Genomic DNA, 230686 nt, shown 5'->3' with positions numbered 1-230686 from the left:
TACTTTTGATTACTACTTTGTTTAGGTTAGCTCTTAATGTATCATCTACCAGATTAATACTTAGAGATGCTTATGCAGGAGAAGTAATTAATTCTTTTGGAACCTTTGTTGTAGGCGGAAATTATGTAGTTGGTATAATTATATATCTTATTATAATAATTATACAATTTATAGTAATTACTAATGGTGCAGGCAGAGTATCAGAAGTTTCAGCTAGATTTACTTTGGATGCTATGCCTGGTAAACAAATGAGTATAGATGCAGATTTAAATTCAGGACTTATTGATGAAAGTGGTGCTAGGAAAAGAAGAGAAGATTTACAGCATGAGGCAGATTTTTATGGAGCTATGGATGGTGCTTCAAAATTTGTAAAAGGAGATGCTGTAGCAGGACTTATAATTACAGTAATAAATATTATAGGTGGTATTGTAATAGGTGCTGTAATGCTTAGTATGGATATATCTACTGCAGCACAAACTTATACAAAACTCACTATAGGTGATGGACTTGTAACGCAAATACCAGCACTTTTAATATCTACAGCATCAGGTATATTGGTTACTCGTTCAGGCAGTAAAGAAAACTTTGGTACTTTAGCTATAAAGCAGTTAACAGGATTTCCAAAGGTTATAGCAATAGCAGCTGTAGTTCTTTTATTTCTTGCTATTATACCAGGACTTCCACATATTGCATTTTTCATACTATCTGCAGCTTGTGGAATAGCGGCATATCTTCTTTACAAGGATGCAAAGGAACAAGTTATGCAGCAAATGGAAGTTGAACAGCAAGAAATAGTACAAACAGAAAGTAAGGAGCCAGAGAATGTAATGAATCTGATTTCTGTTGAGCCTATGGAGGTGGAAATAGGCTATGGACTTATTCCTATGGCAGATGAGGCTGCAGGAGGAGATTTACTTCAAAGAGTAACCTCTGTAAGACGTCAATGTGCTATAGAAATGGGTATAGTAGTACAGCCTATTAGAATAAGGGATAATCTTCAATTGAAGACTAATGAATATGTAGTAAAGATAAGAGGAACTGTAATGGCAAAGGGAGAACTTATGCCAAATATGCTTTTATGTATGGATCCTACAAATGGTGAGACAGAAATTCAAGGTATTAAAACTGTGGAACCATCTTTTGGTATTCCAGCAGTTTGGATAAACAAGGATCAAAGAGAAGAAGCAGAAATAAAAGGTTTTACTGTGGTAGATCCTACTACTGTTATGGTTACTCATTTAACAGAAACTATAAAGAATCATTCATTTGAATTGTTAGGAAGACAAGAAGTTAAAGTTATTGTGGATTCAGTAAAAGAGAAATATAGTGCAGTAGTAGAAGAATTAATACCAGATTTATTAACAATAGGTGAGCTTCAAAAAGTACTTCAAAATCTCCTAAAGGAAAGAGTATCAATTAAAGATATGGTAACTATAATGGAATCATTAGCGGATAATTCCAGAACTACAAAAGATATTGAAGTTTTAACTGAATATGTAAGATTTGCTCTTGGAAGAAGTATTTGTAATCCACTTGTGGATGAAAATGGAGCTGTATCTGTAGTTACATTGGATCCTAAAATAGAAGATCTTATAGGAAATAATATACAAAAGTCTATGCAGGGATCATTTCCAGCTATAGATCCAGATACTACAGGTAAAATTTTAGGTTCTGTAAAAAATACTTTAGATTCTGTGTATTTTTATGAAAATCAACCAGTAGTATTGGTATCTCCTAAAATACGACCTGCTTTTAGAAAGCTTATAGAAATGGTTTTTCCAGCAGTAAATGTGTTATCTCTTAATGAAATACCAAATGATATAGAGATAAAAACTGAAGGGGTGATTTCAATATAATGGTAATTAAAAGATACATAGTTAAGAGTATGAACGAAGCACTTACTAGAATAAGATATGAATTGGGAAAAGATGCCGTTATAATAAGCCAGAGAAGGGTAAGAAAAGGAGGTTTTTTAGGCTTTTTTTCCAAAAGAGTTTTAGAAGTTACAGCAGCCGTGGACAATAAGAAATCATCTAGAGATATAAGTAGTGGAGAAAATGTAGAAGAAAGCATACAAGCTATAAAAAAGATAATGAATACTAAAATAAAAGAAAATGAAAAGCAAATTAAAGAAAGTAATATACAATTGAATAATCAACAAAGAAAAAGAACTGAAGTTATTTTTGATGAAAATTATAAGTCAATGTTAGAGAAAAACAATGAACAACTGATGAATGAAGTAAAAGAAATGAGAAACATGTTAGATGAAATGGTTAAAGGATCAAATATAACTATTGGTAAAAGCAAAGTGCAATTATATTTAGAGAAAATGGATATAGAAGATAGTGTTGTTAAATGCATAATGAATGAAATGAAAATGATATCTGATGATACCACTGATAAAGAAAAAATTAAGAAAGTAATGGAACATATTATACTTACAAAGCCTATGGAAGAAAGTGATGTAGTAGTGCTAGTTGGACCAACAGGAGTGGGGAAAACCACTACTATTGCAAAGTTGGCAGGTAAGATGGCACTATTAGAAGGAAAAAAAGTAGGGCTTATAACTATAGATACATATAGAATAGGTGCAGTAGAGCAGCTTAAAACTTATGCAGATATAATGAATATACCTTTTAAAGTAGTTTTAACTATAAAGGAAATGGAAGCAGCAGTAGAAAGTATGAGTAACTGTGATGTAATATTAGTAGATACTACAGGAAGAAGCAGTAAAAATACCATGCAAATATCAGAACTAAGAGCTTTTATAGAAAAGGTTAATACTGATAATGTGAATTTAGTAATGAGTTGTACTACAAAAAATAGGGATATAGGTGTAATACTTGAGGGATATAAGCCTTTAAATTATAGTAACATAATAATTACTAAGTTGGATGAAACTTCTACATATGGCTCTATATTAAACATATGTGAAGGTTCTAAAAAACCAATAAGCTTTGTCACAACAGGACAAAATGTTCCAGATGATATAAAGTTTATGACTTCAAAAGAAATAACCAATCTTGTACTAGGAGAGGATAGTATATGATGGATCAAGCTGAAAAATTAAGAAGTCTAGTACAAAAAGAAAAAGTAATAAAACAGGAAGGTAACTTAGGGTCCTCTAAACCAAGAATTATTACGGTAACTTCTGGTAAAGGTGGAGTTGGTAAAAGTAATTTTGTAGTAAATGCAGCTATTGCACTACAAAAGATGGGAAAAAAAGTACTTATATTTGATGCAGATATTGGCATGGGGAATGATGACGTACTTATGGGATTTTTGCCAAAATTTAACGTATATGATATAATATTTGATAATAAATCTATAGAAGAAGTGGTAATTGAAGGAACACTTGGAGTAAAACTTCTTCCAGGAGGAACTGGTATTTCAAAATTTGAAGAAGTGACAGAAGCTCAAAGAGATGCTTTTATAAATAAATTATCAGAATTGAATGATATTGATTATATAATAATTGATACTGGGGCAGGTGTAAATAGAAGTGTACTTGGTTTTATTGCTTGCTCAGAAGAATTAATACTTATTACCACTCCAGAACCAACTTCGCTTACAGATGCATATAGTCTTCTTAAAACGGTGAACCATTTTAAATTAAAAGATTCTGCTAAAGTTTTGGTGAATAAAACCATAGATGCAGAAGAGGGGAAAGCTACATATAATAAATTTAGCAATGTAGTAAAAAAGTTTTTAAATATAGAATTACAGTATTTAGGCCATATGAGTGAGGATAAAAAACTTATTAAAGCCGTAAGAAGTCAGGAACCTTTTTTAATAAGTTACCCTAATTCAACTGTGGCTAAGGATGTAGAGTATATAGCAAGAAAAATAGTTGGTATTGAAAGTGAAAAAGGCGGAAAAAGTGTACAGGATTTATTTAAAAAAATATTCAATATATTTTCATAAGGAGTAGTTATATGAGTGAAAAGGTAGAGTTTTTAATTAACGGTAAAATAGAAATTGAAATGGAAGATGGATATTATAAAAGTAATATTCAGGATATTACAGAAGAATATGTAGCAATAAGTATACCGGTAAATAATGGTCAATATCTACCTTTAAGGAAAGAAGAAACGATTACTGGCGTATACTATTGCGATAAAGAAATATATAGGTTTGAAACTGTAGTTTTAGGAAGAAAAGTAGATAAAATACTTATTATAATGATAAAGAAGCCTAGTACTTTTAGAAAGGTACAGAGGAGAAATTTTGTCAGAGTTCCTTTTATGACTAATGTAGTTTGTGCAAGAATAAATTTGACAAAAGATATGAAAAGTATAGGGGATAATCAAATAGAGTTCTTTGAAGCCTATTCACTGGATATAAGTGGAGGCGGTATGAGGATTGCTGTTAGTCGCGAATGGGAAGAAAAAATAAATTGTAAGGATATTTTAATGGTAACAATCCCTTTACAACAAGAAAGTATTACTGTAAAGACTAAAATAATAAGGGTAGAAAATGATAGGAAAAATCCTAAAATTATTTATGGAACTGTTTTTTTAGATTTAGATAGACCTACCCGGGAAACTATGATAAAATTGGTTTTTCATATTATGAGGAATCAGATGAAAAATGGAGTAAAGGGGGATTAGAATTATGGCATTGGCGGATGGCCTGGATGTTAAGGAAGAGCTGGTAAAAAAATATATACCGTTAGTTAAATATATTGCATCAAGAGTTATAATAGGTAAAACCAAATATATAGAATATGAAGATTTAGTTAGTTATGGAATGCTTGGGCTTATGGATGCTATAGGTAAATTTGATAATACTAGAGGTATGAAATTTTCCACTTATTCTTCTATAAGAATAAAAGGTGCAATGATAGATGAAATAAGAAAAAATAGTCCTATTTCAAAAGGAGCTATGGACAAGCTAAATAGATATAATGCTGCAGTAGAAAGACTTCAAAAGACTTTAGGAAGGGAACCTTCTGATAAGGAAATAGCTAACGAACTTAAAATAACATTAAAAGAAATGATAGAAATAGAAAACTATATAAATTATATATCTATTGTTTCATTGGAAGATTTAATATTCTCAGAAGATGATGATATTCCTCTAATTGGTACTATACAGGACAATAAAAGTCCAAGCCCAGAAAAAAATTTAGAAGAAAAAGAGGAATTAGAATATCTTACAAAAGCATTGGACTTGCTTAATGAAAAGGATAAAACAGTTTTATCTTTATACTATTATGAAGGCTTGACATTGAAAGAAATTGGAAAAGTTTTAAGTGTATCAGAATCTAGAGTATGCCAGCTTCATAGTAGGGCTATTGTACATTTGAGAAATGCAATGCAAAAGCTTAAATACATATAATAAATTTTAATTAAAAGCGAGGAAATTTATGATTTTGGTTATAATAGTTCTAATTATAACAGGAACATTATTAATAGTGTTAAATTTTAATGCTATGAAAAAAGAAAAGTTTACAAGCGTATTGAATAATAAAAAAGAAGATTTAACAGATTATAAATTAGAAATTGGTAAAGTTAAGAAGGAATTTTCCGAAACTATATTAGAGTTGCAAAAAGAAATAGAAGATTTAAAGGTTAAAATAAATTTAATGGAATCTTCTAATTGTGAGTCAAGAAGTGAATTGCAAAATAAAATTGCAGGGGAACAGTTACATATAGAAATTAATGATGAATTAGATAAAAAAGATGAAATAGAAAATAAAAGTGAAATAAAAATAGAATATAATGAAAATAAACTAAATAATGAGCTTAAAACATCCGAGAATATTAAAGTAGGAAATAATGGCATAAAAGTAGACAAGATAAACAGAATGATAAATGAAGGAATGTCTGTTGATGAAATAGCTGAAGAACTGAACATTGGTAAGGGGGAAGTGCTATTAATAAAAGAATTATATGTAAAGTAAAAGCTTTAATAGATTTTTTAAGTGATAGAAAATTATTAATAGGTATAGGAATAGGTATTATTATATCCACAATTCTTATGACTGGAGTCAAATTTAACTATGAAATGAGTAAAGTTAAAATTGAAGATAAGGCAAGGTCAATGGGTATGATGTATCCAGATGAAGTTAAAGTAATTAATAATAAGGAAGTGGGCAAATGATAAGAAGTCTTTATACTGCAGTTTCAGGAATGATAACTCAGGAAGCCAAACAGGATGTGATAACTAATAATTTAGCCAATGCAACTACAGTGGGGTTTAAAGGTGATAATTTAGCTGTTAAAAAATTTGATGATGTATTACTTCAAAATTATGACAAGATAGTTGGAGGCAAGAATGTAAGAAATGTAATAGGCTCAATAAGTCTTGGAAGTAAAATAGATGCTGTAAATACTGATTTTACCCAAGGGAATATAGAGTCAACGGATAAAGCTACAGATTTTGCTATAGAAGGAAAGGGCTTTTTTGCAGTACAGAGGAACAATGGGGTGGACAACGGACAATATTATACAAGAGACGGCCATTTTCATGTAAATATTAACGGAACACTTGTTAATGATTCTGGTGATACAGTGTTAGCTAGAAATTTGCAAAACAATTCTTTAGGTCCTATAAATGTAGGAAGTGGAGAACTAAAATGTGATACTAGTGGTAACATAAGTATAAATAATGTACCAATGTATAAGTTGTATACAGTAGATTTTAATGATTATAATACCTTGAAAAAGGTAGGAGATAATCTTTATCAAGGAACAAATCCTACGGAAAATGCAGCTGTGGTTAGACAGAAATCTTTAGAAAAATCTAATATAAATGTAATTAACGAAATGGTTAGTATGATGACTACTATGAGAACTTTTGAAACTAATCAAAAAATTGTACAAGCACTTGACGAAACTTTAGCTAAAGCAGCTAATGAAATTGGATCAGTAAGATAGAAGGGGTGATATTGTGTTAAGAATTTTATGGGGAAGTAAAAGTGCTATGAATGCTCAACAAGAAAAGCTAGATAGTATTTCCAATAATATTGCAAATGAAAGTACACCAGGATATAAGAGAGAAGATGTAAGTTTTCAAGATTTAGTTTATGAAACTTTAAATAGAAAGGGTTATCCTAATAGTGGTAATAATCCTAAAGAACCTATAAATGGTACAGGTGTTAAAGCTACAAAGTGGTATAGAGATAACACTCAAGGCTCTTTAAGACAAACAGATTCTAAAACAGATTTTGCAATAGATGGAGAAGGATATTTTAGAGTTACACTTCCTAATGGAAATAAGGCTTATGAGAGAGCAGGAAGCTTTAATATAGATAATAATGGAGATATTGTAGATAAGAATGGTAATAGGCTAGATATAGAATTTACAGAAGAAGGATCAAATTTATTTAATTCAGGTACTGTATTTACTCAAGACAATTTTGCTGTCAAAGAAAATGGAGAAATCTATTTAAATATTGATAATAATAATAGTGTATATTATGGAAAGATTAATGTTTATAATCCAGTAGGACAAGAAGCTTTTAGTTCTATTGGTGACAATTTATATACAGCTAATCCAGGAGCGCAAATTAATATTGCACAAAATAGCAATGTACTTCAAGGTAAATTGGAAGAATCAAATGTAAATATTGGAAAAGAAATGACAGATATGATAATAGCACAAAGAGCTTTTGAACTCAGTTCTAAAGCTATGAAAACAGGTGATGACATGTGGGGACTTGTAAATAATATGAAGGGTAGATAAAAGCACTGAAATTTAATTCAGTGTTTTTTTATTTATACAATATTTCTGTCAATAAATAAATTCTATATACATATAATATATAGATGTAATGATTTAGGAGGGTTTTTAGTGGAAAGAATGTATGGCAGAGGTAGTTGTAATAAGGAAAAGGGGGCTAAAATGGAAGAACATAGCTGTGGAATGAAAAATTTTATATGTCCTATGATGAAATATATGGGTCCAATGATGAATATGATGATGAACCCTATGATGATGAATCGTATGATGATGAATCCAATGATGGGGCCTATGATGCAGCAAAACATGCCTGAAGCAATGATGGGTAGTATACCACAGAATGGAATGTATGGTGTGAAAATGAAAACTGTAGAAATGAGTGAAATAGAAGATTAGCATAATTAGAATTTTAACAAAAAATGTTAAGAAGTACACAGGCTTAATATAAATCTATGTACTTCTTTTAATGATTATAAGTTTTATTTTGCCATTACTGCTGTTAATGGTGGTACAACCTGTTTCTTTCTTGAAAGTACTCCAGGTGCATATGCAGAATTATTTTTTAATACTACACCAAAGGCCTCATCAACAGCATCTGTATGATCTCCAACTGCGATTAATTCAGATCCACCTTCCAAAATATTTGTTAGCATAAGTAAAATCAAACCGAATTCTTTTTCCTTACAAGTATTCTCCATTAAGTCTAACATATCTTTTCTTATTGGGTTGAAGCTTTCAACATCCATAGTAGATACTTGACCTATACCAACTTTAATTCCACCTATAGTAAATGCTTTGAAATCTTGATTAAGTATTTCAGCAGGTGTTTTTCCTTCAAGTGAAGAACCTGCTTTAAACATTTGTTTTGCAAATGTTTCAGGATCTATATTAGCTAAGTTTGCTAATCTCTTTAATGCGTGTTTATCAGCATTAGTTGATGTAGGTGATTTAAATAGTAAAGTATCTGAAATAATAGCAGCACATAAAAGACCTGCAATTTTTCTAGATGGTCTTATACCATTTTCAAAAAACATAGAAGCAACTATTGTGGCAGTACATCCTACAGGTTCATTTCTAAAATATATTGGTGAACCTGTTTGAATAGCAGCAATTCTATGATGATCTACTATTTCAAGTACATCAGCATCATCAAGTCCAGGTACGGATTGAGATTTTTCGTTATGATCTACAAGAATTACCTTTTTCTTTTTTTGAGATATTAAATGATATCTAGAAACATTTCCTACAACTTTATTTTCTGAGTTTACTACAGGGTAGCTTCTGTATCTAGTTTCAAGCATAACTTCTCTAACTTCTTCAATAAAATCATCAGTTTTAAAGGAAATTAAGTTATCTTTAGTCATTACGTAACTTACAGGAACACTTTGGTTTATTAATCTTGAAGCAGTAAATGTATCATAAGGAGTTATAATTACACAACATCCTACGCTTTTAGCTTTTTCTATTATAGCATCACTTACATCGTGGTTACCTGCTATAATCATAATTGAAACTTTACAGTCTAAACATACATTTTGAGCATCTTCTCTATCTCCACAGATTACAAGATCTCCTTCTTCTATAACTTCTTTAGCACTTTCAGGCTGCATAGCTGCAACTACTACCTTGCCTGCAAATTTAGGTTCACCTTCCACAGCATAAACACATTTAGCAGAAAGAGTATCTAGTATGTTTTCAAGATTTGTTCCACTTTTTTGTATTATATTATTATCCCATATATCCATATAACTAGAAGTTATATTTGATTGAGAAGCAAGACCTATTAGTCTATCTTCATCATCAACTACAGGAAGAGTTTTTACGTTATTTTTTCTTATCATTGACCAGGCTGTTTTTAAGGAAGTGTCTGGACAAATTGGAGCAACGCTATCAAAGTTTAAATCTCCTATTTGTGCTTTAACTGTATCAACTAATTTAGGCTCTTTAACTCCAAAATAATTTAATACAAATTCAGTTTCTCTGTTTATGTTTCCAAGTCTTATGGGAATAGCATTTACGCCAGTTTTATTTTTAAATTCTGCATAAGATATGGCAGAACAAATAGAATCTGTATCTGGATTTCTATGTCCTGTTATGTACACTACATCATTCATTTTTTAAATCCTCCTAATTTTATATTAAATTCTAATGATTGCTACATATTATTATATACAATAGTAATGCTTTATACAACATATATGCAAAATCTCATGTATATACTTTCATGCATAGTATTTGTTTTTTTATTATTTTTTCATAATAGTAGTAATTAAAGGCATATATTTAAATTGTATAAACAACTAAAAAAGGGGAGGGATGTATTTGATTAATGAAAGAGAATTACAAAATGGACTAACCCAAGAAGAAGCTAATAGAAGGTTAAAAAAGTATGGACCTAATAGATTAGAAAAAAAGAAGAAAATATCTGCAATTAAAATATTTCTTCAGCAGTTTAATGATTTTATGGTTTGGGTACTTATTGCAGCTACAGTTATATCAGGTTTTATGGGTGAAAAAGCAGATGCCATTACTATACTTATAATTGTTGTAATGAATGCAATACTTGGCTTTTTTCAAGAATATAGAACTGAAAAATCCTTAGAGGCATTAAAGGAAATGGCAGCTCCTACAGCTAAAGTAGTAAGGTCAGGAGCTTTAACTGTAGTAAATGCAGAAGAATTAGTTATTGGAGATTTAGTGCTTCTGGAAACTGGAGACAGAGTACCAGCAGACTGCATGTTAACAGAGGATAGCAATTTTATGTTAGATGAATCTCTTTTGACAGGTGAATCTGTAGGTGTAGAAAAGAGTTGTAAAACTAAAGAAAATTCAATATTTATGGGCACTACAGTTTTAAAGGGAAAAGCTAGAGCTAGAATAGTGGAAACTGGTATGAAAACTGAAATGGGAAAAATAGCAGGTATGCTCGAGAGTATAGAAAATGAAAGGTCTCCTCTTAAAGAAAAGTTAGCTTCACTTGGAAAAGTTTTAGTAATAATTTGTATTGCTATATGCATAATTGTAACCCTCACTGGAATTTGGAGAGGACAAGATAAATATGAAATGTTTCTTCTAGGTGTAAGTTTAGCTGTTGCAGCTATTCCAGAAGGTCTTCCAGCTATAGTTACAGTAGCTTTGGCACTTGGAGTTTCAAGAATGCTTAGAAGAAATGCTTTAGTTAGAAAACTTCCAGCAGTTGAAACATTAGGATGTACTTCTATCATTTGCAGTGATAAGACAGGTACTTTAACAGAAAACAAAATGATGGTAAAGGCCATGTACTTTAATGAAAAAATATATAAAGTAGATGAAGATTCAATTCCTGAAAATTTATTATTGAAGAAAGCTTTTACATATTGCAATGACTGTAATTTTGATTTTAAGGAAAAGAATATTTCAAAAAGTTTGTTTGGAGATCCTACAGAAACAGCTTTAATTAAAGCTTTTTTTAAGAACAGCGGTGAACTAAAAAATTTTTTAGATAAAGCAAATAGAGTGTACGATATTCCTTTTGATTCTGATAGAAAAATGATGTCTGTAATAATGAAGGAAGGTACAAAAGAAATTTGTTATGTAAAAGGAGCACCTGAAAGGATAGTAGGTAGATGTAAATATATTTTAGATAGAGGTGAAGTGAGATTATTTACATCAAGTTATAAGGAAAAAGTAGAAAAGGCTGTAGAAAATATGTCCTTTAATGCACTAAGATGCATAGCAGGTGCATATAAGGATAAGGGGATTGTAAGAGGAAAATCGTTAGAAGATAATCTTGTGTTTTTAGGTGTTGCAGGAATTATAGATCCACCTAGAAAGGAAGCTAAAGATGCAGTTTTAAAATGCAAAATGGCAGGTATAAGAGCGGTAATGATAACTGGAGATCACAAAAATACAGCCTTTGCTATAGGCAAGGAATTGGATATTTGTAAGGATCAATCACAGGTTATAACTGGGGAAGAGTTAGACAAAATAAGTGATAGAAAATTAGCAGATTTGGTTGATAGAGTATCTGTATTTGCTAGAGTAAGTCCTAATCATAAATTAAGGATTGTAAAGGCCTTTAAATCAAAAAATAAAATTGTGGCCATGACTGGAGATGGAGTAAATGATGCACCCGCAGTTAAGGAAGCTGATATAGGTATATCTATGGGAATATCAGGTACAGATGTAACTAAAGAAGCTTCTTCTATGATACTTTTGGATGATAATTTTGCAACTATTGTAGCAGCAGTGGAAGAGGGAAGAGTTATTTATTATAATATAAGAAAATTTATAAGGTACTTGCTTTCCTGTAATTTAGGAGAAGTGCTTACCATGTTTTTATCTTCTCTTTTCTATTTAGATACGCCACTTTTACCTATACAAATTTTATTGGTAAATTTGGCTACAGATGGGTTACCAGCTATAGCATTAGGGGTAGATCCAGCTAATGAAGATATAATGATTGGAAAACCTAGACCTAAAAATGAAAGTATATTTGCAAGAGGTTTAAGCGAAAAAATAGTTATAAGAGGAACTTTAATTGGGGTATGTACAATATTAGCTTTTATGGTGGGAAAATTGTATGGATATAACTTAAAAACATGCAGGACATTAGCGTTATGTACTTTAATAATATCACAGTTGATACATGTATTCGAGTGTAGATCAGAAGAACACTCTATATTCCAAATAAATTTATTTACAAATGTCTATTTGCTTGGAGCTGTAACTATATCAATAACTATGCTTATATGTGTATTATACATTCCATTTATGCAAATAGTATTCCATACTGCAGCTTTGAATATAATTCAATGGGGAATTGTAATATTTTTCTCAGGTATAATAGCATTAACTAATAGTTTATATTTATACTTTAAATAAAAAAGATAGAATTGCATTAGCAATTCTATCCTTTATTTGATTCTTTGAACTCTTTGTGTTCTTTGAGGTTTTCCATCCATAGGTACTAAGTCTTTTTTTGTTGTAATATTTCTTATATTAATAAGTTCAATTTGTTCTCTATTTTCTTTACCTCTTTTACCTTTTAAACCTTGAACTAAAACTAAATTTCCTTGAGATATAGTTATAAAATCTGGCTTCTTAAACCACTTATTTCTCACATAAGAGCATTTTACAACATTTTTACTTCTCTCAGGTCTTACCAAAAGGGTTACATTTAATTTATGGAATATCCACAATATAGTTTTTTCAGTAATTTTAACAGATACTACTGTTCCTTGCACTTGAGTAAGTCTGTCGCCATATTTTTTCAAATAAGACTTTGTGTAATATTGAGCAATTTTTTCTTTAAAACTCATGGTAATAACTCCTTTACGTTTAAATTTTATGGAATGCTGAGTTTTTCAGCGGTTTCAATCCCTAGATCTTCAATTAGGTAGTGTATTTATAACATAGTATTATGTTTTTTAAGAATATAATGCACACTTATCATTGAATGTACATATACGCTATAAGTATACTAAATAAACTTGCACTTTGTCAAAAAAGTTTTAAATTATAGTACTATTATATGCAATGAGATAAGAAAATTCAAATTTTAAATTAAATACTAAAAAGCTGATTAGTAGTTTTTTTATTTTTTGTGCCTAAATAATAATTTTAAGAATATTATTATAGTAAGCGATAAAAGGAGGATGGGATATGCAGAGAGAATTGGCAGCTGAAGAAATTATATATAAATTTGAGTTTGAAAATACCAAATTAAGAGAAGATAGCTACCATGTACCTGATGATAATGAAATGTATAAAAAATTAAAAATGGCTTTAGAAATAGATAAAGAAGGGTATAATGTTTATTTAATAGACGATTTTTCAAAAGATAAATTAAAAGAAATCATAAAGTTTGTGAAGGAAAATCTAAGGTTCAAGGAAAAACTAGTTGATATATGCTATGTTATAGAAGATGATGAAAAATGTCCTAAGGTATTATTTCTAACAGCTGGCAAAGGAAAAATTTTAAAAGAAATGTTAGAAAAAATACAAAAAATATATTCGGAAACAACTTATGAATTTTATACTGATTCATCTAATGAGGAAAAGGAAGAAATAACTGAAAGTATTCGTAAAAAAAGGTCTGATTTAATAAATAAATTATTAAAAGATTCCGAAGAACAGGGCTTTACCATTAGAGCAACTCAAAATGGGTTTACTTTCATTCCTATGAAGGATAAAGAAGAAGTTATGGATGAAGGTGAGTATGAAAAGTTAGAGAATGAAAAGAAAGAAAAAATATTAGATAAGGCCAGCAGCTTAAAGAAGAATGCCCAAAAGGTTTTGGAAGAATTAAAAAGTATAGAACAATCTGGAATTGAAAAAATAAAAGAATTTATGGATGATTATTATATTGTGAAAACAAAAGATGTTAAAGAAGAATATTTTGAAAAGTTTAGAGATAACAATGATATTATGGAGTTTTTAAATAATATTTGTGTTCAAATAGAAGAAAATATTAAAGAAATATATTCTATGAATTATGAAGATGATGAAGATGAAATAAATAACGCAATATATAAATACATGGTAAATGTGTTAGTGGATAATAGTGAAAACAATGAACCCCCTGTAATATTTGAAGAAGATCCTAGTGTAAATAATTTGCTTGGAATTATAGAATATGAAAGCAAAAATGGATCATATATTACAGATATAAATTTGATGAAACCTGGATCACTTTTAAAGGCAAATGGTGGATGTATTATAATTAGAGCAAATAGTCTTTTGAATAATCCTTCAGCATATTATCATTTAAAAAAATCCATTATGAGTGGTAAAGTAGACTTAGATTATAATAGGGGATATTTGGAATTCTTAAATTTAACTGGTATAAAGCCAGAACCTGTTAAGTTTTGCGAAAAGATAATAATTATAGGTGACTATAATCTTTATAATCTTTTATACAATTACGACGAAGATTTTAAAAAAGTTTTTAAAGTGAGAGCCGAATATAAATCTTTACTAGATATTAGTGAGGAAACAAAAAAATCTTTCTTAATAAAAATATATAATATGTGTAGATTCAATAATTTTTATCAGCTGTCTCAGGAAGGTATAACAGAGTTAGCTAAATTTTTATCTAGAAAAGCTGAAAATAAAAATAAACTTTATATAGATGATTATGAATTAAATAGAGTACTTACAATTTCTAATAATAAAGTGGAAGAGGATAATAGAAATAAAATAGAAGAAAAGGACATAATAGATACAGTATATACTGAAGAAACAGTAGAAAGAGAAATAAATGAAAGCTATAAGGATAACAAGATATTTATAAATGTAATAGGAAAGCAAGTAGGCCAAGTAAATGGTTTATCTGTCATAGATACAGGATATTGCAGCTTTGGAAAACCTATAAGAATAACTTGTTGTTGTTATAAAGGGGAAGGAAATATAATAGATGTACAAAAAGAAAGTAATTTAAGTGGAGACATACACAATAAAGCTATAAATACATTAAAAGGATATATAAGCAATCTTATAGGTGGTTATGAAAAGATACCTGTAGATTTCCATTTAAGTTTTGAACAGATATATGGCACAGTAGATGGAGATAGTGCATCTGTAGCGGAAGTAGTATCCATGATATCATCTTTAAGTAAAATAGGAATAAAACAAAATATAGCAGTTACAGGATCTATAAATCAATTTGGAAAAGTACAGCCTATAGGTGGGATAAATGAAAAAATAGAAGGATTCTTTAAAGTATGTAAATTAAAGGATACCATAAAAGATAAGGGAGTTTTAGTTCCAGAATCTAATTTAAACAATATTGTATTGAATAAAGAAGTAGAAGAAGAAATTAAAAATGGAAATTTCCACATATATTCTATGAGCTGTGTGAAAGATGCCGTAGAAGTATTAATGGGAAGAGAAAATTTCGGCTACAATGAAATTATGGGTGAATTAAGTAAAGAATTGAAAAAGTACACGAGAAGGCACAAAAAAAGTAGATAAAAAATTTTTACATTATAAGTACATTGCAACACAATTTTTTAGGTTGAGTACGCATTGAATATATGGTGTATAAAAGCCAACCGTTCATTAAGGAGCTCTAATGCCTAAAATTTAAAAAATCCCTACCCGCTCAAATGTCCCGTCCTGAGACTTTCGCGGCTTGAATCGTCCTGATTCAAATTACGTGATTTTTTAAATTTTAGACATAAGAGCTCCTAAATTCTCTCAAAAGCTTTTATACACCATATATTCAAAGCTCCCTCCACCTAAAAAGTTGTGTAGTAACTATTGTAATTCTAATATGAAAAATTGCTTATAATTATCTATAACAATGCAATTAGATGCATATAATTGAAGTTAAAATTCAAACTTCCACTGCACTCTTACGTAGCATTAAGCTTATATTATATAAGCTTAAACATTGAATCTAAAGTTAACAATGTCTCCATCCTGCATGATGTAATCTTTTCCTTCAAGTCTAAAATAACCTTTTTCTTTTGCAGCAGCTTCAGATCCACATTCTACAAGTTTGTTATAAGATACTATTTCAGCTCTTATAAAGCCTCTTTCAATATCTGTATGGATTTTACCAGCAGCTTTAGGTGCTTTGGTTCCATTTTTTACTGTCCATGCTCTAACTTCTTGAACACCAGCAGTTAAGAAACTCATAAGGCCTAGAAGCTTGTAACTTGCATGTATTAGCTTATCCAATCCAGCTTCATCAAGTCCATATTCTTCAAGCATTTCTTTCTTTTCATCATCTTCAAGAGTAGAAAGTTCTTCTTCTATTTTAGCTGAAATAACTATTACTTCAGAGTTTTCTTTAGAAGCATATTCTTTAACTTTCTTAACATAATCATTTTCTAGGTTACCAGAAATTAAATCATCTTCAGAAATATTTCCTACATATAATACTGGTTTTGTTGTAAGTAAAAAATATCCTTTAACGATTTCGCTTTCATCTTCAGTTAACTCTAAAGTTCTAACTGGATTACCATCTTCAAGATGTTTTTTTACTTTAAGCATTAATTCATATTCAGCTTTAGCTTCTTTGCTACTTCCACTTTTAGCAAGCTTAACAATTTTTTCAATTCTTCTGTCCATTACTTCTATATCTGAAAATACAAGTTCTAGATTTATAGTTTCAATATCACGAATAGGATCTATAGAACCATCTACATGAACTACATTAGGATCATCAAAACATCTTACTACATGAACTATAGATTCTACTTCTCTTATATGAGATAAGAATTTATTTCCAAGACCTTCTCCCTTACTTGCTCCCTTAACCAATCCTGCAATATCATAAAATTCTATTGCAGTGTATACCTTCTTTTTAGAATTATACATTTTTTCAAGAACATCCAATCTTTTATCAGGAACACTAACTACACCTACATTAGGCTCTATAGTGCAGAAAGGATAGTTAGCAGATTCAGCTCCAGCTTTTGTTATAGCATTAAATAAAGTACTTTTACCTACATTAGGTAATCCTACGATTCCAAGTTTCATTTATGTACATTCCTTTCAATTATATATTGTAAAAAAACTTAAATTTTTTCTATTAAATTATACTCTACAAATGAAGGTATTTCAACCTGATAAAGGACAGAGGACAAAGGACAATTGACAGAGAACAGTGAAGGATGATTTTTCTCCGTTATACTACGAAAAATCTTTAATTAAAAAACTTACCTTCGATGTGCCAAAGTTGAATATCTTATTTAAGATTATAGAGAATTAAGTAGTAATATGATTTTTATTGTAGTTGATTTCAGTACTATTTGTTGGAACATTAAAGGAGATGTTATCGAATAAGAGTGAAAAAAAATTTTAATTCCCTTAAAAAAATAATTAAAATTATTTTAGACAAAGAAGGAATTTTTATGTTAATATAGAATATGTAAAATTAGTGGTTAAAAGTGGGGTAAAGTGGAGTAAATAACCAAATAGGGGTGTAGAAAATGTTTATAGGGGAGTATGAACATGCATTAGATAATAAAAATAGAATAATCATACCCTCTAAGTTCAGAGAAGAGCTTGGAAGTAAGTTTATACTTACCAAGGGACTAGATGGTTGTTTATATGCTTATCCACTAGATGAATGGAGTGTACTAGAAGATAAATTAAGAAAGCTTCCATTAACAAGTAAAAATGCACGAGCTTTCGTTAGATTCTTTTTTTCTGGTGCTAATGAAATGGAATTGGATAAGCAAGGAAGGACTTTAATTCCACAAAGCCTTTTAGAATACGGAGAGATAAAAAAGGAAATAGTAAGTATTGGAGTATCCAATAGATTAGAAATATGGAGCAAGGAAAAATGGATACAATACAATAGTTCAAATATAGATTTCGATAAGATTGCAGAACAAATGAGTGAACTTGGAATATAACATAAGTTGGAGGTAGATTCATAGATGGAATTTAAACATGTATCAGTATTGTTAGAGGAAACTATAGATGCATTAAACGTAAAAGAGGATGGAATATATGTAGACTGTACTTTAGGAGGAGGAGGACATTCTTATGAAATACTTAAAAGACTTTCACCTAAAGGAAGACTCATAGGCATAGATCAAGATACTGCTGCATTGAAAGCGGCAGGTGAGAGATTGAAACAATTTAATAATGTAACTTATGTTCATAACAACTTTTATAATATAGATGAAATTTTACAAGAATTAAATATAGAAAAAGTAGATGGAATTATGATGGACCTTGGAGTTTCATCTTATCAATTAGATGAAGCTGAAAGAGGATTCAGTTATATGAAAGATGCACCTTTAGATATGAGGATGAATAGAGATAGCAGTACTTCTGCATATGATATAGTAAATTTTTATAGTGAAGAGCAGATCTTTAAAATAATAAAGGAATATGGTGAGGACAATTTTGCTAAAAGAATAGCGAAATTTATAGTGCAGAGAAGGGAAAAGGAAACAATAAAAACTACATTGGAGCTTGTAGATATAATACGTCAAGCAATACCTGCAAGATTTCAAAAGGATGGTCATCCTGCTAAAAGAACTTTTCAGGCAATTAGAATAGAAGTAAATAGAGAACTACAAATATTGGATAAGGCTGTAGAGGATAGTGTAAATCATTTAAATAAAGGAGGAAGGATAGCTATTATAACGTTTCATTCATTAGAGGATAGAAAAATAAAAGTTAAGTTTAAAAAATTAGAAAATCCTTGTACATGTCCTCCAGATTTTCCGATGTGTGTATGTGGAAAAAAACCTCTTGTAAAACTTATAAGTAAAAAACCTATAGAACCTTCAATAGAAGAAGCAGAAAATAATTCAAGAAGTAAGAGTGCTAAATTGAGAGTGGCTGAGAGAATATAGTTCTAAAAAAAATGTGAGGTGAATAAAGTGATAGTGGTAAATAAAGATAATGTTATATCAGGAAATACTGTTCTCCAACCTGAATATGTACCTTACGTAGAAGAAGAGCAAGAAAAATTAAGAAGAAGAGCAAAGGAAAAGAAGTTAAGACAAAAAAGGCTAAAAGGTAAAATTAAAATAATAAGAAATATTACTTTAGCCTTTACTGTAGGAGTAATACTCGTAGGTAGATATTGTGTAATTTATAATATGCAGCAGCAGTTAAATTCTATAAGTAATAATATAAACGAAGTAAATAGGGATAATGAAAATTTAAAAGTGGAGTTAGTTAAGTATAATAACATTCAATATATAGAAGATGCCGCAGTTAGTAAATTACATATGATACTTCCAGATAAGGGTACGGCAGCACAGGCAGATTTAGATAAGGAAGTTATAAAAGCTTCAGATAAAAAGTCAGATACTCAAGCATATAAAAGCATATGGAGTAAATTAAGTAAAATGCTATTTTAATTAGACAGAATATTATTGTTGAATTTTCAAGAGAGCAATTTTTACGGGGGTAAGCTTATTGAATAAAAAGGAATACAGAGATAAAGTTATCATCAGAAGAAGAATGATAATAATTTTCAGTTTTCTTTTTACAACATTTTTATTACTATTTAGCAGATTGATTTATGTTATGGCTTATGAATCGTCTAAATTAAAAGCACTTGCTATTGATCAGTGGACAAGTGAAGTGAAAATTGATGCTAAAAGGGGTAGAATTCTAGATAGAAGTGGACATGAGTTAGCGGTAAGTGCTAATGTATATAGAATAGATTTAGATATGAATACCCTAAGAGATACAATGAAAGAAAAAAACTTATCAAAGGATTATGTAGCAGACAAATTAGCTTCAGCTTTAACTATAGATAAAAGTGAAGTTAGTAAAATACTTAATAAAACACTACCAGGAGGACTTCCACTTGGGTCAGCTACATTGAAGAGAAGAGTTGAAAAAGCAGAGGCTGATAATGTTAGAAGTTTAAATTTAAGAGGTGTTTTAGTGTCTGCAGATACTAAAAGGTATTATCCTAATAATAACTTTCTTGCTCATGTTATGGGACATACAAATTCTGATGGAACTGGACTTACTGGAGTAGAGCTTTATTATAACAAAGAACTTTCCGGAACACCAGGTATGAGAATAGCAGAAACAGATAAAAAGAGTAAACAATTTACCAATACTATTTCAGAGTACACTAAACCTATAGATGGAGAAGATGTGGTTTTAACCATAGATGAAACAATACAGCATTTTTGTGAAAAAGCTGCTGACCAAGCTTTAAATGATAATAAAGCAAAAGCAGTTACTGTAATAGTTATGGATCCAAAAAATGGTGAAATTCTTGCTATGGTAAATAAACCGGATTATAATCCTAATGAACCATGGATTAAAGATAAATCTTATGATGAACTTCAAAAGTTATGGAGAAATAGAGCAGTCAGCGATGCCTTTGAGCCAGGATCTATATTTAAGGTTATAACGGCAACGGCTGCATTAGAAGAAAATGCAGTTAAGGAAAGTGATAAATTTTCATGTTCAGGAAGTATTACCATAGGAAAAAAAGTCATACACTGTTGGAAGACTTCTGGACATGGAGAACAAGCTTTTGTTGATATATTAAAAAATTCTTGTAATGTAGGTTTTGCTCAGTTGGGAAAGATGATAGGAAAAGAAAATTTAAATAAGTATATACAAAAGTTTGGCTTTGGACAAAAAACAGGTATAGATCTGCCAGGAGAGGCTAAAGGAATTGTTAAAAAGACAAGTGCTATAAGTGATATCGATTTAGCAACAATATCATTTGGACAGGCAAATACAGCATCTCCAATTCAATATCTTACAGCATTTAATGCTGTAGCAAATGGAGGAACATTGATAACACCTCATGTAATGAAGGAAATATCTCATTATGATAATAATGCAAGCAGTGAAGTTACGGATAAAAAGTTTGATATATCAGGAACTAACAGTAAGAAAATTGTGGATTCGAATAAGGTAGCACAGCTTAGGGGATATCTTGAAAAGGTAGTTGCAGAAGGTGGAGGTAAAAAGGCTTTTATAGATGGATACCATATAGCAGGTAAAACTGGAACTGCGCAAAAAGCTGGAGTTGGTGGATATCAGCAAGGCAAATACATAGCATCCTTTGCGGGCATGGCACCAGCTAGTGATCCTAAAATAACAGTATTTGTATCTATAGATGAACCTGATCCTTCTAATTATTACGCAGGACAAATATCTGCGCCTGTGGCAAAACAAGTTTTTAATGATATATTTAATTATTTGGATATTAAAAGTGATGCTAGCAGTGAAGATGTAAAAAAGAGTATGCTAAAAGACGTTATAGTTCCAGATGTAAGAGGAATGAAAAAATCTGATGCGGAAAAAGTTTTGAAGGAGAATAATTTAACTGATGAATTAGACTCAAATGGAGACTATATAGTAGATATGAATCCTAAACCTGGATACACAGTGAAAGAAGGTACTAAAATTGTACTTTACACAGGAAACACAGCAAATTATAATAAAGTAGTAGCTGTTCCTGATGTTGAAGGGTTAAGTCAGGAAAAAGCTGAAGCTGTATTTAATAGTTTAGGCTTGAAAGCAGAATTTGAAGGAGAAGGAGTAGTATCTGATCAAAGTGTTAAGCCAGGAGACGAAGTGCAAAAAGGAACGGTGGTAAAACTTGACACTGACATACTAGGAGATTAAAATATTAGGCATGCAATACATAGAAAATCATATGTGTTGCATGCCAATGCTATGTAAGAGAATTAAAAAGGGGTGTTTCTATGAACTTGAAAAAAATATTAAAAGAAATAAAATATGAATTATTAAAGGGTAATGATGATCTGGAAATAAGGGAAATTCAGTATGATTCAAGAAATGTAAAAAGTGGAGATTTATTTGTGTGTATTGAGGGGTATAGCACAGATGGACATAAATATGTAAGTAGTGCAGTAAGTAATGGAGCAGTAGCTGTTATTTGTAGTAAAGATATAGGAAACTTAACTGAATGTACAGTTATAAAAACTGAAGATACTAGAAAAGTTTTAGCTTTAGCAGCGGCAAATTATTATGATCATCCTTCGGACAAATTGAAGGTAATAGGTATAACAGGCACAAATGGAAAAACTACTTCAACATTTATGATGAAATCTATTTTAGAAGCTCAAGGATATAAGGTTGGGCTTTTGGGAACTATAGCAAATTATGTTGGAGATAAAAAAATACCAGCTCATAGAACTACTCCAGAGTCTCTAGAACTTCAAAAACTATTTGCAGAAATGGTGAAAGAAGGAGTAAACTATTGCATTATGGAAGTATCATCACATTCATTATATCTAGACAGAGTATATGGTGTGAAATTTTGTCAAGCAATATTTACTAATTTAACAAGAGATCATTTAGATTTCCATAAGACCTTTGAAAATTATTATAATGCAAAACTTATATTATTTAAAAATACATTAAGTTCAGTAGTAAATATAGATGATGAATATGGTGAAAGAGTATATGAGGATTCAGAAGGAAAAAAGACTTCTTATGCTATAGATAAAGATGCTGATGTTAAGGGAAGTAATTTACATATGCATTCTAGAGGAGTAGAGTTTGATATAACATACAAGAATGAAACTCAGCATATAAATTTAAATATACCAGGAAAATATAATGTTATGAATGCTCTTGGAAGTGCGGCGGCATGTTTAGGCGAAGGAATGAGTCTTGTGCGCGTAAAGGAAGGGTTAGAAGCTATGCTATGTGTACCTGGAAGATGTGAAATAGTAACTAAAAATTATGACTTAGGTTATGAAGTTATAGTAGATTATGCACATACTCCAGATGGATTAGAAAATATACTGAAAACTGCAAGAGAGTTTACTAAAGGTAAACTTATAAGTGTCTTTGGTTGTGGTGGAGATAGAGATAATACTAAGAGACCTATTATGGGAAAGATAGGTACAGAGCTAAGTGATAAAGCGGTTATTACTTCAGATAATCCTAGAACTGAGGATCCTATGTCCATAATAAAAGAAGTTGTAGCAGGTGTAGAAAAAGATAATTATATTGTGGTAGAAAATAGAAGAGAAGCTATAAAAAAGGCTATGAAAATGGCAGAAAAGGATGATGTTATAGTAGTGGCTGGAAAAGGACATGAAGATTATCAAATATTAAAGGATAAAACTATTCATTTTGACGAAAGAGAAGTAATTGCAGAAATTATAAAGGAATTGAATAAGTAGAAGGAGTGTTTACAATTGGAACATATGACCTTTGATGAGATAGTTAATGCGGTGCAAGGAAAAGTTGTATTGCAGGGAAACTATGAAAAGTTTAATCAAATAAGTACGGATACGAGAAAAATAGATAAAGATGATATATTCATAGCCTTGAAAGGAGAAAATTTTAATGGAAATGAATATATAAAAGTTGCTAGTGATAATGGAGCATCTATATGCATTATAGATGAAATTAAGTATAGAGAAGATGAAATAGAAAAAGGAACTACAATAATTAAAGTTGAAAATACTAAAAAAGCATTGCTGCAATTGGCTAAAGCTTATAGGAATAAGCTTAATTTAAAGGTAATAGGTATAACAGGATCTAATGGAAAAACATCTACAAAGGATTTGTTAGCAGCAGCATTAAGTTCTAAATATAAAGTTTTTAAAACACAAGGAAATTTTAATAATGAGATAGGGCTTCCATTAATGATATTTAAACTTGATAATAGCTATGATATAGCAGTACTTGAAATGGGAATGAATAATTTGAATGAAATTCATAGAATGGCGGAAGCTGCGAAACCTGATATAGCTTTAATTACTAATGTAGGTGTAAGTCATATAGGTAACCTTGGCTCAAGAGAAAATATATTGAAGGCAAAGCTGGAGATTACGGATTTTTTTAATAAGAATAATATTTTAATTGTAAATGGAGACAATGACCTTCTTTCAGGAGTAAAAAATAATAAATTTTCTATATACACTACAGGAATGGAAAATGAAAACAATCTTAACGCTTGTGATATAGAACTTAAGGAAAATTTTGTAGAGTTTAGTGTAGAGGAAAATGGAAAAAAATTTGAGGAAACATTTCATGTAGAAATACCAGGAAAACATACAATATCTAATTCACTACTAGCTATAGCTTGTGGAAGAATATTAGGCATGGAGAATAAAGACATAAAAGAAGGATTAAAAAATCTTCAAACTACTGCTATGAGAATGGATCTTATTAAAGGAAAGAAGTTTAATATATTAAACGATTGTTATAATGCCAATCCTGACTCAATGAAGGCAGCTATAGATGTTTTAAAAAATGTAGAGTCTAGTAGAAGAATAGCTGTATTCGGAACTATGGGAGAATTGGGAGAACAATCTTATAAATCTCATAAAGAAATTGGTGAATATTCAGCAAAAAATGGAGTGGATTTACTTTTAACATTTGGAGAATATAATGAAGCTTTTGAAAAAGGTTTTAAATCAAGTGCCAAAGCTGAATATAAAGCTTTTGAGGATTATAATGAAGGAGTAAAATATTTAGTGGATGAATATTTAAAAGAAGGGGATACAGTTTTAGTTAAAGCTTCTAGATCCATGAAATTTGAAAAAATAGTAGAAGAACTTAAGAAAAATAACTTATAGGGGGTTATAAGGTGGATAGATTAATTTATTCAGTATTAGTTGCATTTTTTATATCAATTTTAGAAGGTCCTATTATAATTCCATTACTGCATAAACTTAAATTTGGACAGAGTATAAGAGAAGAGGGACCAAAGAGTCATCAAAAAAAATCGGGAACACCTACTATGGGAGGAATAATATTTATACTATCGTCCTTTATAACTATGGCTCTTGTAATAAAAAAACCAGGCGATGAAGCTATGATTGCTTTATATGCTTTTGTAGCCTTTGGAATAATAGGTGCGTTGGATGATGGATTAAAGATTTTAAGAAAGAAAAATTTAGGACTTAGGGCTTATCAAAAAATGCTATTACTTTTAGGTGTATCAGGATGGTTTGCATATTATGCAGCTAAAAATCCGGATATAGGAACTTCTATAATAATACCTTTTGCACATAGAACTGTGAATTTTGGATGGTTTTATATTCCATTTATAGTATTCTATTTTGCATGTGTAACTAATGCAGTAAACTTAACAGATGGACTTGACGGATTGGCAACATCCGTTACATTATTAGTTATGACTTTCTTTGCCTTAGTAAGCTTTGCTATGGGACACTATACATTAGCAATATTTTGTGCTGTAGTTGCTGGTGCGCTTTTAGGATTTTTGAGATATAATGCCTTTCCGGCAGGAGTTTTTATGGGAGATACTGGTTCATTAGCTTTAGGTGGAGCTGTAGCAACAGTAGCTTTGATATTAAAATTACCATTATTGGTTATAATAGTAGGTGGAATATATGTAATGGAAACATTATCCGTAGTTATTCAAGTAGCATCTTTTAAACTTACAGGAAAAAGAATATTTAAAATGAGTCCAATACATCATCATTTTGAACTATCAGGCTGGCATGAAACTAAAGTAGTTTCTGTGTTTTGCATTGTTACAGTAGTATTATGTTTATTTGCTTTTTTGTCTTTGTAAGTAAATGTTTAGTCTGATAAAAGTAATTTATGTAGGAGGATATAGGGATGAGTAAACCCACTAGTAAAATGGGGCCTATTGATTTTGTATTATTTTCGACTATAATGCTTTTAGTGGCAGTTGGTGTTGTCATGGTTTATAGTGCTAGTTCCTATAGTGCATATTTTAATCCACACATAAAAGATAGTACTTTTTACTTGAAAAAGCAGGCAGGAGCAGCTTTAGTAGGAATTTTATTTATGTTTATGACTATAAGGCTTGATTATCATAGAATTAAAAAATATACTAAAATAATTATGATAATTACTGTGGTACTTTTGACAGCAGTTTTTGCTTTTAAACCTGTAAATGGAGCACAAAGATGGATACAAATTGGAGGATTACCATCACTTCAGCCATCTGAATTAGCAAAATACATAGTGGTATTTTATATGGCTAAGAGTATAGAAAGCAAAGGAGAAAAAATAAAGACATTAAAGTATGGTATTATACCTTATCTTATTATATCTGGTTTTTATGCAGGGATGGTTTTTAAGGAGAAAAATTTAAGTATAGCAGCAGTAATAATGATAGTTACATTAATTGTACTTTATGTAGCAGGTGCTAAGACATCGCATATGTTAGGTTTATTAGGCTTAGTAGGTTTAGCAGGAGCAGCAGGAATAGCATTTGAGCCATATAGATTGGCTAGGTTTAGTAGTTTTTTAAATCCATGGGCTGATCCAAAGAATACAGGATATCAGTTGATACAATCTCTTTTAGCTTTAGGCTCTGGAGGAATATGGGGTGTGGGTCTTGGAATGTCAAGACAGAAGTGTTACTACATACCTGAACCTCATAATGACTTTATATTTTCTATAATTGGTGAAGAATTAGGTCTTATAGGTTGTACAATTATCATCATATTGTTTATTATCCTTATATGGAGAGGAGTAGTAACGGCAGTAAAGGCAAAAGATACTTATGGAACTCTTTTAGCTACAGGAATTACGTCAGTTATAGCAATACAAGCCATAATCAATATAGCTGTTGTTACAGGATCAATGCCTGTAACTGGTGTACCACTTCCTTTTATAAGCTATGGAGGATCAGCTTTAGCCATCAATTTAGTGGCCATGGGAATACTTCTAAATATATCCAGACAAAAAGAATATTAATATTTATTGTAGCATTGCAATTAGCAATGCTATAATTTATGTAATTAAATAAAATTTAATGAAAAATTTAATGAAATTAATTTAATAGAGTGTTATTATATATATATCTTAAAAAGTTGAGGTGGATTGATATACTATGGCTTTAACTTCTCCAAAAACAGAAAATGAATTGATTTTAAGAAGAAGAAAGCGAAAAAGAATAAAAAAAATATTCATGCTATTTATTTTACTGTTATCAATATGTATTACATTATGTTTAAAACATCCTTATTTTAATATAAAAAACATTGAGGTAAGTGGAAATAGAAATATTTCATCTAAAGAAATTGTTGATTTATCAACGTTATTTAAGGGTAATAACATATTCTATATAAATGTTCGAAATGGTGAAAATAACATTTTAAGCAATCCCTATATTTCAGAAGTACAAATAAAAAGAAAATTGCCAGCTACAGTACAAATAAATATAAAGGAAAGAGAAGCTTTATTTTATAATGCAAAAGATAATAAGTATTTTATAGTAGATAAAAATGGAGTAGTCCTTCAAAAAAAGGATGATATAAAGGGAATGCATTTAGTTAAATTGGATGGCTTTGATTATGATAAAAGTGAAATTGGTAAAGTATTAAAAAATGATGACAAATCAAAAATAGACATAGTTACTAATTTAGGAGATATTATTTTAAACAGCAAAAATACAATTGGAATTACTTATATAGATCTAAATAGTACTATAGATATAAAAATATATTTTGGTGATATGTGTGTTAAACTTGGTAGAAGCGACAACCTTGATAAAAAGGTTAATGAAGCTTTGAATATAATTAACAGCAAAGGATTAAAAGGTGCTAAGGGATACATAGATGTAAGCTTTGATGGTAATCCTGTATTTTTTATTCAAAAGTAGGAGGATGTTAAAAAATGCGTAAGGTTAACGCTCAAATAAGTGTTGCTGTAGTACTAGGTATTTTAGGGTTTATGCTTGCATACCAGCTTAAGACTATTGTAAGGCAAGATAAAACATTGAACCTGACTAACAAAAATGGTACAGATGTTACTGTTGAAATTGAGCAATATAAAAAACAAAAACAAGAACTTGAAAGTAAAGTTAATGATCTTCAAAACCAAATTAAAAATTATGAAAATGCAGCAGCAGGAAAAAGTGATGCAACAAAAAATCTTTTAAAAGAGCTAGAAGATACTAGAGTACTTACTGGAACTACAGATGTACATGGACCTGGCATAACTGTTTATCTCACACCTGATGCCAGATTTTTGGGAAATAATATAGGAGATCATATAACGGATAAACATTTGGTGTATTTAGTAAATGAGTTAAAGTTTGCAGGTGCAGAAGCTATATCCATAAATGATATAAGAATACTTTCAAGAACAGGAATAAGAACTGCAGGAAGCTATATTTTGATAAATGATGAAAAAATATCTCCATCCAGCAGAATTGTTATACAAGCAATAGGAGATAAAAATTTATTATATGGAGATATGAGTTTTCCGGAAGTTTTTGCTGATTTCAAAGGTTTGTGTGATGTGAAATTTGAAAAGTCAGATGACATTACAATTAAGAAGAATAATAAAACTTATAAATTTGAATATGCAAAACCAGTACAATAGTAAATAAGTTAAATATATAATAGTTTTGGAGGGTGGTATAAAGTGATTGGTTTTATTGGACTTATAATTGGAATAATTGTTGGTATTGTATGGAAAGTAAATATTCCAGAACAATTTTCTCCATATATGTCTGTAGCAATACTAGCTTGTTTAGATTCCGTATTTGGTGCAATAAAAGGAAGCTTGTCAAAAAAATTTCAACCAGATATATTTATTTCAGGATTTTTTGGAAATGCAGTATTGGCAGCTGGACTTGCATACTTAGGGGATAAGATGGGAGTACCTATATATCTTGCAGCAGTAATAGTGTTTGGAGGAAGAATTTTTGATAACTTTGCTACTATAAGAAGATTATTAATAGAGAAGGCAAGAAATCATCAATGAGGTGAGATAAATGAAAAACAATGAAGCTAGCACTTTTGTTTTTATAGCCTCAATAATTATAGGTATATTAATATCTATGAATATTAGCTTTACAAGAACTACAGATAGGGTTTTTTTAAGTGCAAAGCAATATCAAGATTCTTACAATTATAAAAATAAGCTTTATAGTGATATAGCAGCGCTCATACAACAATATCAAAAATACAATTCTAAGCTTGTGGAGTATAAAAGTAATGAAAAAAATGAAGAGCAAGTTACTAAGGGAATAATTGAAGAATTAAATGAAAATAATATTATTTTAGGAAAAGTTGCTCTAGAAGGACAAGGAATAAAAATAAGCTTAAATGATGCAAAGGATGAAGATATAGAAAATTCTTTTGCATATGAAAAGGCGTTAAGATTAGTTCATGATATGGATATTATGCAAGTAATAAATGACATTAAAAATTCAGGAGCAGAAGCTATAAGTATAAATGGTCAAAGAGTAGTTGATAAAACTGAAATATACTGTAGTGGTGCTTTTTTAAGAATTAATGGTGTTAAAATGATGGCTCCTTTTACAATTTATGCTATAGGTAACAAAGAAGTTATGTATAATTATATGCTGTCAAATGAAAACTATTTAAAAAGCTTAATAACAAGAAAAGTAAGAGTAGATGTACAGCAATGTGATAATTTAAATGTTCCAGCCTATATTGGAGAACAAAAGAATGCACTAATAAGTAATAAAAATGAATAATATTATTCAATGAAATTTGGATTTTAATAATATATTATAATTAATTAAATTTTTATTTAAATTTTATTGATTTATTGAAGGATTTTTAAATTTTATGAAGAATATACTTATGAAGGATGTATTTTATACCATTAAAATTGCATAAAATTACAAGTTCAATTGGACAGCAAAAGGAGACGATGGAATTGTCAATTGAAGAAAATGTAAGGATGATAAGAAATACTATAGAAAAAGATGTTACTTTAATAGCAGTTTCAAAGACTAAACCTGTTGAAGAAATAAGGAAAGCATACGATATAGGAATTAGGGACTTTGGAGAGAATAAAGTTCAAGAACTTATAGATAAATATGATAAACTTCCTAAAGATATAAAATGGCATTTAATAGGTCATCTTCAAAGGAATAAAGTGAAATATATAGTAGGAAAAGTTCACCTTATTCAATCTTTAGATAGTATAAGACTTTTACAAGAAATAGATAAGCATTATTCTGCAAATAATGAAATAGCTAATACTCTGATTCAAATAAATATAGGCAGAGAAGAAAGCAAAACAGGTATTTTGTTAGAGAAATTAGATGAACTGTTACAACAGTGTGAAAACTGTAATAATGTAAAGGTTAAAGGACTTATGGCTATTATACCACAGGCTACAGAAGAAAGTTGTAGATGCTATTTTAGGAAAATGAAGGACATTTTTGAAGACCTAAAGAAGAAAAGCTTTAAAAATATACAAATGGACATTTTATCTATGGGTATGAGTGGTGACTACTCAATGGCCTTACAAGAAGGGTCAAACATGATAAGAGTGGGTCAAGGCATATTTGGAAAGAGAAATTATAATAATTGAGGAGGGTAAATTAAATGTCAGGTAAAGTTATAAGTAAGGTTATGGGTTTTTTAGGCCTAGAGGATGATTTAGAAGAAGAAATAGAAGAAACAGAAGAGAGAAGACAGGAAAGAGCAGTAAATGATACAACAGCTTCAGTAGAGCCAATTATATCAAATTCAAAAAGACAAAATAAGGTGGTAAGTATACATACTACTATTGCTGCTAAGGTGAAAATAGTAAAACCTACTAGTTATGAAGAAGCAGCAGATATTTGTGATGAATTAAAGAATAGAAAAATTATAGTTATAAATACTACAGGATTGGAACAAAGAATAGCTCAAAGACTTTTAGATTTTATGGGTGGAGCAAGTTATGCTCTAGGAGGAGATTTAGAAGAAGTAGAAAGAGGAGTTTATTTACTGTCACCAGCAACAGTAGAGGTTAGCAATGATTTTAAGAGTGAGCTATCAAGTAAAGGGATTTTTGGCTGGAATAAGTAGTGTTCGGAGGATAAAATGATAAGTGGTACTTTAGTAGTGGCGCTAGATTTATTATTTAGGTTTCTTGAAGGTGCTATATTATTGGATGTAATCCTTTCATGGGTTATGCCTGGAAGAAGTAATGGTTTCTTAGACTTACTTCATATATTTACAGATCCATTTATGATTCCAGGAAGGAAAATTCAAGAAAAGCTTATGCCTGGTTTTATGATAGATTTTTCACCTATACTTGCACTAGTAATACTAGATGTGATAAGAAAAATTGTGTTTAGTATATTGATATAGTTGTGAATAAAAAAGATTTTTTAAATAAGGTAAGTTTTTTAGAAAATAATATAGCTTCCAATATCTATGATAAGATTATTTTAGCCAAAAAAATTAATAAAGTAATATGTACAGGAGAATTTTATACTCCTAAGACTTGGAAAACCATAGAAAGTTTAAGTGAGGAAATTGGTATAAATGTTTGCTCTTATGGTATTTTTGAAGATGCAGAAAGGAAAGTTATAGCTTTTTCCAATGATCATGTATATTGTTATCCTGTCACCCTTATTAGAGTTAACGGAAAGTCAAAATTTAATAATCTTAGACATAAGGATTATTTAGGGTCTCTAATGGCATTAGGTATTAAGAGGGAAAAATTTGGAGACTTAATACTTAGCAATGATGGATGTTATGTTGCTGTGCAGGAGGAAATAGTTGATTATATAAAAATGAATTTAATCAGTATAGGCAAAACTCACTGCACAATTGATGTTTTAGACATATATAGTTCAGAAATTCCCAAATATGACTTTCAAAAAATTATTGTGAATGTTTCTTCTCTTAGAATTGATTGTGTAATAAGTACTCTGTGTAACATATCAAGAAGTAAAGCTGAAGAATTGGTAAGGCAAGGAAAAGTTTTAGTAGACTATTCAGAGGATTTTAGGAAGAATAAAATTTTGAACTGTGATACAATAATAACTGTAAGAGGGTATGGAAAATTTAAAATTGTAGAAGAAGTTGGATGGACGAATAGTGGAAAAGTAAAAATCCTTGTAAAAAAATTTATTTGATTTGAGGTGAGCAGTTCACAATGAAGATAACTTCAATGGATATAACAGAAAAAGAATTTAGAAAGGTTTTAAGAGGGTATAGTGTAGAAGAAGTAGATGATTTTTTAGACAAAATAGCTGAAGAATATGAAGTTCTTTACAAAGAAAATTCAAATTACAAAGAAAAACTCTCAGGCATACAAGAAAAAATAGAACATTATAATAAAATGGAAAACACAATACAAAATACTTTACTTTTAGCGCAGAATGCATCTGAACAAGCTAGAGAAAATGCTAAAAAAGAAAGTGAATTAATATTAAAAAATGCTAATGATGCAGCTCAGAAGATAATTGATAAGGCCCATAGTGATGTAATTCAAATTACTGATGAGTTTGAAAGAATGAAGCAGGAATTTTGTAAATTTAGAACTAAGTTTAGAAGCTTTATGGAATCTCAATTAGAAATGTTTGATGATATGGAAAAGGAATTTGTTAAAAATTATAATGTAGGCTACGAAAGTAGTGAAAATGTAAATGAACCTATAAAAAATGAAGAAATTAGGGAAAAAGAAATAGAGATTATACCAGAAAAAAATTCAAACAGTCATATAGTTCCAAAATATGAAGATTCAAAATCAGATCCAGAGTTTTATAATAACGAAAATGAACTAGAAGAAATTAAAAATTTCTTTGTAAAATAAGAAATCCACTCAGTAAGAGTGGCTTTTTTATTTTTACGCTATTTAAATAGAAATATTGCATATATGGTATAATATAGATATGATTTAAGCTTATAATAAAGGTGGTGAAATGAATGAAGGAAATAATTGTTGACACAGGAGACAAAAAGTATAGTGTTTATATAGATAATAATATTAATAAGTTTCATACCTTATTTGAAAAAAACAGAATTAAGATAAGTGAAAAAATATTTATTGTTACAGATAGTTTAGTATATGAATTGTATAAAGATATAATAGAGCATATTAAGTCAGAAAATAATTGTAAAGTTTTTTGCATTGCTCAAGGGGAAAAGGAAAAAAATATTTATACCATACAAAATGTATATGATTTTCTTTTGGAAAACGATGCTAATAAAAATAGTACTATTATAGCCTTTGGAGGAGGAAATGTTGGAGATTTAGTGGGTTTTGTTGCATCAACATATATGGGTGGAATAAAACTTGTAAATGTACCAACAACGCTATTATCTCAAGTTGATAGTTGTATAGGTGGAAAAGTAAGATTTAATTATGGAAACGTTAAAGATTTAATAGGAAATTTTTATAACCCTGTATTTGTATATGTATGTACTAGATTTTTAAAAACATTAAGTAATAAAGAATTTAAAAATGGTTTAGGTGAAGTTGTTAAATATGGAGTAATTGGTGATGTAGAGTTATTAAATTTTATAAATTTGAACTATAAATATATACTAGAAAGAGAAAATGACAAATTAGGTCATATAGTAAAAGAATGTTTAAGAATAAAATCAGAAGTATTATTTGGAGAGTTTAGAAACAAAGGGTTAACAAATGTATTAGATTTTGGTCATATTATAGCACATGGAATAGAAATGTCATCTAAATTTACAGTATCATATGGAGAAGCAGTAGGTCTTGGAATACTTGTTTCTATAAAGTTATCTCAAAATAAATTTACGATACCTCTAGATACATATGGTAAAGTAGAAAGTATATTAAAAAAGCTTAGTATGCCTGTAAAGTATAAAGTTGACAATTATTCTTCATTTATGTATGCTATTAACCATGATAAGAAAAATAACGATAAATTAAAATTTGTGCTTTTAGAGTATAAAGAAAGGTGCAAAACAAAAGTAGAGGTCAGTGAGGAAGAAATTAAGATGGCCTTAAAAGAAAGTATAAACAGGGGGTAAAAAGATGGTAATAGGAATAATAGGAGCTATGGATGAAGAGTTAGAAATTTTGTTAAAGGAAATGAAGTTAGATAGGAAAGAAATAAAAGCCAATATGCTTTTTAATTCAGGAAAAATTTATAATCAAGAAGTAGTAGTTGTTAGAAGTGGTATTGGTAAAGTAAATGCAGCTATATGTACTCAAATATTAATAGATGATTTTCAAGTAGATAAGGTAATAAATGTTGGCATAGCAGGAGGTATTGGAAAAGATGTATATCCAGGTGATATAGTTATAGCTAATAATCTTGTTCAACATGATATGGATACTTCAGCTTTTGGAGATCCTATAGGTCAAATTCCAAGATTGGATACCTTTGATTTTAAATGCGATACTGATCTTATAGATAAAGCTAAAGCAGCTTGCAAAAATATTGAAAAAAGCAATAGCTTTATTGGAAGGATAGTAACAGGAGATCAATTTATTTCTGATACGCAGAAGATAAAGTGGTTGAATGAAAAATTTGAGGCACTAGCTTGTGAAATGGAAGGCGGAAGTATTGCACAGGTATGCCATTTAAATAATATACCTTTTGTAGTTATAAGATCCATATCTGACAATGCTAATAATGGAGCACATATGGATTATGAGAAGTTTGCGCCAATAGCTATAAAAAACTCAACAGATATTTTAAAAAATATGCTTATGAATATTTAAATTGATTTTGTATGAAAAAGTTGTATTTAAAATATACTTTCTAAAAAACAATTTTATGAAATTAATTTGATTCCATAATTATTTCCATAACTGCAGAATAAATAAAATATTTTTAGTAAAAATAAAATTAGGTTATTTTTACTCTATAATGAGAAAGGAGTTCTGGGGTTATGAATAATGAAAGATTGGAGCATTTTAGAAAAAAATTGGAATTGGAAAAAAAGAGGGTATATAGTTTGTTAAAGCAAATGGAGGAAAATGAAACTATTAATTCTAACGCTGAACTATCTACAGAGTTATCTTTTTATGATAATCATCCTTCAGATATTGCTACTGAAATTTTTGATAAGGAAAGAGGAATAGCCTTTAAAGGCAATGAGTTGTCTATTATAAAAAAAATAGAGAATTCACTTTCAAACATAGATAAAGGTACTTATGGGAAGTGCAGTATATGTGGTAAGGATATAAAAGAAGAAAGATTAGAATTTATTCCTTATACAGATCATTGTGTGGAATGCCAAAAATGGCTTAGTAATTCTTATTCAGATGAAAAAAGAAATACACCTATAGAAAAGCAAGAACCTGGTTATCCTTTTGGATATGGACATAACGATCGCAGAGATGAAGTAGGCTTTGATGCAGAAGATAGTTATCAAGCTGTAGGAAGGTTTAATAGAATAAAAAATGTAATAGATGTATATAGTGATGAAGATGAGGATTATGTGGAACCAATAGAAAGAATAAGTAATGAACAGTATAAAAATCAATTACCGTAGTAATTGAAATGGAAAAGTTAACGAGAAGATTCTTGTTAACTTTTCCTAAGCTTTAAAAGGGGGATGTAAATGGAATTACTAATAATAATTTTGGGATTGATATTGGATAGAGTTACAAAGTTATGGGCTCTTAAAGAGTTATCAAATACCTCCGGAATAGTTGTAATAAAAGACTTTTTTGGACTTTTTTATTTAGAAAACAGAGGAGCTGCCTTTGGTATTTTGCAAAATAAGTTAGTTTTTTTAAGTATAGTTACATTTATTGTTATGATAGGTATAATCTATTATATTATAAAATATAAACCTACTTCAAAATTACTTAGAATAAGTTTGGCACTTATAATAAGTGGAGCTATAGGCAATTTAATCGATAGAACCTATTATAAGTATGTAGTAGATTTTTTAACTTTACATTATAAAGATGTATACTACTTCCCTACCTTCAATGTGGCTGATGTTTTAGTAGTAACAGGAACCTTTTTATTAGCAATTTATTTAATAAAGGAAGATAAGTATGGAAACTAGAGAATTTGTTATAGATGAAAATTCAGTGAATGCTAGGTTGGATTTATTTTTATCAGAAAGAATGGAGGATAAATCTAGATCTTACATACAAGGACTTATAGAAAAGTCACAGGTAAAAGTAAATGGAATTTTAAAAAAGAGTAATTACAAATTGAAGATAAAAGATAAAGTACTTATTACTATACCTGATCCTGTTGGATTGGATATAGAGCCTGAAGATATACCATTAGATATAGTTTATGAAGATAGTGATGTTATTGTGGTAAATAAACCACAGGGTATGGTGGTTCATCCAGCTTCAGGGGTTTATACTGGTACATTAGTCAATGCTCTTTTAAATCATTGCAGTGATTTATCTGGCATAAATGGAGTAACAAGACCTGGGATAGTGCATAGAATAGATAAGGATACCTCAGGTATATTAGTGGTTGCTAAAAATGATAAGTCTCATAATAAGTTAGCAGAGCAACTTAAGGATCATTCTATGACTAGAGCCTATACAGCGTTAGTTGAAGGAGTTTTAAAAGAAGATGAAGGTACTATAGATAAACCTTTAGGAAGACATCCTGTAGAAAGAATAAAAATATCAGTGATTAAGGATGGCAGAAGAGCAGTAACTCACTATAGGGTATTGGAAAGATTTAAAAGTAATACTCTTGTAGAGTGCGTGTTAGAAACGGGGAGAACACATCAGATAAGAGTACACATGGCTTATATAGGACATCCTTTAGTAGGAGATCCAGTTTATGGTTATAAAAAGCAAAGGTTTAACTTGAATGGACAAATGCTTCATGCTAAAAAGTTAGGTTTTATACATCCCAGCACTAATGAATATATTGAATTTACGTCTGATTTGCCAGATTACTTTAAAAAAGTATTAAATGTTTTAAGAAATGAATTGAAATAAAAAAAGTATTATGTTATCATAATTAAGATGTATAAAAATTTAATAGTATACCTTTAAGACGATCCTGTGAGATCATAAGGCAAAAGTTGTATGTGTATAATTATGCTCATGATCTTCATCATGAGTTTTTTTATTAGGTAAATAGGGGGGATTTTTGTGAAAACTAAAGCAGTTGTTTTAGATGATAAAGGCATAAAGAGAACTTTAACTAGAATATCTCATGAAATAGTAGAAAAAAACAAAGGAGTAGAGAATATTATTCTTGTAGGTATTAAAAGAAGAGGATATCCTATAGCTCAAAGAATCTCAAAAATAATAGAGCAGATTGAAGGAGTAAAAATCCCTGTGGAAACTGTTGATATTACTCTTTATAGAGATGATTTAAGTAAGTTATATGATCAACCTAAATTAAAAGATGCGGATTTAATTGATGTAGAAGGTAAAAAAGTAATATTAGTAGATGACGTAATATATACAGGAAGAACAGTTAGAGCTGCTATTGATGCTGTTATACATGCCGGAAGACCTGAATTGATACAACTTGCTGTATTAATAGATAGAGGACATAGAGAACTTCCAATAAGGTCTGATTATGTGGGAAAAAATATACCTACTTCTAGAAACGAGGTAGTATCAGTTCAAATTTCTGAAATAGATGGAGCTGATATTGTAAAAATTGATGAATTATAAAAATTAAATAAATCATAATTTTAAATTAGTCCAGTGAGGCTAAAAAAGGAGAGTTTAAATGAAAAATATTGTAGATGTAGAAGAAAAATTACCTATAGGAATTACTATTCCTTTGAGTTTTCAACACCTTTTTGCTATGGTAGGAGCTACCATACTTGTTCCTATTCTTACAGGAATGAGTCCATCTATTGCTCTTTTCTGTAGTGGTGTAGGTACACTTCTTTATATAATTTGTACTAAAGCAAAGCTTCCAGCATATATAGGTTCATCCTTTGCATTTATAGCACCTATGATGGTGGCTTCTAAAAATTATGGACCAGAAGCTATGCTTTCAGGTGTTTTAGCTGCAGGAATGGTTTATATTGTAGTATCCATTATAATTAAATTTTGTGGAGTGAATTGGCTTAATAAGGCGTTGCCTCCAGTAGTTGTTGGATCTATAGTTATAGTTATAGGTTTGGGATTGGCAGCAACTGCTATAAATTGGGCAGGCTTAAATTCAACTTATACAGATGCATCACTACAAAGTGTACCAAGATGGGCATGGATTACAGTATCTATGATCACATTAGGTGTGGGGATAATTGGAAGCATGTATTTTAAAGGTTTCTTGGGAGTAATACCAGTACTTGTAGCTATAGTAGTAGGATATATAGCAGCATTATGTTTAGGAATCATACCTCATAAAGCTGTAGAGGCAATAGTTAGTGCTAAATTGTTTAGACTGCCTCCTTTTATGACACCTAAATTTAATTTAAGCGCTATGATGCTTATGGCTCCTGTATCGTTTGTAACTTTAGCAGAACATATAGGGCATGTATATGTTACTAATAATGTAGTTGGAAGAGATTTTACTAAAGAACCAGGTCTTCATAGATCAATTTTAGGTGATGGTGTAGCTACTATATTTGCAGGACTTGTTGGAGGACCTCCAAACACAACTTATGGAGAAAATATAGGAGTTATGGCTATAACAAAGGTATATAGTGTTTGGGTAATTGGTGGAGCTGCAATAATAGCAATAATACTTTCTTTTATAGGACCTGTAGCTGCAATAATTGAAAATATGCCGCTTCCAGTTATTGGTGGTGTAAGTATATTACTCTTTGGTATAATAGCTTCATCAGGATTTAGAATATTTGTTGAAGATAAAATTGATTTTGGTAAGAAGAAAAACTTGTTGTTAGCATCAGTTATTATAGTAATAGGAATAGGTGGAGCAGCAGTTAAATTTAAATTTAATGGAGCAGATGTAGAAATAGCAGGAGTAGCATTAGCTACCTTAGTAGGAATTGTATTAAACTTAATATTGCCTGAAACAAGTGCAACTGAAGAGGTTGAAGTACAAGATGATTTGAAAGATGATTTAGAATCTAAGTCAAGCAAAGCTGTATAATATATACCAGGTACTGTATTACTTTACAGATACCTGGTATAATTTTTTTAAGGAGATGATAAGTTAATGAAAAAAAATATAGGTTTTATAGTTGGATTAGTATTAGTTGTTGTGATTTCAATGGCCGGATTTGTTGTATATAAATCTCACAGCTCTATGGTTAAAACTAAAAGTGCAGCTGCGCCAGTAGATAAAGTAAGTACTAAGCAAGTTAAATCAAATAGCAATAATAGCAATAGTGCAAGTAATAATGCTGAAAAAACTAAAAGTTCTGCTCCAGTTACAAATAGTTCTCCAGAGGTAAAGAAAAAGATAATAGTAATAGATCCTGGGCATGCTGATAGATCTAATTTAGAAAAGGAACCTTTGTCACCTGGTTCATCAGAAATGAAAATAAAGGATGGGGGAGGAGCTGAAGGTGTAGTTACTAAAACTCCGGAATATAGTGTAAACATGAGTGTATCAATGAAGCTAAAAGCTTTATTGGAATCAGAAGGATATACAGTAAAAATGACTAAAACAAAAAGTTCTGAGAGTTTAGGCAATGTAGAAAGAGCAGAAGTAGGAAATAAGGAAAATGCAGACTTAGTTATAAGGATACATGCTGATTCAAGTGATAGTAGTAAAGTTAGCGGAGCATCAATGCTGGTTCCTGAACCTATAAATGAAAATACTAGAAGTATAAATGAAAAAAGTATGTATTATGGAAAGACAATTTTAAATACTTTAGTAAGTGAAGTTGGTATGAACAATAGGGGTGTTGTACAAAGAAATGACATGACAGGTTTTAACTGGTCAAAGGTGCCTGTAGTTTTAGTGGAAATGGGTTTTTTGTCTAACCCACAAGAAGATAAATTATTGTGCTCAGATGAATATCAAAGTAAATTAGCGCAAGGATTATGTCATGGAATTAAAGCAGTAGTTAAATAATACTTTTAAAAATTATTGATTATGAGTATAATTATGTTTGATATGAATTTATTTTGGTAAAATAGATAATAAATATAAATATACTTGGAGGAAAAATATGAATTATACACTAATTGCTACAGCAACTTTTGGATTAGAAGCCATAGTAGCAAATGAATTAAAAGAACTTGGATATTATGATTTAAAAGTTGAAAATGGGAAAGTAACTTTTGAAGGTGATGAACGAGATATAGTAACTTGCAATATGTGGCTTAGAACTGCAGATAGAGTATTAATAAGAATGTCAGAATTTAAAGCTCAAAGCTTTGAAGAGTTATTTCAAGGTACTTTAGCAGTAGAGTGGGGAAAGCTCATGCCAAAGGATGCTTTTATGCATGTAGTTGGTAAGTCTGTGAAATCTACATTATTTAGCGTTCCAGATTGTCAATCTATAGTGAAAAAGGCAGTAGTAGAAGCTATGAAAAGGGAATACAACACAGAATGGTTTAGTGAAGATGGTGTCGAATATAAAATAGAAGTTGGAATTCTTAAAGATATAGTTACATTGACAATAGATACATCTGGTGCTGGACTTCATAAAAGAGGCTATAGGGCACTTGCAGGTGGAGCACCTATGAAGGAAACATTAGCAGCAGCTTTAGTACTTTTAAGTAAGTGGGACCCTTCTAGAATTCTTGCAGATCCTATGTGTGGATCAGGTACTATAGCCATTGAAGCTGCTCTTATAGGTAAAAATATAGCGCCTGGATTAAATAGAAGCTTTGTTTCTGAAAGCTGGGGTATAATTCCTAAAAATATATGGGAAGAGAATAGAAAATTTGCTCGAAATGCTATAAACAATAATGAAGTTAAAATATTAGCTTCAGATATGGATGGCAGTGTAATTAGAATAGCTAGACAAAATGCTGAAAAAGCTGGAGTAGCAGATTGCATAGCTTTTCAAAAAATTCCAGTGCAAGAGTTTAGTTCAAAAAAAAGATATGGATTTATAATATGTAATCCTCCATATGGAGAGAGACTAGGAAATGAAAAGCAAATAGAACAACTTTATAAACAAATGGGTGAAGTTTTTCAAAATTTGAACGATTGGTCTTACTTTGTAATAACTTCTCATCCAGAATTTGAAAAGTATTTTGGATTAAAAGCTAATAAAAATAGAAAGCTTTATAATGGAAGAATAAAATGTTATTATTATCAGTATTTTGGAGCAAAGCCAGAGAATCAGAAAAAATTTAATACAACGGAATAAGTATAATGCGAAGCAAAGCTTCGCATTATTTCAGATTGTTCAAGAACCCAGCACTTTTAAAAGTGCTGGGTAAAATTATCGATTCTAATTTATGCGGTAGTATTTATAGAAAATATCAACATCTTCAAATATTTGTAAATAGTTGTTTCGTAAAATCAAAAAAATGTGCGATAGCACTCTGGCTATCTTTTTCATATTCTGAACTGCTGCCGTAAGTAGGCATTGTTCAGAAACTTTTTTGATTCCACGCAAACGAGCATAGCGTAGACCATGAAGATTTTTTGAATCTGCAAAGCTACGCTCAATTTTTTCTTTTCGTCTATTATATATACTTTTTCCTTTTTCTGTCTTGGTAAACTTAAAAACTTCTTCTTTATAGTCCTCCCAAACATGGCGTCTAATAGTTCTAAAGCTTGCTTTATCTGAAGTTAAACATTTATCTCTATATTTACAGTTTGTACAATTATCTGAATTACTAACATATTCTTTATAGCCTTGTCTATTGGTTGTTTTATATTTTAATAGGTACTTATTTTCACAAACATAACCATCTAAATCTTTAACATACTGAAATCTATATTTTGTAAATTTGCCTTTAACGTGCGGTCCTAGTCTAAAGCCTAAAACGGCCTTATAACTTTTCTCAGAAAGTTTTTTACAAATTGGATTAGTTGAATAACCAGCATCAGCAACTACATATTTTGTGTGAAAATTAAACTTTTCTATTTGTGTTTTTAATCTATCAATATAAGGATCTACATCATTAATATTTCCTGGAGTTACGTAGACATCAGTTATTATATTGTATTTGCCATCTACTGTTCTATGATCCAAATAGAAGAAACCTTTCGGTTTACCTTCTCTAACCATGTATCCACTTTCAGGATCTGTAGTGCTTACTTTTATTTCTTTAGTTTCAGCTATTTTTTCTTTTTTTTTAAAGGTTTTTTTCCATGTTCTATTCTATCTTTATCAATATCTTTTTCCAGTTGTTCAAGATATCCTTTAGTTGACTGAGTAATTATTTCTTTAGTAAACTTATTTTTATTAGCGTTAGCTTTTAAGTGAGTTGAATCTGTGTATAAAATTTTACCATCTACTAATTTTTTATTTATAGCTTGAAGTACAATATTATCAAATATCTTTTGATATATATTGGTATCTTTAAATCTTGCTATTCTATTTTGACTTATAGTTGAATGACTTGGAATTTTATCTGTAAGATTATATCCCAAAAACCATCTATAAGCTACATTAACTTCAATATCTTTAACAAGCTGACGTTCTGAACGTATACCAAATAGATATCCAATAAAAAGCATTTTAAATAAGACTACTGGATCTACTGATGGCCTACCATTATTGTGACAATATAAATCTTTTATTAGTTCTCTTATAAAAGAAAAATCAATATATTTATCTATTTTTCTAAGGATATGGTTTTTGGGAACTAAATTTTCTATATAAACTAATTCTAATTCATTTTGTTTTTCTGAATTATTTGTAAGCATATATTACCTCCGTAAAAACCCTATCGGGTTAATTTTATCTATATTATATATTCGACATTTATACAGAAAATCCTTTTTGAATCAAAAAAATCCCTATCGGGCAAAAAATTAAAAGAGCTGCTGACAAAATATGTTTATCAACAGCCTGTATAATGCGAAGCAAAGCTTCGCATTATTTTTATCTTGTAAATTTATTGCAGTTGTTGTATAGATGGTTTTTCAGGATTTATAAAAATAGTTTTATTAGTATAGTAGATTACCATTCCTGGCTTTGAACCATTAGGTTTATGCACATTTTTAACTTCAGTGTAATCCACAGCTACTTTTGTAGAATCTTTAGATTTACTATAAAAAGCAGCTAACTTAGCAGCTTCTTCTAAAGTTTTATCTGGTATATTCCCAAAATTTTTTATTATTACATGTGAGCCAGGAATATTTTTAGTATGCATCCACATATCTCTTTTATCTGCAAATTTTAATGTTAGGTAATCATTTTGAAAATTATTTTTACCTACATATATTTCAATGCCATCACTAGATATAAATTTCATAGGCTTTAAAGGTTTTATTTTTTTGTTATTGTGATTTTTCTTGAATCTAAGGTACCCAGTTTCCATTAGCTCCCTTTTAATTTCTTCTATACTTTCATAATCTTCTGAGTTCTTTATATTAGTTAATACAGATTGTAGATAATCTACATCTTTTTTTGTGAGTTCTAATTGTATTTTAGAAGCTTCCTCAGTTTTTTTGAGTTTATTATATTTTTTAAAATAGTGTTGAATGTTTTGAGAAGGAGTTTTATTCACATCTAGCTTAATGTCTACATAGTCCATATTTTCATCATAATAGTTTTGAAGCTTTGCAACTTTATCTCCCTTTTTAATACTATAAATATTGGCTGTTAAAATTTCGCCATATATTTTGTATGTATCTTTGTTTTGGCATTCATTAAGGGAATTTTCTAGTATATCTATTTTCTTATAACACCTTTCCAAATTTACATTTATGAGCTTTTGTAAATCAGAGCTTTTGCTGTTTAATCTATCATGTTTATCCTTAGAAAAATAAAATTCTTCTAAAAGTACTGAAGGTGAAGAATAAGTTTTTTGTGTATATTCTTTAAGTGATTGTAGATTTTCACAGTAAAAATCCTTCACTACTCCATTTAATGAATAGGACGCAAAATAGTAATTATCTTGTTTTATATTATCAAAAACTCTTCTAGTTAAATCATATATGCTACCTAAATTTGCTTCAGAAAACTCTTTCTTTTCATTAACAAATTCATAAAAAATTTCATTAGAGAATTGAGAACTAACTCCTGTAAATACCTTAGAAAAAAAGCTTTTTTCATATTTTACATTGTTTTTTTCTACAAAAGCTTTAAATTCATCTATAGTATAATTGAAAGGACTTAGTTTTGGAGAATTAGGAGGCAGTACATATTTAATACCAGGATATAAAAATCTTATAGTGTTTATTTCTGGTGTAATATGTTTTATACTGTCCATAATAAATTGATCTCTATCACGAACTAATGTTATGTTACTGTGTCTTCCCATGATTTCTATAGCTAAAGTATAAATACTATTAAATCCTAGCTCATCCGTACTTTCAAAGTCCAGAAAAATTACTCTATCTGTATCCAGCTGCCTTATGTTTGTTAATTTTCCAGTGTTTACATGTTTTCTCAAAACCATGCAGAATAATGGAGGCTGCATAGGATTTGTTTTAGATAACTGGGTAAGATGAATTTTAGGATAAACGGAACTAGCACTTATTAAGAGTTTATAAGTTTTTCTTTGATTTTTTATAGACAAAATTATTTCATCTTTTTCAGGTTGATTTACCTTTTCAACTCTTCCATTTAATAAATATTTTTTTAATTCATCTATTACGCTATGTATAAAAATACCATCCAAGGCCATATATTATCATCCTCTCTGCAAGTTAAATTAGTTAATTTGTATATACTCATATATATCTATAGTATTATATCATTTTGAAATTTTAAAATAAAGGTTGTGTATGCTTTGCAAATGATACAAAATGTTAATAAAACAACTTATTAATAAATTATTGCTAAATTTAGTTTCTAGTAGTAAACTTATTTTGAAGTTTATTCATTTATTAAGAATATATTAAAATCACAAGTTATTTTATGATAAGAAGGGTGGATAATTATAGTGAAGTTTACGAAAATGCAAGGAACGGGAAATGATTTTATAGTAATAGATGATAGAAAAAATAGTTTCTTAGGTAAAGAAGGAGAATTAGCTAAAAAACTTTGTGATAGAAAATTTGCTATAGGTGCAGATGGAATATTATTAGTGAGAAATAGTGATATTGCACAAATAAAAATGATTATAATGAATGCAGATGGTTCTTATGCTTCCATGTGTGGAAATGGTATAAGATGTTTTGCTAAATATGTGTGGGATGAAGATATAGTAAAGGGAGAGTCTATAACTATAGAAACAGGTGATGGTGTAAAAGAAGCTATTTTACACTTAGAAAACAATAGTATAAAGGAAGTAACTATTAATATGGGTACACCTTCTTTTGAAGTGGAAAAAATACCTGCAAGGTTCAATGAAGAAGTTATAAATAAGAGAATAAAAGTAGAAAACAAAGAGTATAATATAACAAGTATGCTTATGGGAGTTCCTCATACAATTATATTTGGAAAACTTGAAGATTATAATGTAGAGGAAGGAAAGTCTATAGAAAAATGTGAGTTCTTTCCAGATGGTACAAATGTTAATTTTTGTGAAGTAGTAAGCGGCAATAAAGTTAAAGTGAAAACCTGGGAAAGAGGAGCAGGTCCTACTTTAGCTTGTGGCACAGGAAGCTGTGCTTCTGTTATAGCTGCCAACAAATTATCACTTACTGCTGGAAGTGTAGAAGTTCAAGTACCAGGTGGAAAGCTCTTCATAGAAATAAAGAAAAATGAAGTTTTCATGACGGGTCCTGCAGTAGTTTCTTTTAAAGGGGAATATGAATTGTAAATGAAATTTTTTTTAAAATCTGTAATTTTAATTATTACATTTTTAATAAGCTTAACTTTTGTTTCATGTGGCATAAAAAAAGAGCAAAAGGTGGAAGAAAATAATGTACCCAACTATTCAGAAGTTACTGTATTGGAAAATAGCAATGGTAACTTTAATGCTTTCAAAATAGATGACAAAGCTTTGGCAAGTGTTGGGAGCACTACAGGTAATGTTATCGACATGGCTTATAATGTTAAAAATTCAGTTTATGTACACTCTATAAGTGTGCCAAATGGTGAAAATTCCAGTAAAAACATTATAGATATAAATTCATCAGGAAAAAAACTTCAGTTAAAAGATTTTTATTCTGCATTGGATTTAAAACTAAACAATAATGGAAATAAGCTGGCTTTTAGGACTTTTAAAAGCAATTCGCTAAGTAGTGCAGAAGGAATGAAAGTATATGATATAAAAAATAATAAATATTTAAAATTAAAATCAAAAGTTTTGGTTTCAGGTAAACTTTATGAATGGATAGATGAAAACAAAATAATTTATTATGGAAGTATAGAGGGAGAAAAAAATTCACAGAAGATATATATGTATGATTTTAATAAGGATAAAGAGGAAGTTTATTTAGATAATATAAGTGGAAATTGTGTATATTTTTCTCCTATGAAAAATGGTATTCTAATTTTAAGCAGCAAGGCAGATAGTGAGCAGTTGTATTATTATGACATGAAAAGTAAAAATGCTAAAAATATAACTGCTAATTTAACAGAAATATATAGAACTGTTACAAATTATAAGAATGATGAAGTCTTTATTTTAGGAACTGAAGGTGGTCAAACAAATGCATTATATGTGTTTTCTTATAAAGATTTAAATCTAAAAAGACTTACTTATGATTTTCCTAAAAATTTAGATGTGTCAGCAGGCTTAGCAATAGACAATAATGATAATGTATACTTTTGTGGTATGGAAAATTTAGAACAAAGCATTAAAAAAGATGTCTATATGTATAATGAAAAAGAAAATTCTGTGAATTTAATATCTGCAGAACAAGGTAATTATAGTGTTTATGGTAGTGTGAGATGAAATAGTAATGTCAAACTAAATCTTTTAGTTTGACATTACTATTTTTATTTAGAAAATTATTTTTTAATATAAAATATAAATATACATAACATTCATAAAAATATTTATCAAGTATAGAGTCATTTAATAATCTATAAGGTTATAAGCCAGATTTAAATCCTTTTCCATGTATTTCAGAAGCATCTGAAATAGAGATAAAAGCTTGTTCATCTACAGAAGTAACTAAATTTTTTAAATCGGGTAATTGGGAAAGTGTTACAACGCAATAAAGTATCTTTTTAGTATCTTTATTATAAGCACCTTCTCCATAAAGAAAAGTAATACCTCTATTAAGTTTTACCATTATGAGTTCTGATATTATTTCTTCTTTTTTGGTAATAATAAAAACAGCTTTTGATTGGTTAAAACCTTTTACTATATTGTCAAGAACAAAAGAAGTTATGTACATAGCTATTAAAGTGTACAAAGCACTAGGTAGTCCAAATATAAAAGCACTAATACTTACAATAATTAAATTAATATAAAAAGATATTTTTCCTATGTTGAAATTAGTATATTTTCTTTTAAATAGCATGCAAATTATATCCAAGCCCCCCGTAGAACCTCTGTGAGCAAATACCAAGCCACTACCAATCCCACTAACTACACCACCATACAAGCAAAAAAGCAAACTATCATTTATATTTAAAATATTAGATATAGGTTCAGTTAATATTAGTGACAAAGAAAAAGCCAAGGTACCTATTAAGGAAAAAATGGTAAACTTTTTATCTAATTTTATTATGCTCAATATAAATAAAGGAATATTGAGTAGAATAATTACATAACCTGCTTGGATTTTTAATAAATATTGAAATATAAGTGCTAATCCTGTAACACCACCACTCAAAAGTTTAGCGTGAATTAGAAACATATTTACACCAATTGCTCCTATAAGGCTTCCGAGCGTAATAAATAAAAAGTCAATAAAATCATTTTTGTTTAAAAATTTTGTAAGCATTTAATAATCCCTTTCTAATTATTTATTATTCTATATAAGTTTTGTTTAATAACATACATTTATGAAAATATATTTATAGATTTATGTGAGTAAGAATTCTGGCAGGATTCGAAACATCATATACATTGAAATTTTATGTAATATTAATTTCACAATATAAATTATATAGCACAAAAATAAATAATCAAGAAAAATTTTACTTTTGCACGTTTTACTATATAAATTTAGATTGATATTTTGATGTTTTTTTGATTAACAAGTTATAATATATATCATTATAAGAAATAGTATACACTATATACAGTAAATGTGACTAAATAATTTTGTATTCAAACAAATTTTTTGTACTTTAACTTTTGACTTCACTAAAAATTTGAATGTGTCTGCAGGTTTAGTAATAGACAATAATGATAATTTATACTTTTGCGGTATGGAAAATTTAGAACAAAGCATTAAAAAAGATGTCTATATGTATAATGAAAAAGAAAGTTCTGTGAATTTAATATCTGCAGAACAAGGTAATTATAGTGTCTATGGTAGTGTAAAATAAAGTAAGAGGCATATGATTTAATCATATGCCTCATTTGTGTTTAAAAATAACTTACCTGGTTATAATTTCAAGTAACAATATGATAAATGGAGGCTTAAAAATAATTTAATTATGAGTAATGAAAAGTTAGAATATATTGATTTAGAAAGTATAAACATTCAAGATGAAATGGTAAAGAAAATACCAGAAAATATTGCTAGAGAAAATTGTTTAATAGCTGTTAAAGAACAGGATCAATGTCTATATATTGTAGTTAATAAAGATCCAGATATTTTATTAAAAGATGAGCTGAAATTTATAAGTAATAGGGAAGTAAAATTTTTTCATGGAGATAAAAATAAAATAGTAGATGCAATAAATACTTATTACTGTAAATGCAGTGTAGAGAAGGCTATAAAGACTATTAAGATAGAAAAAAAGTTTCACGACGTAAAAAATGGATATGAATTTACAAATGATGAAAGTTTACAAGAAGCGCCAGTAGTTAAAATTATTAATTCTATAATAAATATGGCTATATCTGAAAAAGCTAGTGACATCCATTTAGAACCATTTCAAAGTGATGTATTAGTAAGATTCAGAATAGATGGTATTATAAGCTGCTTTACAAAAATACCCAAGGATATATATCCACTTGTGTGTACAAGATTTAAAATAATGGCTTCTATGGACATTTCAGAAAAGAGGATACCTCAGGATGGCAAAATTAAGTATGTTTATGAAAATAAAAATTATGATTTTAGAATTTCCACTCTTCCTACTATATTAGGAGAAAAAATAGTTATAAGAATATTGTATAAATCTGAGGATGTAAAGGTTTTAGATTCTTTAGGATTTTTAAAAAATGATGTTGAAGCCATAAAAACCATGCTGAAAAATTCCCACGGGATAATTTTGATAACCGGACCAACAGGTAGTGGAAAATCAACTACATTATATTCTATGCTTGACACTTTAAATAAAAAGGAAAAAAATATTACAAGTATAGAAGATCCTGTAGAGTGCATTATGGATAATATAAATCAAGTTAAAGTAAATAATAAAGTAGGACTTAGCTTTGCACAAGGTCTTAAAAGTATACTAAGACAGGATCCAGATGTGATAATGGTTGGAGAAATAAGAGATGAAGAAACAGCACATATAGCTATAAGAGCAGCAATAACAGGTCACTTAGTTTTAAGTACTTTACATACTAATAGTGCTGTTGAATCGGTACTTAGACTTTTAGAAATGGGAATCCCCTCATATTTTATAGAGGATGCCTTAATTGGAGTTATATCACAAAGATTAGTAAGAAAAATTTGTTATCTTTAGTGATAATCGTATAGACAGTAAAATTTAATTTAAATGCATGAAACACTAGTAATATTCAGATATTGGACAAGTATTAAGAGTATATATTAATAGTACTTAAAGTAGTAAGTATTTATATACATAGTATTAATATCTATAAGTTTATATAATTGTTGAATAATTATGAGAATAAGAAGTATAATAGGGTTATAAACTTATTAGATATATAAAGTATGTATAGGAGGTATTTACTAAAGTGGAATTAAGTATAATACAGAACAAAGGAAAGAGTATAGTTATTTTGTTAGATGATAAAATGAGAATAATTAAGCCTGTATATGATTACTTAAAATATTTGAGACTAAGAGATAGAGCATTAAATACCTTAAAGGCTAATGGTAGAGATTTGAAAATATACTGGGATTTTTTAAATAAAAGGAATTATAAATATGACGAAGTAACTCCAAATACAATAGGTGAATTTATAGAGTATCTTAGAAAACCTAAGAATAATAGTGATGACATAGTTACTGTGTATGTTGAAAGTCAAAGAACAGCAAGAACTATAAATAGAATATTAAGTACAGTTTATAATTTTTATAAATATTGGGGAATGATTAAGGAGATTAATAATCCAATTATAATGCAAGATGTAAATAGACCATTTAATATGTTTAAAAGCCTTTTACATCACACAAAAAGTAGTAATAAGACTAAACAATCAATATTTAAGATTAAAGAAAGTAAAAGAACTTTTAAATTAGTATCAGATGATGATGCTGAAATTTTTTTAAACAACTTACCTACTTGGAGAGATAGATTAATTTTTAAAATAATGTATCTTACAGGTGCAAGAGTAGGTGAAGTTTTAGACTTGCAAATTGAAGATATTCCTTATCCTGATATTTCAAAACAATTGGGGGTATTAGAAAATATAAAGTCTAAAGGGAAAAGAAGAAATTTATATATCCCCATGAGTTTACTTGAAGAAATAGATACTTTCATAATGGAAGAAAGAAATAATATTGATACAAAGCATAGTTATATTTTTGTATCACAACAAAATCAAAATTTAGGTAAACCATTAACTTATAGAGCAATATATGAAGTTTTTGACGTAGTTAAAAAGAAAATGGAAATATCATTTAATTTTCATGATTTAAGGCATACTTATATAACTCATTTAGCTGAAAGTGGTATGGATGCTAGTATAATTCAAATAATTGCTGGGCATGCACATATAACTACTACTCAACAATATACTCATATTTCTAATAAATATCTTGGAGATAGTTTAAATAAGTATTGGAGTAAGAGTATTTTGATCGGAGGTAAAGAAAATGATAAGTAATATGCCTAAAGGTGATATATGGTATTTAATAGATAATGATATTAATTCACAACATTATAACAAGAAGTTTAAATTTCATTTTTCGTATATAGAAAATGAAAATATTAAAAATTTAGTTAAAATTTATACTTGGAGAAATTATAGAGAAGGTAATAAAACTCCTGTTTGGCTATATAAAGAAATAAATTTTAATTTTAAAAAGTTTGATGATTTTTTAAAAAAGAATGATATATTAGATTTAAAAAAATTAACTAATAATGACGTCGATGATTTATTATCGTATTTAAAAACAATAATAAATCCTAGAACTCATAGAAATTACTCTCAATCTATTCAAAGAAATTGTTTAATTACAGCTAAGAATATTATTCATTGGGGGCAATTATATATGCCTAATGAAGTACCTAAAAAAGAAATATTTATAGGTAATGAATATGAGGAAACTGGTAAGAAACTTAAAATAGATTTTATTCCAGACGAAGTAATGAATCAAATAAATAGAGCATTAAAAAATGAGAAAAATCCTTATATTAAATATGGAATAATTATTCTTCAATCAACAGGAATGAGAATTGGAGATATGCTTAGATTAACTATAGATTGTATTAAGCCACATTTAATTAGTGGATATACTTTAACTTGGTATGACCATAAAAATCGTAAGGAACGTCAACCCATGCCTATTCCTAATGAATGTGCTATTGCAGTTGAAAAGTTGATAGAGTATACAAAAGAATTAAGAGAACAGGCTGATGATAGTATTAAAGATTATTTGTTTATTTATAGAATATTTAGAGGTGAAAATATTGGGAAAATAACTCAAATATCAAAGTTTACTTATCAATCATGGTTTAATGGTATTAAAAGAAATAAAAAATTAGAAATTAAGGGATTTATTCATAATCATAATATACTTGATACTAATGGTAAGTTATATAACCTTACACCACATCAGTTTCGAAGAACACTTGCTACAGATATGTTATCTAAAGGAACTAATATAAATATTATAAGAGATGTTTTGGGACATTCTAATTGTTCAACAACAGATAGGTATTATGCTGATGTTAAAGATAAAGAAAGGGCTAAAGTATTTAAGAATATAGGTATTATTGGTAACATTAATAAAGTTGATAAAACTGTTATAGAAAATAAGCAAGATTTAATTTGGTTTAAAGAAAATAGAGATAAGAAAGCAAGAATGGAAGATGGTTATTGCACTAAGCCTTGTAGTGATAGAAAGATTTGCGATAGATTACTTAAAAGACAAAAATGCTACACTTGTAGTAGATATATTACTACTCCAGAGTATTTACAAGTTCATAAGAACCATTTAGCAGAGTTAGAAAAACAATTAGAGGAGAATATCTATGGTGATCATTATGCGGAGCATTTTCTTCCTACTATTGAAATTCTAAAAGAAATCATAAGAAGATTGGAGAAATTATAAAATGGCAGTAGATAATTTACAACTACAAGTAATAATTAATGAAGCTAATTATAGTAATATAATGATTGGGACTTCTAAATTTACTGATGATATATGGGATTTTTCATCGCTTATAATTACTAAAACAATTAGAACTAAAAAAGTAAGTTTTAGCTATATAAAAAATAAAGATATAAAACTTACAGTTAAACTTTATGCTTATTATAAATTAGGGAAAACAAAGCCACAAACAATTATTAAAAATGTTAATGGTGATTTACCTTCGTTTATCGAATTCTGTAATCTAAATAATATAAATAGTTTTAGCGAAATAACAAAAGAATCCTTTTTAAATTATGCATTATGGCTTAAAGGGAAAAAAGAATTTGCACAAAACACAGGATATCGTTATTGTAAAGTTGTTGAAGAAATTATTAAAGTAGGTCAAATAAAGGGGTGGAATGTACCTAAAACTAATATATTTGTTGACATAACTTCAAATGAATTATGGAATGATAAAAGATATTTAAAGAAAAATAAAACTAAACCAATACCTGAAGAAATATTTGATAAAATACTTTATTATGCAGCTAATAAAGAAACTAATATATTAACTAAAGCAGGAATAATAATTCAAAGTCAAACAGGATTAAGAATTAATGAAGTTTTGTCTATAAAAGAAGGATGCATTCATACAACAAATGATGGGTATGATTATATGGAAGTTACTTTGCGTAAAACTGAAAAAGGGGAACCTATAATTCATAAAGTTTTTATCAATGATTTAGTCAAAGAAACAGTTAAAGAACTTGAAGAATATACTAAAGATTTTAGAAAAGAAAGTGGTTTCAAAGAATTGTTTTTAATTAAGCATTCTGGCATACGAGTTTTAACAGTTGAAAGTTGGGTACAAAATAGATTAATACAATTTATTAAAAAATGGAATATAAGAGATAGAAAAGGTAATTTATATCCATTAAAATCTCACCAATTTAGAGCAACATTTGTTAGAGAACTTATTAAACAAAAAGTTCCAATAGCATATATAAAAAAGCAGTTTGCTCATGTATCCATTGAAATGACTTCACATTATCTTACTTTAGAAGAGGAAGAAGTTAAAGCAATATATTCAGATATGATATTAAGTCCAGATTCTAAAATTGCAGGATTAAGAGCCAAAGAAATTAGAGGTAAATTAGACGAGCAGTTCCGTGGTAAAACTGAAGAAGAAATTGATGATATAATTTCTGATTTATCAAAATCAATGAGCTTTAATCCATTACCAACAGGGGTATGTCTTTATGATTTTAGAAGAGGGAACTGTACAGATGGAGATGGCTGTTTCTTTTATAATTGTCCTAACTATATTACTGAAGCTAAGTTTTATCCTATTCTAAAACAAGAATTAAATCTTATGGAAAAAGAAATGGCAAGATTTAAGGAGTTAGGTAGAGAAAGAGATTGGCAAAGACAATTTGTAAAGTATCAGTATTTGAAGCCACTAGTAGATAGTTTGGAGGTGCAAATGAATGGTAAAGAAGTCTAATAGAAATACAAAAGGCTTAAAAGAATTTGCTGAAAAGAAAAACCAAGAAACTATTAAAAATGTCAATAAAGCAATTGATAAATTGAAGCGTTCTAAAATTAAGAAAATTAACTTTAAAACAGTAGCCGAGGAGGCAGGAGTATCTAAAGCTACCCTCTATAATAATGATATTTTAAAAGAACGCATATTAAGTCTAAGAGCCATTGAAAAAGGTGTTCCTGATAACAGTATAGTTGCTACGCCTAAAGATAAAATAAAGGCTAAAGATGATAAGATAAAACAATTATATGAAGAAATTAAGAAACTAAAAGAAGATAAGCAGAATTTAATTATTCAATTAGTTAAAATGGAAGAACTTAAAGATGAAAATAAAAGGTTGAAGGAACAACTTGAAAAGTTAAAAAGGTAAGGTATGAAAAGATATTATTGTAATGGCCAAAGATAAAAAAATTAAAGAATTAGAAGAAGAGAATAAAAAATTAAAAGAACAGTTAGAAATTCTTAGAGGTAAATTATATAAAAAGTTATAACTGTAATATATTCTTGTTTTCAAGAATAGTAATTTAAAAGATTTTTAATAATTGTTATATATTTGAAGATGATGTATAATTTATATTAATTAAAAATATGGTACAATGATATTAATACTAGAAAGGTTCTGTTACATATTTACTATGATTTATAAAAAATATTATTTTAAGGAGGTATTAATTGATGAACATATTTAAATTATTTTATACTCCTAAAAAAATTCCTAAATTTGATGTCAAATATTTTCATGGAAATTCTAAAAATGTATTTGGAGTAGAAATAGAACCAGATAACTATACAGAATTTATAAGTAAATATTATAAGATTTTTCAAAGTAATAATATACAACAAAATATTATGACAAATTATAAATTTATAAAATTTATTGAACAGAGAAATAATTTAAAATTAAAAATTCTTAATATAAAACTTACAGAAAAAGATCAATTAATACTTTCTCAAAATGAAATATATATTGATTTGATAAAAAGTTTAAATAGGAGAAATATTAAAGAAGCAACGGAATTTTTGAAAGAACTCGTTGAGGATGGCTTTAATATTTCAACAGTAGAATGTGTTTTAGAAGATAAAAATCAGCATAGGTTTAATATTCATGATAATGGTACAATAGCATTTAGCACTTCATTAAATGATATAGAAAAGTATATAAAAGATAATTTTATAATAGATTATTTATGTATGGGGATATTGAATGAAGAATAAAACAATTAGTATGTTTATTAAATTAGTCGCTGATATTATTGCTATATTAATTGTTTTTTCTAAATCAGACATATGGGTTACTAATTTTTTAGCTATATATGGTATTACTGACCAAAAAGCAATTCTTGGTGTTATAGTGGCATTAGGATCATGCTTATCTGGAATGTTTGTATTACTTTTGGAATGGCTTATATTTAAAATTTTATTTTATCCAATAAATTTAGAAGTGAATTTTTTAGACAATAATTTTCAAATTTTACAATTACTTAAGATTAAGTTACCAGAAGATGAAATAGAAAAGAGTAAACTTATGTCTGAATACTTAATTCAAATATCTATAAGTGGAGGAAATTTCATAACTAATATAATACTAAATTATCTAGGGGGAGATATTGCTATTATATATAGTTCTAGAGCATATGATACTGAAATATTAGATGGATGGCTGATATCATCAAATAATAGTTTATATAAAAATAAAAAAGGAATTTTGCATTATTATTGGACAGATAGTGTTGAAGGATTAAAAAAGATAGAAATAGAACAAGCCGTAATTTATAGACAAAAACTTATAATAAAACCTAAACGTCTAGATATACATCATTGTTCAGTAACTATTAAAATATGTAGTTCTGAAAGAAAAAATAAACTGAAAAGATTAGGATTTTTTTTCTTAAAATGGTTTTTAATTAAATCTAATATTCAATCATTCCAAATAATACTTGGAGAATAGTTAGGAGAATAGTTATGAGTAGTACAACCTTATTTATATTAACAAGTGATATAAAAAATCTTTTTGATGTTAAGGAAAAAATATTAATTATACAAAAAAGAGAAGAAATACGGCATGTTGATGAAGAAACACTTAAAACACTTCAGGGTGATGACGATGTCTTTATTTCCAAATGGCAACCATATGAAGAATATGAGAATGTTTGCCATTTAAGACTTCCTGATAATAGTGAAGTTTCTTTTTTAGTAAAAGAAGCATATATAGAAACGTCTAAAAGAGAAAAAAATATGTATAATAATAAGAAACTTTTACCTAAATCAGAAAGAACAATTTTTGAAAACATTAAAACTGTTTTTTTTGAAAAAAGTGGGCGTGTATATTTATTATTATTTACTACATATCAAACTTCAATAAATAAAGTAAAACAAAAATTATTATGTGATGAAGCCTATATAGAAACAGATAATATAGGGTATAATATACCTGGTGATTTATTTTATTGGTTGTTCTATAAATATAAAGAGAAGAATAAATTTTTAGCAGAAAGATTTGAGGTTGAAGCTATATCAGGATTTTTAGGTAATATTGCTGATGAACACAATACAATTAAAGGGGAAAGTGAAGTAACTCCCAATTTATTAGTTACTAAAGCATTTGTTAGCAAATTTTATCCAATAAGAAGTCTTAATATTATATTAAAATTAGATGATTATAGCTTGAATTTTATATTAAATGACATAAGTCAATGTTCTATAAGTACAAGTTCTATTATACCTGGTGATGTAAAAGAAATAGATATTTCTTCTGCTATTATAATATACTCATATATAATACCAGAATTGTTGAGACTATTTAGTAGTGATGTAGAATGGTCTCAAGAAAAGAAAAAAAGTTTTACTAAATCTATTGGTGAAGAAGTTATAAAAGAAATAGCTGTTTTTCATGGTATAGATTTAAAAAGCCTATAAATATTAATAAAAGCAAGAGAGTGGGAAAAAACATTTCCAGATGAATTATGGTTTGAATTTGGTCGACTTACAGGTTGGAAAGGCAGTTTACAGTTACGTCCAAGATATTGGGGAAAATTAGTAAAAGCTTTAATCTATAGATTATTAGATAAGGATATTGCTGAATACTTAGAAAATAATAAGCCTCCTAAATATACTGGCTAAAAGTATTTCCAATGGTTAAATGAAGGATACGGAATTAAAGAATTGACTCAACATATATGGCTTATTATAGGTATGTCTAAATCATGTAAAAACTTAGAAGAATTGAGAATTTTAGCAGGTAAACAATTTAATACAGATATTAATAAAATTACATAAGTGATATACAGTAAAAATCAATTTAAAACAATTCCTTTGTTTATAAAAAGATTTCTAACTTTAATTTAGGAATCTTTTTATTTTGTTTAAATACTTAAAAATCCAAAGTAAAAAACTGTAAAATTTAAAATAATTATGTACTTTGATAATAAAACTTACAAAAAATAACTTATATTTATACATTTGTAGACATTTAGAGGAATTTGTTCCACGATTTTTATTGATTTAATTAAAATTTACATTTAAAATAGTTTTTGAACATGTTCACAAATTGTTAAAAATTATTTTAAATGGAGGAATATATATGAGTAAATTTAAGAATTTAATTAGTAAAATAGTTATAGTATTTGCTATGGCTTTAATAGTTGGAGTTTTAGGAAGTAATAATGTAAAGGCAGATGATGTATATACAGATAATTTAATACCTATAATACAACAGGATGGTAATAACAGATTATATAGTACACTTCCAGAGGGAAGAGCTTTCTGCAGTGGAGGTGCTATTAATGGTGCTAGTAGTGAAGTCGTTAGTGTTTTTGATAGAAAGGATGAAACTTTTAGTAATATGGGATTACCTGCAACAGCAGGATATATATTTAAATCTCCACAAAAAATAGGAAAATATGTTTTGACAGCTGTGAAGTATTCAGGAGGGAATTGCTATTACCCAGGTCAATGGTATTTTGAAGGAAGTAATGATACTACAACAGGAACTGATGGTACTTGGAAAATAATAGATTCAAGAACATATAAGTTTAGCTGGGATGGTAAAGGAAATAGAAATGAATATATTGTTAATAATGAAACATATTATAAAGCGTATAGATTAAGAGTGGTTGCTTCAGCAGGAGACTATGGTGTGATGATTCAAGGTTTAGAGATGATGGGAAAAATTGAAGCAAGTAAAACAATTTTAAATGTAGAACCAGAAAAAGCTAAAATACACTTGAATGAAACGGTATCAGCTAATTTAACAATAGATAATATAAAGGATATTGCAGCAGAAGATGTAAGAATAAAATATGATAATACTAAGCTACAGTTTTTGGGTGCTACAGAAGTAGATGGAATAAAGTTAGTAAAAAATGATGCAAAGGATGGAGAATTAAGGCTTATCCTTGCAAGTAAAGGTGTAACTAATGTAGTTGAAGCTAAAAAAGCATTATTAAAATTAAATTTTAAAGGAATAGCAGCAGGAGATGCATTAGTTGATGTAACCAAAGGTAGAGTTTCAGATGGTATTACTATGGAGAAGGATTTAACAGATGATCAATGTGGACAAGCAACAATAACAATAGATAATGAAGCTCTTACAGATGTAAATAAAGATGGACAATTTACACTTTTAGATTTAGCTATTGATGGAAGACATTATAGTGAAGATCCAGCATCACTTACTCAATATAATACTGATATTGTTGTAAATAAGGCTATAGATGATGATGATTTAACTAAGATAGGTGAATATATGCTTGCTAATCCAAATTATAGTCCTAATAATGTTAAGTAAATTAGTCTAGGTGGGGAGAAAAACACATGAATAAGTTTTATAAAAAATTAAGTATTATATTTGTTATGACTTTTGCTATTATGATAGGATGTTTTAGTAATGTTTTTGCTGCTGATTCAACAAATTATGTACCTAAAAAAGATTACTCAAGTAATTTAGTTGCTAAATGGATATTTGATGATACTAATTCAGATTATGTAAAAGGGAATATTGCTAAAGATTTATCAGGAAAAGGTAATGACTTAACTATGAATAATATAACTTTTCAAAATGATACAGATTTAGGTAGATGTGCTTATTTTAATGGAACTAATGCTTTTATGGAAGCTAGCAATCCAATTATTCCATTAGGTAAAAAGAGTATAATTATAAAATTCAAAGTATCTGAAGTTATCAATCAACCATACTTTTCAATATTTAGTACAAGAAGAAGAGTGAATAATAAATGGACTGGCGTTTTATTTGGTGCAGATATTGATTCAAAAGTTTTAGGCAGCAATTTTTCAAATAAATTTTTTTGGGAAATAGACAATGGAGACGGTATAAATGTATTTACAAGCACAGTTTCAAATGAACAATTTAAGATTGGGAAAAAATATGAAGAGTTGCTTACGTATAATTCTACTGACACAAATATGTCAGTTAACAATTTAAATTTATTTGAGAGTATCCCGTATAATGGAACTTCATCAAAAGCAACTGAGATAACAGATAAAAACTTAATGGCAAATTTTGTTATAGGCAAAGACTTAGCAACTGATCCTGTTAAATTTAAAGGTTATATTCAATCAATAGAAATATATAATGATGTAGTAGAATATGAAGCTAAGGCTACAGCAATATCACTAGATAAAACGTCACTAGATTTACCAGTAGGTGACACACATAATTTAGTTGCAACAATTACACCAGATAATGCAACAAATAAAAAAATAACTTGGACTTCAGACAAACCAGATATAGCAACAGTAGATGAAAATGGAAAAGTTACAGCAATTAAAGAAGGAATAGCGACAATAACAGCAACAATTGATGGAACTAATATAAGTACTTCATGTACTGTAACTGTAACGCCAAAAGGTACAACACCAACTAATCCAGACAATACTGGCAATGCTATTTTAACAATAACCATGACTAATGGCAATGTAAAATCATATACAGTACCTATGAGTAAAGTAAATGATTTTATAAGTTGGTATGATAACAGAGTAAGTGGAAGTACTGGAAAAGCTTATTATACATTTGATAAAACAGATAATTTGCAACCATTTAGTAAGAAAACTGAATACTTGGTATTTGATAAAATATCATCTTTTGAAGTAGATGAATATAGTAAATAATTGTGTGTTTAATAAATTAAAATAATAAAGAACCTGAAATATGGTTCTTTTTATTTTTAGGAATTAATAAACTTATTTATAATATAATTAAGGCTTCATTTATATAAGGTATTTTTTATTATACAAAAAATATTATGCTATTTAGATATATATAAATAGCATAATATGATGTAAATTTAGTAATTATAATAAATGTACAGTTTTACCTTATATATAATTATGAAAAGGAGGAATCTATATAAATAAAGAAGAAATAGTAATAAATAAAATTAAAAACATTATTATAGAAAATAATTTAGAAAAACAATTATTTGTAGTTAATAAAGAAATATTAGATGCCTTCTTTATAGTATTAGAGTGGGGTCAATCTCATATTAATGCAGAAAAAAGAAGTGATAATTACGAAAGGTTTCAGTATATATATTATATATTAAGATCTGGTAGAAATTTAACAACTAGTATCTATTATGATAAACAAGATGAAATAAAGAGTGCATTGTGGTATATTGATGATATTTTAAGAAAATTACATCCTAGCTATAATATTGATTTACAAAAATTAAGAGATGATTTGAAATTAGCTTATCTTATATATATTAATAAAATTAATAATTTACTAGATCACTTAGATAATATAATAATTCAATATTTTATTAAAGCATATGACTTAAAGTTTCGTATGCCACAAAATAGAAGTACAAGTAAATTTAATAAAAAAATAAGTTGTAAATTATGTGAAACTTTTAAAGAGGTTACATTTGAAATAAATGTAAATGGTTATATAAAATTTTATTTAGACAATAAAGAGAAATTATTTTTATTTACACCTAAAAATTCTTTTAAAGAATTTTATAGAGACATAAAAGATCTATTTATAAATGATATGGATGAATTAAATTTTCAGCAAATGATAGATAAATTGGATGATAAAAGATATTTATTTGAGCAAACTGAATTAGTTAAAGGAGAAGGAACTTTAGCAAGAATTTATTTAGACTATTATAATAAATATGGATTCAATATTAATGAGATAGCTGAAGAACATGAAAAAAATAAAATAATAAAAAAATACTTCAAATAGAGACTTCTTATAATATAGAAGTCTCTTTATTTTGACTAAAATTAATAAATAAACTGTTACATTTATAATTATTTGGTAATAATTATAAATGTATAAATCAATATAACTTTATCCACATGTTATACACATAAAATAGCATAAAAGGAAAGGAAGGGAGATTTATTAAGAGTTTAATACTTATTAGACAACAGCACACTAAAGATAAAATTTGTCCATACTGCGGAAAGCCTTACTATGCATCAGAAGCTGAAAAAAAGTATTTAAATTTAAATTCTGATGATAAATTATATCGTGGAATAGGATGTTATAAGTGTAGAGGTACTGGATATAAAGATAGAACGGTGGTTTATGAAATAGTAAACTTTAAAGTATTAAAAGATATTAATGTTATAAATAAAAAATATATTGAACATATTGATAACTATAATTTAAATAAATATGTAACATCAATAAAGGATAATTGCATAGAGCTTATAAAAAGTGGAATAACGACCTATGATGAGCTTATGAGAAAAAATCTTTAAAAGATAAAGGGGGAGTATAGTATATTTATTAATTATAGAGCTATAAACATAAAGGGAGATAAAATTAAAGGAAAATATAAAACTGAAAGAGTAGAAGATTTAAGTAATATGCTTAGGGAAAAGGGGTACTTTTTATTAAGATATAGAATTAATAAAAAGTTGTTAAATAAAGTATTTATTCAAAGAGTAAATTTTCAAGATATAAGCATATTGTGCAATAATTTAAGTCAAATGATAGCATCAGGGCTTTCAGTATCAGAAATTTTTAATACAGTTTGTACTCAAAATAGAAAATTAGTAATAACTGAAAGTATGTATCAGATACAGAAAAATATTGAAAGAGGAGAAACACTATATGAAAGTATAAAAAAGTTTTCTCATATATATCCTTTATTCATGATAGAAATGATTAAAGTGGGCGAGGAATCAGGAAAATTAGAAATAGTATTTAAATATTTATCAGAATATTATGATAAAAGGTATAAAATATTTAATAAAATAAAATCTGCAATATCATATCCAATAATGGTTTTAATTACATCTATAGCAGTAATTATATTCTTAATGATGAAAATAGTACCGGAATTTGCAGGCATTCTTTCTAATGCAGGAGGAAGTATTCCAATTTTAACATCTACAATTTTATGGATTTTTGCTTTTTTAAAGGATAAATTTTTTATTATAAATTTAATATTAATTACAACTGTCTTTATTTTATATAAATTTAGTAGAACTTATAAGGGAAAAGAGTACTTTGATAATTTGAAGTTAAGGTTACCAGTCATAGGTGGTATTTACAGCAAATTTTTGCTTCATGAGTTTAGTAAGTCTCTGGCCATACTTATTTCTTCTGGTATTCCAATAATAAAATCCTTAAATATATGTTTAAGTACAGTACAAAATAAAGTTTTAGAAAATAAAATAATTAATTGCACTGAAGATATAAAGAAAGGGGAGAGTATGTATTTTTCTTTCAAAAAACAAGGAATAGGAGATCCCACTTTCCTAAATTTATTAAATATTGGTGAAAAATGTGGCGACATAGAAGGTATTTTATTTAAAATATCAAATATTTTTGAATGCGAAGTTGAAGATAACTTAAAGAAAATAGTAAATTTTATAGAGCCTGTAACAATATTGATTTTGGCTGCTTTTATAGGAGTTTTTGTAATAGGTGCTCTTCTTCCAATATTTAATATTATGGATTCAATAGGTTAAAACAGAAAGATTTTGGAGGGATAAAACATGAAGAATTTTCACAAATGTAAGGGTTTTACATTAATAGAACTTATGTTGGTTATAACAATAATTTTAATATTAATGGGTTTTTTAGTACCTAAGGTTTCAGCATATCAAGAAAAGGCTAGAAATGCTAAGGCTATAAATACTGCAAAACAAATAGAGACTGCAGCCATGGCTAGTTATGGTAATAATGATAGTAAGTTTAGTAAAGATGATGTAATAAAAACTGTACAAGAACTTACTTCAGCAGAAAATGTTGATGCGGGTACTGTAACTGATGAAAGTGCTACTATTACATATACAAGTGATGGTAAGAATTGTTCTGTAGAAATAAATGCAAAGGATAATACATATAAAGTCAATTATGGAGATAAAACAATATTCCCAAACAGTAATTTAAAGTTGCAACATTAGAATTTAAAGTATTATGAAATATGTGTAAATAAAGGTTTGTAAAATTATGATTAGAAATAAATTAAAATCAAAAGGGTTTACACTGATAGAATTAATGCTGGTTCTTACAATAACTTCAATATTGTTAAGTTACAGTTTTATAAATTTAACAGGTGTAAATACATTGCAAAATGATATAGAAGCTGAGACTTTTGGAAATGTAATGGTGAATTTTATCAATAATTCAAGAGAATACTGCAGGGATAAAAATATTGATGGGTGTATATATTTTGATGAGGATAGAAAGGACTTAACTCTAAATTGTGGGCTAGAAGAAATCCGTAAATTACAATTACCTGATAAGTTTGCTTTAGTTATAGGAAGATCAGATAAAAAAATACAAATAAATAATGGTGAAATTGTAGGTGCTACTAAGATTATCTTTATAGATAGAAAGGGGGAAAAACACCATGTAACTGTGTGTGTAGGAAGTGCTTATGTTGATTTTAAAGAAGAAAAAGGGATTTACGCTCATTGAAGTATTGTGTGCTATTACTTTGTTCTCAATTTTATTTATTACATGTTTAAGAACAGAATTAAATGCTTTAACTTTGGAAAAGTACAACCAAAGTGCGAAGAAATATTTGGTATGTATGGAGTGTATAAAAAATAACATGATCTACAATTTTAATTATAATGATATACAGAATTTAAAAGATCAAGGAAGATATTATTGCTCAATAAATACAGAGGAATTTGATAATTTTAAAGGAGAAAATTTCAGCAAATTGTTTACAAAAAGCAAGCCAGAAAATAAGCCATATATGGTGATGAACATAGATGGAGACAAGGTCTTTAAAGTTAATTTAAAATTGTATGTTCAAATTCTTAACAAAGAAAGGATTATGGAATGTGAATTCTATAAGGGAAAATATAAAAAATAAAATATATGTGAAAAAAGGATTTACACTAATAGAGCTTATGCTAGTAGTTTCAATAATAGGCATGATAACATCTGTTCAAGCAGTTGTTATGTGCAGATATATGAAAATTTACAGACAGGAAATAAACTCTAGTAGAGAATCTTTCTATATAAATGAGGCTTTTAGTTTTATTCAGTATCAAATAAATGATGCTAAATATGTAAAAATAAAAAACAATAATGTAATTGTAATAAGAAGAAAAAAGGGAGGAGGATTTAATTATATAAGAACAGATAGGGATTCGGACATAATAGTAAGTTACTATTCAGAGCATTACTCTACAACAAATAATATATTAAAGAACGTTAAAAATTTTAAAGTTGAAAAAGATAGAAAGGTACTTTATGTGTCTATAGAGACCAAGAAAGGTAATGTGTATAAAAGATGTTTTCCATTAGAAAGAGAAGAAGATCAAAAGGGTTCATCCTAATATATGTAATGTTCATAGTTAGTTTTTGCATTTTCATAGCTTTAAATTGTTTTAAGTTGGAAGTTTTAAAAAGACAAAATAGTTTAAATATGAAAAAAGATGTGTTGAAGGTTGATTCTACTCAAAAAATTAAAGAATATATGCTCACTGATTTAGATGAGTTGTTATATAAAAATGTTACAGTTCTAACGAATGATGGAATAAAAAGTTATTTAAGTTCATTGATTTCTACTAGGGATTCTATAGTCACAATATGCAAATATGATAATTCCTGTATTGAATATAACAAAGATAAAGATTGGTTTGTAGTTACATACTATGTGAATAACAAGTTTTATAAAGAGGAGGTATATAGGTATAAAGTTGAAAATAATCTTATTTTTTATAATTATATAAATTATTTTTTTAAAAAAGGGGCTGAATTAGAAGAATGATGAAAAACGGGATATTGCAAGTTAATGATAAGGGATTAGTATATAAGGACATTATGAGCAAAAATCTTATAAACAGAATAAAAGAAGGTAAGTGGAAAGAGAGTTTGGGTATAGAAGGTAAAAATATAGATGATATTAAAATTGATTTTCACAGCAGAAATATTTTTATTATAGTGCAAGGAGAGCAAGTATATGTAAAGCTTATAGAGATACCAAAGGTAAGCAAGAGAAAACTTAATTCTATTATTAAAGCAGAACTTAAATATCATTTTAAAAATATAGATATAGACAGCATAATGTTTACATATGATGTGTTTAAAGATAATGGGAAAAGCTTGGAGGTAATTGTATTTTGCCTAAACTGGGATAAGGATAATATTATAGAAAAATGTGTAGAAAAGGGTGCTAACATAAAAGGAGTGTATCCTATACAATTTTGTATTTTAAATAATTATAAAAAAATAATTAAGGAACGTGAATATGTTCTTACTTTTTTATATGACAATAAACTTTATCTTTTGGCTTGTTTAGACGGAAAGATATTAGCTAATAGTGTGATTCAAGATTTTGATAAAGATAACTTTAAGATAATTATGGACAAATTTAAAGAAAAATGTGAAGTAACCGGTGTAATTAGAAACTTAAAAAATATATTTTTGTTAAATTTACCTTATCAAGACATAGTGCAAACACTTTCTAAAAAATATAATTGTAATGACCTTGGAACTATATGTAAAGATAAGCTGGAGGTAATATAAGTGAATTGTGGACACTTTTTACCTAATTGGTATTTGGAAAAAATAAAAATAAAGAAATTAAAAATTTTAAAGATATTTATTATTATGTTTTTTATTGTAGATTTAATACTTATAGATATGATAATGATAAATAGAAGTAAGATAAATACTATAAATGATGAAACTAATGAAAAAATTATTTTGTTAAAAGCAAATGCTGATGAAAAAGCTAAATTACATAGTAATAATACTGAAACTTTAAATACATTTTTAAAATTTGAAGAGGATATTTATAAAAATATTGATTTTAAAAGTTTGAATATAGAAAAAAGAAATATAGACATTAAATTTAATATAAAGCCAGTAGATTTTGCAGCATTTATAAAAAAAATAGAAGATACAAATAAGTTTAATATAACATATATTAATGATTCACATAAAGATGATAGTCTATCAGGCAGGAGTGACGATAATTCATCAGAAATAAGGTTACAGGTGAAATAATAGGAAGGGATTGGAACTATGAATAAGGAAGAAAAATATAAAGTTATATTAATCATGTGTTGTATCTTTTTTATAGCATTATTAATCAAAAATTATTTCTTAATTAATAAAAGAATTGAATGTAATACAAAGTTAAGTAACCTAGAGCAATTAGGAAAAAATAAACAAGTAACTTATACGCGAATTCAATGCAGTGATGTTATCAAGGTTTTGAAGGATCAACAAGATGTAAGGGTAATTGAAATTAACAACAAAAAAGATGATAAAGCATCAACAGTTAAAATAGAAAGTAATTGGGATGTTGAAAAAACAAAGGATATATTGAAAAAAATACAAAATAGGAATGGATTTATTGATGTAAGTAATTTGCATATAGAAAAAGATGCTGAAAACAAAATAGTTACTGAAATAAATATGAAATTTGCAAAATAGAATTAAATTCAGTAATGCATAAAAAGCAAATATAAACATTTAATAGTATTTGCAAATAATCACAAGTTTTGATAAAATAACATTGTCCACCAAGGCTTATTGTATTCAATAAATTTGAATAATATATGATAAGAAAATAAGTGAATAATATTATAAAAATTAGGTAAATTAGTAATATATTATACTTTAATTGAATTGTAGAGGGGAATTAATATGTTTGAAAAGAGAATAGGGGAACTTAGAAAATTAATGACTGAACAGGGTATGGATGCTGTTCTTTTAGTTGGGGATTGTAACAGGAACTATTTAAGTGGTTTTACAGGAAATGAAAGTTTTTCAGTAATAACTAATGATAAAGCATTTTTTATTACAGACTCACGATTTACAGAACAAGCAAGGCAGCAAGTTAAAGATTATGAAGTGCTTCAGTATAATAAAGGTACTTCTTTTCATGATTTTTTAGGTGAGTTAGTTAAAAATAACAATATTAAAAAGCTTGGCTTCGAAGAGGATATAATTTCAGTTGCTACTTATAATATATATAAGTCTAAAGTTCAATGTGAATTGGTTCCTATGCAAGGAATGGTTGAAAAAATAAGACTTGTAAAGGATGAATCAGAATTACAGTTAATAAGAAAAGCAGCAGAAATTGCGGATAAAGCTTTTGATCATATGCTTAAATTCATAAAAGCAGGAATGACAGAAAGACAAATAGGTCTTGAACTTGAATTTTATATGAAAAAATTAGGAGCTTCAGATTTATCATTTCCTTCAATTGTAGCATCTGGTGTTAGATCAAGTTTACCTCATGGAGAAGCTACAGAAAAGGTAGTTAATAAAGGTGAATTTTTGACTCTTGATTATGGATGTATTTATAAAGGATATTGCTCTGATATGACAAGAACTATAGTTATTGGAGAACCTTCGGAAAAAATGATAGAAGTGTATAATATAGTATTGGAAGCACAGGAAAGAGCTTTGAAGGCCTATAAACCTGGAGTACCTGCTATTGAAGTGGATGGAGTTGCAAGAGGATACATAACAGAAAAGGGTTATGGAGATTATTTTGGACACAGCCTTGGACATGGAGTTGGAAGACAAATTCACGAGGCACCTATAGTTGGATATAGGAATGCTCAAAAGTTAAAATCAGGAATGGTGGTTACAGATGAGCCAGGAATATATATACCAGGATTTGGTGGTGTTAGAATAGAAGATTTACTTGTAATTACTGAAAGTGGATCAGAAGTATTATCAAAATCAACAAAGAAACTTATATGCATAGATTAGCCGTATATAATTACCTGAAAGGGTTATAATATAAAAATGATTAATAAATTTTGGAGGGATACATAAATGATATCAGCAGGAGATTTAAGAAAAGGAACTACTTTTGAACAAGATGGACAAGTGTATACTGTAATAGACTTCCTTCATGTAAAACCAGGAAAAGGAGCTGCTTTTGTTAGAACAAAACTTAGAAATGTTATAACAGGAGGAGTTACTGATACAACTTTCAATCCAACAGCAAAACTTCAAGAAGCTGTAATAGAAAGAAAAGAAATGCAGTATTTATATTCTGATGGAGAATTATATTACTTCATGGATCAGGAAACTTTTGAACAAATTCCTTTAAACTTTGAAAAAGTTGAAGAAGCTATTAAATTTTTAAAAGAAAATATGTTCGCTATAATCAAATTTTATAAGGGAGAAGCTTTTTCAGTAGAAGCTCCAAACTTTGTTGAATTACAAGTAACACAGACAGATCCTGGTGTTAAAGGTAATACTGCTACAAATGTATTAAAACCTGCTACTCTTGAAACAGGAGCTGTAGTTAATGTGCCTATATTTGTAAATGAAGGTGAAATGATAAGAGTAGATACTAGAACTGGAGAATACATGGAAAGAGTTTAAGGAATACTAATGGCAAAATAAATTTAAGGATGTGGTACAGTGAGCGATATTATATCAAAGGTAGCTTACCTTAATGGACTAGTAGATGGATTGGAAATTGATACCACTACTAAGGAAGGAAAAGTACTAACCGAGATAATAAATGTGCTAAAGGTTATAGCTGAGGAAGTGGATGAAATATCTGAATCACAAAAATACATGGAAGATTATATAGATGCTATAGATGAAGATTTATCTAGTTTGCAAGATGATATGTATGATGATGACTATGAATTATGTGAAGATGAAGGAGATAATTTCATTCAGTTGAAATGTTCTAACTGCGGCGATGACGTTTATGTTGATAAAGATATAGTAAAACAAAAAGAAAAGATAACATGTCCTAATTGCCATAATTTAATTCCAACATAAAGAATTCTTAAATATATGATGAATAAAATTATGAAAAAGACCATATGAATGTATTAAACATTCATATGGTCTTTTTTTAAAATTATTTTACATTAATGTGGAATAAATTTGAATAAACAAAAATAGAAATAGATATATAAGGAAGGAGATGAGAAAAATAGATACGAAAGAAATTTTAAACATTTTACCAGAGAATATAAAGAATTTTATTACAGAAGCTTCATTAAATGAAGAACTTCAAGAGATAAGAATAAGAGCAGACAAGCCCTTAGTATTGGAAAACGGGAAAGAAGAAATGATATTTAAGTATATACCTAGCAGGGAAGACTTAAAGGCAATTGTACAAAGGATAAGTAACTATTCCATATATGCCTTTGAAGAAGAAATAAAGAAAGGATATATAACTATTAGAGGAGGCCATAGGATAGGAATATGTGGAAGGTGTGTTATAGAAAAAGATGAGGTAAAGACAATTAAAAGTATAGCATCTCTAAATATAAGAATATGTAGAGAAGTTATAGGATGCTCTGATTCGTTAATGGATTTTATTATTAAAAATAATAATGTGATAAATACAATAGTAATTTCCCCTCCTAAATGTGGAAAAACTACTTTAATAAGAGATATTGTAAGAAACATTTCTGATGGGATGAAGCAAAAGGCATTTACAGGTAAAAAAGTTTGTGTAATTGATGAAAGAAGCGAAATAGGAGCCTGTTACAATGGAATACCTCAATTAAAGCTAGGGTTAAGAACTGATATCTTAGATAGCTGCCTTAAAAGTCAAGGAATAATGATGGCAATAAGAAGTATGTCTCCTGATGTTGTTGTATGTGATGAAATTGGAACCTATAAAGATATGGATAGTATTTTATTCGCATTAAATTCAGGAGTAAATTTAATTACTACAATCCATGGATATGGAATAGAAGATTTATATAAGAGACCAGTTTTTAAAGAAATTGTAGAGAACCAAGTATTTAAAAGAGCAATAGTATTAAGTAGCAATAATGGAGCAGGTACTGTTGAATATATATATGATTTTAAAAGTAAATCTATAATATGGGAGCGTTAAAATGTTAAAGATTTTAGCATGTATTATTATAATAATTGCATCCACAGCAATAGGATTCAATTATGGGGAGGGCTTTAAAAAGAGGACAAAACAACTCAATGAGATTCAAAGATGTATTAATCAACTTCAGAACGATATGATTTATACGTTTACTCCATTACCAGAAGCTATTTCTAACATAGCTGAAAAAAGCAAAGATCCTATAAAAAGCATATTTAAAGAAATTTCAAGCTTATTATTTTCTAATGCTGTTGATAGTTCATATGATGCATTCTATAAAGTTTTTAAAGATAAAAAAGAAGTTTTAAATTTAAATAAGGAAGATTTAAATGTAATACTGGATTTGGCTAAAACTCTTGGAGAATGCGATATAGATGGAGAAAAAAGAATGTTTTCATTAACACTTAGTAGTTTGAAAAAACAGCTTGAAAGTTCAGAAGTTTCTATGAATAACAATGTAAAGATGTGTAGATATTTAGGATTTTCATTAGGGGCTATGGTGGTTATAATGCTAATTTAGATTAGTTAAATATTCTTTACTTGAAGAAGGAGGTTTTAAAAGTGCTAGACATAAGCTTAATATTCAAAATTGCAGGTGTGGGAATAGTCATAATAATTATAGATAAAGTTCTGGAGTCAAGTGGCAAGGGAGACTATGCTGTAGTAGCAAATTTGGCTGGTATATTAATAGTGCTCATGATGGTAATAAACTTAGTTAATAAACTATTTACTACAGTGAGAACAATGTTTCAACTTTAGGAGGTTAAAGTCCTAAATGGATTTTAACAGGTAATTTTGCTGGTGAGAACAAGCAAAATCACCCATTGTTCAAACTGAAAGGAGGAAGCTATGGAAATAATAAAAATAGTTACCTTTGCCTTTATATCTCTTTTTATAGTAATGATTTTTGAAAATAGAAGAAATGATTTAGCAGTATACGTAAGTATGGCGGTAGGAATACTTATTTTTCTATTTATGATAACAAAGATTACATCTATATTGCAGTTTATTCAAGAATTATCAGCTAAGTCTAATATAGATTTCGTATATCTAATTACTGTATTTAAAATATTAGGAATTGCCTATCTTGCTTCCTTTTGCAGCGAAATATGCAAAGATGCAGGTCAAGGCAATATAGGCACAAAGGTTGAATTTGCCGGTAAGATTTTGATTTTAGCACTGGCAATTCCTATACTTATGGCTGTATTACAGTCAATATTAAAGATTATGTAGGTGTTTATTATGAAAAAAATTATATGTGTTTTATTTATAATTTTTATTATGTGTTTTAATGTACAAGCAGCTGAAAATAATAATTACACAGAAAGCTTAAAAAATCAAAGCCAAAGTGAAGAAGTTGAACAATTATACAATTATATATCCAATATGAAAACTAAATATGAAGTGTTAAAAGATGTGGATGTAAAGGAGTATGTAAAAGATTTTATAAAAACAGGTGATGGAAAAATATCAACTAAAAAGATTTTAAATGCAGTTGGTAGTTATCTGTTTAGGGAAGTAATTGCTTCTTTAAAGCTTCTTGCTGTTTTAGTTGCAATAGCTTTAATCTGTGCACTGCTCACAAATCTTCAAAAGGCATTCAGCAGTGAAGATTTATCCAATATAGCATATTTTGCATGTTATTCTCTTTTAATAATAATAATGGCAAAAAGTTTTTATATGGGGGTAGATATTGCAAGAACAACAATAAAGGAAATGACAGATTTTATGACGGCACTTATTCCGGTACTAATAATGTTAATTGCAAGTGTTGGGGGATTTGTAGAAGCAGCAGTAATGGATCCAGTAATTATAGGTACAATAACAATAAGTGCAAATTTATTTATGAATATAATAATTCCTGTAATATGTATGGCATTTGTACTTCAATTTGTAAATAATATGTCCAATGAATATAAAATAGACAAACTTACTAAATTATTAAATCAAGTCACATTGTGGTCTCAGGGAATTATAATGACAATCTTTATAGGAATAATTACTATAAGGGGAATTACATCTAAAACTATTGATGAGGTTACTGCTAGAACGGCAAAGTTTGCAGTAGACAATTTTGTACCTATTGTTGGAAAAAGTCTTTCTGATGCTATATCTACTGTAGCAGGTTACTCTATATTATTGAAAAATGCTTTAAGTAGTTTGGGGTTAATTGTAATCATTATAATAATGCTTTTTCCAGTGTTAAAAATTTTAATAATGGCATTTATGTATAAGCTTACAGGAGCCTTGATAGAGCCTATTAGTGACAGCAGGCTTGTAAATTGTATAACCTCTGCAGGTGATTCTTTGATACTTATAGCTTCTTGTCTTATAAGTGTTTCAGTTATGTTTTTTATAATGGTAGCTATTATTGCATCAGCGGGAAAAATGATGATGGGAACGTAAATTAAAAAACTTTAGAAGAAGGTGATAAAAGTTGCTTCAATCACTAAAAGCATGGATTATAACTATTTGTACAGCGGTGTTTTTTATTACAGCTGTAGAAATGATTCTGCCAAATAATGGTTTGAAAAAGTATGCAAAATTTGTATTAGGATTAATTTTAATTACAGTTTTTATAAATCCCATAATAAAATTATTTGATAAAAATTTTGATATAAATACTTATACAAATAATGCAGCACAGTGTATAGACAGTAATAGTAGTAAATTTAATGATGATTTTAACAAATACAAGGAAAAAAGCATAAATAGCACTTTGGAAGCTTTTAAATTAAATTTACAAGACAGCTGTGAAAAAAAATTAAAGGAAAAATATCCAGACAGTAGTTATAAAGTTCAAGTAGATGCAAGCTATGATAAAGAAAAAGAAAAAGTAGAAATAAAAGATATTAATGTAGGCATAAAAGAAGGCACTGTGGAAAAAATTAAAAAAGTTAAAATAGCAACAAACAGTAAAGTAGTTAATAATCAAGATAGCGTAAATGATGAAAAAAGTGTAAATATTACAACATATTTAAGCAATGAACTAAACGTTTCTAAAGACATAATAAAGGTACACAAACTATGAAATAAGGAGGTAAACTATGAGTTTAAAGGATTTAAAGAAATTGTTTCAGAAGCAAGGGGATGAAGAAAAAAATAATTATCTTAGTGATAAAAAGAACAGAGCCAATCTATTTATAGCTTTTTTAGTAGGAATATTGATTCTTATAAGTATTAGTTTTTTTAAGACTTCAAATACACAGATAAGTGCACAAGATAAAAATAATACGAAGGCAGCTAAAGAACAACAAAAAACAGAAGAACAAAATACAGATCAGGAGCAATATGAAAGTGAAGTTCAGGATAAGCTTAAAGGTACTTTAGAAAAAATTGAGGGTGTAGGTAAAGTAGATGTTATGGTTAGTTTCGAAAGTGGAGAGGAACAAGTTCCAGCAGTTAATGTAAGTGATTCTACAAATACTACAGAAGAAAAAGATAATGAAGGTGGGGTAAGAAATTCAACTCAAAAAAATAATGGCAGTACAGTAGTTATAACTAATGATGGAAGTAAATCCAAACCTCTTATAGTTAAAACATACAAACCGAAGGTTTCAGGAGTTTGTGTTGTAGCAGAAGGATCTGAAAACAAACTTACTGAACTCAGAATAACAAAAGCTGTGGTTAACTTATTTAATATATCCGAAGATAAAGTTAATGTTTATCCTATGAAAAAATAGTATATATAAATTTTTTAAAGCATATAATTTTTTAGAAAGGTAGATGGGGGGAATTAATAATGAATAAAAAACAAGCTGTAATTATTGTTGCTCTTCTAGCTCTTATTGTGTGTGCTGGAGTGCTTGCAACAAAGCTTAATAATCCTTTATATGTAAATGGGGGAGATAATAGCAGTGGAAAAAGTACAGTATCACTAAATAATAATAGTAGTAAAGATAATAAGTCTGAATTCTTTGAAGAAGCAAAAATAACAAGAGATAATAAAAATGCTCAAACATTACAGACATTAAAGACTTTTATTGATGATAAAAATGTAAGTAAAGACAAAAAGGAAGATGCGTCTAAAAAATATACGGATTTAGCTATGAATACTAACTATGAATCTAAAATAGAAACTACTCTTAAAAGTAAAGGATATGAAGATGTATTATGTTCTATAGAAGGAAATAAAGCTAGATTAGTAGTGAAGGCAAAGGACAAACTAACAGATAAGGATACAAGAGATATGAAAAATGTAGTTATGGGAATAGCAAAAATACAGGAAGTGGAAATTGAAACTAAATAAAATAAAAATTTATTATAGAGAATATAGGATGAAAATTTCTTAATTCTCTATTTTTTTAGTATAAAAATTCTATGTTTGTAAAAGATAAATCTATTTGGTATAATGTAAATAAGATTTTTGATTTACGTCAAGAACTAGGGGGTATTGCCAATGGAAGATAATGTTAAAAATGAAATCGACTTAGGTATTGTTAAAATATCCGATGAAGTAGTTGGTGTAATTGCAGGATTAGCAACTACAGAAGTAAAAGGAATAGTAGGAATGAGTGCTAGCCTTGTAGGTGGAATCACTCAGATATTAAGTGGAAAGAAAAACCTGTCAAAGGGTGTTAAAGTAAGTGTTGGAGAAAGTAGTGCAGCTGTTGATTTGTACGTAGTAGTGGAATATGGTATAAGAATACCTGATGTTGCATTAGAAGTACAGGATAATGTAAAAAAAGCTGTTGAATCCATGACTGGGCTTTGTGTTTCAGCAGTAAATATACATGTTCAAAATGTTATGATACCAAAGATAGAAGATTCTGTAGAAGATATTGAAGAATAATATTTACACCCTCTGAATTCAGAGGGTGTTTCCATGTTTTAGTAAATATTTATGCTAGTATACTTGAACTACATAAATACTTTAAGTATAATTATATCTAAACTGAGAATAATTAATAATAGAATATTATCTGGCAAAATTAGGAGGAAGAAATGAACAGAAGAAAATCAAGAGAACTAGTTATGAAACTATTGTTTCAAATGACTATAAATAAGGAAGATTTCAAGGATGTTATAGTAAACCTGAAGGAAAATATAGAGTTAGACAAAAGTGAGTTGCAAATTACAGGTATTGAAGGTAAAAATGAGATAGACCCTGAAAATATTGATCTAAAAGATATAGACATGGAATATGTAATAAGAGTTCTTAAAGGAGTACAAGAAAATAAGGAAGCTATAGATAGTGAAATTGAAAAGTATCTTATAAATTGGAAACTTAACAGATTATCTAAGCTAGATGTAGCTATATTAAGGGTATGTACTTATGAGTTTTTATATGAAGACAATATTCCTAAGAATGTATCTATAAATGAAGCTATTGAACTAGCTAAAAGATATTCAGGTGATAAGTCTGCAGCATTTATAAATGGAGTCTTGGGCAGCATGATTAAGGAAAAATAATTAAGATTTAGACATTGAACTGAGTTTTCAATGTCTAATTTGTAAAGGTGAATAATAATGTATATTAAAACTTTAACTGTATCTGAGTTAAATGGTTATATAAAAAAGCTAGTGGATAACGATTTTATATTAGGAAATTCCAATGTAAAAGGAGAAATATCTAATTTTAAACTTCATAGTAGTGGACATATATATTTTTCTATAAAGGACGAATACAGTAAAATAAATTGTGTTATGTTTAGAAGTTCGGCAAAAAATTTGAAGTTTATGCCTGAAAATGGAATGAAGGTTGTAGTTAAAGGAAGAGTTTCTGTCTATGAGAAGGATGGAGCATATCAAATATACTGTAATGATATAGAACTAGATGGTGTGGGAGAGCTTTATATGGCTTTTGAGAAGCTGAAGAGTAAACTTCAAAGTCAGGGATTATTTGAAGTGGCACATAAGAAGGAGATACCTCCTTATGCTAGAAAAATTGGAGTAGTAACTTCGCCTACAGGTGCGGCTGTAAGAGATATAATTAATGTGGCAAAAAGAAGAAACAATGCTGTGGAACTTTTAATATATCCTGCTTTAGTTCAAGGAATAAATGCTAGTGAAAGTATAATAAAGGCTATAGAATATTTAAATAGCATTGATGATATAGACGTTATTATACTGGCAAGAGGTGGAGGTTCTATAGAAGAACTATGGTGCTTTAATGATGAAAAACTAGCATATTCAATATATAATTCAAAAAAAGCTGTAATAACAGGGGTAGGTCATGAAACTGACTATACTATAGTAGATTTTGTCAGTGATAGAAGAGCACCTACACCTTCAGCTGCAGCTGAATTAGCAGTATTTAATTTGGAAGGTTTGCAAAGCAAGATTGTTTCTTATAAAAATACTTTAAATAATCTAATAGATTTTATATTAAAGGAAAAAAGGAATTCTTTAGAATTACTTAAGAGAAATTTAGATGTTAATAGTCCTTATTCATATATAGTAAATGAATATAATAGTATTGATAGATTAAAAGAACTAATGAATATAAAAATAAAAACAAGGTTAGAAAAGGAAAGAGAAAAACTTATTAAGGCTAATTCTTTGCTTACAGCACATAACCCAATGAATATACTAAATAAAGGTTATGCTGTCATTGAAAATGAGAAAATAGGTGTTATAAACACCATACAAAATCTAAAAAAATCAGATAAGGTTAAAATTACTTTAAAAGATGGAAGTGAAGAGTTTAACCTAAAGATTAAAAATTAATTATGGAAATTTGAGAGTGAAGGTGATCTTGTGCCCAGAAAAAATGAATCTTATGAAACTATGCTAAAAAAGTTAGAGGAAATAGTTAACGAAATGGATACAGGAAGTTTATCTTTAGAAGAAAGTATGAAAAAATATGAAGAGGGTGTAAAGCTTACAAACAAATTATATAAAATTTTAAGTGAAGCAGAAGGAAAAATAAAGCTTTTCACAGAATCAGGGGAAAAGGATTTTAAAGTAGAAAGTTAAATTTTATTAACAATTAAGAATGGGGAATGTGATATGGAGAAAGAGATATCAATAGAACATTTAAGAAATAGTATTGAAAATTGGCTGGGGAGTTATTTTAAAGACAAAGGAAGTTATAATAAGAAAGTTTATGAAGCTATGGATTATAGTTTGGGAGCTGGAGGAAAGAGAATAAGACCTTTACTCTTATTACTTACTTATATGCTTTATAAGGATGACTTTGAAAAAGTTTTACCTATAGCTTCAGCTGTAGAAATGATTCATACTTACTCATTAATCCATGATGATTTGCCATGTATGGACAATGATGATTTAAGGAGAGGGAAACCTACAAATCATAAAGTATTTGGAGAAGCAGTGGCTGTTCTTGCAGGAGATGGACTTTTAAATGAAGGTATGAGTATAATGCTAAAAAGTTGTACAAATGAGCAGCACAATTTTATAAAAGCATGCAGTGTTATTGCTGAAAGTGCAGGAGCTGAAGGTATGGTCGGAGGTCAAACTGTTGATATATTAAGTGAAAATACTAAGATACCAATTGATCAATTATATTACATGCACAGTAAGAAAACAGGAGCTATTATAAAATCATCTATAATAGCAGGAGCAATATTAGGTGAAGCTCCAAAGAGAGATATAGAAAATTTAGAATATTATGGACAAAAGCTTGGACTTGCTTTTCAAATAAAGGATGATATTTTAGACATAGTTGGAGATACAGAAGTTTTAGGCAAAAAAGCTAAAAGTGATTTGGATAATAATAAGACGACTTTTATTACAACCTATGGATTGAATAAATGTATTGAAATGTGTAATTCAATTACAGCAGAATGTATAGAAGTGCTGGATAATATTTCTGGGGATACATCTAAATTGAAAGATTTAACACTATTTTTATTAAATAGGGAAAAATAATATTGTATTTGTAGCATTATGGTGAATTTGGATTTAAACATACTTTGAATATATAAAAAAGCTATGATATAATGTTTTACTGTGAAATATAAAAAGGTGGTGCAGTATTCTAGTCAGGTAAGTGCTTTTTGAGGACGGGGCTAAAAATCCGTCAAAGGGCATATCGATGAAGTTCCTTGTGCTGGCTTATGACGCCCAGTCATGGGTTGGTGCTGGGAGTAAGGAGGATGGGGCGGCCGCAACGGCATGCGCAACTGACCCTACCACCGTGGAGACCATTGCTTGTACATGTGGCGAGATGCCTAGTGTACGTCAATGGATTAAACCTGTAATGTGGTGTAAAAGCTATGTGCAGTGTAGCCTGCCTTGAGTGGATTTAGGTGGAGGTAAGTTTAAATCTGAAGTTTTGGCCAAAAACTTCAGGCTATTGCTTAAAGAAACCTATTCTGCAAAAGAGGCTAGAAAAGTACCTAACTGTTGAGGAAATCTCCTAGACTGTTTTGTATAAAAGTATATTAGGGATTACAGTGCGGACTAAGTGGCGATCTAGTTCTATTTATGGCGACAATGTAGATAGAGTATTAAAGGGAAACCGTCCAAATGGCGACATTTAGATTACTTTATGGGAAATCCTACTAGACCTAAGCCGCAAAGTTTACTTAGTATACTACCACACTACATATTTTAGAGTGAATGGAAGTTTTAAATTTTAAAACTTAGTTATATATAACTTTTGGAGGAATAAATTTTTGGGAAGTAAATCTAAATCTAATAGTAAAAAGAGTAATACTAAATGGATTTTGAAAATTATTTGTGGGTCCATGATAATTTGTGGAAGTATTTCTCTTTTATCTGATGTGCTACTAAAAAAAGTAAATATCTTAGTAGCTTTTATTATATTAATTTTTATTATATTTACAGGAATAATATCTGATATTATAGGAGTAGCTGTTACTGCTGCTAATGAAATACCATTTCATGCTATGGCATCTAAGAAAGTAAAGGGTGCTAAAATAGCTATAAAGCTTATAAAAAATGCGGATAAAACATCTAGTATATGTAATGATGTAGTAGGTGATGTATGTGGAATAGTAAGTGGTTCCATAGGAGTATACATAGCAAGTAAAGTTCATTTACTTTTCCCAGGCTTAAATACATATGTTATAAATACACTTATAGGAGTGGTTATAGGAGCTTTTACTATAGGAGGAAAATCTATAGGAAAAAATTTAGCCATTAACAGAAGTAATGAGATACTGTTTAAAGTTTGCAAAATAATATATTTTTTTAAAAAGGATAGATAGAAATGTCAAATATACTAGAAAACTATAAAGGAATACATGAAATAAAACATATGTCATTGAAACAACAACAACAATTAGCCCATGAAATAAGAGAATTTTTAATAGAAAATGTTTCAAAAACAGGTGGTCATCTTGCGTCTAATTTAGGTGTTGTAGAATTAACTTTGAGTTTGTTCAGCATATTAGATTTAGATAAGGATAAACTTATATGGGACGTAGGACATCAAGCTTATGTACATAAATTACTTACAGGAAGAAAAGAAAAATTTAATACTTTGAGACAATTTGGAGGTATAAGTGGATTTCCTAAAAGCTCAGAAAGTATTTATGATTTTTTTGAAACAGGGCATAGTAGTACATCTATATCAGCAGCACTTGGAATGGCTAGAGCTAGAGATTTAAAAAGAGAAATACATGAAGTAGTAGCTGTAATAGGTGATGGAGCTCTTACAGGAGGTATGGCATTAGAAGCATTAAATGATGCAGGATATAGGAAAACTAAATTAATAATAATATTAAATGATAATCAAATGTCTATAGGAAAAAATGTAGGCGGAGTATCAAAATATCTTAATAAAATAAGAATTGATCCTAAGTATAATAAATTTAAATTAGAAGTAGAAAGTGCATTAAAAAAGATACCTAATATAGGTAGAGGTATGGCTAAATACCTAGAAAGAATAAAGAATGGAATAAAGCAAATGATAGTTCCTGGTATGTTTTTTGAAGATATGGGAATTAAATATTTAGGTCCTGTTGATGGACATAATTTAAAAGAGCTTACAGAAGTATTATCAAAAGCTAAAAATATTAAAGAGCCTGTGATTATACATGTAATAACGAAAAAAGGAAAGGGTTATGAATTTGCAGAAAAGAACTCTGGTAAATTTCATAGTATAGGACCTTTTCATTGTGATAGTGGAGAAGTATGTGCTGATTCATGTGTTACTTATTCAAAGGCTTTTGGAGAGGAAATGGTTTGGCTTGGAAAGCATTACAGCAATGTAGTAGCTATAACTGCAGCTATGAGAGATGGAACAGGTCTTGGTGAATTTTCGAAAGTTTTTCCAAGTAGATTTTTTGATGTAGGTATTGCAGAACAACATGCAGTAACTATGGCAGCAGGTATGGCCAAGACTGGATTAAAACCTGTTTTTGCTGTTTACTCCACATTTCTTCAAAGAGCATATGACCAAATATTACATGATGTGTGTATACAAAAGTTACCTGTTATATTTGCTATTGATAGAGCTGGAATTGTAGGTCAGGATGGTGAAACACACCAAGGGGTATTTGATTTATCATTTTTGACACATATACCTAATATAACAGTAATGTCACCTAAGTGTATTTTTGAACTTAAAAATATGCTTAAATGGTCTGTGGAACAAAATTACCCTATAGCAATAAGATATCCAAGGGGTGGGGATAATGAAAAAGTTTTAATGGAACCTCTTAATGATTTTACATTAGGAAAATGGGAAGTAGTTAATAGAGAAGGAAATATAGCATTAATTGCCCAAGGAAAAATGGTTCAGCATTCTATTTTAGCAAAACAGAAGTTAAAAGATTTGGGCATTAATGTAACTGTTGTAAATGCTTGTTTTATAAAACCTATAGATAAGGAGTTAATTAAGGCATTGGTAGAAGAAGGCATGAATATTGTAACTATAGAAGATAATGTTATAAGAGGAGGCCTTGGATCATATGTGCTTGAATATATAAATACTCTTGATAAAAAAGTAAAGGTTATGAATCTTGGATTTAAAGATGAATTTATACCTCATGGAAAACCAGATTTATTATATAAATTATATGGATTAGACGTTGAGGGAATTGTAAAAAGTGTATTGAAAATAGTATAAGGGTAAAGGAGTTTACTATGTCAGAAACAAAAGAAAGACTTGATGTATTATTAGTAAAAAAAGGATTATTTTCTTCAAGAGAAAAAGCTAGAGCCAGTATAATGGCTGGAGAAATATTTGTAGACAATCAAAGAGTTGATAAGTGTGGAGAAAAAGTAAAAGAATCTTCAAATATAGAGTTTAGAGGAGAAAAACTTCCTTTTGTAAGTAGAGGAGGATTAAAACTTCAAAAAGCTGTAAAGAATTTTAGTATAGATTTAAAAGATAAAACTTGTTTGGATATAGGTGCTTCTACTGGAGGCTTTACAGATTGTATGCTTCAAAGTGGAGCTAAAAAAGTTTTTTCTGTAGATGTAGGCTATGGACAGTTTGCATGGAAGCTGAGAACAGATCCAAGAGTAGTATGTATGGAAAGAACTAATGTGAGGTATTTAGAACCAGAGGATGTAGGAGAATCATCAGATTTTGCCAGTATAGATGTATCGTTTATATCCTTAAAAAAAGTAGTTCCAGCAGTTCTAAATTTACTTAATGAAAATGGAAGAATAATGGCTTTAATAAAGCCACAATTTGAAGCAGGTAGAGAGAAAGTTGGAAAAAAAGGAGTAGTAAGGGAAAAATCAACTCATGAAGAGGTTGTTAAGGAAATTGCAGAATTTGTTCAAGGTCAAAACACAAAAATAATTGCATTAGATTATTCACCAATAAAAGGACCAGAGGGAAATATAGAATATTTAATTTATTTTACTAAGGAAAAGGACTATATTCAAACTTATAGTGAAAATGATATTATGAATGTAGTAAATTCAGCACATGCTAATCTTAATGGGGAGGCATTATGAAAAATATAGGTATTAATGTAAATACAACAAAAGACCAAAGAAGAAAAATGTTAGATTTTATATTAAAAACTATTTATAATGAATGTAAGGATATTAATGTCAGTGTATATGAAGATTGCATAGGGTTAAATGAAGAAAAAAGTTATGAATTAGATATGATTATAGTTTTAGGTGGAGATGGAACTATATTAAATACTGCAAGACATATAGCTAAATATAATGTGCCCATTTTTGGAATCAATATAGGGCATTTAGGTTTTTTAGCTCAAGTAGAAAGTTCAAATATAAGTGATGCCATTAAGAGCCTTTTAAAGGGAGATTATGTTGTTGAAGAAAGAACAATGCTTCAGTGTAGTTATGAAAAAGATGGTATAATGAAGCAACATATAGGATTGAATGATGTAGTGCTATCAAAAGGAGTTTTGGCAAGAATAGTAAAATATAAAATTTATATCGATGATAAATATTATAATACTTTTGCAGCGGATGGAATAATAATAAGTACTCCTACAGGTTCTACAGCATATTCGTTATCAGCAGGAGGACCTATTATTTATCCAACCTTAGATAATTTTGTTTTAACTCCTATGTATTCACAAACTGTTGGAGCAAGAACTATAGTTTTAGATGGGAAAAGCAATATATCTATAAATTTTCCTAAAAACGATGAAAACATATTTTTGTCTATAGACGGTCAAGAGTGGATAGAAGTTGATAAGGCTCAATCTATAAATGTTTGTAGTGCAAAAAATAAGTGTAAATTAGTTAAACTAAATAGTAATGATTATTTTGATACACTGAGAAAAAAAGTTACATTTAGATCAAAATGATATGAAGGTGAAGAGTATGAAAGTGACAAGACATGCTAAAATACTTGAAATCATAAATTCAAAGGATATTGAAACACAGGAAAGTTTAGCAGAAGAACTAAAGATAGGTGGAATGAATGTTACACAAGCTACTGTTTCAAGGGATATTAGAGAATTGAAGTTAATTAAGGTTTTAGGTGATAATGGGAATTATAAATATGCTACTAGAGTGCATACAGAAAACTTTTTATCAGATAAACTAATGAACATTTTTTCACAAACTGTAATTAGCGCTGAAAATGTAGATAATTTCATTATAATAAAAACGATAAGTGGTTCTGCTAATGCAGCAGCTGAGGCTATTGACTCATTAAACTTTTATGGCATAGCTGGTACTATTGCAGGAAATAATACTATTTTAATATTAGCTAGGGATACTGATAAAGCAAAAACAATAATTCAAGATATGAAAAAAATGATTTCTCAATAAGATATAATGTACAAAAAATACATTTACCCAAAGGAATGTGAAGGTGAAAGTTATGAAGATAACGAGGCATGCTAAAATACTAGAAATTATAAATTCAAAAAATATTGAAACACAGGAGGAATTAGCAGAAGAATTAAGAAAAAGTGGAATGGATGTTACACAAGCTACTGTTTCAAGAGATATAAAAGAATTAAAATTGATTAAAGTTTTAGCTGATGACGGTAATTATAAATATGCAACCATAGTACATACAGAAAGTTTTTTATCAAACAAACTTATAAATATATTTTCACAAACTGTAGTTAGTGTTGAAAATATAGATAAATTTGTAATTGTAAAAACTATGACAGGATCTGCTGCTGCTGCTGCTGAAGCTATTGATACGTTAAATTTTGATGGGGTAGCGGGTACTATTGCAGGAGATAATACAATCTTTTTACTAGCTAGAGATAGTGAAAAAGCAGAGATTATAGCACAAAAAATGAAAAAAATGATTTCTTAAAGTAGGGAGGCATTTAGAAGTTATGCTTCTTCAATTAAATATAAAAAATTTTGCATTAATAGAAAATTTAAGCATATCTTTTGATGATGGATTTAATGTACTTTCAGGTGAAACTGGAGCGGGAAAATCTATAATTATAGATGCTATAAATTATGTGCTGGGCAGTAAGTTTAATAAAGATTTAATAAGAACTGGCGAAAATAAGACTTTTGTAGAAGCAATTTTTACATTAACAAATTGTAAAACATTAGAAATGTTGAGACAAAATGATATAGATGTTGATATTAATAACTTGGTTATAATAAGCAGAGAAACGTTTCAATCAGGAAAAAGTATTACAAAGGTTAATGGTAAATCAGTATTAATAAATACTCTAAAGTCAATAAGTAGTACTTTGTTGGATATTCATGGACAACATGAAAACCAAAATTTATTATCTGCAGAAAATCATATTGACTATGTGGATTCTTATGGAGAAGAAAACTTAAGGGAATTTTTATTAAATTATAGGGAAAAGTATAATAAACTTTGTGAAATTGAGAGCAAAATCAATGAACTTGCAGGCAAAGATGGAGAAAGAGATAAGCTTGTAGACTTTTTGAAATATCAAATAAATGAAATAAATTCCTTAAAATTAAAAGAAAATGAAGATATAGAGCTTGAAGAAAAGTATAAAGTACTTTCAAATGCAGAAAAAATAAATAGCACATTAAATAATTCATATGCTTGTCTTTATACTGGAAGTGAAGAATCAATGTCTATTTATGATAATTTAGGAATGGCTATAAAAGAGCTTTCTTTAGTACAGGAAAACTTACCTAAAATAAAGGAAATAATTGATACTTTAAAAGATGCTTATTATAATATTGAGGGTGGTATAGAGCAGATAAGAAGTATAAAAGATGATATTTTCTATGACGAAGGAGAACTAGAATATATAAATAGTAGGATATATCAAATAAATGGAATTAAGAAAAAGTATGGTAATAGTATAGATGATATTTTAAAGTATAGAGATAAAATAAAATCTCAATATGATGAAATGATAAATAGCAGCGAGATAATAGAAAATTTAAAGAATAAAAGAAATAATTTAATGGAAGAATTAAAGGTCTATGGAGAAAAACTTCATAAAGAAAGATGTAAAATAGCTGAGGAATTACAATTACGAATAAAAAGTGAGTTAGATTTTGTGGGACTTGAAAAAAGTACATTTAAAGTAAATGTAGAATTTCAAACAAAGTTTTATTTAAATGGTATGGATAAAATTCAATTTTATATATCGACGAATCCAGGAGAACCTTTAAAGCCTCTAGAGAAGGTAGTATCAGGTGGAGAACTTTCCAGAATAATGTTGGCATTAAAAACTGTGTTTGTGGATAAAGATCATATACCTTCTGTAATATTTGATGAAATAGATACTGGAATAAGCGGAAGAATTGCTCAATGTGTGGCAGAAAAAATGTATGTTATATCTAAAAATCATCAGGTCTTTTGTGTAACTCATCTTCCACAAATTGCCTGTATGTCAGATATACATTATTGGGTATCTAAAAAAGTTAAAGATGAAAAAACTTATACTACAATTAAAAAAATGGATTATCAGGAAAAAGAATATGAAATAGCTAGAATGATAGGAGGCTCTGAAGTTACAAAGTTGACTTTAGAACATGCTAAAGAGCTTGTAAAAATGGCTAATTCTAGGAAAAAGTTAATTATATAAAAAAACTGCAAACTTTTGCAGTTTTTTTATTTTGTTTAATATTTCAATACCATACATGTGAATTATAAATTTTTACTGAAAATTTTAGTGCAAAAATAAAAAGATGACTTTAAATGAAAGTATATAATAGCATAATAAGCTTCTCTAAAGGGAAACTTAAAAGCAGATAAATTAAAGACAGGAGGCAAAAGCATGGATAAAAAAATTAAAAAAATGTTATGCTGTATTTTAATTCCTATCCTGTTGTTAATGATAGTTTCTTACTATAAGGCACAAAATATACCTACTACTATATTTATAAGAGAAGGTGAAAGTTTAAAGTCTGACAATCTAATAAAACTAAGGGAAGCAGATAAAACAAAAAATATAGATCTGGAAGATAAAAAAGTAAGTGTAAACTTATTAGGAATATTGCCTGTAAAATTGGTGTCACTGAAGTCTGTAAGTAACTCCATAGTTTTATATCCTGGAGGGCAACCAGTAGGTGTAAAACTTAATACAAAAGGAGTTTTAGTGGTAGCTCTGTCTGATATAAGGACAGAAAAAGAAAAGATAACCAGCCCAGCAGCTTTAGCTGGCATACAAATAGGAGACAATATTATCAAAATAAACAATTGTCTTGTTAAAAGTTCAGAAGATGTTCAAAAACAAATAAATGACTCAGATGGAGAAGAACTAAAAATAATAATAGATAGAAAAGGAGAAGAAATTGAAAAGAAAGTTAAACCTATTAAGAATCCAGAAGATAACAATTTAAAAATAGGCTTATGGATAAGAGATTGTACTGCTGGAGTAGGAACATTAACTTTTTATGATGAAAAAACCGGTATGTTTGCAGCATTAGGTCATCCTATAACAGATATTGATACTGGAACTATTTTAAATATAAGTTCAGGAGAAATAATACCATCTTCAATTGTATCAGTAAAAAGAGGGCTAAAAGGAAATCCTGGTGAATTGAAGGGCATATTTGTAAATGAAGAAAAGATATTAGGTAAAATATACAAAAATACGAAATGTGGTATTTTTGGTAGAGGTAATAGTGAGTTAATCAATAGAAACATTAAACCTATGAAAATTGCATTGAGAAATGAAATAAAGGAAGGACCAGCTAAGATTTTAACAACTGTAGAGGGAGAAAAACCAAAATTTTATGATATAAGAATAGAAAAATTACTAGCACAGGATTCACCAGGGCCTAAGAGCATGGTAATAAAGATAACAGACCCTGTCCTCTTAGAGAAGACTGGAGGCATTGTACAAGGAATGAGTGGAAGTCCTATTATACAGGAAGGCAAAATAATAGGTGCGGTAACTCATGTGCTTATAAATAAACCAGATACTGGTTATGGCATATATATAGAATGGATGCTTAAAGATGCCAATATTTTATCAAAATAAATAAAAATAGTAATAAATAAAATACAAATAAATTTGAAATAATAGGAAAAAGTGTGATAAAATAAAATTAGATAGCATAAATTATGCTATCTTTTAAATTTAAATAGAATTTTTTATTTCTAGGGAGGATTTAAATTAGTTTTGTCGAATTAATTAATTTGTTAAGAAATGGGAATTAAAATAATAAAGGGGAGTAAGAAATATGGAAGAATCAAAAATAAGTGTGATTATTGCGGATGATAATAAAGAGTTTTGTAATATTCTCAATGATTATCTTTTAAATCAGAGAGATATTGTAGTAACAGGCATAGCAAAAGATGGATTAGAAGCATTAAAACTTATAGAGGAAAAGCATCCGGACTTGGTAGTATTAGATATAATAATGCCACATCTTGATGGCCTTGGAGTTTTAGAAAGACTAAGTAGTATGAATATAGATCCTATGCCAAGAATAATTGTTCTTTCAGCAGTAGGACAGGATAAAATAACTCAAAGAGCTATAACATTAGGTGCAGACTATTATGTAGTAAAACCATTTGATATGGATGTTTTTACTAAGAGGATAAGACAAATGTTTAATAATACCATAAGTAATGGAGATGAACCTAAGAAAACAATTTCATTAATTGACACTACAGGAATTAAATTTACTAAAAGTGAGCCTACTAACCTTGAACAGGAAATAACAAACATAATACATGAAATAGGAGTTCCAGCACATATAAAAGGATATATGTATTTAAGAGAGGCTATAACTATGGTAGTAAACAATATGGAGCTTTTATCTGCAGTAACAAAAGAGCTATATCCTTCTATAGCTAAAAAGTATAATACTACTGCAAGTAGAGTAGAAAGAGCAATAAGGCATGCTATAGAGGTTGCATGGGCTAGAGGACAAGTAGAAACTATAAATAAAATATTTGGCTATACTATACACAATGATAAAGGTAAGCCAACAAATTCAGAGTTCATTGCAATGGTGGCTGATAAACTAAGATTAAAGAATAAGGTTAGCTAAGTTTTAATATAACTTGCTTTACAAACAATTTGATTTTATCTTTATATACCATTTTTGTAAGTTAGATATGGCTATTTTTAAAGATTTTAATAAATTTCCTCATTTATAGGATAAATGAGGAGATTTATTTTTTATAACAAAATCGGTATTTTAGTAGATGATTTTATGATTAATTGTGAATTTAATTCTAAATAATTGAATCAATATGTTTGCAAAAATAAGATTAGTGCTAGTCTTTTTATTTGTATTTATCACAAGATTATGTAACAAATATTTTTTATAATATATAGACATAATTAAAATATAAGTTTTATAGTTTTATGTAATTTAGATGACTAAAAAGTTATTTTTTTGACAAAAATAACTTTTTTTTTTTGAATATTTATAAAAATATATATTCTATTGATTAATCTAATGGTGAAAATTACACAATACTGTTTTTTAGGTTTAGCATAATAACATAACATGTTGAATATTTATTCTTTTTTTAAGAAAACATTCCAAAATTAGGCATTGACAACGTTTTTTTTTTTATTTATAATGAACTCATGAAAAGTTAGTAACCACTTTGGTGGTTATTAAAAGTTAAACATTAAATTTTAATTGTTAAATTTATATTTTTGTATTAAATGAGGAGGGGTAGTTTTGGAAACTATAGAAAGGGTTAAAACTGAAGAAGATTTAACTAAGAAAAGTAACGTTTTAAATGTTACATCAGAAATAGGTAGACTAAAAACAGTTTTGCTACACAGACCAGGACAAGAAGTAGAAAATTTAACTCCTGAACTTCTTGAAAGATTATTGTTTGATGATATCCCATATTTAAAGGTAGCACAGGAAGAACATGATGCTTTTGCAAAAACTTTAAGAGATAATGGTGTAGAAGTTCTTTATCTTGAAGAACTTGCAGCAGAAGCTATTGCAGATAAAGCAGTTAAAGCTAAATTTATAAACCAGTTTATAGATGAAGCTGGAGTTGAAAGTGAAGGATTAAAAGCTGCGTTAATAGAGTACTTAAATACTTTTTCAAATAAAGAAATGGTAGACAAGATGATGGCAGGAATAAGAAAAGAAGAATTGGATTCATATATAAGAAACTCACTATATGACCAAGTAAACGATTTTTATCCTTTCATATGTGATCCAATGCCAAACTTATACTTTACAAGAGATCCATTTGCAACAATTGCTAATGGTATTACATTGAATCATATGAGAACTCAAACAAGAAATAGAGAAACAATATTTGCAAAATACATATTTGAAAATCATCCAAGATTTAAAGATGCAAATGTTCCACTATGGTTTAATAGAAATGAAACAACATCTTTAGAAGGTGGAGATGAATTAATTCTAAGTGAAAAAGTTTTAGCTATAGGTATTTCACAAAGAACTGATTCAGCTTCAATAGAAAAAGTTTGTAAGAAATTATTTAAAATGAATACAAACTTTGAAACAGTATTAGCCTTCCACATTCCACCATCTAGAGCATTCATGCATTTAGATACTGTATTTACAATGGTTGACTATGACAAGTTTACTATACATCCTGAAATAGAAGGACCATTAACAGTATATGAAATAACTAGAGATGAAAAATCACCAAGTGGTTTAAAAGTTGAAAAACAGACTATGGAATTAGAAGCTGTATTAGAAAAACACTTAGGAAGAAAAGTAACACTTATAAGATGCGGTGGTGGAGATAAAATTCATGCTGCAAGAGAGCAATGGAATGATGGTTCGAATACTTTAGCTATAGCTCCAGGCGAAGTTGTTGTATATTCAAGAAACCATGTAACAAATAAAATTTTAGAAAGCTATGGAATTAAACTTCACGTTATTCCTTCCTCAGAATTATCAAGAGGAAGAGGAGGCCCAAGATGTATGAGTATGCCTCTTTACAGAGAGAACCTTTAATAAATATGTAATATAAAGGAGAAATGGACAAATGGCATTTAATTTAAGAAACAGAAATTTTTTAACATTGATGGATTTCACACCAAAGGAAATTCAACATATGATCAACTTAGCAAAAGATTTAAAAAGAGCTAAATATACAGGAACAGAAGAACAAACACTAAAAGGAAAAAATATAGTTTTATTATTTGAAAAAGATTCTACAAGAACAAGATGTTCATTTGAAGTAGGAGCACTTGATCAAGGAGCACATGTTACATATTTAGGACCAACAGGAAGCCAAATGGGTAAAAAAGAATCTATAGCTGATACAGCAAGAGTACTTGGAAGAATGTATGATGGTATTGAATATAGAGGATTTGACCAATCAGTAGTAGAAACATTAGCAAAATATGCTGGAGTACCAGTATGGAATGGTTTAACAACACAGGATCATCCAACACAAATATTGGCTGATTTCTTAACAATAGAAGAACACATAGACAAGCCATTGAATAAAATAGTATTTGCATATGCAGGAGACGGAAGAAATAACATGGCAAATGCTTTAATGATAGGTGCAGCAAAAATGGGAATGGACTTCAGAATAGTAGCACCAAAGGAATTATTCCCAGAAGATGATCTAGTTAAGAAATGCAGAGAAGTAGCAAAAGAAACTGGAGCAAAAATAACTCTTACTGATAATGTAGCAGAAGGAGTAAAGAATGCGGATGTTCTTTATACAGATGTTTGGGTATCAATGGGAGAAGCAGCAGAAGTATGGGAAAAAAGAATAAACCTATTAAAACCATACCAAGTAAACATGGAAATGGTTAAGTTAACAGGAAATGATAAGGTAATATTTGAACATTGTCTTCCAGCATTTCATGATTTAAATACTAAGGTTGGAAGAGAAGTTTATGAAAAATTCGGATTAAAAGAATTAGAAGTTTCAGATGAAGTATTTGAAGGCAAACATTCAGTAGTATTTGATGAAGCTGAAAACAGAATGCACACTATAAAAGCCGTTATGGTTGCAACATTAGGAAAATAATATGAATTTTAAACTATGTTATCAGGTGACACTGATAACATAGTTTAAACATAAAAAAGGGGAGTTTAAATTTGGAAAAGGAAAACAAACTAGGATTATTTTCGCTTATTGCTTTAGTTATTGGTTCAATGATTGGTGGAGGAGCTTTCAGTTTACCAGCTGATATGTCAAAGGGAGCTAGTGCTGGAGCTATTATTATAGGTTGGGTTATTACTGGAGTTGGAATGATAGCCCTTGCATTTGTATACCAAAACCTTGCTAATAGAAAACCCGACTTAAATGGAGGCGTCTATAGCTATGCCAAAGCTGGATTTGGAGAGTACATGGGATTTAACTCTGCATGGGGTTATTGGTTAAGCGCATTAATTGGAAACGTATCCTATTTGGTAATGTTATTTGGAGCTTTAGGATATTTTATACCTGCTTTTGGAAAAGGAAATAATATACTTTCCATAGTTTGTGCATCAATTCTTATATGGGGTGTTCAAGGATTAATATCAAAAGGTATACAAGGAGCAGCACTTATAAATATAGTAACAACCATAGGCAAATTAGTACCTATATTTTTATTCCTAATTGTAATTATTATATCTTTTAAAGTTAATATATTTGCATTAGATTTTTGGGGAAAGACAAACCCAAATTTAGGTAGTGTTATGCAGCAAGTAAAAAGTACAATGCTTGTAACTACATGGGTATTTATTGGTATAGAAGGAGCTGTTGTTCTTTCAGGAAGAGCTAAAAATAGAAGTGATGTAGGAAAAGCTACAGTAATGGGATTGATTGGAACTCTTGTAATATATGTTTTAATTTCAGTATTATCATTAGGTGTAATGAATCAAGCATCACTATCTAAGCTGGATACTCCATCAATGGCATATGTACTTGAAGCTATTGTAGGAAAATGGGGAGCAGCCATAATAAATCTAGGATTAGTAATATCATTACTTGGAGCTATATTAGGATGGTCTCTTCTAGCAGCAGAAATTCCATATGTAGCTGCTAAAGATGGCGTTTTTCCAAAAATATTTTCTAAACAAAATAAAAATGCTGCACCAATGAATTCTCTAACTCTTACTAATATAGTGGTTCAATTTTCATTGATACTTACTTTATTCTCTAATGGTACATATCAAATGTTATACTCTATTGCAAGTGCAGCTATATTAATTCCATACTTATTTAGTGGATTGTATGGATGGAAATTATCAGCTTCAGGTGAAACTTATAATGAAAATTCAAATGGAAGAACTAAAGATATTGTAATAGCTGTAATATCAAGTGTTTATGCCACTTGGCTTGTATATGCTGCGGGAACTCAAAGTATAATGATCATAATAGTATATGCAGTAGGAATACCATTCTTCATTAAAGCTAAGAAGGAAAAAGGAGAGAATGTATTCTTATCATATGAAAAAATATTAGCAGCAGTAATTTTAGTTGCAGGTATTATTGCTTTATACATGGTGTTAACAGGTAAATTAAGTTAGGTAGTACATATTTTACTTTTTTACAAATAAACTGTGCAAATTTTTAATACATAGATTAATAATCTATGATTAAGTTTTGCACAGTTTTTATTTTTGTGATAATATATATACGAAATAATGTATATATATTGCAATTTCAATTAAATATTTTGAAAAATATTTATACTATAAGATTTTGGAGGACAAGTATTTATGAAGGATAAAGAGTCTAATGTAATTGATGAATTTACTAAGTTGGGATTGAATAAATATGAAGCTAAGGTTTATGTAACGTTGTTAGAAACTCCTGAAATTACTGCTTACGAAATAGGAAAAAGATCTGGGGTTCCACAATCTAAAATATATGATACAGTCAATAAACTTGCTAGTAAGGGTATGTTGATACTGAGTGGATCTGATCCAGTCAAATATGTTCCAGTTCCATTAGAAGAATTTTTGAATAGATATAAAAAGGAAACAGAACATACTATAAAATATTTAAAGGAAAATATGAATAATATAAATAACAACAAATATGTTGATTATATGTGGCATCTTCAAGGAGAAACCCAGTGTAATGATAGAATAAGGCATATGATTAGAAATGCTAAAAAAAGTATTTACTTAGATATTTGGGCAAATAATTACAAATTGTTCTATAATGATTTGCTAGAAGCGAAAGATAGAGGAGTAAATATAGTTTGTGTTGCATATGGAAATATAGAAAATGAAATAGGAAAAGTGTATTACCATGAAATGTATGGTATGGAAGAAGATGCTGATAAAAATGGAAGATGGTTATGTTTAGTAACAGATTACTCTGAAAGTTTATTTGCAATATTTAAAGAGGAAGATAGCAGTGCTGTATGGACACAAAACAAATCATTTATGCTTTCCACTGAATGTTTTATAACTCATGATATATATATATCAGAAATATATTCAAAATATAGAGATTTATTAGATAATGAATTTGGATTTAATTTAGAAAAAATAAGGCAAGACTTACCGATAGGATAAGATTAATTTACGATAAAAAAATCAATTTATTTATATTTAAAGACAGAATATAAAATAGTCTGTGTAAAATCCAATATAAATAAAAGTATATTGGATTTTATACAGACTTCTTAATTAAAGAAAAAACTTTTAAGAAAGTTATTACAAAGAATAATTAAATTAAAGCAAAAGATAGTATAGGAAAGTTTAATACTTAACTAAAAAGGAGCATTGAAGGCTCCTTTTTAGTATCAATTTAATAACGTATTCTTATGCTATAAGTATTACTCACTATAAGTAAAGTCTATATATTTACTTTCAATTTTTTTTAGTATACCTTCTTTTGATAAATTTTTTAACCCTTCATTAAATATTTGTGTCAATTCTTCAGTATTTTTCTTTTTAGATAATCCTAGTCTTGCATCAAAGTTTTCATGAGCTTCCAAAATATACTTAGAAACATTAACTTTATCTTGGATTTTATTTAAGTTTATATAATACGTTCCTATGTATTCGTTTAATAATATAGCATCAATTTGATGCTTTGAAAGTTTATAAAATAAAGTATCAAGTTTATAGTTTTTATCTTTAATAATATCTTTATCATTTAAGAAATTATATGGATAGGTATACATACTAATAATGCCTACTCTGCATTTTTTTATATCATCATAACAATTAAATACTTTTGTATTATCAGTATTTGTAATAAGTATAAATCTATTTTCATCTCTATATGGATTTGTAAAGTTTATAAATTTACTTCGTTCTTCAGTATAAGACAAAGTTGAGATAATATGAGCTGATCCATCCTTTACTAATTCAAGAGATAAGTCAAAAGGTGCAAAAAATAGCTTAAAATTAATATTATTTCTATTACAAATTTCCCTTATTATATCAATATCTATACCTTGATTATTAATATCTTTACTCTCTATAACAAATGGAGGATATTCTTCAGTCACCGCTATTATTGTATTTTCATCCTCTTCTAAAAGATGAAACAAATTTTTACTTAAATATTTAAACTCACTGGTACTGTTAACTAACTTCTCAACACATTTATTTTCATTTTTTAGAGAATCATCTATTTGTTTAATTGTACTCATATCGTTTCCAATGGATTTCAAAACTAAAGATGCTGTAGAATTTACATTTGAACATGTATTATTTGACTCAACATTTTTATTTGTTAATGTTTCAACATTAGATAATGTCTTTATAACTATTTGAACTATTTCATCTATTGAATTTACTGTTTGCTGTAACATGGAAGATTGGGAATCTAATATGTTTATTGTTTTTGTAACATCGGTTTGAGTTGTTATTGCACTTTTGTTAATATTATTTAGGACTTTAAATATATCATTAGTAGCTTCATTGGTTTCATTAGAAAGTTTTTTGATTTCATCTGCTACAACTGAAAAACCTTTTCCATATTCTCCTGCCCTGGAGGCTTCAATAGATGCATTAAGTGCTAGCATATTTATTTGTTTAGAAATTGTATTTATATTATTTATAGTTCCTTTAACTTCTATAGTATAACTAACTAAATCATCTATTGATTTTTTAGATAATTTCATATTTTCCTGAACAACTTTATATTCATTTATACTATGTATAATCTGTTGTTGCCTTTCTATTACACTACTATTTACTATTCCAAATGTGTCTTTAATTTCTTCAGATATTTTTAAATTGTTACTTAATTTATTATGCATGTCCTCAAGTTGAGTTTTAGTTTTTTCTAAGTTAGTAATGTGTAACTCAGAGTTATCTGTTAATGCAGTACTTTGTTTACTTATATCTTTTACACTTAATAATAGATATTCACTATACTTTATTATATCATTTATAAATTTAAGAAACAGCGTAATACAATCATCAATTTTATTTGTATCTAAATCTTTTATTTTAACAATATTTAAATTTTCTAATTCCTTTTTTCTTGAAAATTTATAAATTTTATATACTAGTATTAAGTTGATTATAATTGATATTAACATGAATGTAGACAATATTTTTAACATAATTACAATACCTCCCTTAAAAAATATAACAAAATAGTTTATAAACCACTCAGGTGGTTTATAAACTATTTTGATTATATCCATATACCCATCTTTTGTCAAATACTTAACTATCTTAAGTTTTACTTAACAATTCATTTAAATTAATTGGAGTGTTACATAATAGTATAAAGATTTATGTTGCTATTAATAAACTTATTTTTATTTATCTATGTATAGTCAAAGTTTATGCCTATATATTTAAATTACATAAAAATATTTTTGAATATTTATAAAAAGTTAATGCTTCTATTCAAATCATCAATGATAGTAATTTTAAAAACTCTAATATTATTTCAATTTATAATTATATCAATAAGTTGAATATTTATTCTGATTATATAAATTATGTTCTAAAATAAGTAATTGACAAAGAATATTTAAGTGTATATAATCAAGATATCGGTATTAACCACCCAGGTGGTTAATAATATAAAGGTACAATGTAAAGGAGAAATGAACAGATGGCATTTAATTTAAGAAACAGAAATTTTTTAACATTGATGGATTTCACACCAAAGGAAATTCAACATATGATCAACTTAGCAAAAGATTTAAAAAGAGCTAAATATACAGGAACAGAAGAACAAACACTAAAAGGAAAAAATATAGTTTTATTATTTGAAAAAGATTCTACAAGAACAAGATGTTCATTTGAAGTAGGAGCACTTGATCAAGGAGCACATGTTACATATTTAGGACCAACAGGAAGCCAAATGGGTAAAAAAGAATCTATAGCTGATACAGCAAGAGTACTTGGAAGAATGTATGATGGTATTGAATATAGAGGATTTGACCAATCAGTAGTAGAAACATTAGCAAAATATGCTGGAGTACCAGTATGGAATGGTTTAACAACACAGGATCATCCAACACAAATATTGGCTGATTTCTTAACAATAGAAGAACACATAGACAAGCCATTAAATAAAATAGTATTTGCATATGCAGGAGACGGAAGAAATAACATGGCAAATGCTTTAATGATAGGTGCAGCAAAAATGGGAATGGACTTCAGAATAGTAGCACCAAAGGAATTATTTCCAGAAGATGATCTAGTTAAGAAATGCAGAGAAGTAGCAAAAGAAACTGGAGCAAAAATAACTCTTACTGATAATGTAGCAGAAGGAGTAAAGAATGCGGATGTTCTTTATACAGATGTTTGGGTATCAATGGGAGAAGCAGCAGAAGTATGGGAAAAAAGAATAAACCTATTAAAACCATACCAAGTAAACATGGAAATGGTTAAGTTAACAGGAAATGATAAGGTAATATTTGAACATTGTCTTCCAGCATTTCATGATTTAAATACTAAGGTTGGAAGAGAAGTTTATGAAAAATTCGGATTAAAAGAATTAGAAGTTTCAGATGAAGTATTTGAAGGCAAACATTCAGTAGTATTTGATGAAGCTGAAAACAGAATGCACACTATAAAAGCTGTTATGGTTGCAACACTCGGAAAATAATATAATTATTTAATGTTTTGGAGGTAATAATAATGAGAATTGTAGTAGCACTAGGTGGAAATGCTTTGCAAGCTGAAGGAAAACCAGCAACTGCAGAATCACAATTAGAAGTTGTTAAAGAAACTGTTATATACTTAGCAGATATGATAGAAAAAGGTCATGAACTTATTATAGCTCATGGCAATGGTCCTCAAGTCGGTAGGCTTGTTATACAAAATGAATATGCTAGCAAGGTAACACCAGCTATGCCTTTTGACGTTTGTGGTGCTATGAGCCAAGGGATGATTGGATATCACATACAACAAGCTTTAAAGGATGAATTAAAGAGAAGAAATATAAGTAAGCCAGTATCTTCAATAATTACTCAAGTTGTTGTTGATAAAAATGATAAAGGCTTTCAAAAACCAACTAAACCAATTGGGCCTTTTTATAATGAAGAAGAAGCTAAGACTTTAGAAAAAGAAAAAGGTTATATAATGGTAGAAGATGCTGGTAGAGGGTATAGAAGAGTTGTTGCATCTCCTCAACCTGAAAAAATAGTTGAACTTAATACTGTAAAAACATTAGTAAATGAAGGACAAGTAGTTATAACTGTCGGAGGCGGTGGTATTCCTGTGGTAGAAGACGAACAAGGTTTTCTTCATGGGGTAGCAGCAGTTATAGATAAAGATTTTGCTTCTGAGAAGCTTGCTGAAGATTTAGATGCTGATATGTTATTAATTTTAACAGCAGTAGATAGAGTAGCTGTAAACTTTGGTAAATCAAATCAAAAGAATCTTTCAGTTATGAGCATAAAAGATGCTGAAAAGTATATAGATGAAGGACAATTTGCTCCAGGAAGTATGCTTCCTAAAGTAAAGGCTGCAATTAAGTTTGCTGCATCTAAAAAAGGAAGAAAAACTTTAATTGCATCTCTAAGTAGAGCAAAAGATGCACTAATGGGCAATAGTGGAACAATAGTAGAACAATAGGTGTAAGTTCATAGTCTTTTATAAATATAATATAAATAAAAAATTTCTAAAAATGAGTATTTGTTATGTTTAGATCTAAATTTAACAAATACTCATTTTATCTTATTAATAAAGTTATTTTAAAGTTATTGTTTTTTTACTTTATCATTTCTATTTTGTATATTGAATAAATTGTTAAATAAGTGTAACATATAAATATAAAAAGTAAATTTCAACTATAATTGGTTATTTGCTTGAGAAAATAATAAAAATTTTGTAATAGGTTGTGTAAAAAATGTTATAAAATTAAAAATATAATATTCTAAAAAATGAATTAAGGACATAATATTTTAACAAAAGGAAGGTGATACTATGAAACTGGATTTAGATATTGAAGAAATTAAAAACATAAAGGATTTATTAATAAGTAGAATTAATGATCTAAGGGATAAATTAGCAGATGATCAGGATAAAGAAGAAGAAGTAAAGGAAATTATAAGAAATTACAAAAGGCTTGTAAAGAAGATTGAAAGTCAAATATGAAAATGAAAAATGAATTAGCACTACCCTCTAGATAATAATGTTTTAATATTGTCTAGAGGGTAGTGTAGTATTTATAAATAAAAAGTTTAATGATATTCCTATAATTGACAAGTATATATGTAAAGTATAAAATTAATTTAATTAAATTAAATAAGAGAAAAGTTTACACGCATTATTTATGAAATTTGGAGGTAATATAAGGTGCAGTTTGAAGAAAAAACTTTACTCAATGAAAATATATATAAAGGTAAAATTATTGAAGTTAATTTGAAAACCGTTGAACTTCCTAATGGAAAAGAGGCAAAAAGAGAAATAATAAATCATCCTGGTGGTGTGGCTATACTTGCATATAAAGACAAAGATACTATACTTTTGGTAGAGCAGTTTAGAAAACCTTTAGAAAGAAACTTATTGGAGCTGCCAGCAGGAAAAATTGAAAGAGGTGAAGAACCAAAAATTTGCGGTATAAGAGAGCTTGAAGAAGAAACAGGATATAAGGCAAATAAATTTAGTTATTTAGGAAAAATAGTTACAAGTCCTGGATTTTGTGATGAATATATATATCTATATAAGGCAGAGGATTTATATAAGGGAAGCACAGGATTACAGGACGAAGATGAATTTATAAATGTAAAGGAATTAAAAATAGATATTGTAAAAGAAATGATAAAAAAAGGTGAAATAATAGATGCTAAAACTATAAGTGCTTTTATGATGGAGTAATGTATGCATATAACTCTTTTGTTTTTCATAGATATTTAAAAAAGGTGATTAACAAAAGGGGGATGAAATTATGTCAGAAAACAAAGTATTAGGACTTTTAAATAAGCATGTACAAAGTAATTTTTGGCTGTATATCATAAGTCTTCTATGTATATGTACAGGGATAGTATTAGGAATGTACAGTGTAAGGTACATGGGAAGCTTTGATAAAACAGATCTTTTAAGCTACATTAAAAATTTTAATACTGCCATTAATTCAGGAAATATAAGCTATAAATCTATATTCTCAGAAACATTAAAAAGTAATGTTCCTATCTTACTCGCAATGTGGTTTCTTGGTCTTACTATGATAGGAATTCCTATCATTTTAATTATAGATATTATAAAGGGGTTTACCATAGGATTTACTATAAGTTTTATGGTAAATGGAATGGGAATGAAAGGGATGATGTTTTCACTTCTTGGAGTATTGCCACAAAACATAATATATATTCCATGCTTTATATTGGCTTCAGTAGTTGCTATGGATTTTTCTATGGCAATACTAAAAGATAAATCTAATAGACAATGGACATCTAATATTTGGGTTATGGTTACATCATATTCCTTATCATTTTTGCTAGTAGCTGCAGTTATGTTTATAGGTTTTCTTATGGAAACATATGTAACTCCTAATATAGTTAAACTTATTATAGCAAGTCTTGGGAGCATTATAATATGAATATAGATGAGAAAATGTATGACTTTACAATAACTGTACTAAAATGCTTCTTTATATTAATAGTTTTAGGATTGTTTTTACCCAAATTATTAGATTATGTTTTTTATAATTTTATAAATAAGCCTAATATTTATGATAATAGTATATTAGTAAATAACTTAGTTCATAGAAATATTGATATCCTCAATAATTATATTATTGTTTTTAATAAATTTTTAGGGCTTTGGTAAACTGTTCTAAAGGATGGGGAAAGATATGGATAAAGTTTTGTTAAAATACATTGAAAATTTAGAAAAAAAGAAAGTAAGCAAAAATACCATGGATGCTTATGTAAGAGATATAAGTAAGTTTTATAATTTTATAAAAGAGAGAAATGAAAATGTAGTGGAAATAGAAGTAGTTTCTATAATGGCATATGTTCAGCAATTGCAAAAAGAAGGAAGAGCTACTTCTTCTATTATAAGAAATATAGTTTCTCTTAGAAATTTTTACAAGTATCTTGCAATTAAAGGATTTATAAATGAAAATCCTATGATTAATTATGAAATACCAAAAGTTAAACATAATATTCCTAAAATTTTAACTGTAGAAGAAGTGGATACACTTCTTTCGGCACCAGATTTAAGCACAAATAAAGGCATAAGAGATAAAGCTATGTTGGAAGTACTTTATGCCACTGGTATGAAGGTTACAGAAATTTTAAATATTACTATATATGATATAAATTTAAAGCTTGCTTATATAAAATGTAAAGGTTCAAAAAATCAAGAAAGAATTATACCTATAGGGTCTATTGCCATACAATGTTTACAGGAATATTTAAAAATAAGATCACAAATTAATATATATAATTTAGATCTGCTTTTTATAAATTTAAGAGGAATTCAAATGACCAGACAGGGATTTTGGAAGATAGTAAAATATTATGCAAAGGCGGCAGGAGTAGATAAACATATAAATGCATTTACCCTAAGGCATTCTTTCGCAGTTCATTTACTTCAAAATGGGGCTGACATAAAGTCTGTACAGGAGCTGCTTGGACATAAAGATTTATCAGCAACTCAAATATATTCTTCTATTTCTAGAAAGAATAAAATTGCAGAGGTATATAAAAAATCACATCCCAGAGCATAGAGGTTGCTAAAGCCAGAGTTATATTCTCTGGCTTTATTAATTTTTTACAATAAAAATATACACTATTTTTTATACAAATTTTAAATTTGTCAAGCAATATTTTTTATTTCCTCATAATATTATTAGTTTCGGGAAAAAATACATTTTGAAGAAAGGAGGAAATGAAAGATGAAAAAGAAAACTTTATTAAGCATAATACTAATTTTATCTTTAATTTTAGGTATTTTTACAAAAGCAGTTAAAGCTGAACCAGGAGCAAATACTAAGGTTGAAGATAACTTAATGAAAGTAGATGCTAAATCAGCATTACTTATGGAGCCTTTAAGTGGCAAAATAATTTATGAAAAAAACTGTCATGAAAAATTAGCACCAGCTTCAGTTACAAAGGTTATGACTATGCTTTTAACAATGGAAAGTGTGGATTCAGGTAAAATAAAATTATCTGATAAGGTTACTATAAGTGAAAATGCGAAAAAGATGGGTGGAAGTTCTATGCTTCTTGATACAGGAGAAGTAAGAACTGTAGAGGAATTAATAAAAGGAATAGGTATAGCATCTGGTAATGATGCAGCTGTTGCTATGGCAGAATATTTAGGAGGCAGTCAGGAAGGCTTTGTTAAACTTATGAATGAAAGAGCTCATAAGCTTGGAATGAAGGATACTAATTTTAATAACTGTACAGGATTGAGTTCACCAGGGCATGTTACTACAGCTTATGATATAGCTATTATGTCAAGAGAACTGTTAAAACATCCAGATATATTAAAGTATACAGGTACATATATGGAAACTATATCTGAAGGAAGAAAAAGTCCTATAGGTTTAGTAAATCATAATAAGCTTGTAAGATTTTTTAAAGGCTGTGATGGCTTAAAAACAGGGTTTACTGATGAAGCTAAATATTGCATATCTGCAACTGCTACAAGAGATGGAGTGAGAATGTTAGCTGTAATAATGGGATCTCCTACATATAAAGTGAGAAATAAAGATGCAAGTATGCTTATGAATTATGGATTTTCAAAATATGAAAATAAAAAACTTATAGAAAAAGGAAAAGATGTTGAAAAAGTAAATTTAAATAGAAAGGGAGATAGATTCTTTATAGCAAAAGCACAAGATGATTTTAGTGTAGTTTTAGAAAGAGGAAAAGATGCTAAGGTAAGCAAAAAAGTAGTTATAGATAAAGACAAAAAAGAATATAAATCTAATGAAATTGTAGGATATTGTGAAGTATATGTAGAAGGTAAAGTAGTAGGAAAAGTTAAGCTTTATAGCGATCGAGATGTGAAAAAACCAGGAATTATTGGAAACTTAAGAGATAATTTTGTAAGAATATTAGATAGAGGGGTTTAAATATAAATTTTCAATGGTTTTAAAGCCATTGAAAATTTAATTTTTTTGATTATGAGTAGAAATGTGTAAAAATAAAGAGGTTGACTTATAATTAAATACTGTAGATAATTAATACAGATACTTAAACAATGAAATTTTATACTTTAAGCATATTGCGAAGCAATATTTTTAATTTATAAGTGTTTGGAATTAGGAGAGATAAAATGTCTTTAAACATTAAAATAGAAAATTTTGAAGGCCCTTTTGATTTATTGCTTCATTTAATAAAAAAAAATAAAATGGATATATATGATATCAAGATATATGATATCACCAACCAGTACTTGGAGTATGTAAAAGCTATGGAGGAAATGGATCTTGAAATAACTTCGGAATTTATAGTAATATCAGCTACACTAATCGAAATAAAGTCAAAGATGCTTTTACCAAAACCTAAAATTGATGAAAATGCAGTAGATAGTGATGAAAAGGATCCTAGAGAGGAATTAATAAACAAGCTTATTGAATATAGAAAGTTTAAGGAAAGTGCTAAATTTTTTAAGGATAGGGAGCAAGGAATAGGAAGAATGTTCAGTAAAAAACCAGAAATAATAGAGGAAAAGAATAAGAGTTTTGATCCAAAAGATTTCCTTAAAGGAGTAACTATGCTTCATTTGTTTGAGATTTATGGCAAACTCATGAATGTATATAAAAATAAAATAAATACTGAAAATGTAATTGATAAAGAAATTCCATTGGACAGGTTTAAGATAGAAGATAAAATTGACTACTTGAAGGAAATTATGATAAATGATAAAAGAATTGTTTTTTCTAATATAGTAAAACATTGTTCTCACAAAATGGAAGTAGTAGTTACATTTCTTGCTTTATTAGAGCTTATGAAATTGAGAGTTATAAAAGTAGTTCAAGAAAATAATTTTAAAGAAATTTATGTGGAAAGGATAAATAATAATGAAGGATATTAATATAAATCAAATGGAGATAGAAGAGGCATCATCTAAGAATATATACTTTTCTATAATAGAATCTCTGCTATTTGTATCAGGTGAACCAATAGATATAAAACAAATAGCTTCAATAATAGAGTGCAGTATAAAGTTTACAAAAGAATTAATGGCAGAAATGATAAAACATTATGAAGAAGAATCTAGGGGTATAACAATAATAAAAGTAAATGAAAGCTATGGATTGGTTACTAAGTCAAAAAATAGTGATTATGTAGAAAAGCTTTTAGGCACAAATTCAAGGCAGTCGTTGTCCCAAGCAGCTTTGGAAACTTTGGCTATTATTGCATATAAACAGCCAATAACAAGGATAGATATAGATGAAATAAGAGGAGTAAAAAGTGATAGAGCTTTAACTACTCTTGTGCAGAAGGGTTTAATTAAGGAATCAGGAAGGTTGGATGTGCCCGGTAGACCTATATTATATGGTACTACTGAAGAGTTTTTAAAGTATTTTGGCCTAGAAGACCTTAATAGTATACCATATTTAGATGATTTAATTGGTGATAATATAGATGAAGAAAAAATTGAGGATTAAATATTAAAGATTAGCTGATTTACATAATTAAATCGGCTAATCTTTAATATTATTCATTAGAATTTTTTTCAGTTTGTTTTTCTTCAGATGTTTCTTTAGAATCTCCTTTAGATTCTTCTTTAGATTGTTCTTTTGAATCTTTTTTATGATTTTCTGTATTTTTCTCTTTAGTTATGTTTTTGATAAAATCCATTACTTGAGGAATGGAGTCGATTATTTTATCATAAGTATTTTGTTGATTCAATGACAAAAGCCTTACAGAATCTTGTTTTGTAACTAGAAAAGCTACAGGTTTTACAGTAACACCTGCACCAGAACCGCCACCAAAAGGATAATTAGATCCAGTATCACCTGTATTTCTATTATCAAATTCACTTCCTCCAGAAGCGAAACCAAAAGAAACTTTAGATATTGGAATGATCAAAGTTCCATCTTTGGCTTCTACAGCATCACCTACTATGGTATTAACATCTATCATATCTTTAATATTTTCCATAGTACTTTTCATTAAATTTTCTATAGGATGACTATCCATAATAAATTCCTCCATTTGTTTAAGTTTTACTAAGAATTGTTTTTTGATTTATTCTCCAGACCTTATATATTATATATATTATATAAATAACTTTAGCAAAATTAACAAAAATTATACTGTTTAATTCTAATTTTAAAATAAACTTCTTTAAATCAGGTACGATACAAATAGAATGTTTTTTTATTTTAAAAGGATAATTTAATAATTTTATTACTAAAGGAAATAATGCACAAAATAGTCCATAGCATATAGCTGTGTAGGCAGCATCATTTAGACCATATTGAAGATTAAGTTTAAATCTAAGGGTAGGTTTGAATTTATTCCTATTCAATAAATGTAAAAGTAGTTTTATATCTTCAAAATAAAAATTTAATTTATTTTTATTTTCATCTTCTTTTTCATAAGATTTAAATTTTGAAATCAACTCTATATTATATATGTATATACATAATTTTTTGTCTACATATTTAATTTTAAACATAATTGGTATTGGTATTAACAATATTAAAATAATAATACTAAAAATAATTAGCACTAAATTTTCCTCCAAAATTCCTCTAATAACTATCCCTTTATATATTTGAGTTTATAGAATATTAAAATTCAATAACCATGTTCATTAATAATTATATCCATTAAAGGAATTTATATAACTGGATAGAAAAAATTTATGGGTTAATTTAAATATTAAATGAGAAAATAATTATATACTTAGTTGCAAAAATAAAACTATATTTGAAAGGAGGAATGTTATCTGTGAAAAATAAATTTAAATATATTAATATATTAATTTTAACAGTATTTATAGTAACTTTATTTATGCCAATAGATGTGCGAGCTTTAGAAAATAGTAATGATAATGGCAAAGAAAATGTTACTAAAGATATATATGTAGATGCTGGATATGCTATAGCATTAGATAGTAAATCTAAAGTAGTACTTTATGAAAAAAAAGCATATACCTTAGTTCCAATGGCAAGTACAACTAAAATAATGACTACATTGGTAGCTATAAAATATGGTGATTTAGAAAGGAAAATAGAAATATCGGGAAAAGCAGCTGGCATAAGAGGATCTACGGTAGGTTTTAAGAAAGGAGAAAAAATATCATTAAAAGAGCTTTTGTATGGGTTAATGCTTAGGTCTGGGAATGATGCAGCTATAGCTATTGCAGAAGGTGTAAGTGGAAGTGTTGAGGAATTTGTACAGCTTATGAATGAATACGCTAGTGAAATAGGTGTTTTGAATACACATTTTCATTCACCACACGGATTAGATTATGAGGATCATTACACAACAGCTTACGACTTAGCGCTTATTACTGCAAAAGCTAAGGAAATTAAGCTTTTTAATGACATTGTAAGTTCTAAAGATGTAGATGGAAAAACATATAATTTTACAAGAAGTTATCATAATATAAATAAAATATTGTGGCAATTGCCTGAAGCTAACGGTGTAAAAACAGGATATACAGGTAAGGCAGGTAAGTGTTTGGTAACTTCAAGTAAAGTACAAGGAAATGATGTTATTGTTGTAGTTTTAAATTGTAGAGAAAGATGGAAGGAAACAAAGAAAATTTATGATTATGTTAATAAAAACTATGAATTTAAAAGGATATTTTCTAAAGGAGAAAATGCTGGAAGTATAAATTTGCATAAGGATGTTTTAAATTTGGAATATGAGGATGATATTATTATACCATTGAAAAATAAAGTTAATTATAGTGTTAAAATTGTAAAACCAGAAAAAATAGATGGGGTTATTAAAAAAGGGGATAAAGTAGGAAATGTTTGCATATATGAAGATGAAAATATAATTTATAAATCAAATCTTATTGCATCAAACAATTATAATAGGAGCAAAATATGGAATTTTATTATGAAACACTATAAATAAATATATTAAATTCCATTTTAAGTATTTACATGTAAAGGTGTATGCTTATAAGATGTTATAGTTAAAATGCTATACATAAAAAAAGCATATGCCAATTTTTTATATTTATTTCATAATTTATATGATCTTAAAGCAATGTTAACAAAAAATTTACAAAATACATTGTAAGATTACTCAGATATAATTTTAACAATAATATTATGTTAATTAGTATAAAATTTTAACTGAAAAAGTTATGTATTGATCAATAAAAAGCCTTCCTTTGAATACAAAAAGAATTATGTTTTTAATAGCAATTAATTTATTGAAAATAATAAAAAAAAATAAATTTTTTATTCAGAAATAATTTATAATATAAAAGGTGTTAATTCAATAAAACTAATGCTCTAATACTAGAACATAAAGACTATAACAATGAAAGCATATATTATGTAATACAATAAAATTCCCGGTTAATTTAAATAATATAGAATGTAATATAGAAAGTATAACAACAAAAGTTAAATAAAAAAGGTACGCCTAGCTCACCAGTAAATATAATGATAAATGAAATGTAAAGGAGAAAATATTGCACAATAAGAAAAATTGTTAAGGTTCATGTGAAATTTATTAACATATACAATTTGTAGTAGAAAATTTGAATTTATTGAGGAAAGACTAGAAAAATAAGTTTAGATTGATTTAAATTTAACATTGTAATAAAATGAATTACATCAAAAAAATGTAATTTCACCAAGTAAAAAAAGCAATATATTATGCTAAAATATTAATAAAATAGCATTAATGTATGTTTATTTTAGAAAAACTTACAATATATATAAAAAAAACATGAAATAAAATGCTTAAATGTAAAAATAATGATGAACTTGTAATAAAAATTAAGTTTACACACAATTTTTTCGTAAGCGTTTGCAAAAGCATATTGTAATTAAATTTTTAACATGTATAATTAGACTTAGAGGGTCAAGTTCTGTTATATAAAAAATATAAAAGTTAATTTTATATGATGTAAAATTAAAAAAGTAACATTAAAATTGCAAATATTGTACTTGGACAAATTTATAATATAAAAGATAATCTTTTATATTAAAACATTTTAACATTACTATAACAGCAATTTTTTTATATTAGTACAGAATGGAAAATTTAATTAGTACAGGCCTATAATAAAATTTAAGGCAAATAAATTTTATATCAAAATTATGCATATACATGAAAAATTAAAGTATTAATAATTAGTAATAGTATAAAATTTATTACTTAATAAAGTAAATAAGATTTTAAAGGGGTGAGAAGTGTGAATAAAGAAACAGAAGGAGTTGTGATTCAAACAATAGGAGATATAGCTAAAGTTAAAGCTAATAGACATGGTGATTGCAAAAATTGTGGAGCTTGTCCAGGAGATAAAGCTATGGTGGTAGATGCAATAAATACTATTGGAGCTAAACCAGGACAACGTGTCAGTTTTGAAATTAAAGAAGTAAATATGTTGAAGGCAGCTTTTGTAGTTTATATTTTACCTCTTATGTCGGTTTTTATAGGTGCATTAATTGGAGGATTTGTAGCTAAAAAGATTGCACAAGATACTGTAGTGTGTGAAGTAATTGGTGGTGTGTTAGCATTTATTTTATCTATTATATATATAAAATTTTTTGATAGAGCTGCTAACAAAGATGAAAAAATGAAACCTACAATTACACGTATTTTATCTTAGATTTAAATAAGTTTTTAAATTTTCGCTTAAAGTTAAATTTATATAAATTTTCTTTATAAAAGACTATATCATTAAAATTATGTAAAAGAGGTGTTTAAAGATGTTTAAAAGTTTCCGAGGTGGGGTACATCCTAATGACAGAAAAAGTTATACTTCAGGCAAAGCTATAGAAGTACTACCAGTACCCAATAAGGTTACAATTCCTGTTAGACAACACATTGGCGCGCCTTGTTCACCAATAGTAAAAAAAGGTGATGAAGTAAAAAAAGGACAGGTTATTGCAAAAACAGACGCTTTTGTTTCTGCTAATATTCATGCTTCAATATCAGGTACAGTAGTGGATATTGGTGATTATAACCATCCTGTATTTGGTAAGTGCCAAGCAATTGTTATTGAAAATGACGGGAAAGATGAATGGGTAGAAGGAATACCTGTGGAAAGAAATGACTGGGAAAAGTTAGACAAAAAGGAACTGCTAAGTATTATTAAGGAGGCAGGCATTGTTGGAATGGGAGGAGCAACTTTCCCTACACATGTTAAGCTTTCTCCACCACCAGATAAAAAGGTTGATACGTTTATTCTAAATGCAGCTGAATGTGAACCTTATTTAACAGCTGACCATAGAATGATGCTTGAACAAAGTGAACGTATTGTTAATGGTGTAAAAATAACAATGAAGGTTCTTGGCATTGATAAGGGTTATGTTGGTATAGAACAAAACAAACCAGATGCTATAGATGTTATGCAAAAAGCATTTGAAGGTACAGGGGTACAAGTTGTTGGACTTCCAACAAAATATCCTCAAGGTGCTGAAAAAATGTTAATCAGAGTTTTAGTAGATAAGGAAGTACCATCTGGTGGATTGCCAGCAGATGTAGGTGTTGTAGTTCAAAATGTTGGTACTGTTGCAGCTATAAGTGATGCAGTACTTAAAGGAATTCCATTAATAGAAAGAGTTACAACTGTTAGTGGTGGAGCTATAAAAGAGCCTAAAAATCTTTTAGTAAGAGTGGGCACTCTATTTTCAGATGCAATAGAATATTGTGGAGGTTTTTCAGAAACTCCAGAAAAATTACTTTCGGGCGGTCCTATGATGGGAATGGCTCAAGCTAATATAGATTTACCTATAATTAAGGGTGTATCTGGAATATTAGCTTTAAGTAAAAAAGATGTTAACTCAGGAAGAGAATCAGCATGCATTCATTGTGGACGTTGTGTAGAGGTATGCCCTATGCACTTAGTTCCAAGTAAGCTTAGTATTCTTGGTGAAAGAGGTTTATACGAGCAAGCTAAAGAAGAAGCAAATCTTTTAGATTGCGTAGAATGCGGAAGTTGTGTTTATGTATGCCCTGCTAAACGTAATATTGTTCAATATATAAAATATTGTAAGGCACAAAATGCAGCTCAAAATGCAAAGAAGAAATAAGGGGGAGAATATTAATGGCTGAAGTAGAATTAAAAGACAAGCTATTTACCGTTTCTGCATCACCACATATTCGTTCAGAAGAATCTGTTTCTAAAATTATGTGGACTGTTAATGCAACTTTAGTACCAGCAGCTATTTTTGGTATTTGGAATTTTGGAATTAATGCATTAGTTTCAATTATAGCAGGTATTGTATCTGCAGTAGTTTTTGAATATGCTGTACAAAAAATAAGAAATAAACCTATAACTATAAGTGATGGTAGTGCTGTTTTAACAGGATTACTTATAGCAATGTGCGTTTCGCCAAAGGTTCCATTTTATATGGTTATATTTGGTTCGTTTATTGCCATAGTTATAGCAAAACATTCTATGGGCGGATTAGGTTACAATATATTTAACCCAGCTCACATAGGTAGAGCAGCTATGATGGCTTCATGGCCAGTATTTATGACAAGTTGGACAGTTCTTCGTGCTTCTGGTGTTGATGCTGTAACAAGTGCTACACCTTTAGGAATTTTAAAATTACAAGGTTATTCAAAACTTCTTGAAACTTTTGGAGGACAAGCAAATCTTTATAAGGCATTATTTATAGGTACTCGTAATGGTTGTATTGGTGAAACTTCAACAGTTTTATTAGTTCTTGGAGGATTGTATTTAATTTATAAAAAATATATTAACTGGGAAGTACCTGTTGTTATGATAGCAACAGTTGGCATTTTAACTTGGGTATTTGGACCATCAGGTATGTTTACAGGAGATCCAGTATTCCATATGATGGCGGGTGGATTAATAATAGGAGCATTCTTTATGGCTACTGATATGGTTACTACTCCAATTACACGAAAAGGACAAATCATATTTGCTTTTGGAGCAGGATTAATTACTACATTGATTAGATTAAAGGGTGGATATCCAGAAGGCGTTTGTTATTCATTATTACTTATGAACTGTGTAAGTCCTTTAATTGATCGTCTATGCCCTCCAAAAAAATTCGGAGCAAGGAGGTAATTAAAAATGGCAGAACAGCATGTAGAAAAACAGTATAGTATATTTCAAATAGCTATGAATTTAACAGTAGCCTGTTTTATATCAGGAATAATTATAGCAGCTGTGTTTTTTGTAACTCATCCTATAGCTGTAAAGAACAGTAAGGCACTTGAAGTTAAATCAATGCAGAACCTAATTTCTGATGCAGATAAGTTTGAAAAAATTCAAGGAAAAGAAGGATGGTACACTGCAAAGAGTGGTGAAAAAATTGTAGGTTATATTATTCCAGTTGAAACAAAAGGTTATGGTGGAGCAATTAAAATGCTTGTAGCTGTAACAGATGATGATAAGGTAATTGATTATAACATACAGTCAGCTAACGAAACACCAGGACTTGGAGATAATGCATCTAAAGAGCCATTTAGAAAAGAATTCAAAGGTAAGAAATCAGAAGATCTAGAAGTAGTAAAAGATCCTTCTAATACTAAGAATATACAGGCTATGACAGGTGCAACAATTTCTTCAAGAGCAGTTACAAAGGGTGTTAAAGAGGCTGTTGATGACGTTAAAAGCTTGAAAGGAGGTAAATAACAATGGGTGATTTGTGGAAAATATTTAAAAAAGGCGTAGTTATGGAAAATCCTATATTTGTTCTTGCACTTAGTTTATGTCCTTCACTAGCAGTAACTAGTACAGTAAAAAATGCTTTAACTATGGGACTTACTGTTATGTTTGTTATAACTGCTAATAATATATCAGTATCATTTACTAGAAAATGGGTTAACCCTAAGGTTCGTGTACCAGTTTATATTACTTCTATAGCTACTATTGTTACAGTGGTAGAATTATTATTACAAGCTTATGCACCAATGTTGTTTAAAGCATTAGGTATTTATCTAGACCTAGTAGTTGTTTTTGCAATTATTTTAGCTCGTGCAGAAGTTTTTGCTTCTAAAAATAAAGTACTTCCATCAATGCTTGACGGACTAGGAATGGGAGTAGGTTTTACTATTGCAATGCTTATTATTGGAGTAATCCGTGAGTTCTTTGGAATGGGCTCTATAATGGGAGTTCAAATTTTAGGTACTTGGTATAAGCCAATATTGATGATGATTTTACCTCCAGGTGCATTTATGCTAATTGGATATTTAGTTGCACTATTTAAAATCCATAATGAAAAACTGGCTAAACAACAAGCTGAAGGAGGTAATGCATAATGGAATATTTAACTCTTTTTGTAAGTGCTGTCCTTGTAAATAACTATGTTTTAACAAGGTTTTTAGGATTATGTATTTTCTTTGGAGTTTCTAAAAGTCTTGATGCCTCTATAGGAATGGGTATGGCAGTTACTTCTATTTTGACGCTAAGTTCAGCACTTGCATGGATAGTTTATCATTTTGTATTAGCACCATTTGGTTTAACTTTCTTAAGAACAATTGTATTTGTACTTTTAATTGCAAGTTTTGTTCAGCTTTTGGAAATGATTATAAAAAAACATGCACCTGCATTGTATAATATGTGGGGAATCTACTTATTACTTATTGCTACAAACTGTATAGTACTTGGTGTTCCAGTTACAAATGTAGAATCAAATTTTGGATTCTTAAAAAGCGTAGTAAATGCTCTTGGATCAGGTGTAGGTTTTGCATTAGCAATAGTTTTAATGGCTAGTTTAAGAGAAAAATTAGCTTTAGCAGATGTACCTAAACCTTTGGAAGGACTTGGCATAGCGTTTATTTTGGCTGGTATGTTAGCATTGTCATTCCTTGGTTTTTCCGGCATGATTGCTTTATAGAAAGGAGCTGAGGATTAATTATGGAAACTTCAATTATAGTTTTGATTGTAATGACTTGTGTTGGTTTGGTATTTGGTTTTGTATTAGCTTTTGCTAATAAAAAGTTTGCTATGGAAGTAAATCCTCTTATTGAAATAGTTGAAGATGTTTTACCAAAAGGTCAATGTGGTTCTTGTGGATATGCTGGTTGTAAGGCTTATGCTGAAGCAGTTGTTAGTAATCCAGATGTACCACCTAATCTTTGTATTCCAGGTAAAGATATAGTAGCTAAACAAGTTGCAGAATTAACTGGTAAAGCTGCAGAAGAAACAGAACCAAGAATATCACATGTAAAATGTAAAGGTTGCTCTGATAAGGCTACTAGAAGTTATAATTATGAAGGAATACAAGATTGTGTAGCAGCTAGCTTGCTGCAAGGAGGACCTAAAGTTTGTTCTCATGGATGTCTTGGATTTGGAACTTGTGTTAAAAACTGTCCATTTGATGCTATGACTTTAGGAGAAAATGGATTACCAATAATAGATGAGAATAAATGTACAGGCTGTGGAAAATGTGAAACAGTTTGTCCTAAACATGTTATAGAAATGCTTCCAATTAGTAGTCATGTAACTGTTAATTGTAATTCAAAAGACAAGGGTGCAGTAGTACGTAAGGCATGTACCGTAGGATGTCTTGGATGTGGACTTTGTAAGAGAAACTGTCCACATGAAGCTATTGTAATAGAAAATAATTTGGCTGTAGTAAATCATAGTATTTGTGCTGAAAAATGTGATAATCCAACTTGTATAGCTAAGTGCCCAACAAAGGCTATCCAATCTCTAGTTGGAGATGTAAAGCCTGTAGTTGAAGCAGCTAAACAGGAGATTGCAGCAAACACTGAAAACAAAACAAATGCTGAGAATAAAGACAAGTCAGAAAACTAAAATTAATTATAGTAATTTTAAGGGTGGAAATTCTTTGATGAGTTTCCACCTTTTTAATGCTATAATATAAGACGATTAAAATGTTAATGAGTAATAAAAAGTTATTTTTAAAGAGGGAATTTTATGAGAATAATTACGCTTATAGAAAATATTAAAGATGATTCAAATAATCTAATTAATGAAAAGGGACTGTGCCTTTATATAGAAAAAGATAATAAGCATATACTTTTTGACACAGGAAGGACAGGTAGTTTTATTCATAATGCAGAAAAGCTAGGCATTAATTTAAGAGAAGTAGATGCTGTAGTGATCTCACATGGACACGGAGATCATGGTGGAGGGTTAATATCCTTTTTAAAAATAAATAGTAAAGCAAAAGTATATATGAAAACAGAGGCTTCAAAAGCATACTATTTTCATTGTATGTTATTTAATAAAAATGTTAGTATTAGTAGCGAGTTTTTTAGGGAGTATTCTAATAGAATTGAGTATATAGAAGATTTTACAGAGATAATGAAAGATATCTATATTATTACAGATATAAATAGATATTATGAAATTCTTGAAGGAAATAAATACATGTTTGTTAAGAAGGAATCTAAGTTAGTTAGAGATAAATTTCAACATGAATTAATTATGGTAATTAAGGAGCAGGATAATATAAGTATATTTACAGGCTGTTCTCACAATGGTACTGCTAATATGATAAGAACTGCCAAAAGTAAATTTAAGGATTCAAATATTAAAGCAGTCATAGGTGGATTTCATTTAGTAAAGATTCCTATCATAAAATCATTAACTGCATCTAAAGATCAAATTGATGTACTTATAAATGAAATTGTTACTTCAAATGTAGAAAAGGTATATATAGGACATTGTACAGGAGAAAAAGCATATAGAAAATTAAAGGCTGCTTTAGGTGATAAAATTCAGTATATTAAAACAGGTACGGAAATACTAATTTAACTAACATGAGACACAAAATGTAGTGGCAGTTTAAATTTTAACTTTTTTTGAGAGACATTAGTGCTTATATTATAAAACTATAATAGATTAAGCTATTTTTAATTCATTAGATATGTAAGATAATAAATATTTTAAAAGAAATACTTATATGCTTTGATTGAATTGTTTAAGCATGTATATTTGTAAAAAACTTTATATTAGTGTTATACTTAGAATAAATGAAATATTTAGAATATTGCATAGTCAAAGATAAAAGAATGACTACTTTATCTTGAATAGTTATATTTGAAAGGAATGATGGAAATATGAAACCATTAAAACTAGTAGTTGTTGGAGTTGGACATGTTGGATCTTATGTACTTGCTGATGCTATGAAACTTGGTCTTTTTGGCAAGATTGGAGTTATTGACTTGGATAAAGGAGTGGCTCATGGAGAAGCACTAGATCAGAGTCATGCTACAGCGTTGACTTATATGAATAATATTGAAGTTACAAGTGGTGGCTATGAGCAGTGTGAAGATGCTGATATTATTATCTGCGCAGCAGGACCCAGTATATTAAAAGACCCAGATCATCCAGAAGCTATGCCAGATCGAACTCTTTTAACTACACATAATGCTGGTGTTATACGTGAGGTTATGACTGAAATTACCAAATATACTAAGAATGCTGTTATCATTTTTATTACTAATCCACTTGATACGATGGTATATATTTCTGAAAATGAATTTGGATATCCAAGTGGAAAAATCTTTGGAACAGGAACAATGCTGGATTCTGCCAGACTTAGAAAGACAGTTGCAAACCTTTATCACATTGATCCAAAGTCTGTAACTGGTTATATGATGGGTGAACATGGTATGACTGCATTTCCTGTTTTAAGTAAACTGAATGTTGCTGGCATAGTGTATAAAGAACTTGCTTCTTATTATGCTGATATAAAACAGCTTAATGCAGAAGAAATTGGTCAGGAAGTAGTCAAGACTGCTTATGATGTTTTAAATGCAAAAGGATGGACTAATGCTGGTGTTGCACAGGCAGCTGTGACAATGGCAAAATGTGTTGCTTTAGATGAGAGAAGTATCTACCCAGCATGTACAACTCTTAGAGGAGAATATGGCCATGATGGTGATGTAGCACTCAGTATGCCATGTTTAATTGGTAAAGATGGCATAATTAGAAGAATTGCTCCAGAACTTGATGATTGGGAGACAAAAAAATTGAATGAAAGCATTAATTATATCCAGAGTACCATGAAAGAAGCAAAGACTGGACCTGAATTTTTGAAGAAGTAATAACAATGAACATTTAAAAAATATTGCAAAGCAATATTTTTTAAATGTTTTTAAACATAGGAATTTTATTTATATGTTTTGTTAAAAACTTAGTACAGAGACCTATAAAGTATCCTGTTACTACTGCGGATACCAAAAGCACTGGAAGATAAATATATATTCTAAAATCCTTTACAACCAGAGAAGCTACGAATAGTTGGCCGATATTATGAAATATAGCACCACATATACTTATTGTCCACAAACTCACAGAATCCTTAAAATATTTATAAAGCAGTATCATTACGATGTTACTTAATATTCCACCAGCTAGGCTGAACATAAAGGCGGACATAGAACCACCAAACATAGAACCTAAAAGGGTTCTTAAAAACATTATAAGTAGAGCTTCTTTCCAACCCATCAGTATCAGAGCAGCAAGGGATATGATGTTAGCAAGACCTAATTTTATCCCAGGAAAAAGTACTGGTATTTGTGCTTCTACTATATATATTACCAGGGCAATACTTACTAAAAAACTTAAGAATACCATTTTTCTTGTTTTTTTCATTGTTACACCTTCATTAGCTTGATATTTGGTCAACTTTAGCATTTTTGCCTTCTATAGTGATCATTAATTTATGAGGAAGACATACAGAGCTTTGACCGGGTTCTGATATCCAACCGGTTTTAACGCAAATTTTATCAGGACAATCCGCATCTTTCATTCTTATTTTGCCAGGAAGTACTTCTATAATGTTAAAGTGATTTCCATTATAAGGTACTTTTATTTCTTGCTTTTCTTTTATAGTATCTAAATCTATAGTTTTAATTACTTTTCCATCCTGTTTTATACTAGCTATATGATGAGAACTTTTTATATGCTGTTTATATAAAAAAACTGAAATTGCACTTACTACAATTAAAGCTATTATAAGTACAGCAGCTATTTTATCTCCCTTTTTCATATTTTATCTCCTTTTACATTTTTTCAGCAACTATGGTAAACAACTTAGGAATACCCTTATCTTCTGGCTTAGGACCTTCTGTTTCTTTTAATGTCTTTATACACAGATTATTATTGGCAATAGAAGTTACAATTTCACCTATAGTCCACTTCCTTAAATGAGCTTTCTGAAAACCACTTTTTTCATTAGCTGTGAGATTTTCCATTCCAGGTACGAACTTCATGTAGGCTACATCGGTTTCTTCTATAGCTGTACTAAAGTAGTCCCCAGTAACTTTATGCCTCTTTCCTTTGCTTGTAATTAGCTTCGTAGATATAGGATGAAAATCTTCAATCATAAAAATCCCACCCTTTTTTAAAAGTCTTGAAGCAACATTAAAGAATGGATTCAAATCAGTAAAGTAATGAAGTATTCCAAGTTCGCAAAAAACTATATCGTAATCTGCTGTAAACTCCTCCTCAGGGATATTGAGTACATCTGAAACTATGTACCTGATATGTGTGTTACAAGCTCTAGCTAAATCTAAAGCATATCTGGAATTTTCATAAGAAAAATCTACAACTGTCATATTTGCACCCATTAAGGATAGAGAGACTGCTTTAGTTCCATGTGAACCTAACAAATTTGCTATTTTTTTATCTTTAATATCTATAAAATACTCACTTAATAAACCTAATCGTGAAACAGGGTCTGCTAATATCTTTTTTGAAGCCTCTGAAGGAGTTCCGAAGCGATAAACCCAAGCATCATAAGCCATTTGATTCCAAGCAAGTTCGTTTATTTTTGTGTGTTCTTCTTGCATATAAACCTCCTAAAATATGTGGTAGATAAATAATTTATCTTAATAATAATCATTACTATCAAATTTTACTATAACAATAATCTCTTTACAATGCTAAAGCTAAAAATAAGGAATTCTTTTTAAAATTATATTAATGTATAAAAACCATAAGGTAGCAAAATATAAATTATAAGTATTTACTTAAATATATAGGTAGGGAGTATATTAATGAACTTTTTAAAATTTTTTTTGGTTTTTATTCCTATTAGTATAGCAGCTGAATTTATAAAATTGAAGCCTATAGGGATTTTCATAATTTCATCTCTTTCTATAATACCATTGGCTGGATTAATGGGAGAGGCTACAGAAGAAATATCTATATATACAGGACCGAGAATAGGTGGATTTTTAAACGCTACCTTTGGAAATGCCACAGAACTTATTATATCATTTTTTGCATTAAAGGAAGGTTTATTTGATATAGTTAAAGCGTCTATAGCAGGTTCTGTTATAGGAAATATATTGTTGGTACTTGGAGCAAGTATGTTTTTTGGTGGACTAAATTATAAAGTACAAAAGTTTAATAGGAAAGTAATAGAGTTTTCCTCAAGTATGTTATTATTTTCAGTTATAGGACTTAGTGTACCAGCCATTTTTACGTATACAACAAATAATGAACCAGTTGTTTCTCAGTATGAATGGCTAAGCATTTCTGTAGCTCTAGCTATGTTTATAATATATTTATTGGGATTATATTTTTCATTTTATACTCACAAGGATTTGTATGGTTCAGAACATAAGGAAAGTACGGAGTCAAAGTGGGGATTAAAGAAATCTATATTAATTTTAATAATAAGCACATTGTTTATTGCACTTGAAAGTGAATTTTTAGTAAGTTCTGTAGAACCCATGACAAAAAGTCTTTCATTAAGTGAATTATTTGTAGGTATAATTATAATTCCTATAATAGGTAATGCAGCTGAACATAGTACTGCTATAGTTATGGCAATAAAAAATAAAATGGATGTGGCTATAGAAATAGCTATAGGTTCTAGTTTGCAAATAATATTATTTGTAGCACCTGTTTTAGTGTTTTTAAGTCTGCTATTTACACCTATGAGTATAATATTTAATAGATTTGAATTAGTTGCGCTTATAGTATCTGTGCTTATAGCAAATAGAGTAGCTAGTGATGGTGAATCTAATTGGCTTGAAGGAATACAGCTTATTGCTGTATACATTATAATAGCATTAAGTTTTATTACTTAAGATTAAAATCTTATATAATTAAATTTAATACGAATGATTCGATAAAAATAAAAGCTTATTGTTCGTTAATATGTAAATTTTTTAGATAAATTTTTATTTATTATTTGTATTATCACATATTTATGATATAATTTAAGCGAATGATAATTTTAAATTAATATAAAATGTTCGTAAAACTTACTTATATAAGATAAGGGGGATAAAAATGGCAAATTGTGTTAAAAGAATATTTGTAGAAAAAAAAGCAGGATTTGATGTAGAAGCGCAAAATACATTACAGGATTTAAAGGAAAGTTTAAATATTAATGGGTTAGAAGGAATTAGATTAATTAATCGTTATGATATAGAAGGAATATCTGAAGAAGAATTTGAAAAATCAAAGCATACTATTTTTTCGGAAAGAACTGTTGATATAGTTTATGAAGATAAAATAGAAGTTAATGGAAAAGACAAGGTTTTTGCTGTTGAATATTTACCAGGACAATATGATCAAAGAGCTGATTCAGCTTCTCAATGTGTTCAAATACTTACTCAAAGTGAAAAACCAACTATTTTATCTGCAAAGGTATATATAGTAAGTGGAAATATATCTGATGAAGAGTTTGGAAAAATAAAAAATTATTGCATAAATAACGTGGATTCAAGAGAGGCTTCTTTAGAAAAACCAGAAACTTTAGAAATGGAAGTTGCAGTTCCAGATTCTGTTGAGGTATTAGATGGCTTTATAGAAATGGATGATGAAAAAGTTAAGACTTTTGTAGAAGAAAAAGGTCTTGCAATGAGCGTCGAAGATTTAAAATTCTGTCAAAAATATTTTAAAGATACAGAAAAGAGGAATCCAACAATTACTGAAATAAAGGTTATAGACACATATTGGTCAGATCACTGCAGACATACTACCTTTATGACAGAGCTTACTAAAGTGGACATAGAAGAAGCTCATTTAACTAAGCCTATAAAGGATGTATACAAAGACTATTTATCTGTTAGAAAAGATTTATATGGAGATAAAGATAAACCAGTTTGTCTTATGGACATAGCTGTTATAGGTATGAAAGAGCTTAGAAAAAATGGACTTTTAGATGATTTAGATCAATCAGAAGAAATTAATGCTTGTAGCATAGTAGTAGATGCTGATATAGATGGAAAAAAAGAAAAATGGCTTGTTATGTTCAAAAACGAAACTCATAACCATCCTACAGAAATTGAACCTTTTGGAGGAGCAGCAACTTGTCTTGGTGGTGCTATAAGAGATCCACTATCAGGTAGATCATATGTATATCAAGCTATGAGGGTTACCGGAAGTGCAGATCCAAGAACTGCAATAAAAGATACTTTAGCTGGAAAACTTCCTCAAAAGAAAATAACAAGATCAGCAGCTCATGGATATAGTTCTTATGGAAATCAAATAGGACTTGCTACAGGTCAGGTAGCTGAAATATACAATGAAGGCTATGTAGCAAAGAGAATGGAAATAGGAGCAGTTATTGGTGCAGTTCCAATGAAAAATGTTAGAAGAGAAGCTCCAGTACCTTCTGACGTAGTTATACTAGTTGGAGGAAGAACAGGAAGAGATGGCTGTGGTGGTGCTACAGGTTCTTCTAAAAAGCACACAGAAAGCTCTATTTTAACTTGTGGTTCAGAAGTTCAAAAAGGTAATGCTCCAACTGAAAGAAAAATTCAAAGATTGTTTAGAAAAGAAGAAGTAAGCACTATAATAAAAAGATGTAATGACTTTGGTGCAGGTGGAGTATCTGTTGCTATAGGAGAACTTACAGACGGATTAAATATAAATCTAGATTTAGTTCCTAAAAAATATGAAGGACTTGATGGAACAGAACTTTCTATATCAGAATCTCAAGAACGTATGGCTGTGGTAGTTTCCAAGGAAGATGCAGATAAATTTATAAAGTATGCAGAAGATGAGAACTTAGAAGCTGTAAAAGTAGCAGATGTAACTTCAGATAAAAGATTGAAGATGTATTGGAAGGGAACACCTATAGTAGATATGAGCAGAGAATTTTTAGATACTAATGGTGTAAGACAGAAGATAGAAGTTTCTGTGAAAGCTCCTAAAGAAGATAAGAATTACTTTAATATAGATAGAGATGTAACTGATTTAAGAGAGCAGTGGATTGATACATTAAAAGACTTAAATGTATGTAGTCAAAAAGGTTTAATAGAAAGATTTGATAGTACTATTGGTGCTGGTACAGTGCTTATGCCTTTTGGAGGAAAATATCAAGATACTCCAGCAGAAGGCATGGCAGCAAAACTTCCAGTATTAAATAAGGAAACTAAAACAGGAACAATTATGACCTTTGGATATAATCCTGAAATTTCTACATGGAGTCCATTCCATGGTGCAGTATATGCAGTAGTAGAATCTGCAGCAAAGATAGTTGCTTGTGGTGGAGATGCATCTAAGATAAGACTTACTTTCCAGGAATATTTTGAAAGACTAGGAAGAGATGCTTCAAGATGGGGTAAGCCATTTGCAGCATTAATGGGTGCTTTATATGCACAAAGACAATTAGGTATTGCAGCTATAGGTGGAAAGGACAGTATGTCAGGAAGTTTTAAGGATATGGATGTACCACCAACACTTGTATCATTTGCAGTTAATGTAGTAAATACGGATAAGGTAATCTCATCAGAGTTTAAAAAGTCAGGAAGCAATGTAGTTATAATTCCTATGACTAGAGATGAGTATGATCTTCCAAACTTTGATGTATTAAAGAAAAATTTAAAAGCTGTAACTTCTATGACAGAAAAACAAGAAGTACTTTCGGCTATGACAGTTAGAAATGGTGGTATATGTGAAGTTGTAAGTAAGATGAGTTTTGGAAATAGGATAGGTGTTAAATTAAATAATGTTATAGAAAAAGAATTATTTGCACCAATGTATGGTTCTATAGTAATAGAAGTTTCTAAAGACTTAGATCTAAATAAAGAATTAGCAGGAATTGAATATAAAGTAATTGGAGAAACAATAGAAGAACCTTCAATATATGTAGCTGATTTGAAACTAGATATAGAAGAGCTTTATAAAGCTTGGGAAGGTTCTCTAGAGAATATATTCCCAACAAAGACGAAAGAAATAAATGCTGATATAAAGAATATAGAATTCAAAACTAAAGATATAAAAACACCTTCAATAAAGGTGGCAACACCAAAGGTATTTATACCAGTATTTCCAGGAACAAACTGTGAATATGATTCAGCTAGAGCATTTAAAAAAGCTGGTGCTGATGTAGAAGTTATGGTGCTTAAAAATTTAAGTGCAAAAGATATAGAAAAATCTATAGATTATATGGAAAAAGCAATAAAGGCTTCTCAAATAGTAATGCTTCCAGGAGGATTTAGTGCAGGCGATGAACCAGATGGTTCCGGTAAATTTATAGCAACAGTATTTAGAAATCCTAAAATAAAAGAAGCTGTTATGGAACTTTTAAATAATAGAGATGGATTGATGTTAGGTATATGCAATGGATTCCAGGCTTTGATAAAATTAGGTTTAGTACCTTTTGGTGAAATAAAAGATATAGATGAAAGCTGTCCAACACTTACTTATAATAAGATAGGACGTCACGTATCTCATATAGTAAATACTAAAATAACATCAAATTTATCACCATGGTTTAGTAATGTTAATGTAGGAGATGTACATTCAATTGCAGTTTCACATGGTGAAGGAAGATTTGTTGCTGATGAAACAACTTTAAAAAGACTTATAGAAAATGGTCAAGTAGCAACTCAATATGTAGATTATGAAGGAAATGCTACTTATGATATAAGATTTAATCAAAATGGTTCAGTATATGCTATAGAAGGTATAACAAGTCCTGATGGAAGAGTGCTTGGTAAAATGGGTCACTCAGAAAGAAAAGGAGATAATGTATTTAAAAATATACCAGGCAGTAAGGATCAAAAACTATTTGAAGCAGGAGTACAGTACTTTAAATAATTGACAATTGAAAGTTAATAATTGTATATTTATAAGAATAAACATCTGGAATAATTCTAGATGTTTATTCTCCATATGATACAGTATGCTTAGAGTGTAGACTCAGCATTTCTAACTAGTTCATCAACAGCTATAGAGCATAATCCAGCTAAGTCTTCTACATGTAATTCTTTAGCTGTAGAACAATCATAAAGAATAGTAGCATCATCTGCTAACCCATTACACACAGTGAAAGTAATTCACACAAAATCATAAATTTTCGTTCTATGCTTTTCTTTAGAGCAAAGTGGATTAACTAATGTTTAAAAGTCAATATCTTATTTTCAGATAAATGAATAGTGATTATTTTATAATCTCCCACATTTTTTTTATATCTTCAGCTGCCATTTGAAATTTTGATTTTTCAATTAAAATATTTTTACCTGTCATTATGTATGATGGCAATAATCGAGTTTCGTCATAATATATTTCACTACTGCGAATTTTATATGTGGAAACAGGGGGAATAGCATTTTTCTTAGTTTTCTTCTTTGTAATCATATTAAAAGATTTTTTTGCAACATCCCCCATTAACATAATTACTTTTAAATTGGGAAATAACTCAATTTCTTTTTCCAACACAGGCATATAAGATTTTATTGTACTGCTTTCTACCATAGTTTCTGTTTTGGGAAATTTCACAGCATTGGTAATATATATCCCCAAATTAAGAATATCCTCTATTTTATTTACTTCAATGCCTGCTTCTTTGAATAAAGGAATAGTAGTTTTTAAATATGCAGGATTGCTGGAATGACTATAAAAATCATCATTAGGATTATTTGCAGCTATTTCGTTAATCATAATTGCCTTTATATTCTCTGTTTCTAAAACTACATCTGAAAAATAAGAAGTGTCTAAATTTCTAATATTTTCTTTGGCGAATTTACTTAAATACTGCTTCATATTAACTTTCATAAAAGTCCTCCTTGTCCATATATTAATTATTATATTATAATAGTATCCTTTCTTAAACTAATTGAATACTTTATGGGTTAAGTCAATATAATCATAGCATTTGTAATATGACAACTGTATGTCAAGTTATAAATATAGAAAACAAGTTCATGAAATTATTACATTCCCTAAAAAGTTGTGTCGCAATGTGCTTAAATTATGAAACTTTATTTTTATTTGTTATAATGTATGTAAAATCAATAATAAACTTTTGCGGAGGTAAAAATTATGCTTATTTTATCTAAAAACGATATTAAAAAGGTATTTACAATGAAGGATGCTGTAGACGCTGTTAAAGAAGCCTTCTCAATTTATTCTCGAGGGAAAAGTGTAGTTCCTCTTAGGGTAAATATTGATGTGAAAAAGCATGAAGGTCAGAGTTTATTTATGCCAGGATATGTAGAAGATTTAGATAGTATAGGAATAAAAATAGTTTCTGTTTTTCCTAAAAATATTGAAAAAGGTAAACCTTCTGTTCCTGCACAAATGCTGCTTTTAGACGGTACTACAGGAGAAGTATGCTGCATAATGGATGGAACGTATTTAACTCAACTCAGAACAGGAGCAGCGTCAGGAGCAGCATCAGATGTATTAGCTGTAAAAAATGCTAAGGTAGCTGCATTATTTGGAACTGGAGGGCAGGCTATTTGCCAATTAGAAGCCATACTTGCAGTTAGAAAAATTGAAAAAGTTAAGGTCTATTCTAGAAATGAACATAAGCTTGCAGAGTTTGTGAAAAAAGCTAATGCGGAATTAAAAAACTATGGAGCTCTTATAGTAAGTGCTGAAAGTCCAGAAGAAGCGATTAAGGATGCAGATATAATTACTGTAGTTACTACAGCAACAAAGCCGGTATTTCCAGGTAGTTTAGTTAAAAAAGGTGCACATATAAATGGCGTAGGTTCCTATACAAGAGATATGCAAGAATTAGATGAATACATAGTAAAAGAAGCAGACAAGGTTTTTGTAGATTCAAAAGAAGCGGTTTTAGCTGAAGCAGGAGATTTTATAAAACCTATGGAAAAAGGGATAATAGATGAAAAGAAAATAGATGGAGAGTTAGGAGAAGTTATATTCGAAAAAATGAAAGGTAGAGAAAATGATGAAGAAATAACTTTATTTAAGACAGTAGGAATATCAGTTCAAGATGTAGTTACAGCGTATAAAATATATAAAAAAGCATTGGAAGAAGGAGTAGGAAAAGTAGTAGAAGTATAGAAATGTATATTTGTTTTAATATAAGTCAATAATATATGAGTAAACTTTTTTTACTCATATAATGTTTAATATAATACGTTTGAACTAGTATTTTAAATGATACTAGTTCTTTTTTTATAATTAGGTAGTTTTAATTTATAGGTGAAAGGTAAAAGTAAAAAAGGCTTTGTTCTAAAATCTACAAGAAACTAATATAAATACTACAAAGATATTTCCTAAGAAATATATAATCTGTATTTGTTATTACTTTTTATGGAGGTTATAGAATGAATTTTAAAGAATTAATAGAGAATGATAGAGAAAAAAGGATAAAGGAGGATTTTCAAGGAACTTTTCTTGACTATCTTGAAATTTTAAAGAAAAACCCAGATGCAGCTAAACTTGCTCATAAAAGAATATACGATATTATAAACAAACTTGGTGTAGAAGCTTTGAAACCAGAGGAAAACTTAAGAATAAGAAAAATATATGGTAATGAAACTATTAAAAGCTATGGCTTTTTTAAAAATGAGTTCTTCGGTATAGATAAAACCTTGATGAAAATAGCTAGTTACTTTTATTCAGCAGCTATGGAAGGTGAAGAATCAAGGCAAGTACTTTATTTGGTTGGTCCAGTAGGATCAGGAAAGTCTTCTATAGTAGATTCATTTAAAAAAGCTATAGAAGCAAGTGAACCTATATATGCATTGAAAGGGTGTCCTATGAGAGAAGAACCTCTTCATCTTATCCCTAAGCATTTAAGGAAAGATTTTGAAGAGATGCTAGGTGTCAAAATAGAAGGAGACTTATGTCCAGTATGCAGATATAGATTAAAAGAAGAATTTAAAGGCGAATATGAAAAGTTTCCAGTAATTAAAACAGGATTTTCTATAAGATCTAGAAAAGGAGTAGGGGTAGTACCTCCTGTAGACCCTAATAATCAAGATACATCCGTATTAGTAGGATCTGTAGATATATCTAAAATGGATCTATATCCAGAAGATGATCCTCGCATATTTTCATTAAATGGAGCTTTTGATGTAGGCAATAGAGGGATGGTTGAATTTATAGAGGTGTTTAAAAATGATGTAGAGTATTTGCATACTATAATAACAGCTACTCAGGAAAAATCAATACCATCTCCAGGAAAAGGATCTATGATATATTTTGATGGAGTAATTATTGCACATTCTAATGAAGCAGAATGGAATAAATTTAAATCAGATCATACTAATGAAGCTATATTAGATAGAATTGTAAAGGTTGAAGTTCCATATTGTTTGGAGTTAAATGAAGAAACTAAAATATATGAAAAGATATTAAAGAAAAGTAATTTTAAAGCTCATATAGCACCTCATACTATTGAAATGGCTGCTATGTTTGCAATACTCACAAGGCTGATACCATCTAATAAGGTGGATACTCTTACAAAGTTAAAAATATATAATGGTGAAGAAATAGTTGAAAAAGGTACGACTAAAAAAATAGATATTACTGAACTTAGAGAAGAAGCAGGGCTTGGAGAAGGTATGGATGGCATATCTACAAGATTTATAATTAAAGCTATAGATAATGCACTTTCTGATTCAGAATATGATTGTATAAATCCTCTAAGCGTTATGGAGAATATAATAAAGTCAGTAAAGGATTTAGATATAGCTGATGATTTAAGAAGGAAGTATTTAGCATTTGTTCAGGATACCATGAGAAAAGAATACAATAAGGTCCTTGAAAAAGAAATAACTAAGGCATTTATTCAAAGCTTTAGGGAACAGGCAGAAAGTTTGTTTAATAATTATTTGGATCATGCAGAAGCTTATGTAAATAAAACTAAGATAAAGGATAAATCCACAGGAGAACAATTAGAGGCTGATGAAAGATTTATGAGATCCATTGAAGAGCAAATAGGAATATCAGAAGGTTCAGCTAAAGGATTTAGGTCTGATGTAACTTCATATATGTTCTATATGGTAAGAAAAGGAGAAAAGATAGACTATACTTCATATGAACCTTTAAAGGAAGCTATAGAAAAGAAGATAACTTCTTCCGTAAGAGAGATGTCACGTATTATCACTAAGTCAAAGGTTAGAGATAAGGAACAAGACAAAAAATATAATTCAATGGTAGAAGAAATGAAGAAGAATGGATATTGTGATCACTGCTGTAATGTAATACTTAAATATGCCGCTAATAATCTATGGAAGGATTGATGAAGATATGGGCATATTTAGAGAATTTAATCCTATAGGACATGATAGGGTTGCTGAAGATAAAAGAAGGCACAGAGAATTAGTAGAAGATTCTATTAAAAAAAACTTGGTAGACATATTATCGGAAGAAAGTATTATTGGCCAAACAAAAAACAAAAAGATAAAAATACCTATTAAAGGCCTTAAAGAGTATCAATTTATATATGGAAAAAATGCACCTGGTGTTGGTAGTGGAGATGGTACTGAAAGAAGAGGAGATGTCATAGGTAAAGAAGGAGATGCAAAGGGTTCTGGAAATAAGGGTGCTGGTAATAGTGAAGGTGAAGATATATATGAAACTGAAATAACTATTGAAGAAATAATGGAGTATGTTTTTCAGGATTTAAATCTACCTAATTTAAATAAAAAAAGATTTTCTGAAATTCTCTCAGAAGGTTCAAGAAAAAAATGTGGTTATCAAAAAAGTGGTATTCCTCCAAGGCTTGCAAAGAAAAGAACTGTGATTGAAAAGCTTAAAAGAAAACAGGGTATGAAAAGAGCTTTAGAAGAAAGACGTAAAAATAATGACATAAAAGAAGCAGCTAAATTCACCCTAGAAAATGATGAGATTATAGGAAGATTCCCATTCAAAGAGGATGATTTGAGATATTATAAAGTAAAACCTACTAAGAAAAAGGAATATAATGCAGTAGTTATGTGCATTATGGATACATCTGCTTCTATGGATCAAAACAAAAAGTATTTAGCACGATCCTTTTTCTTTATGCTATATCAGTTTGTTAAAATGAAATACTCAAGTGTAGAAGTAGTTTTTATAGCACATTCTACATCTGCTAAAGTAGTTACTGAAGAAGAGTTTTTCCATAAGGTAGAATCTGGAGGCACGTATATATCTAGTGGTTATAATAAAGCATTAGAAATTATATTGGAAAAATATAATCCTGAACTTTGGAATATATATTCATTCCATGTAAGTGATGGAGATAACTGGAGTGAAGATAATGATAGAGCTGTAAAGGCTGTAAATGAATTATGCGATGTATGCAATTTATTTGGATATGCAGAAATTATGGCCTATGGGTATACTAGTGCTATTAAAAAGAGGTATGCTGCAGAAATTAATAGAGATAATTTTGTATCTGTAGCCATGAAAAAGAAAGAAGATATGTGGGATGCACTTAAGGAAATGCTTAGTGTAGATATAAAAAATGATTATAAATAAGGAGGTGAAATTTTGGAGTATACTGTTACAGAATTGGAAAAGTGGGATGAGATTATAGAAGAAAAGGTTAAAGAGTCAGGTCTTGATTATTATCCTCAAGAGTTTGAAATCATAAACTATAATGATATGCTTGCATATGAGGTATATGTAGGGATGCCATCTATGTATCCTCATTGGAGTTTTGGAAAAGCTTATGAAAGATTAAGAACTTTATATAATTATAATCTTACAGGGCTTCCATATGAAATGGTAATAAACTCTAATCCATGTATTGCTTATTTAATGAAGGATAATACATTATTACTTCAGATACTGACAATAGCCCATGTATATGGGCATAACGACTTTTTTAAAAATAACAGATTGTTTAAAGAATCTACTAGTGCGGAATATACAGTAGAGATGTTTAAAAATCATGCAGATATAATTAGATCTTATATAAATGATCCAAGTATAGGATATGTAGAAGTTGAAGAGATGCTAAATGCAGCTCATGCTTTAAAATTTCAAACTAATAGAGCCTCAGGAGTAAGATATTTAGATGATGAAGAAATAAGAAAAAGAAAAATAGAAGATTATAAGAATATGGAAAACAATAATAGTATTATAGTACCTAGAGAGAAGCCAGAGGCTCCTGATATAGAAAAAATACCTCAGGAACCTACAGAGGATATATTAGGTTTTATATCAAAATATGGAGACCTTGTAGAATGGCAGAGAAACATTATAGAAATAGTGAGAGATGAAACCAAATATTTTATACCTCAAATAGAAACAAAAATTATGAATGAAGGATGGGCTAGTTTTTGGCACTATAATATTTTGAAGAAGCTTGATCTTCCTCAAAACCTATATATGGAGTTTGTAAAAAGGCATAATGATGTGGTAGTTCCTCTTCAAGGAAGCATAAATCCTTATTTTTTAGGATTTCAAATTTACAATGATCTAGTAGAAAAGTATGGAATTGAGAAAATATTTGAAGTGAGATCTGTTGAAAGAGATGAATCCTTTGTAAGAAGATACTTAACTAAAGAACTTTGTATAAGATTAAACCTATTTCAATACATTAATAAGGATAAAAAATATATTATTGATGAAATATCAGATGAAAATGGATGGAGAAAAATAAGAAATGCTTTAAGCAATTCTTGTGGAATGGGTTCAATTCCTTATATAAGAGTTATAAACATGTCAAAGTTAGATAAAACATTAACATTAGAACATGTTTTTGATGGAAGAGAACTTCAACTTAAGTATGCAATAGAAACAATTAAGTATATCGTGGATTTGTGGAAACACAAAGTAATACTAAATACTAATATAGATGGAAAAAGAGTTAGAATTGTTTGTGATGAGAACAAAAAAATAATTTATGAATAGAGATTAATAATAAGCATATTGCGCTGCAATATGCTTATTTATTGTAGGGTTAAGTTTATGGCATCATTGCAGGAAAATCAAGTCCTGTTTTTTCATCTAAATTGAACATTAAATTCATATTTTGAACTGCCTGACCTGCAGCACCTTTCATGAGGTTATCTATGCAGGAGGCTACAATAACCCTTCCAGTTCGTTTGTCTAATCTTATACCTATATGACATAAGTTAGATCCTTTAACCCATCTAGTTTCTGGCATACTATCTGTAATTTTAACAAAGAACTCATCTTTATAAAAATTTCTATATATTTCATACAGTTCTTCTTGCGATTTTTCACAAGATAATTTACTGTAGCATACTGACAGAATTCCTCTATTCATAGGCACTAAATGAGGGGTAAATGTTAAAGTTATTTTATTCCTACATATATTTCCAAGTTCCTGTTCTATTTCAGGTGTATGTCTATGTTCAGCTACTGAATAAGCTTTAATGGACTCATTACACTCTGTAAAAAGGTTTCCTATGGAAGCACTTCTTCCAGCACCAGAGGTTCCTGATTTAGCATCTATGATGATAGATTGTTCATCTATTATATTTGATTTTAAAAGAGGCACTAAGGCTAATATGCTAGCTGTTGGATAGCATCCTGGATTTGCAATTAGAGAGGCTTCTTTAATGTCATTTCTATTTAATTCAGTAAGGCCGTAAACAGATTCTTTTAAAAGTTCAGGACATGTATGTTCAACTTTATACCACTCTTCATAAATATTCTTTGAATTAATTCTGAAATCCGCTCCTAAATCAATTACCTTCACTCCTTTTGATAAAGCTTTTTTAGTTATATCAAAGGATTTACCATGAGGAAGTGCCAAAAAAAGTATATTTATACAATCTAATTTATATTCAGCCTCTTGAATATTTATGCATATATTATCTGTGAAACCATTTAAATTTTTATAAACATCATTATATAATGTATTCTCATAACTATGAGAACATAAAAAAACTATTTCAGCAGAAGGATGTTTTTGTAATAACCATACAAGCTGTTGACCTGCATAGCCTGTAGCTCCTACTATACCAACTTTAATCATTTCGACCACTCCTTAATATAATAAAATTAGAATAAAATAATTATACACAAAACAAAATAATTATTCAATAAAAATAAAATAAAATGTTGAATATTAATAAAAATCATAGTATAATTATTCGTATAAAATTCAAAGGTTGGTGGAGTTCATGATAAATGTAGAAGAAATTGTTTCATTGGATATAGATCCTTTACCATACATGAAAAAGTTTGTAGGTAAAACTTTTGTAATAAAATATGGCGGCAGTATTATGAAGAATAAAAGTGCGGTAAAAGCATTTATAGAAGATATAGTTTATATGAAACGTTTAGGTATAAATATAGTTATTGTGCACGGTGGAGGACCTGAAATATCAAAATGGATTAATGTAACTGGTATGGAGACTAAGTTTATAAATGGTCTTAGAGTTACTGATGAAAAAGTTATGGATGTAGTTGAAATGGTGTTATCAGGACACATAAATAAAGATATATCAGCTAGTTTAAGCAAATATGGAATTAGTGCTATAGGGTTAAGTGGAAGAGATAGCAATTTAATAAAGGCAAAAAAGAAATATTTATATGATAATGGTAAAAAAATAGATATAGGCTTTGTAGGGGAAGTTGTAAATATAAATAAAAATTTTCTAAATAATATAATTGAAAAAGGAAGAGTTCCTGTCATAGCGCCTATTGGATGTGATTCTCATGGAAATAAATATAATATAAATGCAGATTATGCAGCTTCAGCTGTAAGTTCAGCGCTAAAAGCAGAAAAATTTATAATACTTACAGATGTAGAAGGTGTTTATACAGATATAAATGATAAAGATTCTCTTTTAAGTGACATATCAACTGAAGAAATAAGGAAGTATATAGATGAAGGCTCTATAAATGGAGGTATGATTCCTAAGATGGAATGCTGTATAGAAGCAATTGAAAAAGGTACAAAAAGCATTCATCTTGTAGATGGCAGAAAAAATCATGGATTGATTTTGGATATAATATCAGGGAAAGGAACTAAAATTACATTAAAGGGAGGAATAAATCAATGTCAGAAAGTAATATAATGAATACTTATGGTAGATTTGGTGTGAGTTTTGAAAAAGGAATTGGATGCAAGTTGTATGATAGTAATGGAATGGAATATATAGATTTTGTTTCAGGAGTGGCTGTAAATTGTCTTGGGCATAGTCATCCAAGTATAATAAAAGCAATTGAAGAGCAGAGTAAAAAAGTAATGCATATATCTAATTATTACTGGAATAGTAAAGGAATAGAACTTGCAGAAAAATTATGTTCTTTAAGTGAGCATGATTCAGTTTTCTTTTGTAACAGTGGTACTGAAGCCATGGAAGTAGGGGTAAAGGTTGCTAGAAAATATGGTAAAGTTCATGGAGGAGAAAGTAAAAATGTAATTATATATATGAAAGAATCTTTTCATGGAAGAACTATGGGTGCACTATCTGTAACAGGACAAGAAAAATATCAAAAGGATTTTAAACCTTTAATTAGTGGAACAAAAAGTGTAAAATTTAACGATATAAAAGACTTAGAAGATAAAATGGATGAAAATGTTTGTGGTGTTATAATTGAACCAATTCAAGGTGAAGGTGGAATAAACGTAGCCTCAATTGATTATCTTAAAGCTGTAAAAAAGCTATGTGAAGAAAATAATGCACTACTTGTGTTTGATGAAGTACAGTGTGGCATAGGAAGACTTGGAACTTTATTTGCATATGAAAAATTTGGAGTTGTTCCAGATGTTGTGTGTATGGCTAAAGCTCTTGGTGGTGGATTTCCTATAGGAGCTGCAATGGTTAATAAAAAAGCATCTGTGCTTGAAAGAGGAGATCATGGTAGTACATTTGGTGGCAATCCTCTAGCTGCAGCAGTTAGCTTAGCTGTTCTAAAAGAGCTAGTAGATGGAGGAGTAATAAGTAAAGTAGATGAAAAAAGCAGTTATATAAGATCCAAATTAGGAATTCTTAAAGAGAAGTATTCTATAATACAGGAAATAAAGGGAATAGGGCTTTTAATTGGAATAAAATTAAATGTGGATGTAAAAGAATTTAGCAAAAGATGCTTTGAAAATAATTTATTAGCTGTTACAGCAGGGAAAGATGTTATAAGATTGCTTCCGCCACTTAATGTAGAAAATGAGAATATAGATAAGGCTATAGAAATTTTGGATAAGGTTTTAAAAACTTATAATTAGGACTTAAAAATTTTTTAAATGCATGAAGAGTATTTTAGCTTTTCATGCATTTTTATTACATTGATATTTAGAAAATTTATTGATATCATAATTGTAAGTGTCATATAAGTTAAAAAAGTTATAGAAAATGAGTTCAAAACAAAAACATTATAGTTTTGAGGTGATTTGATGAAAAACGATGTAGAATATGGAAAAGTTTATTGGAATGAATTTACTAAAAATCAAAAATGTAATGAAAAATTAAATCCTATAGTAAAAGAGTCTTGGATAAGATGTAGAAAAAATGGAGTAGATTACATAAATGGAAATATTAAGAAAGCCTCAAAGAGTGAACTGAATTTAAAATTAGAAAAAAACAAAGAACTTATAACCGTATCACGGCCTATAATGGAAAATTTATATAATATAGTTGAAGGTTCTGGTTTTGTAATAATATTAACAGATAGAGATGGATATATTATTGATTTAATAGGTGATGAAGAACTTATTAAAATTGAAAATTCAAATTTTGTAATTGGAAACTCCTGGGCAGAAGAATCTATAGGAACAAATGCTATAGGAACAGCACTTTATCTTGATAAACCTGTGCAATTAATAGGTGCAGAACATTACTATGAAAAAAATCATTTTTATACATGTTCTGCAGCTCCTATACATAATGAAGATGGATATATAATAGGTAGTATAAATATGTCTGGAAATTATTCAAAAGCTCACTCACATACTACAGCTATTGTAGTGTCTGGAGCTTATTCTATAGAAAAGCAGCTTACATTAATAAAATCAAATAGAGTTTTAAATGTAATTTTTGATTCAATGTCTGAAGGTATGTTAGTTTTAGATGAAGATTTAAAAATAAAAAGTACCAATAAAATGGCTTCAAAAATATTAGGTGTTTCTACAGAGGAAATACTTAAAACCAGTATAAATTCCTTATTAAAAAATATAGATTTTATAAAAAATATATTAAATGTAGATAGAAATTATCATAATTTAGATTGTAATTTTTATGTAAAAAATAAAAGAATAAAGTGCAGCATTAATGCATTTCCTGTTATTATAAATCAAAAAGTAAAGGGTACTGTAATAACCTTTAATAGTGAAGGGTATATGCACAAGGTAGCTAGTACTATAGCTGGATTTAGTGCATCTTACAAATTTGAAGATATAATAACTAAAAGTGAAGATATGAAAAAAACTATAGAATTTGCTAAAAGGGCTGCTTTAACTAGTTGTAATGTACTAATAGAAGGGCCTAGTGGAACTGGAAAGGAACTTTTTGCACAATCAATGCACAATTATAGTGATAGAAGTAGTGGACCTTTTGTAGCTGTTAATTGTGCCTCTTTGCCAAAAGAGCTTATGGAAAGTGAACTTTTTGGATATGAAAAAGGTGCATTTACAGGGGCAACAAAGGAAGGGCATCCAGGAAAGTTTGAATTGGCTAACGGTGGAACTATATTTTTGGATGAAATTGGAGAATTGCCTTTAGATATGCAATCTAAGCTTTTAAGAGTGCTTGATAACAACAAAATTACTAGGTTAGGTGGAACCTATGAAAAAATATTAAATGTAAGGGTTATAGCAGCTACTAATAGAAATTTGCAGCAAGAAATAAAAAATAAGAATTTTAGAGAAGATTTGTATTACAGATTAAACGTGATGAATATTAAAACTATAGCTTTGAAAGAAAGAATAGAAGATATAGAGACTTTAGCAAAGCATTTTGTCTATAGATTAAATTTAAAAAGTTCTAATAATGCTAAAGTTTTAAGTGAGAAATACTTATATTGTATAAAAAAGTATAATTGGCCAGGAAATGTTAGAGAACTTAGAAATGTGGTTGAACGTTCTTATTATTTATGTGAATTAGATAACATAACTGAAGAGTTTTTATATGACTACATTGTTAAAACAGAAACCGCAATTACACAAAATCAAAAAGAAATTATGTCCATGGAGGAAATGGAAGCGGAAAATATAAGAAATGCTATAAATCAGTCAAATGGTGACTTGATAAAAGCAGCACATATGCTTAATATAAGTAGAGCTACTATATATAGAAAGGTTAAAAAGTATTCTATAAAATAATTTGTAAAATTATTCCTCTCAAATTGTGAAAAATATAACCAAAATCTCAAAACTGAGATGGCAAAAATCTCAATTGTGAGATTTTGATTTGTTAAAACATTATAAAACAATGGTTTGATAATTGGCATGAGTTTTGCTAATAATATCAGTGGAAAAATAAACTTAATAATATTAAAATTTTTAATAACTATAGTTTAGGAGGAATAAAGATGTCAAGATTTACACTACCAAGAGATATTTATTTCGGAGAAAACACTTTAGAAACTTTAAAAACTTTAAAAGGTAAGAAAGCTATAATTGTTGTTGGAGGAGGATCAATGAAAAAATTTGGTTTCCTTCAAAAAGTTGAAGAATATCTAAAAGAAGCAGGAATGGAAATAAAATTAATAGAAGGTGTTGAACCAGATCCATCAGTTGAAACCGTTATGAAAGGTGCAGAAACTATGAGAGATTTTCAGCCTGATTGGATAGTATCCATAGGTGGAGGATCACCAATAGATGCTGCTAAAGCTATGTGGATATTCTATGAATACCCAGAATTTACTTTTGAGCAAGCTGTTGTTCCTTTTGGAATACCAGATTTAAGACAAAAAGCTAAATTTGTTGCTATACCATCTACAAGTGGAACAGCTACAGAAGTTACTGCTTTTTCAGTTATAACTGATTACAAAGCTAAGATAAAATATCCTTTAGCTGATTTTAACTTAACACCAGATATAGCTATTATAGATCCAGCTCTTGCTCAAACAATGCCTGCAAAATTAACAGCTCATACAGGTATGGATGCTTTAACTCATGCAATAGAAGCTTATGTAGCAGGATTAAGATCATATTTCTCAGATCCTCTTGCAATGCAAGCTATAGTTATGACAAAAGATAATTTAATAAAATCCTATGAAGGAGATAAAGAAGCAAGAGATGAAATGCATATAGCTCAATGTTTAGCGGGAATGGCATTCTCAAATGCGTTACTTGGAATTACTCATAGTATGGCACATAAGACAGGCGCAGTATTCCACATTCCTCATGGTTGTGCAAATGCTATATTCCTTCCTTATGTAATAGATTTTAACAAGAAAGCATGTAAAGATAGATATGCAACTATAGCTAAAACTTTAGGTTTAGCAGGAAATACTGATGATGAATTAGTAGATGCATTAACTTCGATGATACAAGAAATGAATAAGAAAATGGATATACCACTAACATTAAAAGAATATGGCGTAACAGAAGAAGATTTTAATGCAAACTTAGATTTCATAGCGCATAATGCAGTGTTAGATGCATGTACTGGATCAAATCCAAGACCTATAACTGAAGAAGAAATGAAAAAATTATTCAAATGTACATTTACTGGAGAGAAAGTTAATTTTTAATTACTAGAGTAGCAAAAATTAAGTACATCTAAGGTAGGTAATAAATTAAATCTCAAAAATGAAATAATTTCATTGCATTTTTGAGATTTTTTTAATAAAATTTATTAAAGTGTAATATTTTTTGTTTTACTAATGCAAAATTCAAATATGGGGGTAAAAAATGTATAAAATTGTTGAAAGAAAAGAATTAGCACCAAGTATTTTCCTAATGGAAATAGAAGCGCCAAGAGTTGCAAAATCAGCTAAACCAGGACAATTTATAATATTGAGAATTGACGAAAAAGGAGAAAGAGTACCACTTACAATTGCTGATTATGATGAAGCAAAAGGAACAGTGACTATAGTAATTCAAGCAATAGGAGCTTCAACTAGCAAATTGTACAATTTGCAAGCTGGAGAATATTTAGCTGACTTCGTAGGTCCACTAGGCCAGCCATCAGAATTTGTACATGAAGATTTAAAAACTTTAAAGAAAAAGAGAATTATGTTTGTAGCTGGTGGAGTAGGAGCTGCACCAGTATATCCACAGGTTAAGTGGTTAAGAGAAAAAGGTGTAAATGTAGATGTAATTATTGGAGGAAAAACAAAAGATCATCTACTATATGTAAAAGAAATGGAATCCATTGGTGCCAATGTACATATTTGTACAGACGATGGATCAGCAGGTTATAAAGGACTTGTAACAAATCTTTTAAAAGAACTTATAGATGCAGGAAATAAGTTTGATGAAGTTGTTGCCATAGGACCAATGATAATGATGAAATTTGTAGCTAAACTTACAGCTGAATATGGTATTAAAACTATAGTAAGTTTAAATATGTTAATGGTAGATGGTACAGGTATGTGTGGAGCTTGTAGAGTTAGTGTAGGAGATGAAGTTAAGTTTACTTGTGTAGATGGACCAGAATTTGATGGACATTTAGTTAACTTTGATGAAGCTATGAGAAGACAAACTCTCTATAAGAGTGAAGAAGGTAGAAAACTTATTGCAAAAGAAAAAGAAGAAGGACACACTTGCAGCTGTAAAGGAGGCAACAACTAATGAGTAATGATAGAATGAAAAAAGTACCAGTAAGGGAACAAGACCCAAAAGTAAGAGCTACAAATTTCGAAGAAGTTTGTTTAGGATATAATAAAGAAGAAGCAGTAAAAGAAGCTCAAAGATGTTTAAACTGTAAAAAGCCTATGTGTGTATCACAGTGTCCAGTATCAATAAATATACCTGAATTTATAGAACATGTTAAAAAAGGAGAACTTGAAGAAGCAGCTAAAGTTATAGCACAGTCTAGTGCACTTCCAGCTGTATGTGGAAGAGTATGTCCGCAAGAAAGTCAATGTGAAGGAAAATGTGTGCTTGGAATAAAGGGAGAAGCTGTATCTATAGGTAAGCTTGAAAGATTTGTAGCTGACTTCTCAAGAGAAAACAATATAGATTTATCAGAAAAACAACCTAGTACTGGTAAGAAAGTTGCAGTTATAGGAAGTGGTCCAGCAGGACTTACTTGTGCAGGCGATTTAGCTAAAATGGGACATGATGTAACTATATTTGAAGCGTTGCATGAAGCAGGTGGAGTTTTAGTTTATGGAATCCCAGAATTCAGACTTCCAAAGGAAACTGTAGTTAAACATGAAGTAGAAAATGTTAAAAAGCTAGGCGTTAAGATAGAGACTAATGTAATTATAGGAAGAACTGTAACTATAGATGAACTTGTAAATGAAGAAGGTTTTGATGCTGTATTTATAGGATCAGGAGCAGGATTACCAAAATTTATGGGAATACCAGGAGAAAATCTAAATGGAGTATTTTCAGCAAACGAATTCTTAACAAGAAATAATTTGATGAAAGCATTTAAAGAAGAATACGCTACTCCTATAAAAGCAGGTAAAAAGGTTGCTGTAGTAGGTGGAGGAAATGTTGCTATGGATGCTGCAAGAACAGCATTAAGATTAGGAGCAGAAGTACACATAGTTTACAGAAGATCAGAATCAGAACTTCCAGCTAGAGTAGAAGAAGTACATCATGCAAAAGAAGAAGGTATAATTTTCGATCTTCTTACAAATCCAGTGGAAATTGTAGCAGATGAAAATGGCTGGGTTAAAGGAATGAAATGTGTAAAAATGGAACTTGGAGAACCAGATGCATCTGGTAGAAGAAGACCTGTAGAAATACCAGGTTCAGAGTTTGTAATAGATGTGGACACTGTAATAATGTCTCTTGGAACATCACCAAATCCATTAATATCTTCAACTACTAAAGGATTGGAAATTAATAAGAGAAAATGTATAGTAGCGCAAGAAGAAACTGGTTTAACTTCTAGAGAAGGGGTATATGCTGGTGGAGATGCTGTAACAGGAGCTGCAACAGTAATACTTGCTATGGGAGCTGGAAAGAAAGCTGCTAACGCTATTCATGAATATTTAAGTAAATAAAATGATAATTAAGAATATAAACTCCATATTTTTGTATGGAGTTTATTTTTTTACAAATAAAAGGTTTATTATGTATAATAATAATATATTACAAGGTAAATATTACTTTTGAGTAGATATTATGGTATAATTAGAATAAATTGTATTAAAGGGAGAATATACTTTGATGATAAAATTATCTATTTTAGAATTCTTTTTTAGAAGTATTCCTGAAGCATTTATATTTGTTTTTGCAAGCTTACTATTTACAAAGAAAACAATTGATAAAAAAACATGGTTTATATCAAGTATTTTCTATTCAATAGTTGTATATTTAGTAAGATTGCTTCCAATTCATTTAGGAGTACATAGTATTATTCTTATTATGATTTATATTGTAATATCTGTTTTAATAAATAAGGTAACCATTAATAAATCAATATTTTGTACATTGATTGAATTTTCAATATTGTCAATTTGTGAACTGACAAATTTATTTATATTAGGTTGGTTAAAGGTTGATATACAAGGGATGTTAAGCAATCCAATAAAGAAAGTTTTATATTTTACACCTTCTTTAATATTATTTTGCAGCATAGCAGCATTATTTTATATAGTGTTATATAAAAATAGAAAAACTTATTTAGGTGTGCAGAAGTGATTATATACAAGTATAAGAACTCTAATTCATTGAATCAAAGAGTTATTATATCTCTCATATTGACAAAAGTATAGAATTTTAGCAACTATAGTTACAGGATGAATTAGATATTATTATATTCATTTGTTGAAAATTACTTTAAAAGAAGCAGGTAAAAGTAATTTTTTTAATCATAATATGTATGAATTATTCCTTTTATGCACAAATAATGTTATAATTATTATAAATTCTATATAAGGAAGGATTAATAAAATTATGTTACAATTAGCTCCGTTGGAATTTTTTTTAAGATCTATTCCTGAATCGATTTTGTTGATTTTTGTAAGTTACTTATTTGCTGGAAAAAAAATTAATAAAAAGTATTATTTTATATCAACTATAATTTTTGCAGTAATTGCCTATTTAGTAAGAAAGCTTCCTATTAATTTTGGAGTGCATACTATTATCAGCATATTAATGTATATTATAGTAAATGTTTCAATAAATAAAATACCTATTGATAAAGCTATATCTTCTGTATTAAGTGGAATAATACTGTTATCGATTTGTGAATGGATAAACTTATTTATCTTAAATGATTATTTAAAAGTGAATATACAAGTGATGATGAATCATCCTATGATGAAAATTCTATATATGATGCCTTCTCTAATACTATTTATGTGTTTTATTTGGTTATTATATATTTTTGCATATAAAAATAAAAAAGAGGATTCAAAAAATGTTTTTAATTGAAAGTTTATCAAATAAAATAGGATATAAAATTGCTAGAACTTTAAAATTGGACAAGGATTCTGAAGAAATTATGGCGTATGGAGCTTTTAATTTATTACAAGTTCTATGGTCAACTTTATTGATTGTGATATTTGGAATTGCTTTTAATGTGTTAATAGAAGTACTTATTATGTTTTTTACGATTTGCATATTAAGAAAATATTCTGGAGGTGTTCATGCTAGTTCCCCAGGTAGATGTACTATTGTTGGAACTACTGTATGTGTAGGATTTGCTCTAATTATTCATAAATTATATTGGATATTTAATATATATGGAATACTTTCTTTAGGAGCAGTAAGTTTAATATTTTCATATTATATAGTTTACAAATTTGCTCCTGTAGATAGCATTGCTAAACCTATTGTTAAGATCGAAACTAAAAAACGTTTTAAAAGACAATCTATATTAATACTTAATGTTTTATCTATAATTATATTTGTAATATTAATTTTTTATTTTAAATATAGTAATATATTTTTACTAAACGCTATTGTGTGTATATATGTAGGTGCTGTTTGGCAGTCATTTACACTTACTAATGAAGGGCATAAAATATTAACTAAAATAGATAATATTTTAAAAAATTTTGTAAGGAAGTGAACATATGAAAAATAATTTAAAAAAAGCTGCTGTAAAATTAAGTGCTAAGTTACTTAAATCCTTTGCATTTTCAACATCAGCATCAGCATGTTCAGTAAGCTTTTACCAGACTAAAGAGCCAAAATGTCTTAGAGAAAAATAAAATTTAAAAATATAAGGATCAAATTTTTGATCCTTATATTTTTGAAATGTTTATAATAAATTATATGGATGTGAAATTTATGAATAGTATTGATAAAAATAGACAAGAAAATATATATAATATTGTATCTATTGTAAAATTAGCTTCATTATGTTTTTGTGCAATTGCATTTTACAATAAATTTTTTATGGGAAATAAAAGTATTAATAACGTAAATGATAATTGTTTTTACATTATTGAATTAGGTTTGTCAATTTGTTTAATGTTCCTAATTTATTGGGGTTGGTCATTTTTTTCTATAAGGATATTCAAAGCTAAATACATGAAAAATATGCAAATTATGGAAAATATAGTTTTCATTTTAATATTTTCATTATCTATTTTCTTATCTAATAGTTATACAAGTCAATATAAATTTCTATTTTTATTTTTAATTATAACATCAACTTTACAATCTGGAATGAAGTATGGAATGGGCATTGCCTTAATTTCATCTGCAATAATATTATTAATAGATTTAATTTATGGAAATAACAATGGTGTTAATTTATATTTTGAAAATGATTTGATTTTAGTTGGAGTTTTTATTTTAACGGCTTGGCCATTGGGTCATTATGTTAGAATTGAAAAGGAAAATTTAAAACAAAAAGATATGCAGCTTAAAACTTTAAACAGCAAACTGAGCAAACAGGAAAAACATCGTAAATATATAGAAGGAATGCTTTTAAACAATGAAGCTTGTTATAATTTACTTATTGAAAACTCAAGAGATGCAATTTTTGTTCATCGTGATGATAAGGTGATATTTACAAATGAAAGTGCTGCAAAATTAGTTGGATTTAGAAAAACAGAGGATTTAAATGAAAAATCAATTTTAGATTTTGCTACTAATGATGAAAAAGATAGTGTAAAAGAGAAATTCAAACAAATATATGATAAAAAAATAACCAGATTAGTTTTTGAAGAAAAAATAATGAAAAGTAATGGAGATATAGTTATTGTGAAAAATACTTCTACATATTTTATATATGAGGGAAAACAAACAATATTGAGCATTTTAAGTGATATAACTTCAGAAAAGCAAGTAGAAAAGCTTGAAAAAGATGTAGAAGAAAATATAAAATTATTAAATGAAACTCGTGAATTTAATAAAATGATAACGGAATTTTTTTCAAACATATCACATGAATTAAAGACTCCTTTAAATGTTATATTTTCTGCAGTTCAAGTATTAAATTTATATATTAACAAAAATGAAGGAGAAAATATAGAAAAGCAACATAAATACCTTAAGGTGGTAAAACAAAATTGTTATAGGCTTTTAAAGCTAATTAATAATTTATTAGATATAACTAGGGCGGATTCAGGTTTTCTCAAACTTCATGCTCGAAGGTATAATATAGTGAATGTTGTTGAAGATATTGCTTTATCTGTTGTATCATATGTAGAAAGCAAAGGAATAAATCTTATATTTGATACTGATGTGGAAGAAAAAGTAATGAATTTTGATGCAGATAAAATTGAAAGAATTATTCTTAATTTATTATCTAATTCCATCAAATTTACTAATGCTGGAGGAAAAATATATGTAAACATGAACGATATCGGAAATAGTGTTATTATTTCTGTAAAGGATACAGGGGTTGGTATACCTGAAGATAAACTGCAAATGATATTTGAAAGATTTGGACAAGTTGATAAAACTTTAAGAAGAAACAGTGAAGGAACGGGTATAGGGTTATGTCTTGTTAAGTCATTTGTAGAAATGCATGGTGGAACAATTGAAGTTAAAAGTAAATTAGGAGAAGGAAGTGAGTTTATTATTAAACTTCCGGAAATAATTACAGAACAAGAACAGAGTGAAGAAAATTCTATGTATGAGACTAATATAGAAAGAATTAATATTGAATTTTCAGATATATACTCTCAAGATACATAAAATACTTTCAAATTTTCATAGAAAATGTATAAATTCAATCCTTGAGCAAAAAATAAGTATAAACTTAAGGAGATGATTTAATTGAAAAAGTTGTTGTATATTACTGCCAGTACAAAACCTGAAGAAATGTCTACTAGTAAGGTTGTAGGTAGAGAGTTTGTTAATCGATTTATGGAACAGTATTCAGATTATGAACTAATGGAACTTGATATTTATAATGAATATATTCCTGAGATGAATTATAAATATTTTAAGTGTAGAGCGGAACTAGTTTCAGGTCAGGAATATGAAGCATTGTCCCAAGATGATAAATTAGCGGTAGATAGAATAAATGAATTATGTGATCAATTTTTAAGTGCAGACGTTTATGTAATTGCAGCGCCTATGTGGAGTGTGATGTTTCCAGCTAAATTAAAGACTTATATTGATTGTATTATACTTAACAACAAAGTTATTAGTGTAACTCCAGATAAGGTTAAAGGATTGCTTGATGATAAGGAAAGAAAAATGGTGTATATACAATCTTCAGGAGGAGTATATCCAAAAATTTTTTCGGGTAAAATTAATCATGGAGTAAATTACATTCATGATACATTTAAGTTTTTAGGAATAAGTGAGTTTGATAAAATCATGGTTGAAGGGGTTGACATGCCATCAATTGGAAGAGAAGCAGCAATAGAAAAAGCTGTTGAAGAAATGGATGATATAATATCTAATATGCAATAGAAGTGTATAAATTATTAACTATGATGAAGAATAACGTATTTTACGAGATTTGTTTCGGAGACACTCATCATTATAAATGAACTTCCATCTAAACCTAAGAATCACTTGGTATGAAAAACAACAATTTTAAAATAAAAGACCTATCAATGAATATATTTTCATTAATGGGTCTTCAGTTTACGAATTATTAAAGTGATATCATAAGTTTTTATAAAATGTAAGTTACTAAATATCTGTATTAAAGTTTACAGTATACTATTAAATTTATTTTACTATTAAATCAAGAGCTTGCTTTAAATCATTTATTATGTCTTCTACATCTTCTAGACCAACGGATAATCTTACAAGACCATCACTTATTCCAGCAGCATGTCTTTCTTCTGCTGAATATGGTGAGTGAGTCATAGAAGCAGGATGCTCAATAAGAGTTTCAGCATCTCCTAAGCTTACTGCAAGAGTTGCTAGTTTTAAACTGTTCATAACTAGTGCACCTTCTGCCACGCCACCTTTTAATTCAAAGGAAATCATAGCACCTGGAAGTTTCATTTGAGATTTGGCAAGGTCATGATATTCGAAACCTTCAAGACCAGGATAATACACTTTAGAAACAGCAGGATGTGCTTCTAAAAATTTAGCAACCTTCACAGCATTTTCGCAATGTCTTTCCATTCTTATAGGCAAAGTTTTCATGCCTCTTATAATAAGGTATGCATTAAAAGGACTAAGTACTGCACCAGTCATATCTTTTAAGCCAAAAAGTTTAACTTGATCTATAAATTCTTTTTTACCTACTGCGAACCCAGCAATAACATCTCCATGGCCATTTAGGTATTTAGTTGCAGAATGAACAACTACGTCAGCACCTAATTCTAGAGGTCTTTGAATATAAGGAGTACAGAATGTATTGTCTACAAATACAAGGCAATCCTTATTATTTTCATGAGCCACAGTAGATATTTTTTTGATATCATTAATTTTTAATGTTGGATTTGCTGGAGTTTCAAGGTAAACAACTTTTGTATTTGGTCTTAATGCCTTTTGGATGTCTTCAATATTTGTTGCATCAACAAATGTTACATCAACGCCAAATCTTGTAAGACCATGATTTAAAAGAGCAAAAGTACATCCATATAAAGTATCTGATGCAACAATATGATCACCAGCCTTAAGTGCAGTCCAAAGTGCAGCAGAAATTGCTCCCATACCGGATGCAGTAGATACAGCAGCCTCACCACCTTCTAGTAAGGCTAATTTATCTTCAACTTCTGAACAAGTTGGATTTCCAAGTCTAGAATATATATAACCGTTTTCTTCGCCAGCAAATCTTTTTCCTCCTTGCTCAGCTGAATCAAATATAAAAGTTGATGTTTGATATATTGGAGTAGCTAAAGATCCAAATTGTTTATCACCAACATGACCACCATGTATTGCTAATGTGTTAAATCCCATTTTTCTAATATCTTCCATAAGAATTTTATCCTCCCTAAATGTTTTTATTTACAATAATGTATAGGAGCAAATTTTGTGCCAATGCTAAAAAAAGGGAGTTAGCAATACAGTGTAAATGTTTTCAACCACTTTTTCTTAGAAAATGTAAAAGTTTATTTACACTTGTAAAAAAAACTTTACATATTTTAAGAATTTATATAAAAATTTGCAGAATATTTAGTGAAAATCTATTTTATATTTATTTAATTTATTTATTATAGTAGTATGGGATACTCCAAGAGCTTTGGCAGCTTTTCTGCAACTTTTATATTTTTTTATAGCTGAAATAAGAGCTTTTTTTTCAGCAGCTTCTACCACATCTTTTAATTTAAAATTAAAATTAAATTCATAGTCATCTGATGCTGTTTCATGATTCGAATTTTTTTCGAAATCCATAATTAAGTTTTCTTCTTTGAGAAGACTTCCATGACATAAATTCATAGCTCTTTCTACAACATTTTTTAATTCGCGTACATTGCCAGGCCAATTAGAGTTTACAAGCCTTTCTATAAAAGCCATTTCAGCACCTTTTATGTTTTTACCCATTTGTTTATTTAAGTTTTTTATAAAAAAGTTAACTAACATAGGTATATCTTCAATTCTATCCCTAAGGCGAGGAATATATATAGGTATTACATTCAGTCTATAATACAAATCTTCTCTAAAAGTGTTTTTACTAATCATATCTTCTAAATTTCTATTAGTTGCTGCAATTATTCTTACATCTATTTTTTGTTCTATATTACTACCTATTTTTCTTATGGTACCTTCTTGTAAAACTCTTAAAAGCTTTGCTTGAAGAGAAAGTGACAATTCACCTATTTCATCTAGAAATAAGGTACCATTATGCGCTGCTTTAAATAAACCATCTTTACCTTTTTCGATAGCTCCAGTAAAACTACCTTTTTCATATCCAAAAAGTTCACTTTCTATAAGATTGTCAGGAAGAGCTGCACAATTTATAGCAAGAAAGTTTTTACTGGATCTTGAACTTAATTTATGTATAGCCTTTGCAAATAATTCTTTTCCTGTGCCGCTTTCACCACGAAGAAGTATAGTGGAGTTGCCATTTGCAACAGCCATGCATATTTTTTTTATTTTTACCATGGAGGCACTATTTCCTATAATATCTTTAAAGGCTAAGTCTTCTTTGGAGATAATAACATTTGTCATTTCTATAGCTTCATTAATATCTTTGAGGGATGCAACAGCAGCTAAAGTTTGTCCCTTATCGTCTTTTACAGAACGTCCTGAAGTAATATAGTGAAAATTACCTTTAGTGCTTTTGGTGAATATTTCAATATTATTATAATCCTTACCGGTTTTTAAAAGATTAAGAATAGGTTCATCGAAGCCTAAGAGTTGTTTTATATTCTTTCCAACTATGCATTCTTTTTTTGTGTGAAATATTTTTTCGCAATAATTATTAAAAAGTTCTACTTGTTCATTGTGATTTATAGCTAATATACCATCTTGTACAGCATCAATAATGGCAAGAAGTCTTCTTTCGTTTTTTTCATAAGAAAGTAGTTCAACTTCTTGTACTTTTATAACACCATCTATATTAAGTAGTTTGTTTATGATACCTACTTTTTGGGCCAATTCTTGTAAATTTTCAACCTTTATATATACTTTATTTGGAAAGACTTCTAGTGAATGAATGCTTATGTTATTTTCATAAAGTTTTTTTAAGATATCTAAAACCATTCCAATTCTATCTTTGGAGATTATTTCAAGCCTCAAATAATTTTTCATAAATATCACTATCCTTTTAATGTAATGTAGAATTGCTATTGAAATATTGTTTATTCTATAATTTTATATTTAAACAAACGATTAATTCAAGTGAAAGTTAAGTATTATAAGATAATAAAATAGATTCTACATGTAGTATTTGAGCCTATTCACAAAATGTTTTTAAATTATAAATAATTGCGTAACTATTATGACACAGTATTGTAACAATTAGTATATATAATTATAATCATCCTAAGTTATTAAAACTTGGAGAAAAAATAAAAGATAATAAAGTCCCCCTTTATTATATATACAACGTTTGAAAACGGCCATTAGTTTAAGAACTAATGGTTATTTTCGTTTGAGAAACAAAAGTTAAATGCTATAATATTATTAAGTGAAAAAGCTAAAGAATAAAGGAGATGTAGCATGAGAGAATTTAAATTTAAAATTTGGAATGGTTCTACAATTAGTAAACCTTTTTTTATATATGATGCAAAAGAAGATATAAATGAAAAATGTGAAATATTGCAGTATACAGGTCTTAAGGATAAGAATGGTAGAGAAATTTATGAAGGAGATATAATTGCTATAAATAATGAAAAAATTTCATTAAAGCTTCCGGTCAAGTTTGGAAAATATAGTTTTTCAAAGTATATTGGAGAATGTGGAGAACTTAGTGATTCCACTGATTTATATGGATTTTATGTTGAGAATGAATATTTATATATTCAAATGTTAAATGGCAATGTAATAATTGTAGGAAATATATATGAAAGTTCAAGGCTTATAAAAAAATAGTAAGGGGTTGTAATACTAAATTGACAAGTACATAAAAATAGTTATTTATAATAAAATCTTATTTCTGCAGTATTTCTAGCGAATATATAATATAAAAGATATTTAAAATGTCTTTTTTATTTTTGTATTAGTATAGAGTAAAATGTAGCAAAAAATGAAGAAAAATGATATTATTTTAATTAAGGACGAAATTATTTAACAAATTAATAATTATGTCCTGCATTTAATTGGAAATTATTAAATTCAAAGAAATGAGTCACTAATAGAAAGGGGTATTAAATCATGCAAAACTTCAACTATTCAATTCCCACAAAGGTGTTTTTTGGAAGGGGACAAATAAAAGTACTTGGTACTAACATAAAACAATATGGATCTAAGGTTTTAATTGTTTATGGTGGAGGAAGTATAAAAAGGAATGGTATATATGATCAGATAGTTAATATTTTAAAAGAAGAAAATATTGATTTTTGTGAGCTTTCTGGTGTAGAACCAAATCCAAGAATAACAACAGTAAGAAAAGGTATAGAAATATGTAAAGACAATAATATAGATTTTGTACTTGCAGTAGGTGGCGGAAGTTCAATTGATTGTGCTAAAGCTATAGCAGCAGGATATTATTATGAAGGTGATCCATGGGATATTGTAGTTAATCCTAAAAAAATAGGAAAAGTTCTTCCTATTGCGTCTATACTAACTTTAGCAGCAACAGGATCAGAAATGGATGTATATGCCGTAATTTCAAATACAGAAACTAATCAAAAATTAGGCACATCTCATCCTGATATGGCACCTAAATTTTCAATTTTAGATCCTGAATATACTTTTTCAGTACCTGCTAATCAAACGGCATCAGGAACAGCTGATATAATGAGTCATACTTTTGAATCTTATTTTACTAATACAAGAGAAGCATTTATACAAAATAGAATATCAGAAGCCATTCTTAAGACTTGTATAGAATATGGTGTAAAAGCAGTTAAAGATCCTGAAAATTATGAAGCAAGAGCTAATTTAATGTGGGCTTCAAGCTTAGCTATAAATGGATTACTAGTATATGGGAAAACACGTAATTGGGCTGTTCATCCAATGGAACATGAATTAAGTGCAGTATATGATATCACTCATGGAGTGGGACTTGCAATTTTAACACCTCATTGGATGAAGTATGTTTTGGACGAAAATACTGTAGATAACTTTGTTGAATATGGAGTAAATGTTTGGGGAATAGACAAAAATCATGATAAGATGTCAATAGCTAATGAAGCTATTGAGAAAACTAAGGAATACTTTGTTTCTCTAGGATTGCCTACAACTTTAAAAGAAGTTGGTATAGGGGAAGATAGATTAGAAGAAATGGCAAAGAAATCTGTAAGTAGAGGAAAAATTGGTGTTATTAAAGCTTTAGATGAAAAAGATGTATTAAATATATTTAAAGCAGCACTATAGTTCATAATACATAATCTTTATTAATAACAATTAAGTAATGGATTATGTTTCATATATTATAGAACTTATCCAGGGGCGTGTCAGCCGTTATCTACCACTTTAAGAGGATGGGAGTGTTACGGATGCTAGCTATCGGATAAATGGTAAAACTATATTTAAGTATTTTAACAAGTAAAAACTTAATCGTAAATATGGAAAATACGTTATTTAAGAAAATTATGTTTTCTTAGATAGCGTATTTTTATTTAGCTGAAATATGATTTTATAGTTAAGCACCTTAATAAAATCTTAATAATTTGTAATAAAAACTTAGCAATATTAAAAGCCACTTTGTAATATTTTTTTACTACAATAAGAAATGTAGTAAAATACATTAAGAAAATTTTAATGATCAGATTAATTAAGATTATACAACTAATGGTGGAGGAAGCAATAATGAATGTATTAGAAGTGTCAAATTTGCATAAGAAGTTTGGAAAAAAAGAAATCATAAAAGGGGTAGATCTTTTTATAGAAGAAGGTGAGATATTTGGTCTTTTAGGTCCTAATGGTATAGGAAAAACCACTGTTATAAAAATGATAGTAGGATTTTTAAATGCTGATGAAGGCAGCATTTTAATAATGGGAAAAAATATTGAAAAAGACAGGGTAGAAGCACTTAGAAATTTAACAGCTATTGTAGAAAATCCAGAAATGTATCCATACTTAAGTGGTATGGAAAATTTAAAACAAATAGCTAGGATGGATAAAAGAATAAAGAAGAGTGATATAGAAGAAGCCGTAAATATGGTTGGCCTTACTAAAAGAATAAATGATAAGGTAAAAACTTATTCTTTAGGTATGAAACAAAGGTTAGGACTAGCACAAGCTATAATGTCAAATCCAAAACTTATAATATTGGATGAGCCTACTAATGGATTAGATCCTACAGGAATTATAGAACTTAGAAATACACTTAAAAATTTAGCAAGGGAAAGAAAAATATCTATATTGATATCTTCACATATTTTAAGTGAAGTTCAGCTTATATGCCATAGAGTTGTATTTATGGAAGATGGGCAGACAAAGTTAATGCGTACACTAAATAGTGATAATGATAAAAAAGAAGATAGAGTTATTATCGTGAGTAATGATAAAGAAAGCTGTAAAAAAGTACTTAAAACTATGAAATGTATTCATAGCATTTCTTATAAAGATGGAAAGTTAATAGCGTTAACAGATGAAAATTCAACACCAAAGATGATTAGTAGACTTTGTGCTGAAAGTGTAGAGATAAGTGAAATTTATAAAAAATATGAAACTGTTGAAGAAATGTATATGGATGTGGTAAATGAAGTCAAGCTATCCTCATAGAAATAGTTTGGAAATCAATCGAAATAAAGGAGAAAAAATTTATGATCGGATTAGTGAAAAATGAAATAATAAAGTTATGGTATAGAAAAAAGTTTTTAATAGCAATTATGGCATTACTTATAGTAACTGTAGGAATGTTTATATTAATTAATAATGATAGTGGTGATAGGAAGGTAAAAAAAACACAATCTTATATTATAGATTTACAAAAACGGGAAAATGCAGCTTCTCCAAATGAAAAAAAAGATCTTCAAAAAAGAATAGAAGATTTGCAGTCACAAATAAATTATTATAATGAAGATTTAAAGAATCCTAATACCTATTGGAAACAAAAAGCAAAAGAGGATATTTATAAAGATAAACAAAATTTAAAATCTAATGATATAAGTATAGAAAGTTTAGACATAGAGAAAACCAAGTTAGATATATCAAGTAAAGAATATTTACTTAATAATAATATTAGACCTTCATCAGATGTCAAACCAGGAGCAGGAGAATTGTTTAATATTTATTTAGAGGTATTTGGAATGCTCATTATATTTTTGATAGCTATCATATTTACAGCAGATATAGTATCTAGTGAGTTTTCTCCAGCTTATATTAAATCAATAATATCAAGACCTGTAAGTAAATTTAAAATAATATTGTCAAAAGGATTGGCAGCTGCAATTTCTAGTTTTTTAGTTATTAGTATTATGGAAATTATAATTTTTATAGCTTTAGGAGTTTTACATGGATTTTCAGGATATAAGGAGCCAGTAACTATATACCCTAAATTTAATTATAGCGATGTTATTTTGTCCAATGTAACTAAACATATAAGTGCGGTTGCAAATACAGGATACATTATGCCTTATTATAAATTTATACTTGAAGTAATAGTGTTTCAAATTATATTTATAGCTGCATCAGTATGTGTTTGTTTAATGATTTCAGCTATAATAAGAAGTAATTCTGCTGCAGTAGGTGTTTGTGCAATATTGCAAATTATATTTTTAATATTTACCCATGCAATAGATGTAGGAAGGTGTATTATCCCCATATTTTTCTCATATGGAGATGCAAGTGAAATTATAAATAGGCAATTTATTATGAAAACAGGTGCCTATTATATGGATGTTTATAAATCAATTTTAATATTAATTATCTGGATTATAGCAAGTTTGATTATAAGCAAAGTTGTTTTTTATAAAAAAGATATATTAGTATAAACATACAAAGATAACTCAACTTTCACAGTTTAAAAATATTGCGAAACAATATTTTTAAAGAACAATGAAGGTGAGTTTTCTTTCTTACATCAGAAAACTAATTTATTTTTAAGCTTATTTTGCTAACGAAAAACAAGATTCGAACACTGTCCTCTCAAAAAATTTGTGTAGCAATGTGCTTATATATTAATTCAAAATTTTGTATATTACAAAGTTAAGTATATAATTAATGGATATAGGGGGGATTTATATGGAAAAAAGCACTATTTTAGTTGTAGATGATGATAAAGATATAAGGGATATGATTAATATATATTTGGTTAATCAAGATATGAATGTGCATACTGCAGCAAATGGTATAGAAGCTTTAGACATATTGGAAAATACTAGGGTGGATTTAATTGTATTAGATGTTATGATGCCCAAAATGGATGGAATGAAAGCATGTATGAAAATAAGGGAAAAGCTTAATGTTCCTATAATAATTCTATCTGCTAAAATTGATGATGCTGATAAAATATTAGGACTTACTATTGGAGCAGATGACTATGTAGGTAAGCCTTTTAATCCATTGGAACTTTTAGCAAGGATAAAGTCTCAGCTTAGAAGATATAAACAATTAAACAATAATTTTAAGGTTGTACAAGAGGAAGTAATACAAATTGATGAACTTTCTATAAATATATCAACCCATGAAGTACTTTTAAAGAACAAGCAGATTAAGTTAACACCTTATGAATTTAAAATATTAGTGCTGCTTGCACAAAATAGAGGAAAGGTTTTTAGTATAGCTTCTATTTATGAAAATGTATGGGAAGAAGATTATGTTGCTTCAGATAGGACTGTTACAGTTCATATAAGAAGAATAAGAGAAAAGATTGGAAGAGATTATATAAAAACTGTATGGGGAGTTGGATATAAAATTGAAAGTTAGATTTGGACTAAGATTTAAAATGATAATTATGTTTTTGGTATGCGCATTTGTATCAATGTGTGCTTCTAACGTTATAATGGATTCACTTATACAAGACTCTGAAAATTACACATGTGACATTAGTTATGCTAATGTTCAATTTATTAAAGACTTAGAAAAGGTAACAAATAAAAGTGATGAAATAAATAAAGTTATAGAAAAGTATGAAGAAAAATATAATAAAAACAATATTAAAATATATATAGTAAATAATAAAGGAAATGTTTTATATCATGGAGCAAATAGCAGTGAAAAGTATATTGATTTGCAGACATTTATAGATAAACAAATTACTCTGCAGGATGAAATAAGACATGATGGAAATAAAGGAGGAGTTGACTATTCAAAAATTTCAGCAGTAAAAGTTAATAATGAAATACTTAATGTACTTGTAAAAGGAAATACAAATCCAATGAATTCACATGATAATATTCGCGGCAGCAGGGGAGACATAGGATTTTTATTAATGATTATTATTTTTATAGTTATGGTAAGTTTTCTTACCAGACCAAAATTAAAATATATAAAGAGAATTTGCAGTGGTTTAAATGAAATGGCTGGAGGAAACTTAAAATATAGGATAAAGGAAAAGGGAAGGGATGAACTTCAATTAATATCAGTTAATGTTAATAAGATGGCAGGAGAGTTAGAAGAAAAGATAGAGAATGAAAGAAGAATAGAAAAATCTAAGCAAGATTTAATAACTAATGCAGCACATGATTTAAGAACTCCTTTAACTAATATTATTGGATATATAGAAATTATAAAAGAAGGAAATTATAAAGATGAAGGGCAGTTATTAAAGTATATAAATATAATAGCTAGCAAAGCTGATGGATTAAAAAAGATAACTAATGATCTTTTTATGTATACAAAACTTTCTTCAGGAAGCGTAGAATTAAATATTAGCAAGTTTAGTATAAATGAATTAGTAAAGCAGCTTATAGATGAATATGTAGATTTATTTGAAAGTAATAATCTTAAATTTAAAGATAATTTAGCTAATGAGGAAATTATAATTGATGGAGATCCAGACAAGCTTGCTAGGTTGTTTGATAACCTCTTTACAAATGCCATAAAATATAGTGTAAAGCCTTCTGATGTAAATTTAAAGCTCTTAAAAAATAATGAAAGAGTTTTAATATCTATAAGTAATAAGTGTGATAATTTAGAAGGAGAAGATATTAGCAATTTATTTGAAAGATTTTATATGGCAGATAAAGCTCGTTCTGAAAATGAGAATAGTTCTGGTTTAGGATTAGCTATTAGCAAAACTATAGCTGAACTTCATAAGGGAAATTTGACTGTTGACTATAAAGACAAAGTTATAACTTTTATTCTAGACATTCCTTTTTGATTTAATATAAGCATAATGCGAAGCAAAGCTTCACATTATTTTTAAATTGCAAAAGTTGAGTAAATATTATTCTGCATTTTGTAGTGTAGACTTATTTAATGGCATTTCAATATTTTTTAAAGTTTCTTTATCGAATATTGCTACTAATAAAAATGTAGATAGACATGTTAACCACTCCATAAATATAACATGTGGGAAAATTCTTATTGCAGGTACAAGCTGCCATAAGAAAAGAGTTACTATTCCAACTATAATAGTACAAAATGCTGAGTTTCTTCTACAAAGCTTAGGTAAAAATATAGTAAATAAGAATGTAACAGTAAATGCTGTAGATAAACTTAAGCCTATGGATATGGTTTTTAGAATTCCACCTATAGATAAAGCCAATATAAAGGTTGCTACTCCTAAGATACAAACAAGTATTTTATTTATACCTAAAAGTTTTTTATCATCAGCTTTAGGATTAATAAATTCCTTGTAAACATCATGGGAAATAAGAGTAGCAGAACCCAAAAGCATACTACAAGCAGATGATACATCTGCTGCCCAAAGTGCTGCAAGGGTTATTCCAGCCACTAATGGATTCAAAGATAATATCATTTTAGGTAATGCCATAGTGGCACTTACTCCGGGAAAAGCTGTTCTAGATGACATTCCTATTAGAGCACACAAGAATCCTATAGGAATCATAAGTAATCCTCCAAGTATAAATCCATTTCTTGCAGTTTTTGCATCTTTAGCAGCAAAAGTTAACTGTACAGGACCTTGCATTGACATGGCTTGAGTAGTCATTATTAATATCCAACTAAGTACAACCCATATACCTGTTCCTTGTATGAAATTAAAGTAAGGAACATTATGAGGCAGCTGTTGACTTAAGTTGTGTAAACCTCCTCTAGAGGATACAGCGAGTATGGTACATAGAATAATACCTATATATTTTAAAGGTACATTAAACAAATTACATAGTCCAGCAGACCACATACCACCTATAAAGGTTATACCTATAAATACACAAGCACTTATTATCATACCTGTTTTTAATGTAAATACCCCTGGTAATAATGATGATAAAATTGCACCACCAGCAATGTATTGAAGAGATACAACTACAATTTGAATAATTATTTGGCAAATAACACATGCAACTCTACTTTTTTTATCATAAAATCTACCGAAAAGCTCTGGCACAGTTGAAACATTAAAATCTCTATATTTGCCAGCTAAAGCAAGCCCCATTACTATAGCTCCAAAGCCCCAGGCTACATTGTACCATCCAGCTGAAAGTCCTAAACTATAAGCTTGTTCAGCAACTCCTATAGTAGAAGAACCTCCTATAGCAAGACCTATAAGTGAACAAGTTACAAGAGGTACAGTTAGTTTTCTGCCTGCTAGAGTGTAACTTTCACCGCCCTTGCCAGCTCTTTTTTTAGCAAAAAAGCTTATTACGAAAAGTATTATTATATATAATGCAACTATGATTAAAGAAATATTCATTATGATAGCCCCCTTTTTATATTAGCGTTAAATTTAGTAGTAATTTTTAACTTAAATTTTGAAATAAAAAATCGCCCCTGGCCAAGGGACGAAAAATCGTGGTACCACCCTAATTGATTAATAATGATATTTAATGAAAGTAAGGTTGTAGATAAAATAAAAAAGGTGTTGCCACAACCAAGGGACGAGCTTAGTCGTGGTACCACCCTACTTTCAGATAAATAAAACATTAATCATCTCTTACTCTTAACGGGAGTTAGCGGCTCAGCCTACTAAAAATTCAGCTTACAGTTCAGGAATGTATTTCATTAAGTTTTTTGAACGATTTTCACCAACCATCGTCTCTCTGTAGAATACACTTAATTACTTATGTCCATCTTCACATTTAATAATTATTTAAGAAATATTATAGATAAACTTTTAAATAAATACAAAATCTAAAAATCCTTCTAAGAATTAAATAACATTAAAATTCTTCAGTTTACTATAATAATTTTCAATTTACTCTATTTTGCATATTTTATATATTTAACTTTCATAATAAGTGATTTAACATGAATCTAAGAATTAATTGATTCTCCTATTATTTTTATGTGAATCTTCCTAGTTCTAGGACCATCAAATTCACAAAAGTATAATCCTTGCCATATTCCAAGAAGTGGAGAACCATTTTCAATTATTATATTAGAACTTGCTCCCATAAGAGAAGCCTTTATGTGAGCATGAGAATTTCCCTCAATATGAAGATAGTCTCCACTTTTGGGAAAGGTTTTGTCTAAGTTTACCAAAATGTCTCTAACTACATCTGGGTCAGCATTTTCATTTATAGTTATACCAGCTGTTGTATGAGGACAAAAAACTATTGCAATACCATTTTTTACTGAACTTTCTTTTATGGATTTTTTTAGAAAGCTGGTTATATTTATAAGTTCATCAGATTTTGTTGTATTTATAGAATAAGTGAATAACTTTGACATTTAAATTACCTCTTTTCGTATGTAATTTTAAAGTTGGCTTTATTTATAATTATAGATTTAATATAAAGTTAATTCAATTGACAGCTTTTATTTTTATAAAGGTGGCTTTTCGTTTACACAAATATTCAGTTGTCAGTTACAAAGATTGCTTTTCAATTTACAAAGTGGCATTTTGTGTTACTATTGAGCCTAAGTTTATAGGATTATAGCAATAAACAATAAAAATTTATTGTTTATCAATAAAAAACTATTGATTTAGAATAAAATTATTGGTATAATTTGTACAAGATAAAAAATTGGGAGGATCAATATGATTAAAAATTGTATGGAAAATGCAAAAAAATTTAAATTCTTTAACGTATTTTTAAAGGCATTATTTTATTCTGAGGTTGTTGGGTGTGTTTTTTTACCAATATTATGGTACTTTTCAGTAATCTATTTAAAGGTTATAACACCAAATATATTTATGACTATTTTGTTTTTTATAGCATTTATAAGCTGCATTATAATCACTAATGAGCTTATAAAAATAAACAAAACACTAATTGAAAAAAAACCATTTGTATTTGACAATGTAAAGAGTATGAGAAATATGGCTTTTAATATTTTTATAATAGGAATATATGTTTTTACAAAGGATAGGATGCAGTTTGGTTATAAAGGGATTTTTGCCTTTCATTTTAATCAGTATGGACCTTATTGCGATATGAATTTTTTAATATTTATTATTATGGGAATTTTTATGATCATTTTATCAGAAATATTTAATCAGTCTATTAAAATAAAACAAGATCATGATTTAACCATATAAAAAAAGGAGGAAAAAATTATATGAAAAAAAAGAGTTCTTTAGCAAAGGAGTTAACAGCCTTTCTTACTGTAATGTTATGTGGAATAGTGTTAAACTTTATCATAGTTTTATATTCAAAAATAAATTATAATACTATCATAAATAACAAGTTTATAGTTTTTATATCATTTCAACTAATATTTATGGCAATTTGTATATATATGATTTATGAGTTAAGATACATTATAGGCAATATTGCAAAAGGAAATGTATTTTGTAATATAAATGCAAACAAATTTAATATTATTGGAAAATGTATGTTAACAATCGGAATTTTAGATACTATTGCTAATATTCATAGTAATATTAATGGAACAGTTTTAATATCCATATTTGGTTGGGTTATAAAACCTACTATACTAATATATATAATCTTAGCATCTTTAGCTTTTATTTTAGCACAGATTTTTCAAGATGCTGTACGTATTAAAAAAGAAAATGACTTAACGATATAGGAGGAAGCACATGCCCATTATAGTTAATTTAGATGTAATGATGGCTAAAAGAAAAATATCTTTATCAGATCTAGCTGAAAGAGTTGGTATTACAAATGCCAATTTATCTATATTAAAAAATAACAAAGCAAAAGCTGTAAGATTTTCTACTTTGGAAGCTATATGTAAAGAATTAAATTGCCAACCAGGGGATATTTTGGAGTATTCTGCAGAAATAGAGGGTGAGGATAACTTAAATGTTACCAAGTAAAAATTATGCGACGTAAGGGTGCAGTGGAAGTTTGAATTTTAACTTTCATTCCGTGATATATGATAAGGGTGTCATCACGGCTAAATGTTTTAATTATTCTAAAGCTCGAAATTTTTAAAAGCCTAAGAACTTTGTCAAGCTCGGTTCCCTCAGACAGGACTAAAGTTCTAAGGCTTTCAAAAATTTTGAGCTAAGAATAATACTAAAACAATTTAGATAATGTGATGACACCCTTATCATATATCACTGCATAAAAGTTAAAATTCAAACTAGCAACTTCAAGTGGATGTACATAATTACATTGCTATAAGTAATTTTAGTAAGCCACAACTATATTTATGACTATAATTTATAACACTTAAAATTAAGGCGTAGCTTGATGTTGCACTAATATATTTAGTTTAATTCTATTCTGTGGAAATGTCTTAAAAAAGACTTATTATTTAGGCTGTTGAAAAATATAACGCAAAAACATACAAGTATTTTAAATACAGTTAATAATCAATCAACTTATTATTTTTCCAGGATGTGCCATAGGATATTGTTAAAATGGCTGAAATATACATAAACTAGATTGCAAGTATTACTAAAGCTACGCTTTTTTCTGAAGAGCTATAATTATAATGTATTATAAGCAACTTTTCATATTAGAATTACAATAGTTACTACACAACTTTTTAGGTGGAGGGAGCTTTGAATATACGGTGTATAAAAGCTTTTGAGAGAATTTTAGGCATTAGAGCTCCTTAATAAACGGTTGGCTTTTATACACCGTATATTCAATGCGGACTTCACCTAAAAAGTTGAGTCGCAATATGCTCATTTTATAAAAAAATTCAATTTGAAGAATATGTAGTCAATTTTGCCTTTGATTTAATAGAGTAATAAACTCAAAAAAGAACAAAATAAGACCATAAAGTGTAGTACAAATCTTATTAAAGAGGAGGAATATACTATGTCAAACAATAATAGAGTTTTAGTACCAGAAGCTAAAGAGGCATTAAACAAGTTCAAAATGGAATCAGCTGCTGAAGTTGGTGTAACATTAAAAGATGGATACAATGGAGATTTAACTGCAAGAGAGGCTGGATCAATAGGTGGAAACATGGTTAAAAAAATGGTAGAAGCTTATGAAAAAGGGCTATAGTATAAGATAAAAGGAATCCTGTACTCATATTTTGGAGTACAGGATTTTATAGTTTTGCAATCTAATATTTATGATGATATACAATCATAGTAATAAAATATACTATAGGCATAAAAATTAAGGTAGCTATAGATAAATTACTTGCAGATATATTTAAGAAGTCAGTTCCAATGGTAGCAGCAAAAACATACCAATAGGTTATCCAGAAAGCTCTATAACCAGTTTTGTTGCGTATAAAAATGTTTCTTTCCTCATTTTCTGCTTTTACGCTTTTAATCAATTGAGTCTTATCCTTTCCAAAGATGTAAATCAACATGCCAATTATTCCTACAGGAGTAAAGCCAATTGCTAAACCAGACATAGCATGCTTTTGAAAATTCAAAACATATCCTACAAATAAGGCTATAAGACCAATAACGGCCATAATGCCATAGTAAAGTATACCTTTTTTTATTTCTTTATTAACGTCCATTTAAAATTCCTCCTCTTCAAATATAAATATTTTTTCAATGGATAGATTAAAAGTCTTAGCTATTTTATGAGCAAGTAAAATAGAAGGATTATACTTGCCATTTTCTAGAGAAATAATTGTTTGTCTAGATACATCAACTTTTTCAGCTAGATCTTGTTGTGTAAGATTAAAGTTTTCTCTTAATTGCTTTATTTTGTTTTTCAAAAATTGCCACCTCCGTGTAAAGTCAACTTTACATTAACTGCAAAATATAACTTATTTATATTGAAAATACATTTGGATGTTAAGTAAGCTTTACATTTATTATACACATAAATATTATAAATGTAAAGCTTACTTTACTATAATTTATATAAAATATTTATTGATTTTTATATAAAAGTACTGTTGCATTTCTATAATTATTTGATATAATAAAAGTAAATAAGATATTAAAAGGTTTTCATAGGGGAAATTTACTAGGATAATTTTTCTAAAATATTTGTAAGCTTTAATTTTGAACCTACAGCATTTGAACGGGAGCTTAATATTTAAATGTGTATTTGAGCTATAAGTCCAACATATGTTGGCATATTCAAAGAAACATTTGTGAAAGCACCCACCTATCGTAGAGATAGGTGTCAAAATTAAAGTAACGGTATTTTGGAGTTATAAATTAGAAGTTTTGCTGAAATAAGCATAATTATAAAGAGAGGCGTATACCTCTCTTTATAATTATGCTTAAAACTTTTTGATTGAATTATATAATAACATTTTAAATTTTACAACATATATATTAATCAGGAGGTGAATTTTTATGAGTAAATTCGCAATAGATCCTGGACATGGAGATGTAAATGGAAGTTTAGGTGGAGATGGTGGAGCAGTTGGCTACCTAGTTGAACAGGATTGTGCTTTAGATATAGGAAATAGAGTTATATCCAAGTTGAAGTCATTAGGATATGAAGCATGGAATGTAAGACCTTACACTGCTTCAAGTGTTACAGACAGCCTACAGCGAAGATGTGATGGTGCTGTTAGTGCAGACTATTTAGTTTCAATACACTTAAATGCTGGTGGAGGAAAGGGTAGTGAAGTTTTTGCCATGAGTTCTGCAGGAAATACTTTAGCTAGCAGTGTTTTAAGTTCACTAGTATCTTTAGGTTTTATCAATAGAGGTGTTAAAGATGGCAGTGGTTTGTATGTAATAAAGCATAGTAAACCAGTTGCCATATTAATAGAAGTATGTTTTGTAGATACTAAAAGTGATGCAGATTTATATAATCAGTTAGGATCAGAGGCTATAGCTAATGCAATAGTTCAGGGACTTACGGGACGACAAGTTTCAGATAGTAATATGAGTCCTGATTTTATTAAATCTGTTCAGCATGATTTGCAGAGAGTTAGCTGCCTTGAATTGGGAGAAAATAATGCTACGGGAAAACTAGATGATAAAACTAAACAAGCTATAACTCAGTTTAGATATATAGTTGATTTACCTAGTGGAAATAGTATAGATGATGCTCTTGTTAATGCGTTGAATAAAATAGTTAACAAACCAACTATAGGAGCAGGGTGGCCGTCTAATCCTATACCTACTAAATTTATAAAATGGTATATTGGCATAACACCTAAAAATGAATTATGGGATTCTAATACAGTGCAAAAAGTTAAGGAGTGGCAAGTTAAAGCCGGAATATGGAGTGCTCAAGGAGCAGATGGAGTAATAAGAGAAAAAGATTGGAATAAAATTTTAAAATAATAGTTGAGAGAGTAAAAAGAAGTATGCTTAGAGTGTAAGAAATATAACATTTTAGGTTTTACTTCAAAATTACTCTCTTTTAAAGTTGCTGCTTTATTGTTGATTTTCTTGGAAATTTAAAGTTTTAAATAAATATATAATAAAGAATAATTTTGAATTTATAATTGCAAATAATTCATATCAAAATGTTTATAAAAAACATATAATGATATTAAATAAGAAGTCATTGTTTAAAATAGAAATACCTTGTAAGCATATAATTCATACACAGGTCTAATTTGATTACTTTAGTTTAAGTATGAAATTATAATGTGGAGGTGGTATTAATGAGAAATTCAAGTATTGAGAATCTGTCAAAAAACAATGAAAGATTGAATACAAAAGAGTCCATTAAAATGTTGGATTATTCTATAATAAAAGAAAGTAAAAGAATAATGGAATTTATTTTCACATGTGTTACTGCTCCTATGATTACGGAGTTAATAGTGTTTATAATTATAATATAAAATTTTTTATTAATATCAAAAATAAATTATTATAAATATTAATTTGTGAAAATAACACAAATTCTCAGCAAGGCTAAATTTTATTCTGAGGATTTTTTTTATTTGTTTAGGATAAAATATATAACAAATATTACTTAAAAAAGGGGTCATGTTTATGGATACAAAAAAGGCTGTTGAAATTGTGGAATCTTTAGGCGTAATAGAAGTGAAATATAATGAAAGACCTGTCTGGATACAAAATATTAATGAAAAAAGCAATACAGCTAAGGTTAAAGCTATAAATACTAATGAAGAATTTAATGTAGATATTAAAAATTTAGTGGAAAGTTAATTGGAATAAATATTAATTTGACTTACTTATATAAATATATTAAAATAAACTAGAATTAAATAGAATAGCAAAGACAGTTCATTTGTACCATCCTGTCTATAAACAAAACTAGGGCCAAGCTACCGAGTTAGGTAGTTTTTTGTTTATGGGGCAGTTATGCTCTTTTTTATTGCCCTTTTTTGCTAAATGATGGTAAGTAATCTATAAATTATTGGTTTATATTAAGCAACAGTCAAATTAAGTACTAATTTAAAAATCATTAGTAAGGAGAGGCTAATTGTGAAAAAGATAGGTTTAACTACTACAGTACCAATAGAAGTACTTTTAGCTGCGGGATATACCCCTGTGGACTTGAATAATATATTTGTGATTTCAAAGGACTATACAAAATATATAGATATTGCAGAAAAAGATGGTTTTCCAAGAAGTTTATGTACATGGATTAAAGGAATATATGGAGCATGTCTACATAACAATATTAAAGAAATCGTTGGGGTTTTAGAAGGAGACTGTTCTAATACAAAGGCACTTATAGAAGTATTAAAATCAAAAGGTATTAAGGTATATCCTTTTTCTTTTCCTCACAGCCATAAAAAAGAAGATGTAAAAGAAGCAATAAAAAGATTTATGGATATTTTTCAAGTTGATATAGAGGACGTGGAGAGGGTTAGAAAAAGGCTGAATGAAGTCAGGGGCTTAGCAAGAACTATAGATGAATTAACATATAAATATAATAAAATAAATGGGTTTGAAAATCATTTATATCAGGTAAGCTGCAGTGATTTTAATTCTAATATTGATGGGTTTGAAAATGAACTTAAGAAAGTAATTTTAGATGTAAAAGCTAGAAAACCCATACATAAAAAAATTAGATTAGGATATATAGGGGTTCCTCCTATGACAACAGATATATATGAATTTGTAGAAAATTTTAATGCATGTTTTGTATATAACGAAGTTCAGAGAGAGTTTGCATTTCCAAGAGGAGATAAAGCTTTGGATATATATGAACAGTATTATGATTATACCTATCCTTATGATGTAAACTTTAGAATTTTAGAATTAAAAAAGCAAATTGAAGAAAGAAAATTAGATGGAATAATTCATTATACACAAGCTTTTTGTTATAGAGCTGTTGAACACATAGTTCTAAAGGAAGAGCTTGATATTCCAATGCTAAATATTGAAGGAGACAAATTAAACGAATTAGATGCTAGAACTAAACTTAGAATAGAAGCCTTTCTTGATATGCTGCTAGACTTAAAGGGGGAAAGAGTGTGAGAATTCTTGGAATAGACCTTGGAAGTAGGGAAGTAAAGATTACATTAATGGAAGAAGGAAAATTAATAGAAAACAAAAAAATAAGCACCATGTGTTTTTATAGGGATTATTGCAGCTATGATGGGAGAATTATAGTAGATTTAAATAAGTTGAATATAGAAAAAGTAGATAGAGCAGTGTCTACAGGATATGGCAGAAATAATATTAATCTTAATACATTTACACCAATAAATGAAATTAAAGCTCATGTTTATGGTGCATTTTATCAAACAGGATTGAAGGATTTTATATTGCTGGATGTAGGTGGACAGGATGTTAAGGTAGTTAAAGTTGAAAAGGGAATAACTACAGATTTAGAACTTAATGAAAAATGTGCTGCTTCTTGTGGAAGATACTTAGAAAATATGGCAAATGTACTTGAAATACCTATTAATAATATGAGCAAATATTATGAAAATCCAGTGGAGCTAAATGCAACCTGTGCAGTATTTTCAGAATCAGAGTTGATTGGAAAAATAGCAGAAGGTATAAGTATGGACAGGTTATGTGCAGGTGTAAATTATTCTTTATATAAAAGGCTTCAGCCTCTTTTATCTAAATTTAAAGGTAAAAAACTAGTTTTGACTGGTGGGGTTGCCAATAATGAGTCTATAAGGCATTACTTAAAAAATGATTATGAAGAAATAATATGTGCTAAAGAGCCTCAATTTAATGGAGCTATAGGATGCTGTTATTATGGAAGTAAATTTTTGAAATAAAGTTTGGAGGAATTTAATTGTATAGTTTAAAAGTAGAACTAAGCTTTGATAGTGCACATTTTCTTGCTGGATATAAAGGAAAGTGTAGTAATATACATGGACACAGATGGAGAGTTGAGATTGAAGTTCAGTCAGAAAATTTGATAGATAGTGGACAAATGGATGGAATGGTAGTAGACTTTGGAGATTTAAAAAGTGACCTCAAAGAAATGTTAGGTTTTTATGACCATGCATTAATTATACAAAAGGGAACTATGAGAGAAGAAACTTTAAAGTGTTTGATTGAAGATGAATTTAAAATAATTCAACTTGAATTTAGGCCAACAGCAGAAAATTTAGCTAAATTCTTTTTTGATACTATGAAGGAAAAAGGATATAACATGAAAAGAGCGGTAGTATATGAGACTCCGAGTAATTGCGCGGTTTATGAGTAGATGAGGTGAAAACATGGGATTTAAAGTAGTTGAAAAATTTATAAGCATCAATGGGGAAGGACCTATGTCAGGTCAACTAGCTGTTTTTATAAGATTTGCAGGTTGTAATTTAAGATGTAGTTATTGTGATACTCTCTGGGCTAATGAAAAAGACGTACCTTATGAAATGTTTAATGCTAAAGAAATATATGAATATATAAAAAGTACAAGCATAAAAAATGTAACATTAACTGGTGGAGAACCTTTAATGCAGCAAGATATTATGGAATTATTAAAATTACTTTGTGAAGATAAAAATTTATATGTGGAAATAGAAACTAATGGTAGTATAGCTGTAGATAAATTTTTGAAAGTAGAAAATCCACCTAGTTTTACTATGGATTATAAACTTCCATCAAGTAATATGGAAAATAATATGAATATGGATAATTTAAAATATTTAACGAAGAATGATACAGTTAAGTTTGTAACAGGAAGTATTGAAGATTTAGAAAAAGCTAAAAATATAATATATATTCATAAATTAGTAGAAAAAACTAGAGTATATATTAGTCCTGTATTTGGTAAAATTGCTATGGATGAAATTGTTAAATTTATGCTGGATAATAAAATGAATGGAGTTAATCTACAAGTGCAGCTTCATAAAATCATATGGGATCCAGATAAAAGAGGAGTTTAGGAGGAATTTTTATGAATAAAGAAAAAGCAGTAGTTGTATTTAGTGGTGGACAAGATAGTACAACTTGTTTATTTTGGGCTAAGAAGAAGTTTAAAGAAGTTATAGCAGTATCCTTTGATTATAATCAAAAACATAAATTAGAATTGGAGTGCGCAAAAAACATTTGTAAAAAATACAATGTGGAGCATCATATTTTAGATTTAAATTTATTAAATCAATTAGCGCCAAACTCTTTAACTAGACAGGATATAAAGGTAGATAAAGAGGCTCCAAGTGGTGGACTTCCTAATTCATTTGTAGATGGAAGAAATATGTTGTTTTTAACCTTTGTAGCTGTATTTGCAAAACAAAGAGATATAAACAATATTATAACAGGAGTATCTCAAAGTGACTTTAGTGGATATCCAGATTGCAGAGATGTATTTATAAAATCTTTAAATGTAACTTTAAATTTGGCTATGGATTATCAGTTTGATATTTATACTCCATTAATGTGGATTAATAAGGCTGAAACATGGAAAATGGCTTATGATTTAGGTGTACTTGATATAGTAAAAAATGAAACATTAACTTGCTATAATGGAATTAAAGGCAATGGTTGTGGAGAATGTCCGGCATGTAGGCTAAGAAAAAATGGTTATTTAGAATTTAAAAATAAATATTTACAAATTTAACAATAGAATAAATTTTATTTTTTTTAATATAGTTAGTATTAGAGTACTTTTTATAAATAAAATTCTTAGTATAAACTATAAGAAACATTATTAGAAATTGATATTTTTAATAATGTTTTTTTATATAAATGTAATAATAAAAAACACAGCAAAAGAAGGATTTTTTGAAGTTAATGGAAAATATAGTTAGTTAGTTCATATTTAATATATTTAAATATTTCATTTAGAAATAAAGAGGGGAGTGTTTTTTATTAAAGTGTAAAAACATATTAAAAAATAATATATGGGAGAGGAAAAATATGAATAAGGGTAATAAAAAATTGACATTAATACCACTGTCATTAATGGTTGTTACATCAGTATTTATGTTTCCCAATGTCCCTAGAGCATTTTTGCTTATGGGATATGCTGCCATTCCTTGGTATATACTAGCTGCAATAACTTACCTTATACCATTTGCATTTATGGTAGGAGAGTATGGTGCTGCGTTTAAAAATGAGAAAGGAGGAATTTATTCCTGGCTAGAGAGAATTATTGGACCTAAATATGCATTTATATCTATATTTATGTGGTATGTTGGATGGTTGGTATGGATAATTTTAACTTGCAATTCTATATGGGTTCATTTTTCAACTATATTATTTGGTACAGATACAACTTCAAAATGGTCATTGTTAGGAATAGGTTCAACTCAAACATTAGGAGTGTTATCAATAATATTTGCTATATTGTTGACATTTATAGCAACTAAAGGCTTGGACAAAGTATCAAAAATAACTTCAATAGGTGGCATTTCTGTTGCATTTATTAATATAGTTGCATATATTGGTGCAATAGTTGTGTTTATACTAAATCATGGGAAAATAGCTCAACCTATTAATGCTCAAGCATTTCTAAGTTCTCCTAATCCTAGCTATACGTCAGCTATATCAATAATATCCTTTATCTCTTTTGCTATACTTGCTTATGCTGGTATTGAGGTAGTTGCAGGAGTTACAGATGATACTGAACACTCTGAAAAAACATTTCCTAAGGGTGTTTTAATGGGATCTATATTTATTGGAATTGGATATTCATTGGGTATATTTGCTTGCGGTATATTTACTAATTGGCAAAATGTACTGTCTGGAAAAGATGTAAATATGGTTAATGTAACAATTATAATGATGAATAATTTGGGATATCAGATTGGTCAAGGTTTATCATTAAGCCAAGCTGCTTGTGTATCAGTTGGTAATTGGGTAGCTAGACTTGTTGCATTATCAATGTTTTTAACTTATATAGGCGCTTTAATTTCATATTCATATTCACCATTAAAACAGTTGATAGAAGGTACTCCAAAAAGGTTATGGCCTGGAAAATTATCAGAAATCAAAGATGACATTCCTAAAAACGCTATGTGGATTCAATGTATTTTTATAGTTTTCTTTATATTGATATTAAGTTTAGGTGGACAGGGTGCTTCTAAGTTCTTTGATAAATTGGTATTAATGACAAATGTGGCAACTACATTGCCTTATATATTTATGTCAAGCGCTTTTGCTAAATTTAAAAAGGATACAAGTATTGAAAAACCATTTGTTATATATAAGAGCTATGGTAGTGCGTTGTTATGGACAATAATAGTTACATTTACTGTTGTAATAGCTAATGTTACTGTAGTAGTTAAACCTGCATTGAAAGGTGATATAGCATCATCAATTTGGATGATAGCTGGACCTGTAATATTTTCAATAATTGCAATTGTGATGTATGCAAGATATGAAAAAATGAGTAAAATAACCATTGACAATAATGTGCAGAAGTAGATAACTACAGTATGATTCAAGAGAGAGGAAGAGTTTTATGAAAACATTTGATTGTCATTCTGATATATTAATTGATATTACAAATAGAAGAATGAAAGGTGAAAAAGATATTTTAAAAAATTATCATATAAAAAGATTAGAAAAAGGTAATGTAAGAGGTACCATATTAGCAGTGTGGATTGATCCTAATTTTGTTAATAAACCAATGCAAAGAATGCTTAATATTTTGGGAGCAGCTTGTGATGAGTTTAGAGAATCAAAAGAGTGTGCAGCCATTGCACTTAATGCTGAAGATATTAAGAATGTACAAAATTCTGGAAGACTTGCTGTTATATTAGGAATGGAAGGGTTAAGCGGTTTAAAAGGAAATGCTGGTATTTTGAGTATGCTGTATAATTTAGGGGTTAGACATGCAATGCTTACTTGGAATGAAGAAAATGAGTTTGCTACAGGGGTAGCTAGTCCTAATAAGGAAAGAGGGGTAACTGAACTTGGAATTAGGGCACTTAATAAAATGGAAAGTTTGGGAATACTAATAGATTCATCTCATGGAAATGAAAAAACTTTTTGGGATATTTATGAAAACTCCACTAAGCCGTTTATTGCTTCTCATTCTAATGTATATAGTATTTGTTCTGTTAGTCGTAATTTAAAAGATGATCAAATTAAAGCAATTGCAGAACGTAGGGGTGTAATTGGTATGAATGCTTGGCCAGAGTTTGTACATGAACAAAAACCTAGTTTGGAAAAGTTAGCAGATCATATTGATTATATTGCTGACTTGATTGGAATTGATTATATCAGTTTTGGATTTGATTTTTGTGAATATTTAGATTCAGAAGCATTATCTTTTACCAAAAGTGATTGTTTGCAAACTCCAGGGTTAGAAGATGCATCTAAAGTGCCTGATCTTTTAGATATTTTAGTTAAGAGAGGCTATGGTAGTGAAGATATAGAAAAGATAGCTTATAAAAATATAATGCGTGTTTTTAAAGAAGTTTTAAAATAAATATAAAATATAAGAATGTAGTTTTTATAAACTTTGGTTAATTTATAAAAAACTACATTCTTATATTATTTCTAAATTATGTTTTAGCAAATCTTTTTATTTGGTTGTATCCAAAGAGTATAATTTTCTTATCCATAGAGGAAATATTTCTAAATTGAAATTATCCACCATCCTATAGATAACATTAGCTAGCATTATACCAGAAATCAAATCTAAAATTACATGTTGTTTAATAAATTGAGTTGATAGTATTATTGATAAACCTACTAACCATATACAAGCTTTAATTAATAAATTTTTTTCTTCACTTTTCATGATACCTTTAATCATAAGGTAGCTAGTCAAAACGTGTATACTTGGAAAACAATTAAAAGGGTTGTCTTTACCATATATAAATCTTACAACGTTTGTAAAAAAATCATTTCCTAGTAATTCAGGCCTTGGTGTAGCAGTTTGAAATATAAAATATACGAGATAGCTTATGAGCATTCCTAAAAGTAAGCTACATATAGTTTTGTAGTAAACCTCTCTATAGTAAAAACATAAGTATATTAGAGTAAGTCCTATAAATGGATAATATAATAAATAAGGTATAACAAATACTTTTAGAAAAGGTATAAAATTGTCTATAGGGGTTACAAGATAGTGAACTCCCCTTAAAGAATTATTAAGAACTCCATAAATAATAGTTTCTATTGGAATTAATAACATTAAAGTTAAAGGAATTAAGTTTTTTTTCAATAATTTCATATTTTTATCACGCCCTTCTAAGTTTAAAAAGGAGTTTTATCTATAGCTTTTTAGAGGCTTGCATACTCCTAAATACATTCATCTAAGTCAAACAAAACTATATTTAAAATTATACATGAAATATATTAATTATTTGTGAAAAAAATCATTAAAAATTTCTTAATTTTTTAAATGAAGTATATACAACATAGATTATATTAATAGAGATATTTATGTAATTAAAATTTTACTCAGCAGCATATTGAAGTTAACAATAATTACTACTGAGCAACATTAAAGTTCATTTGACTATATAATTATAACAGATTTTACACTATAAAGTGCATCTTGTCCACTAAATAGCATTAAGATAATTATTATTTTTTTAAATTTATTAGAAGTATTTCTTTAGAATGCTTTCTATTTTTTTTATCATTATAATAGAGAAATTTACACTTAGATACAATACCACTCATAATATGACCGGTGATAGTTTTTATATTTACTATTTCTCCTATATTACAATTACTTAAGCAATTTCCTCGTATAAAAACTTTAACATCTGGATAGTTAGCACTATAACTTACTTCTTCGATTTCTATTAAACTACCTTTTTTAATCATAGAGTTCCTCCTTATTTTTTTGGTTAGTAAATTATATGTAGCTATGGAGGAAATATTTCTTGTTTTTGGAAAACAAAAAACAGTAGCATTATCATAAATATTGGTTAATGCTACTGTTTTTATTTTGAATTTTAGTTAAAAGTATAATTTAAGTTTTATTTATAAATAGGATATTTAGCACATAAATCATATACTTGTTTTCTTATTTCACTTAAATCTTTATCTCTATTTTCTATTACATAATTTATGAAATAAGCAATTTTCTTCATTTCTTCTTCTTTAAATCCTCTTGTAGTTACAGCAGGTGTTCCTAGTCTTAATCCACTAGTTACAAAAGGACTTAGTTTTTCAAAAGGTATAGTATTTTTGTTAACTGTAATTCCAGCATCATCTAATAACTTTTCAGCATCTTTTCCATTTATATTTTTATTTGTTAGATCTATTAAAATTAAATGATTGTCTGTTCCACCAGTAACTAATCTAAATCCGTACTTTGTAAGTTCATCACCAAGAACTTTACAATTTTTTAATACTTGGTCTATATATGTTTTATAATCATCTTTAAGAGCTTCTCCAAAACATACTGCCTTACCAGCTATTATGTGCATTAAAGGTCCGCTTTGAACTCCAGGGAAAACTGTTTTATCTATTGCTTTTACGTATTTTTCTTTGCAAAGTATAGCTCCACCCCTTGGTCCTCTTAAAGTTTTATGAGTTGTAGTAGTTACAAAATCTGCATATGGTACTGGAGACATATGTTTTCCAGCAGCTATTATACCTGCTATATGAGCCATATCTACCATCATATAAGCTCCTACTTCATCACATATATCCTTTATTTTTTTAAAGTCTATTTCTCTTGGATATGCACTAGCACCAGATACTATCATTTTAGGTTTATTTTTTAGTGCCAAATTTCTAAGTTCATCATAATCTATTCTTTCAGTTTCTTCATTTACTCCATAAGATATAAAGTTATAAAGTTTACCTGAAAAACTAGCTTTACTTCCATGAGTTAAATGTCCACCATGAGTTAAGTCCATACCAAGTACTGTATCTCCAGGTTCTAATACACTCATGTAAACAGCCATATTAGCTTGAGAACCTGAATGAGGTTGAACATTAGCATATTCTGCATTAAATAATTTTTTCATTCTTTCTCTTGCTAAATCTTCTACTATGTCTACAACATGGCATCCTCCATAATATCTCTTTCCAGGTAATCCTTCTGCGTACTTATTAGTTAAAAAAGACCCCATAGCTTCCATTACAGATTTGCTAGTGAAGTTTTCTGAAGCTATAAGTTCTATACCTTTCTCTTGTCTATCTTCTTCTTTTTGAATAACATCAAAAACTGCTTTGTCTGTTTTTTCTAATTCTTTAAAATTCATTTGTTTGCCCCCTTAGTAATTAATTTGTTGCAATTTTTTATAATACTTATTGAAAATTAGATAATAAATAACCCCGTTTTTTAAAAAAACTTCAACAAAGTATTATAAAAATTATAAGTTCATTTTTATGTTTTGGCAACATATTATTTCATTAAATTTTTGTTAATATTTATACAAACTGTTAATTTGTTATGTTTATTTTTATGATATAATAACCCTATGAATATGGAATAAATTGATTTGTTATTTATGTCAAGGAGCATATATATTATGGATGTTAATAGGATTTTAAATGTGGCAACTTATGCTGGAAAGATAATGCTAGAAAACGGAGCGGAAATTTATAGAGTCGAGGAAACAATAGTAAGGATATGCAGTGCTTATGGTATACATGGAGTAGACACATTTGTAACCTTGACTGTTATAATGGCTTCTGCGGATCAACCATATCAACAGACTCTATCAATTGTGAAAAGAGTTAAGAAAAGAACTTTAAACTTAGAAAAGATATCTATGGTAAATGATATATCTCGTAATATAAAAAATAAAGGATATACATTGGAATTTATGGAAGATCAGTTAAAACACGTAGATTCTACGAAACCTTATAGTAATAAGGTAAACATATTATTTTCAGGTATGGTGGCAGCATTTTTTACTTTAGTCTATGGTGGGAATATGAGAGATTTTTCAGTGGGTTTTATAATAGGATGTTTAATTAGGATAACATCTGAAAAACTTAATTCACTAGAAACTAATGAGTTTTTTATAAATATCATAAGTGGAGCTTTAACTGCATTAATAGCTTTATTTACTACACATTTTGGTATTGCTGCAAACTATGATAAAGTCATAATAGGATCTATTATGTTATTGGTTCCGGGTCTTGCTATAACTAATGCTATTAGAGATACTATAGCTGGGGATTTAATATCGGGTATTTCAAGGGGAATTGAAGCTTTTTTAATTGCTATAGCTATAGCAGCAGGTACAGGAGTTATTCTTAAACTGTGGTTTAACTATTTTGGAGGGGTATAGATATGTTGCTTAATGTTTTGTATACTTTAATAGCCACTTTATGCTTTGGAGTTTTGTCTAATATAAGAGGGAAAAATTTAATTTTTGCTTCTTTAGGTGGAGGTTTAAGTTGGTCAGCTTATCTAATAGCATCGTCATATTTTCACATTTCTAATATTTTTTCTTTTTTTATGGCTGCACTATTAGCTGCAGCATACTCTGAAATTATGGCAAGAGTTATTAAAACACCAGTTACAACCTTTATTATATGTGCAATGATACCTCTTGTTCCTGGTGGAGGTATGTACAATACTATGTTTCAATCTGTACAAGGAAATGCAAATGCATCTTTAACATTAGGTCTTCAAACACTGTATATTGCAGGAACAATAGCTGTAGGAGTGTTTTTTATATCTTCTATAGCGAAAATAACGACAAAGTTTAGCAAACAAAATGTTTCTAAAACTAAAAAATAGTGCAAGGGAATGTGTTGCACTATTTTTAAATATTTAATATGAACTTTTCTATGATTTCACCAATACCACCATTATTGTTATTTTTTTCTGTTATATAGTTTGCATATTGTTTTAAGGAATCTCTTCCATTAGCCATAGATATACCAACACCAGCAGCCTTTATCATACTAATATCATTTTCATCGTTTCCTATAGCAATACATTGTTCTATAGGTATTTCATAATATTTAGCTAAAAGTTTTAGTGCAGTACCTTTAGAACTTCCTATACCCATTATTTCTAAATTATTTATTTCAGATTTTGTAGTTTCAATTTCGTTTAAACTTTCTATTTTGTATCTCAAATGTTCTAAATATTTTATATCGTTATCCATTACTACTATTTTATCTATATTTGAATTGCTCCTTATTATATAGTCCTTAGCATCCTTTATAAGCCTTATTTCCATTCTATATTTTTGATCAACTTTTCTATTGAAATTATAAAATTTTTTTGCACTATATTCAAACTGTTCACTACAAAAAACATCGCCATCATAGAAGTGATAATATGTATCTTTATACTTTCTTAAAATATCTATAATTTTTATTAGGTTATTTTTAGAAATAGGGTTTGAGTAAATTATATTTTTGTTGTGGTCAAGAACTATAGCTCCATTAGCACAAATTATAGGTTGATTTTTTCCTATAGTTTCTTCATAAAATTTTAAAGTAGCAGGGACCCTTCCTGAAGCTATTACAAATTTAACTCCAAGGGAAGTGGCCTTATTTATCATAGCTAAATTATAATTTGATATATTTTTATCATCATTTAATAGTGTTCCATCCATATCTGATGCTATTATTTTATATTTCATATTTAAATTTCAGGCCTCCTATATAAACTTATTTCAAATAAATATGAGAGTAATAAATATTATCTTTATAACATAATTTTATTCTAGAGGTGATAATATTGAAAAAAATATGGCTTTACCTAAGTATGTCATTTATTATAGCTATTTTATTTGTAGGATGCAATTATAACTTAAGCAATATTATGTTTAATAAAAATAAACCTAATAATTTTTATTATACTAATTTGTTAGCTAAGGATTTAACATTGGAAACTTCATACAAATGTGTAGCTGTAGATACAAATTTGAGCAAAGAAAAGGAAATAGATAGTGAAAATAAGCTTCTATTTAAGAATATGCTTAAATCACTTAATAAAAATAATTTTATCGCAAAACCTAAAGATTTACCAGATAAACCTGCATACAAAATATTTTTTACATTTAATAAAGAGAAAATGGTTATTAGTGTATATAATGAAAAATTTATTTCTATTTATCCTTGGGATGGCAACTATGACATGGATTATATAGATATGAATGGGGTACCTTTATCTTTAAACTTATATTCTATATGTAAATTTATATTCAATTAAAAAACATAAGCCCATTGTATTAAAAATAAGTTGTACACAATGAGCAATGTTGAAGTAAATTATGAATTAAACAAATTCTCTATTTTATTAAAAACACCTTTCCAAGACATATTATCTATAACTTCTTTTACTTTTGGGTCTTTTTTATAGTATTTATTTTTAATTTTTTCTAATTGATTTTCTATAGCCTTGGAAAATTCCTCTTCAAAGTTAGGTAAATCTTCTTCAAAAGGTTCATCTAAACTTTTCAAAGAGGGCATTTTAACATATTCTATTAACCCTTTTTTATTAATATAATCTCCGAAAAAATCTTTAACACCAGGCAAGTTTGTAGTTACTATTAACATGTCAGATGCAAGAGCCTCAGTTAATACCAAAGGGAGTCCTTCGAAAAAGGATGGAAATACAAAAAGATGACTTTCTCTAAAGAGCTTTGATAATTCATTTTGAGGAATTGAGCCTTTTAGTATTACTTTTAATCTGCTTTCTTCAGCTATTTTTTCAATGGCTTTAAATTGGCTGCCCGTGCCAGAGCCTGCTAAAATAAGCTCTATAGAATTTTTATCTATATCTAGTTTATTATAAGATTTTATAAGGGAAGGAATTCCTTTTGCAAAATTTAATTTCCCAGCATAAATAAGTTTTATCTTATCCATATTTTTTTCAGTATCACTAGTATAAAAAATGTTTGGATTAAATCCAACTCCAACTACAGTAATTTTATTTTGGTCTATTTGATATTTTTTTATTATCTCATTTTTTTGATCTTCATGCAGAGCAGCTATATTGTCTATACTTCTGCAATATTTAGATACATAATTATTAAAATTAGGAGCTAAATTCATTTGTCTTAAGTCTGTACCATGACATATTGCTATTGTTTTTATAAGTGGAAACATTTCTTTCACCATTGCTGAAAGTATCCACAAATGATGAGTTATTATTACATCAGGTTTAAATTCCATTACTGACTTTGTAAGAACTTCAGAAAAGGCATTTTTCCATTTGCTTAGCATATCTTCATTTAATTTTCTATACATAGTACTTTTATAAGGCATAATGTCTGTCATACCTACTACAGGAAAAGGAAGAGTTTTTGTTTCAAAAACTACAGGATAAAATTTAACATCTGTCTTAAAGTATGTATTAGGCTCATTTGCAGGGATACCTGCTATTACAGCTTGACAATAGCCTTTTTTTTCTCCTTGCTCTATTAAAGCTTGAAGATATGTACCACTGCCTGTTTTTTCAGGTCTTTGAGCTATTATATGTAGTATTTTTTTCAAATTTAACACCCGCCTAATTATATTTATTAATTATAAAAAGGTGCTGTATATAGAAAACACCCTTATGTCTAATGTAATCTCATACATTATAACATAAGGGTGTTTTTATAGGCTATATTATTGTTCAAAATAGAAAATTATAATATGTTTCCATCAGTAGAAATTGTAACTTCTTTGTAAGGTACAATTGTTTGGCTTTTAAGCATAGCTTCTTTTACAGCACTTACAATGCCTCCACAGCATGGAACTTCCATTCTTACTACAGTTATGCTTTTTATATTATTGCTTTTAATAATTTCTGCTAGTTTTTCTTTATAATATTCATTATCATCAAGTTTTGGACATCCAATTACTGTTATGTGATCTTTAATAAAGTCGTTATGAAAATTTGCATAAGCATAAGCAGTACAATCAGCAGCAACTAAAAGATTTGCATTTTTAAAATATTGTGCATTAGGATTAACTAATTTTAGTTGAACAGGCCATTGAGATAGTTGAGATTGCATAGACACATCCAGACTAATTTCTTTTGCTTTAACAATATTATTATTAGCAACATTTAAAGTTTTTCTTTCGATTTTTTTAGCCATAGTTCCTGGACATCCACAAGGCATTGGCTTTGAAGAAGATTTTTCATTTGCTCTTTCAGACATTCTCTTTTTTACAGCTTCCTCATCATATTCTTTACTTTCTCTTTCAATAATTTCTATTGCACCAGTTGGACATTGAGGTAGGCAATCGCCAAGTCCATCACAGTATTCATCACTTACTAGTTTAGCTTTACCATCTATAAGTTCAATAGCGCCTTCGTGACAACCTTCAACGCATAATCCACATCCATTACATTTTTTTTCATCTATGCTAACTATTTTTCTTTTCATTATTGTTTCCTCCTAATATTATCTTGATTTTATGTTTTTATTATATTAAAATTTAATAAAATGTTCTGTAACTTATGTTACAAAAATAAAAAAATTAATGGAGAGTAAAAATGAATAATTTTTCATCAGTGTTAAGTAAATGTATAGTTTTTAAAGGTTTTTCTAAAGAAGATATAGAAAATATGATAAATAATATAGACTATAGAAAAAAATCCTTTAATAAAGGAGAAATTGTGGCTGTAGAAGGTTCTGATTGCTCTAATTTAGGAATTGTTATATCTGGAAGTGTTGAAGTACAAAATATTTATGAATCTGGAAAAATAGTTACAATTACTAAAATAGAAGAAGCACATATTTTTGGTGAAGTTATAATATTTTCAAATCAAAATGTATATCCTGCGACTATTGTTTCTTCTTCCAAAACTGAAATTTTATTTATATCTAAAGAAAATATTCTAAAGCTTTGTAATTTAAATTTTGCATTTTTAAACAATTTTATGACTCTTTTATCTAATAAAATATTAATGTTAAATAAAAAATTAAAAAATGTGTCACTGCAGACAATAAGGCAAAAAATATCAAATTTGATTTTAGAGGAGTATTCAAAACAAAAAAGCTTAACTTTAAATTTGAAGTATTCAAGAAAAGAAATGGCAGAACAATTAGGAATACCTCGTCCATCATTATCAAGGGAATTGGTTAATATGAAAGAAGAAGGAATATTAAATTTTGAAAAAAATAAAATTGAAATTTTAGATTTAAATCTTTTGGAGAATAGTCTTTTTTAATAAAAGGACTATCTCAAAAGTAGAAATTTGGGATAGTCCTTAAATTTTAATATCCTAAGTTTTCGCCAACTATTATAACTTTTATTCTTCCTTTTTGACCTTGTCTTCTTATTAGTACATAGTCGTTGCATACTCTTTCGTTACTATTGCAATCCATACAATATCCCACTTTAGTACAAGGAGTATTTCTATTTAATCTTTTTGCATTAGCTGGAGCTGAACAATTTCTATTACGTTCTATAGCTTCATCTAAATTGCTCACAATTTTATTTATACCTACAATTACAATTACTTTATCTGGTCCATAAAGCATGGCAGCTACCCTATTACCATTACCATCTACATTGTATAATTCACCTTGCTCAGTAACGGCATTACTACTTACAAAATATGCATCTGCCGTAAAGCTTTTTCTAAAAATATCTTTTATATCCTCAGGTTTTAAGTTATCTTCGTATCTATCAAGAAAATTAAACTTACCACATCTTAAAAAGTCAATAATTTTTGTTTCAAAAAGAGTCATAGATCCTCCTACGGATACAGTGTCTCCTTCTTTTACAAATTCGCTTATTTTACCAATCAAAGCTTCTTTATCCTTTACAAAATAGGCTTCCATATTATTTTTTTCTAAGGCTTCCATGGTTCTTTTAATCTTCTGTTCTAAGACCCATTCAGTATTTTTATCCACTTGATACACCCCCAAAATTTATTTTGTGCTTAAGTATAGTATAAGAAAGTTATATCTATTTTTCAATATATTAAAGTTATATAAGCATTAATGATAATATTTATGCCTAATTTTAAATATAAATATTATTTATGGTTGGAATGTCAAACATTTAATAATGTTATAATTAATTGACACCAATGATTATGTAATAATATAATGATATTTGAAGATAATTGTCAAAGAATGGATGAAAAAGTAAGCAGATAGAATGATTTAAGTATATGTTGTTGACTTTAAGGAAACGTTTACTAATACACAGAAGGTTAGGTGAAACATAAAAATGATTAAGATTGAACATTTAAAAATGCAATTTGGACAATCTGTTATCTTAAAAGATATTAATATTGAGATAGGAAAAGGTGAGGTTATAGTATTGATTGGTCCATCAGGTACAGGCAAATCCACATTTCTTCGTTGTCTTAATTTTTTAGTAAAGCCTACAGAAGGTAAAATTACAATTGATGATTTTACTGTGGATGCTAAAACTGCTTCTAAAAAAGATATTTATAGATTAAGGCAAAAAACATCCATGGTTTTTCAAAATTATAATTTATTAAAAAATAAAACTGCTATACAAAATATTATGGAACCTATGGTAACGGTACAAAAGAAAAGTAAAAAGGAAGCTGAAGAAATAGCAGTTGCTTTACTTAAAAAAGTAGGACTTTTAGAAAAAAGGGATGCATATCCCAAAGAAATGTCTGGTGGACAACAACAAAGGATAGGAATTGCAAGAGCAATGGCTGTGAATGCAAATGTGATTTTATTTGATGAACCTACCTCTTCTTTAGATCCTGAATTAGTTGGAGAAGTGTTAACTGTAATTAAACAATTGGCAGCAGAACATAACAAAACAATGTTGATTGTAACTCATGAAATGAAATTTGCAAAAGAGGTTGCTGATAAAATGATTTTTTTAGAAGATGGTTATATTGCAGGAATGGGAACTCCTAAAGAAATATTTGAAAATTGTACAAATGAGAGAATTAGAAAATTTGTAAATACAGTGACAGCAAATAGTATGGAGGATAAATAAATGAATTTTGATTTTCAATGGTTTATTAATCTATTTCCAATTGTTTTACCATCATTGAAATTAACAATTGAAATATCTCTAGTATCTTTATTATTTACATTACTACTATCTATTGTAATATCAATTGTAAGATATTATAAAGTGTGGGGAATATCTCAATTATTTGGCGTATATATTACATTTTTTAGAGCAACGCCACTTGTAGCACAACTATTTATCTTGTATTTTGGTCTTCCTTGTGTAATTCCAGCACTAAAATCTATGACAGCATTTCAAGCAACTGTAGTTGCCCTTACATTAAATACAGCTTCTTTTATGGCAGAAACTTTAAGAGCAGCTTTAGAATCTGTGGAAGTAGGACAGCTTGAAGCTTGTTATTCAATGAGTATGACAAAATATCAGACAATGATACGTGTTGTTTTGCCACAAGCATTTGTTGTAGCACTACCTTCTCTTGGAAATCAATTTATTGGTATTATTAAAGGATCTGCATTAGGATTTACAGTAGGTCTTGCAGATATAATGGCAAAGGCAAAAATGGAAGCTGCATTAACCCTACGCTTTTTTGAGGCATATTTATGTGTAACTTTAATTTATCTAGTAATTGTAATTTTTGTGGAAAAAATTCAAAGATTATTAGAAAAAAGAATTCAAAAATTTTGTTAAAAAATAAATTTACATAAATTTATATTAAAAAATAAGGGGGAAAAATATGAAAAACGTTAAGAAAATACTTTCATTTGCAATATGTGCTTGTATGATTTTTGGTATGACTGCATGTGGAAGTACAAAAAATGATTCACAAAAGAAAGAAGAAACTAAAGGTCCTGCAAAAATTATTGTAGCATCTGGTTCATCTTCAGTACCTAATTCATATGTAGAAAATGGAGTACATAAAGGTCATGAAGTAGATATTTGGAATGCTATTTCTGCTAAAACTGGTATTAAAGTTGAATTTGTAACTGGTGATTTTGATACTTTATTTGGATACTTGGATTCTGGTAAAGCAGATACAGTAGGAAATACCATTACAATTAATGCTAAACGTCAAGCCAAGTATGATTTTTCGGAACCATATGCATATATTCCAGAAAAATTAGTTGTACATTCAGATAAGACTAATATCAAAAAATTAAAGGATATATCTGGTATGACTTGTGGATTTTCATCAGGTTCAAATGGTGGAAACCTATTTCAACAAATTGCTAAGGAACAAGGAATTAAGATCAACTTAGTTACATATGATAGTTCTGATTTATTATTTGAAGCTTTTCGTCAAGGAAAAGTTGATGCTATGATTTACTCTGCAGGTGAAGCGGCATATAAAATTAAAAATGGACTTCTTGATGCAAGAATGGTTGAAGAAAATGTTACAGTTGGAGCAAAGGCATATCCATTTGTAAAAGGCAATGCTAATTCGGAAAAATTAAATAAAGCTGTTACAAAAGCTATTCAAGAAATGAAGAAGGATGGTACACTTGCGAAGATATATCAAAAGTGGTATGGTATGGACTTTAGTGAGAAACCAAAGGATGCTAAAATAGCTAATTAACATTTATGAAAATTATGAATATACTTTAGGCAGTATTAACCTGCCTTTATCAGATGACTACCCGCTCTAGTACATACGTTTTTTAAAGTGTATGTACTAGAGCGGGTATGTCCATGAATAATGATTTCTAAGGATTATACGAAAAGTGATATTTAGAGGAAGTATTTATTAATGTCAATTAGTAATTTATTGAGCAATTATAGAAAAAGTTCATATAATATCAAGGGCTGAGTTTATGAGGTAAATAGAATTATGAATAATAAAATAAAAAACATTTCAAAAGAGATACAAGATTTATTAATTGGAATTAGAAGAAGTTTGCATGCAACACCGGAATTGGCATTTGAAGAATATCGCACTTCAGAAATGATTATAAATGAATTAAAAAAATTAGAGGGTATGGAGATTTCGACTGGTTATGCTGGAGGGACTGGTATTATAGCCACTTTACAGGGGAAGAAGGGAAAAAGTGATCAGTGTGTGATGATAAGAGCTGATATGGATGCCCTTCCAATTGAGGAAAACAATGTCTTGCAATATTGTTCAAAAGAAAAAGGGAAAATGCATGCTTGTGGTCATGATGCACATATTACTTGGACATTAGGTGCGGCGATGATTTTAACTCAGCTGCAAGAAAGTTTTTCAGGAACTGTAAAATTTGTTTTTCAACCAGCTGAAGAAATTGCAGCTGGTGCTAGAAAAATGGTTGAAGAAAAAGTATTAGAAAACCCAAAAGTAGATATTGTATTAGGTGCACACGGGTTTCCACAATATGATACTGGAAAAATAATTATTCCTGAAAAAAATGCATTTTCAGCTGCAAGACCTTTATCTATTAGGGTAATTGGAAAAGGTGGACACGGTTCATGGCCTCAAGATTGTGTAGACCCTATTGCTGTTGCAAATCAGATTTATATGAGTTTACAGCAAATTATATCCAGAAAAATGAAGCCTGATGATGCAGCGGTATTAACAATTGGCTCTATTCATGCTGGTCCTAAAGACAAGGGAAATATAATACCAAATGAATGCATATTAAGAGGAACCTTAAGACATACCACTATGAATGGAATGGAGTCCATGGTTCAGTGGGTAGAGGGAATTTCACAACATATTGCAGCAGCTAATGGTGCAAAAGTGATTGTACAATGTTATCATGGAGTAGAGCCTGTTATTAATAATAAATATTGCAACAGAATTTTTCAAAAATCAGCAGAAGAAATTGTAGGAAAAGAAAACGTAGAGATGTTAGAGGAGAGTAATCTTGGTGGGGAAGATTTTTATCATTATTCTCAAAAAGTTAAATCAGTTTACTTTTTTGTAGGTTGTGCGCCAAAAAATAAAGTAGGAACTTTTAGTTTACATAGTTCTAATTTTTGTATAGATGAAGATATATTAGGAAATGTTGCAGCTGTACTTGCAAATGCGGCTGTTAGTTTTTTAATGTATAATGATGTGGGAGGGGATTAATTTGTTAAAATATATTGAAAGAAGACAAACAGATAGTACCAAATGGGATGGACTGGAATCCATGTTTGGAAAGAAAGATTTACTGCCTTTATGGGTGGCAGATATGGATTTTCAAGTGTGTGATTGTGTTACTGAGAAGCTCAAAGAATATTTAGAATTTGGAGTTTTAGGATACTATAAAGAACCAGAAGGATATAAACAATCCTTTATTAACTGGGAAAAAACTTACCACAACTATGAGGTTAACAAGGAATGGATTCGATATTCTCCAGGTGTTGTCCCAGCTATTAATTGGTTTATACAGATACTAACAGAAACAAATGATTCAGTTATTGTATTAACACCTGTTTATTATCCATTTTTAGATGCGGTGAAAAATAATGGCAGAAAATTGATAGAAAGCGATTTGATTAATGAATATGGAAACTATACTATTAATTTTAAAGATTTCGAAGATAAAATTATAAAAAATAATGTGAAGTTATTTATTCTTTGTTCACCACACAATCCTGTAGGTAGGGTTTGGAAAAGGGATGAACTTCAAAGTCTTATAAACATTTGTAAAAAACACAATGTGAAAGTGATTTCAGATGAAATTCATCAAGATATTGTAATAGGTAAAAATGAGCATATTCCAACTGCTGATGTTAGTGACTATGATTTCATTGTTACTCTTACGGCTGGAACAAAAACTTTTAACCTTGCTGCATGTAAAAATTCATTTGTTATTATCCCAAATCATGAAATTCGTAAAGCTTTTGATAATTTTGTACAATGTATTCGTATTCCAAGTGGAAATACATTTGGATATATTGCAGTACAAAGTGCTTATGAAAACGGAAGAGAATGGTTGGAAGAAATATTAAAGCAAATTCAGGAAAATTATTTATATATTAAAGAAACCTTTAATAAAGAATTACCACTTGTAGAAATATCTCCACTGGAAGGAACTTACTTGCTTTGGATTAACTTGGGCAGCTATATAGACGGTGAAGATGTGGAAAGATTTATTAAAGAAAAATGTAAATTGGCCTTAGATTTTGGAGAATGGTTTGGAGGGGAACGCTTTAATAATTATGTGAGAATGAATATTGCTACTTCGAAAGAAAATGTAGCTAAAGCAGTTAATCAAATCGTACATGAAATCCAGATGATGAAAAATAAATAGTGTAATAAATAAAATTAATGAGGATAAAGAATTTTGATCTTTATCCTTTTAAGCATATGTAAGTTAATTTAGGGATACTAAGCGAAGTATCCCATTATTTTGATGTATTATGCTAATTACATTTTTTGAACATTTGAAGCTTGCAGTCCTTTTGGTGTTTCTATTACATCATATTGAACTTGTTGTCCTTCACTTAAATCTTTTCTTTTTCCTTCTTCCTTTATAGCAGAATAATGAACAAATACATCTGTTCCGTCCTCTCCTGATATAAAACCAAATCCTTTTTCATCATTGAACCATTTTACTACACCTGTTAGCATTATAAAAAACCTCCAAATTTTTAATAAAGTTACTATGTCTTTTTATTATGTGCATTATCTAATTAATAATACGCAAGAATTATAAAGTTAAAATCCTTTATATTAATAAAAGTTTTTTTTAGGTATTGATTTTTTCAGTATAAGTTGTTACAATAACATTATAAAAATTTAGCAGTTTAGCATGGTAAATTGATAACGTAATAAAACGAGGAAGTGAAATATATGATAAGTTGGAAAAGATATATTCCAGAAGGAACAAAGGATACATTGTTTGAAGAGTGTACAAGAAAAGTAGAAATAGAAAATATACTTAGAAAAACTTATACATGCAGCGGATTTTTGGAAGTTAAATCTCCTACTTTGGAGTTTTATGATGTTTTTAGTGGAGAAAGTTCTACTTTAGCTCAAGAAAAAATGTATAAGCTATTTGACAATCATGGAAGGATATTAGTGCTTAGACCGGATATGACAACGCCTATAGCTAGAATAGCTGCTACAAAGTTAAAGGAAGTTACCCATCCATTGAGATTATGTTACACATCAAATGTTTATAGAGTAAATGAAAGTTTAAATGGAAAAAACAGTGAAATTACTCAGTCTGGTATTGAAATTATTGGAGTTAAAAATTTAAAGGCTGATGCAGAAGCTATAATTACAGGGATAACAGCTTTGATAAATTGTGGAGTAGAGGATTTTAAAGTAGAGCTTGGTCATGCTGAATTTTTTAAAGCTATCATAGAAGACGTGAATATAGATGATGAAGAAAAGGAAAAACTTAGAGTATATATAGAAAACAAAAACTTCACAGCTTTAAGTGAGTTTTTAGATAAAAATAGAAATAGTATGAATAAAGATACGTTAAAGATATTAAAGGAATTACCAAAGTTATTTGGAAATATGGACATACTAGATGTGGTTTGTACTGTTACAGATAATGAAAAAGCATTAGAAGCAATAAATGATATAAAAGCAGTATATGAAATAATAAAGGATGCAGGATTAGGAAATTATGTATCAGTAGATTTAGGTATGGTGCATTACTTAAATTATTATACGGGAATAATTTTCAGAGGATATGCAGAAGGTGTTGGAGGAAATATATTAAGTGGAGGAAGATATGATAACTTAATAAAACAGTTTGGTGAACAGCAAGAGGCTACTGGTTTTGCAGTAAATGTAGATAGTATTATAAGTGCTTTGGAGAATTCTGGACAAATTAATGAGAGTAAAGTAAAAAAGATTTTAATTTATTATAAGAATGCAGATTTTAAGAAAGCTTATGATAAGGCTTTAAAACTTAGAGAAGATGGTAGTATTGCAGAATTAAGTTTATTTGACTCTCAAAAAGAAGCTGAAGAATATGCAAAAGAAAAGGAAATGGAGTTTATTATAATTTAGAACAGATTGTGGAAATGGAGCGTTTAGCATGGTGAATAGAAAAACAATTAAAATAGCTTTAACAAAGGGCAGAATTGAAAAGTGTGCTGTAGATATATTTCATAAGTCAGGTATAGATTGTAGTGATCTAATGAATAAGGGTAGAAAATTAATATTCCATAATGATAAGTTTAATATAGATTTTGTTCTAGTAAAGGCTCCAGATGTGCTCACATATGTAGAACATGGAGTAGTGGATATGGGCATAGTTGGAAAGGATACATTGTTAGAACAGAATAGAAATTTTTATGAAGTGTTGGATCTAAAATTCGGGAAATGTAAATTTGCAGTTGCGGGACCTAAAAATTCAAATTTTTATGAAGGATATAACAGAAAAAAGATAGCTACAAAGTATCCTAATGTAGCTAGAAATTATTTTAGAAAAATGGGTCAGGATGTAGAAATTATAAAAATAGAAGGCTCTGTTGAATTAGCGCCAATATTAGGATTAGCAGATGCTATAGTGGATATAGTTGAAACAGGGAATACACTAAAAGAAAATGGCTTAGTTGTATATGAGGATATATGCAATATTAGTGCAAGATTAGTGGTAAATATAGCTAGTATGAAAATGAAGAAAAAGGAAATAGAAGAAATAGTGGAGTTACTTCAAACTGAGATGAAATTAGGAGAATTAGTATTAGAATAATAGAGTTTAATTTAACATATCTTTAATTCATGACTTTGGAGGTAATAAACATGAGTATTATAAATACCATATATGGAAATACAAAAGCTGGCAAAGATTTTTTAAAAAGCTTGCGAAATAGAGAAGAGTCAGTACATCAAGAAGTAACTAAACAAGTTGAAATAATTCTCAAAGATGTAAAAGAAAAAGGTGATGAGGCTTTAATTTCTTATACAAATCAGTTTGATAGTAAAAATATAGATATAAAAAACATTTGTGTAACCAAAGAAGAAATAGATGAAGCTTATGAAAATGTAGATAAAGAATTTATTGATGCTATAAATTTAGCTGTAAAAAATATAAAGTTTTTTCATGAAAAACAGAAAAGAAATTCATGGATGATTACAAATGAAAAGGAAGTTGTATTGGGACAACAGATAAGACCATTACAAAAGATAGGAATATATGTTCCGGGAGGAACTGCAGCTTACCCTTCATCAGTACTTATGAATACAATTCCAGCTAAAGTAGCTGGAGTTCGTAGTATAACTATGGTAACCCCACCATCAAAGGATGGAAGTATAAATCCTAATATTTTAGTAGCAGCAGATATAGCTGGAGTAGATAGGATTTATAAATCAGGAGGAGCTCAAGCTGTTGCTGCATTAGCCTTTGGAACAAAAACTATAGGGAGAGTTGATAAAATAGTAGGACCTGGAAATATATATGTGGCTATGGCTAAGAAAAGTGTTTATGGAAATGTAGATATAGATATGATAGCAGGACCTAGTGAAATATTGGTTATAGCAGATGAAAATGCTAATCCAAAATATATAGCAGCAGATTTGATGTCTCAAGCTGAGCATGATAAGCTGGCATCCTCTATATTAATAACAACGTCAGAAGATTTAGCAGAAAAGGTAAAAGAGCAATTAAAGATACAGGTAGAAAATTTAAGCCGTAAGGATATAATATTACATTCTCTTAAAAATTATGGAGCTATTATAATAGTTGACAGCATAGAAAAAGCTATTGAAATGTCAAATGATATAGCGCCAGAACATTTAGAGTTATGTATAAAGGATCCATTTTTAAGTTTAGGAGATGTAAAAAATGCAGGATCAATATTTCTTGGATATTTTGCACCAGAACCATTGGGAGATTATATAGCTGGGCCTAACCATGTACTTCCAACTAGTGGAACTGCTAGATTTTTCTCACCTCTTTCGGTAGATGACTTTGTAAAGAAGAGCAGTTTTATACGATATTCAAAAGAAGCTTTGTTAGATGTAGGGGATAAGGTTATAAAATTAGCTGAAACTGAGGGGCTTACAGCTCATGCAAATTCTATAAAGGTAAGAATGGAAGATTAATATAATTAGAAAAAGTTGAGCATAGAAGGTGATAGTATGAGAAAAGCACAAATAGATAGAAAAACTTCAGAAACAGATATAAGTATAGAGATAAATTTAGATGGAAGTGGAAAATATGATATAGATACAGGTATAGGGTTTTTTGATCATATGCTATGTCTTATGTCAAAGCATGGATTAATGGATGTTAAGATAAAAGCAAAGGGAGATCTTTATGTAGATCCTCACCATACTGTTGAAGATGTAGGTATAACTTTTGGAAAATGCATAGAAAAGGCTTTAGAAGATAAGAGTGGTATAAAAAGATATGGAACAGTATTTATTCCTATGGATGAGGCGTTGGCTATGGTTTCAATGGATATAAGCGGAAGACCATATATAGTATTTGATGCTGAATTTAATTCAGATAAGGTTGGAGAAATGGATACAGAGTTAGTAGAAGAATTTTTTAGAGCAGTGGCTTTTAATGCTGGCATAACTCTTCATGAAAAAATACTTTATGGTAAAAATAGTCATCATATGATCGAAGCTTTATTTAAAGCCTTTGGAAAGGCTTTAAAAGAAGCAGTTACAAAGGATGAAAGAATAAAAGGAGTTATGTCCACAAAAGGAAGCTTATAGTGAAAGAGGTGTGAATATATTGATTTCAATTATAGATTATGGAATGGGAAATTTAAGAAGTGTTCAAAAGGCTTTAGAATATATAGGCGAGAAAGCTGTAATAACTTCAAACATAGAAGAAATACTAAAAAGTGATGGTGTTATTCTTCCAGGTGTAGGAGCTTTTCCTGATGCTATGGAAAATTTAAAAGAAAAATCTCTAGATAAAGCTTTAAAAGAAGCTGTGAATAAAGGAATACCTACCCTTGGTATATGTCTTGGAATGCAGCTTTTATTTTCAAAGGGAGAAGAAGTAAGAGATTGTGATGGTTTAGGCTTCTTTAAAGGAACTATAAAAAAGATGTATGGAGACATAAAGATACCTCATATGGGATGGAATAGTCTTAAAATGGAAAAACAATGTGCTTTGCTTAATGGAATAGATGAAGAAAGTTATGTGTATTTTGTTCATTCATTCTATGCAGAGATAGAAGAAAGTGGAATACTGAATGCTACAAGCAAATATGGAATAGATGTACCAGCAGTTGTAAGCAAAGGCAATTTATTTGGAGCACAGTTTCATCCAGAAAAAAGTGGAGATGTAGGTATAAAAATTCTAAAAAATTTTGCTAGTTTAATTTAGAAAGAGGTGTTTTTGGTGATAATACTTCCAGCTATAGATTTAAAGGATGGAAAATGTGTAAGGTTATATCAAGGAAAAATGGATTCTTCTGAAGTAGTAGCTAGGGATGTTGTGGAAACAGCGTTGGAATTTAAAGCTTGTAAGGCAGAATACATTCACATGGTGGATTTAGATGGAGCAGTTAAAGGTTCCATGAAGAATATAGATAAAATTTTAGATGTAATAGATAAAGTGAAATTGCCTATAGAAGTTGGCGGCGGAATAAGAGATATGGAAAAGATAGATTATCTCATAACTAAGGGAATAAGCAGAGTTATATTGGGTACAGCAGCTTTAAATAATTCTGATCTAGTAACTGAAGCAGTTAAAAAACATGGAGAAAAAATAGCAGTAGGGATAGATGCAAAAGATGAAAAAGTAGCTGTAGATGGTTGGATGAATATAAGCAGCATAGATTACATAGATTTTGCCAAAGAGATGGAGAGAATAGGGGTTAAAACTATCATTTTTACTGATATAAGTAAAGATGGAACACTTCAAGGGCCTAATTTAGAACAATTAGGCAAAATACAAAATAGTGTAAGCTGCAATATAATAGCTTCTGGTGGAATCAAAAATATAGAAGATTTAAAGATCATAAATGAAATGGGCATTTATGGAGCTATCACAGGTAAGGCTATATATTCTGGAAATATAGATCTGAAAGAAGCAATAAAAGTTTGCAAATAACTATTTGTTAAAACTGCATTTAATTTAGAAATAGAAAATTAGAAGTTAATATTGAATAATTAATAGTGAAGGAAGTTTTGAATTATGAGCAAGTATTGGAGTGAAATTACGAAAAGTATAGAACCTTATGTTTGTGGGGAGCAGCCTAAGGATAAAAAATACATAAAATTGAATACAAATGAGAGTCCATATCCTCCATCACCTAAAGTGTTAGAAGCAATAAAAAATGCAGCTAATGGAGACTTGAGATTGTATCCAGATCCTGATTGTGATGAATTTAGAAAAGCTATTGCAGAATATTATAATTTAAGCAAAGATGAAATCTTTATAGGTAATGGTTCTGATGAAGTTTTAGCTTTTTCATTTTTAACTTTTTTTAACACTAATGAGACTATTATCTTTCCTGATATTAGTTACAGCTTTTATCCTGTTTATGCTGGGTTATATAATTTAAATTATAAGCTTGCAAAATTAGAAGATGATTTCTCTATACCAGTTAGTGAGTTTGCAGAAAAAAATGGAGGAGTAATTATTCCAAATCCTAATGCACCTACAGGAAGGTGTCTTGATACAGATTCTATAAAAAGAATTTTAAATTACAATTCTAATAAAGTAGTTATAATTGATGAAGCATATGTAGATTTTGGTGGAAATTCAGTAGTTGGACTTATAAAAGAGTACGATAATCTTTTGGTAATACAAACACTTTCTAAATCAAGGTCATTAGCAGGAATTCGTGTAGGTTTTGCCATGGGGAATAAAGAACTTATACAAGGGTTAAATAGAGTAAAAAATTCTTTTAACTCTTATACCATAGATAGAGTGGCAGCAGCAGCAGCAGTGGCAGCAATAAAGGACAAAGAGTATTTTGCACAGTGTGTAACAAAGGTAATAAGCACAAGAGAAAGAATTATAAAAAAATTAAATTCTTTAGGATTTAATGTAGTACCTTCAAAGGCTAATTTTATTTTTATAACACATAAGGATTATGCTGCTAGTGATTTATTTACTAAGTTAAGGGAAAAAAGTGTGCTAGTGAGGTATTTTAGTAAAGAGAGAATAAACAATTATTTAAGAATAAGTATAGGATCAGATGAGGAAATGGACTTCTTCATTGAAAAGTTGCAGGAAATTATGGATGAGATTTAATAGGTATGAAAAGAGGTGACAATTGTGCTTACAAAGAGAATAGTACCCTGTCTAGACGTAAATATGGGAAGAGTAGTAAAAGGAATTAATTTTGTAAATTTAAAGGATGTAGGAGATCCTGTAAGTATAGCAGAAGCTTATAACAAGGAAGGTGCAGATGAAATTGTGTTCCTTGATATAACTGCTACACATGAAGGAAGAAAGACTATGATAGATGTAGTTAGAAAAACAGCAGAAAAAGTATTTATACCTCTTACAGTTGGCGGTGGTATAAGAGATTTAGAGGATTTTAAAAACATTTTAAGAGCAGGTGCTGACAAAGTATCTGTGAACTCAGCAGCAATAAGAAATCCAGAGCTTATAAAAAATGCAGCAGATAGATTTGGAAGTCAGTGTGTGGTAGTAGCTATAGATGCTAAAATGAGAGAAGATAAAACAGGTTGGAATGTTGTTATAAATGGTGGAAGAATAGATACAGGTTTGGACGCTGTACAGTGGGCGAAAAAGGCGGAAGGTCTTGGAGCTGGTGAAATACTTTTAACAAGCATGAATACAGATGGAACAAAAGCTGGATATGACATAACGCTTACTAAGGCTATAACAGACGGATTAAACATTCCTGTAATAGCATCAGGAGGTTGTGGAACTTTAGAACATTTTTATGAAGTATTTGCTAATTCAGGTGCAGATGCAGCATTAGCTGCTTCACTTTTCCACTATAGAGAATTAAGTATAAAACAAGTTAAAGAATATTTAAAGGAAAAAAATATAGAAATAAGAGATTAAATTATATATTAGTTATTTGTAGAAATAATCTGGTAAAGATTTATTGTAGCAAAGAGGTAACATTATGCAAAACTTAGAAAAAATAGATAAGGTGAACTTTACAAAATTAAACTTTAGTAATGGATTGATTCCTGCAATAGTTCAAGATTTTCAAAATAATGAAGTACTTATGCTTGCTTATATGAATGAAGAATCTTTAAAAAGGACTATTGAAACTGGAACTACTTGGTTTTGGAGTAGGTCTAGAAGTGAATTCTGGAACAAAGGAGCAACATCAGGACATTATCAATATGTAAAAGCTATTTATGTGGATTGTGATGAAGACACTCTTCTCATAAAAGTAGAGCAAATAGGAGCTGCTTGTCATACAGGGAACAGAACCTGTTTTTATAGAAATGTTTCCATTTAAAAAAATAATTTAAAAGGGGGAAATGAAAATGGAATTAAAGAACATAGTACAACAACTTTATGAAATAATAGAGGATAGAAGAGAAAATCCAATAGAAGGATCTTACACAAGTTATCTTTTTAAAGAAGGAATAGATAAAATTTTAAAAAAAGTTGGGGAAGAAACAGCTGAAGTTATTATAGGAGCTAAAAATAATAGTAAGGATGAAACAGTTTATGAAATAAGTGATTTGCTTTATCATGTTGTAGTTTTAATGGTACAACAGGGAATAAAAATAGAAGACATAACAACAGAACTTGAAAAAAGAAGGCAAAAAATATGCAACAAAAAACCAGAAAGAAAAGAAGTACAAAGTATACATTAGGAATTAATGCTAATGACCTAAGATTGAGTATAAAATCTTAGGTCATAAAATTTTATTATAAATAAAATAAAAAATCATCCGATAATTCAAAAAATGTGATATTATGTAAATATGGCGATAAAAATATATATTAATGTAGGGGGAATTATAAATGGCAAGAAGTTCTGAAAATAAAGATAAAAATGAAATAATATCAGAATTAGTAGAATTGTCGGCAAAGCCAATAGTGACAGCTAAAAGTTACTGGCATGAAAGTATTTATAATACATTAAGAGATAAAAAAGAAAAAATAAAAGAGGTAAAAGAATATTCAATTTACTTGGAAGCAGAGCTTATTTATTTTAGAAGCCTTTGGAACAAAGAGTTAGATTTTATGTATGCATGGGGAAAAGAAGAAAAAATCCCCGAACCAGGGAAAATTAATGATATTATTGTTTATATGGAACAACAGTCCGAAACTAGTATAGAAAATGAAAAAATAATATTTAAAAGTGGCAAAAGTTTAGATAAAAATGATTTAGCATTTATAGAAAGATATACGTCTATTACAGAACTACCTCAAAGAATCATTGCTTTAGAGGAAGACTACTTATATTTTAAAATTAGAGATTATATAACTTTAAATGTGTATCAGTTCATATCACATAATGAAGAGTTAGCAATAGATTTATTAAAGGGTGATACTAAAGAAACGGTACAAAGAATTGCTGATTTAATTTCAAATTTTGCTGATGTGTGTATGTACATAGACTCCAAGGAAGAGTAAAAAGTATATTGGCTGTAGCAGAAATTACAATCACTATGAACTCTTAACTTGCGAAGCTTTGCTTCGCAATGTGCTTATATTAAGTAAAAATTTTGTTTAATAATTAATATTATGGGGGTAAGGTTTATGAAAGGAAAGATGAAGCTTCACACGCAAATTATAGCAATATTAATTTTTATGGCAATAATACCTCAATGTATTATAGCTTTTTTTAATTATTATTATGTAAGGAAAAATTTTAGCAGTACATTTAACGACTATTTATATACCACTTTGGCTAAAATAGATGAAACAGTTAAGTCTGTTGATCAAAGCAGCAGAGAGTCGGTGGACATGATATCTAAAAACACTAATAATGAAAATGTTCTTAAAGATACTAATGCTGCCAACTCAATTCTTGATTTTAATAACGTTTATGCACAAAGTCATAAGGAAGTAAGTGCTGCCTATTTAGGTGTAAGTGACGGAAGAATGCTTGTACAACCTAAGCAGAATTTGCCAGAAGGCTATGATCCACGAAAGAGACCTTGGTATCCACAAGCGGTATCCAAAAATGGAGAGATATTCCTTACAGATCCTTATGAAGACGCCTTTAATAAAGGACAATATGTAGTAAGCTATGTAAAGTCAGTTAAGGATGCTAGTGGACAAGTCATAGGAGTAGCTGGAATAGATATAAAGCTTACTCAAATTGCTCAACAAGTAGCTAATTCAAAAATAGGTGATTCAGGTTATGCAGCAATAGTTGATGGAACAGGAACAATAATAGCACATAAGGATTCTTCCCTTATTGGAAAAAATTCTAAAGATCAAAAATGGATAAATGATGTTGTTAATTCAGGAAAAACTGGAGTATTTGAAAAAATAAACGGTACAAATTATTTTGTATATAGTTTGAAAAATGCTGAAACTGGCTGGAAAATACTTGGCTTTATACCTGAAACAGAGTTTAATTCTAAAATAAATAGTATTATAAAAATGATATGTATTATAGCATTAATAGTTATCATTTTAGCAATAGTAATTGGAAACTTATTTTCTAAATCTATTACTAAGCCTGTAGAAGATATTGAAAGAAGTTTAATTAAGCTTAGCAAGGGAGATTTTACAGAAAAAATAGATGAAGATGTAAAGTGTAGTACAGAAATACATTCTATAACAAAATCTTTGAATTTAATGATCGGTGAAGTAGTAGAAATAATTAAAGAAACTGTTGCAAGTTCCAAACGTATAAAAGAATCTACAGAAGCTATGGTTGATATATGCAAACAATCTACTGGTGCAGGAGAAGAGATAGCTAAATCAATACAAGGTATTGCTAATGGAGCTTCAAATCAAGCACAAAATGTGGAGGATAGCTCTAAATTAGCTGAACTTTTAGGAGAAAAAGTAAAAGGATGCTTGGAGGATTCAAAACATATGATAGAAGCTTCTAGTAGGGTTAAAGTTTCTACAGAAAAGGGTTTAGAAAATATAAGTAAGCTAGTAGTTAGTTTTGATAAAACAGCTAAATCCAATGAAGAAGTTTTAGAAGAGGTAAACGTGCTTGCTGAAAATTCTAAAAAGGTTAATGAGATAACTGAAACTATAAAACAAATAACAGAACAAACTAATTTGCTTGCACTAAATGCTAGTATAGAGGCAGCTAGAGCTGGTGAGGCTGGAAAAGGTTTTGCAGTAGTGGCAGAAGAAGTAAGAGAATTAGCAGAGCAATCAGGACAATCAGCAGAAGAAATTAATGCTATAGTAAACAAAATTGAAAGCAGTGTAAAAGCTGTTTTGAATAAAATTCATTATTCTACAGAAATAGGTATGGAAACAGGAAAAAGTGTACATCAAACTAATTCATCATTTAAGGATATCGAAAGTGACTCAAAAATACTTAGAAGCAGCATAGAAAAAGTAAGCAGCGAATTAGAAGGTGTTGGTAAAGATAGAGAAAATATAGTAGAAGCATTTTTAGGTTTAGCTCGAATTGCTGAAGATACGGCAGCATCTACAGAAGAGGTCAGTGCATCATCACAAGAGCAGGCTAGTGGACTCAGTGAAGTTTTAGCATCTGCAGAAAAATTGAGTAATTTAACAGAAGAATTGAATGCTGTAGTTAAAAACTTTAAAATTAATTAAAAGTTTATTTTAAAGTTAGCCAGTGAAAATTAATCACTGGCTAAAAGTTTCATATTATTTAGCTTTATTTTTTTTATATGAAAGTGTAAAATCTAATTAAAGTGTAATTTTATGAAGGAAGCAGTGATTACAATGTCTATTGTGGTTATGTTTTTATAATGAACAGGAGGTATTTAAAATGTTTGATACTCATATACACACAAAAATTTCTTCAGATTCCCAAATGGAAATAGAAGATGCTATAAAATGTGCTAAAAATAGAAATATATCCATGATAATAACTGAACACATGGATTTAAAATTTCCTAAGGAGGGGCTGTTTTGTTTTGATGCAGCACAGTATTTTGAAGAGTATCATAAATACAGAGGTGAAGACCTTTTACTTGGCGTTGAAATTGGAATGAAGAAAGATTGTATTGAGGAAAGTAAGAAGGTTGCCAAGAATAATCCTTTTGATTATATAATAGGATCTGTACATTTAGTGAATAATTTAGATATTTATTATGAAGAATATTATAAAGGAAAAAATAAAAGAGAAGCATATGAAAAGTATCTTATGTCCATGTTAGAATCTATAAAGACCTATGATTTTATAGATAGTATGGGACATATAGATTATATTTCAAGGTATGCTAAATATGAAGATAAGGAAATATATTATGAGGAATACTCAGATATTATTGATGAAATATTAAAAGTTTTGATAAATACAGACAAATGTATGGAGCTTAATACTAGAAGACTTAATGATGAAAATGCAGTAAAAAACATAATACCTATATATAAAAGATTTAGAGAGCTTGGTGGACAAAATATAACTGTTGGTTCAGATGCACATAATACACTGTCTATTGGAAGTAATTTTAATGTGGCAAAAGACATTGCTAAATTGTGTGATCTAAAAATAGTATATTTTAAAAACAGAAAGAAAGAATACGAAAAAGATCAATAAGTTAATACAAGGAGGAATAAACTATGGATTTTACAAATGATTTAGATAGGGCTATGGAATGCTTACATAAGGGTGGAGCATTTTTAACTTGTAAAAGTGAAGATAAGTTAAATACTATGACTATAAGCTGGGGAAGTATTGGATTTATGTGGAAAAAGCCAGTGCTTACAGTAATGATTAGGGAATCAAGATATACTCGTGAGCTTATAGAGAAGTCAGGAGAATTTACAGTAACAATTCCACTAAACGACGCTATGAAAGAAGCATTAGGTGTTTGTGGTTCAAAATCAGGAAGGGATATAGATAAATTTAAGCAGTGTAATTTACAAATACAAGAAGGTAAAAGCACTTTTACTCCAGTTATAAAATGTAAGGCAATACAATATGAATGTAAGGTTTTATATAAAAATACTATAAGTTCTGATTCTATGGATAAAAATACGGAAAAGGAAATTTATAATGGTGAGAATTATCATACTATATATTATGGAGAAATTGTAAATTGTTATAAGGGTGAATAAGATTATGATAAATATCAAGAGCTAAATAGTTCTTGATATTTTATTTTATATCAATTGCTTGTTAAAAATAAATTATAATATTATTATTTATACAGGTAATATAGTGTAGATAATTAAATAGTATTTTATGTATTACTTTTATATGAGAATAGAACAGTGATTACTAAATATATTGTTGTATATTTTATAGTAATTATAGTAAACTATATGTAGAGATTAATCGAAATATAGGAGGATACATAAAATAATGGATGTAGTAAAAGTAAAGACAGAAGATGATAAAGAGAGGTATTTTGTAGCATATAATAATGGATCACCAGTAGAGTCTATTTTGAAATTTATTAGGTTTAAGGATAATACTAACTATGCAAGAAATACTTTAAGAATGTATTGCCAACACTTAAAGTTATACTTTGAATATTTGGAGCAGAATAATTTAGATTTTCAGAAGGTCACTATTGATGATTTATCATTGTTTGTTAATTGGTTACAAAATCCGTATAAGAGTTTAAAAGTAATACCTACAACACCAGTAGATACTGCAAGAAGTCCAAGAACAGTAAATATTATAGTTGATACTGTATTGATGTTCTATGATTATATTTTAAGGCATGAAGAATACAGTAATGATGTATCTGAAAGACTTAAAAAGTTTGTTACAAGTTCAAGCAGAAACTTTAAAGGTTTTTTATATGGAATAGCATATGGTAAGAAAAAAGTAACCAGTAATATTCTTAAATTAAAAGTTCCTAATAGTAAACCAAAAACACTTACTAAAAGTGAAATAGAAACGCTCGTTAGAGCTTGTAATAATTTAAGAGACAGGTTTTTATTATCATTGCTTTATGAAACAGGAATGAGAATAGGCGAAGCCTTATCATTATGGATTGAAGATATTGATATAAGTGATATGGTAATTGATTTAAAAGATCGAGGACAGCTTGAAAATAATGCAGAGATTAAGACTGTATCAAGTCCTCGTAGAATAGATATATCACAAAATTTAGCCGACATGTTTATGGAATATATAGCTGAATATCATAATGAAGAAGTAGAAACTAATCATATTTTCATAAAGATAAATGGACAAAATAAAAATAAAGCTATGAATTATACGGATGTAGATAATTTATTTAGGAATCTTAAAAAGAAAACAGGAATATATGTTACACCACATATGTTCAGACATACATCATTAACTACTCTTAGAATGGCCAATTGGCAACCAGAATTATTAAGAATAAGAGCCGGCCATAAAAATATTTATACTACTATGAATACTTATATACATCCTTCGGATAAAGAAATAACGGAAGAGTTTAATAAAACTCAACCTAATTTGGATTTAGATATTTATAACGAAGGAGAAGAGTAAAGTGGATAATTTACAACTTATAAAAAGTAATCAACAAAGTAAATATAATGAAATAATTGAGTATTTACAACAGAACAATGGATATTGGTTAGAAAATGACAAATGGGACTTAGAAGAAAAGTTTTTTGTTGGTAAAAAATCTCAAAGTGCTAGATATATAGATTTTTCAAGTATTAAAAATAAAACATTAATAAATGAAGTAAAATATTACTTTATATATTCATTTAAAAATAAACTTATTTCTCATCATCATATGAGAAATTTAAATCCAGTGATAAAGATATTTTCTGATTTTTATACTGAACAATCACTACTTGGTGCAAATAAAGAAAAGTTAAAAAGGAAATGGATATTATTTTTAAATTCAAAGAATTTAAAAACTAATAAATTTGGAAATAAATATGTTGGATTTATAGAATATTTAGTAGATTTTATTGAAGATTTCTATGATGACAGAGAAGAAATTGAGAAAGATATATGGTATTCAAAGAATATTAAAGGTGCTAAAATCCCTGCAAGTGGCGCAAGTCATAGTAATTATAATGCAATTAATTTTAGTTATATACCCATGTATTATAGAGAAACTGTAAAAAAGTATTTCAGAACCATTATTACTAAAAAAAGTTGGATGACTTGTTATAACACAGAAAAATATTTAAGCTACTTCTTCAATTATTTTTATTCCAGTGATTATGGTGATGGTTTTATTGAAAATTTAAATAGAAACGATATAGAAAAATATTTGTACTATATAGGCAACAATAGAAAAGGTAAAAATATAACAGAAAATTCAAAGTATGTAAGCTTTGTAAGAACATTTTTAGAATATATTCAAATGGCACAATATGATAAAGCTCCCAAAAAAGAAGTATCATTTTTAATATTTCAAGATGATATTCCAAGAAGAGAATTTGTACAAGATGAAATGAGAAGAGTTAAATTCGTTCCAGAGCCTATTTTAAAGCAGTTAGATGACAATATTATGGATTTAGATAGACCACAATATATACCTATCTATATTCTTCTTAGAGAAACAGGTTGGCGTGGTACTGATATATTAAATCTTAAATATCATAACTGCTTAGAGAAAATATGGAATAAAAAGGAAGAAAAATACAATTATTATCTTTGTGGTGAAATAACTAAGACAGGTATATCACAACTTAAAATTCCTATTAGGAATAAGGTTGCTGAAATGGTTCAGAAGGCTATTGTTAAAGCTAAAGAATTAAGTACAGAAGAAAATAATCCTAAGAAGTATTTATTTAATACTTATAAAGGCAAGTTAAAAGGCAAACCATTAGCAAAATCAAATTTATTATATACAATAAAAAAACTTATTAAACAAAAAGATATTAGAGATATTAATGGTGAATTATATCATTTTAGACTTCATTCATTAAGGCATACAAGAGCTAAGGAGTATGTAGAACAAGGTATGGGTATCAGTATCATACAGCAAATATTAGGACATCAAAGTCTTCAAATGACTGTTCATTATGCCACTGTGACTGAAAATACTCTCTACGAGAAATGGAAGAATACAGAGGATTTAGACCTATTTAGGGTTAACACTGAAACCAATAAACTTGAACAAATAGATTTAAACTCAGATGATGGTGAAAATCTTATAAGATATGAATACGTTAAAAAGAATCTAGATGCTGTAAGAGTACCTTTCGGAGTATGTTTTAAACCTTCTAAATTGCTTTGTAAACAACAAATGAATCATTGTTTAACTTGTGCTAGTTTCTGTACTACAGTTGAAAATATACCAGAATATGAAGAGGAAATTGAACATACTAAAAAGCAAATAGAAGTTAGTGAAAGATGTGGTAGAGAACTTTGGGCAGAGAAGAATAAAACATATTTAAAACTGTTAGAAGATACTTTATTGAGAGTTAAAGAACAGAAAATTGTTCATAAGAACGGTAAGTCAAGGGAGGAAGTTTTATAATGGCAGGGAGTACAAAAGGATTAAAGAAATATGCTGAAGAAAAAACCAAAATTACTTTAGAAAAGGTTGATAAAGCTATTAGAGAACTTTCTTTGAAAAGCAAAAAAGTTAACTTTAATAGTGTCTGTAATTTAAGTGGTGTATCTAAAACTTTTTTATATAACAACGCTGAAATTAAACAAAGAATTGAAGAACTTAGAGATAAACAGACGGAAAAAGTTATAAGGCAAAAACTTAAATATGATAAAACTGATAAATCAAAAGATATTATCATAATGGCTAAAGATAAAAAGATAAAAGAACTTCAAGAAGAGAACAGAAAACTCAAAGAGCAATTAGAGGTTCTTAGAGGAAAATTATATGAAAAAATATAGAGTACATTGTTTATATGTAATCAGTGTACAAAACAAGTAAAATGAATTCGTGTAGTCTATGCTACACGAGATATGTTTGGGAGTGATACTATGAGCCTTATAAAGAAAGTGTCAAAAATAAGCAATATTGTAGGGAGTTCTACCAAGGAAAAAATAAAGTGCAGTTATTTGGAAATGAATATTAAAAGTTTAAATAAGAAACTTGAAAATATAGATGATAAAAAAGGAGCACATTTAATAATAAAGAAAGAAAATATACAGAAAAAAATAAAAGAGGAAAAAATAAATGAAAGTGAAAGAAGAAAAAAAGCAACAGAGGAGCTAAAAAAACAAGTTGAAATTTCAAAAATAAAAAGAAAAGAAGAAGTTAAAGATTTAAATAACATTCAAAAGGTAAAAAAAGAATTTGAAGAACTTCCAATAGCAACAGCAATAGATGATTTAGTTTCGGGAGTATCTGATATTGAAAAGGCACAAGAATTAGTGAAAAAGAGTCCGGAGAATATTTATGTTTGGCTTAATTTAGCAGAGACTATAAAATTTCATAAAAAAGCTTTTTTGATTATAAATGGAATAAAGGCACCTTGGGATATGGTTGGAAGTACTATTGATTTGACTATGGAGTTTGTAGGAGGAGCAATAGAGGATAATGTGGATAAAAACAAATGGACTTATGAAAGAGCTATTAATCAAGCTATAAAATTAGGGGCCACAAGAAAACAGATAAGAGAGTTTGCAGAAAATTATAAAAAAAATATAGTTATTTCAGGTATAAAAGGCACATCTCATATGATTTTGAAACAAGGTAAGAAGCTTACTAAAACTAGTGAGAGAATAATAGATTTTGCAGTTGATAAATTTCTGCTAAAAAACAATAAGAAATAGAGGAGAGACACATATATGAATCCTTTAGCCAATAAAATAAGACCTAAAAATTTAGATGAAGTAATAGGACAGAAGCATTTATTAGGAGAAGGAAAAATACTTCAAGATATGATAAGTTCAGGTCATCTAATGAACATGATTTTTTATGGACCTCCAGGTACAGGAAAAACTACTGTAGCTAATATAATAGCTTCTGCTACAGGAAAAAAGTTTTACAAATTAAATGCTACAACAGATTCCTTAAAAGATATTAAGGATATTATAAAGGATTTAAATACCATAATGGGATATAATGGTGTAATTCTTTATATAGATGAAATTCATCATTTTACTAAAAGAATTCAACAAAGTTTATTGGAATTTATTGAAAACGGGCAAATAACATTAATAGGCAGTACTACGGAAAATCCATATTTTTATATATTTAAAGCTATTTTAAGTAGATCTATAGTATTGGAATTTAAGAAGCTTACTAAGGAAGATATAGTACAAGGTTTAAAAAGAGCATTGGAACTTATCAAAGATGATTTTCCTGGGAAAATTATAAGTTATGATGAAGCAGCGTTAGATTATATAGGAGAACTATGCGAAGGTGATTTGAGAAGAGCTTTAAATATATTAGAGTTAATATTATATTCTAATTCTTTACGAGAAGATAAAGTTCATATTGTAGTGGATTCTGTAGAAAAGTTTTCACAGAAGAAAATATTAAATTATGATAGAGATGGAGATAGTCATTATGATATTTTAAGTGCATTTCAGAAATCTATAAGAGGCAGCGATGCAAATGCAGCAATATTATATCTTGGAATGCTTATAAAGGCAGGAGACTTAGCTTCAATATGCAGAAGACTTTTAGTTATTGCCTCAGAGGATGTGGGTCTTGCTTATCCTCAAGCTATATCCATAGTGAAAGCTTGTATTGATTCAGCATTACAATTAGGATTTCCTGAAGCAAGGATACCACTTTCAGAGGCTGTTATACTTTTAGCTACAGCACCTAAATCTAATTCAGCAATTTTAGCTATTGATTCTGCACTTAAAGACCTAGAAACATTAGACGTTGGAGAAATACCTTTATATCTTAAAGATGGACATTATGAAGGTGCAAAGGTCTTGGGAAGAATGCAAAATTATAAATATCCGCATAATTATAAAAATAGTTATGTAGAACAACAATATCTCCCAAATAATGTAAATACTAAACAATATTATAGCTTTGGTAATAATAAAATGGAGCAAATAAGCAAAGCATATTGGGATAAAATTAAGGAGAAATAGAGAAACATGATTGTTGAATTTTTACAGTTTAAATATATTTGTATATAAAGATTTTAAAATAATAAAGTATAAATGTAAAATAGCAAACAGTGGTTGTTTTGTAAATATATTAAGATAGGAGAGAGGTTACATGAATAATGAAAAAGAAGATATTTTGAAAGTACTTATAAATAATCCATATTACATAAAGTCTATTGATAATCCTACAGAGGAAATGCAAATGATAGCTGTAAAAAAGGATGGCATGCTTTTAAAATATATAGCAAATCCTACAATTAAAATTCAAAATGAAGCCTTAAGGTCCAATAAGTGGGCTATTGAATACATAAAGGAACCAACAGAGGAAATGTGTAGCTTTGTAGTGGAACAAGCTTGGAATGCAATTAAATATATCAAAAATCCATCTAAAGAACTTTTAGTTAAGGCTATAAAGCAAAAAGGATGGGCCATTCAATTTTACAAGGATCCACCTGAAGAAATTCAAATTATGGCAGTAGAAAAAGATTGGGATTCTATTAAGTATATAGAACAGCCAACGGAGACAGTAAAGGTTAGAGCAGTTGAAATAGAGTGGAATGCCATAAAGTATATAAAAGAACCATCTATGAAAGTTCAAAGAATAGCTGTATCTAAAAATGAAGAGGCTGTAACGTTTATTGAAAATATAACAGAAGAAGCGTGGAGAAATTTTATTGAAGATAACATTAAAGTTCTAAAATATGTAGATAATAAAATTTCTCAAGTTGATATAGAAGAAATTATTAAAGATAAAATTAAAAAAGAAGATGTTAATAAGGATTATATTATAGATTTTATAAAAGATAGTACTTTAAAAATTGATAAGATTAAATTTATATATAAATATGGCAGCATGAAGGCTAAAGCTGCACTTTTAGATTATAAACTTTCAATATCAAATAATTTTTAATTAAAATGTTACTTTCTACGTTACAAAGTCAAGTATGATATGAAAATTTAAATAAAGGAAAGGAGAAATGAAAATGAATTTTACGGATGCACTATTAACAGTACAATTAGTTATTAAAAGTGACTCAGTACCTTTGATTGTAGGTGAAAGTGGTATAGGAAAAACTGCACTGGTTAAAAGTTTAGCACAAATACATAATTATTATAGTATAGGCATAGATGGCAATATGCTTAAGGAGGGCGAAATTGGAGGGTTACCTACAGTTGAAGAATATAAGGTAAATGTGGATGGAAATGTAGAAATAAGAAAAAAGACTATATACGCAATACATACAAAACTTTTAGAAATACACAATGTTTTGAAAAAGGATCCTAACAAAAAAATATTGTTGTTCATCGATGAACTAAATAGATGTGAACATAGTGTACAGCAAGAGCTTATGAATATAATATTAAACAGAGAAATAAATGGGTATAGGTTACATGATAATGTAAAAGTTATAGCTGCTATGAATCCATCTAATAAATATGATAACTTTGCCAATACAGATTATCAAGTAGTAGATATGGATCCTGCACAAGAAGATAGATTTGTTTGGATTGAAATGGAAGCAGATGCCAGGTCATGGCTTCAGTGGGGAATGAAGGAAGATGATAAAAATGGACAAACTAACATACATGAAGAGGTATTGGAGTTTATAGCAAACTTTCCTGAATATTTGAGTACTCCAAATTCAAAAGAATATATAAAGGCTACCCCAAGAAGCTGGGAAAGAGTGTCTAAAGCTTATAGAGTCTATTTAAATAGTAAAAATGAGATACCTTCTAGAATATTTTATAATGTTGTAAAGGGAAATTTGGGTGCAAGCATTGCTCAAGATTTTTATAATTATTTAGAAAATAATAAAAATCCTCTAATAAAGCCAGAAAATATATTTATAGATGAGAATATAAGTGATGAACTGAAAGAAAGAATAGAAAGTGAAAGTCATTCTAGACTATATCTTACTGCTAAAAATGCATTGAACTATCTGAATAATAAAGAACATGGAAAAAGAGAGATTAGGTTATTATCAGAATTATTGCAATGTTATCCTGCAGATTTAAAAATGAGTATAATGCAAGAAATAAAATGGAATTATGAAGATAGCTTATATAAGGAATTTTTAGAAGAGCCATCTTTTGTAGAAGGATATTTTGATATATATGAAATGGTAAATGCATAGAAATTTGAATAAAAAAGGGTGATTTAGATGGAGGAAGTTAATAAGTTTGAGAATTTGAGAATTAAACTATTAAATGAAGTAATTCAGTGGGATAACAAACCTAATTTAACAAAAGAATTTAAAGAAAACTTTTTTAAATTACTAGAACTTTGTACATTTTCTATGATGCAGGATAAGGATAATTTTTTTGCTCTTTTTACAGTTCAAATGAAAAGAGATATAAGACTGGATTTAGATACAGCAGTGGGTAATATGGCATCATTAACGCATTTCAATATATACTTTAATCCTTATATTTTTTTACAATGTTCTATTGAAGAGATGAAAGCATTAATAAAACATGAAATCTACCATATTATGAACAATCATCTAAAAAGAGCTAAATCTATAAGAGGAAATTATAGTTCTGTAGCTATAAGTAAAGCTATGGATGTATCAATTAATCAGTACATAGATAAACTTCCAGCTTGGTCCGATAATTTAACTAATGTAAGTCTTACTTATAATATAGATTTAAAACCTAATGAGAATATGGAATACTATGCTAAAGAAATTCAAAAGGGTATAGATAAATTAAAATCCAATAAGGGTAAAGAAATTATTGAAAATAGAGATGATAAAAATAGTAAATTAATAAAAAAGGAGCATGATAGTGCTCATGCTCATGATTTATGGTGGTATTCAGAGGATGATCTCAATTTAGAACAATTAAAAGATCTTATAAAAAAAGTAGCTAATAATGCTAATAAGGGAAAAATCCCCAGTGAAATTCAACAAATAATTGATGATCTAAATAAAATACCTGAAATATCATGGAAAGATTATTTAAAAAAGATTATGGGCACATTACCATCAGGTCACAAAAAAACTATTACAAGAAAAGATAGAAGGCAGCCATATAGATTGGAATTGAGAGGAAAGCTTAATAATCACATAGCTCAAATAATTATAGCAATAGACATAAGCGGCAGTATAACAGATGGAGAGATAGATCAAATAATGACAGAAGTTTTTAATATTGTAAAAAGTTATCCTTCAAAAATAACGATTATAGAATGTGACAATCAAATAAGAAGAGTGTATAAGGTGAAAAATAAAAGAGATATAAGAAAAAAGCTAAATACTAAAGGTGGAACTTCATATTCTCCTGTATTTGAATATATCTATAACCATAGAATGAGAAACCATCTGCTTATATACTTCACAGATGGGGTTGGAGAAAAAGAGCTTACCTGTATGCCTATAAACTATAAAACACTTTGGGTAATTACAGGAAAGGGGGAGAGCTTATCGTTAAATAACTCATATGGTGAAGTAAAAAGATTATCAAATATAAAAGTGGAAAAACCAGATCCCACATATGCTAAAGATACTATGAAAGATATGCTTGTAGAATGGCAAAAATAAAGTAAAGTTTATTGTTGACAACTTTACTCTGGTTTGATATTATATATCTATAAAGCATAGTAAAATACTCAACATTAAAGGAAGTGGTTAAGTGAAGCTATCAACTAAGGGACAATATGGTGTAAAAGCTATGGTTGATCTGGCTGTTCACTATGGTGAAGGACCATCATCCATAAAAAGTATAGCAGAAAGACAGAATATTTCTGAATACTACTTAGAGCAATTATTTTCACCTCTTAGGAAAGCAAATTTGATAAAAAGCATAAGAGGAGCTCAAGGCGGTTATGTACTTGAAAGAGAGCCAAAGGATATGACTGTGTTTGAAATAATGGAAGTATTAGAAGGACCAGTAGAAATATCTAAATGTATAGATGAACACAATGAAAATTCTTGTGGTAATATGGATTGTTGTGCTACTAGACTTTTATGGTCAAGAATAAAGGAAAGTATAGATAGTGTTATGAAAGCTACCACTCTTGAAGACATGGTAGAAGATTATAAAAAAATGAAAAGTAACAAGGTGAAAGGGGATAATATTAATGAATAAAAATGTTTATATGGATTATTCAGCTACTACTTATACAAAGCCTGAGGTACTAAAGGAGATGCTTCCATATTTTACAGAATATTTTGGAAACCCATCCTCATTATATTCAATGTCAGATGCTCCTAGAAAGGCTATAGATAAAGCAAGAGAAAGAGTAGCTAAGGCATTAAATGCTTCTAAAGATGAAATATTCTTTACTGCAGGAGGTTCTGAAGGTGATAACTGGATATTAAAAGGTATAGCCTTTGCAAATAAAAACAAGGGAAATCATATAATAACTACAAAAATAGAACATCATGCCATATTACATACAGGTAAGTTCTTAGAGAAAAGTGGTTTTGATGTAACTTATTTACCAGTAGATGAGTATGGACTTATAAGAATAGAAGATTTAAAGAAAGCAATTACAGATAAAACTATACTTGTTTCAGTAATGTTTGCTAATAATGAAGTAGGTTCAATTCAACCTATAGAAGAAATAGGAAAGATATGTAAAGAACATAATATTTATTTCCATACTGATGCAGTGCAAGCTGTAGGACATGTAAAGATAGATGTGCAAGCTATGAACATAACTGCATTGTCTTTAGCTGCACATAAGTTCTATGGACCTAAGGGTGAAGGTGCATTGTATTTAAGAAAAGGAACTAAAATAGAAAATTTAATTCATGGTGGAGCACAAGAAAGAGGAAAGAGAGCTACTACTGAAAATGTACCTGGAATAGTAGGTCTTGGTAAAGCAATAGAAATTGCTGTAGAAGAATTAGAACCAGAAGCTAAGAGATTAACTAAACTTAGAGATAAGCTTTTAAATGGTCTTGTAGAAAAGGTTCCTTATGTTAAAGTTAATGGACCAATAGGCGAAAAGAGAATGCCTGGAAATGTTAATGTAAGTTTCATTGGAATAGAAGGAGAAACTTTATTATTAGATTTAAATGATGCAGGTATATTTGCTTCTACAGGAAGTGCGTGTGCATCAGGATCATTAGATCCATCTCATGTACTTTTAGCACTAGGTTTAAAACATGAAGTAGCTCATGGTTCATTAAGATTAAGCTTAGGAGCAGGAACTACTGAGGAACAAGTAGATTATGCACTAGAAGTAATACCTAAAATAGTTGAAAGAAGAAGAGAAATGTCACCACTTTGGGAAGATTTTATAAAAACAGAAAATGCAAAGAAAGAAGGTAGATAAATATGATGTACAGTGAAAAAGTTATGGATCACTTTAGAAATCCTAGAAATGTAGGAGAAATTCCAGATGCTAATGGTATTGGAGAAGTTGGAAACCCACAATGTGGAGATATAATGAAAATATATATTAAAGTTGAAAATGATATAATTGAAGATGTAAAATTTAAAACTTTTGGATGCGGATCAGCTATAGCATCTTCAAGTATGGCTACAGAACTTATAAAAGGAAAAAAGGTTGATGAAGCTTGGGAATTAACTAATAGAGCAGTAGCTGAAGCTTTAGATGGACTTCCACCAGTAAAAATGCACTGCTCGGTTCTTGCAGAAGAAGCTATTCATAAAGCTATAAATAATTATAGAGAATCTCAAGGATTGGAACCTTGGGCAATGAAGACACATTCAGAAACTATTCATGAACATGTGAACGGAAATTAAAATATAATTTATAAAAATATAACCTTATTTTAAGGTTATATTTTTTTTGCCATTGCACAAAATACAGCAAAGGAAGTTATTCAAGTTTTATAACTTAATTATAAATAGAGGTGATGAAACTTGTATAGATCAAAAGATTTTACACTTATGGATGTTATAAATGTAAATGGCAAAAAACTCGGATTTATAAATGATTTGCTTGTAGATTTTTATATTAAAAAGATAATAGGATTTAGAATTGCTCCATATGGACTATTGAAAAAAACTTTAAATGTACTTATAGAAGATGTAGTTAGTTTTAATTCGGTAATGGTTATTACAAAAACAACTTCAGGAGATTTTTTGCAATTTAAAAGCATTAAAGATATGGATGTGAGAGATGAAAAAGGCAATATATTGGGTATGGTAGAAGATATAATATTTGATAAAATGTCTTTCAAAATAAGTTCACTGGTAGTATCTATGGGTTTTATAACCAATTTTTTATCTGGTAAGAAAATAATATTGATTAAGGATATTTTAATAGGAGAAGAAAGTTTGTTGTTTAATGGAAGAAGTGAAAACCTAAGTTTTTGTAGTTTACCACATAAATTGTTTACGGAAGATGATTTGAATGAAAAAAGTTAAAAGAATATATAAGTACATATTAACTATTATAATTGTATTTTTAATAATACTTCTAGGTTTAAGAAGTTCTGCTATTAGAGAAGCGATATATTTACTGTTTATTTCTTTTATAATTGCTTATACTTTAAGACCAATGAATAAGTATATGGAGCAAAATGGAATAAGAAAAAAATTTGCAGCAGTAAGTCTCATATGCGTTTTAATATTAATTACAATGACAATTTTTTTGCTAATCGTACCATCTGCTTTTAAGGAAAGTTTAAATATAAGTTATACAATAGATAAAATACAAAAAATTATAGATAATTTATATTCAAAGTTAAAGCCTATAAGTAATAATAAAACCATTTATGCAGTAATAAATAATGTATCTATAAAGATGAATAATCAATTAATTAGTTTGTTTTCAAAAATATTTGATTCAGCTTTAAATATAGGTCAAAATATAGTGTCTATTGCGGTTATACCTATAATATCTTATTATTTTTTAGCAGATGGAGACAATATAGCAAATAAATTATTAAATTTTTTTCCAATTAAGAGTAGAAATATGGTAAAAAAAATAAGCAAGGACATAGATAAAATATTAGGTAGATATATAGTTAGTCAGCTGCTTTTATGTGCATTTATTGGAATTGTAACTTTTGCAATTTTAATATTTCTACATGTAGATTTTCCTATAATTTTATCCATACTAAATGCTTTTTTTAATATAATACCCTATTTTGGACCAGTTTTTGGAGCTGTGCCTGCAATTTTTATAGCACTGATTAAATCGCCACAAAAAGCTATGTGGGTATTGATATGGTTATATTTATTACAACAAATAGAGGGTAATATATTATCACCTAAAATTACGGGGGATAGTGTAAACATGCATCCACTTATGGTTATAATATTACTTGTAGTAGGTGGAAAGATTGCCGGTTTTCTAGGAATGATACTTGCTATTCCAGTAGGAGTTATGATAAAGGTAATTTATGAAGACTTGAATTACTACTTATTTTAAATAAGTTCAATTCCGATTTATGTAAATTTTGCGATTTATTAGCTGATACTGTTGACATATGAATTATTTTTAATTATAATTTGTATCATAATTAGATATGAAGGCAATGATTGGAAGGAGTATTTATATTTCTACATAAAGAGAAGAAGTGGAAGGTGAAAACTTCTTGTAGGATATATTGAAGCAGTCCAGGAGTCATAAGCTTTAAAGAGACACAGCTTTATTTTAAGAAGTGATTACTGAACTCAAGTTTTAATTTTTATGTATTTGTAAATTAAAACGTTTTAGCTGTGTAATTAGGGTGGTACCACGGAAACAGCTTTCGTCCCTTTTGGGATGGAAGTTTTTTTGTTACAAAACATTAAGAATAAAGGAGAGATAATTTATGAAAAAGATAGGTTTAAATGAACTTAGAGAAATGTATTTAAAATTCTTTGAAAGTAAAGAACATTTGAGATTACCGAGCTTTTCACTTGTTCCTAAAAATGATAAAAGCTTATTGCTTATAAATGCAGGAATGGCACCTTTAAAGCCATATTTTACAGGGCTGCAAGTGCCTCCTAAGACAAGAGTTACAACTTGTCAGAAGTGTATAAGAACAGGTGATATTGAAAATGTGGGTAAAACATCAAGGCATGGTACGTTTTTTGAAATGTTAGGTAATTTCTCTTTTGGTGATTATTTTAAGGAAGAAGCTATTCCATGGGCGTGGGAATTTACTACAGAGGTATTAAAGCTTCCTAAAGATAAATTATATGTAACTATTTATTTAGATGATGATGAAGCTAATGATATATGGGTTAAAAAGACAGATGTAGATCCATCAAGAATATTTAGATTGGGAAAAGATGATAATTTTTGGGAGCATGGGGTAGGACCTTGTGGACCTTGTTCTGAAATTCATTTTGATAGAGGAAATGAAAAAATAAATACAGTAGAAGAATTTTTGAAAGCAGCAGATGAAGATAGAGTAGTTGAATTCTGGAATCTTGTATTTACACAGTTTGACAAAGATGAAGATGGAAATTACAATAAGCTAAAAAATCCTAATATAGACACAGGTATGGGACTTGAAAGAATAGCTACAATTATGCAGGGAACAAATAGCATTTTTGAAGTTGATACTATAAGAGCCATATTAGATGAAGTTAGTAAAGTATCAAAAATTGAATATGGAAAAGATGAAAAAAGCGATATATCCATGAGAGTAATAACAGACCATGTTAGAAGTGTTAGTTTTATGATTAGTGATGGAATATTGCCTTCAAATGAAGGCAGGGGATATGTTCTTAGAAGATTGCTTAGAAGAGCTGCTAAGCATGGAAAATCTTTAGGAATAAATAATGCATTTTTATATAAACTAACAGATATAGTTATAGATAATTCTTGTGGAAACTATGCTGAACTTGCAGAAAAAAGAGATTATATTAAAAAGGTTATAAAACTAGAAGAAGAAAGATTTGATGAAACTATAGATAGTGGAATGCAAATTTTAAATGAATTTATAGAAAATTTAAAAATTAATAATGAAACTATTTTATCAGGAGAAAAAGCATTTAAGTTATATGACACTTATGGATTTCCAATAGAGCTTACTGAAGAAATACTTGAAGAAAAAGATATGAAAGTGGATTTAGAAGGCTTTAATAAAGAAATGCAAAATCAAAGAGAAAGAGCTAGAGCTGCAAGAGAAGAGACCAACTATATGGGAGCAGAAGATACTATATTAAATAAAATACCTTTAGAAATAGAAACAAAATTTAATGGATATGATACTTTGCACACTACTTCAAAGGTTAAAATTTTAATTAAAAATGAAGAATTTGTTTCAACTATGGTAGAAGGAGATAAGGGTGTAATAGTCACAGAAAATACTCCTTTTTATGCAGAAATGGGAGGTCAAATAGGTGACCACGGTATAATATCTACAGATTCATTTAAGGCAGAGGTTGTGGACTGCAAGAAAAATGTAGCAGGAAAAATACTTCATTTTGTAAAGGTATTGAGTGGAACTATAGGTGTAGATCATCAAGTAACTTTAAATGTAAATGAAGCTAGAAGAAATAATATAAGAAGAAATCATACTGCAACACATTTATTAAATGAAGCATTGAGAAAAGTTCTAGGAGAACATGTTCATCAATCAGGTTCTTATGTAGACGATGAAAGATTGAGATTTGACTTTAATCATTTTGAAGCACCAAGTCATGAGGAATTAAAAAAAGTTGAAGCTTTAGTTAATGATGAAGTAGTAAAAGTACTAAATGTGCAAACACAAAGCATGAGTTTAGAAGAAGCAAAAGAAACTGGAGCTATTGCTTTGTTTGATAACAAATATAAAGATGAAGTTAGAGTAGTATCAGTAGGAGATTTTAGTAAAGAATTGTGCGGAGGAACTCATGTATCAAATTCTGGAGAAATAGGTTTGTTTAAGATAATATCCGAGGCTGGTGTGGCTGCTGGTATAAGAAGAATAGAAGCAGTTACTGGACCTAAAGCAATTGCATATGTAGAAGCTAAAAATGATCTTATTAAGGAAATTGGTAACAAGCTAAGATGTTCTGAAAAGGAGATAATTCATAAACTAGATTTGCAGGCTCTTGAACTTAAAGAAAAAGATAAAGAAATTGCAGAATTAAAATCTAAACTTGCGGGAAGTGCAGAAGATGAAATATTAAATGGGCTCCAGGAAGTAAAAGGAATTAAACTTTTTACTGGTGTACTAAAAGATGTAGATGGAAATGCACTTAGAGATTTAGCAGATAAGATCAGGAATAAAGGTGGAGAATGTGTAGTTGTTCTTGGAAGTGTAGTAGAAGGGAAAGTTCAGTTTGTATCTATGACTACTAAAGAGGCAATTGCTAAAGGAGTTCACTGTGGAAAAATTATCAAGGAAGTAGCAGCTATAGCTGGTGGCGGTGGCGGTGGAAGACCTGACATGGCTCAAGCTGGTGGAAAACTTCCTGAAAAAGTGGAAGATGCAATAGGAAGTTGTGTATCAATACTGGAAAAACTAGTTAAATAGTATACATTTTCACGAATATAGGCTATAATAGAATTAGTAGAATTACTAGCGGGGTGATATAAATGGGTAACGATAATACTATTCAGTTTAATATTCCTAAAGATAAAGAAGATTTGACTAAAGAAATATTAACTGAAGTCTATGATTCTCTAATTAAAAAGGGATATAACCCTGTAAATCAATTAGTTGGTTATTTAATTTCAGGGGATCCTACATACATTACAAATTACAATGGAGCTAGATCCTTAGTTAGAAAGTTAGAAAGAGATGAAATATTAGAAGAAGTATTAAAAGCATATTTAGGAATAAAATAAAATCTGTTCCAAATGGGTTTTTAAACTCATTTGGAACAAATTATGTCGATGAATGAGATTAAAATATAATTGTATATATTGCAATTTTGATAAAATTTGATTTTAACAATAACACATTGTACAATACGATAATGAAATTAGGAGAATGAAAATGAGAATACTAGGATTAGATGTAGGCGATAGGACTATTGGTGTTGCCGTAAGTGATCCCCTTGGGTTTACAGCACAAGGTATAACTACGATAAGAAGAAAAAGCCAAGATGCAGACATAAAGGAACTTAAAAATATTTGTGATGAATATAATGTGGAGACTATTGTATCTGGACTTCCTAAAAATATGAATGGAACCTTGGGGCCACAAAGTGAAAAGGTATTAAAATTTTGCGAAGTGATAAAAGAAAAAATAGGGCTTCCAATTAAAATGTGGGATGAAAGATTAACCACTGTAGCAGCACATAGAGCTATGTTAGAGGCAGATTTATCTAGAAATAAGAGAAAAAAAATAGTTGATAAGATGGCTGCAATATACATACTTCAAGGATATTTAGATAGTATTTCAAATAAATAAACAAATAAATGAGGTGAAAAACCATGGAAAATGATGTAACAACTATCATTTTAAATGATGAGGATGGCAAAGAGGTAGAGTTTGATGTAGTTACTAAAATGGATATAGAAGATAAAGAATACGTGATAGTTGCTCCAAAAGATAAAGAAGAGATAGATGAAGCGATAGCATTAAGAATAGATGTAGACGAAGAAGGTAATGAGGTATTAACTACTGTTGAAGATGAAGATGAATTTGCAATGGTAGAGGAAGCTTATGAAACTTTATTCAGTGAAGATCAACTTAATTAATGTTTAATGCAAAAGCTATGATATTCATAGCTTTTATAATTTTATATAAGGCTAATGAAAATTAATTTTAACGAATTAATTTATTTTCAATTGACAATCAATTAAATACGTATTAAACTATGGTTTGAAAATAATTATTGAAATGGGGTTATATAATGTCAAAGCTTTCACCTGAAGAAACAGAAAAACTTAAGAATAATTTAAAGGAAAAAGGCTATAAGTTTACCCCTCAGAGAAGAGCTATTATAGATATAATAATAAAGAATGAAGGTAGCCATCTTACAACGGAAGAATTATATGATTTAGTAAAGAAGGATTGTCCAGAAATAGGATTGGCTACAGTATATAGAACAGTTCAATTATTAGAAGAATTAGGAGTTATATGTAAATTAGAACTTAATGATGGGTGTAGTAGATATGAGCTAATTCATGAAGAGGAAAATCATCAACACCATCATTTGATATGTACTAATTGTGGGAGTGTTATTGAAGTTCAGCATGATTTGTTGGATGATTTAGAACATGAAATTGAAGAAAAATATAATTTTAAGATTACTAATCATAGTCTGAAATTTTATGGAATATGCAGTAAATGTAAAAATGAAACTTAATTCAGATAGTATATGTATACCATCTGAATTTTAGCTGAATTTATCCAGCCCATAGCAGTCGCTTTTTATTGCTTTTATAATCAAGTAGTATTATTAGGATAGCTATTGGATAAAATATTTTAAAAATTATAAAAAAGGAGGGAAGATTTTTTTGCGAAAGGAAAAAGAGAAAATAAAAATCATTCCATTAGGTGGATTAAATGAAATAGGAAAGAACCTTACAGCAATAGAGTACAAAAATGACATAGTAGTAATCGACTGTGGATTAAGCTTTCCAGACGATGAAATGCTAGGAATAGATTTGGTAATACCTGATATAACATATCTACAAAAAAATATAGAGAAGGTTAAGGGTATATTTTTAACTCATGGACATGAAGACCATATTGGAGCGTTACCTTATGTATTAAAAGAAATGAATGTACCTGTCTATGGAACAAAATTAACGTTGGGTATTATTCAAACAAAATTAAAGGAACACAATTTGTTAAGTGTAGTAGAGTTAAAATGTGTAAAACCAAAAGATATAGTTAAATTAGAGAATGTATCTGTAGAATTTATAAGAACCAGCCACAGTATTGCAGATTCAGTAGCTATTGCAATTCATACGCCTATCGGAGTTATTTTACACACAGGAGATTTTAAAATTGATTACACACCTATTGATGGATGTGTAGCTGATTTAGCAAGATTTGCAGAATTAGGTAAAAGAGGGGTACTAGTTATGCTGGCAGATAGTACTAATGTGGAGAGGCCAGGATACACTATGTCTGAAAGTACTGTAGGAGAAACATTTGGCAGAATTTTCACTAATGCTAAAGGAAGAATAATTGTGGCAACATTTGCTTCCAATATTCACAGAATACAACAAATAATTACAGAATCAATAAAGTATAATAGAAAAGTTGCTGTTTCTGGAAGAAGTATGGAAAATATAATGGAAGTTGCAATGGAATTGGGATATATAGATGCTAATAAAGATGTATTTATTAATGTTGATAATATAAACAAATATCCTAATAATAGAATAACTATTGTTACGACAGGAAGCCAGGGAGAACCTATGTCAGCACTCTCAAGAATGGCATCTTCAGAACACAAAAAGGTAAATATAATACCAGGAGATAGAGTTATTATATCTGCTAGTGCTATACCAGGAAACGAAAAATTAATTTCAAAAGTTATAAATCAGTTGTTTAAAAAGGGAGCAGATGTAATTTATGAGGCGTTGGCAGATGTTCATGTTTCTGGTCATGCATGTCAAGAGGAATTAAAACTTATGCATACGCTTGTAAAACCTAAATTTTTTATGCCTGTACATGGTGAATACAGACACTTAAAACAACATGCAGAGTTGGCTGTTAAATTAGGACTTCCATCAAGTAATGTTGTAATTGCTGATAATGGTGATGTAATAGAAGTAACAAGAGATTCTATTAGAAAAAATGGAACTGTTATTTCTGGTCAGGTATTTGTAGATGGCTTAGGTGTAGGTGATGTTGGAAATATAGTATTGAGAGATAGAAAACATCTTTCACAGGATGGTATACTTACAGTCGTAGTTACTATTGAAAAAGAAAGTGGAAGTGTAATTGCTGGACCGGATATTATTTCAAGAGGATTTGTTTATGTAAGAGAATCTGAAGATTTAATGGAAGAAGCAAGAGAACTAGTCAAGGATGCCTTGAAAAAATGTGAGGAAAAACATATAACTGAATGGGCAAGCATAAAATCAAATATAAAGGAAGTTCTTAGAGTATTCCTTTATGAAAGAACAAGAAGAAAGCCAATGATACTTCCTATAATTATGGAAATATAATTATAGATTTAAATTTTATTTGGCACTTGTTTGGATTTTAAGTTAAAGTTTCAATTATAAATAAGGAGGAGTTTATTTATGAATATCTATGATAAGGCTCACGAATTTGCAAAAGAGTTGGGAAATTGTCCGGAAGTTATTAACCTTAGAGAAGCAAGTAAAGGCATTGAAGGCAATGATAATAATAAAAAAATGTTGGATGATTTTAGAAAATTGCAGATAGAAGCTTACTCACAGCAAATGCAGGATGGAAAAGTATCTGATGAAATAACAGAAAAACTTAAAAATTTAGGACCAATTATATCTACTAATCCTGCTGTAAGCAATTACATTCAGGCAGAGCAAAGATTCAGCATTGTATGGAATGATGTTTTAAAAATTTTAAATGATGCAATAGGTATAGATTTTACCTTTGGAATGAATAAATAAAATACTTCAAAAGTTGACTTTTTAAAGTTATGATACTAAAATAGATAGGGTAAGCATAATTGGGTACTTTATAAGTATCCAATTTTTTTGAGTGCTTATTAGGATATAAGGTTACATTTAGTGATTTAAACAAAAAATTGGAGGAATAATAATGGAATTATTTACAAGAAACGATATAAGGAATGTGGCAATAATCGCACACGTTGACCATGGTAAGACTACACTAGTAGATGCACTTCTTAAGCAAAGCCATGTGTTTAGAGAAAATGAAAAAGTTCAAGAAAGAGTAATGGATTCAAATGATCTTGAAAAAGAAAGAGGTATCACTATACTTTCGAAAAATACAGCAGTTATGCACGATGGAATAAAAATAAATATAGTAGATACTCCTGGTCATGCTGATTTTGGAGGAGAAGTTGAACGTGTACTTAAAATGGTAGATAGTGTTTTACTTGTAGTAGATGCTTATGAAGGACCAATGCCTCAAACTAAGTTTGTATTGAAAAAGGCTTTGGAGCTTGATCTAAGACCTATAGTAGTTATAAATAAAATAGATAGACCAGATGGAAGACCAGCAGAAGTTTTAGATGAAGTATTTGATTTATTTGTAGAGCTTGGTGCAAGTGATGAACAACTAGATTTTCCAGTAGTTTATTGTTCAGCTAGAGCTGGCTTTGCAAAAAAAGAATTAGAAGATGAGTCAGATAATATGGACCCAATGTTTGATGTTATAGTGAAAAATGTTCCAGCACCACAAGGTCATCTGGACATGCCGCTTCAAATGTTAGTTACAACTATAGACTATAATGAATATGTAGGTAAAATTGGTATAGGAAAAATACAAAGGGGAAGTATAAAAAAGAATCAGCAAGTAGCTTTAGTGAGAACAGATGGACAAATAGATAATGTGAAAATTTCTAGTCTTTATGTGTACAATGGACTTAAAAGAGAAGAAACAGATGAAGCTAAACTTGGAGATATAGTAGCAGTTGCTGGTATTCCAGATATAAATATAGGAGAAACTATAGCAGATAGTGCTAATCCAGAAGCTCTTCCTTTTGTTGAGATAGATGAACCTACATTAAGCATGAACTTTATGGTTAATGACTCACCATTTGCAGGAAGAGATGGAGACTTTGTTACATCAAGACACTTAAGAGACAGACTTATGAAAGAATTAGAAACTAATGTATCTTTAAGAGTAGAAGAAACAGAAAGTGCAGATTGTTTCAAAGTAAGTGGAAGAGGAGAACTTCATCTTTCAGTGTTAATTGAAACTATGAGAAGAGAAGGATATGAATTCCAAGTTTCTAAGCCATCAGTTATATTTAAAGAAGAAAATGGTAAAAAGTGTGAACCTATTGAATACCTTACAATAGATGTACCAGAAGAATTCATGGGAGTTGTTATGGAAAAGCTAGGACCTAGAAAAGGTGAGATGGTAAACATGACATCTGCTATTAATGGATATACAAGACTTGAATTTAAGATTCCTGCAAGGGGACTTATAGGATTTAGAAATGAATTTATGACTGATACAAAAGGTAATGGTATAATGAACCACGTATTAAGTGGATATGAACCATATAGAGGAGAAATTCCTGAAAGAACTAGAGGATCACTAGTTGTATTTGAAACAGGTACATCTATTGGTTATGGATTGTTTAATGCACAAGAAAGAGGAACATTATTTATAGAACCAGCTACAGATGTATATGCTGGAATGATAGCAGGACAATGTTCAAGAGCAGAGGATATAGAAGTTAATGTATGTAAGAAGAAACATTTGTCTAATACTAGATCATCAGGTGCAGATGATTCTTTAAAATTAGTACCAGTAACTCAAATGAGCTTAGAGCAAAGTCTTGAATTTATAGGTTCTGATGAACTTGTAGAAATTACACCTAAAAATATCAGAATGAGAAAGAAAATATTAGATTCTGATACTAGAAAGAGAGCTTCGAGAAAAAAATAAATTAAAGCATAATGAAAAAAATGTTTTATTAAATCATATATGTAATTAAAAAATAAGTAGTGCATGAATAAAGCCAGAAGTATCATCTTTTTAAAAGATATGCTTCTGGAAAATTTTATATGCATATATTGAGAAAAATAATTGATTTTGATTAAATATTTTGGAGGAAATAATGAAGGGTATCACATATGATTATATGGAACAATATATAAGATCTCTTATAGAAGAGCATAATGAACCTTTAAAAGAATTAGAGGATTATGCTCATGAAAATAATGTTCCTATAGTACATAAAGAGGTTGCTAGATTTTTGGAGCTTATGATAAATATCAAAAAGCCTTTAAAAATATTAGAACTTGGTACTGCTATAGGATATTCATCTATCCTTATGAATATAAGTTCTAAAGGCAATAGTGAAATAACAACTATTGAAAGAGATGAAAAAATGATAGCAGCAGCCCAAAGAAATATTGAAAAGTATGGATTTGCAGATAAAATTAAAATAATCCAGGGTGACTGTCTGGAAGTATTAAAGCAATTAAATGATAAATATGATTTAATATTTATGGATGCAGGGAAAGGTCATTATAATCACTTTCTTCCTGAATGCATGAGATTATTGAACAAGGATGGCATAATAATAGCAGATAATGCATTATTTAGAGGAATGGTTGCTTCTGATGATTTAGTGGAAAGAAGAAAAATAACCATAGTTAAAAGAATGAGAGAATATTTAAAACTTGTATCTGATAACAAAAGCTTTATAACTTCAGTTATACCTATGGGAGATGGAATTGCAGTTACAACAAGGAGGGATTGATTTGAAAAAGCCTGAATTATTAGCACCTGCAGGAAATTTAGAAAAGTTAAAGACGGCTATAAATTTTGGAGCAGATGCGGTTTATCTTGGCGGTAGTAAACTTAATTTAAGAGCTTTCGCAGATAATTTTACAGATGAGGAATTAAAAGAAGCATTAGAATATGCTCATGAAAGAGGAAAAAGAGTATTTGTTACTATAAATGTTTTTCCACATAATGAGGATTTAATTGGATTGGAAGAATATTTAAAAAAGTTATATGAACTAAAGGTAGATGCCATACTTGTATCAGATCCAGGAATTATTATGACTGCTAGAGAAACGGTGCCGGATCTAGAACTTCATTTAAGTACACAAGCAAACAATGTTAACTGGAAATCTGCGCAGTTTTGGCATAAACAAGGAGTAAAGAGAATTGTTTTAGCTAGGGAGTTATCTTTAACTGAGATTAAGGAAATAAGAAATAAACTTCCAGAAGATTGTGAGATAGAGGCTTTTGTGCACGGATCTATGTGTATGTCCTATTCTGGTAGATGTGTTATTTCAAATTATATGACAGGAAGAGATTCTAATAGAGGACAATGTGCTCAACCATGCAGATACAAGTATTATTTAATGGAAGAAAAGAGACCTAATGAATATTTTCCTATACTTGAAGATGAAAGAGGAACATACATATTAAATTCAAAAGACTTGTGCATGATAGAATATATACCAGAGCTCGCTCAGGCAGGTATAAATTCTTTTAAAATTGAAGGCAGAATGAAAAGTCCTTATTATGTTGCTAGCATAGTTAAGGCTTACAGACAGGCGATAGATGCATATTTTGAAAATCCTAAAGAATATAAATTCCAGAAAAAGTGGATGGATGATCTTACAAAGGCGAGCCACAGAGTATATTATACAGGCTTTTATTTTGGAGATGCTAATAAACAGGCACAGGAATCTTCTAATTACATAAGAGAATATGATATTGTTGGAATAGTTAGAGATTATGATAAATCCACAGGTGTTGCTACTGTAGAACAAAGGAATAGAGTATTTGAAGGAGATACAGTAGAGATTTTTAGATCAGAGGGTGACAGTTTTGAAATATGCTTAAATGATATGAAAAATAGTAAAGGTCAAAAAATAGAAGTAGCACCTTCAGCTCAAATGATATTTACAGTTACCACATCAGTGGAACTAAAGAAAGATGATATGCTTATAAAGAAAAGAGATTAGTGTAATAAACTTGAGAGGGGGATACGAATGAAACGTCCAATTTTAATAGGTATTACTGGCGGAACTGGTTCGGGAAAAAGCACAATTGCTAAAGAAATATATAATAAGTTTGGTGAAGATTGTATAGCTATGATAGAGCAGGATTCCTATTATAAAGATCAAAGCCATCTTTCTATGGAAGAAAGAGTAAAAACTAATTATGATCATCCTAATGCTTTTGATACACAACTTTTAATAGAACATTTGGAGACACTTTTAAAAAAACAAGCTATAGATAAACCTGTTTATGATTTTGAGTCACATAACAGAAAAAAGGAAACTATAAGGATTGAGCCTAGAGAAATTGTGATAGTAGAAGGTATACTTGTACTTGAGGATGAAGAAATAAGAAATCTTTTAGACATAAAATTGTATGTAGATACAGATGCAGATGTGAGAATAATAAGAAGAATACTAAGGGATATAAATGAAAGAGGTAGAACTGTAGATTCTGTTATAAATCAATACTTAAATGTAGTAAGGCCAATGCATATGCAATTTATAGAACCTACTAAAAGATATGCTGATATTATAATACCAGAAGGTGGACATAACAAAGTTGCTATAGACATTATAGTGGCTAATATAAAACAATTTTTACAAAGAGAAGAGTAAATTATTGAATAAAAAACCTCATTTTGGACAAAATTTTAGTTTGAGATGAGGTGTTTTTTTATGATGATAAAATTAAATAGGAATACGATAAAAAAGAGACAATATGTAATTTTTTGCATGTTTATAATATTTATTATAGGCATTTATATTAGAATAGTTTATTTTCAGTATTTTAGCTCAAATAAACTAAGTGTTATGGCTAACTCACAGTATTCTTATAAAGAAGATATTACAGATGCAAACTACATGCTTTTTGATTCAAATGGAAAACAATTACTTGATTATAAAAAGAAGTATTATGTAGTTATATGTCCAGATATATTTATTAAAAATAATCAGGATACTGATTCGGATAAAATTTTGACTTTAATATATATATTAAGAAATTATAATAATGAATATGACTTATCTAAGATAACCAATTTAAGCAGCAGCCAAAAGTTGTACTATGAAATAGATGAAAATACATATAATAAATTGAAAAATGTGAAAGGAGTAAAGGGATTTTATACTTACACGTATTCTTCAATAAATAGAGATGGTACCTGGAAAATAGAGAACTTATTAACTAGTACTAAAAAAACAGATAGTAATCAACTAAAGTCATCGAATTCATTAGAAATGCAGATTGCTGGTAAAACTAAGAATAATAAAAAACCTCAAGTTATAATAGATAGAGATGTAAATGGAAATGTAACAAATGAAAAGACAGAATTGCCTGAAAAAAATATGAATGTAAGACTTACTGTGGATAAAAATATAGAGGATAAAATTAAAGAGACTTTAAATAATGACAAGTATAAGAATTTTAGTCAAATAGGAGTAGTACTAATGGAGGCAAATACAGGGAACATAAAAGCTATGGTTCAAAAAAATGATAATCTACCTAATATAAATTTAGGAGCAGCAACTAACCATGGATTTTTTCCAGGATCCATATTTAAAGTAATAGTAGAAGAAGCTGGCTTGGATAGGAAAACATTAAGTCTAAATGATAAGTTTACATGTAAAGGACTATACGAATCGGAAGAACCACCACACGGTACTTTGAATCCAGCGCAAGCGTTAATAGAATCCTGTAATGATATATTCTTTCAAATAGGAAATAAAGTAGGATTTAATAATTTTTATGATAATGCTAAGTCTCAAGGTTTATTGGAAAAATCACTAGGTTTAGACTGTGAAAAGGAAGGGAATTTTGAAGTTAAAGATCCTAAGTATGGTGATGGTAGTTTAGGTGCAGCCTCAATTGGGCAGGGTATTAGAATAACTCCTATAGAAGCTATAAATATAGTTAACACAGTTATTAATGAAGGTGTTTATGTAAAACCTAAAATTTTAGATGCTTATGTTGATGATAACAATAATGAAATAGAAAAATTAAATTCTAATGGCCACCCTGTCATAGAAAAATCTACAGCTAATATACTGAAGAACCAAATGATAGAGGTAATAAAGCAGGGGACTGGAAAAGCAGCAGCCGTAGATAATGTGGAGATGGGTGGTAAAACAGGAACCACGCAAAGAGTAGAAATGTCTAAATCATTAGCAAAGTCAGAAGAACATTCAGATGGATGGTTTGTAGGATTTTTCAAATTTAAAGGAAAATATTATTCTATGGTTGTATTTGTAAAAGATATAGATAAAGATAAAGAAAGCGGCGGTATTACAGCTGCACCAGTTTTTAAGGATGTTGTTAGTAAACTAATAAGTAAATAGTCATTTAACTTTCATGATATGAGTATAATGCGAAGTATTATTTTTATATCATGAAGTAAAATTTGTTTGTACAGGCACTTTTTTTAATATTAGCTCATAGTATATTAATAAGCACTATTAGGAGGAGCATCCCGTGTTTTTAACCAACTGCTTATTAGATCTTGCAGGCAGCATGGTATTTCTCACTGCCTATATTACAAATAACAGTTCCTTTCCACAACCTTTAAACGATAAAGAAGAAGAATATTATTTAAAAAAGTTTAAGGAGGGGGATTTACTAGCCAAGAATATTTTAGTTGAAAGAAATTTAAGATTAGTAGCTCATATTGTAAAAAAATATTCATATCCAGGAAAAGAAGTAGATGACTTGATATCCATTGGTACTGTAGGATTAATAAAAGCTATAGATTCCTTTGATGCTTCAAAGGGAACTAGACTTGCTACTTATGCTGCTAAGTGTATAGAAAATGAAATACTTATGCTTATAAGAAATAATAAAAAAACTAAAGGCGAAATATATCTTCAAGATCCTATTGGAATAGATAAAGAAGGAAATGAAATTTCCCTTTTAGATGTACTTAGTAGTGATGAAGATTCTATAATTGAGATTGTGGAGAGTAAAATACAGGTAAAAAAACTATATGATAAAATGAATACTTGCTTAGCAGAAAGAGAAAAAAGTGTGGTAGAAATGCGTTATGGACTTTTAGAAGGAAAACCAAAAACTCAAAGAGAAATAGCTAAAATTCTTGGTATATCTAGATCTTATGTATCAAGAATAGAAAAGAGAGCATTAAAAAAATTGTACAAAGAATTAAATTATGGGAAAAAGTGAAGATTAAAAATTAATGATTAAGATTTTAATTATTCTTAGTCATTAATTTTTAGTTTTTTATAAATTTGTCTTTTGTAAAAGGAATTTAATAAAATTTGTAGAATATTAACTTTAAGGCAAGTAAGATTTAACTAATAGGTTACTAACTTCTTTATAATACATTTTACAAAAAATTAAACTAGATAACATATTGAATTTGCAAAATTATAATTATAGTAAGGATTGACGAAAGGAGAACTTAAAGTGATATCACTAAAGGAATTATTGGAAATAACCATTAAAAATAATGCATCTGATTTACATTTAACTGTAGGAGTTCCACCAATAATAAGAATAAATGGAGAATTATCAACTGTTAATAGTGAAAAACTTCAACCAGCAGATACGGAAAGTTATAGTAAAGAAATTTTGAATGAAGACTACGAAGAATATATTAAAAAAGGTGAATTGGATACTTCTTTTTCTGTATCGGGATTAGGAAGATTTAGAATTAATTTGTTTAAGCAAAGAGGAAGTTGTTCACTAGCTATAAGGGTTGTAGGACTAAAGATACCTTCAATAGGTGATTTGAATTTTCCATCTGTAATAAAAGAAATTACAAATAACAAAAGAGGTCTTGTATTAGTTACAGGTCCTACTGGATCAGGGAAAAGTACTACATTAGCGGCAATGATAAATGAAATAAATTGTACTAGGGCAGCACATATTATTACTCTTGAAGATCCAATTGAATATTTACATAAACATAATAAATCTATAATAAACCAAAGGGAAATAGGAAAAGATAGCTTGAGTTATCATAATGCTTTAAAAGCGGTTTTAAGAGAAGATCCAGATGTTATTCTTGTGGGAGAAATGAGGGATTTGGAAACTATTTCTATAGCACTTACAGCTGCTGAAACAGGGCACTTGGTATTTTCTACGTTACATACAATAGGTGCATCGAAAACTATTGATAGAATAGTTGATGTATTTCCTCCATATCAACAGCAGCAAGTAAAAACACAATTAGCAGCAGTCCTTAAAGGGATTATATCACAACAACTGTTGCCTAAAGTTGATGGTAATGGAAGAATAGCAAGTTTAGAAATAATGATAGCAACTGCAGCTATTCAAAATATGATAAGAGAAGGAAAAACTCATCAAATAGAATCTTCTATACAAACAGGAGCTAAATATGGTATGAAAACTATGGATATGTCTTTAGCTGAGTTATACAAAAGAGGAATGATATCATATGAATGTGCTTTGAGCTATGCTATGGATAGGGATATACTAAGCAGAATAATATCATTGTAATTAAAAATAAAAATAGGACCTAAGTCCTATTTTTATTTATTAGAATATAAAGTAGTCAAACATTTTTAAACAAGTTTTATTGGAATCAGAATCTAAATATACAGAAAGATCATCTTTAATTTGATCAGTACTTTCCTTCTCACTATCACATATATTCATAGTATCTACAGTATACATTTTTTCAAGCATAGCATCCATAAATAAACCTCCTCAAATTTTAAAATTTTTATTTAAAATTTTAAAGAGAATTTATCCAAAGGATTCATCTTTTTTATGAAGCCTTCGCAAATCAATATAAAAGATCAGTTCGTAGCGCCTCATAAGGCTCTACCCCCTTTTCAATGGCTGTACTATAACAGCAAATTTAATTTGTTATAATTATATAATAACACATGGAAAAATTAATAACAAATCGTGTATATACCATTAAAATAATTTAAAATTGAAAAAAATTTTAATATTCATTAATAAAATGATTTATGTACATTTTTCCTATGTATATCTCATGGTTAAGCATTTTTCCAAATGAGTGTAAAATATTTTTTACTTATTTATTACAAATTATATAGTAATTAATTTTTATTTATGCTAAAATAACTTTGAATTAGGGGGGATAAGTGGTGAGCATTTTTAAAGATATAATTCATGGCACCTCTAGTGTTTTTACCTGTATAGTATATGTTATAACGATATATTATTTATGTATATCATTTTTTGGTATATTGAGGAAAAAGAACGAAAGAGCCGTAGAACCAAAAAAAATTTTTGCTTTAATTGTAGCAGCACACAATGAAGAAATTGTCATAGGTGACATTGTAGAAAGCTTAAAAAAGCTTGATTATCCTAAAGAACTTTACGACATTTTTGTTATTGCTGATAATTGTACAGATAAAACTGCCGAGAAGGCAAGAGAAAAAAATGCTATTGTGTATGAAAGAACAAATAAGGAAAAGAGAGGAAAAGGGTATGCTCTAGAATGGATGTTTGATAAAATATTTAAGCTAGATAAAAAATATGATGCTATTGCCATATTTGATGCTGATAATTTGGCTCATAAAAATTTTTTGAAAGAAATGAATAAAAAATTATGTGAAGGATTTAAAGTTGTCCAAGGATATTTAGATAGCAAAAATCCAGAAGATACGTGGATTACAGGAAGTTACTCTATATCTTTTTGGTCAAATAATAGGATGTTTCAAAATGCAAGAAGTAACTTGGGATTATCTACACAATTAGGTGGAACAGGTTTTTGTGTGGATGCAGAAATATTAAAAAAGTTAGGATGGGGAGCAACTTGTCTTACAGAGGATTTAGAATTTACATGTAAAATTGTGTTATCAGGTTACAAAGTAGGATGGGCTCATGATGCAATAATATATGATGAAAAACCCTTAACACTTTCTCAATCTTGGTGGCAGCGAAAAAGATGGATGCAAGGATTTGCAGATGTTGCTAGTAGATATTTTTTCAAATTGTTAAAGAAATCTATAACCAATTTTAGTTTTACAGCATTAGATTGTGCATTATATAGCATACAGCCTATAGTAGCTATTTTAATAGGTATTTCTGCAGTAACAGGTATAATTCAATATTGTATGAAAGGACTTAACTTAATAAACAACTTTAATACATTTATATATTCTGTTAACTTTGACTTACTTCATATTACAATAGCATTATTAGCAATATTTCAATTTATATATACTCCATTTATTTTAGTATTAGAAAAAAAATTGAATAAAAAAATATTTTGGTATTACATATTGTATCCAATATATGCTATTACTTGGTTTCCTATTTCGGTTCAAGGAATTATAGATAGGAATAAAAAGGAATGGAGTCATACTGCGCATACTAGAAGTGTAAAAATAAATGATTTAGATAAAGCTAACTAAAAAATGGGAAAGGTTCAAATCCTTTCCTTATTTTTGCAATGCTTACATTTAAAAACTATATTATTTAACTATATTTGAGATTTTATTAAAATATGATAAAATAATAAGAGGAAAAATAGAATTTTTGTTGAATATATAATTTTGGATGGTTCTCTAAGGGGGGAAAAGCACTTAATGGATGAATATATAGTTGGAATAGACATTGGGTCATCAAAAGTTCGTGCTGCTGCAGGAAAAGTTGATAGGTACGGCAAAGTACAAATTATGGGAGTTGCATCGGCAAAATGTAATGGAGTAAAAAAAGGAATTGTCGTTGATATAGATAATACTTCTGAAGCTGTAAAGGAGTGTATTGCAGCTTTGGAAAGAATGGTAGATATAAAAATTAAAGAAGCGTATATCTCTTTACCAGGTGGCATAAGTGAATTACTTTGGAATAAAGGTGTAGTAGCTGTATCTTCAGAAGATAGAGAAATAAGAGAAGGCGATGTAAAAAGAGTTTTAAAAGCATCTAAAATTGTTACAATTCCATCCGATAAAGAAATTATAGGAGTTATACCTGAGCAGTATATAATTGATGGTTATGATAAGATAAAAGATCCTATAGGTATGAGTGGGTTAAGATTAGAAGTAGATGCACAGATAATTTTAGCTCAGACCACTGTTGTTAATAATCTTTTTAAAAGTGTAATTAAGGCTGAAGTGAAAGTTTTGGGAGTAGTATTTCAACCTTTAGCTATATCACAAGCTGTACTTAAAGATGATGAAATTCAAAGAGGTGTAGCAGTGATAGATGTGGGGGCTGAATGTACAAATATTTATGTTTACGAAGGAGGAAATTTAGCCAGTATTCAAACAGCAGCCTTAGGAGGAAGTATTATAACCAATGATATTTCTGTATGCTTAAAAATACCTTTTTCTGAAGCTGAAAATCTAAAGAAAAAGCATGTTAGCTTAGGTGAAGATAACGCCAATTATAACATAAAAATAGAAGTTAATGCTGATTACAATAATAAAATTAAAGTAGATAATTATATGCTAAAGCAAATAGTTGAAGCTAGAGTAGAAGAATTACTGTATATAATAGATGAAAAACTAAAAAGTAGTGAGTATTATGAAAAAGTATCAGGTATAGTTATAGTTGGTGGAGGTTTAGGACTAATTAAGGGTATTGAGGATTTTAGCAAGAATATAATTAAGAAACCAGTTAGAATAGGAACTCCAGGCACTGTTGGTGCATCTAGTCCTTTATATGCATGTACAGTTGGTATAGTTAATGATGTTTCTTATGCTGTGAAGGGTAATAAACTTTCGGCTGATATTGAAAAGCAACCAGAAAAGAAATATAAAGAGTATACTAAAAGTAAAGATAAAAAAGAAATTAGAAATGAAAACAAAAATGGAATTATGTTAAAAATAAAAGAATTTTTTACGGATTTTTTCTAATAAGGAGGTAGTATTGTGCTAGACTTTGATGTTGATGTTCAACAATTTGCTCAAATAAAGGTAATAGGCTGCGGTGGCGGAGGAAACAATGCTGTCAACAGAATGATAAGAGAAGGCCTTAAAAATGTTGAATTTATAGCTATAAACACAGATAAACAGGCTTTAATGTTATCACAAGCATCACAAAAAATACAAATAGGAGATAAACTTACTAAAGGATTAGGAGCAGGTGCTAATCCTGAAATTGGTCAAAAGGCTGCTGAAGAGAGCAAAGATGAAATATCCCAAGCCATAAAAGGAGCTGATATGGTTTTTATAACAGCAGGTATGGGAGGAGGAACAGGTACTGGAGCAGCACCTGTTATTGCTGAAATAGCTAAATCTATGGGAATACTTACAGTAGGTGTAGTTACTAAGCCTTTTCCATTTGAAGGTAGAAAGAGAATGCTTCATGCAGAATTAGGAATAAAAGATTTAAAGGAAAGAGTGGATACACTAGTTACTATACCAAATGAAAGATTATTGAGTATTGTAGATAAAAAGACCACTTTAATGGAATCCTTTAAATTTGCAGATGATGTTTTAAGACAAGGTGTTCAAGGTATATCAGATCTTATTACTATACCTGGACTTGTTAATCTAGATTTTGCAGATGTTAGAACTATTATGATAGATAAAGGACTTGCTCATATGGGAGTAGGTAAAGGAACTGGAGATAATAGAGCTCAAGAAGCTGCAAAACAGGCTATATCAAGTCCATTACTTGAAACTTCAATAGTAGGAGCTACAGGAGTTTTATTAAATATAACAGGTGGACCAGATCTAGGACTTTTAGAAATAAATGAAGCAGCAGAAATAGTTCAAGAAGCAGCAGATCCAGATGCAAATATTATATTTGGTGCAGTAATAGATGAAAACATAAAGGATGAAATAAGAATTACTGTAATTGCTACAGGTTTTGAATCGGAAGATATAAAAGGCAAACCAGAAGTTAGTTCAAAAGCTAACATAGAACAGCCTAAACATAATAATAATGTAAATGATTTTGATGGCAAAGATGAAGCTGCTACATCTAAAGTAGAATATAAAAATTATGACGAAAGTAATCTTGAAATTCCAGCTTTTTTAAGAAGACAAAAAAGGTAATAGTATGATGCAATAAAAAACCATGTATAACGAGTAATGGCTATACATGGTTTTTTATTTTATTTTTTGAGAAATTAAGTTGAAAATCATTTTCATAAAACTGAATTTATTGAAATAATATGGAAAATAAAAATATTACTTTTTATTAAGAAGTGACAAAATTTTAGAAAAAATAGGTATATAATAAGAATATGAAAATGGTAATAAATGGATGGAGGTGAGGCAGTATTTGATTGTATATTTAGACGTACTGATCTTGGAAAACTTAATAGTAAATTTATTTCTTTTGTATATAACGGCTCAATCATTGAGAGTAAGAGCAAAACTAATAAATATGATTTTCTCATCAGCTGTAGGAAGTATATATGTAATAACTTTACTTTATCCTAAACTAAATATTTTTTCGCATTTTCCATTTAAAATTTTAATAGCTGCAATTATGATATTAATAATCTTTAGAAGAATAAAATTTATATTTTTTATAAAAGCTTTAGGAATATTTATCTTATATTCTATGGTACTTGCAGGAGCATGCATTTTTATAGAATATAGCAATTGTAGTAACTATATTAGTTGTTTTGCAATTACAAACTTTTCTTATAAGAAACTTATGATTTCAATTATGATAATATATATGCTTATTCATAGAACAATAATTTATATAAAGGATAGAAAAGATTTAAGATGTTTAATATATGATATAGACATTGTGATGAAAAATTCAAAAAAGACTGTAGAAGCTTTTTTAGATACAGGTAATGAATTAAGAGAACCTGCTACAAATTTGCCTGTAATAATAGTAGAAAAGTCAGTTTTTCAAGATATGGATTTAAATACTTATGATAAATTTTATATTCCTTATAGGGTTGTTAATGGTGCAAATGGTAATTTGCAAGGATTTAGACCTGAATATATAAAAATACATGGTTCAAAGGAAGAATTAGTAAGAGAAGTTATAGTAGCTTTTTGTGAAGAAAAATTAAGTGATTTTAATGAATACCATGCGCTTTTATCTAGAGGAGTTATGTAATGGTATCAAGTAATACATAGCTATCATAGATGGAGGACAACCATATTAATTATTTGGAGGATGAGTTATGATAAAACTAAAAATATTGCTGAATAGAATTTTAATTAAAATAAAGTTTTTGGCTGGGAAAATTTATTATATAGGTGGAAGTGATGTGTTACCTCCTCCACTTAGTAAAAAAGAAGAAGATGATTTGGTATCTAAGCTTGATGGAGGAGAAGAGAAGGTTAGATCAACTTTAATAGAACGTAATTTAAGACTTGTGGTTTATATAGCAAGAAAATTTGAAAATACAGGGGTAAATGTAGAAGATTTAGTTTCAGTAGGAACTATAGGACTTATTAAGGCTGTTAATACTTTTGATCCAAGTAAAAAAATAAAATTGGCTACATATGCTTCAAGATGTATTGAAAACGAAA

233 protein-coding genes, 1 other RNA gene, 1 pseudogene and 2 other annotated features (2 of these 237 only partly in view) are annotated in these 230686 nt (G+C 28.8%); of the genes and pseudogenes, 205 read left to right on the top strand and 30 right to left on the bottom strand.

Annotated features, from left to right (window positions below):
- From flhA to Q6H37_RS24280, 9 genes are all read left to right on the top strand, one after another.
- On the top strand, window positions 1-1856 hold the 3' portion of the coding sequence (gene flhA, locus Q6H37_RS24320) for a flagellar biosynthesis protein FlhA (protein ID WP_412523950.1). The gene continues 160 nt to the left of window position 1, outside the view; only the last 1856 of its 2016 coding nucleotides appear in the window; the start codon falls outside the window, past its left edge; the stop codon is at window positions 1854-1856.
- Window positions 1856-3049, top strand: coding sequence for a flagellar biosynthesis protein FlhF (flhF, locus tag Q6H37_RS24315; RefSeq protein ID WP_318737250.1), 1194 nt, complete (start codon window positions 1856-1858; stop codon window positions 3047-3049). The genes flhA and flhF overlap by 1 nt, the downstream gene beginning before the upstream one ends.
- Window positions 3046-3924, top strand: a complete 879-nt coding sequence (locus tag Q6H37_RS24310; RefSeq protein ID WP_318737249.1) for a MinD/ParA family protein — start codon at window positions 3046-3048, stop codon at window positions 3922-3924. The genes flhF and Q6H37_RS24310 overlap by 4 nt, the downstream gene beginning before the upstream one ends.
- Before the next feature lie 11 nt (window positions 3925-3935).
- Entirely contained in the window at window positions 3936-4610 is a 675-nt protein-coding gene (locus Q6H37_RS24305) for a flagellar brake protein (protein WP_318737248.1), read from the top strand.
- 4 nt (window positions 4611-4614) lie between these two features.
- Window positions 4615-5340: a FliA/WhiG family RNA polymerase sigma factor gene (locus tag Q6H37_RS24300; protein WP_318737247.1), complete on the top strand. Its 726-nt coding sequence runs from the start codon at window positions 4615-4617 to the stop codon at window positions 5338-5340.
- 28 nt (window positions 5341-5368) lie between these two features.
- Window positions 5369-5905, top strand: coding sequence for a hypothetical protein (locus Q6H37_RS24295; RefSeq protein ID WP_318737245.1), 537 nt, complete (start codon window positions 5369-5371; stop codon window positions 5903-5905).
- A 196-nt stretch (window positions 5906-6101) separates the two neighbouring features.
- On the top strand, window positions 6102-6881 hold the full coding sequence (locus Q6H37_RS24290; RefSeq protein ID WP_318737243.1) for a flagellar basal-body rod protein FlgG: 780 nt from the start codon (window positions 6102-6104) through the stop codon (window positions 6879-6881).
- A 13-nt stretch (window positions 6882-6894) separates the two neighbouring features.
- Window positions 6895-7689: a flagellar basal-body rod protein FlgG gene (locus Q6H37_RS24285; RefSeq protein ID WP_318737241.1), complete on the top strand. Its 795-nt coding sequence runs from the start codon at window positions 6895-6897 to the stop codon at window positions 7687-7689.
- Between the two features lie 117 nt (window positions 7690-7806).
- The gene (locus Q6H37_RS24280) at window positions 7807-8082 is read left to right on the top strand and encodes a hypothetical protein (protein ID WP_318743151.1); all 276 of its coding nucleotides are present in this window, start codon (window positions 7807-7809) and stop codon (window positions 8080-8082) included.
- Between the two features lie 83 nt (window positions 8083-8165).
- On the opposite strand, the gene Q6H37_RS24275 is transcribed toward Q6H37_RS24280, so the two are convergent.
- Entirely contained in the window at window positions 8166-9800 is a 1635-nt protein-coding gene (locus tag Q6H37_RS24275; RefSeq protein WP_318737239.1) for a putative manganese-dependent inorganic diphosphatase, read from the bottom strand.
- 202 nt (window positions 9801-10002) lie between these two features.
- Between Q6H37_RS24275 and Q6H37_RS24270 the strand changes: the two genes are divergently transcribed.
- Entirely contained in the window at window positions 10003-12549 is a 2547-nt protein-coding gene (locus Q6H37_RS24270) for a calcium-translocating P-type ATPase, PMCA-type (RefSeq protein WP_412523887.1), read from the top strand.
- Between the two features lie 32 nt (window positions 12550-12581).
- On the opposite strand, the gene Q6H37_RS24265 is transcribed toward Q6H37_RS24270, so the two are convergent.
- Complete coding sequence (locus Q6H37_RS24265; RefSeq protein WP_318737237.1) at window positions 12582-12986, bottom strand: hypothetical protein; 405 nt, start codon at window positions 12984-12986, stop codon at window positions 12582-12584.
- Between the two features lie 343 nt (window positions 12987-13329).
- Between Q6H37_RS24265 and Q6H37_RS24260 the strand changes: the two genes are divergently transcribed.
- The gene (locus tag Q6H37_RS24260; protein ID WP_318737236.1) at window positions 13330-15639 is read left to right on the top strand and encodes an AAA family ATPase; all 2310 of its coding nucleotides are present in this window, start codon (window positions 13330-13332) and stop codon (window positions 15637-15639) included.
- 414 nt (window positions 15640-16053) lie between these two features.
- Here Q6H37_RS24260 and ychF read toward each other — a convergent pair whose 3' ends face one another.
- Window positions 16054-17154, bottom strand: a complete 1101-nt coding sequence (ychF, locus tag Q6H37_RS24255) for a redox-regulated ATPase YchF (RefSeq protein ID WP_318737235.1) — start codon at window positions 17152-17154, stop codon at window positions 16054-16056.
- Between the two features lie 452 nt (window positions 17155-17606).
- Between ychF and mraZ the strand changes: the two genes are divergently transcribed.
- From mraZ to Q6H37_RS24125, 26 genes are all read left to right on the top strand, one after another.
- Window positions 17607-18035: a division/cell wall cluster transcriptional repressor MraZ gene (gene mraZ / locus Q6H37_RS24250; RefSeq protein WP_318737233.1), complete on the top strand. Its 429-nt coding sequence runs from the start codon at window positions 17607-17609 to the stop codon at window positions 18033-18035.
- Between the two features lie 24 nt (window positions 18036-18059).
- Complete coding sequence (rsmH, locus tag Q6H37_RS24245) at window positions 18060-18989, top strand: 16S rRNA (cytosine(1402)-N(4))-methyltransferase RsmH (RefSeq protein WP_318737231.1); 930 nt, start codon at window positions 18060-18062, stop codon at window positions 18987-18989.
- Between the two features lie 27 nt (window positions 18990-19016).
- Window positions 19017-19502: a hypothetical protein gene (locus Q6H37_RS24240; protein WP_318737229.1), complete on the top strand. Its 486-nt coding sequence runs from the start codon at window positions 19017-19019 to the stop codon at window positions 19500-19502.
- Window positions 19503-19560: 58 nt separating this feature from the next.
- Window positions 19561-21750, top strand: a complete 2190-nt coding sequence (locus Q6H37_RS24235) for a stage V sporulation protein D (RefSeq protein ID WP_318737227.1) — start codon at window positions 19561-19563, stop codon at window positions 21748-21750.
- Between the two features lie 80 nt (window positions 21751-21830).
- A complete protein-coding gene (locus Q6H37_RS24230; protein WP_318737225.1) occupies window positions 21831-23282 on the top strand; it encodes a UDP-N-acetylmuramoyl-L-alanyl-D-glutamate--2,6-diaminopimelate ligase in 1452 nt (483 codons plus the stop codon).
- 15 nt (window positions 23283-23297) lie between these two features.
- On the top strand, window positions 23298-24686 hold the full coding sequence (locus Q6H37_RS24225) for a UDP-N-acetylmuramoyl-tripeptide--D-alanyl-D-alanine ligase (protein ID WP_318737223.1): 1389 nt from the start codon (window positions 23298-23300) through the stop codon (window positions 24684-24686).
- Between the two features lie 11 nt (window positions 24687-24697).
- Complete coding sequence (gene mraY, locus Q6H37_RS24220; protein WP_318737222.1) at window positions 24698-25651, top strand: phospho-N-acetylmuramoyl-pentapeptide-transferase; 954 nt, start codon at window positions 24698-24700, stop codon at window positions 25649-25651.
- Window positions 25652-25698: 47 nt separating this feature from the next.
- The gene (spoVE, locus tag Q6H37_RS24215) at window positions 25699-26808 is read left to right on the top strand and encodes a stage V sporulation protein E (protein WP_318737220.1); all 1110 of its coding nucleotides are present in this window, start codon (window positions 25699-25701) and stop codon (window positions 26806-26808) included.
- 136 nt (window positions 26809-26944) lie between these two features.
- Window positions 26945-27715 carry a cell division protein FtsQ/DivIB gene (locus Q6H37_RS24210; RefSeq protein WP_318737218.1) on the top strand — a complete coding sequence of 257 codons (771 nt, stop codon included), beginning with the start codon at window positions 26945-26947 and terminating at the stop codon, window positions 27713-27715.
- A 14-nt stretch (window positions 27716-27729) separates the two neighbouring features.
- Window positions 27730-28440 carry a DUF881 domain-containing protein gene (locus Q6H37_RS24205; protein ID WP_318737217.1) on the top strand — a complete coding sequence of 237 codons (711 nt, stop codon included), beginning with the start codon at window positions 27730-27732 and terminating at the stop codon, window positions 28438-28440.
- 42 nt (window positions 28441-28482) lie between these two features.
- Window positions 28483-28824, top strand: a complete 342-nt coding sequence (locus Q6H37_RS24200; protein ID WP_007063495.1) for a small basic family protein — start codon at window positions 28483-28485, stop codon at window positions 28822-28824.
- 10 nt (window positions 28825-28834) lie between these two features.
- A complete protein-coding gene (locus tag Q6H37_RS24195; protein ID WP_318737215.1) occupies window positions 28835-29563 on the top strand; it encodes a DUF881 domain-containing protein in 729 nt (242 codons plus the stop codon).
- A gap of 116 nt (window positions 29564-29679) precedes the next feature.
- Window positions 29680-30411: a YggS family pyridoxal phosphate-dependent enzyme gene (locus Q6H37_RS24190; RefSeq protein ID WP_318737213.1), complete on the top strand. Its 732-nt coding sequence runs from the start codon at window positions 29680-29682 to the stop codon at window positions 30409-30411.
- A 14-nt stretch (window positions 30412-30425) separates the two neighbouring features.
- The gene (locus Q6H37_RS24185; protein WP_318737211.1) at window positions 30426-30893 is read left to right on the top strand and encodes a cell division protein SepF; all 468 of its coding nucleotides are present in this window, start codon (window positions 30426-30428) and stop codon (window positions 30891-30893) included.
- Window positions 30894-30908: 15 nt separating this feature from the next.
- Entirely contained in the window at window positions 30909-31178 is a 270-nt protein-coding gene (locus Q6H37_RS24180) for a YggT family protein (protein ID WP_318737209.1), read from the top strand.
- Between the two features lie 2 nt (window positions 31179-31180).
- Window positions 31181-31951: an RNA-binding protein gene (locus tag Q6H37_RS24175; RefSeq protein ID WP_318737207.1), complete on the top strand. Its 771-nt coding sequence runs from the start codon at window positions 31181-31183 to the stop codon at window positions 31949-31951.
- Window positions 31952-31971: 20 nt separating this feature from the next.
- Window positions 31972-32631, top strand: a complete 660-nt coding sequence (locus Q6H37_RS24170; protein WP_318737206.1) for a DivIVA domain-containing protein — start codon at window positions 31972-31974, stop codon at window positions 32629-32631.
- A gap of 113 nt (window positions 32632-32744) precedes the next feature.
- Window positions 32745-33827 (top strand): 3-dehydroquinate synthase family protein, encoded by a 1083-nt coding sequence (locus Q6H37_RS24165; protein WP_318737205.1) that lies wholly within the window; start codon window positions 32745-32747, stop codon window positions 33825-33827.
- Between the two features lie 4 nt (window positions 33828-33831).
- Window positions 33832-34524, top strand: coding sequence for a 5'-methylthioadenosine/adenosylhomocysteine nucleosidase (locus Q6H37_RS24160; RefSeq protein ID WP_318737204.1), 693 nt, complete (start codon window positions 33832-33834; stop codon window positions 34522-34524).
- A gap of 170 nt (window positions 34525-34694) precedes the next feature.
- A complete protein-coding gene (locus Q6H37_RS24155) occupies window positions 34695-35300 on the top strand; it encodes a TraR/DksA C4-type zinc finger protein (RefSeq protein ID WP_318737202.1) in 606 nt (201 codons plus the stop codon).
- 69 nt (window positions 35301-35369) lie between these two features.
- On the top strand, window positions 35370-35825 hold the full coding sequence (gene lspA, locus Q6H37_RS24150; RefSeq protein ID WP_318737201.1) for a signal peptidase II: 456 nt from the start codon (window positions 35370-35372) through the stop codon (window positions 35823-35825).
- On the top strand, window positions 35815-36732 hold the full coding sequence (locus Q6H37_RS24145; RefSeq protein ID WP_318737199.1) for an RluA family pseudouridine synthase: 918 nt from the start codon (window positions 35815-35817) through the stop codon (window positions 36730-36732). Before lspA ends, Q6H37_RS24145 begins: the two co-directional genes overlap by 11 nt.
- Before the next feature lie 156 nt (window positions 36733-36888).
- Window positions 36889-37422, top strand: a complete 534-nt coding sequence (gene pyrR / locus Q6H37_RS24140; RefSeq protein ID WP_007063844.1) for a bifunctional pyr operon transcriptional regulator/uracil phosphoribosyltransferase PyrR — start codon at window positions 36889-36891, stop codon at window positions 37420-37422.
- A gap of 58 nt (window positions 37423-37480) precedes the next feature.
- A complete protein-coding gene (gene uraA / locus Q6H37_RS24135) occupies window positions 37481-38818 on the top strand; it encodes a uracil permease (RefSeq protein WP_318737196.1) in 1338 nt (445 codons plus the stop codon).
- A gap of 66 nt (window positions 38819-38884) precedes the next feature.
- Window positions 38885-39748, top strand: a complete 864-nt coding sequence (locus tag Q6H37_RS24130) for an N-acetylmuramoyl-L-alanine amidase (RefSeq protein ID WP_318737194.1) — start codon at window positions 38885-38887, stop codon at window positions 39746-39748.
- Between the two features lie 97 nt (window positions 39749-39845).
- Window positions 39846-40997 (top strand): class I SAM-dependent RNA methyltransferase, encoded by a 1152-nt coding sequence (locus Q6H37_RS24125; RefSeq protein ID WP_318737192.1) that lies wholly within the window; start codon window positions 39846-39848, stop codon window positions 40995-40997.
- A gap of 84 nt (window positions 40998-41081) precedes the next feature.
- Here Q6H37_RS24125 and Q6H37_RS24120 read toward each other — a convergent pair.
- Both Q6H37_RS24120 and Q6H37_RS24115 read right to left on the bottom strand, forming a co-directional pair.
- Window positions 41082-42508, bottom strand: a protein-coding gene (locus Q6H37_RS24120) for an IS1182 family transposase (protein ID WP_412523864.1) whose coding sequence is annotated in 2 segments (ribosomal slippage) — window positions 41082-41920 and window positions 41920-42508 — 1428 coding nt in all. Because the reading frame shifts where the segments join, the coding sequence is not laid out codon by codon here.
- Window positions 42509-42699: 191 nt separating this feature from the next.
- Window positions 42700-44436 carry an NFACT family protein gene (locus Q6H37_RS24115; RefSeq protein ID WP_318737191.1) on the bottom strand — a complete coding sequence of 579 codons (1737 nt, stop codon included), beginning with the start codon at window positions 44434-44436 and terminating at the stop codon, window positions 42700-42702.
- A 258-nt stretch (window positions 44437-44694) separates the two neighbouring features.
- On the opposite strand from Q6H37_RS24115, the gene dapF reads away from it, so the two are divergent.
- Window positions 44695-45516 (top strand): diaminopimelate epimerase, encoded by an 822-nt coding sequence (gene dapF, locus Q6H37_RS24110; RefSeq protein WP_318737189.1) that lies wholly within the window; start codon window positions 44695-44697, stop codon window positions 45514-45516.
- On the top strand, window positions 45517-46596 hold the full coding sequence (locus Q6H37_RS24105; protein ID WP_318737187.1) for a DPP IV N-terminal domain-containing protein: 1080 nt from the start codon (window positions 45517-45519) through the stop codon (window positions 46594-46596).
- A gap of 139 nt (window positions 46597-46735) precedes the next feature.
- On the opposite strand, the gene Q6H37_RS24100 is transcribed toward Q6H37_RS24105, so the two are convergent.
- Entirely contained in the window at window positions 46736-47596 is an 861-nt protein-coding gene (locus tag Q6H37_RS24100; protein ID WP_318737186.1) for a YitT family protein, read from the bottom strand.
- A 661-nt stretch (window positions 47597-48257) separates the two neighbouring features.
- Here Q6H37_RS24100 and Q6H37_RS24095 point away from each other — a divergent pair.
- The 52 genes and pseudogenes from Q6H37_RS24095 (at window position 48258) to Q6H37_RS23840 (ending at window position 93319) form a co-directional block, all read left to right on the top strand.
- On the top strand, window positions 48258-49460 hold the full coding sequence (locus tag Q6H37_RS24095) for a GspE/PulE family protein (RefSeq protein ID WP_318737184.1): 1203 nt from the start codon (window positions 48258-48260) through the stop codon (window positions 49458-49460).
- Between the two features lie 235 nt (window positions 49461-49695).
- Window positions 49696-50790, top strand: a complete 1095-nt coding sequence (locus Q6H37_RS24090) for a tyrosine-type recombinase/integrase (RefSeq protein ID WP_318737182.1) — start codon at window positions 49696-49698, stop codon at window positions 50788-50790.
- Window positions 50780-52240: a tyrosine-type recombinase/integrase gene (locus tag Q6H37_RS24085; protein ID WP_318737180.1), complete on the top strand. Its 1461-nt coding sequence runs from the start codon at window positions 50780-50782 to the stop codon at window positions 52238-52240. The genes Q6H37_RS24090 and Q6H37_RS24085 overlap by 11 nt, the downstream gene beginning before the upstream one ends.
- 1 nt (window position 52241) lies before the next feature.
- Window positions 52242-53765, top strand: a complete 1524-nt coding sequence (locus Q6H37_RS24080; protein ID WP_318737178.1) for a site-specific integrase — start codon at window positions 52242-52244, stop codon at window positions 53763-53765.
- Complete coding sequence (locus Q6H37_RS24075; RefSeq protein WP_318737176.1) at window positions 53749-54174, top strand: DUF6262 family protein; 426 nt, start codon at window positions 53749-53751, stop codon at window positions 54172-54174. The genes Q6H37_RS24080 and Q6H37_RS24075 overlap by 17 nt, the downstream gene beginning before the upstream one ends.
- Before the next feature lie 7 nt (window positions 54175-54181).
- Window positions 54182-54295: pseudogene (locus tag Q6H37_RS24070) on the top strand (DUF6262 family protein); the annotation flags it as partial.
- A gap of 184 nt (window positions 54296-54479) precedes the next feature.
- Window positions 54480-55019 (top strand): hypothetical protein, encoded by a 540-nt coding sequence (locus tag Q6H37_RS24065; RefSeq protein ID WP_318737174.1) that lies wholly within the window; start codon window positions 54480-54482, stop codon window positions 55017-55019.
- Window positions 55009-55752 (top strand): hypothetical protein, encoded by a 744-nt coding sequence (locus tag Q6H37_RS24060; protein WP_318737172.1) that lies wholly within the window; start codon window positions 55009-55011, stop codon window positions 55750-55752. The genes Q6H37_RS24065 and Q6H37_RS24060 overlap by 11 nt, the downstream gene beginning before the upstream one ends.
- Before the next feature lie 14 nt (window positions 55753-55766).
- Window positions 55767-56720, top strand: coding sequence for a hypothetical protein (locus Q6H37_RS24055; RefSeq protein WP_318737171.1), 954 nt, complete (start codon window positions 55767-55769; stop codon window positions 56718-56720).
- Entirely contained in the window at window positions 56721-56924 is a 204-nt protein-coding gene (locus tag Q6H37_RS24050; protein ID WP_318743146.1) for a P63C domain-containing protein, read from the top strand.
- A 460-nt stretch (window positions 56925-57384) separates the two neighbouring features.
- Window positions 57385-58590, top strand: coding sequence for a cohesin domain-containing protein (locus tag Q6H37_RS24045; protein WP_318737170.1), 1206 nt, complete (start codon window positions 57385-57387; stop codon window positions 58588-58590).
- A 26-nt stretch (window positions 58591-58616) separates the two neighbouring features.
- On the top strand, window positions 58617-59933 hold the full coding sequence (locus tag Q6H37_RS24040; RefSeq protein ID WP_318737168.1) for an Ig-like domain-containing protein: 1317 nt from the start codon (window positions 58617-58619) through the stop codon (window positions 59931-59933).
- A 496-nt stretch (window positions 59934-60429) separates the two neighbouring features.
- Window positions 60430-61014 (top strand): hypothetical protein, encoded by a 585-nt coding sequence (locus tag Q6H37_RS24035; protein WP_318737166.1) that lies wholly within the window; start codon window positions 60430-60432, stop codon window positions 61012-61014.
- 341 nt (window positions 61015-61355) lie between these two features.
- Complete coding sequence (locus tag Q6H37_RS24030) at window positions 61356-61538, top strand: hypothetical protein (protein ID WP_318737165.1); 183 nt, start codon at window positions 61356-61358, stop codon at window positions 61536-61538.
- Window positions 61539-61646: 108 nt separating this feature from the next.
- On the top strand, window positions 61647-62756 hold the full coding sequence (locus Q6H37_RS24025) for a type II secretion system F family protein (RefSeq protein WP_318737163.1): 1110 nt from the start codon (window positions 61647-61649) through the stop codon (window positions 62754-62756).
- A 27-nt stretch (window positions 62757-62783) separates the two neighbouring features.
- Complete coding sequence (locus Q6H37_RS24020) at window positions 62784-63194, top strand: type II secretion system protein (protein WP_318737162.1); 411 nt, start codon at window positions 62784-62786, stop codon at window positions 63192-63194.
- Between the two features lie 46 nt (window positions 63195-63240).
- Window positions 63241-63711: a type II secretion system protein gene (locus Q6H37_RS24015; RefSeq protein ID WP_318737160.1), complete on the top strand. Its 471-nt coding sequence runs from the start codon at window positions 63241-63243 to the stop codon at window positions 63709-63711.
- Complete coding sequence (locus Q6H37_RS24010; protein WP_318737159.1) at window positions 63671-64117, top strand: prepilin-type N-terminal cleavage/methylation domain-containing protein; 447 nt, start codon at window positions 63671-63673, stop codon at window positions 64115-64117. The genes Q6H37_RS24015 and Q6H37_RS24010 overlap by 41 nt, the downstream gene beginning before the upstream one ends.
- A complete protein-coding gene (locus Q6H37_RS24005) occupies window positions 64086-64586 on the top strand; it encodes a type II secretion system protein (protein ID WP_318737158.1) in 501 nt (166 codons plus the stop codon). The genes Q6H37_RS24010 and Q6H37_RS24005 overlap by 32 nt, the downstream gene beginning before the upstream one ends.
- Entirely contained in the window at window positions 64541-65020 is a 480-nt protein-coding gene (locus Q6H37_RS24000) for a hypothetical protein (RefSeq protein ID WP_318743197.1), read from the top strand. The genes Q6H37_RS24005 and Q6H37_RS24000 overlap by 46 nt, the downstream gene beginning before the upstream one ends.
- Window positions 65017-65778: a hypothetical protein gene (locus tag Q6H37_RS23995; protein WP_318737157.1), complete on the top strand. Its 762-nt coding sequence runs from the start codon at window positions 65017-65019 to the stop codon at window positions 65776-65778. The genes Q6H37_RS24000 and Q6H37_RS23995 overlap by 4 nt, the downstream gene beginning before the upstream one ends.
- Window positions 65779-66261, top strand: coding sequence for a hypothetical protein (locus Q6H37_RS23990; protein ID WP_318737155.1), 483 nt, complete (start codon window positions 65779-65781; stop codon window positions 66259-66261). It abuts the gene before it with no gap.
- Between the two features lie 18 nt (window positions 66262-66279).
- Window positions 66280-66693: a hypothetical protein gene (locus Q6H37_RS23985; RefSeq protein ID WP_318737153.1), complete on the top strand. Its 414-nt coding sequence runs from the start codon at window positions 66280-66282 to the stop codon at window positions 66691-66693.
- A gap of 213 nt (window positions 66694-66906) precedes the next feature.
- On the top strand, window positions 66907-67983 hold the full coding sequence (locus Q6H37_RS23980) for an aminopeptidase P family protein (RefSeq protein ID WP_318737152.1): 1077 nt from the start codon (window positions 66907-66909) through the stop codon (window positions 67981-67983).
- Window positions 67984-68049: 66 nt separating this feature from the next.
- Window positions 68050-68607: an elongation factor P gene (gene efp / locus Q6H37_RS23975; RefSeq protein ID WP_318737150.1), complete on the top strand. Its 558-nt coding sequence runs from the start codon at window positions 68050-68052 to the stop codon at window positions 68605-68607.
- A gap of 39 nt (window positions 68608-68646) precedes the next feature.
- On the top strand, window positions 68647-69018 hold the full coding sequence (locus tag Q6H37_RS23970; protein ID WP_318737149.1) for a CD1247 N-terminal domain-containing protein: 372 nt from the start codon (window positions 68647-68649) through the stop codon (window positions 69016-69018).
- A 148-nt stretch (window positions 69019-69166) separates the two neighbouring features.
- Complete coding sequence (spoIIIAA, locus tag Q6H37_RS23965) at window positions 69167-70093, top strand: stage III sporulation protein AA (protein ID WP_318737147.1); 927 nt, start codon at window positions 69167-69169, stop codon at window positions 70091-70093.
- Window position 70094: 1 nt separating this feature from the next.
- A complete protein-coding gene (spoIIIAB, locus tag Q6H37_RS23960) occupies window positions 70095-70613 on the top strand; it encodes a stage III sporulation protein SpoIIIAB (RefSeq protein WP_318737145.1) in 519 nt (172 codons plus the stop codon).
- A 41-nt stretch (window positions 70614-70654) separates the two neighbouring features.
- Window positions 70655-70852 carry a stage III sporulation protein AC gene (spoIIIAC, locus tag Q6H37_RS23955; protein ID WP_007060027.1) on the top strand — a complete coding sequence of 66 codons (198 nt, stop codon included), beginning with the start codon at window positions 70655-70657 and terminating at the stop codon, window positions 70850-70852.
- A 90-nt stretch (window positions 70853-70942) separates the two neighbouring features.
- Window positions 70943-71326, top strand: coding sequence for a stage III sporulation protein AD (gene spoIIIAD, locus Q6H37_RS23950; protein ID WP_318737142.1), 384 nt, complete (start codon window positions 70943-70945; stop codon window positions 71324-71326).
- Window positions 71327-71335: 9 nt separating this feature from the next.
- Window positions 71336-72499 (top strand): stage III sporulation protein AE, encoded by a 1164-nt coding sequence (gene spoIIIAE / locus Q6H37_RS23945; RefSeq protein WP_318737141.1) that lies wholly within the window; start codon window positions 71336-71338, stop codon window positions 72497-72499.
- A gap of 31 nt (window positions 72500-72530) precedes the next feature.
- Window positions 72531-73124, top strand: coding sequence for a stage III sporulation protein AF (gene spoIIIAF, locus Q6H37_RS23940; RefSeq protein WP_318737140.1), 594 nt, complete (start codon window positions 72531-72533; stop codon window positions 73122-73124).
- Window positions 73125-73140: 16 nt separating this feature from the next.
- Complete coding sequence (spoIIIAG, locus tag Q6H37_RS23935; protein WP_318737139.1) at window positions 73141-73776, top strand: stage III sporulation protein AG; 636 nt, start codon at window positions 73141-73143, stop codon at window positions 73774-73776.
- A gap of 59 nt (window positions 73777-73835) precedes the next feature.
- A complete protein-coding gene (locus Q6H37_RS23930; protein WP_007064770.1) occupies window positions 73836-74342 on the top strand; it encodes a SpoIIIAH-like family protein in 507 nt (168 codons plus the stop codon).
- Window positions 74343-74492: 150 nt separating this feature from the next.
- On the top strand, window positions 74493-74885 hold the full coding sequence (locus Q6H37_RS23925; protein ID WP_318737137.1) for an Asp23/Gls24 family envelope stress response protein: 393 nt from the start codon (window positions 74493-74495) through the stop codon (window positions 74883-74885).
- A gap of 152 nt (window positions 74886-75037) precedes the next feature.
- On the top strand, window positions 75038-75505 hold the full coding sequence (gene nusB / locus Q6H37_RS23920; RefSeq protein WP_318737136.1) for a transcription antitermination factor NusB: 468 nt from the start codon (window positions 75038-75040) through the stop codon (window positions 75503-75505).
- A 57-nt stretch (window positions 75506-75562) separates the two neighbouring features.
- Entirely contained in the window at window positions 75563-76762 is a 1200-nt protein-coding gene (xseA, locus tag Q6H37_RS23915; protein WP_318737134.1) for an exodeoxyribonuclease VII large subunit, read from the top strand.
- Between the two features lie 30 nt (window positions 76763-76792).
- Window positions 76793-77011, top strand: a complete 219-nt coding sequence (locus Q6H37_RS23910) for an exodeoxyribonuclease VII small subunit (protein WP_007060015.1) — start codon at window positions 76793-76795, stop codon at window positions 77009-77011.
- A gap of 33 nt (window positions 77012-77044) precedes the next feature.
- Entirely contained in the window at window positions 77045-77926 is an 882-nt protein-coding gene (locus Q6H37_RS23905; protein WP_318737130.1) for a farnesyl diphosphate synthase, read from the top strand.
- Window positions 77927-78675: 749 nt separating this feature from the next.
- Complete coding sequence (locus Q6H37_RS23900; RefSeq protein WP_007064768.1) at window positions 78676-79230, top strand: CNNM domain-containing protein; 555 nt, start codon at window positions 78676-78678, stop codon at window positions 79228-79230.
- Window positions 79231-79232: 2 nt separating this feature from the next.
- Window positions 79233-81095 carry a 1-deoxy-D-xylulose-5-phosphate synthase gene (gene dxs / locus Q6H37_RS23895; protein WP_318737127.1) on the top strand — a complete coding sequence of 621 codons (1863 nt, stop codon included), beginning with the start codon at window positions 79233-79235 and terminating at the stop codon, window positions 81093-81095.
- The gene (locus Q6H37_RS23890; RefSeq protein WP_412523949.1) at window positions 81092-81937 is read left to right on the top strand and encodes a TlyA family RNA methyltransferase; all 846 of its coding nucleotides are present in this window, start codon (window positions 81092-81094) and stop codon (window positions 81935-81937) included. Before dxs ends, Q6H37_RS23890 begins: the two co-directional genes overlap by 4 nt.
- On the top strand, window positions 81934-82767 hold the full coding sequence (locus Q6H37_RS23885; protein WP_318737123.1) for an NAD(+)/NADH kinase: 834 nt from the start codon (window positions 81934-81936) through the stop codon (window positions 82765-82767). The genes Q6H37_RS23890 and Q6H37_RS23885 overlap by 4 nt, the downstream gene beginning before the upstream one ends.
- 16 nt (window positions 82768-82783) lie before the next feature.
- Window positions 82784-83236: an arginine repressor gene (locus tag Q6H37_RS23880; RefSeq protein WP_318737122.1), complete on the top strand. Its 453-nt coding sequence runs from the start codon at window positions 82784-82786 to the stop codon at window positions 83234-83236.
- A gap of 52 nt (window positions 83237-83288) precedes the next feature.
- Entirely contained in the window at window positions 83289-83738 is a 450-nt protein-coding gene (locus Q6H37_RS23875; RefSeq protein WP_318737120.1) for an arginine repressor, read from the top strand.
- A gap of 22 nt (window positions 83739-83760) precedes the next feature.
- Window positions 83761-85461, top strand: coding sequence for a DNA repair protein RecN (gene recN / locus Q6H37_RS23870; protein WP_318737118.1), 1701 nt, complete (start codon window positions 83761-83763; stop codon window positions 85459-85461).
- 192 nt (window positions 85462-85653) lie between these two features.
- Window positions 85654-86862 carry a SpoIVB peptidase gene (gene spoIVB, locus Q6H37_RS23865; protein WP_318737117.1) on the top strand — a complete coding sequence of 403 codons (1209 nt, stop codon included), beginning with the start codon at window positions 85654-85656 and terminating at the stop codon, window positions 86860-86862.
- A gap of 202 nt (window positions 86863-87064) precedes the next feature.
- Window positions 87065-87880 carry a sporulation transcription factor Spo0A gene (spo0A, locus tag Q6H37_RS23860; RefSeq protein WP_318737116.1) on the top strand — a complete coding sequence of 272 codons (816 nt, stop codon included), beginning with the start codon at window positions 87065-87067 and terminating at the stop codon, window positions 87878-87880.
- Window positions 87881-88534: 654 nt separating this feature from the next.
- Window positions 88535-89797: an arginine deiminase gene (gene arcA, locus Q6H37_RS23855; RefSeq protein WP_318743144.1), complete on the top strand. Its 1263-nt coding sequence runs from the start codon at window positions 88535-88537 to the stop codon at window positions 89795-89797.
- Window positions 89798-89828: 31 nt separating this feature from the next.
- The gene (argF, locus tag Q6H37_RS23850; protein WP_318737109.1) at window positions 89829-90830 is read left to right on the top strand and encodes an ornithine carbamoyltransferase; all 1002 of its coding nucleotides are present in this window, start codon (window positions 89829-89831) and stop codon (window positions 90828-90830) included.
- A gap of 71 nt (window positions 90831-90901) precedes the next feature.
- A complete protein-coding gene (gene arcD, locus Q6H37_RS23845) occupies window positions 90902-92320 on the top strand; it encodes an arginine-ornithine antiporter (RefSeq protein ID WP_318737113.1) in 1419 nt (472 codons plus the stop codon).
- 192 nt (window positions 92321-92512) lie between these two features.
- On the top strand, window positions 92513-93319 hold the full coding sequence (locus Q6H37_RS23840; RefSeq protein WP_318737111.1) for a TrmB family transcriptional regulator: 807 nt from the start codon (window positions 92513-92515) through the stop codon (window positions 93317-93319).
- Window positions 93320-93582: 263 nt separating this feature from the next.
- Here Q6H37_RS23840 and Q6H37_RS23835 read toward each other — a convergent pair whose 3' ends face one another.
- Complete coding sequence (locus Q6H37_RS23835) at window positions 93583-95328, bottom strand: methyl-accepting chemotaxis protein (protein ID WP_318737110.1); 1746 nt, start codon at window positions 95326-95328, stop codon at window positions 93583-93585.
- Between the two features lie 503 nt (window positions 95329-95831).
- On the opposite strand from Q6H37_RS23835, the gene argF (Q6H37_RS23830) reads away from it, so the two are divergent.
- The 10 genes from argF (Q6H37_RS23830) (at window position 95832) to scpB (ending at window position 103799) form a co-directional block, all read left to right on the top strand.
- Window positions 95832-96833 (top strand): ornithine carbamoyltransferase, encoded by a 1002-nt coding sequence (argF, locus tag Q6H37_RS23830; RefSeq protein WP_318737109.1) that lies wholly within the window; start codon window positions 95832-95834, stop codon window positions 96831-96833.
- A gap of 32 nt (window positions 96834-96865) precedes the next feature.
- Window positions 96866-97804: a carbamate kinase gene (arcC, locus tag Q6H37_RS23825; protein WP_318737108.1), complete on the top strand. Its 939-nt coding sequence runs from the start codon at window positions 96866-96868 to the stop codon at window positions 97802-97804.
- 351 nt (window positions 97805-98155) lie between these two features.
- Window positions 98156-98326: a hypothetical protein gene (locus Q6H37_RS23820; RefSeq protein WP_007060004.1), complete on the top strand. Its 171-nt coding sequence runs from the start codon at window positions 98156-98158 to the stop codon at window positions 98324-98326.
- A 201-nt stretch (window positions 98327-98527) separates the two neighbouring features.
- The gene (locus Q6H37_RS23815) at window positions 98528-99049 is read left to right on the top strand and encodes an NUDIX hydrolase (RefSeq protein WP_318737107.1); all 522 of its coding nucleotides are present in this window, start codon (window positions 98528-98530) and stop codon (window positions 99047-99049) included.
- 70 nt (window positions 99050-99119) lie between these two features.
- The gene (spoIIM, locus tag Q6H37_RS23810; protein WP_318737106.1) at window positions 99120-99770 is read left to right on the top strand and encodes a stage II sporulation protein M; all 651 of its coding nucleotides are present in this window, start codon (window positions 99120-99122) and stop codon (window positions 99768-99770) included.
- A complete protein-coding gene (locus Q6H37_RS23805) occupies window positions 99767-100000 on the top strand; it encodes an endonuclease III (RefSeq protein ID WP_318737105.1) in 234 nt (77 codons plus the stop codon). Before spoIIM ends, Q6H37_RS23805 begins: the two co-directional genes overlap by 4 nt.
- A 25-nt stretch (window positions 100001-100025) precedes the next feature.
- A complete protein-coding gene (gene xerD / locus Q6H37_RS23800; protein ID WP_318737103.1) occupies window positions 100026-100904 on the top strand; it encodes a site-specific tyrosine recombinase XerD in 879 nt (292 codons plus the stop codon).
- A gap of 168 nt (window positions 100905-101072) precedes the next feature.
- Entirely contained in the window at window positions 101073-102257 is a 1185-nt protein-coding gene (locus Q6H37_RS23795; RefSeq protein ID WP_318737102.1) for a D-alanyl-D-alanine carboxypeptidase family protein, read from the top strand.
- A 203-nt stretch (window positions 102258-102460) separates the two neighbouring features.
- On the top strand, window positions 102461-103222 hold the full coding sequence (locus Q6H37_RS23790; RefSeq protein WP_318737100.1) for a segregation/condensation protein A: 762 nt from the start codon (window positions 102461-102463) through the stop codon (window positions 103220-103222).
- Complete coding sequence (gene scpB, locus Q6H37_RS23785) at window positions 103209-103799, top strand: SMC-Scp complex subunit ScpB (RefSeq protein WP_318737098.1); 591 nt, start codon at window positions 103209-103211, stop codon at window positions 103797-103799. Before Q6H37_RS23790 ends, scpB begins: the two co-directional genes overlap by 14 nt.
- Before the next feature lie 49 nt (window positions 103800-103848).
- On the opposite strand, the gene ytfJ is transcribed toward scpB, so the two are convergent.
- Window positions 103849-104334, bottom strand: a complete 486-nt coding sequence (gene ytfJ, locus Q6H37_RS23780; RefSeq protein ID WP_412523886.1) for a GerW family sporulation protein — start codon at window positions 104332-104334, stop codon at window positions 103849-103851.
- Window positions 104335-104353: 19 nt separating this feature from the next.
- Window positions 104354-104869, bottom strand: a complete 516-nt coding sequence (locus Q6H37_RS23775) for a DUF2953 domain-containing protein (protein WP_318737096.1) — start codon at window positions 104867-104869, stop codon at window positions 104354-104356.
- A 212-nt stretch (window positions 104870-105081) separates the two neighbouring features.
- Here Q6H37_RS23775 and Q6H37_RS23770 point away from each other — a divergent pair, with 212 nt between their 5' ends.
- From Q6H37_RS23770 to Q6H37_RS23725, 10 genes are all read left to right on the top strand, one after another.
- Window positions 105082-106230, top strand: coding sequence for a D-alanyl-D-alanine carboxypeptidase family protein (locus Q6H37_RS23770; protein ID WP_318737095.1), 1149 nt, complete (start codon window positions 105082-105084; stop codon window positions 106228-106230).
- A gap of 1297 nt (window positions 106231-107527) precedes the next feature.
- Complete coding sequence (locus Q6H37_RS23765; protein ID WP_318737094.1) at window positions 107528-107944, top strand: SoxR reducing system RseC family protein; 417 nt, start codon at window positions 107528-107530, stop codon at window positions 107942-107944.
- A gap of 100 nt (window positions 107945-108044) precedes the next feature.
- Window positions 108045-109370 carry an electron transport complex subunit RsxC gene (gene rsxC, locus Q6H37_RS23760; RefSeq protein ID WP_318737093.1) on the top strand — a complete coding sequence of 442 codons (1326 nt, stop codon included), beginning with the start codon at window positions 108045-108047 and terminating at the stop codon, window positions 109368-109370.
- Between the two features lie 14 nt (window positions 109371-109384).
- Window positions 109385-110377 carry an RnfABCDGE type electron transport complex subunit D gene (locus Q6H37_RS23755; RefSeq protein WP_318737091.1) on the top strand — a complete coding sequence of 331 codons (993 nt, stop codon included), beginning with the start codon at window positions 109385-109387 and terminating at the stop codon, window positions 110375-110377.
- 6 nt (window positions 110378-110383) lie between these two features.
- Complete coding sequence (locus Q6H37_RS23750; protein WP_318737090.1) at window positions 110384-110947, top strand: FMN-binding protein; 564 nt, start codon at window positions 110384-110386, stop codon at window positions 110945-110947.
- A 2-nt stretch (window positions 110948-110949) separates the two neighbouring features.
- Complete coding sequence (gene rsxE / locus Q6H37_RS23745; RefSeq protein WP_318737089.1) at window positions 110950-111573, top strand: electron transport complex subunit RsxE; 624 nt, start codon at window positions 110950-110952, stop codon at window positions 111571-111573.
- Entirely contained in the window at window positions 111573-112151 is a 579-nt protein-coding gene (locus Q6H37_RS23740; protein ID WP_007059988.1) for an electron transport complex protein RnfA, read from the top strand. The genes rsxE and Q6H37_RS23740 overlap by 1 nt, the downstream gene beginning before the upstream one ends.
- A gap of 20 nt (window positions 112152-112171) precedes the next feature.
- Window positions 112172-113074, top strand: coding sequence for an RnfABCDGE type electron transport complex subunit B (rnfB, locus tag Q6H37_RS23735; RefSeq protein ID WP_318737088.1), 903 nt, complete (start codon window positions 112172-112174; stop codon window positions 113072-113074).
- Between the two features lie 123 nt (window positions 113075-113197).
- Window positions 113198-114040, top strand: coding sequence for an MBL fold metallo-hydrolase (locus Q6H37_RS23730; RefSeq protein WP_318737087.1), 843 nt, complete (start codon window positions 113198-113200; stop codon window positions 114038-114040).
- A gap of 305 nt (window positions 114041-114345) precedes the next feature.
- Window positions 114346-115335, top strand: a complete 990-nt coding sequence (locus Q6H37_RS23725; RefSeq protein WP_318737085.1) for a lactate/malate family dehydrogenase — start codon at window positions 114346-114348, stop codon at window positions 115333-115335.
- A 40-nt stretch (window positions 115336-115375) separates the two neighbouring features.
- On the opposite strand, the gene Q6H37_RS23720 is transcribed toward Q6H37_RS23725, so the two are convergent.
- Genes Q6H37_RS23720 through Q6H37_RS23710 form a run of 3 tightly spaced genes read right to left on the bottom strand, consistent with a single transcriptional unit; the run spans window position 115376 to window position 117084 of the window.
- Entirely contained in the window at window positions 115376-115885 is a 510-nt protein-coding gene (locus Q6H37_RS23720; RefSeq protein ID WP_318743142.1) for a Gx transporter family protein, read from the bottom strand.
- Between the two features lie 13 nt (window positions 115886-115898).
- Window positions 115899-116282, bottom strand: a complete 384-nt coding sequence (locus Q6H37_RS23715) for a NusG domain II-containing protein (protein ID WP_318737083.1) — start codon at window positions 116280-116282, stop codon at window positions 115899-115901.
- 13 nt (window positions 116283-116295) lie between these two features.
- On the bottom strand, window positions 116296-117084 hold the full coding sequence (locus tag Q6H37_RS23710) for a class I SAM-dependent methyltransferase (protein ID WP_318737082.1): 789 nt from the start codon (window positions 117082-117084) through the stop codon (window positions 116296-116298).
- Between the two features lie 207 nt (window positions 117085-117291).
- On the opposite strand from Q6H37_RS23710, the gene cax reads away from it, so the two are divergent.
- Both cax and Q6H37_RS23700 read left to right on the top strand, forming a co-directional pair.
- Window positions 117292-118332, top strand: a complete 1041-nt coding sequence (gene cax / locus Q6H37_RS23705) for a calcium/proton exchanger (RefSeq protein ID WP_318737081.1) — start codon at window positions 117292-117294, stop codon at window positions 118330-118332.
- A gap of 205 nt (window positions 118333-118537) precedes the next feature.
- Window positions 118538-122299 (top strand): phosphoribosylformylglycinamidine synthase, encoded by a 3762-nt coding sequence (locus Q6H37_RS23700; protein WP_318737080.1) that lies wholly within the window; start codon window positions 118538-118540, stop codon window positions 122297-122299.
- Between the two features lie 89 nt (window positions 122300-122388).
- Here Q6H37_RS23700 and Q6H37_RS23695 read toward each other — a convergent pair whose 3' ends face one another.
- Window positions 122389-122526, bottom strand: coding sequence for a hypothetical protein (locus tag Q6H37_RS23695; protein ID WP_318737079.1), 138 nt, complete (start codon window positions 122524-122526; stop codon window positions 122389-122391).
- Between the two features lie 115 nt (window positions 122527-122641).
- Window positions 122642-123256: a uracil-DNA glycosylase family protein gene (locus tag Q6H37_RS23690; RefSeq protein WP_318737078.1), complete on the bottom strand. Its 615-nt coding sequence runs from the start codon at window positions 123254-123256 to the stop codon at window positions 122642-122644.
- 267 nt (window positions 123257-123523) lie between these two features.
- On the opposite strand from Q6H37_RS23690, the gene Q6H37_RS23685 reads away from it, so the two are divergent.
- From Q6H37_RS23685 to Q6H37_RS23670, 4 genes are all read left to right on the top strand, one after another.
- Entirely contained in the window at window positions 123524-124513 is a 990-nt protein-coding gene (locus Q6H37_RS23685; protein ID WP_318737076.1) for an ornithine cyclodeaminase family protein, read from the top strand.
- Window positions 124514-124779: 266 nt separating this feature from the next.
- Window positions 124780-126702, top strand: coding sequence for a PrkA family serine protein kinase (locus Q6H37_RS23680; protein WP_318737075.1), 1923 nt, complete (start codon window positions 124780-124782; stop codon window positions 126700-126702).
- Between the two features lie 7 nt (window positions 126703-126709).
- Entirely contained in the window at window positions 126710-127924 is a 1215-nt protein-coding gene (gene yhbH / locus Q6H37_RS23675) for a sporulation protein YhbH (RefSeq protein ID WP_318737073.1), read from the top strand.
- 12 nt (window positions 127925-127936) lie between these two features.
- On the top strand, window positions 127937-129304 hold the full coding sequence (locus Q6H37_RS23670) for a SpoVR family protein (RefSeq protein WP_318737071.1): 1368 nt from the start codon (window positions 127937-127939) through the stop codon (window positions 129302-129304).
- A gap of 55 nt (window positions 129305-129359) precedes the next feature.
- On the opposite strand, the gene argC is transcribed toward Q6H37_RS23670, so the two are convergent.
- Window positions 129360-130397, bottom strand: a complete 1038-nt coding sequence (gene argC, locus Q6H37_RS23665) for an N-acetyl-gamma-glutamyl-phosphate reductase (protein WP_318737069.1) — start codon at window positions 130395-130397, stop codon at window positions 129360-129362.
- 148 nt (window positions 130398-130545) lie between these two features.
- On the opposite strand from argC, the gene argB reads away from it, so the two are divergent.
- The 12 genes from argB (at window position 130546) to Q6H37_RS23605 (ending at window position 143312) form a co-directional block, all read left to right on the top strand.
- Window positions 130546-131445 (top strand): acetylglutamate kinase, encoded by a 900-nt coding sequence (argB, locus tag Q6H37_RS23660; RefSeq protein ID WP_318737067.1) that lies wholly within the window; start codon window positions 130546-130548, stop codon window positions 131443-131445.
- Window positions 131427-132593: an aspartate aminotransferase family protein gene (locus Q6H37_RS23655; protein WP_318737065.1), complete on the top strand. Its 1167-nt coding sequence runs from the start codon at window positions 131427-131429 to the stop codon at window positions 132591-132593. Before argB ends, Q6H37_RS23655 begins: the two co-directional genes overlap by 19 nt.
- A 168-nt stretch (window positions 132594-132761) precedes the next feature.
- On the top strand, window positions 132762-134684 hold the full coding sequence (locus Q6H37_RS23650) for a sigma-54-dependent Fis family transcriptional regulator (protein ID WP_318737063.1): 1923 nt from the start codon (window positions 132762-132764) through the stop codon (window positions 134682-134684).
- A gap of 209 nt (window positions 134685-134893) precedes the next feature.
- A complete protein-coding gene (locus Q6H37_RS23645; RefSeq protein WP_318737061.1) occupies window positions 134894-136060 on the top strand; it encodes an iron-containing alcohol dehydrogenase in 1167 nt (388 codons plus the stop codon).
- 160 nt (window positions 136061-136220) lie between these two features.
- A complete protein-coding gene (locus Q6H37_RS23640) occupies window positions 136221-137102 on the top strand; it encodes a sulfide/dihydroorotate dehydrogenase-like FAD/NAD-binding protein (protein WP_318737059.1) in 882 nt (293 codons plus the stop codon).
- A complete protein-coding gene (gene gltA, locus Q6H37_RS23635) occupies window positions 137102-138490 on the top strand; it encodes an NADPH-dependent glutamate synthase (RefSeq protein WP_318737057.1) in 1389 nt (462 codons plus the stop codon). The genes Q6H37_RS23640 and gltA overlap by 1 nt, the downstream gene beginning before the upstream one ends.
- A gap of 166 nt (window positions 138491-138656) precedes the next feature.
- Entirely contained in the window at window positions 138657-139130 is a 474-nt protein-coding gene (locus Q6H37_RS23630) for a hypothetical protein (RefSeq protein ID WP_318743140.1), read from the top strand.
- 255 nt (window positions 139131-139385) lie between these two features.
- The gene (locus Q6H37_RS23625; RefSeq protein WP_318737055.1) at window positions 139386-139865 is read left to right on the top strand and encodes a hypothetical protein; all 480 of its coding nucleotides are present in this window, start codon (window positions 139386-139388) and stop codon (window positions 139863-139865) included.
- Window positions 139852-140505, top strand: coding sequence for an accessory gene regulator B family protein (locus Q6H37_RS23620; protein WP_318737054.1), 654 nt, complete (start codon window positions 139852-139854; stop codon window positions 140503-140505). The genes Q6H37_RS23625 and Q6H37_RS23620 overlap by 14 nt, the downstream gene beginning before the upstream one ends.
- Before the next feature lie 4 nt (window positions 140506-140509).
- Window positions 140510-140647, top strand: a complete 138-nt coding sequence (locus Q6H37_RS23615; protein WP_318737052.1) for a cyclic lactone autoinducer peptide — start codon at window positions 140510-140512, stop codon at window positions 140645-140647.
- A gap of 64 nt (window positions 140648-140711) precedes the next feature.
- Window positions 140712-142586: an MASE3 domain-containing sensor histidine kinase gene (locus tag Q6H37_RS23610; protein WP_412523885.1), complete on the top strand. Its 1875-nt coding sequence runs from the start codon at window positions 140712-140714 to the stop codon at window positions 142584-142586.
- An 81-nt stretch (window positions 142587-142667) separates the two neighbouring features.
- The gene (locus tag Q6H37_RS23605; protein WP_318737050.1) at window positions 142668-143312 is read left to right on the top strand and encodes an FMN-dependent NADH-azoreductase; all 645 of its coding nucleotides are present in this window, start codon (window positions 142668-142670) and stop codon (window positions 143310-143312) included.
- A gap of 264 nt (window positions 143313-143576) precedes the next feature.
- Here the strand turns inward: Q6H37_RS23605 and megL are convergent, their stop codons facing one another.
- Together megL and Q6H37_RS23595 are read right to left on the bottom strand one after the other, a co-directional pair.
- Complete coding sequence (gene megL / locus Q6H37_RS23600) at window positions 143577-144779, bottom strand: methionine gamma-lyase (RefSeq protein WP_318737048.1); 1203 nt, start codon at window positions 144777-144779, stop codon at window positions 143577-143579.
- Window positions 144780-144977: 198 nt separating this feature from the next.
- The gene (locus Q6H37_RS23595) at window positions 144978-146555 is read right to left on the bottom strand and encodes a sigma 54-interacting transcriptional regulator (RefSeq protein WP_318737046.1); all 1578 of its coding nucleotides are present in this window, start codon (window positions 146553-146555) and stop codon (window positions 144978-144980) included.
- A gap of 411 nt (window positions 146556-146966) precedes the next feature.
- Between Q6H37_RS23595 and Q6H37_RS23590 the strand changes: the two genes are divergently transcribed.
- The 6 genes from Q6H37_RS23590 to Q6H37_RS23565 all read left to right on the top strand — a co-directional run bounded on the left by Q6H37_RS23590 (window position 146967) and on the right by Q6H37_RS23565 (window position 153678).
- On the top strand, window positions 146967-147338 hold the full coding sequence (locus Q6H37_RS23590; RefSeq protein WP_318737044.1) for a YopX family protein: 372 nt from the start codon (window positions 146967-146969) through the stop codon (window positions 147336-147338).
- A gap of 282 nt (window positions 147339-147620) precedes the next feature.
- Entirely contained in the window at window positions 147621-148784 is a 1164-nt protein-coding gene (locus Q6H37_RS23585; protein ID WP_318737043.1) for an iron-containing alcohol dehydrogenase, read from the top strand.
- Between the two features lie 435 nt (window positions 148785-149219).
- Window positions 149220-150137: an ABC transporter ATP-binding protein gene (locus tag Q6H37_RS23580; protein ID WP_318737041.1), complete on the top strand. Its 918-nt coding sequence runs from the start codon at window positions 149220-149222 to the stop codon at window positions 150135-150137.
- A gap of 41 nt (window positions 150138-150178) precedes the next feature.
- Window positions 150179-151348: an ABC transporter permease subunit gene (locus Q6H37_RS23575; protein WP_318737039.1), complete on the top strand. Its 1170-nt coding sequence runs from the start codon at window positions 150179-150181 to the stop codon at window positions 151346-151348.
- A 250-nt stretch (window positions 151349-151598) separates the two neighbouring features.
- Complete coding sequence (locus tag Q6H37_RS23570; RefSeq protein WP_318737037.1) at window positions 151599-152282, top strand: response regulator transcription factor; 684 nt, start codon at window positions 151599-151601, stop codon at window positions 152280-152282.
- Window positions 152272-153678, top strand: a complete 1407-nt coding sequence (locus Q6H37_RS23565; protein ID WP_318737036.1) for a HAMP domain-containing sensor histidine kinase — start codon at window positions 152272-152274, stop codon at window positions 153676-153678. Before Q6H37_RS23570 ends, Q6H37_RS23565 begins: the two co-directional genes overlap by 11 nt.
- Window positions 153679-153744: 66 nt before the next feature.
- Here Q6H37_RS23565 and Q6H37_RS23560 read toward each other — a convergent pair whose 3' ends face one another.
- Both Q6H37_RS23560 and Q6H37_RS23555 read right to left on the bottom strand, forming a co-directional pair.
- A complete protein-coding gene (locus Q6H37_RS23560; RefSeq protein ID WP_318737035.1) occupies window positions 153745-155175 on the bottom strand; it encodes a sodium:solute symporter family protein in 1431 nt (476 codons plus the stop codon).
- Window positions 155176-155352: 177 nt separating this feature from the next.
- Window positions 155353-155564: a binding site (T-box leader), on the bottom strand.
- A 171-nt stretch (window positions 155565-155735) separates the two neighbouring features.
- The gene (locus Q6H37_RS23555; RefSeq protein ID WP_318737034.1) at window positions 155736-156152 is read right to left on the bottom strand and encodes a secondary thiamine-phosphate synthase enzyme YjbQ; all 417 of its coding nucleotides are present in this window, start codon (window positions 156150-156152) and stop codon (window positions 155736-155738) included.
- Window positions 156153-156462: 310 nt separating this feature from the next.
- Here Q6H37_RS23555 and Q6H37_RS23550 point away from each other — a divergent pair, with 310 nt between their 5' ends.
- The 4 genes from Q6H37_RS23550 (at window position 156463) to Q6H37_RS23535 (ending at window position 158854) form a co-directional block, all read left to right on the top strand.
- The gene (locus tag Q6H37_RS23550) at window positions 156463-156963 is read left to right on the top strand and encodes a DUF2975 domain-containing protein (protein WP_318737033.1); all 501 of its coding nucleotides are present in this window, start codon (window positions 156463-156465) and stop codon (window positions 156961-156963) included.
- A gap of 20 nt (window positions 156964-156983) precedes the next feature.
- Window positions 156984-157457: a DUF2975 domain-containing protein gene (locus tag Q6H37_RS23545; protein WP_318737032.1), complete on the top strand. Its 474-nt coding sequence runs from the start codon at window positions 156984-156986 to the stop codon at window positions 157455-157457.
- Between the two features lie 10 nt (window positions 157458-157467).
- Window positions 157468-157707, top strand: coding sequence for a helix-turn-helix transcriptional regulator (locus Q6H37_RS23540; RefSeq protein WP_318737031.1), 240 nt, complete (start codon window positions 157468-157470; stop codon window positions 157705-157707).
- 955 nt (window positions 157708-158662) lie between these two features.
- The gene (locus tag Q6H37_RS23535) at window positions 158663-158854 is read left to right on the top strand and encodes an alpha/beta-type small acid-soluble spore protein (RefSeq protein WP_318737030.1); all 192 of its coding nucleotides are present in this window, start codon (window positions 158663-158665) and stop codon (window positions 158852-158854) included.
- A 61-nt stretch (window positions 158855-158915) separates the two neighbouring features.
- Here Q6H37_RS23535 and Q6H37_RS23530 read toward each other — a convergent pair whose 3' ends face one another.
- Both Q6H37_RS23530 and Q6H37_RS23525 read right to left on the bottom strand, forming a co-directional pair.
- Window positions 158916-159326, bottom strand: coding sequence for a hypothetical protein (locus tag Q6H37_RS23530; protein WP_318737029.1), 411 nt, complete (start codon window positions 159324-159326; stop codon window positions 158916-158918).
- Window positions 159327-159530, bottom strand: coding sequence for a helix-turn-helix transcriptional regulator (locus tag Q6H37_RS23525; protein WP_318737027.1), 204 nt, complete (start codon window positions 159528-159530; stop codon window positions 159327-159329).
- A gap of 262 nt (window positions 159531-159792) precedes the next feature.
- Here Q6H37_RS23525 and ssrS point away from each other — a divergent pair.
- From ssrS to Q6H37_RS23470, 11 genes are all read left to right on the top strand, one after another.
- A non-coding RNA gene (gene ssrS / locus Q6H37_RS23520) (6S RNA) lies at window positions 159793-159979 on the top strand.
- 143 nt (window positions 159980-160122) lie between these two features.
- Complete coding sequence (locus tag Q6H37_RS23515) at window positions 160123-161067, top strand: N-acetylmuramoyl-L-alanine amidase (protein WP_318737025.1); 945 nt, start codon at window positions 160123-160125, stop codon at window positions 161065-161067.
- A gap of 326 nt (window positions 161068-161393) precedes the next feature.
- The gene (locus tag Q6H37_RS23510; protein WP_318737024.1) at window positions 161394-161573 is read left to right on the top strand and encodes a hypothetical protein; all 180 of its coding nucleotides are present in this window, start codon (window positions 161394-161396) and stop codon (window positions 161571-161573) included.
- A gap of 154 nt (window positions 161574-161727) precedes the next feature.
- Window positions 161728-161904, top strand: a complete 177-nt coding sequence (locus tag Q6H37_RS23505) for an H-type small acid-soluble spore protein (protein WP_318737023.1) — start codon at window positions 161728-161730, stop codon at window positions 161902-161904.
- A gap of 279 nt (window positions 161905-162183) precedes the next feature.
- Window positions 162184-163185, top strand: a complete 1002-nt coding sequence (locus tag Q6H37_RS23500; protein WP_318737021.1) for a 2-hydroxyacyl-CoA dehydratase family protein — start codon at window positions 162184-162186, stop codon at window positions 163183-163185.
- The gene (locus tag Q6H37_RS23495; protein WP_318737020.1) at window positions 163182-163943 is read left to right on the top strand and encodes an acyl-CoA dehydratase activase; all 762 of its coding nucleotides are present in this window, start codon (window positions 163182-163184) and stop codon (window positions 163941-163943) included. Before Q6H37_RS23500 ends, Q6H37_RS23495 begins: the two co-directional genes overlap by 4 nt.
- Before the next feature lie 17 nt (window positions 163944-163960).
- A complete protein-coding gene (gene queD, locus Q6H37_RS23490) occupies window positions 163961-164377 on the top strand; it encodes a 6-carboxytetrahydropterin synthase QueD (RefSeq protein WP_318737018.1) in 417 nt (138 codons plus the stop codon).
- A gap of 13 nt (window positions 164378-164390) precedes the next feature.
- Entirely contained in the window at window positions 164391-165056 is a 666-nt protein-coding gene (gene queE, locus Q6H37_RS23485) for a putative 7-carboxy-7-deazaguanine synthase QueE (protein ID WP_318737016.1), read from the top strand.
- Between the two features lie 11 nt (window positions 165057-165067).
- A complete protein-coding gene (gene queC, locus Q6H37_RS23480; protein ID WP_318737015.1) occupies window positions 165068-165730 on the top strand; it encodes a 7-cyano-7-deazaguanine synthase QueC in 663 nt (220 codons plus the stop codon).
- Window positions 165731-166029: 299 nt separating this feature from the next.
- A complete protein-coding gene (gene yjeM, locus Q6H37_RS23475) occupies window positions 166030-167538 on the top strand; it encodes a glutamate/gamma-aminobutyrate family transporter YjeM (protein ID WP_318737013.1) in 1509 nt (502 codons plus the stop codon).
- A gap of 37 nt (window positions 167539-167575) precedes the next feature.
- The gene (locus tag Q6H37_RS23470; RefSeq protein ID WP_318737012.1) at window positions 167576-168547 is read left to right on the top strand and encodes a dipeptidase; all 972 of its coding nucleotides are present in this window, start codon (window positions 167576-167578) and stop codon (window positions 168545-168547) included.
- A 96-nt stretch (window positions 168548-168643) separates the two neighbouring features.
- On the opposite strand, the gene Q6H37_RS23465 is transcribed toward Q6H37_RS23470, so the two are convergent.
- The 3 genes from Q6H37_RS23465 to glyA form a co-directional block, all read right to left on the bottom strand.
- Complete coding sequence (locus tag Q6H37_RS23465) at window positions 168644-169297, bottom strand: phosphatase PAP2 family protein (RefSeq protein ID WP_318737011.1); 654 nt, start codon at window positions 169295-169297, stop codon at window positions 168644-168646.
- Window positions 169298-169653: 356 nt separating this feature from the next.
- The gene (locus tag Q6H37_RS23460) at window positions 169654-169899 is read right to left on the bottom strand and encodes a hypothetical protein (protein WP_007061430.1); all 246 of its coding nucleotides are present in this window, start codon (window positions 169897-169899) and stop codon (window positions 169654-169656) included.
- 155 nt (window positions 169900-170054) lie between these two features.
- The gene (gene glyA, locus Q6H37_RS23455; RefSeq protein WP_318737008.1) at window positions 170055-171290 is read right to left on the bottom strand and encodes a serine hydroxymethyltransferase; all 1236 of its coding nucleotides are present in this window, start codon (window positions 171288-171290) and stop codon (window positions 170055-170057) included.
- A 270-nt stretch (window positions 171291-171560) separates the two neighbouring features.
- Here glyA and Q6H37_RS23450 point away from each other — a divergent pair, with 270 nt between their 5' ends.
- Both Q6H37_RS23450 and Q6H37_RS23445 read left to right on the top strand, forming a co-directional pair.
- A complete protein-coding gene (locus Q6H37_RS23450) occupies window positions 171561-172328 on the top strand; it encodes a threonine/serine exporter family protein (RefSeq protein ID WP_318737006.1) in 768 nt (255 codons plus the stop codon).
- A gap of 2 nt (window positions 172329-172330) precedes the next feature.
- Window positions 172331-172783 carry a threonine/serine exporter family protein gene (locus tag Q6H37_RS23445; RefSeq protein ID WP_318737004.1) on the top strand — a complete coding sequence of 151 codons (453 nt, stop codon included), beginning with the start codon at window positions 172331-172333 and terminating at the stop codon, window positions 172781-172783.
- Window positions 172784-172808: 25 nt separating this feature from the next.
- Here Q6H37_RS23445 and Q6H37_RS23440 read toward each other — a convergent pair whose 3' ends face one another.
- Complete coding sequence (locus tag Q6H37_RS23440) at window positions 172809-173639, bottom strand: Cof-type HAD-IIB family hydrolase (RefSeq protein ID WP_318737003.1); 831 nt, start codon at window positions 173637-173639, stop codon at window positions 172809-172811.
- Window positions 173640-173737: 98 nt separating this feature from the next.
- On the opposite strand from Q6H37_RS23440, the gene Q6H37_RS23435 reads away from it, so the two are divergent.
- Window positions 173738-174211, top strand: coding sequence for a DUF4883 family protein (locus tag Q6H37_RS23435; RefSeq protein WP_318737002.1), 474 nt, complete (start codon window positions 173738-173740; stop codon window positions 174209-174211).
- Window positions 174212-174270: 59 nt separating this feature from the next.
- Here Q6H37_RS23435 and Q6H37_RS23430 read toward each other — a convergent pair whose 3' ends face one another.
- Both Q6H37_RS23430 and Q6H37_RS23425 read right to left on the bottom strand, forming a co-directional pair.
- Complete coding sequence (locus tag Q6H37_RS23430; protein WP_318737001.1) at window positions 174271-175506, bottom strand: glycosyltransferase family 4 protein; 1236 nt, start codon at window positions 175504-175506, stop codon at window positions 174271-174273.
- Between the two features lie 128 nt (window positions 175507-175634).
- The gene (locus tag Q6H37_RS23425; RefSeq protein ID WP_318737000.1) at window positions 175635-176378 is read right to left on the bottom strand and encodes an ATP-binding protein; all 744 of its coding nucleotides are present in this window, start codon (window positions 176376-176378) and stop codon (window positions 175635-175637) included.
- Between the two features lie 110 nt (window positions 176379-176488).
- Here Q6H37_RS23425 and Q6H37_RS23420 point away from each other — a divergent pair, with 110 nt between their 5' ends.
- Window positions 176489-177166 carry a Crp/Fnr family transcriptional regulator gene (locus tag Q6H37_RS23420; protein ID WP_318736999.1) on the top strand — a complete coding sequence of 226 codons (678 nt, stop codon included), beginning with the start codon at window positions 176489-176491 and terminating at the stop codon, window positions 177164-177166.
- A 46-nt stretch (window positions 177167-177212) separates the two neighbouring features.
- Here the strand turns inward: Q6H37_RS23420 and Q6H37_RS23415 are convergent, their stop codons facing one another.
- On the bottom strand, window positions 177213-177854 hold the full coding sequence (locus tag Q6H37_RS23415) for a lactate utilization protein (RefSeq protein ID WP_318736997.1): 642 nt from the start codon (window positions 177852-177854) through the stop codon (window positions 177213-177215).
- Between the two features lie 322 nt (window positions 177855-178176).
- Between Q6H37_RS23415 and Q6H37_RS23410 the strand changes: the two genes are divergently transcribed.
- From Q6H37_RS23410 to Q6H37_RS23390, 5 genes are all read left to right on the top strand, one after another.
- Window positions 178177-178932, top strand: a complete 756-nt coding sequence (locus tag Q6H37_RS23410; RefSeq protein ID WP_318736995.1) for an amino acid ABC transporter ATP-binding protein — start codon at window positions 178177-178179, stop codon at window positions 178930-178932.
- The gene (locus Q6H37_RS23405; RefSeq protein WP_318736993.1) at window positions 178933-179598 is read left to right on the top strand and encodes an amino acid ABC transporter permease; all 666 of its coding nucleotides are present in this window, start codon (window positions 178933-178935) and stop codon (window positions 179596-179598) included.
- Between the two features lie 46 nt (window positions 179599-179644).
- Window positions 179645-180484, top strand: a complete 840-nt coding sequence (locus tag Q6H37_RS23400; RefSeq protein WP_318736991.1) for a transporter substrate-binding domain-containing protein — start codon at window positions 179645-179647, stop codon at window positions 180482-180484.
- A 252-nt stretch (window positions 180485-180736) separates the two neighbouring features.
- Window positions 180737-181954 (top strand): M20 family metallopeptidase, encoded by a 1218-nt coding sequence (locus Q6H37_RS23395; protein ID WP_318736989.1) that lies wholly within the window; start codon window positions 180737-180739, stop codon window positions 181952-181954.
- A 1-nt stretch (window position 181955) separates the two neighbouring features.
- Window positions 181956-183122: a MalY/PatB family protein gene (locus tag Q6H37_RS23390; RefSeq protein ID WP_318736987.1), complete on the top strand. Its 1167-nt coding sequence runs from the start codon at window positions 181956-181958 to the stop codon at window positions 183120-183122.
- 116 nt (window positions 183123-183238) lie between these two features.
- Here Q6H37_RS23390 and Q6H37_RS23385 read toward each other — a convergent pair whose 3' ends face one another.
- A complete protein-coding gene (locus Q6H37_RS23385) occupies window positions 183239-183442 on the bottom strand; it encodes a cold-shock protein (RefSeq protein WP_007061415.1) in 204 nt (67 codons plus the stop codon).
- Between the two features lie 222 nt (window positions 183443-183664).
- Here Q6H37_RS23385 and Q6H37_RS23380 point away from each other — a divergent pair, with 222 nt between their 5' ends.
- The 41 genes from Q6H37_RS23380 (at window position 183665) to Q6H37_RS23180 (ending at window position 224750) form a co-directional block, all read left to right on the top strand.
- The gene (locus tag Q6H37_RS23380; protein ID WP_318736984.1) at window positions 183665-184840 is read left to right on the top strand and encodes an ATP phosphoribosyltransferase regulatory subunit; all 1176 of its coding nucleotides are present in this window, start codon (window positions 183665-183667) and stop codon (window positions 184838-184840) included.
- Between the two features lie 28 nt (window positions 184841-184868).
- The gene (gene hisG, locus Q6H37_RS23375; RefSeq protein ID WP_318736983.1) at window positions 184869-185528 is read left to right on the top strand and encodes an ATP phosphoribosyltransferase; all 660 of its coding nucleotides are present in this window, start codon (window positions 184869-184871) and stop codon (window positions 185526-185528) included.
- A 50-nt stretch (window positions 185529-185578) separates the two neighbouring features.
- Window positions 185579-186880 (top strand): histidinol dehydrogenase, encoded by a 1302-nt coding sequence (gene hisD / locus Q6H37_RS23370; RefSeq protein WP_318736981.1) that lies wholly within the window; start codon window positions 185579-185581, stop codon window positions 186878-186880.
- Window positions 186881-186916: 36 nt separating this feature from the next.
- Entirely contained in the window at window positions 186917-187501 is a 585-nt protein-coding gene (gene hisB, locus Q6H37_RS23365) for an imidazoleglycerol-phosphate dehydratase HisB (RefSeq protein ID WP_318736979.1), read from the top strand.
- Window positions 187502-187511: 10 nt separating this feature from the next.
- Window positions 187512-188123, top strand: coding sequence for an imidazole glycerol phosphate synthase subunit HisH (gene hisH, locus Q6H37_RS23360; protein WP_318736977.1), 612 nt, complete (start codon window positions 187512-187514; stop codon window positions 188121-188123).
- A gap of 15 nt (window positions 188124-188138) precedes the next feature.
- On the top strand, window positions 188139-188852 hold the full coding sequence (hisA, locus tag Q6H37_RS23355) for a 1-(5-phosphoribosyl)-5-[(5-phosphoribosylamino)methylideneamino]imidazole-4-carboxamide isomerase (protein ID WP_318736975.1): 714 nt from the start codon (window positions 188139-188141) through the stop codon (window positions 188850-188852).
- Window positions 188853-188936: 84 nt separating this feature from the next.
- On the top strand, window positions 188937-190001 hold the full coding sequence (gene hisC, locus Q6H37_RS23350; protein ID WP_318736974.1) for a histidinol-phosphate transaminase: 1065 nt from the start codon (window positions 188937-188939) through the stop codon (window positions 189999-190001).
- 24 nt (window positions 190002-190025) lie between these two features.
- Entirely contained in the window at window positions 190026-190787 is a 762-nt protein-coding gene (gene hisF / locus Q6H37_RS23345; protein WP_318736972.1) for an imidazole glycerol phosphate synthase subunit HisF, read from the top strand.
- A gap of 64 nt (window positions 190788-190851) precedes the next feature.
- Window positions 190852-191196 (top strand): phosphoribosyl-AMP cyclohydrolase, encoded by a 345-nt coding sequence (gene hisI, locus Q6H37_RS23340; protein ID WP_318736971.1) that lies wholly within the window; start codon window positions 190852-190854, stop codon window positions 191194-191196.
- A gap of 28 nt (window positions 191197-191224) precedes the next feature.
- The gene (gene hisE / locus Q6H37_RS23335) at window positions 191225-191560 is read left to right on the top strand and encodes a phosphoribosyl-ATP diphosphatase (RefSeq protein WP_007061404.1); all 336 of its coding nucleotides are present in this window, start codon (window positions 191225-191227) and stop codon (window positions 191558-191560) included.
- A 151-nt stretch (window positions 191561-191711) separates the two neighbouring features.
- Window positions 191712-192326, top strand: coding sequence for a hypothetical protein (locus Q6H37_RS23330; RefSeq protein WP_318736968.1), 615 nt, complete (start codon window positions 191712-191714; stop codon window positions 192324-192326).
- Between the two features lie 126 nt (window positions 192327-192452).
- Window positions 192453-194453, top strand: coding sequence for a methyl-accepting chemotaxis protein (locus Q6H37_RS23325; protein ID WP_318736967.1), 2001 nt, complete (start codon window positions 192453-192455; stop codon window positions 194451-194453).
- 178 nt (window positions 194454-194631) lie between these two features.
- On the top strand, window positions 194632-195405 hold the full coding sequence (locus Q6H37_RS23320) for a histidinol phosphate phosphatase (RefSeq protein ID WP_318736965.1): 774 nt from the start codon (window positions 194632-194634) through the stop codon (window positions 195403-195405).
- 23 nt (window positions 195406-195428) lie between these two features.
- Complete coding sequence (locus Q6H37_RS23315; protein WP_318736963.1) at window positions 195429-195926, top strand: flavin reductase family protein; 498 nt, start codon at window positions 195429-195431, stop codon at window positions 195924-195926.
- A 247-nt stretch (window positions 195927-196173) separates the two neighbouring features.
- Entirely contained in the window at window positions 196174-197301 is a 1128-nt protein-coding gene (locus Q6H37_RS23310; RefSeq protein WP_318736961.1) for a tyrosine-type recombinase/integrase, read from the top strand.
- A gap of 1 nt (window position 197302) precedes the next feature.
- Complete coding sequence (locus Q6H37_RS23305; RefSeq protein WP_318736959.1) at window positions 197303-199258, top strand: tyrosine-type recombinase/integrase; 1956 nt, start codon at window positions 197303-197305, stop codon at window positions 199256-199258.
- The gene (locus Q6H37_RS23300) at window positions 199258-199632 is read left to right on the top strand and encodes a DUF6262 family protein (protein WP_318736958.1); all 375 of its coding nucleotides are present in this window, start codon (window positions 199258-199260) and stop codon (window positions 199630-199632) included. The genes Q6H37_RS23305 and Q6H37_RS23300 overlap by 1 nt, the downstream gene beginning before the upstream one ends.
- Window positions 199633-199722: 90 nt before the next feature.
- The gene (locus tag Q6H37_RS23295) at window positions 199723-200517 is read left to right on the top strand and encodes a hypothetical protein (RefSeq protein WP_318736956.1); all 795 of its coding nucleotides are present in this window, start codon (window positions 199723-199725) and stop codon (window positions 200515-200517) included.
- Window positions 200518-200532: 15 nt separating this feature from the next.
- On the top strand, window positions 200533-201798 hold the full coding sequence (locus tag Q6H37_RS23290; RefSeq protein WP_318736954.1) for a replication-associated recombination protein A: 1266 nt from the start codon (window positions 200533-200535) through the stop codon (window positions 201796-201798).
- Between the two features lie 130 nt (window positions 201799-201928).
- Entirely contained in the window at window positions 201929-202726 is a 798-nt protein-coding gene (locus Q6H37_RS23285; protein WP_318736952.1) for a hypothetical protein, read from the top strand.
- Between the two features lie 73 nt (window positions 202727-202799).
- Window positions 202800-203951, top strand: coding sequence for an ATP-binding protein (locus tag Q6H37_RS23280; RefSeq protein ID WP_318736950.1), 1152 nt, complete (start codon window positions 202800-202802; stop codon window positions 203949-203951).
- 27 nt (window positions 203952-203978) lie between these two features.
- Entirely contained in the window at window positions 203979-205358 is a 1380-nt protein-coding gene (locus tag Q6H37_RS23275) for a VWA-like domain-containing protein (RefSeq protein ID WP_318736948.1), read from the top strand.
- A 91-nt stretch (window positions 205359-205449) separates the two neighbouring features.
- A complete protein-coding gene (locus Q6H37_RS23270; RefSeq protein ID WP_007063740.1) occupies window positions 205450-205905 on the top strand; it encodes an RrF2 family transcriptional regulator in 456 nt (151 codons plus the stop codon).
- Window positions 205898-207100: a cysteine desulfurase NifS gene (nifS, locus tag Q6H37_RS23265; RefSeq protein ID WP_318736946.1), complete on the top strand. Its 1203-nt coding sequence runs from the start codon at window positions 205898-205900 to the stop codon at window positions 207098-207100. Before Q6H37_RS23270 ends, nifS begins: the two co-directional genes overlap by 8 nt.
- 5 nt (window positions 207101-207105) lie before the next feature.
- Entirely contained in the window at window positions 207106-207534 is a 429-nt protein-coding gene (nifU, locus tag Q6H37_RS23260) for a Fe-S cluster assembly scaffold protein NifU (protein WP_318743138.1), read from the top strand.
- A 120-nt stretch (window positions 207535-207654) separates the two neighbouring features.
- Window positions 207655-208161: a PRC-barrel domain-containing protein gene (locus Q6H37_RS23255; protein WP_318736944.1), complete on the top strand. Its 507-nt coding sequence runs from the start codon at window positions 207655-207657 to the stop codon at window positions 208159-208161.
- Window positions 208148-209170 carry an AI-2E family transporter gene (locus Q6H37_RS23250; protein WP_318736943.1) on the top strand — a complete coding sequence of 341 codons (1023 nt, stop codon included), beginning with the start codon at window positions 208148-208150 and terminating at the stop codon, window positions 209168-209170. The genes Q6H37_RS23255 and Q6H37_RS23250 overlap by 14 nt, the downstream gene beginning before the upstream one ends.
- Window positions 209171-209267: 97 nt before the next feature.
- Window positions 209268-209503: a binding site (T-box leader), on the top strand.
- 52 nt (window positions 209504-209555) lie between these two features.
- Window positions 209556-212195 carry an alanine--tRNA ligase gene (alaS, locus tag Q6H37_RS23245; protein ID WP_318736941.1) on the top strand — a complete coding sequence of 880 codons (2640 nt, stop codon included), beginning with the start codon at window positions 209556-209558 and terminating at the stop codon, window positions 212193-212195.
- Window positions 212196-212257: 62 nt separating this feature from the next.
- The gene (locus tag Q6H37_RS23240; RefSeq protein WP_007063587.1) at window positions 212258-212509 is read left to right on the top strand and encodes an IreB family regulatory phosphoprotein; all 252 of its coding nucleotides are present in this window, start codon (window positions 212258-212260) and stop codon (window positions 212507-212509) included.
- A 151-nt stretch (window positions 212510-212660) separates the two neighbouring features.
- A complete protein-coding gene (gene ruvX / locus Q6H37_RS23235; RefSeq protein ID WP_007063586.1) occupies window positions 212661-213077 on the top strand; it encodes a Holliday junction resolvase RuvX in 417 nt (138 codons plus the stop codon).
- 23 nt (window positions 213078-213100) lie between these two features.
- Window positions 213101-213367, top strand: a complete 267-nt coding sequence (locus tag Q6H37_RS23230) for a DUF1292 domain-containing protein (RefSeq protein WP_007063585.1) — start codon at window positions 213101-213103, stop codon at window positions 213365-213367.
- A 155-nt stretch (window positions 213368-213522) separates the two neighbouring features.
- On the top strand, window positions 213523-213978 hold the full coding sequence (locus Q6H37_RS23225) for a Fur family transcriptional regulator (RefSeq protein WP_007063584.1): 456 nt from the start codon (window positions 213523-213525) through the stop codon (window positions 213976-213978).
- A 151-nt stretch (window positions 213979-214129) separates the two neighbouring features.
- Window positions 214130-215797 (top strand): ribonuclease J, encoded by a 1668-nt coding sequence (locus Q6H37_RS23220; protein ID WP_007063583.1) that lies wholly within the window; start codon window positions 214130-214132, stop codon window positions 215795-215797.
- A 78-nt stretch (window positions 215798-215875) separates the two neighbouring features.
- Window positions 215876-216226 carry a YlbF family regulator gene (locus tag Q6H37_RS23215; protein WP_318736937.1) on the top strand — a complete coding sequence of 117 codons (351 nt, stop codon included), beginning with the start codon at window positions 215876-215878 and terminating at the stop codon, window positions 216224-216226.
- 151 nt (window positions 216227-216377) lie between these two features.
- Window positions 216378-218201 (top strand): translational GTPase TypA, encoded by a 1824-nt coding sequence (gene typA, locus Q6H37_RS23210; RefSeq protein ID WP_318736936.1) that lies wholly within the window; start codon window positions 216378-216380, stop codon window positions 218199-218201.
- Window positions 218202-218373: 172 nt separating this feature from the next.
- Window positions 218374-219021, top strand: a complete 648-nt coding sequence (locus tag Q6H37_RS23205) for an O-methyltransferase (protein WP_007063580.1) — start codon at window positions 218374-218376, stop codon at window positions 219019-219021.
- A gap of 1 nt (window position 219022) precedes the next feature.
- Window positions 219023-220243 (top strand): U32 family peptidase, encoded by a 1221-nt coding sequence (locus tag Q6H37_RS23200; RefSeq protein WP_318736933.1) that lies wholly within the window; start codon window positions 219023-219025, stop codon window positions 220241-220243.
- Between the two features lie 27 nt (window positions 220244-220270).
- Window positions 220271-220897 carry a uridine kinase gene (gene udk / locus Q6H37_RS23195; protein WP_007063578.1) on the top strand — a complete coding sequence of 209 codons (627 nt, stop codon included), beginning with the start codon at window positions 220271-220273 and terminating at the stop codon, window positions 220895-220897.
- A gap of 60 nt (window positions 220898-220957) precedes the next feature.
- Window positions 220958-222616: a penicillin-binding transpeptidase domain-containing protein gene (locus tag Q6H37_RS23190; protein ID WP_318736932.1), complete on the top strand. Its 1659-nt coding sequence runs from the start codon at window positions 220958-220960 to the stop codon at window positions 222614-222616.
- Between the two features lie 133 nt (window positions 222617-222749).
- Window positions 222750-223451: an RNA polymerase sporulation sigma factor SigK gene (gene sigK / locus Q6H37_RS23185; RefSeq protein ID WP_007063576.1), complete on the top strand. Its 702-nt coding sequence runs from the start codon at window positions 222750-222752 to the stop codon at window positions 223449-223451.
- A gap of 243 nt (window positions 223452-223694) precedes the next feature.
- On the top strand, window positions 223695-224750 hold the full coding sequence (locus Q6H37_RS23180) for a type IV pilus twitching motility protein PilT (RefSeq protein ID WP_318736930.1): 1056 nt from the start codon (window positions 223695-223697) through the stop codon (window positions 224748-224750).
- Between the two features lie 39 nt (window positions 224751-224789).
- On the opposite strand, the gene Q6H37_RS23175 is transcribed toward Q6H37_RS23180, so the two are convergent.
- Window positions 224790-224948, bottom strand: a complete 159-nt coding sequence (locus tag Q6H37_RS23175) for a hypothetical protein (protein WP_318736928.1) — start codon at window positions 224946-224948, stop codon at window positions 224790-224792.
- A 422-nt stretch (window positions 224949-225370) separates the two neighbouring features.
- Between Q6H37_RS23175 and Q6H37_RS23170 the strand changes: the two genes are divergently transcribed.
- The 5 genes from Q6H37_RS23170 to sigE form a co-directional block, all read left to right on the top strand.
- Entirely contained in the window at window positions 225371-226645 is a 1275-nt protein-coding gene (locus tag Q6H37_RS23170; RefSeq protein ID WP_318736926.1) for a glycosyltransferase family 2 protein, read from the top strand.
- Window positions 226646-226819: 174 nt separating this feature from the next.
- Entirely contained in the window at window positions 226820-228091 is a 1272-nt protein-coding gene (gene ftsA, locus Q6H37_RS23165) for a cell division protein FtsA (protein ID WP_318736924.1), read from the top strand.
- Between the two features lie 15 nt (window positions 228092-228106).
- The gene (gene ftsZ / locus Q6H37_RS23160; protein ID WP_318736923.1) at window positions 228107-229237 is read left to right on the top strand and encodes a cell division protein FtsZ; all 1131 of its coding nucleotides are present in this window, start codon (window positions 228107-228109) and stop codon (window positions 229235-229237) included.
- 229 nt (window positions 229238-229466) lie between these two features.
- The gene (spoIIGA, locus tag Q6H37_RS23155; protein WP_318736921.1) at window positions 229467-230267 is read left to right on the top strand and encodes a sigma-E processing peptidase SpoIIGA; all 801 of its coding nucleotides are present in this window, start codon (window positions 229467-229469) and stop codon (window positions 230265-230267) included.
- 67 nt (window positions 230268-230334) lie between these two features.
- Window positions 230335-230686, top strand: the beginning of a protein-coding gene (gene sigE / locus Q6H37_RS23150) for an RNA polymerase sporulation sigma factor SigE (protein WP_007061497.1). 356 nt of this gene lie beyond the right edge of the window; 352 of the gene's 708 nt are visible here — the first part of the coding sequence; it begins with the start codon at window positions 230335-230337; its stop codon lies off the right edge, out of view.

The organism is Clostridium sp. JS66 (assembly GCF_033561535.1).
Lineage (GTDB): Bacteria > Bacillota > Clostridia > Clostridiales > Clostridiaceae > Clostridium_AM > Clostridium_AM carboxidivorans.
The sequence above is the reverse complement of the archived record's forward strand: the minus strand, read 5'-3'. Positions and strand labels throughout refer to the sequence as shown.

Coding starts and splice junctions, on each gene's coding strand:
- Q6H37_RS23310 (WP_318736961.1), top strand. CDS start 196,174: ATGGATGTAGTAAAAGTAAAGACAGAAGATGATAAAGAGAGGTATTTT.
- Q6H37_RS24080 (WP_318737178.1), top strand. CDS start 52,242: ATGGCAGTAGATAATTTACAACTACAAGTAATAATTAATGAAGCTAAT.
- Q6H37_RS23985 (WP_318737153.1), top strand. CDS start 66,280: ATGAATAAGGAAGAAAAATATAAAGTTATATTAATCATGTGTTGTATC.
- spoIIIAB (WP_318737145.1), top strand. CDS start 70,095: ATGTTAAAGATTTTAGCATGTATTATTATAATAATTGCATCCACAGCA.
- Q6H37_RS23930 (WP_007064770.1), top strand. CDS start 73,836: ATGAATAAAAAACAAGCTGTAATTATTGTTGCTCTTCTAGCTCTTATT.
- scpB (WP_318737098.1), top strand. CDS start 103,209: ATGAAGGATATTAATATAAATCAAATGGAGATAGAAGAGGCATCATCT.
- Q6H37_RS23445 (WP_318737004.1), top strand. CDS start 172,331: ATGTTGCTTAATGTTTTGTATACTTTAATAGCCACTTTATGCTTTGGA.
- Q6H37_RS23465 (WP_318737011.1), bottom strand. CDS start 169,297: ATGAAATTATTGAAAAAAAACTTAATTCCTTTAACTTTAATGTTATTA.
- spoIIIAA (WP_318737147.1), top strand. CDS start 69,167: ATGAGAAAAATAGATACGAAAGAAATTTTAAACATTTTACCAGAGAAT.
- uraA (WP_318737196.1), top strand. CDS start 37,481: ATGAAAAATATTGTAGATGTAGAAGAAAAATTACCTATAGGAATTACT.
- Q6H37_RS24195 (WP_318737215.1), top strand. CDS start 28,835: ATGAAAAACAATGAAGCTAGCACTTTTGTTTTTATAGCCTCAATAATT.
- Q6H37_RS23610 (WP_412523885.1), top strand. CDS start 140,712: ATGGATGTGAAATTTATGAATAGTATTGATAAAAATAGACAAGAAAAT.
- Q6H37_RS24025 (WP_318737163.1), top strand. CDS start 61,647: ATGCTTAGGGAAAAGGGGTACTTTTTATTAAGATATAGAATTAATAAA.
- Q6H37_RS24265 (WP_318737237.1), bottom strand. CDS start 12,986: ATGAGTTTTAAAGAAAAAATTGCTCAATATTACACAAAGTCTTATTTG.
- Q6H37_RS23820 (WP_007060004.1), top strand. CDS start 98,156: ATGAAACTGGATTTAGATATTGAAGAAATTAAAAACATAAAGGATTTA.
- hisG (WP_318736983.1), top strand. CDS start 184,869: ATGGTGAATAGAAAAACAATTAAAATAGCTTTAACAAAGGGCAGAATT.
- spoIIIAE (WP_318737141.1), top strand. CDS start 71,336: ATGAAAAAAATTATATGTGTTTTATTTATAATTTTTATTATGTGTTTT.
- Q6H37_RS23630 (WP_318743140.1), top strand. CDS start 138,657: ATGATAAAATTATCTATTTTAGAATTCTTTTTTAGAAGTATTCCTGAA.
- rnfB (WP_318737088.1), top strand. CDS start 112,172: ATGGAAACTTCAATTATAGTTTTGATTGTAATGACTTGTGTTGGTTTG.
- Q6H37_RS23325 (WP_318736967.1), top strand. CDS start 192,453: ATGAAAGGAAAGATGAAGCTTCACACGCAAATTATAGCAATATTAATT.
- Q6H37_RS23905 (WP_318737130.1), top strand. CDS start 77,045: ATGGAGAAAGAGATATCAATAGAACATTTAAGAAATAGTATTGAAAAT.
- Q6H37_RS23330 (WP_318736968.1), top strand. CDS start 191,712: ATGGCAAGAAGTTCTGAAAATAAAGATAAAAATGAAATAATATCAGAA.
- Q6H37_RS24290 (WP_318737243.1), top strand. CDS start 6,102: ATGATAAGAAGTCTTTATACTGCAGTTTCAGGAATGATAACTCAGGAA.
- Q6H37_RS23730 (WP_318737087.1), top strand. CDS start 113,198: ATGAGAATAATTACGCTTATAGAAAATATTAAAGATGATTCAAATAAT.
- Q6H37_RS23450 (WP_318737006.1), top strand. CDS start 171,561: ATGGATGTTAATAGGATTTTAAATGTGGCAACTTATGCTGGAAAGATA.
- spoIIM (WP_318737106.1), top strand. CDS start 99,120: ATGTCAGAAAACAAAGTATTAGGACTTTTAAATAAGCATGTACAAAGT.
- Q6H37_RS23395 (WP_318736989.1), top strand. CDS start 180,737: ATGAATAATAAAATAAAAAACATTTCAAAAGAGATACAAGATTTATTA.
- Q6H37_RS23655 (WP_318737065.1), top strand. CDS start 131,427: ATGTCAGAAAGTAATATAATGAATACTTATGGTAGATTTGGTGTGAGT.
- Q6H37_RS23840 (WP_318737111.1), top strand. CDS start 92,513: ATGAAGGATAAAGAGTCTAATGTAATTGATGAATTTACTAAGTTGGGA.
- spo0A (WP_318737116.1), top strand. CDS start 87,065: ATGGAAGAATCAAAAATAAGTGTGATTATTGCGGATGATAATAAAGAG.
- Q6H37_RS23285 (WP_318736952.1), top strand. CDS start 201,929: ATGAATAATGAAAAAGAAGATATTTTGAAAGTACTTATAAATAATCCA.
- hisD (WP_318736981.1), top strand. CDS start 185,579: ATGAGTATTATAAATACCATATATGGAAATACAAAAGCTGGCAAAGAT.
- Q6H37_RS23835 (WP_318737110.1), bottom strand. CDS start 95,328: ATGTTAAAAATATTGTCTACATTCATGTTAATATCAATTATAATCAAC.
- Q6H37_RS23535 (WP_318737030.1), top strand. CDS start 158,663: ATGTCAAACAATAATAGAGTTTTAGTACCAGAAGCTAAAGAGGCATTA.
- Q6H37_RS23190 (WP_318736932.1), top strand. CDS start 220,958: ATGATGATAAAATTAAATAGGAATACGATAAAAAAGAGACAATATGTA.
- glyA (WP_318737008.1), bottom strand. CDS start 171,290: ATGAATTTTAAAGAATTAGAAAAAACAGACAAAGCAGTTTTTGATGTT.
- Q6H37_RS24160 (WP_318737204.1), top strand. CDS start 33,832: ATGGTAATAGGAATAATAGGAGCTATGGATGAAGAGTTAGAAATTTTG.
- Q6H37_RS23620 (WP_318737054.1), top strand. CDS start 139,852: ATGTTTTTAATTGAAAGTTTATCAAATAAAATAGGATATAAAATTGCT.
- rsmH (WP_318737231.1), top strand. CDS start 18,060: ATGGAATTTAAACATGTATCAGTATTGTTAGAGGAAACTATAGATGCA.
- arcC (WP_318737108.1), top strand. CDS start 96,866: ATGAGAATTGTAGTAGCACTAGGTGGAAATGCTTTGCAAGCTGAAGGA.
- Q6H37_RS23885 (WP_318737123.1), top strand. CDS start 81,934: ATGAAAAATATAGGTATTAATGTAAATACAACAAAAGACCAAAGAAGA.
- Q6H37_RS23440 (WP_318737003.1), bottom strand. CDS start 173,639: ATGAAATATAAAATAATAGCATCAGATATGGATGGAACACTATTAAAT.
- Q6H37_RS23575 (WP_318737039.1), top strand. CDS start 150,179: ATGATCGGATTAGTGAAAAATGAAATAATAAAGTTATGGTATAGAAAA.
- Q6H37_RS24125 (WP_318737192.1), top strand. CDS start 39,846: ATGAATTATACACTAATTGCTACAGCAACTTTTGGATTAGAAGCCATA.
- Q6H37_RS23515 (WP_318737025.1), top strand. CDS start 160,123: ATGAGTAAATTCGCAATAGATCCTGGACATGGAGATGTAAATGGAAGT.
- Q6H37_RS23720 (WP_318743142.1), bottom strand. CDS start 115,885: ATGAAAAAAACAAGAAAAATGGTATTCTTAAGTTTTTTAGTAAGTATT.
- Q6H37_RS24040 (WP_318737168.1), top strand. CDS start 58,617: ATGAATAAGTTTTATAAAAAATTAAGTATTATATTTGTTATGACTTTT.
- Q6H37_RS23280 (WP_318736950.1), top strand. CDS start 202,800: ATGAATTTTACGGATGCACTATTAACAGTACAATTAGTTATTAAAAGT.
- argF (WP_318737109.1), top strand. CDS start 89,829: ATGGCATTTAATTTAAGAAACAGAAATTTTTTAACATTGATGGATTTC.
- Q6H37_RS23295 (WP_318736956.1), top strand. CDS start 199,723: ATGAGCCTTATAAAGAAAGTGTCAAAAATAAGCAATATTGTAGGGAGT.
- Q6H37_RS24075 (WP_318737176.1), top strand. CDS start 53,749: ATGGTAAAGAAGTCTAATAGAAATACAAAAGGCTTAAAAGAATTTGCT.
- typA (WP_318736936.1), top strand. CDS start 216,378: ATGGAATTATTTACAAGAAACGATATAAGGAATGTGGCAATAATCGCA.
- ytfJ (WP_412523886.1), bottom strand. CDS start 104,334: ATGGATAGTCATCCTATAGAAAATTTAATGAAAAGTACTATGGAAAAT.
- spoIVB (WP_318737117.1), top strand. CDS start 85,654: ATGGATAAAAAAATTAAAAAAATGTTATGCTGTATTTTAATTCCTATC.
- Q6H37_RS23240 (WP_007063587.1), top strand. CDS start 212,258: ATGGGTAACGATAATACTATTCAGTTTAATATTCCTAAAGATAAAGAA.
- Q6H37_RS23980 (WP_318737152.1), top strand. CDS start 66,907: ATGTTTGAAAAGAGAATAGGGGAACTTAGAAAATTAATGACTGAACAG.
- ftsA (WP_318736924.1), top strand. CDS start 226,820: ATGGATGAATATATAGTTGGAATAGACATTGGGTCATCAAAAGTTCGT.
- Q6H37_RS23580 (WP_318737041.1), top strand. CDS start 149,220: ATGAATGTATTAGAAGTGTCAAATTTGCATAAGAAGTTTGGAAAAAAA.
- Q6H37_RS23590 (WP_318737044.1), top strand. CDS start 146,967: ATGAGAGAATTTAAATTTAAAATTTGGAATGGTTCTACAATTAGTAAA.
- Q6H37_RS24155 (WP_318737202.1), top strand. CDS start 34,695: ATGAATAATGAAAGATTGGAGCATTTTAGAAAAAAATTGGAATTGGAA.
- spoIIIAD (WP_318737142.1), top strand. CDS start 70,943: ATGGAAATAATAAAAATAGTTACCTTTGCCTTTATATCTCTTTTTATA.
- Q6H37_RS24095 (WP_318737184.1), top strand. CDS start 48,258: ATGAGTAATGAAAAGTTAGAATATATTGATTTAGAAAGTATAAACATT.
- Q6H37_RS24210 (WP_318737218.1), top strand. CDS start 26,945: ATGGCTTTAACTTCTCCAAAAACAGAAAATGAATTGATTTTAAGAAGA.
- Q6H37_RS23805 (WP_318737105.1), top strand. CDS start 99,767: ATGAATATAGATGAGAAAATGTATGACTTTACAATAACTGTACTAAAA.
- Q6H37_RS23700 (WP_318737080.1), top strand. CDS start 118,538: ATGGCAAATTGTGTTAAAAGAATATTTGTAGAAAAAAAAGCAGGATTT.
- Q6H37_RS23710 (WP_318737082.1), bottom strand. CDS start 117,084: ATGCAAGAAGAACACACAAAAATAAACGAACTTGCTTGGAATCAAATG.
- spoVE (WP_318737220.1), top strand. CDS start 25,699: ATGAGTAAACCCACTAGTAAAATGGGGCCTATTGATTTTGTATTATTT.
- Q6H37_RS23300 (WP_318736958.1), top strand. CDS start 199,258: ATGGCAGGGAGTACAAAAGGATTAAAGAAATATGCTGAAGAAAAAACC.
- Q6H37_RS23715 (WP_318737083.1), bottom strand. CDS start 116,282: ATGAAAAAGGGAGATAAAATAGCTGCTGTACTTATAATAGCTTTAATT.
- Q6H37_RS24170 (WP_318737206.1), top strand. CDS start 31,972: ATGAAGATAACTTCAATGGATATAACAGAAAAAGAATTTAGAAAGGTT.
- Q6H37_RS23510 (WP_318737024.1), top strand. CDS start 161,394: ATGAGAAATTCAAGTATTGAGAATCTGTCAAAAAACAATGAAAGATTG.
- Q6H37_RS23175 (WP_318736928.1), bottom strand. CDS start 224,948: ATGGATGCTATGCTTGAAAAAATGTATACTGTAGATACTATGAATATA.
- queE (WP_318737016.1), top strand. CDS start 164,391: ATGGGATTTAAAGTAGTTGAAAAATTTATAAGCATCAATGGGGAAGGA.
- Q6H37_RS23545 (WP_318737032.1), top strand. CDS start 156,984: ATGAAAAAAAAGAGTTCTTTAGCAAAGGAGTTAACAGCCTTTCTTACT.
- alaS (WP_318736941.1), top strand. CDS start 209,556: ATGAAAAAGATAGGTTTAAATGAACTTAGAGAAATGTATTTAAAATTC.
- Q6H37_RS24085 (WP_318737180.1), top strand. CDS start 50,780: ATGATAAGTAATATGCCTAAAGGTGATATATGGTATTTAATAGATAAT.
- rsxC (WP_318737093.1), top strand. CDS start 108,045: ATGTTTAAAAGTTTCCGAGGTGGGGTACATCCTAATGACAGAAAAAGT.
- Q6H37_RS23680 (WP_318737075.1), top strand. CDS start 124,780: ATGAATTTTAAAGAATTAATAGAGAATGATAGAGAAAAAAGGATAAAG.
- Q6H37_RS24305 (WP_318737248.1), top strand. CDS start 3,936: ATGAGTGAAAAGGTAGAGTTTTTAATTAACGGTAAAATAGAAATTGAA.
- Q6H37_RS23740 (WP_007059988.1), top strand. CDS start 111,573: ATGGAATATTTAACTCTTTTTGTAAGTGCTGTCCTTGTAAATAACTAT.
- Q6H37_RS24060 (WP_318737172.1), top strand. CDS start 55,009: ATGAAGAATAAAACAATTAGTATGTTTATTAAATTAGTCGCTGATATT.
- Q6H37_RS23290 (WP_318736954.1), top strand. CDS start 200,533: ATGAATCCTTTAGCCAATAAAATAAGACCTAAAAATTTAGATGAAGTA.
- nifU (WP_318743138.1), top strand. CDS start 207,106: ATGTACAGTGAAAAAGTTATGGATCACTTTAGAAATCCTAGAAATGTA.
- Q6H37_RS23225 (WP_007063584.1), top strand. CDS start 213,523: ATGTCAAAGCTTTCACCTGAAGAAACAGAAAAACTTAAGAATAATTTA.
- Q6H37_RS23880 (WP_318737122.1), top strand. CDS start 82,784: ATGAAAGTGACAAGACATGCTAAAATACTTGAAATCATAAATTCAAAG.
- argC (WP_318737069.1), bottom strand. CDS start 130,397: ATGATTAAAGTTGGTATAGTAGGAGCTACAGGCTATGCAGGTCAACAG.
- Q6H37_RS23315 (WP_318736963.1), top strand. CDS start 195,429: ATGGATTTTACAAATGATTTAGATAGGGCTATGGAATGCTTACATAAG.
- Q6H37_RS23530 (WP_318737029.1), bottom strand. CDS start 159,326: ATGGACGTTAATAAAGAAATAAAAAAAGGTATACTTTACTATGGCATT.
- Q6H37_RS23505 (WP_318737023.1), top strand. CDS start 161,728: ATGGATACAAAAAAGGCTGTTGAAATTGTGGAATCTTTAGGCGTAATA.
- xseA (WP_318737134.1), top strand. CDS start 75,563: ATGTATATTAAAACTTTAACTGTATCTGAGTTAAATGGTTATATAAAA.
- megL (WP_318737048.1), bottom strand. CDS start 144,779: ATGGAAGATATTAGAAAAATGGGATTTAACACATTAGCAATACATGGT.
- argB (WP_318737067.1), top strand. CDS start 130,546: ATGATAAATGTAGAAGAAATTGTTTCATTGGATATAGATCCTTTACCA.
- Q6H37_RS23470 (WP_318737012.1), top strand. CDS start 167,576: ATGAAAACATTTGATTGTCATTCTGATATATTAATTGATATTACAAAT.
- ruvX (WP_007063586.1), top strand. CDS start 212,661: ATGAGAATACTAGGATTAGATGTAGGCGATAGGACTATTGGTGTTGCC.
- hisB (WP_318736979.1), top strand. CDS start 186,917: ATGAGAAAAGCACAAATAGATAGAAAAACTTCAGAAACAGATATAAGT.
- nusB (WP_318737136.1), top strand. CDS start 75,038: ATGAACAGAAGAAAATCAAGAGAACTAGTTATGAAACTATTGTTTCAA.
- Q6H37_RS24165 (WP_318737205.1), top strand. CDS start 32,745: ATGAAGGAAATAATTGTTGACACAGGAGACAAAAAGTATAGTGTTTAT.
- rsxE (WP_318737089.1), top strand. CDS start 110,950: ATGGGTGATTTGTGGAAAATATTTAAAAAAGGCGTAGTTATGGAAAAT.
- lspA (WP_318737201.1), top strand. CDS start 35,370: ATGGAATTACTAATAATAATTTTGGGATTGATATTGGATAGAGTTACA.
- Q6H37_RS23205 (WP_007063580.1), top strand. CDS start 218,374: ATGAAGGGTATCACATATGATTATATGGAACAATATATAAGATCTCTT.
- udk (WP_007063578.1), top strand. CDS start 220,271: ATGAAACGTCCAATTTTAATAGGTATTACTGGCGGAACTGGTTCGGGA.
- Q6H37_RS23615 (WP_318737052.1), top strand. CDS start 140,510: ATGAAAAATAATTTAAAAAAAGCTGCTGTAAAATTAAGTGCTAAGTTA.
- flhF (WP_318737250.1), top strand. CDS start 1,856: ATGGTAATTAAAAGATACATAGTTAAGAGTATGAACGAAGCACTTACT.
- Q6H37_RS24295 (WP_318737245.1), top strand. CDS start 5,369: ATGATTTTGGTTATAATAGTTCTAATTATAACAGGAACATTATTAATA.
- dxs (WP_318737127.1), top strand. CDS start 79,233: ATGTCAAATATACTAGAAAACTATAAAGGAATACATGAAATAAAACAT.
- nifS (WP_318736946.1), top strand. CDS start 205,898: ATGAATAAAAATGTTTATATGGATTATTCAGCTACTACTTATACAAAG.
- Q6H37_RS23755 (WP_318737091.1), top strand. CDS start 109,385: ATGGCTGAAGTAGAATTAAAAGACAAGCTATTTACCGTTTCTGCATCA.
- Q6H37_RS23640 (WP_318737059.1), top strand. CDS start 136,221: ATGTATAAAATTGTTGAAAGAAAAGAATTAGCACCAAGTATTTTCCTA.
- Q6H37_RS23790 (WP_318737100.1), top strand. CDS start 102,461: ATGTCTTTAAACATTAAAATAGAAAATTTTGAAGGCCCTTTTGATTTA.
- Q6H37_RS23540 (WP_318737031.1), top strand. CDS start 157,468: ATGCCCATTATAGTTAATTTAGATGTAATGATGGCTAAAAGAAAAATA.
- Q6H37_RS23795 (WP_318737102.1), top strand. CDS start 101,073: ATGAAAAAGAAAACTTTATTAAGCATAATACTAATTTTATCTTTAATT.
- Q6H37_RS24180 (WP_318737209.1), top strand. CDS start 30,909: ATGATAAGTGGTACTTTAGTAGTGGCGCTAGATTTATTATTTAGGTTT.
- Q6H37_RS24230 (WP_318737225.1), top strand. CDS start 21,831: ATGAACTTGAAAAAAATATTAAAAGAAATAAAATATGAATTATTAAAG.
- efp (WP_318737150.1), top strand. CDS start 68,050: ATGATATCAGCAGGAGATTTAAGAAAAGGAACTACTTTTGAACAAGAT.
- Q6H37_RS23685 (WP_318737076.1), top strand. CDS start 123,524: ATGCTTATTTTATCTAAAAACGATATTAAAAAGGTATTTACAATGAAG.
- argF (WP_318737109.1), top strand. CDS start 95,832: ATGGCATTTAATTTAAGAAACAGAAATTTTTTAACATTGATGGATTTC.
- Q6H37_RS24310 (WP_318737249.1), top strand. CDS start 3,046: ATGATGGATCAAGCTGAAAAATTAAGAAGTCTAGTACAAAAAGAAAAA.
- Q6H37_RS23650 (WP_318737063.1), top strand. CDS start 132,762: ATGAAAAACGATGTAGAATATGGAAAAGTTTATTGGAATGAATTTACT.
- Q6H37_RS23215 (WP_318736937.1), top strand. CDS start 215,876: ATGAATATCTATGATAAGGCTCACGAATTTGCAAAAGAGTTGGGAAAT.
- Q6H37_RS23275 (WP_318736948.1), top strand. CDS start 203,979: ATGGAGGAAGTTAATAAGTTTGAGAATTTGAGAATTAAACTATTAAAT.
- yjeM (WP_318737013.1), top strand. CDS start 166,030: ATGAATAAGGGTAATAAAAAATTGACATTAATACCACTGTCATTAATG.
- xerD (WP_318737103.1), top strand. CDS start 100,026: ATGGATAAAGTTTTGTTAAAATACATTGAAAATTTAGAAAAAAAGAAA.
- Q6H37_RS23875 (WP_318737120.1), top strand. CDS start 83,289: ATGAAGATAACGAGGCATGCTAAAATACTAGAAATTATAAATTCAAAA.
- Q6H37_RS23410 (WP_318736995.1), top strand. CDS start 178,177: ATGATTAAGATTGAACATTTAAAAATGCAATTTGGACAATCTGTTATC.
- mraZ (WP_318737233.1), top strand. CDS start 17,607: ATGTTTATAGGGGAGTATGAACATGCATTAGATAATAAAAATAGAATA.
- Q6H37_RS23645 (WP_318737061.1), top strand. CDS start 134,894: ATGTCAAGATTTACACTACCAAGAGATATTTATTTCGGAGAAAACACT.
- hisE (WP_007061404.1), top strand. CDS start 191,225: ATGGAATTAAAGAACATAGTACAACAACTTTATGAAATAATAGAGGAT.
- ychF (WP_318737235.1), bottom strand. CDS start 17,154: ATGAAACTTGGAATCGTAGGATTACCTAATGTAGGTAAAAGTACTTTA.
- Q6H37_RS23405 (WP_318736993.1), top strand. CDS start 178,933: ATGAATTTTGATTTTCAATGGTTTATTAATCTATTTCCAATTGTTTTA.
- Q6H37_RS23420 (WP_318736999.1), top strand. CDS start 176,489: ATGAATAATTTTTCATCAGTGTTAAGTAAATGTATAGTTTTTAAAGGT.
- Q6H37_RS24300 (WP_318737247.1), top strand. CDS start 4,615: ATGGCATTGGCGGATGGCCTGGATGTTAAGGAAGAGCTGGTAAAAAAA.
- spoIIIAG (WP_318737139.1), top strand. CDS start 73,141: ATGAGTTTAAAGGATTTAAAGAAATTGTTTCAGAAGCAAGGGGATGAA.
- Q6H37_RS24020 (WP_318737162.1), top strand. CDS start 62,784: ATGAAGAATTTTCACAAATGTAAGGGTTTTACATTAATAGAACTTATG.
- Q6H37_RS23555 (WP_318737034.1), bottom strand. CDS start 156,152: ATGTCAAAGTTATTCACTTATTCTATAAATACAACAAAATCTGATGAA.
- Q6H37_RS23750 (WP_318737090.1), top strand. CDS start 110,384: ATGGCAGAACAGCATGTAGAAAAACAGTATAGTATATTTCAAATAGCT.
- Q6H37_RS23625 (WP_318737055.1), top strand. CDS start 139,386: ATGTTACAATTAGCTCCGTTGGAATTTTTTTTAAGATCTATTCCTGAA.
- Q6H37_RS24000 (WP_318743197.1), top strand. CDS start 64,541: ATGTTTTCCATTAGAAAGAGAAGAAGATCAAAAGGGTTCATCCTAATA.
- Q6H37_RS24205 (WP_318737217.1), top strand. CDS start 27,730: ATGCGTAAGGTTAACGCTCAAATAAGTGTTGCTGTAGTACTAGGTATT.
- Q6H37_RS24270 (WP_412523887.1), top strand. CDS start 10,003: ATGTATTTGATTAATGAAAGAGAATTACAAAATGGACTAACCCAAGAA.
- Q6H37_RS24185 (WP_318737211.1), top strand. CDS start 30,426: ATGTCAGGTAAAGTTATAAGTAAGGTTATGGGTTTTTTAGGCCTAGAG.
- Q6H37_RS24145 (WP_318737199.1), top strand. CDS start 35,815: ATGGAAACTAGAGAATTTGTTATAGATGAAAATTCAGTGAATGCTAGG.
- Q6H37_RS24260 (WP_318737236.1), top strand. CDS start 13,330: ATGCAGAGAGAATTGGCAGCTGAAGAAATTATATATAAATTTGAGTTT.
- yhbH (WP_318737073.1), top strand. CDS start 126,710: ATGGGCATATTTAGAGAATTTAATCCTATAGGACATGATAGGGTTGCT.
- Q6H37_RS24190 (WP_318737213.1), top strand. CDS start 29,680: ATGTATTTTATACCATTAAAATTGCATAAAATTACAAGTTCAATTGGA.
- Q6H37_RS23380 (WP_318736984.1), top strand. CDS start 183,665: ATGATAAGTTGGAAAAGATATATTCCAGAAGGAACAAAGGATACATTG.
- Q6H37_RS24010 (WP_318737159.1), top strand. CDS start 63,671: ATGTTGATTTTAAAGAAGAAAAAGGGATTTACGCTCATTGAAGTATTG.
- Q6H37_RS24015 (WP_318737160.1), top strand. CDS start 63,241: ATGATTAGAAATAAATTAAAATCAAAAGGGTTTACACTGATAGAATTA.
- Q6H37_RS23550 (WP_318737033.1), top strand. CDS start 156,463: ATGATTAAAAATTGTATGGAAAATGCAAAAAAATTTAAATTCTTTAAC.
- Q6H37_RS23570 (WP_318737037.1), top strand. CDS start 151,599: ATGGAAAAAAGCACTATTTTAGTTGTAGATGATGATAAAGATATAAGG.
- Q6H37_RS23425 (WP_318737000.1), bottom strand. CDS start 176,378: ATGAAAAGAAAAATAGTTAGCATAGATGAAAAAAAATGTAATGGATGT.
- Q6H37_RS24065 (WP_318737174.1), top strand. CDS start 54,480: ATGAACATATTTAAATTATTTTATACTCCTAAAAAAATTCCTAAATTT.
- hisI (WP_318736971.1), top strand. CDS start 190,852: ATGCAAAACTTAGAAAAAATAGATAAGGTGAACTTTACAAAATTAAAC.
- Q6H37_RS23995 (WP_318737157.1), top strand. CDS start 65,017: ATGATGAAAAACGGGATATTGCAAGTTAATGATAAGGGATTAGTATAT.
- Q6H37_RS23595 (WP_318737046.1), bottom strand. CDS start 146,555: ATGAAAAATTATTTGAGGCTTGAAATAATCTCCAAAGATAGAATTGGA.
- hisC (WP_318736974.1), top strand. CDS start 188,937: ATGAGCAAGTATTGGAGTGAAATTACGAAAAGTATAGAACCTTATGTT.
- Q6H37_RS23770 (WP_318737095.1), top strand. CDS start 105,082: ATGTTATCTGTGAAAAATAAATTTAAATATATTAATATATTAATTTTA.
- Q6H37_RS24055 (WP_318737171.1), top strand. CDS start 55,767: ATGAGTAGTACAACCTTATTTATATTAACAAGTGATATAAAAAATCTT.
- queC (WP_318737015.1), top strand. CDS start 165,068: ATGAATAAAGAAAAAGCAGTAGTTGTATTTAGTGGTGGACAAGATAGT.
- Q6H37_RS24130 (WP_318737194.1), top strand. CDS start 38,885: ATGAAAAAAAATATAGGTTTTATAGTTGGATTAGTATTAGTTGTTGTG.
- Q6H37_RS24045 (WP_318737170.1), top strand. CDS start 57,385: ATGAGTAAATTTAAGAATTTAATTAGTAAAATAGTTATAGTATTTGCT.
- Q6H37_RS24280 (WP_318743151.1), top strand. CDS start 7,807: ATGTATGGCAGAGGTAGTTGTAATAAGGAAAAGGGGGCTAAAATGGAA.
- Q6H37_RS23725 (WP_318737085.1), top strand. CDS start 114,346: ATGAAACCATTAAAACTAGTAGTTGTTGGAGTTGGACATGTTGGATCT.
- Q6H37_RS24100 (WP_318737186.1), bottom strand. CDS start 47,596: ATGCTTACAAAATTTTTAAACAAAAATGATTTTATTGACTTTTTATTT.
- Q6H37_RS23230 (WP_007063585.1), top strand. CDS start 213,101: ATGGAAAATGATGTAACAACTATCATTTTAAATGATGAGGATGGCAAA.
- Q6H37_RS23400 (WP_318736991.1), top strand. CDS start 179,645: ATGAAAAACGTTAAGAAAATACTTTCATTTGCAATATGTGCTTGTATG.
- Q6H37_RS23320 (WP_318736965.1), top strand. CDS start 194,632: ATGTTTGATACTCATATACACACAAAAATTTCTTCAGATTCCCAAATG.
- Q6H37_RS23560 (WP_318737035.1), bottom strand. CDS start 155,175: ATGAATATTTCTTTAATCATAGTTGCATTATATATAATAATACTTTTC.
- Q6H37_RS24115 (WP_318737191.1), bottom strand. CDS start 44,436: ATGGCCTTGGATGGTATTTTTATACATAGCGTAATAGATGAATTAAAA.
- Q6H37_RS23385 (WP_007061415.1), bottom strand. CDS start 183,442: ATGCTAACAGGTGTAGTAAAATGGTTCAATGATGAAAAAGGATTTGGT.
- Q6H37_RS23690 (WP_318737078.1), bottom strand. CDS start 123,256: ATGAAAGTTAATATGAAGCAGTATTTAAGTAAATTCGCCAAAGAAAAT.
- gltA (WP_318737057.1), top strand. CDS start 137,102: ATGAGTAATGATAGAATGAAAAAAGTACCAGTAAGGGAACAAGACCCA.
- Q6H37_RS24275 (WP_318737239.1), bottom strand. CDS start 9,800: ATGAATGATGTAGTGTACATAACAGGACATAGAAATCCAGATACAGAT.
- Q6H37_RS23925 (WP_318737137.1), top strand. CDS start 74,493: ATGGAAGATAATGTTAAAAATGAAATCGACTTAGGTATTGTTAAAATA.
- Q6H37_RS23585 (WP_318737043.1), top strand. CDS start 147,621: ATGCAAAACTTCAACTATTCAATTCCCACAAAGGTGTTTTTTGGAAGG.
- Q6H37_RS24105 (WP_318737187.1), top strand. CDS start 45,517: ATGAAATTTTTTTTAAAATCTGTAATTTTAATTATTACATTTTTAATA.
- Q6H37_RS23460 (WP_007061430.1), bottom strand. CDS start 169,899: ATGATTAAAAAAGGTAGTTTAATAGAAATCGAAGAAGTAAGTTATAGT.
- cax (WP_318737081.1), top strand. CDS start 117,292: ATGAACTTTTTAAAATTTTTTTTGGTTTTTATTCCTATTAGTATAGCA.
- recN (WP_318737118.1), top strand. CDS start 83,761: ATGCTTCTTCAATTAAATATAAAAAATTTTGCATTAATAGAAAATTTA.
- Q6H37_RS23250 (WP_318736943.1), top strand. CDS start 208,148: ATGAAAAAAGTTAAAAGAATATATAAGTACATATTAACTATTATAATT.